Here is a 198,861-nt window from a genome sequence, read left to right on the forward strand (position 1 = left end):
AAATTCTCGCCGAGCGCGGCCGAGGTATGCGCGAACACGGCCGTGCTCGCATAGGCCACGTCGAAGCGGCGTACGGTGCCCGCGATGAACTCGACCGGCGAGCTCACCAGCACGCCGCGATTGCGCTCGTCCCAGAACTCGGGTGTGACGAGCAGCGCGCCGAGCGCCGCCTTGATGTCGTAGCCGCTCGTGCGAAAGCGTGCGGCTACGGTGTCGAGCCGCGCCGGGTCCGGCGTGTCCGAGACGAACTCGCGCCATAGCTTCGCCGCCATGAAATGCGCGGTCTGCGGCTCGCCCAGCAGGATGTCGAGCACGGCGTCGCCGTCGAAGGCGCCACGCTTGCCCAGCACGGTCTTCACGCCGTCGTCGTGCTGCGCCGGGCGCCAGACATAGCGCCACGTTTCCGGATCGACGCCCCAGCCCGTGTACGCACGCGCCGCCTCGGCAACGTCCTGCTGCGAATACTGCCCTTCGCCCAGCGTGAACAGCTCCATGACCTCGCGCGCAAAGTTCTCGTTCGGCTTGCCCTTGCGATTGCTGGCGCCGTCGAGATAAAGCAGCATCGCGGGGTCCTTCGCGACTTCGTGCAGCAGTGTGGCGAAGCTGCCCAGCGCGTTGCGCCGCAGAAGCGCATTTTGCTGCGCCATCAACAGCGGCTCGCCAACCTTGTCCTGCCCCGACGTGAAATGGTTGTGCCAAAAGAGCGTCATGCGCTCGGTGAGCGGTGACGGCGTGGTGAGGATTTCGCGCATCCACCATGCGCGCAGCTCATCGTAGTGCCGGCCGCGCTGGCGCTGCGCATCGCGGCGCTCCCCGGGCGTCAGGGCATTGCGCTGCGCGCGGGTCAAGGGGATCTCGGCGGTCCATGCGGGCAGCGGCGTCGCGGCATCGGTGCGGGCAGTGGCCAGCACGCGCTCGACGGCCACCGCACGCGTGAGCCCGACGTAAGGCACGATCTCGGCGGGCGCGGGAGCGAAGCCGGTGCGGATGAGCAGATGCGTGGCGTCGTCGGCGGCGAGGAGCGCCGCGTCCGGGCTCGCGTCGACTGCGGTGGCTGAGGTGGCCGAGGTGGCTGAGGGCGAACTGGCCGCGCCATGACGATGCGGGCGGCGCGCCGGCGGCACCGGTACGGATCGTTGCGTGGCGGATATGGGACCGGACATGGGACAAAACGCGCGAGTTCGGCCCGCGCGCCCACAGGGACGAAGGTAACGAACTAACGATGCGCCCGACGCATCTGTTGACCACGCAATTGCTACGGAATTTTTCAGCGATGCCGTGGACCGCCTTTAAGCGCGCACGGAGGACGCACGGGCAGGCTGCCCAAATCAGCGCTTGTAGAGTTCGCGCACGGCGTCTTCGATGTGCTGACGCAGAAGGCGGCGCTCATCGGGCGTCATATGGCCGTCGCGGCGGCGCTGATCGAGATCGGAGGGAACCGCGGTGCGCTGCGCGATGTCAGACGCTGGGCGTGCCGGCGTATCGTTGCGCACCTTGCGCACGGGCGGCTTTGCGCCGGCACGGCGAGTGGGCGCGGCGGATGCATGAGGGCCATCCGGGAACGTCTGGGCATGGGCCGGCGCCGCATCCAATGCAGCCACGACGCCACTGGTCAACGCCAGTGCAATCATGGTATGGCGCATTGTCGGCCTCACCCCTCCCATCGTTTTGTTCCCTTCTTGACGCGGCAAACGGCTACCTCGAATGCATGTACGGACCCGGCTCTATACGGGCACTGGTTCGAATTCGAATGAAGTATCTAACGAATGGCCGCATTACGCAAAGAAGTCTATCTGTCAGTGCTTGATGCCGTGGCACAGCATGGGTAAATTTTGTAACTGACTGTAACCTGATAATTGTTGCAAACTCGCACTACAACTCAATCGCGCTAAGATGCCAGGCATGGAAACCAAGAACCCGTCCAAAATTCTCGTTGTCGACGACGACCCGCGGCTGCGGGACCTGCTCCGCCGCTATCTCGGCGAGCAGGGCTTTAACGTCTACGTGGCAGAAAACGCACCCGCCATGAACAAGCTGTGGGTGCGCGAACGTTTCGACCTGCTCGTGCTCGATCTCATGCTGCCCGGCGAAGACGGCCTGTCCATCTGCCGGCGCCTGCGCGGCAGCAACGATCGCACGCCCATCATCATGCTCACCGCGAAGGGCGAGGATGTGGATCGCATCGTCGGCCTCGAAATGGGCGCCGACGATTACCTCCCGAAACCCTTCAACCCGCGCGAACTGGTCGCGCGCATTCACGCGGTGCTGCGCCGCCAGGCGCCGTCCGAGCTGCCCGGCGCGCCCTCGGAAACTACGGAAGTGTTCGAGTTCGGCGAATTCGCGCTGAACCTCGCCACCCGCACGCTCACCAAGGCCGGCCAGGAAATTCCGCTCACCACGGGCGAATTCTCGGTGCTCAAGGTATTCGCGCGCCATCCGCGTCAGCCGCTCTCGCGCGAAAAGCTCATGGAGCTCGCGCGTGGCCGTGAATACGAAGTGTTCGACCGCAGCCTCGACGTGCAGATCTCGCGTCTGCGCAAGCTGATCGAGCCCGATCCGGGCAGCCCGCGCTTCATCCAGACGGTCTGGGGCCTTGGCTACGTGTTCATTCCCGACGGCGCGGCCTGATCCTGGACGGTGTCTCGTTGTCTGCTCTGCCTCTGTTGAAACGGGAAGGGTCCATGCGGATTGACCGGCGTTTGCTGACGCTCGCGTTTGGCGATCTGTTCTGGCGCACTTTCCTGTTGATTGCCCTTCTCATCGCGGTCAGTCTCGCGGCATGGTTTCAGAGCTTTCGCGTGATCGAGCGAGAGCCGCGCGCGCAGCGCGTGGCGCTCCAGCTCGTCGCCGTCGTCAAGCTCACGCGCACCGCGCTCCTCTACTCCGATCCCGACCTGCGCCGCGCGCTGCTCCAGGACCTGGAGAGCAACGAAGGCGTGCGCGTCTATCCGCGCGAGGCCACGGACAAATACAAGCTCCAGCCCGACGAGTCGCTCAATCGTCTGATCGAGCACGACATCCGTGGCCGCCTCGGCGACGACACCGTGATCGCGCAGTCGGTGAACGGCATCCCGGGCGTATGGATCAGCTTCAAGATCGACGACGACGACTACTGGGTCGCGCTCGACCGCGACCAGCTCGATAACGTCACCGGCCTGCAGTGGGTCGGCTGGGGGGTCTCCGCGCTCGCGCTCTCGCTGTTCGGCGCGGCATTCATCACGAGCCTCGTGAACCGGCCGTTCGCGCGGCTGGCGATGTCCGCGCGCATGGTGGGCTCCGGGCAATCGCCGGCCAAGCTGCCCGAGAGCGGCATGGGCGTGGCCGCCGAGACCAATCGCTCGTTCAACCAGATGGTGCGCGACCTGGAGCAGCTAGAGGCCGACCGGGCGCTGATGCTGGCCGGCATCTCGCACGATCTGCGCACACCGCTCGCGCGGCTGCGGCTGGAAACGGAGATGAGTCCGTCCGACCAGGCGACCAAGGACGCGATGATCGACGACATCGAGCAGATGGACATGATCATCGGCCGCTTTCTCGACTATGCGCGCCCCGTGCAACGCATGCCCGAGCGCGTCGACCTTTCGGTCATCGCAGGCGAAATGGCCGCGCGCATGGCCAGCGAGGACGGCGTGCGCCTCATCACGCGTCTCGCGCCCACGGCCGTGATCGAAGCCGACGACACCGACATGCGCCGCGTGGTGGGCAATCTGATCGAGAATGCGCGCAAGTACGGCTTGAGCGAGGTGGACGGCATTCCTCACATCATGCTGGAGACGCGGGTCTCGCATTCGCGCGTGGAACTGTCGGTGGTCGACGAAGGCCCCGGCATTCCCGAAGACCAACTGCCGCTCGTCACGCGGCCGTTCTATCGCGTCGACAGCGCCCGCACCCAGGCCAACGGCACCGGCCTCGGCATGGCCATCGTGCAGCGCCTCGTGGGCCGCTATCGCGGCGCACTGCGCCTGCGCAACCGCGCGCCGGGCCCCGGCCTCGAAGTCACCATCGAGTTTCCGCTCGCCAAGGGCGCCTGAGCGCCGCTCCTCGGTCCCCGAGCCCGCTGAAGGCCGCTCAGAGCCCCTCGGCGATGCTCGGCACCGGCAACGGACGCAACAGGCGCCTGCCTCCGCAAGGCCCCCTTCCGCCCCGCATGCCCCCGGCGCACGCCCGCAGCACGCGCCGCCCGCCCCTGCGACAATTGCGAAAGCAGTCGGGCCATGAGACGCGCGCACCGGGCGCGCGTGCGCCCCGTCTTTCAAGGAGCGACGCCATGAAAACCGTCGGCGACAAACTCGAAGCCTTCACCGTCACGGCTGCGAAGCCCGGCTTCAACCAGCCCGAGGAAAACGGCGAATCGGCGTTCATGGAGATCACGGAGCGGAGCTTTCCCGACAAGTGGAAAGTGATCTACTTCTATCCGAAGGATTTCACGACGGTCTGCCCGACCGAGATCGCCGCGTTCGCGCAGTTGCACAAGGAATTCGAAAACCGCGAGACCGTGCTGATGGGCGGCAGTTGCGACAACGAATACGTGAAGCTCGCATGGCGGCGCGAGAACAAGGCGCTCGACCGGCTGAACCACTACGCGTTTGGCGACGTGAGAGGCGAGCTGATCGACCAGCTCGGCATTCGCGACAAGGAAGCCGGCGTGGCGCTGCGGGCGACGTTCATCGTCGATCCGGACAACGTCATTCAGCACGTATCGGTGAACAGCCTGAGCGTCGGGCGCAGCGCCGCCGAAATCCTGCGCGTGCTCGACGGGCTGCAAACCGGCGAACTCTGCCCGAGCGGCCGCGAGGTGGGTGGCGCGACGCTCTGAGGCTCGCGCAGCGAGCCGCGCTCAGGTCGGGCCTGCTGCGGCGCGCGCGGGCAAACGGCTGCGGATCGCCGTGGCGAGCGGCTCTTTCCACTCGAGCACGCGTTTTTCCAGCAACTGCCACGACAGATGCGCGAGCAGCACCGAAAGCGCGAACTGCATGACGAGCGACAGCAAGTCCTGTGCAAGCGGCGGCACGTGCAAGCTTGCGTAGAACGCCGGTGCCTCGCCCAGACGCGACGGCACCAGATTGTGGAACAGATAAAAGCCGTAGCTGATGGTGCCGAGATACGCGAGCGGGCGCACGTCGAGCGCGGCCACGAGCACGCTATCCTGGCGTCGCACGAGCCATAGCAATACGGCGCCGAGCGACAGCGCCAGGCCGATATCGAGCAAGCCCGGCAGGATGGCGCGTTGCGTCGCCTGGCAGCTGTCGCAATCGGCGCGAGCAAGCGCGAACGCCGCAAGACTCGCGCACGCAAGCACGAACCAGATGCCGCTTTGCACCCGCCTCTCCATCGGCACGCGGGCGCCACCGATCGCGAGCACGCCGCCGAGCGCGAGCAAGGCGAAATTCCACGGCGAGAACGCGTATACGAGCGGCTCGATCGCGCCGCTCGCATAGAGCGCGAGATGCGCGAGCGCGGCGGCGAGAATCATGACGACGCAAATCGCCAGATGACGCGAAGCGCGCGTGAACAGCAGCGCAAACGGCGCGAGCAGATAGAACTGCTGCTCGACCGCGAGACTCCAGAAATGCGAGACCGAGCCCGGCCATCCGTCATGAACGATGCCGATCCAAAAATTGGAGAGGAATACGTAATGCCACGCGAGCCCGAGGTCGACGTCGCGTTGATAGAAGAACGCGTGCGCGATCGTCAGCGCGATGAGCAGCAAATAGTAGACCGGGAAAATGCGCAACGTGCGCTTGACGAAGAATACATAGAGCACTGCGTCGCGGCGCGCCGTGCGCTGTTCGACGCGCAGGCGGTTGCGATGCAGCTCGCCAATGATGAGATAACCGCTGATCAGGAAGAACAGCCACACGCCGATCTTGCCTGCGTCGATTGCGTCGACGTGCGCCTTGTGCGAGAGGAACACCAGCATCACGGCCAGTGCCCGGAGACCGTCGAGGCCTTTCACGCGTCTTTCGAGTCCCGTCATGAACCTTTCCGTTTCCGGTACGCCTGAATACCGGTTGAGTATGGGGCGAAAAAAACGGAAATTAATCGACAAGAAAAGCAAGGGCGGTAATTGCAGATGCAATCACCGCCCTTTAATCGAAAGCAGGCACGCGGCCTGCTGAACACGATCGACGCTTTTGGGCACGCTGCTTGCGATGCGCCGCACGCGCAGCGTAGGGATACGAAAAAGCCCTTATTTCAGGGCTTCAAATGTGTCTTCAGGCGCGCGTGAGCAGCACTGCCGCTTGCGCCTCGATGCCTTCGCCGCGGCCCAGATAACCGAGTTTCTCATTGGTTTTCGCCTTCACGTTCACGCGATCGAGCGATAGTTGCAGATCTTCCGCAATGCACGTGCGCATGGCTTCGATATGCGGTGCGAGCTTCGGCGCCTGCGCGATCACGGTGCTGTCCACGTTCACGAGCATGAAGCCCGCCTCTTGCACGCGGCGCAGGCACTCGCGCAGCAGCACGCGGCTGTTCGCGCCGTAGAACTGCTTGTCGGTGTCGGGGAAGTGACGGCCGATGTCGCCGAGCGCGGCGGCACCGAAAAGTGCGTCGGTGATAGCGTGCAGCAGCACGTCGGCGTCCGAGTGGCCGAGCAGCCCGCGCTCGTAGGGCACCGTCACGCCGCCGATGACGAGCGGGCGTCCCGGCACGAGCGCGTGCACGTCATAGCCTTGTCCGATTCTGATATCCATGTGTGGTTCTTCCGTATAGCTCAATTGCCGGCCTGGTTGCCGGCTCAGTTGCCGGCTCAGTTGCCAGGATCGCGGCTGAGAAAGGCTTCTGCGAGTGCGAAGTCTTCGGGGTACGTCACCTTGAAGTTGCGCAGGCTGCCCTGCACGAGGCGCGGCGAGTGGCCGAGCCATTCGATGGCGCTTGCCTCATCGGTGAGGTCGTGGCCCTCTTGTTGCGCGCGCTCGATGGCCGTGCGCAGCATGCCGATGCGGAACATCTGCGGGGTCTGGGCCTGCCAGAGGCCGTCGCGTGATTCCGTGCGTTCGATGCGCGGCCCGCCCTGCACGTTGTGAGGCGCGACGCGCTTGAGCGTGTCCGCGACGGGCAACGCCATGATGCCGCCCACGGGGTCGTCCTTGAGCGCACCGACAAGCGAGCGGATCAGCGCGGGCGTGATGCCGGGGCGCGCGGCGTCGTGCACGAGCACCCAGTCGTCGTCGCCGGCGCCGAAGTCGGCGAGCGCGACGAGGCCGTTGTAGACCGACGCCTGGCGCGACGCCCCACCCTTGCGGCGCACCGCGAAGCGCAGGCCGGAGAAGCGGCGCGCGTCGAAATGGTTATCGTCGGGGGAAATGACGACGAGTGTCTGGGTGAATTCGCTGCAGGCGTCAAATGCCGCGAGCGTATAGTGCAGAAGTTCGTGTCCGGCAACCGTCCGATATTGTTTGGGCATGGCCGATCCCGAACGGCTGCCGGTGCCGGCGCAAGGAATCAGGGCAAAAAGGCGTGAAGTCACGGTATCGCGGGCCACATGAGTCAAAGTAAAGGACGGATTTTATAATAGGTCCTTTGCCCGCACGCCCAGGACTCGCATCCAGCGCCACAACCGGTGCTGTCCGGCGGGTGCGGCGGGCACGGCGGGCACGATGGCAGCCCTTCGCAAGGCCGCACGTGCTGGCACCCGCGCCCCACGGGCACCGTTCAAGCATTGCTTGCGCGCCGCCCGAGCGGTGCTTTTGCGCCTTTTAGCCTTACGAATAGCTGTCGAAACCGGGATCGCAAGCGCGTTGTCGCGCGCGCTCCACGACTAATGCCTGGCTGACCCATACCTGACTCATACGAATAAGCCGCGCCTCGCCAACCTGTTGCCCCTATGTCCGATATCGCCGCACCCCAGCAGTCGCCGTCTTCGTCTTCGTCCCCGGTCGCCGTCGTCAAGCCGGGACAGCGCTTTGCATTCGACGGCACGCACGGCTCGTCCGATGCGCTCCTGATCGCCCGTTACCGCGAGGCCGCGCGCGCGAGCGCGCCATTGCTCGCGGTGATCTGCGCAAGCGCCGTGGACGCCCAGCGCCTCGCCCAGGAGATCCCGTTCTTCGCGCCCGAGGCGCGCGTGCGCCTGCTGCCCGACTGGGAAACGCTGCCCTACGACACGTTCTCGCCGCACCAGGACCTCGTGTCCGAGCGCCTCGCGACGTTGCACGATCTGGGCGAGGGCCGCTGCGACATCCTCATCGTCCCGGCCACGACGGCGCTCTACCGCATGCCGCCCGCCTCGTTCCTCGCGGCCTACACATTCTCGTTCAAGCAGGGCGAGCGCCTCGATGAAGCGAAGCTCAAATCGCAGCTCACGCTCGCCGGCTACGAGCACGTGAGCCAGGTCATGCGGCCCGGCGAGTACTGCGTGCGCGGCTCGCTGATCGACCTGTTCCCGATGGGCTCGCCGCTGCCGTACCGCATCGATCTCTTCGACGATCAAGTCGATTCGATCCGCGCCTTCGATCCGGACAACCAGCGCAGCCTTTATCCGGTCAAGGACGTGCGCCTCCTGCCGGGCCGCGAGTTTCCGTTCGACGAGGCCGCGCGCACGGCGTTTCGCAGCCGCTGGCGCGAGTTGTTCGAAGGCGACCCGAGCCGTGCGTCGATCTACAAGGACATCGGCAACGGCGTGCCGTCGGCGGGTATCGAGTACTACCTGCCGCTCTTCTTCGAAGAGACGGCCACCTTGTTCCATTACCTTCCCGGGAATGCGCAGCTCGTATTTTCAGGCGACCTGGACGCCTCGATCCGCCGCTTCACCGCCGACACGAAGCAACGCCACAACTTCCTCGCGCACGACCGCGAACGGCCGATCCTCGAGCCGCAGCGCCTCTTTCTGACCGACGAGGACTTCTTCACGCTCGCAAAGCCCTTCGCGCGCCTCGCTCTGCCCGCCGCGAGCGCGGGCGGCTGGGCCAACGCGCTGCCGAGCCTCGCGATCGACCGCCACGCCGACGACCCGCTCGCCGCGCTGCGCGGTTATCTCGACACCACGAAGAACCGTGTGCTATTCGCGGTGGAGTCGGCGGGACGGCGCGAGACCATCGCGCAGTTGCTAGCCGAGAACCATCTGCGCCCCACTTCCGCGGACAGCTACGAAGACTGGCTCACCGGCGACGAGCGCTTCGCGCTGGGCGTGGCGCCGCTCTCGACTGGCTTCGCGCTGCCCGGCGAAGAACTCGCGATCATCACCGAGAGCGAACTCTACGGCCCGCTCGCGCGCCGCGCGGGACGCCGCCGCCAGGAGCAGGCGAGCAATGTCGATTCGATGGTGCGCGACCTTTCCGAGCTCAAGGTGGGCGACCCGGTCGTGCACGCGCAGCACGGCATCGGCCGCTACCACGGGCTCGTGACGATGGACCTCGGCGAGGGCGACACCGAGTTCCTGCACCTCGAATACGCGAACGCGAGCAAGCTCTACGTGCCGGTTTCGCAACTGCACGTGATCTCGCGCTACAGCGGCGCCGATCCGGACAGCGCACCGCTGCACGCGCTCGGCTCGGGCCAGTGGGAAAAGGCGCGCCGCAAGGCCGCGCAGCAGATTCGCGACACCGCCGCCGAGCTGCTCAACCTCTACGCGCGCCGCGCCGCGCGCGAGGGGCACGCGTTCGCGCTCGAACCGAAGGACTACGTGAAGTTCGCGGAGAGCTTCGGCTTCGAGGAAACGCCCGACCAGGCGGCGGCAATCGCGGCCGTGATCGGCGACATGACGAGCGGCAAGCCCATGGACCGCCTCGTATGCGGCGACGTGGGCTTCGGCAAGACCGAGGTGGCGCTGCGCGCGGCGTTCATCGCCGTGATGGGCGGCAAGCAGGTGGCCATTCTCTCGCCCACCACGCTGCTCGCGGAGCAGCACACGCAGACCTTCACCGACCGTTTCGCCGACTGGCCCGTGCGCATTGCCGAGCTTTCGCGCTTCAAGACCGGCAAGGAAGTGAGCGCGGCGATCCAGCAGATCAACGACGGCAGCGTCGACATCGTGATCGGCACGCACAAGCTGCTTTCTTCCGATGTGCAGTTCAAGCGCCTCGGCCTCGTGATCATCGACGAGGAACACCGCTTCGGCGTGCGCCAGAAGGAGGCGTTGAAGGCGCTGCGCGCGGAGGTCGATGTGCTCACGCTCACCGCCACGCCCATTCCGCGTACGCTCGGCATGGCGCTCGAAGGCCTGCGCGACTTCTCCGTGATCGCGACCGCGCCGCAAAAGCGCCTCGCCATCAAGACCTTCGTGCGCCGCGAAGAAGACAGCGTGATTCGCGAGGCGATGCTGCGCGAGCTCAAGCGCGGCGGCCAGGTTTATTTCCTGCACAACGAAGTCGAAACCATCGAGAATCGCCGCGCGATGCTCGAGGCCCTCGTGCCCGAGGCGCGCATCGCCGTGGCGCACGGTCAAATGCACGAGCGCGAGCTCGAAGCCGTGATGCGCGATTTCGTGGCGCAGCGCGCGAACGTGCTGCTGTGCACGACCATCATCGAGACCGGCATCGACGTGCCGACCGCGAACACCATCCTCATCCATCGTTCCGACAAATTCGGCCTGGCCCAGCTGCACCAGTTGCGCGGCCGCGTCGGGCGCTCGCACCACCAGGCCTACGCGTATTTGCTCGTGCACGATCCGCAGGGGCTCACGAAGCAGGCGCAGCGCCGTCTCGAAGCGATTCAGCAGATGGAGGAACTGGGCGCGGGCTTCTATCTCGCGATGCACGACCTCGAAATTCGCGGCACCGGCGAAGTGCTCGGCGACAAGCAGTCGGGCGAGATTCACGAAATCGGCTTCCAGCTCTACACCGACATGCTCAACGACGCCGTGAAGGCGCTCAAGGACGGCCGCGAGCCGGACCTGAACGCGCCGCTCGCCGCGACCACGGAGATCAACCTGCACGCGCCCGCGATCCTGCCCGCCGATTATTGCGGCGACGTGCAGGAGCGCCTGTCGCTCTACAAACGCCTCGCGAACTGCGAGCACGACGATTCGATCGACGGCATTCAGGAGGAGCTGATCGACCGCTTCGGCAAGATGCCGGCGCAGGCGCACGCGCTGATCGAGACGCACCGCCTGCGCCTCGCGGCCAAGCCGCTCGGCATCACCAAGATCGACGCGGGCGAAGCCGTGATCGGGCTGCAGTTCGTGCCGAACCCGCCCATCGACGCCATGCGCATCATCGAAATGGTGCAGAAGCACAAGCACGTCAAGCTCGCGGGCCAGGACAAGCTGCGTATCGAAACGCGCAGCCCCGACCTCGCGGTACGCGTGGCGACGGTCAAGGAGACACTGCGCGCGCTCGGTGCGCCGGCGCGCGCGACGGCACGTTGAGCGCCTGAGCGGTCCGCCGCCGCATGCGCGAGAAATTCGCGCATGCGGCGCAGGCCTGATCGACGCAAACCCGGGACACAAAACCCTCGACACCACATCCTCGATACTGCATCCGCGACGCGGCATTGCGGTACCACATCGCGATGCTGCATCGCGTCATGATGTCGAATTCGATGCGATCACATGCTTGCGTGCGCTGATGCGCCCTCGTGTGTGCGTTCTGCAACGAGCCATTGCTGGCCGCGCCTTTGGCCTGGGCCATTCTTTTGGGTAATATGGATGGACAAGCAAGCTGGAGTCCACCATGACCATCGCCGCTGAATCAGCGCAGTCTTCCACGCCGTCTTCCGAAGTTTTCTCGTCCGCCTCCGCCCCCGCCGCGCTTCCCTGGGTCACCCGTCTCGTGTCGATGGACACGGTCAGCCGCCATCCCAATCTCGGCTTGATCGAGACCGTGCGCGACGACTTGCGCGCACGCGGCATCGAGGCAACGCTCACCTACGGCCACGACGGCAAATGGGCCAACTTGTTCGCCACGCTGCCCGCGCACGACGGCTCGACCAACGGCGGCATCGTGCTTTCGGGCCATACCGACGTGGTGCCCGTGGACGGCCAGAAGTGGGACAGCGATCCGTTCAAGCCCGAAATCCGCGACGGCCTGCTTTATGGCCGCGGCACCTGCGACATGAAGGGCTTTATCGGCACGGCGCTCTCGCTCGTGCCCGAGATCCAGCAAATGAAGCTCGCGAAGCCGCTGCATCTCGCGCTCTCGTTCGACGAAGAAGTAGGCTGCGTGGGCGCACCGCTCATGATCGAAGACCTCGTCAAACGCGGTGTGAAGCCCGAAGGCTGCATCGTCGGCGAGCCCACGAGCATGCGCCCGATCGTGGCGCACAAGGGCATCAACGCGTATCAATGTTGCGTGCGCGGTCATGCGGCCCATTCGTCGCTCACGCCGCGCGGCCTGAATGCCATCGAATACGCGGCGCGCCTGATCTGTTACATCCGCGACATGGCCGACGAATTCCGCGCGAGGGGCCCGTTCGACGAGCTCTACGACGTGCCGTTCACGACCGCGCAAACCAGCACGATCGAAGGCGGCAACGCCATCAACACCGTGCCGGCCGAATGCCGCTTCGCCTTCGAGTTCCGCAATCTGCCCACGCTCGACCCCGACGCGATTTTCGCGCGCATCGAGCAGTACGCGCGCGAGACGCTGGTGCCGAAGATGCAGCGCGAAAATGCGGCGGGCGCGATCGAGTTCATGAAGATCGCCGCGGCGCCGGGCCTCGACGACAGCGAGCAGGCCGCGATCACGCAGCTCGTGCGCGCGCTCACTTCGGACCAGACGCGCCACAAGGTGGCATACGGCACGGAAGCGGGCCTCTTCGCGCGCGCGGGCATTCCGAGCGTGGTGTGCGGACCGGGCGACATCGAGCAGGCGCACAAACCGAACGAATTCGTCTCGCTCGAGCAGCTCGCAGCATGCGAAGGTTTCCTGCGCAAGCTCGTGCGCGGCCTTTCGGTCGAGGCGCACGCGTAGTCACGAATCCAGGCAGTCACACGCAACAGCCACACTCAACAGCCACACTCAATACGCACCTCCCGCGCCGCAGGTCCAACGCCATGTCAACCGCCACGCCGCTGCCCACCGATCGCACCATCGACGGCGAAGCCATTCCCACGCTGGACGAGATCGCCTCGCAGCACTTCACGCTGGCGCCGTGGGTGCTGCGCACGCCGGTATTCGACCGCCACGACATGCCCTCGCTCGGCAACACGCATGTCAATTTCAAGTTCGAGCTGCTGCAGGCGAGCGGCAGCTTCAAGGTGCGCGGCGCGTTCACGCACCTGCTCGCGCTCGACGCGACACAACGCAGCGCGGGCGTGACCTGCGTCTCGGGCGGCAATCACGCGATCGCGGTCGCGTATGCGGCGAAGCGCCTCGGCATCGGCGTGAAGGTCGTGCTGTTTCGCACGACGAGCGATGCGCGCGTCGAGCAGTGTCGCCGGCTTGGCGCCGAAATCGTGCGAGCCAACGACAACCGCGAGGCATTCGAGACCGTGCGCCGCATCGAGGCCGAGGAAGGCCGCTATTTCGTGCATCCGTTCAATGGCTATCGCACCGTGCTCGGCACGGCGACGCTCGGCTACGAATGGGCGACCCAGGCGCCCGACCTCGATGCCGTAATCGTGCCGATCGGCGGCGGCGGGCTCGCTGCCGGCGTTGCCACGGCGCTGCGTCTCGCCAATCCGCGCGTGCGCATCTACGGCGTCGAGCCCGAAGGCGCCGACGCGATGAGCCGCAGCTTCGCGGCAAACCACACGGTGCGCATGACCCACATGCAAACGATCGCCGACTCGCTCATGGCGCCGCATACCGAGCAGTACAGCTATACGCTGTGCCGACGCCATATCGAGCGCGTCGTCACGGTCTCGGACGACGCCCTGCGCGCCGCGATGCGCCTGCTCTTCGACGAACTGAAGCTGGCTGTCGAGCCGGCCTGCGCGACGGCCACTGCGGGCCTCTACGGGCCGCTGCGCGACACGCTGCAGGGCAAGCGCGTGGGCGTCCTGTTGTGCGGAACCAATACGGACCCGCAGCGCTTTCGCGAGCAGATCGAGTTCGCGCATTGAGGTGCGCATTGAGGTGCGCATTGAGGTGCGCCTCGAAGCGGAATGTCATGCAGTGTCAAATGGCTACCGCATTGCGAATGCGTTCGCTATCATTGCGCCATTGCGTCGTTATGCCACCTGGCCCGTGCCGCCCCCGTTCAAGGAGAGCCCGTTCATGAGCATCATCAAGGAGTTCAAGGAATTTGCCGTCAAAGGCAATGTGATGGATCTTGCAGTCGGTGTGATCATCGGCGGCGCCTTCTCGACCATCGTCAACTCGGTCGTGAAGGATCTCATCATGCCGGTGATCGGCGTCGTCACGGGCGGTCTCGACTTCTCGAACCTGTTCGTCCGGCTCGGGCACATTCCCGACACCTTCAAGGGCAATCCCGATTCGTACAAGGATCTGCAAACCGCCGGCGTGGCCGTGTTCGGCTACGGTTCGTTCATCACGGCGCTGATCAACTTCGTGATCCTGGCGTTCATCATCTTCCTGATGGTGAAGTTCGTGAACAAACTGCGCCAGCCTGAAGCAGCCGCGCCCGCCGCGCCGCCGCCCACGCCCGAAGACGTGCTGCTGCTGCGCGAGATTCGCGATTCGCTCAAAAGCAAGTAAAAAAAGCCCGCATCGCGGGCTTTTTTACGTCTTGTGCACGTCGTTCGCAAACCACGCGCTTTGCCGCGCGGCATACAGCACTCAAGCCGCCGGAGTGGCCGGGTTCGGCGCACCGCTCGCACGCTGTGTCACAGTCTCTTCGATCAGGCGTTCGAGCTGCTCGAAATTCACGGGCTTCGTGAGATGCGCCGTGAAGCCGGCTTCGATACTGCGGCGCACGTCATCGTCGGTGCCGAAGCCGGTGAGCGCGATGGCCGGCGCCACCGACTCCTTTCGAAACGCGCGAATGAAGTCGATGCCCGAGCCGTCCGGCAAGCCAATATCGCTCACGACCAGGTCGAAGCGCTGCGCGGCGGTGGCCGCGAGCGCGCCGGCCACGCTTGCGGCCACCGCCACTTCGTGGCCGAGCGCGCGGATCAGTTGCGACATGACTTCGGCCGTGTCCTCGTGATCCTCGATCAGCAGGATGTCGAGCGCGCCCGCACGGTGCGGACCGCTGTGATCCGCGGGGCGCGTGGCGCCCGAGCCGGGCGCGGCGGTCGGCAGCACGATCGTGAAGGTCGCGCCGCAATGGGAGCCCGGGCTCTGCGCGCTCACGGTGCCGCCGTGCGCCTCGGTCAGCGCCTTCGTCACCGCGAGCCCGAGTCCGAGGCCGCCGAACTGGCGCGTCATGTTGTGGCTGCCCTGCTCGAAGGCATGAAAGAGCTTGCCGATCTGGTCGGGCGCGATGCCGATGCCGGTGTCTTCCACCTCGATCACCACCTGCATGCGCTCGTCGCGCGTGCGCACGAAAATGTGGCCGCCGTCGGGCGTGAATTTCGCCGCGTTGCGCACGAGATTCCAGAACATCTGCTGGATGCGCGCGCGGTCGCCACGCACGTAGTGATGCTGCGCCAGTAGCTCGACGTGCACGTCCTGCTGCTTGATTTCGCTGTGAAAGAGCTCGAGCACGGCATCGATCACTTCGTGCACATCGACCGTATCGAGCGTGAGGCTCAGCTTGCCATTCGCCACGCGCGTGAGATCGAGCAGGTCGTCGATCAGGCGCGCTTCGAGTTCGATATTGCGGCGGATCATCAGCACCCCTGCGCGCGCGGCGTCAGGCAAGCCGGCAATCTGCTCGAGCAGACGCGTGCCTGCCAGCACCGGGGTAAGCGGCGTGCGAAGCTCATGCGAGAGCATCGCCAAAAAGCGGTCCTTCGCGCGATTGGCTTCTTCGGCCGCCTGGCGCGCGGCTTGTTCGGATGCCAGCAGCAACTCGCGCTCTTCGTTCGATTCGCGCTGCGCGTGTATGTCCGTGCAACTGCCGAACCACTTGTTGACGCCGCCGCGCGGATCGCGCATCGCAACGATTCGGACGTCGAACCATCGATACGCGCCGTCGTGGCGGCGAATGCGCAACTCGTGCCGATAGTCGTCGTTGGCGGTGCGCACGGCCTTGAGCCACGTGTCGCGAATCTCGTCCAGATCGTCCGGATGCACGGCGTCGAGCCACGCGAGGCCGTGCGTCGTACCGGCGTCGAGGCCCGTGTATTCGCGCCATTGCTTCGACAGGAAATCGCACTCGCCGTCCGCGCCGCAAGTGAACACGAGGTGCGGCAGCGCTTCGGATAGCGTGCGGTAGTGCTCTTCGCGATCGCGCAGGAGCAGCGCCTGGTCGGAGGCGCGTTGCAGCGCCACCTGGGCGAGCACGCGTGCCACGGCCTCGGGCAGATAGTCGAGGTAATCGCCCGATTTCGGCACCACGTCGGAGACGCCGGCACGCAGCGCGGCGATCACGCGCGACTCGTCGGTGAAGCCGGTGACGAGAATCGCCGGCACGCGCACGTCCTCGGCGCGCAGGCGGCGGAAGAAGTCGAGGCCGGTCTCCGCGCCATCGAGCTGGTAATCGAGCACGAGCACGTCCGGCGTGCGCGCCGCGAGCACCGCGCGCGCCTCCCCAACGCCCATGCAGGTGTCCACGCGCGCGCCGGCCCGCACGAGCGATTTGCGCGCGAGCCGCAGAATGCCTTCGTCGTCGTCGACGACCAGCACGTGTGCGCCCGCCAACATCGGTGCCCCTTCGTTGTTCATGCCATTCATGCTGCTCATGCCGTTCATACGCCTGGCATCCTTCGTGGCTGGCTCCGCGCCGCTGGCGCGCCCAGTATCAATATCGTCATGGTGGTCATGCGTGAATCGAAAGCCGTATATCTGATCGTTCAAGTTCGTCGTCGAGCCGCGGCTCATGCTCCAGCGCGCGCAGCGATGCAGAAGTACCCGAGGTGCCCATCAAGGACGCACAAAGCGATGCCCCGGCGGCAACTTGACGACCTGGAGGAAAAAACCGAGCCGCCGCACCGCCTCGATGAACGCGTCGTATTCGACCGGCTTCGTGATGTACACGTTGCAGCCCAGCTCGTAACAGCGCTCGATCTCGCGCGGGTCATCGGTCGTGGTGAGCACGATCACCGGCACCGCTGCCGTCACCGGATCGGCCTTTAGCCGCCGCAACACCTCGAAGCCGTCCACGCGCGGCATGCGCAGGTCGAGCAGCACAACGAAATTCGCCAGCTCCTCGCGTGACGGGTAATTCGACGCCGCAAGCGTGTCGGCACCCGGCGCGCCAAAGAAGTAATCGAGCGCCTCCTGGCCGTCGCGAAAACGCAAAAAGCCATTGGACACGCCAGAGCGCCGCAGGTTGCGCTCGACCAGCGTGGCATGCCCGTCGTCGTCTTCGATCAGCACGATGCTCACGCGCTGCCCCGGCCCTCCAGGCTCGGCCGGCAGCCCGGCGTGCACCGCGTTTTGTAGCGGATCTAGTGGGTCTAGCGAATCCGCCGGCGCCCCTGCATCGTCGCCCGCCTGCTCTCCCGCCTGCTCTCCCGCATTTGCTCGTTCTCTCATGCCGATCTCCGACATTTACTCAAGCGTTTTCGATGGCTGTGTGCTCATGCTGCGCGCAGCGGTTCGTCGGGCAGCGCGACGAAGAAGGTGGAGCCGGCCCCTTCCGTCGACTCGACCCAGATACGCCCGCCATGGCGTTCCGCGATGCGGCGCGCGAGCGCGAGCCCCGTGCCCTGCCCGGTCGAATCGCCGCCGTGCAGGCGCTGGAAGGCGCGAAAGAGCTTGGGCAAATACGCAGCCGGAATTCCGGTGCCATTGTCGCGCACATAGTAGGTCCGCGTGCGTGTGCCGGCCAGGTACGTGGTCTCGCGCATATTTGCGTATGCAACGGTGGGCGGCGCTGCGCGGCCATCCGACGTGCCATTGGTGCCATTGGTGCCGTTGGTGCCGGCCCCGCCGCCAGGCCCGGAGGACAAAGCCGCCGCCTGGCCCGGTTCCAGCGCACCGATTTCCACATGCCCGGGCCGCGCCGGATCGAGGTGGCGCAAGGCGTTGTCGATCAGATTGCCGAAGATCTGCTCGAGCGCCCCCGGGTCGCCCCACGCGGGCGGCAGTGCGCGCACCTCGATGTGCGCCTGCTGCGCCAGCCCCTCCGCGAGACCCGCGAGCGCGCGCTCGACGATACGGCCCACATTCACACGCTGCCAGCGATACTCGAGCCGCCCGGCGCGCGAAATGCGCAACAGTGCGTCGATGATGGCCGCCGCGCGCGCCACGGCCTGGCGCAGGAATTGCAACGATTCGTCGACATCGCCGTCGAGCACCTCGACCATGCGCTGGCGCTCTCCGGGTGGCAGATTCGCCGAATCGATCTGCTCGCGCAGATCGTTACACGAAACCTGCAGCTCCTTCGAAAAGCCTTGCAGATTCACGAGTGGCGAGCGCAGGTCGTGCGAGACGCTGTAGATAAACATCTCGTTGTCCTGGCTCTCCTGGCGCAGATTGTCGTTCGCAGCGGCGAGGTCCGCGGCGCGCTCCTGCAATTGCAGTTTGAGCGCCGCCTGCTCGTGCTCGGCCTCGCGCAAGCGCTGGCTCGTCTGATTGAGCACTGCGTCGAGCGCCGCGATTTCGTCGTTGCCGGCGAGCGGCGACGCCAGCGCCACGCCGTCGCTCAGCCGCTGCGCATTGGCGCCCAGCGCGGCAAGGCGCAGACCCACGTTGCGCGCAAACACGATCGCCGTGGCGGCCCAGACCAGCATCGACCCGACGACGGCGAAGATGAGCGCATCCTGCTGCCGCTCGCGGCTCTCGCGCAGCGAGGCACTGCGCGCGTCGTCGAGTCGCGTTTGCCCGGCGATGAACGCATCCAGTTCGTGGCGCGCCGCGTCGATTTCCGGCGGCAGGCCGTCGACGCCCGCGTGCGCAAGTCCGCTGGTCTGGCCGGCGCGCAGCGCGTCCGCCACCTCGCCGCAGCGCGCGCGCCACGCCCGCGCGTAGTCGTTGATGCGCTGAATGCGCGCGAACTGTACAGGGTTGTCGCTCACCATATGCGCGAGCAGCGCGATGCGGTCGGAGAATTCGGCCCAGACGGCGCGGTGGTCGATGAACGAGGAATCTTCGAGCACGATCGCAGTCCGCACCCGCGCGGCCTCCCGCAACAACGGATGGACGAGGCTCGAAGCCTGCCAGAGGATCTGCTTGCTGTTCTCGGCGCTTTTCGCGGCCTGGGCAGCCTCGCCTTGCGTATCGAATACGACGCCAAGCAGCGCCAGCTCGATTGCGCTCGGAATCGCGATCAGCAAAAGCCCCTTGGCGAACAGTTTCATGTCTGTCTGATTCGATGTCGCTCCGGGCGGGGCGCTCGCGCGCCGGAGCGCACCGCCAGGGCCTCCCGTGGCCAGCCCCCCGCGTGCCGCGAAATGGCCGCGCGGCAGAGCCAAAACATTATCCAGGGTAAATTATGAGATGACAACGTATGTGGCAGCCCGCACCACGTGGTGAGAAAAGCCCGTATTTTCCGGAGAAATCGTCACACCGCGTGCGCGTGCAGGTCTATTATTGAGACCGGAGATAAGTGAAAGAGAAGCGAAAGAGCGCCGGGATACCTACATGAGCGCGACGTGTGGTCCGGCATGGCGTTTGCCTGATGCGATGAGGGTTTGGACGTGGTCCCTGCGGACCTGAATCCTCGCAAGTCCGGCAAATCGGTATGCTATGAAGGATCGACGTGCGGCGCACCAGTCCGGGAGTGGTCGCATGGGAACGCTGCGTTTTTTGCAATCCACCTTTTTCAGGCGAATTTTTATGTCCTTCCCGAAAAAGCGTAAACGCATCAAGGCGGATGGCGACGAGTCATTTCTCGCCGTACTAAGCCACTTCAAACCGTTCGGTCAACTCGACACCAAGATCGCACGCGCACGCGCGCAGGACGAGCCGGTGCTCTACGCACATGTGCTGCCTGGCCTCGACGTGCTGTTGTGCAGTGTCCGGGGCGCGCACCCGCCCTATCCCGGCACGAGCGAATTGCGCAGACGCTGCATCGAATCCATCGCGCATGCGCTCGAGCAGCCGATCGAAGGGCTCGAGAACGGCGGCTACTGGTACGAAGCCGACGGTTTCGGCTTTCTCGTGTTCGCAAGCCGTGCGCGCGGGCGAATCCTGCCCGAGTTCGGTGCGGCACGTCCCGGCATCAGCTCGCGCCGCGTCGCGCGCCGCCAGGACGCCACCGGAGATCCGGCGCCGCGTCAGCAGTTGCGCTGAACCATCCCTCAGAGACGCCCGGCGCTTCACGCGCCGGGCGTCTTTGTATCTGCCTGCCCTTTTTGTCAGCTCGCACGCTGCGGCGGATGACGCGCGCCTTCGCGTGCGGCACATCGTGTGCGTGCAGCGGCGTCAACTGCCCCTATAGAGATTTTGCTGACCGGGTTGCGGAGCGGCGCCGGATTGGCCGTTGCCGGAATTGCGCGGTGCTTCATGTAACGCGGGCGGTGCAACCGCCTTTGCGCTGCTGGCGGGAAGCGGCACGGCGCGCATCTTCTGGCCCGGCGGCGGGGCCACCGGATGCTGGCGAATCTGCGCGAACAGTTGATCGCACGGCAGCGGCTTGTTGTTGCTCGGCGCGATCAGCGGGATGAGCGCCGCGAACGGATTGACGATCCCGAGCCCCACCATGGCGCCGCCGCGCAACGCGAGCGCAGCGGCATTCACGCCCACGTGCGGATTCTTGAGAGTCCCCTTCACGTAGAGCGGCGAGCGCAACGAGAACACCCGGAAACCCTTGGTGTGCGGATGCACTTTCATGTCCATCGATTCGTCGCGCAGATCGATGGGGCCATCGATGTCGATCACGGCGTCGGTGGTATCGAGCGCGAACACGCGCGGATCGAGCACGCCGTTGGTCGCCACGAAATCGGCCGCCGCGCAATTGATCTTCACGTCGCGCGTGCCGAACAGCTTTTCGTAGACCACGTTCGCCACGTTCAGACCCGCCGCCTCCATCAGCAACATACTGATCGTGCCCTGCGTGACCAGCGCCTTCACCTCGCCGTTGGACGTCGCGGCAAGCGCCGACGGCGAGTTGCCTGTCGCGGAAAGCGAGGCGTCGCCGTTGATCTCGCCGAGCGCCGACTGCATCGACTTGAAATTCGGGAACAGCTGCTTGAGCTTCAGGTGGCGCGCCATAACGGTGCCGCGCGCTTTGAGCGGCGCGCCGCTGCCGTCGAGCGAGAGCCGCGTGGCAAACGTTCCGCCCGCCACGCCGAATTGCAGCGGCTCGAAGTCGAGCACGCCGTTGGTCAGCGTCACGTGCGTATAGAGGTCCTGAATCGGCAGGCTGGCCTTCTTGATGATGCGCTTGCCGGTGAACTTCACATCGGCGTCGATGGAAGTCCAGCGGTCGGTCTTGAACGGCTCGACAGGGATCACGCGGTCGGCGGGCTGTTTGACCGTGTCACCGCGCTTTTTCTTGCTTGCCTTGCTATCCGCGCCGATGATTGGCGCCAGATCCGAGAACTGCAACAGGTTCGACACAAGTTCGCCGGAGAGCAGCGGGCGTGGCTGGCGCTGCGCGTACACGAGCGTGCCGTTCAGGTCGCTACCGCCCACGCGGCCCGTGAAATTCTCGTACCGAAATACGCTCGCGCCACTGTGGAAATTCCCGACGAAGCGCCCTTCGGTCGCGTAAGGCGGCGTCTCGGGCAGCGTCACGCCGGTCAGCTTGTACAGATGCGCCATGCTCTGGCCTTGCAGCCAGAGGCGCAGGTCGACGGCGGCGAGATGCCTGGGGTCGGTGAGCGTGCCGACTAGCGCGATATGCATGTCGCCGGCGCGCACGTCGGCCTGGATCGGGAACGGCCGCCTGGCGTCCTGCAGCGCTAGCACGCCGCCGAGCTTGCCGTCGCCCGAGAGCGGCGTCTTGTTGTACGTGCCCTTGATCGTCCAGCCGATGGCGTAGAACGGTTCGCCCGGCTTGCGGGGTGCAGGCGCGCTGGATGCGCTCGCCGTGCTGGGTGCGCTTGCCGCACTTGCCGCACTTGCCGCCCGCGCCTTCTCGGCCTGCTGCGCGAGCCGGTTCGCTCCCGCACGCCCGATCACCTGCGCGGAGCCTTGGCGCGATGCCGCCTCCTGCTGCTCCATTACCTTGCCGATCGGAATCCCACGGCCCAGCAAGCTCACGACGATCTTCACATCGGTTTTCGTCTGCTGGTCGTTCACCGCGATATTGCCGCTGGAAAACGTGATGTCGTGCAGAGTGAGCTTCCACATGGAAGGCCCGCTCGACGATGGCAGCTTGAAGGTCCAGTTGTTGCGCCCGTCCACGAGACGTTCGATATCGACAGAGGGATTCACGAGATTGATCGCCGGAATCACGATGTCGTGCGCGAGCAGCGGCAGCACGGCCACCTCGAAATCGATCTCGTCGAGCGTGGCGAAGTGCGGCGTCTGGCTCCAGTCGGGGTTCGCCACTTCAATCTGCGACGCCGAGAAGCGCGGCCACGGCACCCAGGCGCGCCAGCCCGTTTCGTTCGGCGGTCTGCGCCAGCCCACCTTGAGGTCGCCAACGATGGCGAACGGCCGCCCGATGGCTTCCGTCACTTTTTCGTTGACCAAAGGTCTGGCGCGATTCCAGTCGAAGGTATAAATGAAGACGCCAAGCGCAACGACGAGCACGACCACAACCGCTATGAGCCATGCGAAGATCTTGGCGAGCGTGCGGCCGAAGCTGTGGGCCCTGGGTTGCGGTGACGTCATGCGCACTCCATGTTTTGCATTGTTGTTTCGCCAGCCATAGCGCAGCAGCCTGCGTGCCTGCTTGCTTATCCAGCTGGCGAGGACCTGCGCTGCACTGCATCACGTCGCGCGCTGCATCGCGGCATACTTTTTTGCAATTCTCCGATGACTCATCAGAACGATTCGAGCCGCTCCGGCGTTGACACGGCGGCCGCGCCGCTCGTCGAAGCAAAGCGCATCACGCGCCGCGACGCCCAGCGCGGGCAGGTCTTGCTGCACCCGACCGATTTCGCGCTGCACGCCGGGGAACGCGTCGTGCTCACAGGACCATCCGGCTCGGGCAAGAGCGTGTTCCTGCGCGCGCTCGCGCTGCTCGATCCGCTCGACGGCGGCGTGCTGCACTGGCACGGCCAGCCGATCGCGCATGCACGGGTTCCGCGCTACCGACGCCACATCGCCTATGTGCGACAGCGGCCCGCGCTGATCGACGGCACGGTGGAGGACAATCTGCGCTATCCCTTTTCGCTTGCGGTCTATCGCGGCGCCACGTTCGACGTCGCGCGCGTGCGCGCGCTATTCGACGCGGCGGGCCGGGGGTCCGGCTTCCTCGCGCGCGAGTCCGCCGAGCTTTCCGGCGGCGAAGCGCAGATCGTGGCGCTCGTGCGCGTGCTGCAACTCGATCCCGAGGCGCTGCTGCTCGACGAGCCCACCGCCTCGCTCGATCCCGAGTCGGCGCGCGCGGTCGAAACGCTGATCGCTCAATGGTTCGAACGCGAGCGGGCCGCACGCGCGACCGTCTGGGTCTCGCACGATCCCGCGCAGGCGCAACGTGTGGGTGAGCGCCACATCACGATGCGCGCGGGCATGCTCGACGAGTCCGCCCCCGCGCAGACCGCCATGGGAGCGCTGCGATGAGCCCCGGCGTGCTGCAGGATCTCGGTATCGGCGACGTCGCCATCGCGGCGCTGCTGGTGTTCGTCAACGGCGCCGTTTCGGTGCTGCTCAAGCTCGATCTCGAGCGCAAGCTCGCATGGGCCGCCGTGCGCACCGTCGTGCAATTGCTCGCGATTGGCTATGTGCTTGGCTGGGTGTTCGCGTTCAACCGCTGGTACGCAGTGCTGCCGCTGATGGCGCTGATGACGCTCATCGCTGGCATCGCGGGCTCGCAGCGCGGTGCGCGCACTTACACGGGCCAGCGCGTGGACAGTATCATGTCGATATGGATCAGCGCGTGGCTCGTGGCGGCCGTGGGTCTGTTCGTCGTGATCCGCATCCGGCCGTGGTACGAGCCGCAATATGCGATACCGATCCTCGGCATGATTCTCGGCAATACGCTCACCGGTGTGTCGCTCGGCGTCGAGCGCATGATGCAGGAACTCACCGCCCGGCGCGACCGCGTGGAGAGCGCCCTCGCGCTCGGCGCCACACGCTGGGAGGCGGCCCAGGCGAGCGCGCGCGAAGCGGTGCGCGCGGGCATGATCCCGACGCTCAACCAGATGGCCGTGGTGGGGGTGGTGAGCCTGCCCGGCATGATGACGGGCCAGGTGCTCGCGGGACAGTCGCCGCTGCAGGCGGTGCGCTATCAGATCGTGATCATGTTCCTGATTGCGGCTTCGTCGGCGCTTGGCACCGTGGGTGCCGTCGTGCTCGCCTACCGGCGGCTCTTTTCGACCGAGCATTGCTTTCTGGCCGCGCGGCTCATCGAGCGGGACGCGCGCGCGAAAGCGCGCGCATAAACAAACCGCGCGAATCGCGCAGCCGGAGCGTTACCCAACCGGCTAACGTTGCGCCGAAATGCTCAACTGTGTGCCGTCGCTGAGCTTGAGCGTCTTGGCGGTGCCGTTGGTCGGCATCGAGAAGTGCAGCACCTCGCTATGCGCGACCACCTCGGGGCACTGCGCGCCCGCCGCAGCCTTGCCGGTACGCGGCGCCTGGGCCCGGAAGCTCACCTGCACATTCGCCGTGCCGTCCTGCGCGACGATAGGCGCAAGACGCAACTGGGTCTGACGCACCATCGCGCCGTTGGCGTCGAGCGGCAGCGAGCTGTAGTCCGGACAGCTTTGCGCAGCCGGCACCGCGCCGCCTGGCGGGGTGGTGCGCCAGGTGAAGTCGTCGGTGTCGCCCGAACGCAGCGTGCGGGTCTCCTGAGAGTTGCCGTAGAACTTCGACGTGACCTTCACCGTGTAACGGATCGGGCCGTCGGGCGGAGTCTTCGAAGTCACCTTGATCGGTGTCGAGGCGAGCGCCGGCAGCGCGATCGCGCAAGACAGGGCAACGGCAACACGAACGAGCGCCGCGCGAGTGCGGCTGGAGCTGCTGCAAGGCATGCGTCACCTCCTGGCGGGAGCTGCCGCGGCCGCGATCGACGCGGTGCGGGCAGCACGTGGCGGAACTTCTACTGTCAGTCTAGCGCGCCGCGCGAAGCCGTGCGCCGGACGATGACGTCGGCCCGACCAGGTTTTATCCGGCTTGCCAGGCCGCGCATTTTGTTAGCAATGCGCAACGTGTCGCCGGCTCACCCGCACACTGCCCCGGTGAATAAGGGGAGCACGCTCATTCACGCGCCCGTCTGGGCACCGCCCTCCTCCAGCCGCAACGTCAGCTCGCTGCTGATCGACTGACGCACCTGCGCATAGCTCGCCCACGGGTCCGAGCGTTTGACGTGCGCAAGGCGCGCGTCGATATTCGCGAGCGTCCATTGCGCGCCGCCCGTCGTATCGGCGAGTTCGTCCCACGCGATCGGCACCGAGATGCCCATGCCGGGCCGCGCGCGCACACCATAGGCAACCGCCGTGCTGGCGCCGCGCACGTTGCGCAGATAATCGACGAAAATCTTTTTCTTGCGATGCTCGGGGCCCGCGGTCGCCGTGAACTGCGTGGGCCAGCCCGAAGCAAGGCGCTGCGCCACGGCACGTGCAAAGGCCTTGGCGTCGTCCCAGCTCGCCGTACCTGGCACACACCGCGCAAGCGGCGCGAGCGGCACGACGATATGCAGCCCCTTGCCGCCGCTCGTCTTGCAGAACGCATCGAGGCCGAGATCGGCGAGCACCATGCGCGTGAGCTGCGCGGCCTCGATCACGCGGTCCCAGCCGAGCGCGGGATCGGGATCGAGGTCGAGCACGACGCGGTCGGGCGCTTCGATATCGGCGGTAACGGCATTCCAGGTGTGCAACTCGATCGCGTCCATCTGCACGACGTGCACGAGCGCTTCGAGCGAGTCGATAGTGAGAATCGGCAGATGGCCGGGATCGAGACCTTCGTGCTGCGTGACCTCGGGAATCGGCGAGCGCGCGCTGTGGCGCTGGAAGAAAAGTTCGCCGTCGAGGCCTTGCGGCGCGCGCACGAGCGAAACGGGACGATCGCGCAAGTGTGGCAGCAGCCAGGGCGCGGCGCGCGCGTAATAGCGCACGAGGTCGAGCTTGCGAGTGCCGCTGTCCACGTCGATGACGCGGCGCGCGCTGGTGATGCGTATGCCGGCGACTTCGCCGGTGGTGCCATGGCGGCCCAAAGAGGCGCGAGGAGATCGGGGCGCCCGGGGTGTGGAGGCGCGCGGCGCGCGCTGGGCGGACGCGCTGGACGCGGTTTGCACCGCAGCGTCCGTAGCCTCGGCCCGCGCGCCGGTCGGCGTTCGGGCGGTGCCTGTGTGAGCATTGCTAGCGTCCTGCATACCGGTTCCCCTTGCGCCCTCACTGGGCGCATGCGACGCATCGCGCGACGCGAGTCGGGACACGTACGGTTGACGGCACGCGGCGGCCGTCCCCCGCCGGGCGCCGCACGTGCGTTCATTGTGCCCAAAATGGCAGCTTTCGTCTCTGTAAGCCGTGAGCCAGCCGCGAACAGGCCGTGAATCCGCAGTGAAGCGGGCCGCGCCCCCACATCGAAACGGTACAATTCGCCTTTCGCCGCCGCGCATTGGCCAGAATGACCGGTCTTTGCGCCCTTTTACCGATACCCGTTCGATCCTCCGCCAGTTTCCGGGGTGCCATCCCGGGATCTTCAGCGCCGCCCACGTCATGAATCTCGTCATCCAGAGTCCCGCTCCGCTGCAAGCCGTCCACCACAAGCCGCTGCTCGCACTCGCGCGCGGCAGCCGCCTCGTGCCGATCGACGCGCACGCGATCCGCATCGAAGACGCCGCGCCCGCGCAGCGCGCCGACCTCGAGGTCTATTGCGGAACGCATCAGCTCGACTATGCGTTCGTCGAGCCGGGCCGCACGCTCGCCGGCTTCGGACTGCTCGCCATGGACATGGACTCGACGCTCATCACGATCGAATGCGTCGACGAAATTGCCGACTTCTGCGGCCTGAAGGCCGAAGTCGCGGCGATCACCGAGGCGTCGATGCGCGGCGAGATCAAGGACTTCAACGAAAGCCTCACGCGCCGCGTGGCGCTGCTCAAGGGGCTCGATGCGAGCGCGCTGGAGCGCGTCTACGAAGAGCGCCTGCAACTCTCGCCCGGCGCCGAAAACATGCTCGCCGGTGCGAAGGCCGCGGGCATGAAGACGCTGCTCGTCTCGGGCGGCTTCACGTTCTTCACCGAGCGGCTGAAGGCGCGCCTCGGCCTCGATTTCACGCGCGCAAACACGCTGGAGATCGTCGACGGCAAGCTCACTGGCCGCGTCGTGGGCGAGATCGTCAATGCGGATGTGAAGGCGCGCGTGCTCGTCGAAACCTGCGCGCAGATCGGCGTCGAGCCGCGCCGCGCGATTGCGATGGGCGACGGCTCGAACGACCTGAAGATGATGGCCGAGGCGGGTCTCTCGGTGGCCTTCCGCGCGAAGCCCGTGGTACGCGAGGCGGCCAGCGTCGCGTTCAACTTCGTCGGACTCGACGGGTTGCTGCGACTCTTCTGAGCGGCCTTGCTGCGGCTCCTCTGAGCGGCTTGTCCGCGATCTTCCGCGCCGGCTATATCGTGCCGCGCAGCGCCGAAACGACAACGGCCGCGCCTGTCGCCCAGCGACAGACGCGGCCGTTCCGTTCTTCCTGCCGACTTTATTCTTGCGGGCCCCGCACCGGAACACCGCTTTCCAGCGTCGCGAGCGCGCGTTCGAGGTCGGCACGCAGATCGGCTTCATCTTCGAGGCCGATATAGAAACGCACCAACGTCCCGCGATGTGGCCAGGCCGCCGCGGTGCGCATCGACGCGATGTCGTAGGGCATCGCGAGGCTATGCGCCCCACCCCAGCTCCAGCCGAGCGAGAACAGCTCGAGCGACTCGCAGAACGTGTCGATCTGCGCGGGGCTGTAGCGTTCGTCGAACACCACCGAGAACAGGCCGCCCGCACCCGTGAAATCGCGCTCGTAGAACTCATGGCCCGGACAATCGGCGAATGCGGGATGCAGCATCGCCGCGATCTCGCTGCGCGCCTTCAGCCACGTCGCGAGCGCGAACGCCGTGCGGTCGTGCGTCTCGAAGCGCGCCTTCATGCTCGGCAGCCCGCGCAGAACGAACGAGCAGTCGTCCGACGAGACGCCGATGCCAAGCCGCATGCGCGCTGCCTTGAGCTTCAGATACAAGTCGCGGTCCTGCGTGATCGTTGCGCCCATCAGCACGTCGCTGCCGCCCGATTGATACTTCGTGAGCGCCTGCACCGAGATGTCGATGCCATGCTCGAACGGCTTGAACGCGAGACCCGCCGACCACGTGTTGTCGATCGCCGTAACGACGTTGCGCGCGCGTGCGGCCGCGGTAATCGCGCGCACGTCGGGCACCTCCATCGTCACCGAGCCGGGCGCTTCCAGCCAGATCAGCTTCGTTTCGGGGCGGATCAGCTCCGCGATGCCCGCGCCGATCATCGGATCGTAATAGCGCGCCGTCAGGCCGAAATCGCGTGCGAGCCAGTCGCCGTGATCGCGGTTCGGTGAATAGACGTTGTCGGGAATCAGCACGTCGTCGCCAGCCTTCAGGAGACCGAAGTACACGTTCGAGATGGCCGAGAGACCCGACGGCTGCAACAGCGCATGCTCGCCGCCCTCGATGGCGGCCAGGCGCTGCATGAGCATCGCGGACGTAGGCGTGGCGTGCAGGCCGTAGCGCCATTGCGCGTCGTTGCGCCAGTCGAGCGAGCGCACCGCGTTGAGATCGGGGAACACGACGGTCGAGGCGCGCGTGACGGGCGCGGCAAACGACTCGAAACCGGGCGTGATCTCTTCTTCGGGACGAACGATGCGCGTCTGCAATGCGTGGCTGGATTTGGATTTCTTCATGTCGGTGGCAGGCGGTAAAAGCACTGAAGGTTAGGTGGCGCGGCGCTCCACTGGACGAGGCCGACAACGAAGCAAAACGGGAGCCGCGACGCGCGTCGCATGCAAAAGATTAACACCTGCGCCAGGACGAATCACCGCGATGGCACAACGCCCGCGCTCTGGCGCGGGGTACACATGTAGACATCGGAGGCGGCGCCCACGCTCGAGTGCGGAGCGCGCCGTACGGCGCGCGTTATTCGCCGGTCACGAGATTGCCGACGCCGTTCACGGCCTTGCCGCCTTGCGCGGTGGTGGCGGTGGGAGCGGCCGTCGTGGCCGCACCGGCCGCGTGTGCCCCGCTCACCGCGGGCGCCGACGCCCCCGCTGCAAGCGGCTTCAAATCGAACGGCTGCGGATTCGAGTCGTCGATTTCCATGCGGTCGCCGGAGAGCGAGCCGTCGGCGGCGAACGTGCCGACCCAGTTGCCCGTGATGCGCGAGCCGTCGTCCGATTCCTCCGCTTCGAGCGTGGTGCCGGTGCGATCGCCCGCGATCAGGATCACCTCGCCCGTATCGGTGAACTGGTACTCGCCGTGCACGCCGGTTTTGTCGTCGGGGTCGTCGGTCTTGGCGCCGAGCCGCATCACGATCGGCCGCGTGCCGAGCGTGCCCACGTATTGCGGGAACCTGACGAATTCGGGGCTCGGCTTGAGCGACGAGTGCGCCGCGCGGCTCGACGCGTTGGCCGCGTCATTTGTCGCGCTGTTTGCGGTGTCGCCGCCCACGGCGCATGCCGGGAGTGGCAATGAAATCGCTGCCACCGCCACGAGCCACACAAGGCCACGCGACGCGGCGCCGGACGGTCGTCCAACGTTCGAAATTTTCGAAACCTTCGAAGCGGCCGGGACCTTCAAAGTCGACACTTCCATCAGACGCGGTCCTTCGCAGCGAGCACGCGCTCGACTTCTTCGCGGCGCGGAATCGGCGCAACGGCGCCATAGCCTTGTGTCGACAGTGCCGCGGCCGCATTCGCGTAATGTGCCGCCGCGAACGGATCGTCGCCGGCCACGAGCCGGGCGACAAACGCACCGCCAAAGCAGTCGCCGGCGCCAGTGGCGTCGACGGCCGCGACGACGTGGCCCGGCACGAGGCGGCGCTCATGCGGCGTCGCCACGTAAGCGCCCGCCTTCCCGAGCTTCAACGCGACGATGCGCGAACCCAGCGAAAGCAGATGGTCGACGATCGCGTCGCGGTCGTCGAGACCCGTCAGCACCGCGACGTCGTCCCAGCTGGGCAGGCAAATGTCGGTGGCGCGCAGCACCTCGGTCATGACCGCCCGCGCGCGCGCAAGCGGCCAGAGCTTCAGGCGCAGGTTCGTATCGAAGCTCACCTGCACGCCATTCGCGCGCGCATGCTCGATGGCCGCGAACGCCGCATCGCAGGCGGCGTCGCCGATCGCCACGCTAATGCCGGACAGATGCAGCACGCGCGCGGCAGCCAGCGTGTCGAGCGGCAGATCGCCCGGCGCGTAGCGGCTTGCCGCCGAGCCCTTGCGCAGGTAATCGAAGGCATGGCCGTTGGGGCCGTGCGAGACGAAGTACACGCCGGTCGGCGCGTTGGGGTCGACACGCACCGTCGACGTAGCGACGTCTTCACGGCGCCACAGGTCGAGCAGTAGACGCCCGAACTGATCGTCGCCCACGGCCGAAACAAAGCCCGTGCGCGCGCCCTGACGCGCCGCCGCGATGGCGAAATTCGAGGTATCGCCACCGAAGCCCTGCAAATACTCGGGCTTGCCTTTCTCGGCCTGATTGAATTCGATCATGGCCTCGCCATAGGCGAGGATTTCCGGCGTCGCGCGCGTCATCGCGTGTGCCATTTCGATCAGACCTCGCCCCACAGATCGTGGCCGTCGGCGCCGGTGATCTTCACCGAAACGAAGTCGCCAACCTTGTAGCGCTTCGAAGCCTTGGTCGTGGGCGCGACATAGACCACGCCGTCGATCTCGGGCGCATCCGCCGCCGTGCGGCCAATGCCGCCGTCGGGATTGATCTCGTCGATGAGCACCTTGAGCGTCTTGCCGACCTTGCGCTGGATGCGCTTCGCCGACACTTCCTCGGCCACTTCCATGAAACGCGCGCGGCGTTCTTCGCGCACTTCGTCGGGCAGCGCGCCGTCGAGCTCGTTGGCGCTCGCGCCTTCGACCGGCGAGTAGGCGAAACAGCCCACATGGTCGAGCTCGGCTTCACGGATGAAGTCGAGCAGCGTCTCGAACTGCTCTTCGGTCTCGCCGGGGAAGCCCGCAATGAAGGTGCTGCGGATCGTAAGGTCCGGGCACATCTCGCGCCACGCCTTCACGCGCTCCATCACCTTCTCCGCGTTCGCGGGACGCTTCATGCGCTTGAGCACCTCGGGATGCGCGTGCTGGAACGGCACGTCGAGGTACGGCAGCACGTGGCCCTTGAACGGGCCTTGCGCCATGAGCGGGATGACTTCGTCCACGCTCGGGTACGGGTACACGTAGTGCAGACGCACCCACGCGCCATACTGCGCGGCCAGCTCACCGAGCGCCGCGACCAGGTCGGTCATGCGCGTCTTGATGGGCTTGCCGTTCCAGAAGCCGGTGCGGTATTTCACGTCGACGCCATAGGCGCTCGTGTCCTGCGAAATGACGAGCAGTTCCTTCACGCCCGACTTGAAGAGGTTCTCCGCTTCGAGCATGACCTCCGCAACCGGACGCGACACGAGGTCGCCGCGCATCGACGGAATGATGCAGAAGGTGCAGCGGTGATTGCAGCCTTCGGAAATCTTGAGATACGCGTAGTGGCGCGGCGTGAGCTTCACGCCCGCCGGCGGCACGAGATCGACGAACGGATCGTGCGGCTTGGGCAGATGGCTATGCACCGCCTGCATGACTTCGCCCACGGCATGCGGGCCGGTCACGGCCAGCACCTTGGGATGCACTTCCTCGATGAGATTCGAGCCGCTCGCACTGGCCTTCGCACCCAGACATCCGGTGACGATTACCTTGCCGTTTTCGTTGAGCGCCTCGCCGATGGCGTCGAGGCTCTCCTGCACGGCTTCGTCGATGAACCCGCAGGTATTGACCACGACCAGATCGGCACCGTCATAGGATCCTGAGATTTCGTAACCCTCGGCGCGCAGCTGGGTAAGGATCTGTTCCGAGTCGACAAGGGCCTTCGGGCAGCCGAGGGATACCATGCCCACGCGCGGTGCAGGATTGCGGGAGGTCGTTGATTCAACTGGGTTTTTCACGTGTACGTCCGGATGTGGGGCGCAGGGCGGAGAATGCGCCGTGCGAAATCAAGCCAATCCGGCATTTTACCCGTTTGACGTATCGAGCGGCGCGCGTTAGCTGGCTAGCACCGAGTGGGCGCGACCTGAAGACCGCCTGAATGCTGTCCGGGCTCCACTGGAGCCCGGACCTCGAATATGGCGGCGCGCGCGGTTCACCGCGCCAGGCCGCCCGTGGCAACGGTCATTGTGGGCGTAACAGTAAGCCCCCCGCAGGCTGGCCGTTATTTCTTCTCGTCTTCGCCGCTGCCGCCTTCGTTCGCGCCTTGTGCGGGTGCGGCCGGCGAGGCGGGCGTCGCGGGCTTGAACGGAAAGCTGCTGAACATGTTCTTCGCCTGGTTCTGCATCTGCTCCTGCATCTGCACGAACATGTTCTTCGATTGCTCGATGTAGCTGGTCATCATGCCCTGCATCATCGGCGCCTGCATGTTCATGAACTGCGACCAGACCTCGGGGTTCATCGCGTTGCCTTCGTAGAGGTTCTTCGACTGATCGGCAAGCTTGTTCTGGATGTCGATGAACGCCTGGATGTTTTTTTCCAGGTACGTGCCCATCATGCCCTGCATCGCATGTCCGTAGAAACGGATGATTTGCGACAGCATCGACGACGAGAACATCGGCAGGCCGCCGCTCTCCTCTTCGAGAATGATCTGCAGCAGGATGCTGCGCGTGAGGTCTTCGTTGCTCTTCGCGTCGATGACCTTGAATTCCTCCTGATCGAGCACGAGTTGCTTCACATCCGTCAACGTGATGTAGGTGCTCGTCTCCGTGTCGTACAACCGACGGTTCGGATATTTTTTGATCAGTCGTTCGGCGGTCTTCTTTGTAGTCGTCATATGTCGCCCTTGTAAGCGCCAACGCGCGACGGCGGATGCCATCGCGCGCTGCGCTGCCTTCCAGCCCGGAAGCGGTGCCTGCCCCGGCGTGCAAACAGACCCGCCACCGCCGTCGATCCCTGCGTTGCCGCACGCCCCTGTCACGCGCGCGGCGCGCGGGATCAGCCCATGTGCAACCCGCCGTTCAGCGAGAAGTCAGCACCGGTTGAGAAGCCCGACTCATCCGAGGCGAGCCACGCGACGATCGAGGCGATTTCCTCGGGCGCGCCCAGGCGGCGCACCGGAATGGTCGCGACGATCTTTTCCAGCACGTCGGGACGGATCGACTTCACCATGTCCGTGCCGATGTAGCCCGGCGAAACGGTGTTGACCGTCACGCCCTTGGTGGCCACTTCCTGCGCGAGCGCCATCGTGAAGCCGTGGATCCCGGCCTTGGCCGTCGAGTAGTTCGTTTGCCCGAACTGGCCCTTCTGACCGTTCACCGACGAAATGTTGATGACGCGGCCAAAGCCGCGCTCGACCATGCCGTCGATGACCTGCTTCGTGACGTTGAAGAGGCTCGTCAGGTTGGTGTCGATCACGGCGGTCCAGTCTTCGCGCGTCATCTTGCGGAACACCACGTCACGCGTGATGCCGGCGTTGTTGACGAGCACGTCGACCTCGCCGACTTCGGCCTTGACCTTGTCGAAAGCGAGCTTCGTAGAATCCCAGTCGCCAACGTTGCCTTCCGAGGCGACGAAGTTGAAGCCCAGTGCTTTCTGGTCTTCGAGCCACTTGACGCGGCGCGGCGAGTTCGGGCCGCAGCCCGCGACCACCTTGAAGCCCTGCTTCTCGAGGCGCTGGCAGATTCCCGTTCCGATGCCGCCCATACCGCCCGTTACATACGCAATACGCTGTGACATAAACCACACTCCATTATCGTTTTCCGGAGCGCCAACCGACGGCCCCGGCCTCGCCTCTGCTTGTTGCTCTCTGTACCGCGTCTGCCGCCATGCGCTGCCAGCACATAGGGAGCATCGCGTCGAATCAGGTCGAGTGGCGCGTTTGTTTGCCCGCGCCCGGGCGAACCGCTTACGATTCGCCCGGCGAGTGTCCGGTGCTCAGTGGCTGCTCAATCGCTACTCAATCGCACTCAATCACGCTCGAGCGCGAGCGCCACGCCCATGCCGCCGCCGATGCACAGCGAGGCGAGACCGCGCTTCGCGTCGCGGCGCTGCATTTCGTGCAGCAGCGTCACCAGAATCCGGCAGCCCGATGCACCGATCGGGTGACCGATCGCAATCGCTCCGCCGTTCACGTTGATCTTCGACGTGTCCCAGCCCATCTGCTTGTTCACGGCCAGCGCCTGTGCCGCGAACGCCTCGTTGATCTCCATGAGATCGAGATCGTTCACCGACCAGCCCGCACGCTCGAGGCAGCGCTTCGACGCCGGCACCGGGCCCATGCCCATCACCTTCGGGTCCACGCCGCCGGACGCGTAGGCCTTGATGCGCGCGAGCGGCTTCAGGCCCAGCGCCTCGGCCTTCTTCGCCGACATCACCACCACCGCCGCCGCGCCGTCGTTCAGACCCGACGCGTTCGCCGCCGTCACCGTGCCTTCCTTCGAGAACGCCGGCTTCAGGCCCGCGAGCGAATCCGCCGTCACGCCGTGGCGCACGAATTCGTCGGTGTTGAATACCAGCGGGTCGCCCTTGCGTTGCGGAATCTGCACCGGCACGATTTCCGCGTCGAAGCGGCCGGCCTTCTGCGCGGCTTCCGCCTTGTTCTGCGACAGCGCCGCGAACGCATCCTGCTCTTCACGCGTGATGCCGTATTCCTTCGCGACGTTTTCCGCCGTCACGCCCATGTGGTACTGGTTGTAGACGTCCCACAGGCCGTCGACGATCATGGTGTCGACGAGCTTCGCGTCGCCCATGCGAAAGCCGTCGCGCGAGCCCGGCAGCACGTGCGGCGCCGCGCTCATGTTTTCCTGGCCGCCGGCCACGACGATCTCCGAATCGCCCGCGAGAATCGCGTTGGCCGCGAGCATCACGGCCTTCAGGCCCGAGCCGCAGACCTTGTTGATCGTCATCGCGGGCACGCCCGTAGGCAGCCCCGCCTTGATCGACGCCTGGCGCGCGACGTTCTGGCCCGAACCCGCGGTCAGCACCTGACCCATGATCACGTCGCTCACCTGCTCGGGCTTGACACCCGCGCGCTCCAGCGCCGCCTTGATGACCAGTGCGCCCAGATCGGGCGCCGCAATCTTTGCCAGCGTGCCGCCGAATTTGCCGACCGCGGTGCGTGCGGCCGAAACGATCACAATGTCAGTCATTTTCAGTTCCTCCGGGTGGCGAGAAGTTGCAAAAGTCGCCTGCCCGTCACGTTAAAAACCCTTCACCGCGCATCGCCGCAGGATTCACGGCGCGCGCTTCGAACCCGTTCAAACTCTTCGAACCCATGAGACCCGCGACTCGACCCGCTTCAGTCGCGCTGCTGCACGTAGCGCCCAGGCGCGGGTTCGATCTCGGGAAACTCCGCCGAGCCGGCCTGCGCACGCGGCTTCACCTTCTTGCCACCGAACTGGTCGAGCCACTCGGCCCAGGTCGACCACCAGCTGCCCGGCTTTTCCTCGGCCTCGGCGAACCAGTCGTCGGCCTCGTCGGGCAGATGCTTCGCATCGGCTTCGACACTCCAGAAGCTGCGCTTGTTCTTCGAAGCCGGATTGATCACGCCGGCGATATGCCCTGACGCGCCCAGCACGAATTTGAGCGGCCCGGAAAGCAGCGGCACCGAGGCATAGGCCGAGCGCCACGGCACGATATGGTCCTCGCGCGAGCCGTAAATGAAGGTGGGAACGTCAATGCGCGAGAGGTCCACTTCTTCGCCGCACACGGTGAGCGCGCCCGGCTCGCGCAGCTTGTTCTCGAGATACGTATTGCGCAGATACCACGCATACATCGGGCCCGGCAGGCTGGTCGAGTCGCTGTTCCAGTAGAGCAGATCGAACGCCGCGGGCGTGCGGCCCTTCAGATAGTTGTCGACGACATAGTTCCAGACCAGATCGTTCGGACGCAGGAACGAGAACGTGTTCGCGAATTCCACGCCGCGCATCAGGCCTGGCGTGCCGCCGTTCTTGCCGCCGATGGTCTGTTCGCGCATCTGCACGTGCGCCTCGTCGATAAACACGTCGAGCACGCCCGTGTCGGAGAAGTCGAGCATCGCCGTGAGCAGCGTCATCGACGAAACGGGATGCTCGCCGCGCGCAGCCGCAACGGCCAGCGCCGTGGCGAGCAGCGTGCCGCCCACGCAGAAGCCGAGCGTGTTGATCTGCTCACGCCCGCTGATGCTGCGCGTCGTCTCGATGGCGGTCAGCACGCCCTCCTCGACGTAGTCGTCCCAGCCCTTATTCACAGTCGACGCGTCGCCGTTGTGCCAGGAAACGAGGAATACCTGCTGGCCCTGCTCCAGCGCGTACGCGACGAGCGAATTCTCGGGTTGCAGGTCAAGGATGTAGTACTTGTTGATGCACGGCGGCACGATCAGAAGCGGCCGCTCGCGCACGGTCGCCGTGCGCGGCTTGTACTGAATGAGCTGGAACAGCGCGTTCTCGAACACCACCGAGCCTTCGGTGTTCGCGAGATTGCGGCCCACCACGAAGCGCGATTCGTCGGTTTGCGAGATCTTGCCTCGCGACATGTCGCCGAGCAGATTCATCACGCCCTGGCGCAGGCTCTCGCCATGGCTCTCGAGCAGCGCGTGCTGCGCCTCGGGATTGAGCGCGAGAAAATTGCTGGGAGACGCGGCCGCCGTCCATTGCTGAACCGCGAAGCGGATGCGCTCGCGCGTTTTGGCGTCGGTGTCGATCGCATCGACCATTTCATGCAGGTAACGCGCGTTGAGCAGATACCACGCCGCTGTGAACGCATAGGCCGGCGTGGCCTTCCAGGCGTCCGCGCTGAAGCGGCGGTCCTTGAGTTCGGGGGACTTGGGCGAAGCGGCAGACGCCTCGCGCAAAAGATCGAGTGCCTCGCGCGAATAGTCGGCCTGCAGGTGTTGCAGGCGCGAAGGCTCGATCGAGGCTGCGGGCAGTTTGAACGCATCGAACGCGCCCAAGGCGGAACGCATCGCGGCAGGATTCATTGCGGCGCTAAACGCCGCCTGAGCGGGATTCGACGCAGCATTCGCGGCACCGTTGCCCGCGCCCGGCCAGAATGCGCCGGGTTGCCCCGCCGCTTGGCCCCAATGCTGCGCGCCCGACTGCTGCGCGGCATCCATGGCACCGCGCCACGCCTGTGTCCACGCATCGAGCATCTGTTGCATGCCCGCGGCGTCCGGTGTGAATTTCGGAATGAAAGACTGTGCACCGTCGGTTGAAGCGCCCGCACCCGGGGTTGTCTTGGAACGTTGAGATGCCGTCATGCCTGCTTTTGACCGATGTGTCCCGGAGGACTGGTTGAGAGGCAGGTGGTCCGCGCGCGGCCCACGGCTAACGTGTGCCTTGCCGCGTCCTGTCCCGTAGGTGAGGGACATTCTTGCTCCCCACTGCAAAGCGTGTCAATGCTTGTGCCCGATTTTGCCGCACTGCGATATTTTTTTTATTATCGTTTTCCCGATGTAAGCCATTTTTAAATTGGCGGACACAATGTACGGCGCATGACGGTCCAGAAAAAAGCGCCATGCGCGCAAGTGCTTGCAGTGCAATGCAGGAATCACCTGGCCGATTCGCATTGCATGAGACACCGGGCTTCGCGCCCACGGTGCAGCGCAGCAAAAACACGGCGAACGGGCCTTAAAGCCGGTGCTTGAAGCATCGGATTTGAAGCGCCGGATGAAACGCCTGATGAAGCGCCCGGCGGCGCGACGCGGCGGCTCAGGGCGTGAGCCAGATGAGCGCGGCCATGCGTCCGGTCACGGGCTCCCGGCGATAGGAGTAGAACCGTTCGCGATTCGTGAAGGTGCACAGCCCCCCGCCGCTGACGTGCGTCACGCCGATTTCGGCAAGCCGCAGGTGCGCAAGGCGGTCGAGGTGGGCGAGATACTTGCCGGGCAGTTCGGGGCGCGGCACGAACGCCGCGGCCGTATCGGCACTCATCGCATCGCGCTGCGCACCGCCGATGGCATCCATGTGATGCATGAACGCGGCACGCACGTCCTCACCCACTTCGAACGCCTTCGGGCCGATTGCCGGTCCAAGGTACGCGTGCAGCTCGCTGGTGGCGCAGCCCGCGAGCTCCGCCACGCGCTGCGCGGTTTTCTCGATGACGCCGGCGGCAAGTCCCCGCCATCCCGCGTGCGCCGCGCCGACTGCCCGGCCCGCGCCGTCGCAGAGCAGCACGGGCATGCAGTCGGCGACCATCACCGTGCAGGCGATGCCGGGCTGGTCCGTCACGCTCGCGTCGGCTTCGAGCGGCGTGCCCGCGCGGGCTGCCGCGAGCGCGACGGCCGCGTCCACCACCACCGGCCCGTGTATCTGTTTCAGCCATGCCGCCGGAACGCCCGCGTACGCGAGCAGACGCGCGCGATTGGCCTCGACGTGTTCGAGATCGTCGCCGGACGAACGGCCCAGGTTCAGGCCGCACGGCAGCTCCATACCGCCTTTGTGCGCTGCGTGCGCCGACGACACCGCATCCGCCTGCCAGCGGCCAAACGGCGGCGCGCTCACACCACCGTTACGCGTCGTCACGATTGCACGCACGCGCGGCGACACCTTCCATTCCGGGTGCAGCAAATCAGCGGAACTCAGTTCTGGGCAGATCGTCATGCGGGCTTGTCCTCTTCGCCTTCGTCGTCGTGTTCGCCGTCTTCTTCGTCGCTGTCTTCGTCGCTGTCTTCGTCGTCGTAATCCTCTTCGTCGCTGCCGATGACGTAGCCCTCATCGGTGTAGGCGCTATCGAAGACCTCGTCGTCGAAGCCGTATTCGTCCTCGCCCTCCTCGCGGCCGAAACCGAGCGCTTCGATCAGCGCGTCCATGTCGTCGGGCACCTCGGCGCGCCATTGCATCGCGCGGCCCGTGACCGGATGGATCAGGCCGAGACGCCATGCATGCAGCGCCTGGCGTGCGAAGCCGTTGGGCAGCGCCGCGACCGAGCGCTTGCCGCGCGCGTGCCCGTACACAGGGTCGCCGAGCAGCGGATGGCCGATGGCCGCGCAATGCACGCGGATCTGGTGCGTGCGCCCCGTCTCCAGGTCGCAATGGATCGCGCTCACAGGCTGGTTATGCCAGAGGGTCTTGTCGACGCGCCGGAAGTGCGTGCGCGCGGGCTTGCCCGAGGCGCCCGCCACGATCGCCATGCGCGTGCGCTCGCGCGGATCGCGGCCGATCGGCGCGTCGATCGTGCCCTCGTCGCGAATGTTGCCCCACACGAGCGCGAGATAGCGGCGCTTCACCGTGCGCGCCTGCAACTGGCGCACGAGGTCGGTTTGCGCTTCGAGCGTGCGCGCGACCACCATCAGCCCGGAGGTCTCCTTGTCGAGCCGGTGCACGATGCCCGCGCGCGGCAGGCCCGCCGCCGCCTCGCCGTAGCGATGCAGCAGCCCGTTGAGGATCGTGCCGCTCCAGTTGCCGGCGGCCGGATGCACCACGATCCCGGCGGGCTTGTTAATGACGACGATGGCGTCGTCTTCGTAGATCACGTCGAGCGGCACCGGTTCGGGCGTGAACGCGAGCTGCTCGGGCAGCAGATCCGGCACGAGTTCGATGATCGCGCCAAGCGGCACCGGCTGGCGCACCTTGGCGGGCTTGCCGTCGACATGCACTCGCTGTGCCTCGATCCAGCCTTGCAGGCGGTTGCGCGAAAATTCGGGAAAAACCTTGGCGAGCACCTTGTCGAGGCGTTCGCCAGCAAGCTCGTCGGGCACCTCGGCGCGACGGGCTTCCTGCTCTTGCTGGGCGCGGCGCGTGCGCGGCGCGGCGCCGGATGCACCGGTGGCAGAAGCGGCGGACGCCTCGCCAATGAGGTCATCATCGAGCGCCTCGCCTGCGGCTGCGTCATCGGGCTCATCGCCCAGGCTATAATCGCTGATGCTGTTTTGGGCGCCGGGAGCGCCGGCCCCCCGAGTAACTGAACGGGTCATTGAGTCTGGGTCACCTGTGGACCTGTAGCTGGACTGGATAAATGCGAGCCTTGAACACGATTACGAAACTGGCCCAAGATGCAGTGGCCCGAAACGCAATGCGCGCGGCGCGAGCGCAAACGCTCGGCAAGATCGGCAACGTCATTCGCATTGCCGCCTGCGGCGCCGCGCTCGCCGTGGTCGCAGCCTGCCACGGCCTGCCGCAAAAAACCGACGAAACGGCAACGTGGAACAACAACAAATTATATACGGAGGCCCAGGACGCGCTCTCCGGCGGCGACTGGGGCAAGTGCGCGAAATACTTCGAGCAGCTCGAAGGCCGCGACCCGTTCGGCCGCTTCGCCCAGCAGGCGCAAATCAATGTCGCCTACTGCAGCTGGAAGGATAACGAGAACGACGCAGCCGACCAGGCCATCAACCGTTTCATCCAGTTGCACCCCGACCATCCGGACATCGCCTACGCGTACTATCTGAAGGGCATGATCCACTTCAACGACGATCTGGGTCTGTTCGGCCGCTTCTCCGGCCAGGACATGAGCGAGCGCGATCCGAAGTCGCTGCGCGAGTCGTATGACGCGTTCAAGGTCGTCGTGGACAAGTTCCCGCAGAGCAAGTACGCGCCGGACGCAGCGCAGCGCATGCGCTATATCGTGAACGCACTCGCTTCGCACGAAGTGCATGCGGCCGACTACTACTACCGCCGCGGCGCCTATGTGGCGGCAATCAACCGCGCGCAGCTTGCGATTCAGGACTACAAGAGCGCGCCGGCAATCGAAGACGCGCTGCACATCATGGTCCTCTCGTATCAGAAGCTCAACGAGCCGCAGCTCGCCGAAGATACCCGCCGCGTGCTCGCCGCCACGTTCCCGGACAGCCCGTACATCACGGGCCACGCGCGCGCCGGCAAGGACGAGAAGGCATGGTGGCAGATCTGGTAATCGCCGCTTCTGCACAATCGACCCGATAAAAAAATCGCCACGGAGATCCGTGGCGATTTTTTTGCCCAGCCGTCGAGCGGCCGGGGCAAGCGCGCGCCGCGCTTGCCGTCTTCGCTCAATCGCGCTCGAACAGCGCGATCGACTCGACGTGCGACGTGTGCGGGAACATGTTGACCACGCCTGCACCCTTGAGCCGATAGCCGGCTTCGTTCACGAGCACGCCCGCGTCGCGCGCGAGCGTTGCCGGACTGCACGACACATAGACGATACGCCTGGGCAACGGACCTTCCCCGCTCTGTGCGATCTCGGCCAGCGCCTGCGACACCGCAAGGGCGCCTTCGCGCGGCGGATCGATCAGGAACTTGTCGAAGGCACCGAGCGCGCGCATGTCGTCGGCAGTGACTTCGAACAGATTGCGGCACGCGAACGACGTATGGCCGTCCACGCCATTGGCGCGTGCGTTCTCGAGCGCCCGCGCCGTCAGCGTGTCGCTGCCCTCGATGCCCACCACCTCGCGCGCGAGACGCGCGAGCGGCAGCGTGAAGTTGCCGATGCCGCAGAACAGGTCGAGCACGCGGTCGCCCGCCTCGGGCGCGAGCAGGCGCAGCGCGCGGCCAACGAGCACGCGGTTGATCTGGTGATTGACCTGGGTGAAATCCGTCGGCTTGAACGGCATGCGGATATCGAACTCGGGCAGCGTGTAGTCAAGCGCCTTGTCGAGCGGATAAAACGGAAACACCGTGTCCGGGCCCTTGGGCTGTAGCCAGAACTGCACGTTGTGCTCGTCGGCGAAAGCGCGCAGGAGCTCCTCGTCGGCGGCGGTGAGCGGCTCGAGAATGCGCAGCACGAGCGCCGTCACGCTCGACCCGACGGCGAGCTCGATCTGCGGCATGCGATCGCAAATCGACAGCGCCTCGACCAACAGGCGCAGCGGCACGAGCATGGCCGACACGTTGGGCGGTAGCACCTCGCAACTCGTCATGTCGGCGACATAACTGCTCTTGCGTTCGTGGAAGCCCACCAGCACGCCGCCCTTCTTCGGCACATTGCGCACGGTCAGACGCGCACGATAGCGATAGCCCCACGACGGCCCGTGAATCGGCCGGAACATCGTTTCCGCGCGCACCTTCGAGAGATGCATGAGATTGTCTTCGAGCACGCGCTGCTTGACGGCGATCTGGGCGCGCACGTCCAGATGCTGCATCGAACAGCCTCCGCAGGTGCCGAAGAACTGGCACTGGGGCCGCGTGCGGATCGCGCTCTCGCGCAGCACGCTCACGACCTGGGCCTGCTCGAAGGTCGGCTTCTTGCGGTAGCTCAAATAGGTGACGCGCTCGCCCGGCAACGCGCCCTCGACGAAGATCACTTTGCCGGGTTCGCCCGTTTCGGTGACGGTGCGTCCTACGCCACGCGCCTCCATGTCGAGGGACTCGATTTCCAGAATCGGGGCATGAGCAACCGACGCTTCCATGGCAGCGCGCTTCTCGGCGCGGCGTTCGCGCTTGCTGCGCTTTTTCGCGGGCGCAGACGTGGGCGCAGCGGCGGATTCGGCGTGGATGACAGTTTCGGCACGGCCAGTTTCGGCACGGCCAGTTCCGGCTTGGGGGTCGGGGGCAGCTTGAGACACCAGCGGGTTCCTGACAGACAGTGAGGGGAATTTTTCGGGCGAAGGCGAGATTGTAGTCGATTCGGCGTCGGCTTCCCTACGCGCGCCTTGGTGCAGCCCGTTCATGGTGGCGCCCAAGCGCTTTGCCGAGCGATCGGAGCCCGCGCATTCCACCCGTGCGCTTTCCAATTAGTCCGATATTCGACGCCTGCTCCCCTCAGTACGATGTTGCTCGCGACGTGCCATATGAGGACGTCGGCCGAGACCTACATCATGGACACACTCATCTCCGCTCACGGCTTTGTGATTCCGCTGGCCATGCTTTGCGCCGCGGTCATTCTGCTCGCCCCCTTTCTGGAAGCACCGCCTCGCCGCACCGTCGCGCAACGCCGATCGTATGCCGTCGTCGCAATCATGGTAGGCAGCCCGCTGCTGATGGTCGGGCTTCTCTACCTTGTCGTTCGCTTCCTGTTCGATTGAATGGCCTGCCGAGCGGCCAGGATGCTTTGGATTTGCTTTGGATTCCCTGGTACGTTGATTTGAGATAAGTCCGATAGGAAGTTTCGCTGCACGCGCGTACAGATAGCGCACCCATCATGATCTTCGGGTTTGAAATGAACAAACTGCTTTATGCGACGCTTGTCGCGTCCCTCCTCGGTGTGAGCGCCTGCTCGTCGCCGACGCCCACGCCCGACGTGGCGATGTCCTATGTCACGCAAGGCATGACACAAACCGATGTCGTCAAGCGCATCGGCCCGCCCGACCGCGTACTGGGCGAAAACGGCAATGAATGCTTCCAGTATGCGCTCGGCAAATACGGAAACGTGCCCTTCGCCGTGTATTTCAAGCAGCGCGGCGTGGCGGCGACCGCCCGCGCGAAATGCGACCTGGCGCAGGTGCGCGCGGCAGCCGGGCCGGCCGTGACCTATCATTCATCCGAATACGCGGTAACGCGCCGATAACCTACTCGTGGCCTGCTCCCCTCGCGGAGCCGCCCCGGAGCCCGGCGCTATTCGCCGCTCAACGTGGCGTGAGTCGGAGCAAGTCATGAGACTCGTTAGCTGGAACGTGCAGTGGGGGCGCGACGCCTCGGGCACCGTAGATCTCGCGCAAACGGTGCGCGAAGCGCGCCGCCTCACAGACTTCGACGTCCTGTGCCTGCAGGAAGTCACCCGGGGCTTTCGCGCGCTGCCGGGCAGCCCCGGCGACGACCAGTTCGCCGAGCTGGCAGCGCTTCTGCCAGGCTTCACGGTCATCGAGGCAATTGGGGCCGATCTGGGTATCGACGTATATGCCGATCCGGTTGCCGCGCCCCGGACAGGACACGCGCCGCGCCGGCAGTTCGGCAATGCGGTTGCCACACGCCTGCCCGTCGCCCAGGTGTTCCGCCATCTGCTGCCTTGGCCCGCCGATCCCGCCGCACCGTCGATGCAGCGCGTCGCGCTCGAAGCGGTGCTCGACGTGACCGGCGCAAGCTCGTCGGGAGGCGCATTGCGCGTGCTCGTGACTCATCTGGAGTTCTATTCCGAGCGACAGCGGCTCGCCCAAGTCGATGCGCTTCGGCAACTGCAGCAGGAAGCTGCCGCCCACGCGGCGCGCCCGGCCCCTGCGGAAAATGCCGAAGGGCCGTTCGCCTATAGCGCGCGTCCGGTGAGCGCCATCGTCTCAGGAGATTTCAATAGCGCTTTCGGCAGCGCCGCTTACACGCGCATGCTCGAGCCGCTTGCCGGCAGTCCGGCGTTCATCGATGCGTGGACGACGCTCCATCCCGGCGCGACACCGCCACCCACGGCGGGTGTCTACGATACGGAGCAATGGTCCGACGGGCCGCTCACCTGCGACTTCGTGTTCGTGACCGAGGATTTGCGCAATCGGCTCAAGCGCTGCGAGATCGACGGCATCACCCAGGCGTCCGACCATCAGCCTGTCGTGATGGAGCTGGACTGACGGCTCGCCGGGCGCCAGGCGTACCTGCAAGAGCAGGCGCCGCCCCGATGTTCACTGGCCGAACGCTTCCAGATATTCCTTCCAGTGCTGCGCGGGCTCGGCCGCGAGCGACTGCTTCACCAACTCGATCTCATCGTCGTATTCGCGCTCGGTGAAGCCGCCGCGCATCATCTGGAAGCGGCAATACAGCAGGTACGTGTTGACCACGTCGGTTTCGCAGTAATTGCGAATTTCTTCGATGTGGCCCTGCTGGAACGCCGTCCACACTTGTCCACCGTCCATCCCGAGCTTGCCCGGAAAGCCGCACAGCTTCGCGAGCGCATCGAGCGGCGCGCTGGCGCGCGGCTGATACATCGCGAGCACATCCATCAGATCGGTGTGGCGCGAGTGGTAGCGGCTGATGTAGTTGTTCCACTTGAAGTCGCGGTCCTCCTCGCCCATTTCCCAGTAGCGCACCGCGCGAATGCCGTGCACCAGCGCCCGATAGTGCAGCGCCGGCAGATCGAAGCCACCGCCGTTCCATGAGACGAGCTGCGGCGTGTACTTCTCGATGGTGCGATAGAACGAGTCGATCAGCTTCGCCTCGCCGTCCTCGGGCGTGCCGAGCGAGCGCACGCGAAAACCCTGGCCGTCGCGGAACACGCACGAAATCGCGGCCACACGCTGCAAATGATGCGGCAGGAAATCGCTGCCGGTTTTCTCGCGACGCGCGGCAAACGCGCGCTCGGCCACTTCGGCATCGGTGAGCGTAGCGGGCAGATCTTCGAGACGGCGAATGCCGTCGACATCGGGAATCGTCTCGATGTCGAATACGAGTACAGGAACTGTCATTCAGGTTGAACTGCGAGGTGAGCAGCGAGGTTTTATAGAACAGCGTCCTTGCGCACGCCGTTCGAGGCGAAAAAGCGCTTGAGGCGCACCAGCGCTTCCTGCTGGATCTGCCGCACGCGCTCGCGGGTGAGGCCCATTTCGTCGGCCAGCTCTTCGAGCGTGGCGGGCTCGATATGGTTCAGTCCGAAGCGCCGTTCGATGACATGGCGATGCTTGTCCGAGAGCCTGCCGAGCCAGGCGCGCGTGAGCGTTTCCAGTTCGCGATGCTGCACTTCGGCATCGGGCGACTGGCTCTGGTCGTCGGACAGCAGATCAAGCAGACTGCTCGCCGGATCGAGATCGAGCGGCGCATCGAGCGAGGCGGTGTGCTCGTTGAGCGCGAGGATGTCGGTGACTTCCTCGGTGGTCTTGCCCGTGAGATAGGCGATGTCGTCGATGCTCGCGTCGCGCCGGTCGGACGCGGAATCGGCGTTCAGCGAATTCTTCTCCAGATGGCGTTTGGCGCGCAGCACCTGGTTGAGTTCGCGGATCACGTGCACCGGCAGGCGCACCGTGCGCGCCTGGTTCATGATCGCGCGCTCGATGCTCTGGCGGATCCACCAGGTGGCATAGGTCGAAAAGCGGAAACCGCGCGTGGGATCGAACTTCTCGATCGCGTGCATCAGGCCGAGGTTGCCCTCTTCAATCAAATCGAGCAGCGGCACGCCACGGTTCAGATAGCCCTTTGCAATGCTGACGACGAGGCGCAGATTGCGCTCGATCATCACCTGCCGCGCCTCGAATTCGCCAGCCTTGGCCAGACGCGAATAGCGCTGCTCTTCCTCGACGGTGAGCAGCGGCTTCACGCTGATCCGGTTCAGATAATGCTGGATGGTGTCGGCCGTGAGCTCGGCCTGCAGGATTGCGCGGAAGTCGTCCGCATCGGACGGCGCCTCCGCGGCCTCCTCGTTTTCGCGGCCGCCCTCTTCGGACGCGGACTCGGATTCCCGCTCGTCGAGCTCGCGTGCGTTCTCGAGCTCTTCGTCGTCGCCCTGCCGAGCGCTGTCCTCCACCGAAACCTGGGCGGCTTGACTGTCAGACTCGGACTGCTGCAGACGGCGCTTCGATTTCGGCATAGTCGGCTCGCATTATTGCGGCGGCAAATACTTCAGTGGGTCGACGGGCTTGCCCTGGCGGCGTACTTCGAAATGCAGCATCACGCGGTCAGAATCAGTATTACCCATCTCGGCGATTTTCTGACCCTTCGTGACCGCATCTCCTTCTTTTACCATCAAAGTCCGGTTGTGTGCATACGCTGTCAAAAACGTCGCGTCATGCTTGATGATAATGAGATTGCCGTAACCGCGCAGCCCATTTCCGGAATAAACCACCCGCCCTTCCGCAGCCGCCTTGACCGGTTCACCAGCGGCACCGCCGATATTGATGCCCTTGTTCTTCGAGTCGTCGAAGCGGTTGAGCACCGGACCACGTACCGGCCACGCAAGCGCGAGACTGCCAGGCGCCGCGGCCATGTCACCACCGCTCGCCTGCGGCGGCACGGTGGCCGCTGGCGGTGTTGCCGCTCCCGAGCCGTATATCGGCGGCATCGCGGCCTGCGCGCCCGGCGCTGCGCCTGGCGCGGGAACGACGCCCGGCGTACCGGCAGTAGCATTGCTCGCGCCCGGCGGCACGACGCGCAGCAACTGATCCACCTCAATCTGATTCGGATTGGTGAGATTGTTCCACGCGGCGATATCGCGGAAGCTCTGACCGTTTTCGAGCGCAATCCTATAGAGAGTGTCGCCCGGCTTCACCCGGTAGTATCCCGGAGGCGGCGGTCCGAGCGGCACCGCCGGCTGTGCGCCCACCGTCCCGAGCGGCGCGGTGCGGTCGACGACAGGTGCGTTGTCGAGACGCGTCGCACAGGCCGTCAGCAGGCAGAGCGCGATAACCGAGGCACCATTACGGGCCGCAGTCAGGTCGATATTCAAGCGTTTTCTTTGCATCGCGCGCAACATACTCATCGGTTTCAAATAACTCCGGATTTTAAGGGGACAAAGAAAACGCGATCAAGCCGCGACTCCCGCCACTGCGCAGGCCCCGTGCGCTCCACAAGCGTGAGCACCTGGGTCGCCTCGTCCTGCTCCGCGACCGGGGCGACGAGCCGTCCGCCGATGGCGAGTTGTTCGAGCAGCGCCTGCGGTACGTCGAAGCCGGCGGCGGCGATCACGATCGCGTCGAACGGCGCCGCCGACGGCAAGCCGAGCCGTCCGTCGCCGTAATGCAAGCGGATGTTCGGGATGCGCAGCGGGCGCAGGTTCGTCTTTGCGCGCTCGTATAACGGCTTGATGCGTTCAATCGAATACACGTCGCGTGCAATCCGGCTCAGCACGGCGGCCTGATAGCCGCAGCCCGTGCCGATTTCGAGCACGCGCTCGAGGTTGCGGCCCGCACCCGCGAGTTCGAGCATGCGGGCAACGACCGAGGGCTTCGAGATGGTCTGGTGATGGCCAATCGGCAACGCCGCATCTTCGTAGGCCTGAGTCGCGAGGCCCGGGTCGACGAACATGTGGCGCGGCACGCCCGCGAGCGCCTGGAGCACACGCGGATCTGAAATGCCATTCGCACGCAGGCGTTCGACCATGCGCTCGCGAACCCGTTCCGAGGTCAGCGCATGCGCGCCGTTCAGCGCGACGCCTGGTGCGCCCGCACTGGGCGCAACGCCCGTGCGCGCGTTCGCTGCGGGCCGCGCCTGAGCGCTTTTGGGCGCTAACGTTGTAGCAGCAAAAAAAGACGATGCGGAGCGCAGCCCCGGTTCGTTGCGGCGCACATCGGGCTTGCGCGCGGGCGACGCCGCAGTGTGCAGCGCGCCAGGCGCTTTGGCGGGTTGAATGCTGCCCGCGCTGTGCGCGCCAGCCACCGCCTTCATGCCCGCGCTTTTCGCCGGTGCAGCTTTCGCTATGGGCTTGACCGCCGGCTTCGATACACCTGGCTGGCCTGCGCGCCCGAGCGGCGTGCGCGCCTCGCCCGGACGTCCGTCGTGGCGATCCTGGCCGTCATGGCGCCGCGGTTCGCGTACGAGATCCGCGAGGCCGAGCGGAAAACGCTTCGTGCGTTCGCCCGTCATGAAGCGCTGCCGCCCTGACGCAACCAATCGTGCGTCGCTGGCAACATCTGCGTATGCGTCAGGTCGAGTTGCAGCGGCGTAATCGACACGTGACCGTGCAACACCGCATGAAAATCCGTGCCCTCGCTCGCGTCGCGCGCGTGGCCGGCGGGGCCGATCCAGTAGATCGGCTCGCCGCGCGGATTGGTCTCGCGGATCACGGGTTGCGAGGGATGGCGTTTGCCCAGACGCGTGACGCGCCATTCGCCGAGTTCGTCGTACGGCAGATTCGGAATGTTGACGTTCAGCAGCGGGTTGCCCGGCAGCGGATGCGCAAGATAATGCGCAACGACGTCAGCCGCCACGCGCGCGGCGGAGTCGAGGTGTACCCAGTCTTTGTCGACGAGCGAGAATGCAATGGCCGGCACGCCGAACATGATGCCTTCGGTAGCTGCTGCGACCGTGCCCGAATACAGCGTGTCCTCACCCATGTTCTGACCGTTGTTGATGCCGGACACCACGAGATCGGGCTTCTGATCGAGCATGCCCGTGAGCGCGATATGCACCGAATCGGTGGGCGTGCCGTTGACGTAGTAGAAGCCCGTGCTCGCCGAGCGCAGCACCGAGAGCGGGCGCCACAGCGTAAGCGAGTTCGAAGCGGCGCTGCAGTTCTGCTCGGGCGCCATTACCGTGACCTCGCCAAGCGGCTTGAGCGCTTCGTAGAGCGCGGCCAGGCCGGGCGCGAGATAACCGTCGTCGTTGCTGATCAGGATTCGCATCCGCCGATTGTAACCGAGGAAAGAAGGCAGGCGAACGACAGACCGGTATGCGCCGCGCCGCCGCGCGCGTCCCCGCACGACCCCATCCGTGACGCATTCCGGCGTGCGCCGGAAATCTCGCTCTCGGCGCTTTTGGCCCATGCTTTTAGCGGACGTTTCGTGCCCTTTCCGCCTTCTCGCGCGAGACCCGCACTTGATCCGAGCCTTCCCGAAATACTAAACGCACGGTCGTTCGTATATCGCCGGATTGCCGTACACTGTGACGCTGAGCCAGGCCCATAACCGACCTACCCCTATCCGGAATCTGCCCGGAAGACAGGAGACACGATGCGCGCAATCCGCTGCAACCAGTACGGCCCGCCCGAAACGCTCACTCTCGAAGACCTGCCCGCGCTCGTGCCGGGCGCGGGCCAGGTGGTGATCGACGTGAAGGCGGCCGCGGTCAATTTCCCGGACGTCCTGATCATCGAGAACAAGTATCAGGTCAAGCCGCCGCTACCTTTCACGCCCGGCGCCGAAGTCGCGGGCATCGTGCGCGCCGCTGGCGAGGGCGTGAAGCTTGCGCCCGGCACGCGCGTGGTCGCCTACGTGGGTAACGGCGGATTTGCGGAGCAGGCGCTTGCCGATGCCTCTGCGTGCGTGCCGCTGCCCGAAGGCGCCGACTTCGCCACTTCGGCCGCCTTCACGCTCGCTTACGGCACCTCGCATCACGCCGTGGTCGACCGCGCCGCGCTGCGTGCCGGCGAAACGATGCTCGTGCTCGGCGCGGCGGGCGGCGTGGGTCTGGCCGCGGTGGAGATCGGCAAGGTGCTCGGCGCACGCGTGATCGCCGCGGCATCGAGCGACGAGAAGCTCGAGGTCTGCCTCCGCTTCGGCGCCGACGCCACCATCAATTACAGCACCGAGGACCTGCGCGAGCGCGTCAAGGCGCTCACCGACGGCAAGGGCCCCGATGTGATCTACGACCCGGTCGGCGGCGTCTATGCCGAGCCGGCATTTCGCAGCATCGGCTGGCGCGGCCGCTATCTCGTGGTCGGCTTCGCCAACGGCGAGATTCCGAAGCTGCCGCTGAACCTCGCGCTGCTCAAGGGCGCGAGCATCGTCGGCGTATTCTGGGGCGACTTCGCACGCCGCGAGCCGCAGCACAACGCGGCGGCCTTCGCGCAGATGGTGGGCTGGATTGGCGAAGGCAAGCTCAAGCCCTATGTCTCGAAGCGCTACAAGCTAGCCGACACCGCGCAGGCGCTCAAGGACATGGCCTCGCGTAAGGTCACGGGCAAGATCGTGATCGAGCCCTGAGCGGCAAGCCGCCGCTCTATGCTCGTAAACCTTTGCGCTTGAAAACGAGAAAAAGGCTCGCGCACCGCGAGCCTTTTCACATTTTCAGCGCCGCAACAATACGTGTGCAGCTAGACGATTTGTTGCGCGTGCAACTGTGCGATGCGTTGCGCATCGTAACCGAGCGAGCGCAAGACTTCGTCGGTATGCTCGCCCAGTTCGGGGCCGAGCCAGCGCGTGTCGCCGGGCGTCGCCGAGAGCTTGGGCGTGACCGCGGGCAGCGCGATATCGACGCCCTCGCCCTCCTGCGCGTCCTTCTTCTGCCAGCGGAACTGCTGGATCATCTGGCGCGCCGCGAACTGCGGATCGGTGAACATGTCGGCCACCGAGTAAATGCGGCCCACGGGCACATCGGCGGCGTTGAGCACGTCGAGCGCCTCGTCGATGGTGCGCGTCGCGAGCCACGCCGCGATGGCGCCGTCGATCTCCTCGGTACGCGGCACGCGGCCGTCGTTGTGCGCGAGGCCGGGATCGTTGGCGAGGTCGTCGCGCGCGATCGCCGTCATGAGGCGCTTGAAGATCGGATCGCTATTGCCGCCGATCACGATGCTCCCGTCACGGCACGGATACGTATTCGACGGCACGATCCCCGGCAGCGAGGCGCCGGTGCGCTCGCGCACCATGCCGTACACGCCGTACTCGGGCACCACGCTCTCCATCATGTTGAACACGGCCTCGTAGAGCGCAACATCGACGATCTGGCCGCTGCCGCCGTTCATGTTGCGATGATGGAGCGCCATCATCGCCCCGATCACGCCATGCAGCGCCGCGATCGAATCGCCGATCGAGATGCCGATGCGCGGCGGCGGCAGTTCGGGATAGCCGGTGATATGGCGCAGGCCGCCCATCGACTCGGCAATGGCGCCGAAGCCCGGACGGTCGCGATACGGGCCGGTCTGGCCGTACCCCGAGAGCCGCACCATCACGAGCCCCGGGTTTTCCTTCGAGAGCACGTCGTAGCCAAGCCCGAGCTTTTCGAGCAGGCCGGGCCGGAAGTTCTCGATGACGATGTCGGCTTCTTTCGCAAGTCGGCGCACGATCTCCTTGCCCTCTTCGGCTTTGAGATTGATCGTCACCGACTTCTTGTTGCGCGCCTGCACCGCCCACCAGAGCGAAGTGCCGCCCACTTCCGGGTGGAGCTTGCGCCACTTGCGCAGCGGATCGCCGCCCTTGGGGTCTTCGATCTTGATGACCTCGGCGCCGAATTCGCCGAGAAAGCGCGCAGCGAACGGACCCGCGATCAGCGTGCCGAGCTCGAGCACTTTCACGCCGGCGAGCGGACCAGCGGCCTTTTCGCTGCCGGCCGCGTGGTTCGCGGCCTGGTTCGTCGTTGCGCTTGCCTTTGCGTTTGCTTTTTCGTTTGCCTTTGCGTTTGCCATTCCGCTTTGCTTGCCGGGTTCAGGGAAAGGGGCTGCGTTCATGGGTCTCCTTTCATGTTCTTCGAAGCTGCTCGCCGTGGTGCGCGTCCTGCGCGCCGCTATCGGGCGGCCAGGCTCGGCGCCACCAGGCAGTGCGGCGCTACATCGGCGCTACATCGAGCGCCGGTCGAGCATTGCGCGCGCGATGGTGCCCGCGTCGACATACTCCAGCTCGCCGCCCACCGGCACGCCGCGCGCCAGGCGCGTGACGCTCAGACCGCGAGCCTTGAGCGTCTGGCCGAGATAATGCGCGGTCGCCTCGCCTTCATTCGTGAAATTGGTTGCCAGCACAACTTCCTTGACGACACCATCTGTGGCGCGCTTCACGAGGCGATCGAAATGAATCTCTTTCGGGCCGATGCCGTCGAGTGGACTCAGATGGCCCATCAGCACGAAATACAGCCCGCGATAAGTCATGGTCTGCTCGAGCATGATCTGGTCAGCGGGCGTCTCCACGACACACAGGAGCGTGGGATCGCGCTCTTCGTCGAGACATGTTTCGCATACCTGAGCTTCGGTGAAGGTGTTGCACTTCTCGCAATGCTTCAGATGGTCCGTCGCGAACAGCAGCGCACGGCCGAGCTTTTCAGCGCCGTCGCGGTCGTGCTGCATCAGGTGATAGGCCATGCGCTGCGCCGACTTCGGCCCGACACCGGGCAACACGCGCAGCGCTTCGATGAGCGCCGCCAGGGCGGAAGGTTGTTTCATGCGGATTCAGCGTGGCAATGCATGATCGAGCGCGGCCGGATACAGCCGAGTCTGGCCGAATTTGGTCAAATGTAGCCGCATGTAGCGAATACACGCGCGCGCAAGCGGCACGCGCTCAGGCACGCTCGACATCGGATACATGCGCGGCGGCCGTGGAGGCCGGCGCGCACGAAGCTGCGCGCAGCCGCCGGGCCGCGCGGTGCGCCTGCTTTAAAACGGCATCTTGAAGCCCGGCGGCAGCGGCAGACCGGCGGTCATGCCGCTCATCTTCTCCTGCGACGTGGCCTCGGCCTTGCGCACGGCGTCGTTGAACGCAGCCGCGACGAGGTCTTCGAGCATGTCCTTGTCGTCGGCGAGCAGGCTCGGATCGATCGACACACGGCGTACGTCGTTGCGACACGTCATCGTGACCTTGACGAGACCGGCGCCCGCCTGCCCTTCGACTTCAATCTGGGCAAGCTGCTCCTGCATCTTCTTCATGTTTTCCTGCATCTGCTGGGCTTGCTTCATGAGCCCGCCGAGTTGACCTTTCAACATTTCACTGCTCCTTCTGGATCATGTGTGATTCGTAGGTGATGCGTTTCGCACGCGCGGTGCCCGGAGCGCCGCGCGGCGCAATTCAATGGGCGGTCTGACTACCGCCCGCCGCGGCCTCGGGCGCGATCGGCCGGATCGAGCCCGGCACGATGCTCGCGCCGAAGTCGCGAATCAGTTGCTGCACGAAAGGATCGGCGCCAATCTCGCGCTCGGCATCGCGCTGGCGCTCGGCGCGCACAGCGGCATCGAGCGCAGCCGCCGTGCGGCGCGCGGGACCGACTGTGACGTCGACTTCCACGGGCTTGCCGAGGCTTTCGGCCAGCGCCGTCTTGAGCTTGGCGACCTGCGAGGCCTCTGCGTACTGCGGTACCGGCACGCTGAGCTTGAGCACGCCGCCTTCGAGCGCGGTGAGCTCGCTATTGAACGCGAGTTGATACGAGATGCCCTTGAGCGGCAGCGTGGCAGCAAGCGCCGGCCAGTCGCCTGTGAAACCGATAGCATCGAGCGGGATGCCCGGCGGCAGCTTGCTCACGTCGACCACAGCCGCGGAATTTGCGGCGGGTGCGGCCGCGCGCGGAGCGGCGGACTCGCTCTCATAAGCGGGCGCGAAGCCGTCGTCGGGTGTCGAGAAATAAGCATCGTCGGCACTGAGCGGCATGTAATCGTCGGGCGGGATGTCGTCCCACGGCGGCGCGCCCGATGCCTCTTGCTGCAGGTTCGATTCCCGCGATTCCCGCGCGGGCCGGCGTGCCTGTGCTTCCTGCGCGGCTGCGGCGCGACGCGCGGGATCGGGCGTCGGCACCTTTACCTCCGCGCGCGGCGCGGCGGCTTTCGGAGCGGCCGAAGGCGTCGCGGCGTTGGCCGCCGGCCGGGAGCCACGGTCCGGCGAGCCGCGCAGGCCCTTGCTGCGCAGCACGTCGAGCGCCGCGCTCGCCCCACCGCGCGCCGAAGACGCAGCAGCGGCGGGCGCCTCCTGTGGCTCACGCATCCCGGGCTGCGACATGGGCTGCGACGCGGGCTGCGACGTATGCTGTAGTGCGGGTGCTGCCGGCGCCTCAATGGCAGGTGCAGCAGCCGGTGCGGGTGCGGCTTGCGCTTCGGCCTGCACTTCAGACTTGGCATCGTCGCCCGATGTGGCAGTGGCTTCGTCTTCCCAAGGCGGCACGACACGCGCTTGCGCAACGGGCGCGGCTTCCACGACGCTGGTCGGCACAGTTTCAACGGTTGCTCGCACGCTAGCGGGCGTGGCATGCGCATCATCGGCGCGCTGCGATGAGTCGCCCTGCTTCGCGTCCTCAGCCAAAGCGACACGAAGCGGCACGCTCGCGGCTTCGGTCTGCGTCTGTCCGGCCTGCGTCTGTTCGGCGCGCGGCGCAACGGGCTTCGGCTTGGCCACCTCCGGCTGAGCAACCGCACGCCCGGCCGATGCAACGCCTGCCGCCGAAGCTATCGCCGGTGCAGCCGCACGCACGCCGGTGCCCGCCGCGGCCGGCTTCGAAGCCGGCGCGCTGCCGGCGCTGCCCGCGCTTACCGAAGGCTCGAACGCCAGCATGCGCAGCAGCGTCATGGTGAAGCCTGCGTATTCGTCGGGTGCGAGCCCGAGCTCGCTGCGCCCGAGCGTCGCAATCTGATAGAAAAGCTGGACCTGCTCCGCGCTCAACAGATCGGCGAAGCGGCGCAGATCGTCGGCCTCGGGCCATTCGTCGAGCACCGAAGCCGGCGCGAACTGCGCCCACGCCACGCGATGGAACAAGCTCGCGAGATCTTGCAGCGCGGTCGAGAACGACAGGCTGCGCAGCGACATTTCGTCGGCGATCGCGAGCACTTGCGCGCCGTCGCCGGCGACCAGCGCGTCGATCAGGCGAATCAGATAGCTCTGGTCGAGCGCGCCGAGCATGCCCCGCACGGCCTCTTCCGTCACCTGATTGGCCGAATAGGCGATGGCCTGGTCGGTAAGCGAGAGCGCGTCGCGCATCGAGCCGTCCGCGGCTCGCGCGAGCAGGCGCAGCGCTTGCGGCTCGAACTCGACCTTCTCTTCGCCGAGAATATGCGAGAGATGCTCGACGATGTTCGCGGCCGGCATCTGCTTCAGATTGAACTGCAGGCAGCGCGAGAGCACCGTGACCGGAATCTTCTGCGGATCGGTGGTCGCGAGGATGAACTTCACATGCGGCGGCGGCTCCTCCAACGTCTTCAGCATCGCGTTGAAGGCGTGGTTCGTGAGCATGTGCACTTCGTCGATCATATAGACCTTGAAGCGCGCATCCACCGGCGCATAGACCGCGCGCTCGAGCAGCGCGGCCATTTCGTCGACGCCACGATTACTCGCCGCGTCCATCTCGACATAGTCGACGAAGCGGCCTTCGTCGATTTCCCTGCACGCACGACAGACGCCGCACGGCGTGGACGTCACACCGGTCTCACAATTGAGCGCCTTGGCGAAGATGCGCGAGAGCGTCGTCTTGCCCACGCCGCGCGTGCCCGTGAAGAGGTACGCGTGATGGAGGCGCCCGCCGTCGAGCGCATGCGTGAGCGCGCGCACCACGTGCTCCTGTCCGACGAGCGAAGCAAAATCCTTCGGTCGCCACTTGCGTGCGAGAACTTGATAGGTCATCCGGAAATTGTATCAGCAACGCCCGCGCGCTCCGATGAATCGAAAAGCGCCGGGCAGCCCTGCGGGCGGGCGCGTCGGGCTGCCTGTCACGGCATCGCTACGGGACATCGCGCGCGCCGCACGCGATCCGCATACGCGCAAAGCGCGGACAAATGCCGAAAGCCGACGCGACGAAAAATCGCGCGACACGCGAGAACTGTACGCTCAGCGAGGAATATGAAATGCGGGAGAAAAACGAGAGGGAAGAAAACAGCGCGGAAGAAAAGTGAAGGTGACGAGCCTGACCCTCGGCACTGGCGGAAAACGGCTGTGGCTGCTTCGTTCCCGACCTGACCAGGTTGACCGCCCCTCCATGCGAGGAGGCCCGTCACGGCGCATTCTAACATCGGTTACGCCACATTGCGAATGCCGCATCGCAAAAGTCTTCAAACAGTCCTCGGGCCATCACCGCGAGATGAGACGTGAGAAGAGACCGGACGACAGACGCAGAACGGTGCGACGCATGCATACGCGCTCTTGCAAACGCGCGTGGCATCTCCATATCGGCTCGCTACCGTGACGTATGTATAGCTGAGGCCGTTGGCGGCAATAATTTTAACGTTCGCGAAACGGCGGACAGCGTCAGGAGGTACATGCGATCCGGGTGGCAAACTGATGGCAAGCGAGTGGAAAACGGCGGGAAATGCACCGGGAATTGCCGGGAAACCCTGCTTCCGATATGCGTACTATCACCGTCGGCAACGCATAGGGATTTAGGCTACACTGGCGTCGACTGTTGCCAGGGCAGCCTCGGCGACCGGATCCGCTCCGGATCAGCCAGGCCTTGGCATCCCCGGATATATTTTGAGTTTTGGTGTATCGTGGCGAGCAATTCAATCAGCCTCGATCCGAAAGAGGTATTCATACAATGAGCGAACAAATCAAGCACATCAGCGACGCATCGTTCGAACAGGACGTAGTGAAATCCGACAAGCCCGTGCTGCTGGACTTCTGGGCCGAGTGGTGCGGCCCCTGCAAGATGATCGCGCCGATTCTCGACGAAGTCGCGAAGGACTATGGCGATCGCCTCCAGGTTGCAAAGATCAACGTTGACGAGCATCAGTCGACGCCGGTGAAATTCGGCGTGCGCGGCATCCCGACGCTGATCCTCTTCAAGAACGGCGCCGTCGCGGCGCAAAAGGTCGGCGCGCTCTCGAAGTCGCAGCTCACCGCGTTCCTGGATAGCCACCTGTAAAAAGGCGCTCCCCCGCCGCGCGAATCGGACCGTTCGAATCCGGACCGACTGGCACAAGCCAGCAGCAGCAAACAGCGAATCGGCGGGCGAATAAAGGTGCGTGTTGTCCACCGACAACACGCACCGCAAAAACATGCCGAAACTTGCCGCCGGGCTCCACTGGCGGCTTCCGGCGTGTGCTATGCTAGAATTCATAAAGCGTCTACCCGGCGCCCTTATATAAGTTTCAAGCAAGTTTCAAGCAAAAGTCCTTGAGCGGTTCCGCTCGCTTCTTTTCCCCCAGACTTCTTTTCGTCGCATCCTCCCCGACGGGTTCTCCGTATGCATCTTTCCGAGCTCAAGTCTCTGCACGTGTCCGAATTGATCGAGATGGCCAATGGCCTCGAGATCGAAAATGCGAACCGCCTGCGCAAGCAGGAACTGATGTTCGCGATTCTCAAAAAGCGCGCCAAGACGGGCGAAACGATCTTCGGCGACGGCACGCTCGAAGTGCTGCCGGACGGCTTTGGCTTCCTGCGCTCGCCGGAAACCTCGTATCTCGCGAGCACGGACGACATCTACATCAGCCCGTCGCAGATCCGCCGCTTCAACCTGCACACCGGCGACACGATCGAAGGCGAAGTGCGCACGCCGAAGGACGGCGAGCGCTATTTCGCGCTCGTGAAGGTGGACAAGGTCAATGGCCAGCCGCCCGAGGCCTCGAAGCACAAGATCATGTTCGAGAACCTCACGCCGCTGCACCCGAACAAGGTGCTGCTGCTCGAGCGCGAAATGCGTGGTGAGGAGAACGTGACGGGCCGCATCATCGACATGATCGCGCCCATCGGCAAGGGTCAGCGTGGCCTGCTGGTCGCCTCGCCCAAGTCCGGTAAGACCGTGATGCTTCAGCACATCGCGCACGCCATCAAGCAGAATCACCCCGACGTGATCCTGTTCGTGCTGCTGATTGACGAGCGTCCTGAAGAAGTGACCGAAATGCAGCGCTCGGTGGCGGGCGAAGTGATCGCCTCGACCTTCGACGAACCGGCCGCGCGTCACGTGCAAGTGGCGGAAATGGTGATTGAGAAGGCCAAGCGCCTCGTCGAAATGAAGCACGACGTCGTGATTCTGCTCGACTCCATCACGCGTCTTGCTCGCGCGTACAACACCGTTGTTCCCGCATCGGGCAAGGTGCTGACCGGCGGTGTGGACGCCAACGCGCTGCAACGTCCGAAGCGCTTCTTCGGCGCGGCTCGCAATATCGAAGAAGGCGGCTCGCTCACCATCATCGGCACCGCACTGATCGAAACCGGCAGCCGCATGGACGACGTGATCTACGAAGAGTTCAAGGGCACCGGCAACATGGAAGTGCACCTCGAGCGCCGCCTCGCGGAAAAGCGCGTCTATCCGTCGATCAACCTGAACAAGTCGGGCACGCGCCGCGAAGAGCTGCTGATCAAGCCGGACATCCTCCAGAAGATCTGGGTGCTGCGCAAGTTCATCCACGATATGGACGAGGTCGAGGCCATGGAATTCCTGCTCGACAAGATCCGTCAAACGAAGAACAACTCCGAGTTCTTCGACATGATGCGTCGCGGCGGCTAAAGCCTCGCCCGAATGGTTCGCTTGAAGTCCCGCAAACGCCCGCTCACGCGGGCGTTTTTCATTTCTGGCTTGCCATTCCGGTCCAGTTCCGTCGCACTCCATCAGATCCACAACCTGTACGTGAACGTTCACGTTGAACTATAATCCGACCGTTGTCTTCACCGCCGCGCACGCGGCTGCCCACCGATGTCCAGGGACTCCAGCGCGCTACTGACGGTGCGCGACGCCGCCCAGCGGCTCAACGTCACGCCGCGCACGCTCAAGTATTACGAGGAACGCGGTCTCGTCACGCCCACGCGCAGCGAAGGCCGCTACCGCCTCTACGACGAACACGACCTCGAGCAATTTGCCCGCATCCTGCGGCTACGCGCGCTCGGTTTCTCGCTGCACGGCATTACCGAGATGCTCAAGCGCCCGCTCGAATCGCTCGGCGACGGCCGCCGGCGCTATTCGCAGGACTCGCTGCAGCAGATCGCCGACGCGCTCGCGCAGCAGATCGACACGCTCGACGCACGCATCGCCGCGGTACGCCGCGAGCTGAAGGAGGCACAAACGGTCCGCACCGAACTCGCCGACGACCTCGACTATCTCCGGCAGCGCCTTGCTGGCGTGCCATCGGAAACACTGATCGACGCACGGCTTGCCGCTACGCGTCGGCGCAAAGAGGCGGCGAAGGTCACCGCATCGCGAGACTCGCACGCAGGCGCGACCTCGCACGCGAGCACGAAAAGCGGCAAGCGCAGTGGCGATGCTGGCGGCATCCCGCCCACTGCCGGCCGCGTCGAGACCGGCGATGAAGGCGAAAGCGCGGGTAAGCACGAGCGTGGGAGCGCCCGCGAATGAGCAGCGTCCCCACCCGCGGGCCGATCCTTGGTGCGACACGCCTGCGAGGCGACTTTTTCCCATGGGTGCTCGCGCTCGCGACCGGCCTCGACTATTACGACAACGCCATTTTTTCGTTCTTCACGAGCTACATCGCCGGAGGCATCAATGCGTCGCCCGACGAGCTCGTCTGGGCATCGAGCGCCTACGCCGTGTGCGCCGTGCTCGGCATCCTGCAGCAGCAATGGTGGGTCGAGCGCATCGGCTACCGCCGCTACGTGGGCGGCTGCCTGCTGCTCTACTCGGCAGGCGCGGTGGCGGCGGCGCTCTGCGAATCGTCGATCGAACTCGCCTTCGCGCGCGGTTTCCAGGGCTATTTCATTGGCCCGATGATGGGCACCTGCCGCATCCTCATCCAGATTTCCTTCACGCCGCAGCAACGCCCCGTGGCGACGCGCGCGTTCCTGATCCTGATCGTGCTCTCCAGCGCACTCGCGCCGCTGGCGGGCGGCTTTCTCGTCTCGCATTTCGACTGGCGCGCCCTCTTCGCGTTTTCGGCGCCCGCGGGCGTGCTCTATGCGGCACTCGCCCTGCTCGCGTTGCCCAATGCCGGCCACGTGCTGCCCGAAGAACGCGGCGACTCGCATTTCTGGCCCTACATCATCTTTGCGCTCGCGCAAGGTGCGCTCCAGATCGCCATGCAGCAGGTGCGCTTCGCGCTCTTCAGCACCTCGCCCGGCACCATCTTGCTGAGCGCGGGCGGCATGGCGGCGCTCGCGTGGTTCGTCTGGCACCAGTGGCATCATCCCAAGCCGCTCATGCGACTGCACGCGTTGCGAGAAAAGCCATTTCGCGTGGGGCTGCTGCTCTACATGATCTATTACTATCAGAGCACGGCGCTCAGCTATCTGGTCTCGCGTTTTCTCGAAGGCGGGCTAAACTATCCCGTGGAGAACGCGGGGCGCCTCACCGGCATGACTTCGCTGATTTCGGCTTCGGCGATGTTCTTCTATTTCCGTTACTCGAAGTTCATCACGCACAAAAAGTGGATCATCGTGCCGGGCTTCGTACTCGCGGCATTCGTCTCGTTCTGGATGACGCGCCTCACGCCCGGCACCAGCGAGAGCTGGCTCATTTTCCCGCTGCTGCTGCGCGGCCTCCTGCTCCTCTTCATCGTGTTGCCGGTGGCGAACCTCACGTTCCGCATTTTCGCTATCGAGGAGTTCACGCACGGATATCGCTTGAAAAACGTCGTCCGTCAGCTGACGATATCGTTCGCGACCGCAACGATTATTATCGTCGAGCAGCACAGGCTGGCGCTGCACCAGACGCGGCTCGCGGAATTCGCGAGTCCGTTCAACCCGATCTTCCAGGGCACTTACGCCACGCTCACGCACGCCTTCGAGGCGCTCGGCCGCTCGCCTGGCGAGGCGCACGGGCTCGCACTCGTGCAGATAAGCCGAATGGTCGCGCAGCAGGCGAGCTTTCTGAGCTCGCTCGACGGGTTCTATTTCCTGATCGGCGTGGCCGTTTGCGGCGGGATTTTCGCCGCGTGGCAAAAGCAGATCGACTGAGCCGCAGCGCGCCTGAGCGCGCTCGACGACGCCCCTATAGAGACGTAACAACGACGCAATTGAGCGATGCTTTCGAAACTGACCCACTGGCTCGGCACACGCCGGCGCGAAAAGGCACTGCGCACCCATGCGATCGACGATGCGCTCTGGCAGGCGACGCTCGCCGGCCTGCCGTTCCTCGCGCACCTCGACGCCGCCGGCCTCGCACGCCTGCGCGAGCTCACGAGCCTCTTTCTCGCGCAAAAGGAATTTTCCACGGCGCACGAGCTCGAGCTCACCGACCAGATCGCGGTGGCGATCGCGGCGCAAGCGTCGCTGCCGGTGCTCAATCTTTCCCTCGATTTGTACAAGGGCTGGGTCGGCGTCACCGTCTACCCCGGCGAATTCGTGATCCGCAAGACTGTCGAGGACGAGGACGGCGTGATACACGAAGTCGAGCACGACGCGAGCGGCGAAGCGTGGGAAGGCGGACCCGTGATCCTCTCGTGGGAAGACGCGCAGATGACCGACGGCAGCGACGCCTACAACGTCGTGATTCACGAGTTCGCGCACAAGATCGACATGCTCAACGGCGAAGCCGATGGCCATCCGCCCCTTTTTCGCCGCTGGCATGCGCCGTTCGATGCGCAGGCCTGGGCCGACGTGTTCGACAACGCCTATGACCAGTTCTGCGACAAGGTGGATGCCGTGCCCGAGCGCCGCTGGTCGCGCTTCGAGCAAGACTCGCTGATCGATCCCTATGCCGCCGACCATCCATCGGAATTCTTCGCCGTATGCAGCGAGGCGCTGTTCGTCAGGCCCAAGGCGTTCGAGGCTGAGTATCCCGAGCTCTACCGGCTACTCGCGTGCTATTACCGGCAGGATCCGGCCAAAGTGGGAGCGCTGGCCGCACTCGCCGCCCCGCCCGCGTGAACCCGCCACGCGAGGCAGCGAAAATTCGCCAACCGGCTGATTTTCTGGCATAATCGCCGTTTTTCGACCTTGGGCAAGTGGCTCGCGCCGAAATGACCTTCATGCCGAAGGCACGCGGGTTGGCTACCGCCAGATTTAAGGAAAAACCATGAAAGAAGGCATTCACCCGAATTACCGCGAAGTCCTGTTCATCGACGTTTCGAACGACTTCAAGTTCGTGACCCGCTCGACGATCCAGACGCGCGAAACCGCCGAATTCAACGGCAAGACCTACCCGCTCGCGAAGATCGAAGTGTCGTCGGAATCGCATCCGTTCTACACGGGCACGCAAAAGATCATGGACACGGCCGGCCGTGTCGAGAAGTTCAACAAGAAGTTCGGCGCGCGCGCCACGGGCAAGGTCACGAAGTAAGCTTTCGGGCAAACTTCGCACGCCGGCTTCGCAGCCGGTCCCGCACAAAAAGGGCAGCATACGCTGCCCTTTTTTTGTTGCCTGCGCAGTATTTGCGCGTCGGCCCCCAGGCCCCGGTTGGCGCGCGCCTGTCGCCGTCCGATTTTTGACGGCTTTGTATCATCCGTTTCCTTGTATTGGCATCCAGCCTGCGCCGTGACGCGCGCTGGCGCACCCGGCTAGAATGCCGGATGCTCCCGGCCGGCGGCGCACGATCATCGTGTCGCAGCAACCGCACGGCTGCCTCGGTTTCCCTGAGGTTTCCTGAGGCAACTGCCGCGCCCCGGTCCGCTTACCCGAATTCCTTCGCACTGCATGAAGCCTGCCATTCGCCTGACCGCCTCCGCCACCAGCGCCTTGCCGCGCTGGCTACTGCTGACCATCTGTATCGTCTTCGCTTCGTTCGGCCTGTTCGGCCGCGACCCGTGGAAGAATGAAGATGCAGCCGGCTTCGGCGTGATGTGGACGATGGCGGGTGGCACGACGCACGACTGGCTGCTGCCGAACCTCGTCGGCAAGTACGTCACCGCGAACGGCCCGCTCGGCTACTGGCTCGGCGCCATCTGCATTCGCCTCTTCGCCCCCTGGGTGGACGCCAGCAACGCCTCGCGCATAGCCACCGGCGTACTGTTCTGTTGCGCGTGCGCCTTCGTCTGGTACGGCGCCTACCTGCTCGGCCGGCGCCCCGAAGTGCAGCCATTCAAATACGCCTTCGGCGGCGAACCCGAGCCGCGCGACTATGGCCGCACGCTCGGCGACGGCGCCCTGCTCATCCTGCTCGCCTGCTTCGGCCTTGCCGAGCGTGGCCACGAAACCACGCCGCAACTGATGCAGTTCATGGGCATCGCGATGCTGGTCTACGGCCTCGTGCGCGCCATCGACAAGCCCATTCAGGGCGCGCTCTGGTGGGGGCTCGCGCTCGGCGTGGTGATGCTCTCGAGCGGGCCCGTGCTGGTGGGGGCGCTGCTCATCGGCACGCTCGTCATGCTCGCTTTCGCGCCCGAGACGCGCTCGCGATGGCTTCTCGTGGCCGGCTTGCCGGTCGCGCTCGTGGTCTCGCTGTCCTGGCCGCTCTTCACGCTGTATCTCTACCCCACCGACGGCGTATGGTTCCTCGACCAGTGGGGGCGCGCGAGCGTCAACGCGTTCGCGGGCCCGCCCGGCTCGGTGCTGCGCTACGCGGCAAAGAACCTGCCGCTCTTCACGTGGCCGGCATGGCCGCTCGCGATCTGGGCGTGGATCAGCTGGGCGGGGCTGCGTCGCGCGCCGCATGTCGCGATTCCGCTCTCGGTCATCGTGCCGCTCCTGATCCTCGTGATCGTGCAGAGCCACGAGTCGAACCTGCTCTTCATGCTCGTGCTCCCCGCACTCTCGATACTGGCAACTTTCGCGCTGCCCACGCTCAAGCGCGGCACGATCAACGCGATCGACTGGTTCGCCGTGCTGAGCTTCACGATCCTCGGCACCTTCGTGTGGCTCGTCTGGCTCGCCGGCATGACCGGCTTCCCGGCGCCGCTCGCGCGCAACCTCGCGCGCCTCGCGCCCGGCTTCGTGCCGCAGTTCAAGATTCTTTCGTTCGTGTGCGCAGTGGCCGTCACCGTGTGCTGGATGATGCTCGCGCACTGGCGCGTCGCGCGGCACCCGAAGGTGCTCTGGCGCAGCGTCGTGCTTTCGAGCGGCGGAACCACGCTCATGTGGGTGCTGCTGATGACGCTCTGGCTGCCGGTCGTCAACTACAGCCGGACCTACAAGGACGTCGCGCAGCAGATCGCCGTGCACCTGCCCGTCGACTATCAATGCATTTCGCCCGTGCGCCTCGGCGACGCGCAGATCGCCACCTTCGCGTATTTCGGCAAAATGCATTTCTCGTTCAACGACAACTGCGACGTGATCCTGCGGCAGGACACGCAGGACTACGGCGAACCGAGCTCGATGTCGAACTTCGCCTGGAAGCTCGTCTGGGAAGGCCGCCGCGCAGCCGACCGCGACGAACGCTTCCGCCTCTACGTGCGCATCGACCGTCCCCAGCCGCCTCTGAAAAAGCGCATCTGGCGCAAGCGGCCGGACTGAGGCCACGGTGACGACGACCTTCCTCGGCGACATCCGGCGCATCGCCACGCTCGCCTGGCCCGTGCTGGTTGGCCAACTCGCGATCATCGCGTTCGGCGTGATCGACACCGCCATGGTGGGTCGCTATTCGGCGCTCGATCTCGCCGCGCTCGGGCTCGGTTCGTCGATCTACGTTTCGGTCTATATCGGCCTGACCGGGATACTCACGGCGCTGCAACCCGTCGCGGCGCAGCTCTACGGCGCCCGCAAGGACGCCGAGATCGGCCTGGAGGTGCGCCAGGCCTTCTGGCTCGCGCTCGTACTCACGGTGATCGGCTTCACGATCCTTTACTTCCCCGGCCCGCTGCTGGACCTCGCTCGCGCGCCCGAGGCGCTGCGCGAGCGCACCGTCGCGTATCTGCGGCTGCTCTCGTTCGGGTTGCCCGCGAGCCTCGCGTTCCGCATCTACAGCTCGCTTGCCAATGCCGTGAGCCGGCCGCGCCTCGTCATGTTTCTGCAGGTGGCCGCGCTCGCGATCAAGATTCCGTTGAACACCTGGCTCATTTTCGGCGGCCTGGGCGTACCCGCGCTGGGCGGCCCGGGCTGCGCGCTCGCCAGTACCTCTATCAACTGGGCGCTTGCCGCGTGCGCAGCCATCGCGCTCACGCGCATCGACGTGTTCGCGCCGTTCGAGATCTTCAAGCACTTCTGCTGGCCCGAATGGAAACGCCAGGTGGAACTGCTCAAGCTCGGCATTCCGATGGGGCTCTCGTATCTCATCGAAGTGACGTCGTACACCTTCATGGCGATCTTCATCGCACGCCTCGGCACGACGACGCTCGCGGGCCACCAGATCGCCGGCAACGTGGGCGCGGTGCTCTACATGACGCCGCTCTCGATCGGCGTGGCGACTTCCACGCTGGTCGCGCAGGCGCTGGGCGGCGAGCGTCCCGCCGAGGCGCGCACGCTCGCGCGGCACGGCGTGATGACGGCGGTCGCGATCGCGTGTTGCTATGGCGCGATCGTGTTCGTACTGCGGCCGCTTGTGATCAAGGGCTATACGCCCGATCCGGCCGTCGCCGTGGCGGCGATGCCGCTCCTGGCGATCGTCACGCTCTATCACGTATTCGACGCCCTGCAGATCACCACGGCCTTCGCGCTGCGCGCCTACAAGGTTGCCGTGGTGCCCACGGTGATCTACGCCATCGCGCTCTGGGGCGTGGGCCTCGGCGGCGGCTATGCGCTCGGCTTCGACGTGTTCGGCACCCTGCCCGTCTGGGCGACCGGCGCACGCGGCTTCTGGATCGCCAATGCAACGAGCCTCGCGATTGCCGGCGTCGGCCTCGTGGCGTATCTGTCGCGTATCAGCACGCGGCATCTGCGCGCGGAGGCATGAAGCCGCGCCGGGTAACCAATTCGGTGGCTACCCAGCTTGGCGGTTAGTTGCGAAACGAGCGATTCCTTCATGCCGATTCGCGATGCCGTGCAGCCTCCACGGTTTGCGCCGCGTGATACGAGGAGCGCACGAGCGGCCCCGCCACCACTTCGCTAAACCCCATCGCGAGCCCCGCTTCGTGCAGCGCTGCAAACCCGTCTGGGTGCATGTAGCGACGCACTGGCAAGTGATAGCGCGACGGCGCGAGATACTGCCCGATCGTCAGCACGTCCACGCCGTGCTCACGCAGGTCGTGCATGGTCGCGTGAAGCTCGGCGTCGGTCTCGCCCAGCCCCACCATCAACCCCGACTTCGTGACGAGCAACCCATGCGCCGCCTTTGCGCGCGCGAGCAGCGCGAGCGAGCCGCGATAGTCGGCGCCCGGCCTTGCTGCCCTGTAGAGCGACGGCACGGTCTCGACGTTGTGATTGAACACGTCGGGCCACGCCACAGCAAGCGCATCGAGCGCGCGATCGATGCGCCCGCGAAAGTCCGGCGTCAGTACCTCCACGCCAATGCCCGGCACGTGCTCGCGCACGCTGGCGATGCAACGCGCGAAATGCGCCGCGCCGCCATCGCGCAGGTCGTCGCGGTCGACCGAGGTGATCACGACATGACGCAGGCCGAGCGCCGCGACCGCCGCCGCAAGGTGTGCGGGCTCGTCCTCGTCGAGCGGCGCAGGCCGCCCGTGCGCGACGTCGCAGAACGGGCAGCGCCGCGTGCACAGCCCGCCCATGATCATGAAGGTGGCCGTGCGCTGCGCGAAGCACTCACCGATGTTCGGGCACATCGCCTCCTCGCATACCGAATGCAGCCGGTGTTCGCGCAGCACGGCGGCCACGCTGGCGACGGTCGTGCTCATGAGCGGACGCGCGCGCAACCAGGGCGGCTTGGGCAGCGCTGCGCCCTCGTCCGCCGGCACGATCTTCACGGGAATGCGCGCGAGCTTCTCGCGGCTGCGCAGGCCGTGCTGGCCGAGCGCCGTGTCTCCTGGCACGCCAGGCGTACCCCGCGTTTCGTCTCGCGGCGTTGCCGATTCAATCGTGACGGCGTCCATGGCTCAGCCTCCCGCCTCGAAGAAAGCCTTGAGCACGCGGTTGACCTCGGCGGCGGCCTCCATCTGCACCATGTGCCCCTTGCCGGAAATCACCTCGACGCGCACCGCCGGCGACAGCCCTTGCGCATGCTTTGCCGGAATGATCTGGTCAGCGTCGCCCCAGATCACGAGCACCTTCGGCGCGAGCGTTGACAGCCGGTCGCGGAACACACGCCGCTGAGCGCCGCCCTCGAAGGCCTGCGCCGAGATCTTCCTCAACGCGTCCTGCACCCCTTCGAGTCGCTTGTACTTCACGAGGTCCTCCACGAGCTGGCGCGTGACGAGCGCGGGATCGGCAAACAACTTCACCACATGCGGCTTGAGCGCATTGCGGTTCGCGGCCGCGACGAAGCCTTCGATATACGCGCCGTCGATCTCGTCACCGAGCCCAGCACTCGCGATCAGCGCAAGCGAAGCAACGCGCGCGGGCACACGCTCGGCCACCGCCATCGAGACCGCGCCGCCCAGCGAATGTCCGACGAGATGGGCGCGCTCGATCTTCTGTGCGTCGAGAAAATCGACCACGCTCTGCGCGAGCTCGTCGAGTGCTCCGCTTTCCACCGCCTTGCCCGATTCGCCGTGCCCCGGCAGATCGAGTGCCAAGACCGTGCGTCCCGCAGCGAGATCGGCGTGATTGAAGAGCCAGTTGTTGAGATCCCCGCCAAAACCGTGGATCAGCACGACAGGCGTACCGGCGCCCTCGCCCAGCTTCAGATAGCGCAGCGTGCGTCCGCCGATCTGCGCCTTCTCGGGCTGCGGGCCGGCATCGGCATCGCCGGCCTTCGCGGGTACGAAATCGCGCTGGAATTCAGCTACTGCGGCATCAATTTCGGCATCCGAATCTTCTACGCCAGCCACCACGCCAAGCAGCGCGCCCACCGGCAGCGTGTCTCCCTCCTGCGCAATCTGCCGCCGCAGCACGCCGTCGAACGCACACTCGACGCCCGACGCGATCTTGTCGGACTCGACATCGAGCAATTCCTCCCCTTTGGAAACCTTCTCGCCTGGCGACTTGAGCCAACCATTCACCTGGCCCTGCTCCATCGAAAGCCCCCACTTGGGCATCGTGATCATGTGAATCGGCATGACTTCAGCTCCTTGCTGCGCGCGCGGCATCGGCAATCTGCTGCGCCGACGGAATGTAAAGGTCTTCGAGCGAGGCCGCGAAAGGCACCGGCGTATGCGGCGCGGTCACCATCCCGACCGGCGCTTTCAGGTCGCGAAACGCCTTTTGCGCCACGAGTGCCGCGATATCGGTCGCGATCGAGCAACGCGGATTCGCCTCGTCCACCACCACGACGCGGCCCGTGCGGCTCACGCTCTCCAGGATGGTCTCCTCGTCGAGCGGCGAGGTCGTGCGCAGGTCGATCACATCGGCTTCGATACCGTCCTTCGCGAGTTGCTGGGCCGCGTCGAGCGCGTAGTGAACCATGCGCCCGTAGGTGACGATGGTGACGTCGTCGCCGTCGCGCGCGATGTTGGCCTCGCCGAACGGAATCGAATACGACTCCTCGGGCACCTCGCCCTCCATCGTGTAGAGCAGCTTGTGCTCGCAGAAGATCACGGGGTCGTTGTCGCGGATCGCCTCGATCATGAGGCCCTTCGCGTCATAAGGCGTGGCCGGGCACACGACCTTGAGGCCCGGGATATGCGTGAAGAGCGACGTGAGCATCTGCGAGTGCTGCGCCGCCGCGCGCAGGCCCGCGCCGTACATCGTGCGGATCACGACCGGCGTGACCGCCTTGCCGCCGAACATGTAGCGAAACTTCGCCGCCTGGTTGAAGATCTGATCGAAGCACACACCCATGAAGTCGATGAACATCAGCTCCGCCACCGGCCGCAAGCCGCACGCCGCCGCGCCCACCGCGGTGCCGATGAAACCGCCCTCCGAGAGCGGCGTGTCGAGCACGCGCCCCGGAAACTTGCCATAGAGGCCCTTCGTCACGCCGAGCACACCGCCCCAGGCGTCCTGCTCGCCGGGCGAGCCCGCACCGCCGGCGTTGTCCTCGCCCATCACGATCACGCTTTCGTCGCGCGCCATCTCCTGGGCGAGCGCTTCGTTGATCGCCTGCGAATAGGTGATTTTCCGTGCCATTTCTGTCTCCTTGATCTGGAATCCTGATTACCCGAGCAAGCCGCGCTCAGGGATACGACACGTACACGTCGGTGAGCAGCGCCTCGGCGGCGGGCAACGGTGCAGCCTTCGCCTTCGCCACCGCATCGTCGATCAGCGCGTTCACTTCGGCGTCCACCTTGCGCAGGTCCTCGGTGCTTGCAAGCTCCGCACGCACCACGCGCTCTTCGAAACGCTTGAGACAGTCCTTTTCATCGCGCAGCTTCTGCACTTCGCCAGGTGCGCGGTAGGTCTGCGCATCGCCTTCGAAGTGGCCGTAATAGCGCGACAGCTTCATTTCCACGAGCGTCGGACCGCCGCCGTTGCGCGCGCGCGCAATCGCCTCTCCAAGCGCCTCGTACACCGCGAAAAAGTCGAAGCCGTCGACGATCACCCCCGGCATGCCGAAGCCGTTGGCGCGATCGGCGATGTTGTCGGCGGCGACCGACCATGTGGACGACGTTGCTTCCGCATAGCCGTTGTTCTCCGCGACGAAGATCACGGGCAGACGCCACACCGAGGCGAGATTCATCGACTCGAAGATAACGCCCTGGTTCGACGCGCCGTCGCCGAAGAAGCACACACCCACGCCGCCGGTTTTCTTCTGCTTGGCGGCCAGCGCCGCGCCGCACGTGAGCGGGCCGCCCGCGCCGACGATGCCGTTGGCACCCAGCATGCCCTTCGCGAGGTCGGCGATGTGCATCGAGCCGCCCTTGCCGCGGCACGAGCCCGTGGCGCGGCCATAGATTTCGGCCATCATCTCGCGCACGTCCACGCCCTTCGCGATGCAATGGCCATGGCCACGGTGCGTGGTGGCGACGTAATCGTTGTCGCTCAGATGGCTCATGGTGCCGACTGCGGACGCCTCCTCGCCCGCATACAGATGCACGAATCCCGGAATCTCGCCGGTTGCGAATTCGACGTGCAAGCGCTCCTCGAACTCGCGGATCGTGCGCATCGAGCGATACGCCGCGAGCAACTGCTCCTTGTTCAACGTGACAGACATGGTTGTCTCCTGTGATGACCACTTTGGTGATGCCTGCTAGTTTCGAAACGAACTACGTGGGTGGAATGACTCCTTTACTGAGGGAAATTGGGGGAATGCGATAAAGCGTGCGTATCGGCGTGCGTATCGGCGCGAGGCGTCAGGCGGCGCCATATGCCGCCGCCTGGCGCAACAACTGATGCGAGGCCGCGTAGCGCAACGTGCGCGCGACATCGACGGTCAGCGGCCCGCTCCAGTCGAGCGCGATTTCATAGCGGTCGCCGCGCGCCGGTTCGATCTCGCGCTCGCCGTCGAAGGCGAGCGTGCCGTGATCCGCGTCGAGCGGCAGTGCCATGCCCACTTCGAGTCGCTCGCAGGTGCGCATCGTCAGGCGCTCGATGCGGCCGGGCGCGATGGGCGCGATGAGCGGCACGCCTTCGCCCTCGCCTTCGCGGCCTCGCGCGGACGCATGCGAAAAAGTCATATGCAGGCCGTGCGCGGCGTCGCGACCGACCGGCGCCCAGGCGCCGCCGATCGACGCGAGCCCAATGCCGTCGGGCGGCGCAAAGGCCAGAAATAACGATTCGATATCCGAACTATCTGAAATTGCACGCGCACCAATGAACGGCTGACGCGACACGCAGATGTCGACCAGCGCGATCTCCTCGCGTCCGCGATTCGGCCCCTCGACGCAGCGCGCGACGAGACGCTTGTTGCGCACGAGGGCCGTTTCGGCCGGCACGGCGCCGGTGGCGACGATCGCGCCCGCGAGACCCGCAACCGTGGCTTCGCGCAGCTCGGGAAAAGCGTTGTTAGTGCCGGTGGAAAGCGCGAGCAACGGCGTATCGCCGCAATGCGCCGCGACGGCGCGATGCGTGCCGTCGCCACCAAGCACGGCGATCAGCGCGACTTGCTCGCGCACCATATGTGCGACGCCCACGTGGGTATCGGCCACGCTCTCGCTGATCGGCAGATCGATGAACTCCACCACGGGCCAACGCTCGTGCCGCGCCACGGCGGCATGGGTTTCCAGCGCACGCAGCACGAGCGCGGCCACACCGGTGCGGTCGCGCAGCGTGAGCACGCGCTCCACGCCCAGCGCGCCGAGCCCTGCGAGCAGGCGCACGACCATGTTGGCCTTTTCCGCAGTCGGAAAAACGGAAGCGTGCGTGGTGAGACGGCGGATGTCGCGCCCCGAAGCGGGGTTCGCGATCACGCCTACGGTCACGGGCGTCGTCACGGGCGTTGTCTCCTGTATCGACCGGGGTTAGCGCTTTCACGCTTGCTCTGGCCTCATACAAGCTCTACGCGGCCGGCGAGGCTCGCGCGAACTTGTTGTGATCGCGACGCATGCGTGCGCCGCCGTTGCCGTGATTCTCTGCAAGCGCTGTGCCAACGCACGCGAATAGCCGTCGATGTCGTGCGGAGTGCCGTATCTATTGGCTTCGCGAGCGCCATGAGGGCGCGCCCGCACGATCGTTCACCGCCCACACAAGGTCTCAGTCGCGGCCTCGCGCACGCACCCAGTGAGACGCAGCCCGCCTCCAGCGTCTATGCGGAGTCCGTTCAGCCCCACGCAACGGGCCTGCGCAGGCTTCGAACCGCGTCTCACGCGCGTCTCGCCATGCGCTGAGACGATCGTCTCGACCGTCTCGCATGCTGCGCTGCGGTGTGATCGCGCGCGACAGATGTGCTACAAAAAGGCTCCCGCCGAACGCTCCGAGCGCCGACGCCCCTCGTCAGGAATCGTCTGGAACCGCCCATGCCCTACGCACTCGCGCCCACCCACCACGCCGAACGCGTACGCGGCGCCGTCGAAGGCCGGCTGCCCGCACCGAACGACTCGCCGCGCCTCGCCTCGTCCTGGCAGCGCTCGTTCGAGCGCTATCAGCTCGACCCGGGCTCGGTGATCGGCCCGCGCGTGCTGAGCGCCGCCGAGCTGCGCGAGATCCGCGATCGCGAAGAGGCCTTTCTGCGCGCCTCGGGCCAATGCCTCACGCGCCTGCACGAGACCGTGCGCGACGCCGACTATTGCGTGATGCTCACCGACGCGCACGGCGTCACCATCGACTACCGCATTGACCGCGAACGCCGCAACGACTTCAAGCATGCGGGGCTCTATATCGGCTCGTGCTGGTCGGAGAGCGAGGAAGGCACGTGCGGCATTGCGAGCGTGCTCACCGACCTCGCGCCCATCACGGTGCACAAGACCGATCACTTTCGCGCTGCGTTCACGACGCTCACTTGCAGCGCCGCGCCCATTTTCGCGCCGGGCGGCGAGCTGATCGGCGTGCTCGACGCCTCTGCCGTGCAGTCGCCCGATAACCGCGACAGCCAGCGCATCGTCAACCAACTCGTGCGCCAGAGCGCGACGCTCATCGAAGACGGCTATTTCCTGCATCGCACCTCGGCGTTCTGGATTCTTTTCGGGCACCAGAACCGCAACTACGTCGAAGCGCAGCCTGAACTGCTAATTGCCTTCGACGAAAACGGCAATGTGGCCGCCGCGAACCGCCGCGCGCGCGAATGCATTCCGGGCCTCGACGGGCCGCGCCATATCGATGAGATCTTCGATTCGTCGCACGTGCAGCTACGCGATATCGGCCGTATCGAAGCCATCGCGGCGCTGCGCCTGCGTGCGAACGGCAGCATGCTCTACGCGCGCATTCGCGCGCCGCTCGGGCGCACCGGGTTCCCAGGTGCACCGCGCCCCCAATCTCCCGCCGTGCACGGCGCAACGCCGCTGCGCGGCGCGCGTGCCGACGACGCGCACGACCACAGCGCGCTGGGCCCGTTCCTGCGCAGCGCGGATGCGCGTGTCGCCGAAAACGCACGCATTGCGCAGCGCGTGGCAGGCAAGCGTCTGCCGGTTCTGCTGCTAGGCGAAACGGGCGCGGGCAAGGAAGTGTTCGCGCGTGCGATTCACGATGCGGGGCCGCGCCGCAACCGGCCGTTCGTGGCCGTGAACTGCGGCGCGCTGCCCGAGTCGTTGATCGAGAGCGAACTCTTTGGCTACGCTCCGGGCGCGTTCACGGGCGCGCGGCGCCACGGGTCGCGCGGCAAGATCGCCATGGCCGATGGCGGCACACTCTTTCTCGACGAGATCGGCGACATGCCGCTCGCGTTGCAGACGCGCCTCTTGCGCGTGCTGGCCGAGGGCGAGGTGCTGCCACTCGGCGGCGAAACGCCTACGCACGTCGACCTCGAAGTCATCTGTGCGACCCACCGCGACCTCCCGCAAATGGCCGCTTCAGGCACGTTTCGCGACGACCTGTACTACCGGCTCTGCGGCGCCGTACTCACGTTACCGCCGCTGCGCGAGCGTCGCGATATCGCGACGCTCATCGAAACGGTGTTCGCCGAAGAAGCACAGGCGGCTGGTCGCCCGCTCGCGCTCGACGCCGGCCTGGCCGCGCGGCTTGCCACGTTTGCCTGGCCCGGCAACTTGCGCCAACTGCGCAACGCCATGCGCTACGCATGCGCGGTGTGCGATACGGTGCGTGTGGAGGCTCGGCACCTGAGCGGCGATCTCGCCGCGCGGCTGCCCGCGTCCAACACGTCCAACACGTCCCGCGCGCCTGGCATCTCTCGCGCAACGTTCGGTACCGGCATGGCCTGCAACCCGGCATGCGACAGCGGCGACGAGCGCTCGCGCATCGTCGCCGCGCTCACCGCGCATCAATGGCGTCCCAATGCCGCCGCCGCGGCACTGGGCATCTCACGCGCGACGCTCTATCGGCGCATTGCGAAGCTCGGCATCGTCGGGCCGCATCGCGCCTGAAATACGCCTCGAGCGCGTCTTTCAGCCGCCGTCAACTTGCACAGAAGTATTAAATATTGTGCGGCGCGATTGTGTTGCCACGAAACCGTGGGTATAAATCGACCGCTTCCCGTCCATGGATAGGCCAACTGTCTTATCCTTGTAGCGCAGCACCACCGACTGGATGCGTCGTCCGTTCCCGGCTAACCGAAATGCCCTCAATGGAGTGATTGCCATGCTCAAGAAGTTGCTGATGCTGTTCCTCGCACTAGGTCTGTCGCTGTCCGCCGCGCTGGTGGCGGCCGTCGAAGTCAACAGCGCGGATCAAACCGCACTCGAAACCGTCAAGGGCATCGGCCCGGCTCACGCCAAGGCGATCATCGACGAACGCACCAAGAACGGCCCCTTCAAGGACGCCGACGACCTCGTGAACCGCGTCAAGGGCATCGGCCAGAAGTCGGTGCAAAACCTCGAAGCCGCTGGCCTCACGATCAATGGATCCTCAGCGCCGCCGGCCGGCAAGAGCGCCGCGGCGTCGAAGAGCAGCAAGGGCGCCGCCGCTGCCGGCACCACGCCCAATCCGATGACGACTTCGCAGGCGCCCGCCGCCGCGGCCAACCCTGCCACTCCGGCCGCTCCGCAAGCCGCGTCGGAAGCAGGCTCGAGCAAGTCGAAGCACAAGGGCAAGAAAGACAAGACCGCCGCCGCGGCGAGCGCGCCTGAGGCAGGATCCGCCGCTGCAGCGCCGGGTGCCGCCTCGGACACCAAGGCGAAGAAGTCCAGGAAGTCGAAGAAGAGCAAAGCCGCTTCCGACGCGGCGGCTTCGGGTGCATGATTCGCGCTGCTGATTCGCGCTGCTGATTCTCGTACCTGATTCGGGCGCCTGATTCTCGCGCCCGAATTTGTCCCGCCCCGGCGCGTGCGGTACTCGCCCGCCGCCGGGCAGTACGGGCGACACAGATTGCAATACGCGGCGCACCTCGTGTGCGCCATCCGGTTTTCCGGCCGCGTTCCCTCTCGCGGCCATCATTCAGAGAGATTGTCATGAGCCTGCTAGATTCCCTCGGTTCCCTGCTCGGTTCCTCGTCGCAGCAACAAGGCGGCGGCCAAGCCCAACTCCTCGCCGTCGCGATGGAATTCATCAACAACCAGCCGGGCGGCCTAAACGGCCTGATCCAGAAGTTCCAGCAAGGCGGCTTGGGCGATATCGTGCAGTCGTGGGTAGGCAACGGCGAGAACCAGGCGGTTTCGCCGGATCAACTCCACAACGCATTGGGCTCCGATGTGGTTTCGGGCCTTGCGCAGAAGGTTGGCATGCAGCCCGAACAGGTGAGCGGCCTGCTCGCGCAGGTGCTGCCTCACGTGATCAACGCCGGCACGCCGAACGGCGAAGTGCCCGCCGGCGGCCAGATCAACTCCGAGAGCGTGCTGGGCACGCTCGGCGGCCTCGCTTCGCTGCTGGGCGGCGGGAACAAGCAGGCGTAAGTTGCGGCGCGCACCGCGCGCACGTATGAAAAAAGGGCAACGGAAAAATTCCGCTGCCCTTTTTGTTTGCACGTTTCGTTTGCACGTTCTGCCTGACTACGGCGCGCACTTTTCGGTACGCGCTTGCGCAGCGTGCATCACGCCTCAGTGCACGACGCGTTCGAAAACGAACTTGCCGTCCTGGATGTCGACCGGGATCACATCCTTCGGCCCGAACTTGCCCGCGAGGATCAGCTTGGCGACCGGGTTTTCGATCTCCTGCTGGATCGCGCGCTTGAGCGGCCGCGCACCGAACAGCGGGTCGTAGCCGACCTTGGCGATCTGACCGAGCGCTTCGTCCGACACCATCAGCTCCATGTCGAGCTTCTCCAGACGCTCGCGCAGGCGCTGCAACTGGATCTTCGCGATCGACTCGATGTTCGAGCGGTCGAGCGCATGGAACACCACGACTTCGTCGATCCGGTTCAGGAACTCAGGCCGGAACTGCTGCTTCACTTCGTTCCAGACCGCGTCCTTCACCGCTTCCTGCGGCTCGCCCGCCATCGACTGGATGAGGTGCGAGCCGAGGTTCGACGTCATCACGATCACCGTGTTCTTGAAGTCGACGGTACGCCCCTGGCCGTCGGTCATGCGACCGTCGTCCAGCACCTGGAGCAGCACGTTGAACACATCCGGGTGCGCCTTTTCGACTTCGTCGAGCAGGATCACGCTATACGGCTTGCGGCGCACGGCCTCGGTCAGATAGCCGCCCTCCTCGTAGCCCACATATCCCGGCGGCGCGCCAATCAGACGCGCGACGCTGTGCTTCTCCATGAACTCGCTCATGTCGATACGGATGAGATGATCCTCCGAATCGAACAGGAAGCCCGCGAGCGCCTTGCAAAGCTCGGTCTTACCCACACCCGTCGGCCCGAGGAACAGGAACGAGCCATAGGGCTTGTTCGGGTCTGCGAGACCGGCGCGCGAGCGGCGGATTGCATCGGCCACGGCGTTGATCGCCTCGTCCTGGCCGATCACGCGCTCATGCAGCTTGTCTTCGATCAGCAACAGTTTTTCGCGCTCGCCCTGCATCATGCGCGAGACCGGGATGCCAGTCGAGCGCGACACGACCTCGGCGATTTCCTCCGCGCCCACCTGGGTGCGCAAAAGACGTGGCCGCGTCGGGTTGTTCTGCTCGTCCGCCTCGGCCTGCGTGACCTGCTTCAGTTGTGATTCGAGTTGCGGAAGCTTGCCGTACTGCAACTCGGCGACCTTCTCGAGCTTGCCTTCGCGCTGGAATTTCGTGATCTCGGCGCGCACGCGATCGATCTCTTCCTTGATCTGCGCGCTGCCCTGCACCGCCGCTTTCTCGGCAGTCCAGATTTCTTCGAGATCCTTATATTCGAGGCTCAGGCGGTCGATCTCTTCCTCGATCAACTGCAGGCGCTTTTGCGACGCTTCGTCCTTTTCCTTCTTGACGGCTTCGCGCTCGATCTTCAACTGGATCAGGCGACGATCGAGCTTGTCCATCTCCTCGGGCTTCGAGTCGATTTCCATCTTGATCTTCGAAGCGGCTTCGTCGATCAGGTCGATAGCCTTGTCAGGCAAGAAGCGGTCGGTGATGTAGCGATGCGAGAGCTCCGCTGCCGCGACAATTGCGGGGTCGGTGATTTCCACGCCGTGGTGCAACTCGTACTTCTCCTGCAGCCCGCGCAGGATCGCAATGGTGGCCTCGACCGACGGTTCATCCACGAGCACCTTCTGGAAGCGGCGTTCGAGCGCTGCATCCTTTTCGATGTACTTGCGATATTCGTCGAGCGTGGTCGCGCCGATGCAGTGCAACTCGCCGCGCGAGAGCGCCGGTTTGAGCATGTTGCCCGCATCCATCGCGCCTTCGGCCTTGCCCGCGCCCACCATCGTATGAATCTCGTCGATAAAAACGATGGTCTGGCCTTCGTCCTTCGCGATATCGTTGAGCACGGCCTTCAGGCGCTCTTCGAACTCGCCGCGATACTTCGCGCCCGCGAGCAGCGCCGCCATGTCGAGCGAGAGCACGCGCTTGCCCTTGAGTGTCTCCGGCACTTCGCCGTTGACGATACGCTGCGCGAGGCCTTCGACGATGGCCGTCTTGCCCACGCCCGGCTCGCCGATCAGCACCGGGTTGTTCTTGGTGCGGCGCTGCAGGATCTGGATCGAGCGGCGGATTTCGTCGTCGCGGCCGATCACGGGATCGAGCTTGCCCGAGCGCGCGCGCTCGGTCAGGTCGACGGTGTACTTCTTGAGCGCTTCGCGCTGGCTCTCGGCGTCCTGGCTGTGAACCTGCGCACCGCCGCGCACCGCGACGATGGCCGCTTCGAGCGCCTTGCGCGTGAGGCCGCTCTTGCGCGCAATCTGGCCCACGTCGCCTTTATCGTCGGCAACCGCCAGCAGGAACATCTCGCTCGCGATGTAGGTGTCGTTGAGCTTCTGCGCTTCCTTGTCGGCCTGATTCAGGAGACCCGTGAGCTCGCGGCCAACCTGCACGTTGCCGTCGGTGCCCTGCACCTGCGGCAAGCGATTGATGGCGTCGTTCAGCGCGTTCTGCAGTGCCTGAACCTGCACGCCCGCGCGCGACATGAGCGAGCGCGCCGAGCCGTCCTGCTGCGCGACGAGCGCCGCCAGCAGGTGGACCGGTTCGATATATTGATTGTCGCGGCCGACGGCGAGACTCTGTGCGTCGGCGAGTGCTTCCTGGAACTTGGTGGTGAGTTTGTCGATTCTCATTTAAAACGAGACCTCCAGTCTTTAACTGTCACCAAATCTGAGGGGTGTTGCGCTGGTTTCAAGCGCCCATAGCGTAATTTTTTCCGATTGAGTCGATCGGGCGCGAACGGCCGCTCTGAGCATGGACAGGTCTGGACGAACGACCGCGCTGGCCGCCGCAAAACGACGAGCGGGACCGGCGCACCAAGGCACCTCTGTGAGGATAGACGCTACAGAGGGAAACGGAACAAACGAGCGCCGGGTGCGCAGTGCTTCAGTGCTCGCTCGAAGGCGCGTGCCGCGTGGCTCGTGCACGCGGCACAAGTGCAATGGGGGCGAGGCCCAGCAAGCCGGTCAGTTCACCGGCAGGCTGCGCCAGTTCGCCGATCGTGTGCCGGTCGAGTTCGGCGAGGAACGCTTCCCGTGCCGCCGCCAGCGCATGCTTGAGCCGGCATTGCGGCTCAATGACGCAGCTTCGGCGCTCGCCGTTCTCGTCGGGGAAGCATCCGACGAGCGCGAAATCGCTCTCAGTCTGCCGCACCACGGTGCCGACGCTCAATTCGAGCGAATTCGACCCGAGCCGCAGCCCGCCGTTGCGTCCGCGAATGGTATCGACCCAGCCAAGCTCGCCCAGACGCTGCACGACCTTCATCAGGTGGTTCTTCGAGATGCTGTAAGCGTCAGAAATCTCCTGGATCGTCGAGAGCCGGTCGCGACGCAGCGCGAGATAAAGCATCACGCGCAGCGAATAATCGGTGTAGTCGGTCAGTCTCATGGTGCCAGGAGGTGGGTAGGCGCACAGGCGCGGAATCCATACAATAACATGCAAGTCGCATGCACGTTTTTGTGTATTATGGGCACTTCGATCTGCAGTTCGCAAAGCCGCTCGACACATAGTTTGCTGCAGTTTGCATGACCGGTGAACCACCGCGCGGCGGCTCTGTGCATGGCCTCAAACTCCGACATGACGCTCCCCGACACCAGCGCCGCCTCCGTGCGGCACACCGCCCCCACCGAAGACAACATCCGCGAGCTCGTCTACGCGTTCTACGACCGCGTGCGCGAGGATGCCCTGCTCGGCCCCGTTTTCGAGGGCGTGATGGCCGGGCGCTGGGACGAGCATCTGCCGAAGATGTGCCGCTTCTGGTCGAGTCTCGTACTCGGCACGAAGACTTACCGCGGCAATGTGCAGCAGGCACACGACCCTGTGCCCGGCGTCGAGCCGAAGCATTTCAGTCACTGGCTCTATCTCTTTCTCGATACGGTTCAGGCGCGTTACGAGCCCGCTGCGGCGGTGCAGTTCATGGAGCCTGCGCTGCGCATCGCGCAAAGTCTGCAGTTGAGCCGCTTCGGCTGGGATTACACGGTTCCGCCCGAGCAGCAGGCCCTGCTCGACTCGATTGCTCCGCGCCGTCGCCCCGCGGGTCACGGCCACGATCTTCCCACCCGCCCCACTGGTGAGCCGTTTCCGGCCAAATTCGTCGGGCGCTCGATGGACGAAGACGAAACCACCCGCTCTCACTGAACCGCCAGCCTTGCGCGTTCCGGGATCGACTGGCTGTTAGTTGCATATCCAATACTACCGGCCCTGTTTTATGCGCATATCGTCATTGACGCACGGTCCTCAGAGCAGTTTGCGATCGATTTTTGGCACCTCGGGCGCCATCTTCGACAAACGCTCGGCCTGTTCGACGATAAAGCCCGAAACGGTCTGTAGCAGCCCACGCTCTTCGCCGACATAAAGCGCACTCCGCGCCAATTCCGGAGCCAGACTGCGTGCCGCTTGCGCCATACGAACCAGCTCGCGCGCGAGGTAGCGCGGCTGCACGCCCGTGCGCTGCGCGAAGCACGCCAATTCGAACGGCGTGACCTCGCCAAGGTGAAAGGCGTCGCCGTAACCCATCGCCATTTCCTGCTCGACCATTTCGCCATAGGCGTTCACCGACACCAGATCGTACAGCGGCGCCGGAACGAGGCCGCCGCGCTGCATGAAGAACGAAAGATTCTTGCCGTGTGCGTCGCTATTGCCGATGAGCAACTGGAACACCGCCCAGCGCGTGAGAAACATGCGGGCAGCGGCCGGCGTGACGAAGTACGGCGTCAACGCGAAGAGTTTTTCGAAGCTCGCGCCTTCGCGGATCGTACGCACGTCCGTCGTATTGCCGAAGTTGCGCTCGTACTTGAACGACACGGGTAAATCCAGCGCCTGGCAGCCGTCAATCACATGCAGGCGCCTGACCGCCGCCACGCGCTCGGGGTTGCCCGCTTCATGCGCAACCACGCGATCGAAACGCTCGATGAGCAGAATCGGCTCGGGAATCCTGCGGATCGCCACCGGCGCGGCCGGCAAGCCCATGCGCGCCGCGAGCGTCATGCAGAAATGCTCGTTGGCGACCATGAATGGCGTGCCCGGATTGCGCGATTCGGGCTTGAGGATGTGCGTCGAACTGAGCGGGCTGCCGTCGACGAGCGAGAGCTGGCTGCCCTCGACCAGCACCTGCAGCTTGTCCTGATAACCTGCGATGGACAGACGCACGCGTTTGTCCCATACGGGGAAAGGAATCGTATCGCGGTCGCGGATACGCTCCGTCAACTCCTCCTCCCCGACTATGCGGCGCCCCTGGCCGCTCGTCTGCGTGCTCGTCTGCGTGCCCGCCTGCGTGCCCGCCTGCGGGTCGACCTGCGGGTTGACCTGGGAAGCGTGCGGCAGCGGCGGCACATCCTCGCCAGCGGCGAGAAAGCTGAGCGCCCCGACCGGCTCCTTGCCGAGCATGCGAATCAGGCCGTAGATGTTGTCTTTCGAAATCTGGTAGACGATCGAAGCCACGTCGAGCGCCCGCCCTTCCGGCAGCAGATTGCCGATGAAGCGGGCAAGCGTCCCCGTCCGGGGCGCGGCGCCATCGAGCCCGATATGCGGCGAGAGTGGAAAGGCATCGCGCCGCGCAAGCCAGCCGTCCTCGTAGCGGAAATCGTAACGGTCTTCGCGGGGCTCGAAACCGAGCGAGCCGACCGGTTCGCCGTTCGTCGAGACATACAGGGCGTGGCGCATCAGCGGCGCTCCGTCGGGGGCGTATTGTGCCCCTCCCGGATTTCAGGCTCGCCCGGCTGCGCCTCGTCCAGCATGTGCAGCACTTCGGACGCCTCGGCGCGCGGCAGCACGAGCAGGCTCAAGCCCAGGCCGTCGAGAATCAGGAACAGCTTGTCGAGACCTACCGGGCGCCCGTTCTCGAGCCGCGAAAGCACGTCTTTCGATACGCCGATCTGGTCGGCCGCATCGTCGATACGCAAAGCGTTCTGAGCGCGTCGATTGCGCACGAGCAGGCCGAGCGTGGCCATGTCGGGCGCACCCGGAGTCAGTTCGATGGGTTTCGGTAATACGCGGGCCATAGTTCCGATATCTCAGGAATAATGGCGGCTGGCAGGCGTTGACCGCCATAATTCCGCCTATGTCGGAATTATGGCCAAAAATCAGGCAAAAATCCAATAAAATCTTAAATGTCGGAACTATGCCTGTTCACTCCGGAATCGCGGCGATAATTCCGGAATATCGGAACTATCGCCGCATCGGCAGTACGCTCAGGTTCCTTTCGCTGCATTCGTCGATGTCACGCCCCAGCGCGCAAGCGCCGTGTCATCGCTCTCGCGTGCATCGACCCAGCGCGCACCGTGTCCGGTTTCTTCCTTCTTCCAGAACGGCGCTTCGGATTTCAGGTAGTCCATGACGAACTCGCACGACGCGAACGCATCGCCACGATGCTTCGACGTAGTCGCCACCAGCACGATCTGATCGAGCGGCGCGAGCTTGCCCACGCGATGGATGATCAGCACCTCGATGCCGGGCCAGCGCCGCTGGGCTTCGACAACGATGCCCTCCAGCGACTTCTCCGTCATGCCCGGATAGTGCTCGAGCTCCATGCCCGCGACCGCACTGCCGTCATTGAGGTCGCGCACGGTCCCGACGAAGCACGCCACCGCGCCAATCGCCGGATTGTTGGCGCGCAACTGCGCGACTTCGGTCGTCAGGTCGAAATCTTCGGTCTGGACACGCACTGGCATCGCCGCTCTCCTTGTTGGCCTGGTCGTCCTTGCCGTTCAACCGCCGGTGACGGGCGGGAAGAACGCCACTTCGCAGCCATCGGTGATGCGCGTGGCCGGATCGGTCATGACATGGTTGCAGGCCATGCGCAGCGCACGGCCCTCCGCCAGCGTTTCCGCCCATACGCCGCCGCGCGCGCGCAGCCAGCCGCGCACGTCGCCTACCGTGACGATGCCCTCAGGCAGCGTGACCGTTTCGTCGGCCACGCCCAGCGCCTCACGCACGCTCGCAAAAAATTTCAACTGGATCTTCATCGGATGACGCTCAATACAGCAGTTCGGTGAAAGGAATGAAACGCACGGTCTCGCCCGCACTGATCGCATGATTCGGCGGATTGTCGATGAGGCCGTCGCCCCATACGGTCGAAGTCAGCACCGCCGAGCTCTGGTTCGCGAACAGGTCCAGGCCGCCGGCCGGATTTACGCGCGCACGCAGGAATTCGTTGCGGCGATCGGCCTTGGCCTGCGTGAAGTCGGCGCGCAGCGAGAGCGCGCGTGGGCTCACGTGGGTCGCGCCGGCGAGGCGCAGCAGAAACGGCCGCACGAACAGCAAAAAGGTGACGAAGCTCGACACCGGATTGCCGGGCAGGCCGATGAAGAACGCTTCATCAGTGCCCTTGTTTTCGCCCTCGTTTGCACCCTTGCTTGTGCCCTGGTCCGCGCCAGCCTGTGCCCCGTCTTGCGGCCGGCGCACCGCGCCGAACGCGAGCGGCTTGCCAGGCTTCATCGCGATCTGCCACATGTTGATGCGCCCCTCGGCCTCCACTGCGGGCCTCACGTGATCTTCCTCGCCCACCGAGACCCCCCCCGAGGTGAGGATGAGGTCGTGCTTCGCGGCGGCCTCGCGCAGCGTCGCGCGGGTGACGTCGAGCCGATCCGGCACGATGCCGTAGTCGGTCACCTCACAGCCCAGATTGCGCAGGAGGCCAGTCAGGGTGAAGCGGTTCGAATTGTAGATCGCGCCCGGCTTGAGCGGCTCGCCCGGCATGGTCAACTCGTCGCCGGTGAAGAACACCGCTACTTTCACGCGACGCGCAACCGTGAGCGTCGCGCACCCCACCGACGCCGCCAGCCCGAGCGCCGCCGGCGTGAGCCGCGTGCCCACGGGCAGGATCACCGAGCCCCTCTTGATATCGGCGCCCTGCGCCGTGATCCACTCGCCCGCCTTGGGCGTGTGCAGGATCGTCACGTCGCCGCCGTCGGTCTCGGTCTGCTCCTGCATCACCACGGCGTCGGCGCCCGGCGGCACCGTCGCACCCGTGAAGATGCGCGCGGCCGTGCCCGCCGCGAGCGGCTGCGGCGCGTGTCCGGCGGGAATGCGCTGCGAGACCGGCAGCCGGCGGCTGCCTTGCGCCAGATCGGCCACGCGAACCGCGTAACCGTCCATCGCGCTCGTGTGCATCGGCGGCACGTCGAGCGGCGAAACGACCTCGACCGCCAGCACGCGATTGAGCGCGTCGAAGGTCGAAAGCGTCTCGGTTGCGTTGCCGTGGGCAGCATCGGTCAACGGCTTCGCGGCGGCCAGCAGTGTGGCGAGCGCGTCGGCGGTCGAGAGCATCGGTGCGCGCGGAGCGGGTGCGGCGGAAGATGGGGATTGAGACGTGGGCATTGGCGGGCTGTTGGGCTTGACTGGACGCCGCTTGCGGCGCCTTCGACAGGGATGGTCTGTCGATATTGTAGCGGCGGGGACGCGGCGTTGCGCCGCTACGCTTTATGCCATGGATTCGCCGCAACCTCACCGCGACGACCGGAACCCTGCGCAATGGGTTTGCTGCGCGCTTTGCAGCGCCTGTCGCGAGCGGGCAACGCTCGCGACAGGGTTCAAACAACGTCTTCAGCTATCAAAAGCTGGCCATCAAAGCCCCGTATGAGCGGCGATGTAGTCCTTCACACGCTGGGCATCGGCCGGCACGACCTCGAAGCGCTGCGGCAGCGCCTCCAGGCCTTCGAACGCCGCCGGACGCTCCGGCTCGCGCTCGAGCGCTTCGCGGATCGTCTCGCCAAACTTCACCGGCTGCGCGGTTTCGAGCACGATCATCGGCACGCCCGGCTGCAGATGCTCGCGCGCGACCTTCACGCCGTCGGCCGTATGGGTGTCGATCATGGTCTTGTAGCGCGAGTAGACGTCGCGGATCGTCGCGATGCGGTCCTCGTGGCTGCTGCGGCCCGAGACAAAGCCGAACTGCTGCACGCGCACGAAGTCGCCGCTTGCCGCGAGATCGAAACCGCCCTTTTCCTCGACATCACGGAACAGTTGCGTGACGCGCGCCGGATCGCGGCCGAGCAGGTCATAGACGAAGCGCTCGAAATTCGAGGCCTTCGAGATGTCCATGCTCGGGCTGGTCGTGTGATACGTCTCGGCCGATGCGCGCACGCGATAGATGCCCGTGCGGAAGAACTCGTCGAGCACGTCATTCTCGTTCGTGGCGACCACGAGCTTCTCGATCGGCAGGCCCATCATGCGCGCGATATGGCCCGCGCAGACGTTGCCGAAGTTGCCCGAAGGCACCGTGAACGAAACGCGCTCGTCGTTGCTCTTCGTGGCTGCGAAGTAGCCCGCGAAGTAGTAGACGACCTGAGCCACGACGCGTGCCCAGTTAATCGAGTTGACCGTGCCGATCTTCTGCTGCGCCTTGTACGCGTGGTCGTTCGAGACAGCCTTGACGATGTCCTGGCAGTCGTCGAACACGCCTTCCACAGCCAGATTGAAGATGTTCGGATCTTGCAGGCTGAACATCTGCGCCGTCTGGAACGCGCTCATCTTCTTATGCGGCGAGAGCATGAACACGCGCACGCCCTTCTTGCCGCGCATTGCGTATTCGGCGGCGCTGCCGGTGTCACCCGACGTCGCGCCCAGAATGTTCAACTGCTGCCCCGCCTTCGCGAGCGCGTACTCGAACAGGTTGCCGAGTAGCTGCATCGCCATGTCCTTGAACGCGAGCGTCGGGCCGTTCGAGAGTTCGAGCAGCGAGAGCTTCGCGCCGTTCTCTTCACCGAGCGTCGTGAGCGGCGTGATCTTGCTCGCGTCCTCGCCATGGCGCACGTTGCAGTATGTCTGCGCCGTGTAAGTGCGGCGCGTCAGATCGCGCAGGTCCTCGGCGGGAATGTCGTCGCTGAACTTCGAGAGAATCTCGAACGCGAGGTCCGCGTACGAGAGGCCGCGCCAGCGCGCGAGCTCTTCCTTGCCGATCTTCGGATACTCGGCCGGCAGATAGAGGCCGCCGTCGCGTGCGAGACCGCCCAGCAGGATGTCCGAAAACGAGTGATGCTCGCCGGCGCCCGCGCCGCGCGTCGATACGTAATTCATTGCGTTGCCCTTGCCTTATTCAGCCCTTCAGTTCAGTCCTTCCATGCGCAGCTTCGTCACCGACGACTTCACGGTCGCCAGCTTCTCGATCTGCGCGATCGCCGCGTTGACGTGCTTCTCGACCGTCTCGTGCGTGATCAGGATGATGTCGGTTTCCGCCTTGCCCTGCGCGTCCACCTGCTCCGATTCCTTTTGCAGCAGCGCGTCGATCGAAATGCCGCTATCCGCGAGAATGCGCGTGATGTCGGCCATCACGCCAGTCTGATCGGCCACGCGCAGGCGCAGGTAGTAGCCGCTCGTAACCTCGTCGATCGGCAGGATCGGCGTGTTCGAGAGGCTGTCCGGCTGGAACGCCAGATGCGGGACGCGGTGCTCGGGGTCGGCCGTGTGCAGACGCGTGACATCGACGAGATCGGCCACCACGGCCGAGGCTGTCGGCTCCGCGCCCGCGCCCTTGCCGTAGTAGAGCGTCGCACCCACGGCGTCGCCACGCACCACCACGGCGTTCATCGCGCCTTCCACGTTCGCGAGCAGGCGCTTGGCCGGGATCAGCGTCGGGTGCGTGCGCAGCTCGATGCCCTTCTCCGTGCGGCGCGCGATGCCGAGCAACTTGATGCGATAGCCGAGTTCTTCCGCGTACTTGATGTCGATGGCGTCGAGCTTGCTGATGCCTTCGACATAGGCCTTGTCGAACTGCACGGGCACGCCGAACGCGATCGCGCTCATGATCGTGGCCTTGTGCGCGGCGTCCACGCCTTCGATGTCGAAGGTCGGATCGGCTTCGGCGTAGCCCAGCTCCTGCGCGCCCTTGAGCGCCGTCGCGAAGTCGAGGCCGCGCTCGCGCATCTCGGAGAGGATGTAGTTCGTGGTGCCGTTGATGATGCCGGCGATGTACTCGATGCGGTTGGCAGTAAGACCTTCGCGCAGCGCCTTGATGATGGGAATGCCGCCCGCAACCGCCGCCTCGAACGCGACCATCACGCCCTTGGCGCGCGCCGCCTGGAAGATCTCGGTGCCGTGAACCGCCAGCAGGGCCTTGTTCGCGGTGACCACGTGCTTGCCGTTGGCGATGGCGCGCAGCACGAGGTCCTTCGCGATACCCGTGCCGCCGATCATTTCGGCGACGATCGAAATCGACGGATCGTCGACGACCGCGTTGAAGTCGCTCGTCAGTTCGACGGTGCCGGCTTCGGTGCCGAGCGCCGCCGTGGCTTTGGCCGGATTGCGCACGGCGATGCGCGCAACCTCGATGCCGCGGCCCGCGCGGCGTTTGATTTCTTCCTGGTTGCGGCGCAGTACCGTGAAGGTGCCGCTGCCCACCGTGCCGAAGCCCAAGAGACCTACTTTGATCGGTTCCATGCAGCGTGTGTTCGTTTAAGTGTGTAAAAAGAAAAAGCGGTTGCGCCGCGCCGGAAAATCAACGGGCGGCGCGCATCGGGTGTGCCCTGGGCGCCGCTCAGGTGCCGTGCCTCTGGCGGTAGTTGTCGAGAAAGCGCGCGATACGGTTGATCGAATCGGTCAGATCGTCGACGTTCGGCAGGAACACCACGCGGAAATGGTCCGGCTGCTTCCAGTTGAAGCCCGTGCCCTGCACGAGCAGGACGCGCTCCTCGAGCAGCAGGTCCAGGATGAATTGCTGGTCGTCCTGGATCGGATAGAGCTTCGGGTCGAGGCGCGGAAACATGTAGAGCGCCGCCTCGGGCTTCACGCAGGTCACACCGGGAATGGCCGTGAGCATGTTATAGGCGAGCTCGCGCTGGCGATACAGGCGCCCGCCAGGCTGGATCAGTTCGTTGATGCTCTGGTAGCCGCCCAGCGCCGTCTGGATCGCATACTGGCCAGGCACGTTCGCGCACAGGCGCATCGAGGCCAGAATGCCGAGCCCTTCGGTGTAGTCCTTCGTGCGGCGACGGTTTTCGCCGGTCATGCCCGAGATGAACATCCAGCCCGCGCGGTAGCCGCACGCGCGATAGCTCTTCGAAAGGCTGTTGAGCGTGACCGTGATGACATCTTCGGAGAGCGAGCCGAGCGCCGTGTGGGTCTTGTCGTCATAGATGATCTTGTCGTAGACCTCGTCCGCGAAAATGATCAGGCCGTGCTCGCGCGCGATGCCGACGATGCCCTCCAGCAGCTCGTCCGAGTACAGCGCGCCCGTGGGATTGTTCGGGTTGATGACCACGATCGCACGCGTGTTCGGCGTGATCTTCGCGCGAATGTCGTCCAGATCCGGCATCCAGGCGTTCGACTCGTCGCAGATGTAATGCACCGGCGTGCCGCCCGAGAGGCTCACCGCCGCTGTCCAGAGCGGATAGTCGGGCGCCGGGAGCAGCACTTCGTCCTCGTCGTTCAGGAGCGCCTGCATGGCCATCACGATCAGCTCGGACGCGCCGTTGCCGATGTAGATGTCGTCGAGCTCGACGCCCTTGACGCCCTTTTGCTGCGCGTAATGCATGATCGCCTTGCGCGCGGCGAACACGCCCTTCGAGTCCGAATAGCCCGAGGAGCCCGGCAGGTTCAGGATCATGTCCTGGATGACTTCGTCGGGCGCGTCGAAGCCGAACGGCGCGAGATTGCCGATGTTCAGCTTGATGATGCGGTGGCCTTCTTCTTCGAGGCGCTTGGCATGCTCGAGCACCGGCCCGCGGATGTCGTAGCAAACGTTCTGCAGCTTGTTGGATTTGAGAATCGGTTTCACGGCGGGCGGTTGGTCCAAAAACGGTTCCAGGGGCGATCTAAAAGTCTGAATCGGGCTGCGACGGGGTCAATCGGTGTTGACGATGCGTGCGACGCGCGGGGCTGCGAGCCGTGCAGAGACGGCACACAATGCACGAATTGCATGGATTGTACGGTTTGGCAGCCAGCCTGCAGCTTGTGACTGCGTTTGCCCTTCGATGGATGACCGGGCGGATGGCGTGATGCGGATGCTGCGGACACACGGGGGAGGCTCACTGCCGGGTCCGGCGCTGGTTGCGCCCGCTGCTTGCATCGCTTGCACCCACTTGCAACCTTTTGCACCCGCTTACACCCTTTTGGCGCCTTTTTAAGCGCACCATCGGCCCCTTTTGAGCGGGGTCCGTCGTCGCAGCCGCTAAAAAGCTATAATTTAGCGGATTTTGGCCGACTTCCGCAATGCGCAATAAGCCGCGCGGGCCCGTCCCGCCGCGGGCGTAGCACATTCTGGCCGCGCCTCCCGAACCGAGATCTTCCGGAACTGAAGTTTTGAAACTACACCAGGACTCCAGCGGCGCCCTGAACACCGTCACCGGTTACGGCGCCGATTACGTTGAAATCAACCTCGAACGCCACACCAGCAGCATTATCGTGATGCCCGACTCGCCGGTCATACCCTGGCCGGTCGGCGCGTTCGACGCCTTGACCCCTGAACTTTTCGCGATGTTGCTGCCGCTCGACCCCGAGGTAGTGGTGTTCGGCAGCGGCGAGCGGCTGCGCTTCCCCCATCCGCGCCTGACCTCGGCGCTCGGCGCGAAGCGCATCGGCGTGGAGGCCATGGACTTCAAGGCCGCCTGCCGCACCTACAACATCCTGATGGCCGAAGGCCGGCGCGTGGCCGCCGCGCTTCTGATCGAAAGCTGATCCCGCTTTGCATCACCCGCTTTACCTCTCCTTAAGCCCGCCTTCAGGTAAGCCCGGCGCGCCGTAGTACACTTGCGCGCCGCGCGGGCGTTGCGCGCCTGCCGCGAAAACACAGGCGCCGCGCCGCCTGACTGACCGCAACATCAACAAGAACAGGCTGGAACCCATGAACGATACGCCCTCGAGGCTGCCGCTCAATCGCAGCGCGATCCTGCTCCTGATCGTCGCTCTCGCCGTGATCTGGTTTGTGCCGCTTGGCTGGCGGCATCTGCTGCCGAGCGACGAAGGCCGCTACGCCGAAATGGCGCGCGAAATGCTCGCGAGCGGCGACTGGATCACCCCTCGCTACAACGGCTACAAATATTTCGAGAAACCGCCGCTGCAAACCTGGATGAACGCGCTCACGTTCGCCTGGTTCGGCGTCGGCGAATGGCAGGCGCGCCTCTATACGGCCCTCACGGGCTTCGCGGGCGTGCTGCTGGTCGGCTTTACCGGCGCGCGCGTCTTCAACGCCGCCACGGGCTTCTTCGCCGCGCTCGTGCTCGCCTGCGCGCCGTACTGGAACCTGATGGGCCACTTCAACACGCTCGACATGGCCCTGTCGTTCTGGATGGAGCTCACGCTCTGCGCGCTGCTGCTCGCCCAGCGCCCGAACCTGTCCACGCGCGCGGCGCGCCTGTGGATGTGGGTCTGCTGGGGGGCGATGGCGCTCGCGGTGCTCTCGAAGGGCCTGATCGGCCTGATCCTGCCGGGCGCCGTGCTGGTGCTCTACACCGTAGTCGCGCGCGACTGGGCGCTCTGGAAGCGCCTCTACCTCGTGAGCGGCCTGATCGTCTTCTTTGCGATCGTCTCGCCGTGGTTCGTGCTGGTGCAGCAACGCAATCCCGAGTTCTTCAACTTCTTCTTCATCGTCCAGCAGTTCCAGCGCTATCTCACACCCGCGCAGAACCGTCCCGGCCCGTTCTATTACTTCGTGCCCGTGATGCTGCTGGGCTTCCTGCCGTGGCTCTCGGTGAGCGTTCAAAGCGTGCGCCACGCGCTGCGCGCGCCGAAACAGCCTAACGGCTTCGCCCCGGTCACGCTGATGCTCGTCTGGAGCGTGTTCATATTCCTGTTCTTCAGCGCCTCGCACTCGAAGCTGATTTCGTACACGCTGCCGATCGCGCCGCCGCTTGCGCTCATCATCGGCCTGTATCTGCCCCTCATGACGCGCAAGCAGTGGAACCGCCATCTGGCCGGCTACGCGCTCCTCGCCGTCGCGCTGATGGCTGGCTCCTTCGTACTTACGCGCATAGGCGATTCGCGCAACCCCAATGCGCTCTATCGTGAATTCCAGGTCTGGGTGTTCGCCGCCGCCGGAGTCGCGTTCATCGCGACCATGATCGGACTGCGCCTGAACCGCGCGAAGCGCACGCCCGAGACGGGCGCGAGCGCGCCGGCCGTGGCGCTCGGCACTGCGTGGCTGCTGCTCGCGACCATTGCCGGCACGGGGCACGACGTATTCGGCACGCTCAGCTCGGGCGCGCCGCTCGCGCCCGCCGTGCGAGCCGCCATCGCCAAGCTGCCGCCCGACACGCCGTTCTATTCGGTGGGCGTGCTCGACCACACGCTGCCCTTCTACGTGCGCCACACGATGACGATGGTGCAGGTCACCGACGAGTTGGCCTTCGGCATCTCCGAGGAGCCCAAAAAATGGGTGCCGACCATCGCGGACTGGGAGCAGCGCTGGAAGGATGAACGCTACGCACTGGCGCTCTTGCCTGTGCAGCGTTACGACGAGCTGGCCGCTCAGGGCTTCCCAATGCAGGTGATCGCGCGCGATACGCGCCGCGTCGTCGTCGAGAAGCCGCAACCCTGACGATCCCGGATTGCGCCGGCCATGCCACGTGCATGAGCGATAATGCTGGGCGCCGACGGTGCGAGCCCTGCTGGAGCGGCGGACTGCCGGCCGGTCAGACAGTACCGGCTGCGAAGGCCGCCTTCGTGAGCGACCGGCATGAACGGCGAGCATGAACGGCTGGTGTGGTCGACCAACGCAGATGGCCAGCGACGGCTGGGCAGGCGACGCGCCTGCCCATGCGCGGCAGGGCTGCGCAGACCTCGCGAGCGCGCTGAAGCCCACAACCGGATCAAAAAGCGGTGCGGCGCGTGGACGAAGCCCGCGCGCCCCGCATGTCAGCCGAAGCGAGCCCGCCAGCCACCCACCCTGTGGACGCCCCGGCGCGCACAGCAATCCCACCCCAAATTCACTTTCGCGACCCCATTAGCCGTCCAATACGATGAATCCGATTTCCCTCTTCTGCATCCTCGCCGGCGTTGGCCTGAATGCCTGTGCGCAACTGTTGCTGAAAGCCGGTGTCAATGCCGTTGGACACTTCGAATTCACCCGTGCGAACATCCTGCCCATCGGCTGGAAACTCGCGACGCAACTGCCGATCATCGGCGGGCTCACCTGCTACGTGTTCAGCGTGGTCGTATGGATCGTGGGCCTCTCGCGCGTGGATGTCTCGATTGCCTACCCGATGCTCTCGCTCGGCTACGTGGTCAATGCGTTCGCGGCGTGGTACCTGTTCGGCGAGGTGCTGAGCGTGCAGCGCCTCGTCGGCATCGGCATCATTCTGATCGGCGTGTTCGTGCTCGCGCGCAGTTGAGGGCAACCACGTACATTCAGGTACACCGGGGCGCGCACCAGCACGCCCGGGCACGCATCGAGGCGCGCCAGCGCGTCTCTGGCATCCTTGCACCGCATCCGAATTCTGTTCTTTTCTGACGTTCTCACGAGCAAAGCACTCATGACCCAGTCATCCGCGCAGTCCTCCGTTCCGTTCCTGCCGTTCGTCAAGCCCGAAATCGACGAAGAAACCATCGCGGGCGTCGCCGACGTGCTGCGCTCGGGCTGGATCACGACCGGTCCGCAGAATCAGGCGTTCGAGGCCGCGCTCTCCGAGTTCTGCGGCGGCCGCCCGGTGCGCACCTTCAACTCGGGCACCGCGACGCTCGAGATCGGCCTGCGCATCGCGGGCGTGGGCCCCGGCGACGAGGTCATCACCACGCCCGCCTCGTGGGTCGCCACGAGCAACGTGGTCTACGAAGTGGGCGCGACACCGGTGTTCGCCGACATCGACCCGGTCACGCGCAACATCGATCTCGACAAGCTCGAAGCCGCCATCACGCCGCGCACGAAGGCGATCATCCCCGTCTACCTCGCGGGCCTGCCCGTCGACATGGACCGCCTCTACGCCATCGCCCGCCAGCACAAGCTGCGCGTGATCGAAGACGCCGCGCAGGCGTTCGGCTCGACCTGGAACGGCAAGCGCATCGGCGCGATCGGCGACATCGTCTCGTTCAGCTTCCACGCCAACAAGAACCTCACGTCGATCGAAGGCGGCGCGCTCGTGCTCAACAACGAGGACGAAGCGGAGCTCGCCCGCAAGCACCGCCTGCAGGGCATCACGCGCACGGGCTTCGACGGCATGGACTGCGACGTGCTCGGCGGCAAGTACAATCTCACGGACGTGGCGGCGCGCGTGGGCCTCGGCCAGCTCAAGCACATCGAGCGCTTCACCGAGCAGCGCCGCAAGCTCGCGCATGCCTATTTCACGGGCTTCGAGGGCAGCGCCGCGGCGAAGCTCGGCGTGGGCCTGCCAGTCGCGGACTTCACCAACAGCAACTGGCACATGTTCCAGATCACGCTGCCGCTCGAAAAGCTCACGCTCGACCGCGCAGGCTTCATGGAACAGCTCAAGGAGCGCGGCATCGGCTCGGGCGTGCACTACCCGGCCATCCACCTCTTCACGCTTTATCGCGAGAAAGGTTTCCGTGCGGGCATGTTTCCGCACGCCGAGCGGTTCGGCGCGACCACGGTCACGCTGCCGCTCTTCACGCAGATGAGCGTCGCCGATGTGGCCCGTGTATGCCGCGCCGTAAACGACATCTGCACGCAGTACGCAGTCGAGGCCGCAGCCTGATCCACTGCTTCACACAGTGGTTCAGGCGCATGCGGGTGCGGCAGCCCAGGGGGGACGCACTCGCTTGAATCTGCTTGAGAGCGGCAAATTCGACGCCAATTAGATGCATCAACAGAACGGAAAAGACGCACTCATGACCCAAACGGAACAACGCACCTTGACCCCGGAAGCGCCGGAAGTCTCGGTCATCATTCCGGTCTACAACGAGGAAGCGGGACTGGCCGCGCTGTTCGCGCGCCTGTACCCGGCGCTCGACAAGCTCGGCACCTCGTATGAAATCATCTTCATCAACGACGGCAGCCGCGACCGCTCGGCCGCGATGCTCGCCGAGCAGTTCCGCGCGCGGCCCGACACCACGCGCGCGATCCTGCTCAACGGCAACTACGGCCAGCACATGGCGATTCTCGCGGGCTTCGAGCAGGCGCGCGGTGAAATCGTCATCACGCTCGACGCCGACCTGCAGAATCCGCCCGAGGAAATCGGCAAGCTGGTCGAGAAAATGCGCGAAGGCTACGACTACGTGGGCACGATCCGCATGCAGCGCCAGGACAGCCTGTGGCGCCGCAAGGCCTCGCAGATGATGAACCGCCTGCGCGAGCGCATCACGCGCATCAAGATGACCGACCAGGGCTGCATGCTGCGCGCCTACAACCGTCACATCATCGATACGATCAACCGCTGCGGCGAGATCAACACCTTCATCCCGGCGCTCGCCTATACGTTCGCGCAGAACCCGGTGGAAGTCGATGTCGCGCACGAGGAGCGCTTCGCGGGCGAATCGAAGTATTCGCTCTATAGCCTCATTCGCCTGAACTTCGACCTCGTGACCGGCTTCTCGGTCGTGCCGCTGCAATGGCTCTCGTTCATCGGTGTGATTCTCTCGCTCGGCTCCGCAGGCCTCTTCATCTTGCTGCTGATTCGCCGCTTCATCATCGGCGCGGAAGTGCAAGGTGTGTTCACGCTCTTCGCCATCACGTTCTTCCTGCTCGGCGTGATCATCTTCGCGCTTGGCCTGCTCGGCGAATACATCGGCCGCATCTATCAGCAGGTGCGCGCGCGTCCGCGCTATCTCGTGCAGACGATCCTCGAAGAGCGCAATGGCCGCGAAGTGGTTGGCGTGCCGCGCCAGGACGTCGTGCAGGGCGTGCAGGCGTCGCTCAGCATCGGTGCCGGGCCCGCTGCGAACCAAGGTGCAAATCCAGGCACAAACCAGGATACCCAGCGAGGAGCCCAGTCATGAAGCCGCGTGCCGTCGTCTTCGCGTATCACAATGTGGGCGTGCGCTGCCTCCAGGTGCTGCTTGCGCGCGGCGTGGACGTGGCGCTCGTCGTCACGCACGAAGACAGCCCGACCGAGAACATCTGGTTCGGCAGCGTGAAGTCGGTGGCCCAAGAACACGGCATCGAGGTCATCACGCCCGCCGATCCGAAGAGCGCCGAGCTGCGCGCAGCCGTTTGCGCCGCGCGGCCCGATTTCATCTTCTCGTTCTACTACCGGCACATGCTGCCGGCGGACCTGCTCGCGGTCGCGGCGCGCGGCGCATACAACGTGCATGGCTCGCTGCTGCCCAAATATCGCGGCCGCGTGCCCACGAACTGGGCCGTGATCAAGGGCGAGACCGAGACCGGCGCGACGCTGCATGAGATGTCCGTCAAGCCCGATGCGGGCGCGATCATCGCGCAGACGCCCGTGCCGATCCTGCCCGACGACACGGCCGCAATGGTATTCGACAAAGTCACCGTGGCCGCCGAGCAGACGCTCTGGCGCGTGCTGCCCGCGCTGATCGCGGGCGAGGCGCCGCATCTGCCGAACGACCTTGCGCACGGGAGCTACTACGGCGGGCGCAAGCCCGAAGATGGCCGCATCGATTTCACGCAGAGCGCGCAGGACGTCTACAACCTGATTCGCGCGGTCGCGCCACCCTATCCCGGCGCATTCACCGACATCGGCGGCGAGCGTTTCGTGATCGCCCGCGCTCGCCTTGCGCGCCCCGGCACGGATCTGTCGAAACTCGCTGGATTGCCCCCCGGTATCCACGTAAGCGATAATGCGCTTTTCGCCGTCTGCGGCGACAGCCGCGCAATCGCGATCCACGAGCTGCGGCATCAGCCAAGCCTGGGACATGACGGTCGAGAGACCGTCATCACACCCGCCGCGTTCTCCGAACTCACTTCATCTGTCCCCCGTCCATGAAAACCGAAGGCTACGCCAAAAAAGTTCTGATCCTGGGTGTCAATGGCTTTATCGGCCATCACCTCTCCAAGCGCATCCTCGAAACCACGAACTGGGAAGTGTTCGGGATGGACATGCAAACGGACCGCCTCGGCGATCTCGTCAAGCATGAGCGGATGCACTTCTTCGAAGGCGACATCACGATCAACAAGGAATGGGTCGAGTACCACGTCAAGAAGTGCGACGTGATCCTGCCGCTGGTGGCAATCGCCACGCCCGCGACCTACGTACAGCAGCCGCTGCGCGTGTTCGAACTCGACTTCGAGGCGAACCTGCCCATCGTGCGTTCGGCCGTGAAGTACCGCAAGCATCTCGTCTTCCCGTCGACCTCCGAGGTCTACGGCATGTGCCCGGACGAGCAGTTCGATCCGGACAACTCGGCCCTCACCTACGGCCCGATCAACAAGCCGCGCTGGATCTACGCGTGCTCCAAGCAGCTCATGGACCGCGTGATCTGGGGCTATGGCATGGAAGGCCTGAACTTCACGCTGTTCCGTCCGTTCAACTGGATCGGCCCGGGCCTCGACTCGATCTACACGCCGAAGGAAGGTTCGTCGCGCGTCGTGACGCAGTTCCTCGGCCACATCGTGCGCGGCGAGAACATCAGCCTCGTCGACGGCGGTGCGCAAAAGCGCGCGTTCACCGACATCGACGACGGCATCGAAGCGCTCATGAGGATCATCGAGAACAAGGGCGGCGTCGCGTCGGGCAAGATCTACAACATCGGCAACCCGACCAACAACTTCTCGGTGCGAGAGCTCGCGCACAAGATGCTTGCGCTCGCCGCCGAGTTCCCCGAGTACGCCGAAACGGCCAGGAAGGTGCAGCTCGTCGAGACTTCGTCGGGCGCGTACTACGGCGCAGGCTACCAGGACGTCCAGAACCGCGTGCCGAAGATCGACAACACGAAGCAGGAGCTCGGCTGGGCACCCAAGTCGACCTTCGACGAAGCGCTGCGCAAGATTTTCGAAGCGTACCGCGGCCACGTGGCCGAAGCGCGCGCGCTCGTCGAGCAGCAATAAGCGCGAAGGATCTGCTCACTTGGCCCGCATCGTCCTGAAAATCGACGTCGACACGCTGCGCGGCACGCGCGAAGGCGTGCCGAACCTCGCACGCATCTTCGATCGCTACAAGGCGCGCGCGACGTTCCTGTTCAGCCTCGGCCCGGACCACACGGGCTGGGCGCTGCGTCGCGTATTCCGTCCGGGCTTTCTCAAGAAAGTCTCACGCACCTCCGTCGTGGAGCACTACGGCGTGAAGCAGTTGATGTACGGCGTGCTGCTGCCCGGCCCCGACATCGGCGTGGAAGCGGCCGCGCAAATGCGCGCGATCCACGAAGCCGGCTTCGAATGCGGCATCCACACGTGGGATCACGTCTACTGGCAGGACAACGTGCGCACGCGCGACGCGCAATGGACCGCGCGCCAGATGCAGAAGAGCCACGCGCGCTTCGTGCAGATTTTCGGCGTACCGCCCGTCACGCACGGCGCCGCGGGCTGGCAGATGAACGAGTCCGCCTTCGCGCAGATCGACGCGTGGGGCATGAAGTACGCCTCCGACGGACGCGGGCATTCGCCCTATCGTCCCGTGGTGGCTGGGCGCATGTTGAACCACGTGCAGATGCCCACCACGCTGCCCACGCTCGACGAAGTGCTGGGCGTGGACGGCGTGGACATCGATAACGTCGCCGCGTGGCTGCTCAAGCGCACCGAGCACAATCCGCACGATCAGGTGTTCACGCTGCACGCCGAGCTCGAAGGCCAGAAGCTCGCGCCGGTGTTCGAGCAACTGCTCGCCGGCTGGCGCGCGCAGGGCCATACGTTTGCCACGATGGGCGACTACCATGCGACGCTGGACCCGGATTCGCTGCCATCGTACCCTGTCACCTGGGGCGAGATCGCCGGCCGCTCGGGCCAGTTGATCGTCCAGCCCGACTGAAATCCGCTGCAAGGCGTTGCCGCGGCGCAGCGTGCGCGAGACCGCGCCGCGCCGCCGCTTCCTCGCGATCGCGCCCGCCCATGCAAGCTCATAACAACAGGAGAGCCACGTGCCTGACGTGACCATCGCAGTCGACCAACCCGTTCCCGATTTCACCGCGCCCGCCACCGGCGGCGACTTCACGCTTTCGAGCCTCAAGGGCAAGAAGGTCGTGCTGTACTTCTACCCGAAGGACAATACGCCCGGCTGCACGCGCGAAGGCATGGAGTTCCGCGACCTCTATCCGAAATTCAAGAAGGCAGGCGCCACGATCGTGGGCGTCTCGCGCGACAGCGTGCGCTCGCACGAGAACTTCAAGACCAAGCTCGAATTGCCGTTTACGCTGGTATCGGATGGCGACGAAGCACTCTGCTCGCTATTCAACGTCATCAAAATGAAGAAAATGTATGGCAAAGAAGTACGGGGAATCGAGCGCTCCACGTTCCTCATCGACGCCGACGGCGTACTGCGCCAGGAATGGCGCGGGCTCAAGGTGCCGGGCCATGTCGAGGAGGTCCTGGAGGCTGTACAAGCGCTGTGAGGCGCGTTATATTGGGCTGCAATGAGTGCCTGTCCACCCCATTTTTTGTCGCATTTGCCACGCCCGCGCGGTCTCGAGAACGGTCACAGGATGACCGCTCCAGCGCATCCGGGGCAACGCGCCATTAAAGCAGTCAAGCCGCTTGCCTCGTCACACGGGGCGGCGGCTTTTTTGTTTGCTTCTTTGTTTGCAGTCACTCCCTCCACGTCGCGCCGGATTAGCGACCCGGTGCGCGTCAACGTCAAGGAGCAGATCGAAAAACAGGCGAACCGGCATTTTCAGACCTGAGCGCGCACCCGGCGCGGTCACGGCGGGCGCCTACCCGGCATCCGCACGCCCCGCCCGAAAGCGCACCGTACGCGCATCGTACGGTCAACACCGCGACCACTCGACCCGAATTTTTCGAGGGACACCATGCCTTTGCCTACTCCCCCCAGCAAGCTCGGCAACCTGCTGCCGCCCGATGAATACAAGGCGCGTGCACGCACGACGCGCAGCACGCGCAAAGCGGCGACCGAGAACGACGCCGCCGATGTCGCCGACTACGGCGCGGAGAGCGTTGCCGAGCCGATGACTCCCGCAGCCAACGCATCGTCCACGCTGCGCACCGTGCCCATGCACACCGCCAGCGCCGAACTCGCCGCGCTCGAACCCGTCGCGCCCGCGCCGGCGCGAAAGCGCAAGCAGCAAACCGCGGCGCTGCTGCAGCCGGTACAGGCTCATGCCGAGCCGCAGACCGAAGCACCCGGCGCACCCGCTACACCGGTCGCGCGCGGCGGCAAGTCGCCTTCGTCCAAAACGGCGGGCGGCGAAGCCGCGCCCACCGCGCGCACCGGCACGAAGAAACGCGTGCACCCCGAGGAAACCATCGAAGTCCAGAAGCTGTTCGTGCTCGATACGAACGTGCTGATGCACGATCCGACCTGCCTGTTCCGCTTCGAGGAGCACGACGTCTTCCTGCCGATGATGACGCTGGAAGAGCTCGACAATCACAAGAAGGGCATGTCGGAAGTGGCGCGCAACGCGCGCCAGGTAAGCCGCACGCTCGATCAGCTCGTCGCGAACGCGGGCCCGATCTCGGAAGGCATCTCGCTCGACCGCCTCGGCAGCCGCGAAGCGCTCGGGCGCCTCTACTTCCAGACCACGCTCACGCACATCGATCCGGTCGACGGCCTGCCCGAAGGCAAGGCCGACAACCAGATTCTCGGCGTCGTGCGCGCGCTGCAACGCGACCGGCCGGACCGCCTCGTCGTGCTGGTGTCGAAAGACATCAACATGCGCATCAAGGCGCACGCGCTCGGCCTGCCCGCCGAAGATTACTTCAACGACCAGGTTCTCGAAGACAAGGACCTGCTGTACTCGGGCATCCGCGCGCTCACGCAGGACTTCTGGACCAGGCACGCCAAGGGCATGGAGTCCTGGCAGGACACCAAGACCGGCACGACGTACTACCGCGTGACGGGTCCCGAGTGTCTCTCGATGCTCGTGAACGAGTTCGTCTATCTGGAGCCGCAAAACGGCGAGCCCGCGTTCCACGCGATCGTGCGCGAGCTCAACGGCAAGACGGCGCTGTTGCAGACGCTGCGCGACTACGGCCACCACAAGAACAACGTGTGGGGCATCACGGCGCGCAACCGCGAGCAGAACTTCGCGCTGAACCTGCTGATGAACCCCGAGATCGACTTCGTCACGCTGCTCGGCCAGGCCGGCACGGGCAAGACACTGGTGGCGCTCGCCGCGGGCCTCGCTCAGGTGCTCGACGACAAGCGCTACAACGAGATCATCGTGACGCGCGCGACCGTTCCGGTGGGCGAAGACATCGGCTTCCTGCCCGGCACCGAAGAGGAAAAGATGCAGCCGTGGATGGGTGCCTTCGACGATAACCTCGAAGTGCTCCAGAAGACCGACGACGCGGCCGGCGAATGGGGCCGTGCCGCGACCCAGGAGCTGATCCGCTCGCGCCTGAAGGTCAAGAGCATGAACTTCATGCGTGGCCGCACGTTCGTGGACAAGTATCTGATCATCGACGAGGCGCAGAACCTGACGCCCAAGCAGATGAAGACGCTCGTCACGCGCGCCGGTCCGGGCACGAAGATCGTGTGTCTGGGCAACATCGCGCAGATCGATACGCCGTATCTGACCGAAGGCAGTTCCGGCCTCACCTACGTGGTCGACCGCTTCAAGGGTTGGGCGCATAGCGGCCACGTGACGCTTGCGCGCGGCGAGCGCTCGCGTCTCGCGGATTACGCGTCGGATATTCTCTAAAGCCACGCGGCACCGGCATTTCCAGCGCTTTTCGAAGCGCCGGACGCATCCAGAAGGACCGTTTCCGGGCAACCGGATACGGTCCTTTTTTATCCGTCGACGTGCATTTCAGCGTGCCGAACCAGCAACGGATCACGCGTGAACTTCAAGTAACTTGTGAAGTTTTCTTGCCGAAGCCATGTGCGGCGGGCTACCATCCGCTCATTACCGGTTTTCCCCAATGGCGAACGCTTGTCGTTTTGCCTTCTGCATTTGTCATGCGGCGACTCTGGCTTCCCTTACTGATCGTGATCTTTCTTGCGGCGTGTTCCAGCACGCCGCAGAAGGCTTCGCGCAGCGGCAGTTCGAGCGCCAGCGCATGGCGCACCAGGCCACCGGGCTTTCCCAATTTCGTCGACCACAGCGTCGGACGCGAGGAAGTCTCCATTCAGGCGATGAGCCTCGTGGGCATTCCATACCGCTGGGGCGGTAATACGCCCGATAGCGGCTTCGATTGCAGTGGTCTCGTGAAGTATGTGTTCGCACGCTCGGCGCAGACGAACCTGCCGCGCACCACGGCCGACATGAGCCAGCGCGGCGAGGTCATCGAGCCCGACGAGATCGCGGCAGGCGATCTCGTGTTCTTCAACACGACTGGCCGGCCGCACTCCCACGTGGGCATCTATGTCGGCAAACTGCGCTTCGTCAATGCACCGTCGACGGGCGGCACCGTGCGGCTCGACTATCTGACCAATCCGTACTGGGCCAGGCATTTCGACGGCATTCGCCGCGTGGCGCCAGCAAAGCGCGCGCCGACCACGCCGTTCGATACGCCTACATGGGAAGCCTCCGCGCCTGCGTCTGGCGCGCCAGCGGTTGCGGCTGCTGCTCCCGCAACTGCTCCGGCTTCGATGGCGCCTTCGGCCACATCGGCCAACGCAGCCGTGGCAACCGCTTCCGCTCCGCCAGCCCCGCGCATGGTCACGGCGGATCAAAGCCCTCTGACGTCGACGTCTCAACCCGCCTATGCAGGCGCAGCGCCTGTTTCGGGCGCCGGCGCTACAGCATCGGCCGACGCGTTCGAACCGCCGCCCGCCGCCGCCACGTCAATCACACCGATCACGTCAACCGCTTCCGTCGCGCCCCCCCCCGCTCCGCGCGACGCCATCAACGCCGCCGCCGATGCCTTCGAGCCGCCGCCGCCCGGCATGAGCGCCGCGGCACGGCAAGCCGCGCAGGCGGGTTCGACGCCCATCGAACCCGCAACGCCCGCGCCCGTGCAGATCACGCGCGCCTCCGCCGCAGGCGGGAGCGCCCCCGCGCCCACGCAATCCAGCGACGACCCGATCGCCCGCTTCGCCAACGGTTCGTACTGAGCCGAGAGTCCAGAGCCGAGCCCTCCGCCGGCACAGCGCCCGCCCTCCGGCAACCTTCGGCACCCCTGGCCGTAAGGCCAATCGAAAGGCGTCCCCAGTTTCGCGGACCCTCCGCGTCTGCTATCGTTTTGGGACCGTTTTTCTACTTTCGCGCAGCGAGGCAGCGATGGATCTCGGACTCGGCAACAAGGTGGTTCTGGTTACGGGCGGCAGCAAGGGCATCGGCCTGGCATGCGCCCGCGCGTTCGCGAAGGAAGGCGCGAAAGTCGCGATCGTCTCGCGCGACCCCGCCAATCTGGCGCGCGCGCGCGAGCAACTGGCAAGCGAAGGGCTCCACATCCATCTCACGCGCGCCGACCTGCACGAGCCCCATAGCGCCGCCGACGTAGTCGAGGAAGTCACCACGGCAGTAGGCGCCATCGACATCCTCATCAACAGCGCGGGCGCCGCGCGCCGCTACGACCCGGAATCGCTCGACGCCGCGGCGTTCAAGGCGACCATGGAGGCCAAGTACTTCCCGTACATCTATCCGCAGCAGGAAGTGCTGCGCCGCATGGTGGAGCGCATCAAGGCCGGCACGGCCACGGAGCCGGGCGCGATCGTCAACATCATCGGCATGGGTGGCAAGTACGCCAGCGACATCCATATCGCGGGGGGTGCGGCGAATGCGGCGCTCATGCTCGCCACGGTGGGGCTTGCGCACTATCACGCGCGCTACGGCATTCGCATCAACGCGATCAATCCCGGCGCAACGCTCACCGAGCGCCTGCAGGAGGCCATGGAACTGGAAGCGGGACGCGAAGGCGTCAGTGCCGAGGAAGCGCTCGCGCGCGGCGAGGCCAGGGTGCCGCTCGGGCGCTACGCGAAGCCCGAGGAAATCGCCGACGTCGCCCTCTTTCTGGCGAGCCGCCGCGCAAGCTACGTGACGGGTGCGCTCGTGCCCATGGACGGCTGTACGACGCCGATGATCTAAAGCACCGGTTGCGCTAACTGCCGCTAGCACCACGTCCGGCCGCACAAAGAAAACGGCGCCCGAAGGCGCCGTGCTGTCTTGCCTGCCCTGTCTTGCCTTACAGGAACCGGTGACCGAGCCACCAGCCCGCCGCGGCGAGCGTGGCCGAAGCCGGAATCGTCAGGATCCAGGCCCAGACGATGTTGCCCGCCACGCCCCAGCGCACCGCGCTGAGCTTCTGGGTCGCACCCACACCCACGATCGCACCGGTGATGGTGTGCGTCGTGGACACGGGGATACCCAGCGCCGAAGCCGTGAAGAGCGTGAGCGCCCCGCCCGACTCCGCACAGAAACCGCCCACGGGCTTGAGCTTGGTGATTTTCTGCCCCATGGTACGCACGATCCGCCAGCCGCCGAACAGCGTGCCAACGCCCATCGACAGATAGCAACCGCCGATCACCCAGATCGGCGGCGCATTGGCCGTCGCCGAGGCGTAACCCGTCGCGATCAGCAGCATCCAGATGATGCCGATGGTCTTTTGCGCGTCGTTGCCGCCGTGGCCGAGGCTATAGAGGCCTGCGGAAACGAGCTGCAAGCGCCGGAAACGCCGGTCCACCTTGCTGGGCGGCGTGCGGAAATAGAGCCACGACACCGTGAGCATGAAGAACGAGCCCAGCACGAAGCCGAGCAGCGGCGAGATGAAGATGAACGCAACAGTCTTCATCAGGCCGTCGAAGTTCAGCGAGTGCCAGCCCGACTTGGCGAGCGCCGCCCCCACGAGACCGCCGATCAGCGCGTGGGACGAGCTCGACGGAATGCCGTAGTGCCACGTGAGCACGTTCCAGCCGATCGCCCCCACGAGCGCGCCGAACACCACGTAGTGGTCGACGATGTCGGGGTCGATAGTGCCCTTGCCCACCGTCTGCGCCACCTTGAGGTGGAAGACGAAATAGGCGATCACGTTGAACATGGCGGCGAACGCCACGGCCTGCTGCGGCTTGAGCACGCCCGTGGACACGACGGTGGCGATGGAATTCGCCGCGTCGTGAAACCCGTTCATGAAGTCGAAGATGAGGGAGATGGCCACCAGCCCGACGACCACCCAGAGGGCGAGTTGTATCGAATGCATCGTGGTCCGCTCAGGCGTTCTCTAGCACAATGCCTTCGATGATGTTCGCGACATCCTCGCACTTGTCCGTGATCGCTTCGAGGATCTCGTAGATCGCCTTCAGCTTGATCAGCGTCTTGACGTTGTCCTCTTCGCGGAAGAGCTTGGACATGGCCGCGCGCAGCAGGCGGTCCGCGTCCGATTCGAGACGGTCGATGTCCTCACACGCCTTCAGGATCTCGCGCGCCTGCTTCATGTCGGAGAGCAGCGCCACCGCCGCCTGCATGCGTTCGGCCGTGGCCGTGACCACGTGCGCGAGCTGGCTGGCCTCGGAGGTCACGGACTGCACGTCGTAGAGCGAGATGGCCGTGGCAACGTCCTCCATGAGGTCGAGGCAGTCGTCCATCGTGGTGATCAGCTTGTGGATCTCGTCGCGGTCCAGCGGCGTGATGAATGTCTTGTGCAGCAGGTCGATGGCTTCGTGCGTGAGCTTGTCGGCGGCCTTTTCGGCGACCTGCACGTTCTGTTTATGGATTTCCGCGTCAGCCAGATTGTCGATCAGGAGCTCGAGCTCACGGCTTGCGGATACGATGCACTTCGCGTGCGCGTTGAAGATTTCGAAGAACTTGCCCTCAGTGGGCATGAATCGACCGAACATTGGAATCCCGGTAATTGGTCTCGGATCGCCGTCACAAAACGGCAAGATAGCCGTCATAAAACGGCGACATTGTATCGTCACGGGCAGGTCGCCGCACGGAACTGAGAATATCGGCACGCGATTGCGCCACTTTGGCGCAAGCATGCATCCCGCTTCTCAACGACTTCTCAACGACTTCTCAACGACTTCCCCGCTACTTCGCCTTACTCGCTGTAGAAGTTCTGCGCGCCGGCAAAATTATCGAATTTCGTATATTGGCCGTGGAACGTGAGTCGAACTGGCCCGATCGGGCCGTTACGTTGCTTGCCGATGATAATCTCGGCCGTGCCCTTGTCCGGGCTGTCCGGGTTGTAAACTTCATCGCGGTAGATAAACAGGATGACGTCCGCATCCTGTTCGATAGCGCCCGATTCGCGCAGGTCAGACATGACCGGACGCTTGTTGGGGCGCTGCTCGAGACCGCGGTTGAGCTGTGAAAGCGCGATCACGGGCACGTCGAGCTCCTTGGCGAGGCTCTTGAGCGAACGCGAAATCTCCGAAATCTCGGTTGCACGGTTCTCGCCCGACGAGGAACCGCTCATCAGCTGCAAGTAATCGATGATGATGAGCCCGAGCTTGCCGCACTGGCGCGACAGACGTCGCGCGCGCGAGCGCAACTCCATCGGGTTCAGGCCGCCGGTTTCGTCGATGAAGATCTGCGCCTCGCTCATTTTCTGTACGGCGTGCGTGAGCTTGGGCCAATCCTCGTCGGTCAGACGCCCCGTGCGCATGCGGTGCTGATCCAGCCGTCCCACCGAGCCGAGCATACGCATGATGAGCTGCGTGCCCGGCATTTCCATCGAGAACACTGCGACCGGCAGGCCGTACTCCACGGCCACGTATTCGCCGATGTTCATCGAAAATGCGGTTTTACCCATCGACGGACGCCCCGCCACGATGATCAGCTCGCCGCCGTGCATGCCCGAGGTCATGCGGTCGAGGTCCATGAAGCCCGTGGGTGTGCCCGTCACGTCGCTCGGATTGGCCGTGTGATAGAGCGTGTCGATGCGCTCGACCACCTGCGTGAGCAGCGGTCCGATCTCGAGGAAGCCTTGGGTGCCGCGCGCCCCGTCCTCGGCAATCGAGAACACCTTCGACTCGGCCTCGTCGAGCAACTGCCGCACTTCCTTGCCCTGGGGGTTGAAAGCGTCGGCGGAAATTTCATCGGCGACCGAAACGAGGCGGCGCAGCACCGCGCGGTCACGCACAATTTCGGCATAACGGCGGATATTCGCGGCGCTTGGCGTGTTCTGCGCGAGCGCGTTCAGGTAAGCGAGTCCGCCCACATCCTCGGCCTTGCCCGAAGTGCCGAGCGCCTCGTACACCGTCACCACGTCCGCTGGGCGCGTAGCCGCGATCAGGCGGCCGATATGCTCGAAGATGATGCGGTGATCGTAGCGGTAGAAGTCGCTTTGCGAGAGGAAGTCGGCAATCCGGTCCCAGGCGCCGTTATCCAGCAGCAGGCCGCCGAGCACCGATTGCTCGGCTTCGATCGAATGCGGCGGGACTTTCAGCGAGTCGAGTTGAGGATCTTTCGGAGCGTTCATGGAGGGCAATTATCGGACAAGCCGGCTACCTGAAACAAGCAAAACGGCAGCAAAAAGCGGTAAAGCAGCGTCAATTCGGCGCCACATCTGCAACAATCCGGCAGCAATTCAAGCAGCAACGCGGTGCGCACGCAACAAAAAAGGCAGAAGCCACGCGGGACTTCTGCCTTCTTTGAAATGACAGCGCTCAAGCAGCCTGAGCGGGTCACCCCGCAAGGGCCGCCTGGATGCTTAGACGTGCTCGCCCAGCACCGACACCGTGACGTCGACGAGGACGTCGGTGTGCAGCGAAACCTGCACCGGGTGGTCGCCCACCATCTTCAGCGGGCCTTCCGGCAGACGCACTTGCGCCTTTTCCACTGCGAAGCCAACCTTGCCGAGCGCAACAGCGATGTCCGCGTTCGTGACCGAACCGAACAGACGGCCGTCCACGCCAGCCTTCTGGCCGATCTGAACGGTCAGGCCGTTGAGCTTCTCGCCTTCGGCTTGAGCAGCTGCCAGCTTTGCAGCGGCGGCCTTTTCGAGCTCTGCACGGCGAACTTCGAATTCGGCGATCGCGTCCTTCGTGGCGCGGCGTGCCTGCTTGTTCGGGATCAGGAAGTTACGTGCGTAACCGTCCTTCACCTTGACGATGTCGCCGAGGTTGCCCAGGTTGACGACTTTTTCCAGAAGAATGATCTGCATTCTATTGCTCCTTATCGCGTCGTCTTGTTAGGCCTTGTGCTGGTCGGTATACGGCATCAGCGCGAGGAAACGCGCGCGCTTGATAGCCGTGTCCAGCTGACGCTGATAGTGGGCCTTCGTACCCGTCAGACGAGCCGGCGTGATCTTGCCGTTTTCGCCGATGAAGTCCTTCAGCGTATCGAGGTCCTTGTAGTCGATCTGCTCGACGCCTGCAGCCGTGAAGCGGCAGAACTTCTTGCGCTTGAAGAGCGGGTTTTGCTGTTGACGACGCTTGTCGAATTTCTTACCAGTCGGTCGGGCCATGATTAGTCCTTTCCTGTACCTTGCATTTCGGTGATATGAAACACCAGGGTTCGCGCATTGCGGTGCTTTTTTGCCAGAAAGCCGGTGAAGAGCGCTTCCACGCCCATCTCGCAACTTTCGACCAGACCGCAGGCTTTGCCGGCCGCCACCGCGGGCATCGTGAGTTCGACGAAGCGGGGAATACCGGCTTCGACGACCTCCGTGCGGTGCTGCAACGTGACGCTTGCGATCGGAACGCCGGCGGGGGTGTACCGCACCGGTTCGCGTTCTACGACGCTAGCCGTGAGTTGCAGCCTGTTCACGGGGCGAATTTAGGCAATGAGCTTGAATCCTGATGGCTTGTGTTATTAAGCCTGCGCTTCGGTCGGCTGGGCAGCCGCCTTCTTGGCTTCTTCGCGCTGCACTTCCTTCATCATCGGCGACGGGCCGGTTTCGGCCTTCTTCATCTTGACGATGAGGTGACGCAGAACAGCGTCGTTGAACTTGAACGCGTGTTCCAGTTCGTCGAGCGTGGTCTGGTCGCATTCGATGTTCATGCAGACGTAATGGGCCTTCGCGAGTTTCTCGATCATGTAGGCCAGTTGACGACGGCCCCAGTCTTCGATGCGGTGGATCTGGCCACCGTGCGACGTGATCGTGCCCTTGTAGCGCTCGATCATGGCGGGCACTTGCTCGCTCTGATCGGGGTGCACGATGAAGACGATTTCGTAATGACGCATGGATCACTCCTTGTGGATTAAAGCCGCCCGGGCGTCGGAACCGGTGCGGCAAGTGAGAAGCCGAAGATTGTAGCGCGTTCCATACCGCTCGCGCAACCGGAATTGCAATTTCGCGCAGCGTTTCGGGCGTGTTTTCAAGGACTTGCGGGGTCTCGTACAGCGCTGGGTGATTGTTGGGGCGCGCGATTGGGGTGCGGCAGGCGGTGTCGGCCGAAGTTGCCCGGTGTGTCAGCCGCCGCTGCTGCCGCCCGCAAGCCGCGTCTCGAGCGCGCTCACTCCACGCCGCTCCAGTACCCGGGCCGCGCGTAGACTTCCTTCAGGAAATCGATGAAATAGCGCACCCTGGCCGGCACGTAGCGTTGCTGCGGATACACGGCGAGGATGTCGTAGTCGGGCAGCGCGTACTCGTCGAGCACGGTCTCCAGTTCGCCGCGCGCGAGCTGCGCGTCGATCTCCCACGTCGAGCGCCAGCCGAGCCCGAGCCCTTCGGTGACCCAGCGGTGCAGCAGTTCGCCGTCGTTGCAGTCGAGCGTGCCGCCCACGCGCACGGTCGCGAGCTTGCCATTGCGGCGGAAGTTCCAGCCGCGGTTCTGGCCGCCTTGCAGATTGAACGCGAGGCAATTGTGACTAGGCAGGTCTTCGAGCGTCTTCGGCTTGCCGTGCTTGCGAAAATACTCCGGTGTGCCGCACACCACGCGCCGGTTCGTGGCGAGCTTTACCGCGACGAAATTCGGGTCCACCGACCCGCCGATGCGAATCGAGAGGTCGTAGCCCTCGCGCACCAGATCGACCACGCGGTCGGTCAGGTTGAACGAGACCTGTAGCTCGGGCTTGTCGGCGAGAAATTCGGGCGCGAGCGGCGCCACGTGCTTGCGCCCGAAGGCCGCCGGCGCCGAGACGATCAGATGCCCGTTGACCACCCGCCGCCCCGCGGAGAGCTCGTTTTCGGCCTGCTCCCACTCCGCCAGCAGGCCACGGCAACGCTCGAGGAATGCACCGCCCTCCTCGCTCACCACGAGCCGCCGCGTCGAGCGGTACATGAGCTTCACGCCGAGGCGCTTTTCGAGCGCGTCGATGCGCCGCCCGAGTATCACCGGCGAGACGCCTTCCGTCAGCGCGGCCGCCGCGAGGCTGCCCGCGTCGGCGACACGTACGAAGGTTTCGATCTGCTTGAAGCGGTCCATTGCTGTCTCCTGTCCTGCCTGCCTTGGGCCTTGCGCCCGCAAGTGCCGCCCCACGGCGATTCCATACTTTTTGTTTCGAAATAAACGACCTGGGCTGATCTTATCAAACCTTTCTGGCGCGTCTAAAGTGGCCTCAACCGCTGTATCCAATGCTCGCCATCTCCATGGCGCAGTCAATCAAGGCATTAGCAACATTCAGGAGACTTTTCATGGCCAAGATGAGAGCCGTCGACGCAGCCGTTCTGGTGCTCGAAAAAGAAGGCATCGACACCGCTTTTGGTGTGCCCGGCGCCGCGATCAACCCGTTCTACTCGGCGATGAAAAAAGCCGGCGGCATCACGCACGTGCTGGCGCGCCACGTCGAAGGCGCTTCGCACATGGCCGAAGGCTACACGCGTGCTGCTCCCGGCAACATCGGCGTGTGTATTGGCACCTCGGGCCCCGCGGGCACCGACATGATCACGGGCCTGTACTCCGCTTCCGCCGACTCGATTCCTATCCTCGCGATCACGGGCCAGGCACCGCGCGCACGCCTGTACAAGGAAGATTTCCAGGCCGTCGACATCGAAGCGATCGCCAAGCCCGTCACGAAGTGGGCCGTGACCGTGCGTGAGCCGGCACTCGTGCCGCGCGTGTTCCAGCAAGCGTTCCACCTGATGCGCTCGGGCCGACCGGGTCCGGTGCTGGTCGACCTGCCGATCGACGTCCAGCTCGCCGAAATCGAATTCGACATCGACACCTACGAGCCGCTGCCGGTCTACAAGCCGCAAGCCACGCGCAAGCAGATCGAAGCCGCAATGGCGCTCCTGAACGCCAGCGAGAAGCCGCTGATCGTCTCGGGCGGCGGCGTGCTCAACGCTGCAGCCGAAGACCTGCTCGTGAAGTTCGCGGAAACCGTGGGCGTGCCCGTGATCCCGACGCTGATGTCGTGGGGCGCCATTCCCGACGATCACCCGCTGATGGCGGGTATGGTCGGCCTGCAAACGTCGCACCGCTACGGCAACGCCACGATGCTCGCATCGGACTTCGCACTCGGCATCGGCAATCGCTGGGCGAACCGTCACACGGGCAGCGTCGAGGTCTACACGAAGGGCCGCAAGTTCGTGCACGTCGACATCGAGCCCACGCAGATCGGCCGCGTGTTCGGTCCGGATCTGGGCATCGTCTCGGACGCCAAGGCAGCACTGGAGCTGTTCGTCGAAGTCGCACAGGAATGGAAGGCCGCTGGCAAGCTCAAGGACCGCAGCGCATGGGTCGCGGACTGCCAGGAACGCAAGCGCACGATGCACCGCAAGACGCACTTCGAAAACACGCCGATCAAGCCGCAGCGCGTGTACGAAGAGATGAACAAGGTGTTCGGCCGCGACACGTGCTACGTGAGCACGATCGGTCTCTCGCAGATCGCAGGCGCCCAGTTCCTGCACGTCTACAAGGCGCGCAACTGGATCAACTGCGGCCAGGCAGGCCCGCTCGGCTGGACGATTCCGGCAGCACTCGGTGTGCGCGCAGCCGATCCGGCACGCCCCATCGTGGCACTTTCGGGCGACTACGACTTCCAGTTCATGATCGAAGAACTGGCCGCAGGCGCGCAGTTCAAGCTGCCCTACGTCCACGTGCTCGTGAACAACTCGTACCTCGGCCTGATCCGCCAGGCACAGCGCGCGTTCGACATGGACTACTGCGTCCAGCTCGGCTTCGAGAACATCAACGCGCCTGAAATGAACGGCTACGGCGTCGATCACAAGACCGTGGTCGAAGGCCTCGGCTGCAAGGCGCTGCGCGTGTTCAAGCCCGAAGAGATCGAGCCGGCGCTCAAGCAGGCACAAGCCATGGCCGCCGAGTTCAGCGTGCCGGTGGTGGTCGAAGTGATTCTCGAGCGTGTGACGAACATCTCGATGGGCGCCGAAATCGACTCGATCAACGAGTTCGAAGAGCTCGCCGAGAAGCCGGAGCATGCACCGACGGCGATCACCCCGATGACTGCACTCGACTGAGCTGAACGCGTTCGACTGAGCATCACCGCAGCAGGCGGCGCGCCCGGCACCGGCGCACCGCCTGCCTGATTTCCTTTTTACTGACCGACCAGCGAGACCCAGCACCATGCCAAAATTCGCCGCGAATCTCACCATGCTGTTCAACGAAGTGCCGTTCCTCGACCGCTTTGCCGCGGCAGCCGAGGCGGGCTTCGATGCCGTCGAATTCCTGTTCCCGTATCCGTACAAAGCCGAGGAACTGGCCGAGCGCCTTAGCGCACATAACCTCAAACTCGTGCTGCACAACCTGCCCGCAGGCAACTGGGAAGGTGGCGAGCGCGGTATTGCCTGCCTGCCCGATCGCAAGGGCGAGTTCAAGGAAGGCGTCGGACGCGCGATCGAGTACGCCCGTGCGCTGAACGTGCCGCAACTGAACTGCCTCGTGGGCATCCCCACTGCTGGCGTCGACCGCGACACGGCGCTCGCGACCATCGTCGAGAACCTCACCTACGCCGCGGGCGAGCTCAAGCGCGAAGGCATCCGCCTGCTCGTCGAGCCGTGCAATTCGTACGACATCCCGGGCTTCGCGCTGAACCGTTCCGCCGAAGCGCTCGACGTGATCGCGAAGACCGGCTCGGACAACGTGTTCCTGCAGTACGACATCTATCACATGCAGCGCATGGAAGGCGAACTCGCCGCGACGATCAAGAAGCACTTCGCGAAGATCGCTCACATCCAGCTCGCCGACAACCCGGGCCGCAACGAGCCGGGCACCGGCGAAATCAACTACCCCTTCCTGTTCGATCTGCTCGACACGCTGGGCTATGAAGGCTACATCGGCTGCGAGTACAAGCCGCGCACGACGACCGTCCAAGGCCTTGGCTGGCTGCGCAGCGCGCAGCAACGCGCAGCCGAACTCGCCTGATCGCGCTGCTTCGTCGGCTTTAGCCGCCTCTCGCGCGACGCGCCCGATTCGCTCCATGCGCCGGGCGCGCGCGCCGGGTCGTGTCGACCCATACATCGAACTGCATTTGACTCAACGGAGACATACAGATGGCAAAGATTGGTTTTATCGGCCTCGGCATCATGGGCTCGCACATGGCCCGCAACCTTCTGAAGGGCGGCCACACGCTCGTCGTGAACGGCAAGTTCCCGGTGCCTGAGGATCTGAGCAAGCAGGCCACCGTGGTCGCCGACTCGACGGCCGTCGCGCAAGCTTCGGATGTCATCATCCTGATGGTGCCGGACACCCCCGACGTCCAGAAGGTGCTGTTCGCCGACGACGGCGTCGCCAAGGGCCTCTCGGCTGGCAAGCTCGTGATCGACATGAGCTCGATCTCGCCGATCGAAACGCAAGAGTTCGCCAGGCAGATCAACGCACTCGGCTGCGACTACCTCGACGCACCGGTTTCGGGCGGCGAAGTCGGCGCACGTGAAGCCACGCTCACGATCATGGTCGGCGGCCCGGAGAAGGCGTTCGAAATCGCCAAGCCGCTGTTCGCACTGATGGGCAAAAACATTTCGCTGATCGGCGAGAACGGCGCTGGGCAGACCACCAAGGTCGCGAACCAGATCATCGTCGCGCTGAACATCGAAGCCGTGGCCGAAGCCCTGCTCTTCGCAGCACGCTCGGGCGCCGATCCGGAGCGCGTTCGCAAGGCGCTGATGGGCGGCTTCGCGGCTTCGCGCATTCTCGAAGTGCACGGCGAGCGCATGACCAAGCGCACGTTCGATCCGGGCTTCCGCATCGAGCTGCACCAGAAGGACCTGAACCTCGCCATCGACGGCGCGCGCAAGCTGGGCCTCGCCCTGCCGCACACCGCCAGCGCACAGCAGCTGTTCAGCGTGTGCGCCGCAAACGGCGGCAAGGCATGGGACCACTCGGCAATGGTCCGCGCGCTCGAAATCATGGCGAACTTCGAGATCACCGAAGGCAAGAAGTCGTAAGTCAGATCGCTCGATTCACTCGGGCTGCTCGAATGACTTGAGCGGCTCGATCGAGTCGTTCCGCAGATGAGGCATTGCACGCGGCAACCGCTTGCAATGCCTCACTGAGTTGTGAACGTGCAGTGAGTTTTTCGGCAGTAGCCAACATCCAGATTCCGGCTGGCGCGCACGACCGCGACGGCCACAAGTGGGGCGCTTCGTGGTGGCGGCAACCGCTGCGGAGCAAATCTGGGCCGCTCTGGGCTGAGGGCGGCCAGTGGGGTCCGAAAGCGGCACTCGGTGACGACGGGGAAGCCTTGGTCGGTCAGACGTTGTCTCCGGGTGTCCGCCTGTCGGATTGCGACACTCAGCCAGCCTTCGCGCATTCAGCGCACAGCAGCACAGCACGCCCTTCCTCATAGCCGGCACTTGCTCTCGCGTCACGCATGCCGCGCCCTTCGCATTCTTCACCCGCTTTTCACACTCTTTAACGCTTGAGCGCTGGACGTCTTCATGCCCGCGTTTCTAGAATCGTGCGTTCATTCGTTTGTCACGCAGACGGTGCAAGGTGGACCCGCTACCCGATGCGTGGCTACTCAATCAATCCCAGCACGTGAGGAGTGTGATCGATGGGCATCATCAGTTTCATCAAGGAAGCCGGCGAAAAGCTGTTCGGCGCAGCAGCCGCCCCGGCCGAGGCCGCGCAAACCACACCGGCCGCGGATCTCGCCGATCTGAACCAGAAGGCCGGCGATGCAATCGCCGCCTACATCCGCTCGCAGGGCCTCGACGCCGACAATCTCGGCGTGACCTATGACGGCGCCTCGCACACGGTCACGGTCACGGGCAACGCCGCCGATCAGGCAACGAAGGAAAAAATTCTGGTGGCCGCCGGCAACGTCCAGAACGTGGACAAGGTCGACGACCAGATGAGCGTGACGAATCCGGCGCCTGAAGCGCAGCACCATACCGTGGTCTCGGGCGACAACCTGTGGAAGATCGCCGAGAAGTACTACGGCAGCGGCGCGAACAACGACGTCATCTTTCAGGCGAATACGCCGATGCTCAAGAGCCCGGACAAGATCTATCCGGGCCAGGTGCTCGTGATTCCGCCGGTGCAATAACGCGTGGACTCGCGCGTGCAGCAACGCATGCAATAGCGCATTCCGTTGCGCGCGCAACGACGCGACTAAAAACAACACGGGCCTTGCGGAGCGATCCGCGAGGCCCGTTTGTTTGCCCGGCTGCATGGCACTTCGCAGGCAAGCGCGTGCGATCCACGCGCCCAATGCCTTAATACGTGTCGAACACGCGCTGCAGCGCGGCCTTTTCGCTCGTGCCCGCCGCCAGCGCGAGCATCAGCAGCACGCGCGCCTTGTAGGGGCTCAACGTTCCCGCCGAGACGAAGCCGAGCGCATCGTCCTTCGCTGCGCCGTTGTGCATCACGTGCCCCGAACCCACGCGCGATGCGCGCACCACGGCGATGCCCTTTGCCGCCGCTTCAGCAAGCGCCTGCTGGAGCGTGACGTGGATCGAGCCATTGCCGGTGCCCGCCACGACGATACCGCGCACGCCCGCACTCACGAGCGCATCCACGGCGATGCGCGAGACGCCCGCATAGCTCGTAACAATCTCGACGTGCGGCCATTGCACATCGGCCTTGAACGGCGCATCCACGGTATGGGGGCGCAGCGCGCGCCGCTGGAATTCCACCCGCCCATCCTGCACCCAGCCCAGGGCACCGATCTCGGGCGACTGAAACGCGTCCACCGCGTAGGTGCTGATCTTGGCGACATCGCGCGCGCAATGGATGCGGTTGTTGAATGTCACCAGCACGCCCTGCCCGGCCGCCTGGCCGCTCGCCGCGAGGGCCACCGCATTGAGCAGGTTCAGCGGGCCGTCCGCGGAAAGCGCCGAGGCGGGCCGCATGGCCGCCGTCAGGATCACGGGCTTGGCGCTCTTCACCGTGAGATGCAGCAGATAAGCGGTTTCTTCGAGTGTATCGGTGCCGTGCGTGATGACGACGGCGTCGATATCGTCGCTGGCGAGCAGCTCGTTCACGCGCTGCGCAAGCGCGCTCCAGAGCGCGAAGGACATGTCCTTGCTGTCGACGCTCGCAACCTGCTCGGCCTGGATCTGAGCGAGCGCATCGAGGCCCGGCACAGCCGCCAGCAGTTGCGCCACGCCGATCACACCGGCCTGATAGCCGGCGGTATTGGCCGCATCGGGGGCGGAACCCGCGATGGTGCCACCGGTGGCGAGCACGGCGACGCGCGGCAGCGTCTGGGCGCCGGCTGCGGTTTTAAGGGAAGTGGGCGGGGTGGTGGGTGTGTTCATGGCGGCGATTTTAAGCGAAGCGCCGCCCGCCCCGACATAGACAGAAAACCCGAGAAAGACCGGGCCAGAGAACCACCCGGCCGCGACGTCTCCGGCCACCTCAGGCCGCCTCGCGCAACTGGCTCGCGATCTGCTGCTCGGTGAGTTGGGGCGCGAACATTTCAATCAGCTTGTAGGCGTACTGGCGCAGGAACGCGCCCTTGCGCAGGCCCACGCGCGTCGTGCTGGCCTCGAACAGATGCTGTGTGTCGAGTGCGACGAGCTCGCTGTCGCGCTTCGGGTCGTAGGCCATCGCGGCCACCACGCCCACGCCCATGCCCAGCTCGACGTAAGTCTTGATCACGTCCGCGTCGATGGCGGTCAGCACCACGTCCGGCACCGTGCCCGCCTTCGCGAATGCCTGGTCGATATGCGAGCGGCCCGTGAAGTCCTGGTCGTAAGTGATGATCGGAAACTCGGCGATCTCCTCGAGCGTGAGGTTCTCGCGGCCCACGAGCGGATGCGTCTTCGGCACGACCACCACGTGATGCCACGAATAGCACGGAAACGTCACGATATCGGGGAAGCGGTCGAGCGCCTCGGTCGAGATGCCGATATCGGCCTCGCCATTGATGATCATCTGCGCGATCTGCTGCGGATTGCCCTGGCGCAGCGCGAGATGCACCTTCGGAAACACTTCGCGGAACTGGTGCACGACCTTGGGCAGCGCGTAGCGCGCCTGCGTGTGCGTGGTGGCCACGACGAGGTGGCCGCTGTCCTGATCGGCGAACTGGCGCGCCACGCGGCGCAGGTTCTCGGCATCGAGCAGCATGCGCTCGATCAACTGGTGCACGGCCTTGCCCGGCTCCGTGAGGCCCGTGAGGCGCTTGCCGCGGCGAATGAAGATGTCGACGCCGAGCTCGTCCTCCAGATCCTTGATCTGCTTCGAGACACCCGACTGCGAGGTGTAGAGCACGTTCGCCACTTCGGTCAGGTTCATGTTCTGCCGCACGGCTTCGCGCACGAAACGCAACTGCTGAAAATTCATGTCGTTCTCTCCGGTACTGCCGACCGCTTGTTCGTTGGTTATTCGTTATTCGTCGATCCGTTGTGCGACGGCGCATGAGCGGCGCCGCTCGTCGTCGCTTGATGCCGCTTGATGCCGCTTGACGCCGCTTGACGCCGCTCATTGCGTGAATCAGCGCGCGGGAAACACGCGCAGCCCGCGCGGCACCGCCGTCACGCCGTCGCCTGGCGTCAGGCTCAGCGCGCGCCACGTCTCGCGATCGAGCTGCGCCTCGAGCACGCCGCCCGCGCGGCTCTCCAGCTCCACGCGCACCGCGCCGCCCAGCGTCACCACGCGGCGCACGTCCACGACGATGCCGTCGCGATGCGCATCGGCCTCGCGATGCAGCACGAGATCGTGCGGCCGCACGTAGGCGAGCGCCGGGCCTTCGAAGCCGGCCTGCACCGCGATCGGCTGCGCCGCGCCATCGACCACGAACCCTTTCGCACCGACGTGTCCACGAAGCCGGTTCGCCGCGCCCAGGAATTCGTAGACAAACGCCGACTGCGGATGATCGTACACGTCCTGCGGGCTGCCGACCTGCTCCACATGTCCATGATTCATCACGACGATGCGGTCGGCCACCTCGAGCGCCTCCTCCTGGTCGTGCGTGACGAAGATCGTCGAGATATGCAGGTCGTCATGCAAACGCCGCAGCCAGCTACGCAGCTCCTTGCGCACCTTGGCGTCGAGCGCGCCAAACGGCTCGTCGAGCAGCAGCACTTTAGGCTCCACCGCCAGTGCGCGAGCAAGCGCGATGCGCTGCCGCTGGCCGCCGGAAAGCTCGGACGGATAGCGCTGTGCGAGCCAGTCGAGCTGCACGAGCTTGAGCAGCTCATGCACTTTCTCACGGATCTGCGCTTCGGAGGGACGCTCGTTGCGCGGCTTCACGCGCAGCCCGAACGCCACGTTCTCGAACACGGTCATATGGCGAAACAGCGCGTAATGCTGGAACACGAAGCCCACCTGGCGCTCGCGCGCGCCCACCGTGCCCACATCCTGGCCTTGCAGCACGACCTGGCCGTCATCGGCGTGTTCGAGGCCCGCGATCACGCGCAGCAGCGTGGTCTTGCCGCAACCGGAGGGCCCGAGCAAGGCGACCAGCTCGCCCGCCGGAAAGTCGAGCGAAACATGGTCGAGTGCCGTGAAGTCGCCGAAGCGCTTTTGCAGATTGCGAACGATGATGCCCATCTCTACAGCTCTCCCTGTTGAAACGATTGACGCAAGGCGCCCGCGTGTTGTGCTTTGGGTGCGTTTGGTGCGTGTTGTGCATGCGCAGTGCCCGACTCGCCCGTCACGCCCTGCGCGGCCGGCGGTCCCGCATAGGCGGGCACGTCGTCCGTATCGCGCAGTTCGGCGGACAGGTGGCGCTCGGCCAGCAGCTTGAGCCCCAGCGTGACGAGCGCGAGCAACGCAAGCAGCGAAGCCACGGCGAACGCCGCCGCGAAGTTGTATTCGTTGTAGAGGATCTCGACATGCAGCGGCATGGTGTCGGTCTGGCCGCGAATATGTCCCGACACCACCGAAACCGCGCCGAACTCGCCCATCGCGCGCGCATTGCAGAGAATCACGCCGTACAGCAGGCCCCAGCGGATATTCGGCAGCGTCACGCGCCGGAACATCTGCCAGCCCGAGGCGCCCAGCACGTGCGCGGCCTCTTCTTCGTCGGTGCCCTGGGCTTGCATCAGCGGAATCAGCTCGCGTGCCACGAACGGGAACGTCACGAAGATCGTCGCGAGCACGATGCCCGGCACCGCGAAGATGATCTGCACGTCGTGGTCCGCGAGCCAAGGCCCGAGCCACCCCTGCGCACCGAACAGCAGCACATAGATGAGCCCCGAGATCACGGGCGAAACCGAAAACGGCAGATCGATCAAGGTCGTGAGCAGCGCCTTGCCGCGGAACTCGAACTTGGCAATCGCCCACGAAGCCGCGAGCCCGAATGCGAGATTGAGCGGCACGGCAATCGCGGCCGTGATCAGCGTGAGCTTGATCGCGGTGAGCGCATCGGGGTCGGCGATCGATTCGAAATAGAAGCCGATGCCCTTGCTCAAGGCCTGCCAGAACACCGCGACGAGCGGCACCACCAGAAACAGTGCGAGAAACGCGAGCGCGATGCCGGTGAGGAGCCAACGGACCCACGGCGCTTCCGTTACGGGATTGAGACGGACCGAGTCCGGTCGGGCCGTGCCCGCCTTGCGGGCTGGCGTGCTTGTCATGCTCACTGCACACCTCCTGCAACAGCGGCTTGCGCCGGATTCGGCGTGCGCGAGGACGACGCGCCGCGACGCGTGCGCCGCTGCAAATACCATTGCAGCGTATTGACGAGAAGCAGCATGACGAACGACACGCACAGCATCACCACGGCCAGCGCCGTCGCGCCCGCATAGTCGTATTGCTCGAGCTTCGTGATGATGAGCAGCGAGGTGATTTCCGACTTCATCGGCACGTTGCCCGCGATGAAGATGACCGAGCCGTACTCGCCCAGCGCGCGTGCGAAGGCGAGCGCAAAGCCCGTGAGCAGCGCGGGCAGCGCGGCCGGCAGCACCACGCGGCGGAACGTCAGCCAGCGCGACGCGCCCAGGCACGCGGCTGCCTCTTCCTGCTCGCGCTCGAACTCTTCGAGCACGGGCTGCACCGTGCGCACGACAAACGGCAGGCCGATAAAGGTGAGCGCCACGAGTACGCCGAGCGGCGTGAACGCGATCTTGATGCCGAGCGGCTGCAGAAACTGGCCGATCCAGCCGTTGCCCGCATACACGGCGGCGAGCGAGATGCCGGCCACGGAAGTCGGCAGTGCGAACGGCAGATCGACGAGCGCATCGATCACGCGCTTGAGCGGGAACGTGTAGCGCACCAGCACCCAGGCGAGCAGGAACCCGAACACCGCATTGATGAGCGCGCCGCCGAGCGCGGCGAAAAACGTGAGGCGGTAAGACGCGATCACGCGCGGCGACGCCACGGCGCGCACGAACTGCGCCCAGTCGAGCGTCGCGGTCTTGAGGAAGGTGGCCGCGAGCGGAATGAGCACCACGAGGCTCAGATACGCCACCGTGATGCCGAGCGTCACGCCGAATCCCGGCAGCGCGCCTGGTTTCTGTAATCGAAACGTCGTCATGCTCTATCTCTTCACATGGGTTGCGCGGGCCGCCTTGCATCATGCGATGCGAGCGAAGCCCTGCGCCTTGAGGCGCGCCTCGTCGGGCGCGCCTTGTTGTCGTCGTCTGAAATGCTTACTGCGGCTGATAAATCGAATCGAACACGCCGCCATCCGCGAAATGCGTCTTTTGCGCGTTGGCCCAGCCGCCGAACGCCTCGTCGACCGTGTAAAGCTTAAGCTTCGGGAACTTCGCCGTGAGCGCTGCCGGCACCTTGTCCGAGCGCGGACGATAGAAGTTTTTAGCCGCGATCTCCTGGCCTTCTTCGCTATAGAGGAACTGGAGGTACGCCTGCGCCACCTTGCGCGTGCCGTGTTTGTCCACGACCTTGTCGACCACGGCAACCGGCGGCTCCGCCAGGATGCTGACCGTTGGCACCACGATCTCGAACTTCTCCGGCCCGAACTCCTTGAGCGACAGGAATGCCTCGTTCTCCCAGGCGATCAGCACGTCGCCGATATCGCGCTGCACGAAGCTTGTGGTCGCGCCGCGCGCACCCGAGTCGAGCACGCCCGCGTTCTTGTAGAGCTTCGTGACGAACGCCTTCGCCTTCTGGTCATTGCCGCCCGGCTGATGCGCCGCATAGGCCCAGGCTGCGAGGTAATTCCAGCGCGCGCCGCCCGAGGTCTTCGGATTGGGCGTGACGATCGACACGCCTGGCTTCACGAGGTCGTCCCAGTCCTTGATGTGTTTCGGATTGCCCTTTCTCACGAGAAACACGATGGTCGAGGTGTACGGCGAGGCGTTGTCGGGCAGACGTTTTTGCCAGTCCTTCGCGATCAGCCCTTTATTGGCGAGCGCGTCGATGTCCCAGGCGAGCGCGAGCGTCACGACGTCGGCCTGCAGCCCGTCGAGCACCGAGCGCGCCTGCGCGCCCGAGCCGCCGTGCGACTGCTTGATGGTGAGCGTCTCGCCCCCCTTCGCCTTCCACTCCTTGATGAAAGCGGCGTTGATGTCCTGATACAACTCGCGCGTGGGATCGTAGGAGACATTGAGTAGCGACGTGTCTGCCGAAGTACCCGCATGAGCGGCCGGCGCGAGCGCGACCATGCCGACGAGCGGCGCCACACCGATAACCAGTTTCGCCGCCAGAGTCCTGAACCATGCGCGCCCCGTAGTGCCTTGTTTCATCCGCTTTTCTCCGTATCGTCGTGCGTTTTCGTGAGTTCCCTGCGTTTCGTCGCCGCGCAGCAATCGATGGAGGCCAGTCTAGCGATTGGCTTACATGATTAAAAATGATGTTTTTTCATTTTTTAATACGCAAAAGTGGTAAGGACGGAGGAATCGGGCGCTCAAGCATGTTTTCGGCTGCGATTTCGTCTGTCTGAGCGCGGGAAAGCGCCACCGCGCCGCCAGCCGGGTGACAAAGTTCAAGTAACACTTGAAAAGCTGCGAGTACTGTATAAAAATACAGTCACCTGTTCAAACATACAGTAGCGCCATGACCAAACTCACCGCACGACAGCAGCAGGTTTTCGATCTGGTCCGCCGCGCGATCGAGCGCACCGGCTTTCCGCCCACGCGCGCCGAAATCGCCGCCGAACTGGGCTTCAGCTCGGCCAACTCGGCGGAGGAACATCTGCGGGCGCTGGCGCGCAAAGGCGTGATCGAACTGGCTGCAGGCGCGTCGCGCGGCATCCGCCTCTTGCCCGGTCCGGACGACCTGCCGCATCAATTCACGCTGCCGCACTCGAGCATCATGCAGCTCTCGCTGCCGCTGGTTGGACGCGTCGCGGCGGGTAGCCCCATTCTCGCGCAAGAGCACATTTCGCAGAACTATGCCTGCGACCCGGCGCTCTTCTCGAGCCGGCCCGACTATCTGCTGAAGGTGCGCGGGCTGTCCATGCGCGACGCGGGCATTCTCGACGGCGACCTGCTCGCCGTGCAGAAAAAGAGCGAAGCGAAGGACGGCCAGATCATCGTGGCGCGCCTTGGCGACGACGTCACCGTGAAGCGCCTGAAGCGGCAGCCCAACGGCATCGAGCTAATCGCTGAAAACCCCGACTACGACAACATCTTTGTCGCAGTCGGCAGCGCGGACTTCGCGCTCGAAGGCATTGCTGTCGGTCTGATCCGTCCCACCGAATTCTGATAATTCCGCCTGCGCATTTTCTGGAGAGAGTCATGGAACGCCTTGCACGCCTGTTGCCCTTCCGTCAATTCGGCCGTCTGCGTCATCTGCGCGGGATTGCCTCGTGCGCGGTGCGCGAGGCGCGCGCCTCGGCGGCCGCCCTCGGCCGTCAAGTCAGTGGCTCACTCTTCGACGATATCGAGCGCGAGGACGAAGCGCCCGCGCTGCCTTCGGCGCAACCGGCCTTCGCACGCGTCTCGCTCAACAGCACGCTGAATGCGGAGCAGCCTGACCGCCGTGCGCCAGTGCGGGTCTATCACGGCCAGTCGCGGTTCATCATGGTGGGCACGATGGACGCGGTCTGCCGCGCCATCGACCGCTGCATCGCGGAACAGCAAGCCGACCTGCCGGCCGCGCTGGCAAAGTAATCCCCGAATATGCGACGAATGTGGGATCGTTTTTGATTGCGCGCGGTCAACACCCTGATTGAACACTTTGAACACTTCGGGGTTGCCTTACCCAATGACCGACACCCAAACGAATCCACGCAAATCGGCAAACTGGAAGAAGCCCGTCGCAATCGCCGTCGCGGCGGTTGCGATCGTGGCCGCAGCAGCCTACGGCTATGCCTCGCCGTATATCGCGCTGAACCACCTCAAAGCAGCCGCCGACGCACGCGACGCGGCTGCCTTGAACGAGTACGTCGATTACCCGGCATTGCGCGCGAGTCTCAAGCAACAGGTTGGCGAGATGCTGCAACAGCGCATCGAGGCCGCGCACGCCAGCAACCCGCTGGTGCTCTTTGGCGCCGTGATCGGCAGCGTGCTGATCGGCCCGCTCGTGGACGCGTATGCGACGCCCGACGGCGTGGCCGCGCTGCTCAGCGGCATGCCGCCGACCGGCAAGCCGGGCGAGCGGCCCGCGCCACCGCCGCCGTCCGAAGCGCCGCCATCGTCGCAAAGCGAATCCGCTCCACCCGCCCCATCAGCGCCCAGCAACCCCGGTGCGCAGACGCAACCGCCGCAACAGCAACAATCGCAAGAGCAGCCGCGTGCGCAAGCCTCGGCGGGTTATCGCGGTTTGAACACGTTTGCCGTCACGTGGCAGCACAGTGACAGGAGCGAGCGCTATGCCGCCATCCTGCAGCGTCATGGGCTGTTTTCGTGGAAGCTCGCCGCCGTGGAGTTGAACGAGCCGAATGCCGACAACGCCGCGAACGCGTCGAATTGAGGGAAATCGCGGGAATCGTGCAGGCGCCGCAATAGCGCCCACACGATGCGCAGATGCCAGGCTCGGCTAAGCCGCCGCCTGCTGCTTTTCCTCGGCCGCCGAAGAGCAGGCCACGAGTATGCTGCACGTCACGCGGTCGAGCAGCGGCGTATTGCCCGCGCCCATCCACCAGCGCGAAAGTCCAGTGCGGCAGCGATGCCCCACCACCACGAGATCGACGTGCAATTCGTTCGCGAGATTCGCAATCTCGTCGATCGGATGCCCGAACGCAAAGTGGCCCTGCGCGCGCACGCCGCGCTCGGTCAGCCAGTCCACGCCCTCCTGCAGAATCTCGCGCGCCGTTTCTTCGAAGCGCCCGCACGCCACGTCGGTGAGCAAGCCCGCGCTCTGCGCGATCGTCGAGCGCATGTCGACCACCGAGAGCAGATGCGTCTCCGCCTGCAGGTCCAACGCCAGATCCGCCCCGCAACGCAATGCCTTGCGGCCTTCGCGCGAGCCGTCGTAACACAGCAGGATTTTCTTGTAGCTCGCCATAGTCGCTTCTCCCCACCCACGTGGAAACGCGGGTCACAATTGCATGATGGTGCGCCGCAATTCGACACGCAAGGGATGGAAAACGCCAGGTTTCTTCGCACGGAAATGATGCGCTGGCATAAGGTTTGCCTGCGGGGTTTGCCAGCGCGGTTTGCCCGCGCCAGCAACCATTGTCGCGGCAGCCATTGACGGGGCATCGGCGCGTTGCGCGCGCGGCGGATGCGCTCGTTGTGCCGCCAACCCCATGTGCGGTAATGCACTAGAATGGGCCGCCTTGCAACGTGCACCACGCACGCGCTTACATGAACAGCCGCACAACCATGCCCGCCATCGAATTCGAGCAGGTGATCAAGCACTACGGAGACAGGACGGTCGTGAACGGCCTGTCGTTCGACGTCGTCCCCGGTGAATGCTTCGGGCTCCTTGGCCCCAACGGCGCGGGCAAGACCACCACGCTGCGCATGCTGCTCGGCATCGTCTCGCCCGATGCCGGACGCATCAGCCTGTGCGGCGAGCCTGTGCCCGCTCGCGCACGTCATGCGCGCGCACGCGTGGGCGTCGTGCCTCAATTCGATAATCTCGACCCCGACTTCACCGTGCGCGAGAACCTGCTCGTGTTCGGCCGCTACTTCGGGCTCTCCGCGAGCGAAACGCGCGCACTCGTCGCGCCGCTGCTCGAATTCGCGCGCCTCGAGAACAAGGCCGATGCGCGCGTCGGCGAGCTTTCGGGCGGCATGCGCCGGCGTCTCACCCTGGCGCGCGCGCTCGTCAACGACCCTGACGTGCTGGTGATGGACGAACCCACCACGGGACTCGACCCGCAAGCGCGCCATCTGATCTGGGAGCGGCTGCGCTCGCTGCTCGCGCGCGGCAAGACCATCCTCCTCACGACGCATTTCATGGAGGAGGCCGAACGGCTTTGCAATCGCGTCTGCGTGATCGAGGAAGGCCGCAAGATCGCCGAGGGCGCACCGAAGGCACTGATCGAATCCGAAATCGGCTGCGATGTAATCGAGGTTTATGGGCCGGACCCGTCAGCGCTGCGCGATGAGCTCGCACCGCTCGCCAAGCGCACCGAGATCAGCGGCGAGACGCTCTTTTGCTATGTCGACGAACCTGCGCCCGTGCACGCGCGTCTGCGCCATCGCTCGGACCTGCGCTATCTGCATCGGCCCGCGAATCTCGAAGACGTGTTCCTGCGGCTCACGGGCCGCGAGATGCAGGATTGACCGCAGCGGGATTGACAGCAAGCAGGATTAACCGCGGCAGGATTAACATCGTCAGAACTAGCCGCGACAGGATCAACAGCGCCCCGGCTAACCGCGTCACGATCAACCACGGCAGGACTCACTCCTGAAGCACCGGCTCCGACCGCATCCACCCACAGCCATGCAGACACGCACTCAATCCCCGCCGCCCACGCGCTCCGCCGCGTCGCCCATGCGCGAGCCGCGGGCAGCGTTGCCGTCGAACGCGACGCACTGGATCGCCGTGTGGCGGCGCAATTATCTCGTCTGGCGCAAGCTTGCGATCGCCTCGATGTTCGGCAATCTCGCCGATCCGATGATCTATCTGTTCGGCCTCGGCTTCGGGCTCGGTCTGATGGTCGGCCACGTCGACGGCGTTTCGTATATCGCGTTTCTGGCGGCGGGCACGGTGTCGTCCTCGGTGATGATGTCGGCGAGCTTCGAGTCGATGTATTCAGGCTTCTCGCGCATGCACGTGCAGCGCACATGGGAGGCGATCATGCACACGCCGCTCTCGCTCGGCGACGTGGTGCTCGGCGAGGTCGTGTGGGCGGCCAGCAAGTCGGTGCTTTCGGGGGTGGCCATCATGATCGTGGCGGGTCTGCTCGGCTACGCGAGCTTTCCGTCGATGCTGCTCGCGCTGCCCGTGATCGTGCTCGCGGGACTCGCGTTCGCGAGCTGCGCGATGATCGTCACCGCGCTCGCGCCGTCCTATGACTTCTTCATGTTCTATCAGACGCTCGTGCTCACGCCGATGCTGCTGCTTTCGGGCGTGTTCTTCCCGATCACGCAATTGCCCGCGGCCGCGCAACACGTCACGCTGATGCTGCCGCTCGCGCACGCCGTGGACCTGATTCGCCCAGCCATGCTCGGGCGCCCGATCGAGCACGCGGGCCTGCATCTCGTCGTGCTCGTGCTTTATGTGGTGGTGCCCTTCGGCATCGCTTCGATTCTGTTCCGCAGGCGCATGATGCGCTAGCGCGCTGAGGCTTACACGGCCGCTGCCGGACGGACGATGCCGGACGTCCGCGCCCGGCACGCCGCGGGCTTGCGCCCTCCGCGCCTGGTTTCAGGCGCAACTCGGGCGCAATGCGGAGTTCGGAAGAACCTCAGTCCTCGTCGTCGCCCCAAGGAATGTCGACATCTGAAATGAACGCGACCGTAGCAAACGGACCGCCCTCATGGCGTCCGATCTTGCCGTCGGCGCGATGCCATTCGACACGGAACTGCGTGGACTGTGACTGAGCGAGCAGGCGGATCGTGCGGATCTCTTCCGGGTCCGCATCCTCTACAGGGTCATCGAGCGAAATCAGCAATTGCTGCGGCCAGAGGCCGTCCGCTGGGTCATAGATGCGATCGCCGTCGGGAATCGACGTGTGCGCCTCGACGCCAATGGTCGCCGATGCCTCAACGATCATCTTGCCGAGCGCGCGCAAAACCGCCGTTGCGCGAGCCGAGTTGGCCTGCCGGATGGCGAGGTCGCCTCGTGTCAGCGCCTGTTCGAGTTTCGGATTCGTCTTTTGCTTTGCCATGGCGGTTCCTGGGCCGCAGCCCTGTTCTGTGCGGACGGCCAGCCGGCTGGCCGGCAATCCGCCGTTGATACGTGACCGTTATCTTAGGGCCTGTTCGCGCTAATCACAGGCAGCAGGCCCTAAAAACCCAGCGCGACCGTCGCCAGCCCCGCCACGACGCCGAACAGCACGACCACCGTGCCCACCAGCGCCAGCGTACGCACCCGGAACGAGCCTGCCAGCATCGCGAACGACGGCAGGCTCACGGGCGGCAGCGTCATCAGCAGCGCGCCCGCCGGCCCCACGCCCATGCCGAGTGCGAGCATCGCCTGAATGATAGGCACCTCGCCGGCGGTGGGGATCACGAACAGCATGCCGGCCACCGCGAAAACGACGATCCAGCCGAGACTGCTGGCGACCTCAGGCCCGATGTGAGGAAAGAGCCACGCACGCGCCGCGCCCAGCAACAGCACGAGCACGATGTATTCCGGCACGAGCCGCACGGCCATGCGCACGAACAGCCGCAGCCAGCGCATGAATACATTGCCGGCTTCGGCCTGCTCCTGCGCGAACATCGCGAGCCGGACGTCGGCCTCCAGCACCTCGTCGTGCGACACGAACCGGTTCGCGAGCCAGCCGAGGCCGAACACCATCAAGAGCCCCAGCACGAGACGCAGCGCGCTCCACTGCCAGCCCAGCACGAAGCCCATGAACACGAGCGTCGCAGGATTAAGGACCGAATTGCCGAGCCAGAACGCGATCGCCCCACCCGGCGACGCATTACGCGCGCGCAGCCCCGCCACGACGGGCGCCGCGCAGCACGTGCACATCATGCCGGGCACCGCGAGCAGGCCGCCCGCCGCCACGCTGCCGAAACCGTGGCGTCCCAGCACGCGCGTGATCCACCGCGCCGGCAACAGCGCCTGCACCCCCGAGCCGAGCAGCAGACCCAGCACCATCGCCTGCCAGATCGCCTTGCCGTAGGTCCAGGCATAGTCGAGTGCGGCGGCGAACGATGGCTCAGGCGCGCTCGCCTCGCCGCCCATCAGAATGGACTTGCCGATCGAATGCGTGGCCTCGGCCGTAAATGCACGGTGGTAATACGGAAACCACTTCACATAGAACAGACCGGCCACGGCCAGCAGAATAAAAAGGGGCCAGCCCCAGGAGGGCGGCGATTGGTGTGGCTGCGCGTTACGTGCGCTCGTCATTGTAGTGATACTCCGCTAAGGGGCTCGGGGTCGGATGATCGGTCGAGCAGGTCAAGCAAGGCGCATCCGGTAGAACAGGCTGATCGGACAGCGCGCGCCGCATGATGCCAGCACGCGCAACGCTTGATCAAGCCAAATTCAAGGCGCGGGATTGGGCTGCTCTTCGTGCAGCGCCGCGCCAACGAGTCGTGCCAGCGAGTCGTGCCAAAATCAGCAGGAACGCCAGAGGAGAGCAAGGCATGGAAAACCGACGCAGCTACGAATACATGGGATTCGACATGACGGCCGGCGTGGACGGCGATCATGCGGCCGGCTATTTCGTATCGACCCAGATGATACACAGCCTCACCGGCAACACGCACGCCAACGTGCCCATCGACGGCATCGCCGCCGGACGCTTTCCCACCCAGGACAACGCATTCGACGCCGCCTTCGATCGCATGCGCGAGGCGATCGACCAGCGCGTGCGGACCGCGCCGTGAGCATGCCCGGCGCGACCGCCCCGTCGACCGGCACGCCCCCGCTTCATCGGCATCGCGCACACGCAATGCAAAACGCCGGGGTCCTGAGGACACCCGGCGTTCGAGCCGCCCGGCTGGCGGGCGGCGCTTCTGTCAGCGCAGACAGCGAGAGGCTTACTGGCCGAAGAACACTTGCTGCGCGCGCGGCGTTTGCGCGCTGCGGCTGCCCGACTGGGTCGCCATATTCGCCACACCGCCGTATGACGAATCGACGCCTTGTTGCTGGGCGCGCTCGGCCGTCACGGTCTGGGCGCTCTGGCCTTGTTGCGAAGCCGGTGCGCCAACATTCGGACGATAGAACGGGGCCGGGCCATAGCCGCTGGCGAACGCCGGAGCGGCGATAGAAGCGGAAGCTGCGACCAGCAGCGCTGCGATCAGTTTGGTCTTCATGGTGGACTCCAATATCAGGTTTGATTGCGGTTCGGGAATGGCGCCGCGCCTGGGAGGTCAGTGCCCATCAGCTGCGTCAGTGAGAACTAGTGTATACACCTACTATCAGAAAATAATCACGATAATCCGAATTTACTATTCCAGCTCCGGGAACAATCGCCTCTGCCAGTCCTGGCATGCCTGAGCGCCGAACAGACCCTAAAAATGCGCCCCAAAATTTTTGGCGCGACGCACAACGCGGGCGGTGGATTACATAACGCCGGAAGGGTCTTTCGCTCCGTCAATCGGACGGGGAGCGCTCCCTGCGAGCCTTTGCGCAAAGGTCTTGCGCACGTCGCGGCCATGTCCGCGGCGCAAAATCGCCGAGAACCCGTTTGTCGGCTTGCGATAAAATAAAAGGTTGATCCACGCCTGCCGCGCCTCTCGCGCACCGATTTGCCATGTCCGCCAACCGTATCGCCAGTCCCCGCCGCGTGTCCGTTGCACCGATGATGGATTGGACTGACCGCCACTGTCGCTCGCTGCACCGTTTCGTCTCCCGGCACACGTGGCTGTATACGGAGATGGTGACGACGGGCGCCCTGCTCCACGGCGACGTGCCGCGCCATCTGGCGTTCGCGCCCGAGGAAGCGCCCGTCGCGCTGCAACTGGGCGGCAGCGAACCGGCCGACCTCGCACGCTCGGCCAAACTCGGCGAGCAATGGGGCTACGACGAGATCAATCTGAACTGCGGCTGCCCGTCGGAGCGCGTCCAGCGCGGCGCGTTCGGCGCGTGCCTGATGAACGAGCCGCAGCTCGTGGCCGACTGCGTGAAGGCAATGCGCGACGCGGTCTCGGTGCCGGTGACGGTCAAGCACCGCATCGGCGTGGATGCGGTCGAGGATTACGCGTTCGTGCGCGATTTCGTCGGCACCATCGCGGATGCGGGCTGCACGGTTTTCATCGTCCATGCGCGCAACGCCATCCTGAAAGGCCTGAGCCCGAAGGAAAACCGCGAGATCCCGCCGCTCAAGTACGAGTACGCGTGGAAGCTCAAGCGCGATTTCCCGCAACTCGAAATCATCATCAACGGCGGCATCAAGACGCTCGACGAGGTAGCTGTGCATCTCGAGCACGTCGATGGCGTGATGCTCGGACGCGAGGCTTACCACAACCCCTACGTGCTGGCCGATGTCGATGCACGCTTCTATGGCGCGAGCGAACCGGCGCTCACGCGCGACGAGGTCGAAGCGAAGCTGGTGGCGTACTGCGCAAGCGAAATTGCGCGCGGCACGTATCTGGGTGCGATCACGCGTCACGCACTGGGGCTGTATCGCGGCGAAGCCGGCGCGCGCGGCTGGCGACGTGTGCTATCGGACAACCGCAAGCTTGCCAAGGCCGACCTCGCGATCTTCGAGGAAGCACGCGCGCACCTGCGCGGCCCGATGGACAGCGTCGTGGAGCCGACGGCCGAGCTTTCTTCCGAAATATTTGAATAAAGGGACTAGGCAAGTCCGTTCCCCTGTGTATATAATCTTGCTTCTTGATTGACGCCGCTCACAAAGCAGCGCCAGCAAGAAAGCAGTAACAGCGGTGGCTGTAGCTCAGTTGGTAGAGTCCAGGATTGTGATTCCTGTTGTCGTGGGTTCGAGTCCCATCAGCCACCCCAAGCATTCAAGCAAAAAGCCCAGTTCATTGAACTGGGCTTTTTGCTTTCCGGGTTTCACGCAGATATTTCTCCAGCACTCCGGAGAAGCGCATTAGCGGCTCAATTCAGCCAATAAATTCATAACGAATAATCTGCAGGACGCCAAATCAATAAACTCGATAATATCGCCGGTACCCCGCGTCCACCCCACCGCGGCCATTGCGTAAAATCGCGCTCCACAGCGAGATAACCCCTATAAAGCTCCATCGACGACGGAAAAATCGATCACACATGGAAAAGTGGCTTGAACGACGCTTCACGCTTTCCGGCCGCGCCACGCGCCGCGAGTACGCCATCACGATGGCGCTGTTTCTGGTCTTCGTTTTCGCGCTCGATACCCTCATGCCCGAAGTCGATCGCGGCAATACGCTTCCCGCCGCGATTCTCGGCATCGTGATTGCCTGCGTGGCATTCTGGATTCCCGTTGCCGCAATGGTGCGCCGGCTCCACGATATCGGTATGAGTGGATGGTGGTGGTGGTTGACGGCAGCCATGCCGCTTGGCCAGATCGGCATGGTGCTGCTGCTGTTTGTCGGCCCCGATAAATTCAATCCCGCACGCCATTATCCGAACCCGCGTAAAAGCGGCGCACATCCTGCCTGATTATTGCGCGGCGCCGCTGTCGATCCACGCGCGGGCCGCCTCGAAACCCGCCTCGGCGGCGGCGTGCTCGGTCGACCAGAGACGGTCGATATGGACCAGTTGCCAGTCCGCTATCACGGCGCCGGCCTTGAGCACGCGATAGTGTGCCTTCACGCCCGTAAGCACCTGTTCGACCGCGACCTCGACGTCGTAGTCCTTATAGCGCTCCTCGTAGTCGCCCATGTCGATGCCTTTCGGCTCCATGATCGTCTCTCCGTCGTGGCTTGCCGGTCCATCCTCGCACTTCCAGGCCGGGCACACAACCGCCCGCATAAAAAGCCGCTTGCACGCTCCGCAAGGCGGCCAATACGCGACTGAAAAGCGATTAATAAGCGGCGACCACGCAACTCAAAAACGCGCGATCGACACCTCCGTCGACTTCACGAGCGCGACCACTTCCGAGCCGACCTTCAACTCGAGTTCGTCGATCGAGCGCGTCGTGATGACCGACGTGACCACGCCAAACGGCGTGTCGACGTCCACTTCCGAGACCACAGGCCCGCGGATGATCTCCTTGACCTTGCCGCGGAACTGGTTACGCACGTTGATGGCAGAAATACTCATTGAATCGGCTCCTGACATTGATAGACGAAAATCACGGGGACAAGTACTTCGCGATGCGTTCAGACAGCCCAGCGCACATCCGCGGGACGCAGGCCGTAAGGCGTTTCCTCGGCCTGCGGTGCATGCGCGCCCGCGGGCGTCTCGCTGCCCAGCACGCGCTGCAATACGCGTTCTTCGAGCGCGGCAAAGCGGGCGTCGGCGCGGGCACGCGGACGTTCGAGCGGCACACGCTGGTCGAGTGCGATGCGGCCCTGCTCCACCAGCAGGATGCGATCGCCCAGCGCGACGGCCTCATGCACGTCGTGGGTGACCAGCAACGCGGTAAAGCGATGCTCGCGCCAGAGGCGCTCGATCAGCGCATGCATTTCGATGCGCGTGAGCGCGTCGAGCGCGCCAAGCGGCTCGTCGAGCAGCAGCAGGCTCGGCCGATGCACCAGCGCCCGTGCCAGCGCCACGCGCTGACGCTCGCCGCCCGAGAGCCGCGCGGGCCACTCGTCGGCGCGCGCGAGCAGCCCCACTTCGTCGAGCACCGCGCGCGCGTCGTCGCGCGCACCGCGCCCAAGTCCCAGCATCACGTTCTGGAGCACCGTCTTCCATGGCAAGAGCCGCGCGTCCTGAAACATCATGCGCGTCTCGAGCGCCGCGCCGCGCTCGTCGCGCCGCGTAAGCTCGCCAGCATCGGGCGCTTCGAGCCCGGCAACGAGACGCAGCAGCGTGGATTTCCCGCAGCCGCTTCGCCCCACGATCGCCACGAAGCTGCCGCGCTCGATCGAGAGATCAAAGCCGTCGAGCACGACGCGCTCGCCGTACCGCTTGCCCACGCCGCGCAATTCGACGGCGGGATCGTGCGCGCGAGCATCGCTGCGCGCCGCCGCGGCTCTGAGCGTTTCGGCCACGCCTGCGGTGCTCGTGTTCCGATCGTCGGCATGCGTGCGCCACGTGCCGCGCGGCTCGTCGGCTTCGTGCGCCTCGCGCTCCTGAGTGCGCGGCAGTTCGACCTCGGCTTCGAGATCGCGGCCCGCGACGCCGCCGAAATGAACTGCCAACGTGCTTGCGTTCATGCATCGCTCCCTTGTTGATATGCGGGGTGCCAGCGCAGCGCGACGCGCTCGAGCCACTTGGCGAGCCAGTCGGCGAGCTTGCCGAGCGCGGCGTAAAGCAGAATGCCGACCACCACCACGTCGGTCTGGAGAAACTCGCGCGCGTTCATCGTCATATAGCCGATGCCCGACTGGGCGGAAATCGTCTCGGCGACAATCAGCGTCACCCACATCAACCCGAGCGCGAAGCGCACGCCCACGAGAATCGACGGCAGCGCCCCCGGCAGGATCACTTCGCGATAGAGCGCGAAGCCCCTGAGGCCATAACTGCGCGCCATTTCGATGAGGTTCGCATCCACCGAGCGGATGCCGTGGAAGGTATTCACATACACGGGGAAGAACACGCCGAGCGCAACGAGAAACACCTTCGCCTCCTCCTCGATGCCGAACCAGAGGATCACGAGCGGAATCATCGCGAGCGCGGGAATGTTGCGGATCATCTGGATGGTCGAGTCGAGCGCGGTCTCGACCGGCTTGAAGAGACCGGTGGCAAGCCCGAGCGCGAGGCCAATGCCGCCGCCGATCGCGAAGCCCGAAAGCGCGCGCCACGTGCTCACGCGCACGTCCAGCAGCATCTCGCCCGATTCGATCAGCGACCATGCGGCTTTCACGACCGCTAGCGGCTCGGGCAGCACGCGCGTGGAAAGCACGCCGCTGCGCGCGGCCAACTCCCACGCGGCCAGGATCGCGAGAGGCACGAGCCAGGGCGCGATGCGTACGAACGCCTTGCGTCCAAGGAAAGCGAACAGCCGCCCGCCCCGTGAGGCAATGGCCGTGCCGGCTGCGCCGGCGGCAGTCACCGCGGATTGAGTCATCGGTATGTTCTCCTTATCACCTTGCGCCGTGAGAGCGGATGGACATTCGCGTACGCCTGCGCTCGCTGCCGGGTTGATTGACTGATTGATTGATCGGGCTAATTGCGGATCAGCTCTGGCTGACCTTCGGCAGATATTGATTGCCGACCACTTCGCCGAACGGACCGGAGATCGGACCGCCCGCCGTCTTCGCCTGGCGTCCCGGCAGCAGCGGAAACACCAGCTCGGCGAAACGGTAGGATTCCTCAAGATGAGGGTAGCCAGAAAGAATGAAGGTTTCGATGCCCAGTTGCGCGTATTCCTTCATGCGCTCGGCCACCTGCTCCGGATTGCCGACGAGCGCCGTGCCCGCCCCGCCGCGCACGAGGCCCACGCCCGCCCACAGGTTCGGATACACCTCCAGTTCCTTGCGCGTGCCGCGCTTGCCGCCGTGCAGCGCGGCCATGCGGCGCTGGCCTTCCGAGTCCATCTTGTTGAACGCGGACTGAGCGCGCGCGATGGTCTCGTCGTCGAGTCGGCTGATGAGGCGCTCGGCTGCGGCCCACGCCTCGTCTTCGGTCTCGCGCACGATCACGTGCATGCGTATGCCGAAGCGGATCTTGCGGCCGTGCCGCTCGGCACGCGCGCGGATATCGGCGATCTTCTTTGCGACAGCCTCGGGCGGCTCGCCCCACGTCAGATAGGTATCGATGTGCGCACCCGCCATGTCGTGCGCCGCTGGCGACGAGCCGCCGAACCACAGCGGCGGATACGGATGCTGCACGGGCGGATAAAGCGCCCTGCCGCGCTTCGAACTCAAATGCTTGCCCTCGAAATCGATTGCTTCGTTCGTGTGCGAGGCGGCGAGCAGCTTGCGCCAGATATGCAGGAATTCATCGGTGATTTCATAGCGCGTATCGTGATCGACGAACACGCCATCGCCTTCGAGCTCCGCGGCGTCCCCGCCCGTCACGACGTTGATGAGCAAGCGCCCGTTCGAAAGGCGATCGAAAGTCGCGGCCATGCGCGCCGACAGTCCCGGCGACGAAAGCCCCGGGCGAATCGCGACGAGAAACTTCAGGCGCCGCGTCGCGGCGATCAGGCTCGATGCCACGACCCATGCGTCTTCGCACGAACGGCCCGTCGGCAGCAGGACGCCTTCATAGCCGAGCGTATCGGCCGCGACGGCCACCTGCTGGAAGTATGCGAGGTCAGCGGCGCGCGCACCTTCGGCCGTACCCAGATAACGGCTGTCGCCGTGGGTCGGGATGAACCAGAACACATTCATGCGTTGCTCCTGCTTTTGTTCGAGACGTGAGACAGAAAAGTTCAGAACGCGGCGCATGCGATTGCAAGGACAGGGAGACCGGCAAAGCCAGCGGAGTCGGTGAAATCGGACGGGCCGTGACGGCGGCGCCGTCTTCATGGGGACCCAGTCTAGGGATGGCCCTAAGCGTTTTGAACGATTTTTTTGAGCTTAGGTTTTCCACTTTCGTGCTTTGCGCGACGCTTTAGCATACGCAGGTGCAATCACCAGCGCGGCGCGCCGATATAATGGCGCACACATCGACAATAAACCGGCCGGCCGCGCTTTCACGCCTCTTTCAGGTGTGCACGGTCCGCACCACGCACCCTCGCGCCCAAATGCAAAAACTGATTTTGCCGTTCGTATCCGGCTTTCTGGCCTCACTGTTCTTTCGTGAGGCAACGCTCGCGCTGCTTCACGCGGCGCAGGTCATCGACGCCGCCGGATTCTCCACCGAGCCGTTCGCACCGATCGGCCTGCCCGAGTTCCTCGTCAACGCAATCTGGTGCGCCCTGTGGGCCATCCCGATGACATGGCTGCTGCGCATCTCGCCGGTGCGCCCCGCGCCGTGGGTGCAGGCATTCGTGTTCGGCGGCATCGTGCTCACCGCCGCGATGCTGTTCGTGATCGATCCGCTACGTGGCATCTGGCCGAGCGGCAACATGCTGCCGCGCGTCGCCATGGGCTTCGCGTCGAATGCAGTCTGGGGATGGGGCGCGCTCGTGTTCATGCGCGCCTTCATGAGCGAAACCAGCGAAGACTGAGCGGGCTCGCGTGCGCGGCGCGAGATCCGCGCGCGCCGTGCATCGTCGCGGATCTAATCCGGCAACGCCCGCAACGGATGCTCAGCCTCGTCCCAAGGGCTCTTGAACATCGCCTGAACGTCCGCGGGCGGCACATCCTCGATACGTGCGAAGCGCCAGCGCGGATCATTGTCCTTGTCGATGATGCGCGCACGTACGCCTTCCATCACATCGCCCTGCACAAAGCTCGATCGCATGAGATCGAGATCGCGGCGCAACACGTCGGCCATCGAACCTTCCGCCAGCGATACCGCCTCGAGCGACACCGCCATCGACAACGGCGAGCGCTCTCGCAACACCCCCACGATCTGTTCGGCCCACTCGCTTTGCGCATCCTTCTCATCGCGCCGCACGCTCTCCAGCGACGCAAGAATCGCCGCTATCGAAGGCCGCGAAAAGTGCGGGTCGATCCATGCGCGCGCAACGGCCAGCGCGGAGCGCGCGGCACGGCTCTGCACCTCTTCGCCCGTAACGGCCGAGCGGCGAATCCGCTCGACCACCGCCTCGCCCGAAGCGAACGACTCGCTCAGCAACGCATCGAGCAGCGCGGGCCGCATCGATTCGTCGATGAACACATCGGCGAGACCTGTATATAGCGCGCTATCGGCGTCGATCGTCTCTCCGGTCACGGCGAGATAACGCCCGAGCGCCCCCGGCGTGCGCGCGAGGAACCAGCCCATGCCCACATCGGGGAAAAACCCGATGCGTGTCTCGGGCATCGCCATGCGCGTCGTGCCGCCCACCACGCGCAGCCCGCCGGTGCGATGCGCGCCCTGCGAAATCCCCATGCCGCCACCCATCACCACGCCACTCAGCAGTGCGATATAAGGCTTCGGATAACTGAATATTTCATGATTCAGGCGGTACTCCTCGATAAAGAACGTATCGAGTGCGGCCTGATCGCCGGCGCGGTACGACTCATAGAGAAAACGGATGTCGCCGCCCGCGCAGAATGCGCGCGAATGATGCGTGTGCACGATCACGGCGAGCACTTCGGGATCGTCGCGCCAGGCATCGAGTGCGGCCTGCATCGCGCGGATCATCGCCGTGGAAAGCGCATTGAGCGCCTGAGGGCGATTGAGTTCGATGAAGCCGATGCGGTTCATGACCTTCGTGAGCACATACTGCTCGGCATCGGCGGCAAAGACGCTTGCGGTGGCTTCCTGTGACATGGCAATCGATCGATCAGGATGAAAGCACTATGAAAAACGCGTCCGACTCCGGCGCGCGCCATCCTCACACAACACGCCCCTGCGAACCGCGCCCAGCGAGCGCTATCACGACGGAGCCTCCTGCGTTTTGTCCGCCGCACACGCCGGCGGCAGCGCGCCGCTCCGTTCGCCTGCGCCCTCACCCACGGGTGCGCCGAGCCAGGCACCGAGCGCGGCATCGACGATAGGATTCAACGACGCCTCGCGCGCAAACTCCGGCCCAATCAGCGAAAAGGCCACCACGCCATGCAGCAACGCCCATAACGCGTGTGCGAGCAGCGCGGGCTCGCCTTGCGCGCCGTGACGCAAATGCCCTGCGGTGGCGAGCGCTTCGAGCGCATCGACGAACAGATCCGCCACGCGCGCGGCTTCCTCGCAAGGCATCACATCGTTCTGTGCAGCAGGCGCCGGAGGTTCGATCGTCGCCGGCTTTGTCGCGCGACCTCTCGCATGCGTCCCTGAACCGCCGCCCTCGTCCCGCTCCATGTACATGAGCCGATACGCCTGTTGGTGCGTGCGTCCGAATGTGACATAGGCGTGCGCCAGTGCGTGAAGCCGCTCCCAAGGGTCGCCGATCCGCGCGGACGGCTCGAGGTGCGTAAGCAACTGCGCAAATCCCTCGCGTCCGAGCGCACGGGCGATCTCGTCGCGACTGTCGAAATGCAGATAGAGCGAAGCGGGCGAATAGCCGATTGCTTCTGCGAGCCTGCGCATCGAAAGCGCATGAAGCCCGTCGCGCGTCACGATGCGGCGTGCGGCATCCAGTATGCGTGCACGAAGTGCCACGCGAAGCGCGGCGGCACCATGGCCTTTGGGTTCGGCTGTGTTCATGTCTGGACTCGGGCGCGATTCTCGAACCGGCGTGCCGAAAAAACGGGCGCCGGCATACGCGGCATCGTCAGGAAAACAAACGACCCGGCGGGAAATGGCCGCTTTTGAGCAGTACGGGAGTGCCGTTGCTGAGTTCCAGATGCTCGCGCGCCACGGCCTCGATACGCGGGCGTCCCGCATCGAACGCCTGCATCCACGCCTCGCGTCCGGTGGATGGCGCACCGAAATGATCTTCGAGCGCTTCGACGGAGATCGCGCAAGGCACGCGCGCGCCGTCCACCAGCGCGGGAAATACCACGGTGAGATTCGCATCGTGCCAGGACGGCGCCTCGGCAGGAAATCGGATATCCATGTCCAGCCCCGTTGGAAAATCTGCAGAAGAAAACCCGCGCCGGCGGACGGCGGGATCGCGTTCCATGTTACCCGCAGCACGCCGCAAAGGGGTCCATCGCTGGCATCGCCGGCACCGCTTGTATCAGCCGTCGCGCAAGCGGTGGACGACCGGGCGCGGAACCTGCAACACTGCTACTCGTGTGGCACGAATAAAATACGCGCCACACAACCTTTCATTAGTGCAAGCACGGCTTTGCACGGGACCCGAGCGCTAACTCTGGTCGATCTAGGAGAACCATGGAAACGTACCTGAGGGGCCAATACTTCGAAGAAACCCGCGAGATACCCGAGCCGCAGGCCGCGAGCCGCTGGTTCGCCTATGCACAGGAAAATGGCATCGACGTTTCGCGCGCGATCAGCCTGTGGGAAGACGCGGCCACGCCCGAAGGTGAACGAAGCCGCGAGACCGTCGCGGGCTGCGGCATTCGCATCGTGCCGCCCGAACGTTAAGCCAAGTCTTAGTGAGCCTGCATTTTCGAAAACAGATTCAGAACGAGCACGCCTGCCACGATGAGCCCGAGACCGAGCACGGCTGGCAGATCCGGCACCTGCCTGTAGAGCACTATGGCAACGAGCGTGATGAGCACAATGCCTACGCCGGACCAGACGGCGTAGACGATGCCCACGGGCAGGTTCTTGAGCGTGAGCGAAAGACAGTAGAACGCAACGCCATAACCGGCGACGACCACCGCCGAGGGCACGAGCCGCGAAAAACCGTTCGAAGCGCGCAGCGCGGATGTAGCGATGACCTCCGCGACGATCGCGATGGTGAGAATGATCCAGGGAGACATGCGCATCGCGTCAGGCCTTCGCAAGCGCGAGCTTGCTGTAGTCGGCGTCGAGATGGGCGCACAGCGCCTCGACCACAAGTTCGTGATCGAGGCGCTGCGGCAGGCCCGAAACCGTCACCGAGCCGATCACACCGGCGCCCGCGACGATCAGCGGAAACGCGCCACCATGCGTGGCGAAATCGGCGACCGGCAGGCCGTTCTTTTCGGCGAGCGTGGAGCCCGACTGCTGCACGCGCAAGCCGATCGCATACGAGCTACGGCGAAAATGCTCGACCACGCGCGACTTGCGACGCGCCCACTCGACGTTCTCGGGCGTCGCGCCGGCAAGCGCGCAGGTGAACAACGGCAGGCCAAACGTGCGCACGTCGATGGCGAGCGCATGCGAGCGCGCGACGGCAAGCTCGCGCAACAAGGTGCCGAGCTGCCAGGCGCGATCGGCGTCGAAACGGGGGAACACCAGCGCGTTTTCTTGCGCGGCTATCGATTGCAGATCGAGGGCGATGTCCATGAAGGGCTTATGAGGCAGAGTCAGGGGGCTGAGGAAAGAGAAAGAGCCGGCGGCACGCGCTGTCTGCCGCGCCAACCGGGCCTCCGATTCTAGCCTGGCGGCCCTTGCGAGCGGCCCTGAGGGCGCCTTGCCGGCGCGGTCCGCAATGGTTCTGCAAGTGGCCAGAAGGGTATTCGATAATTCTTGTTGCGCCGCCGCAGGATTTACCCTATAATTCTTTTCTCTGACGGACGCGGGGTGGAGCAGTCTGGCAGCTCGTCGGGCTCATAACCCGAAGGTCGCAGGTTCAAATCCTGCCCCCGCAACCAAAGCTTCAAAGCAGTTCGAAAGCTCGAAGTCAAAGTCAGTCAGCGCAATCAAGGGTTACAACGCATCGGCGTGTAACCCTTTTTTGTTTTTCCGGCGTCGATAAATCGCGTCGGCAAGCAGCGGGGCACAGGCGAGCAGACCACGCGGCACCCAGCCCCTATACCGGGGATTTGTGCCCGCTCCCGTCACCGCGTCCTGCGGTGATACACTCGCATCACCCATCCCCCTATCGTGCCCATGAAATTCTGCTCGACTTGCGGTCAGGCGGTCAGCCTGCTCGTCCCGCCCGGCGACAATCGCGAACGCTACGTCTGCTCGCACTGCGGCACCATCCACTACCAGAATCCGCGCAACGTGGTCGGCACCGTTCCCGTCTGGGAAGACAAGGTGCTGCTGTGTCGCCGCGCGATCGAGCCGCGCTACGGCTACTGGACGCTGCCCGCGGGCTTCATGGAGATGGGCGAGACAACCTCTGAAGCCGCCGCCCGCGAGACGCTCGAGGAAGCCGGCGCGCGCGTCGAGGTGCAGAGCCTCTTTTCGCTGCTGAACGTGCCGCGCGTGCATCAGGTGCATTTGTTCTATCTCGCGCGCCTGCTCGACATCGATGTCGAAGCCGGCGAAGAAAGCCTCGAAGTGCGCCTCTTCGAAGAACACGAAATTCCGTGGGACGACATCGCGTTCCCCACCGTCGGCCAGACCCTGCGCTTCTTTTTCGCCGACCGCCAGTCGGGTAGCTACGGCCTGCATACGGGCGACGTCCTGCGCTCCCTGCGCGACGGCTGACTCCCTTCCGGCGATGGTGCCCTGGCTTTCGCCCGACGACCCGTTCCCGCCCATCGAGCGCGCCCTTGGCGCGTCGAGCGGCGCGCCGGGCCTGCTTGCCGCAAGCGCCGACCTGCTGCCTTCGCGCCTCGTCGACGCTTATCGGCACGGCATTTTCCCGTGGTATTCGGACGGCCAGCCCGTGCTCTGGTGGAGTCCCGATCCGCGCATGATCCTGCGCCCCGACGAATTCAAGGTCTCGCCCTCGCTCAAGAAAACGCTCAAGCGCGTGCTGCGCGATCCGGCCTGGGAAATCCGCGTCGACAACGATTTCGCCGCCGTGATGCGCGCCTGCGCTAGTGCGCCGCGCCGCGGCCAGCGCGGCACCTGGATCACCACCGACGTGATCGAGGCCTATTCGAGCCTGCATCGCATCGGCGACGCGCACAGCATCGAAGCCTGGTTCGACGGCCAGCGCGTGGGCGGCCTCTACGGTGTCTCGCTCGGCAAGATGTTCTTCGGCGAATCGATGTTCGCCTCCGTCACCGACGCCTCGAAAATCGCGCTCGCCGCGCTCGCCGCGCATCTGCGCCGCAACGGCGTCGAGCTGATCGACTGCCAGCAGAACACCGCGCATCTGGCCTCGCTCGGGGGCCGCGAAATCGGGCGCAAGGCGTTCATCGCGCATGTGCGCGCGACAGTGAGCGCACCCTCGATCAACTGGCGCTTCGACAAAAGCGTGCTCGCCGACTGGATCGGCCTGGGCCACGCCGACAACAGCGCCGTCTCGGCACTCTAAGCCGCGCACGCAGCTGCGCACTGAGCCGCGCTCACGCCCGCCGCACCTGCACGGCGGCGCGCAATTCGATGGATGCGTGCCTGGCGTCGATGTTAGTATGCAAAGAGAAAACGTCGCATCCGCCATGCGCGGCGCTGTGCGACGATCCGAACCGCTACGAGAGCTGCCAACGTGACGCATCCGAACGAGCTGCCGCTTTCACCGCTTTCCGCGCTGCAATTCTATGCAACGGCGCCCTACCCCTGCAGCTATCTGGAGGGGCGCATCGCGCGCTCGCAAGTGGCGACGCCCAGTCACCTCATCAACTCAGACGTCTATACCGATCTCGTGAAGGCGGGCTTCCGTCGCTCGGGCGTCTTTACCTACCGCCCCTATTGCGACGGCTGCCGCGCCTGCGTGCCGGTACGTGTGCCGGTCGAGCGCTTCGCACCGAACCGCACCCAGCGCCGCGCCTGGAAGCATCACCGCGAGCTCGTGGCGACCGTCGCGCCGCTCCATTACGACGAGGCGCATTACGCGCTCTACATGCGCTACCAGTCGGCGCGGCACGCGGGCGGCGGCATGGACCGCGACAGCCGCGACCAGTACGAGCAGTTCCTGCTGCAAAGCCGCATCAACTCGCGTCTCGTGGAGTTTCGCGAGCCCGATCCGCAGCACCCCGACGAGCCGGGCACGCTGCGCATGGTGAGCATGATCGATATCCTCGGCGACGGGCTCTCCTCGGTCTACACCTTCTTCGAGCCCGACACGCCGCACACGAGCTACGGCACCTACAACATCCTCTGGCAAATCGAGCAGGCGCGTAGTCTGCAACTGCCCTACGTCTATCTCGGCTACTGGATTCGCGAGAGCCCGAAAATGGCTTACAAGGCGCGTTTTCAGCCGCTCGAGGGCCTCTTCGACGGCGTCTGGCGCGCGCTGGGCCCCACCGGCGTCGCCGCCGAAAACTAGCCGCCCTACCTGCACGCGCGGGCCCTCGCGCGGCACACCACGGCGGTCTTCTCATTCACCCGAACCTGGCACCCCGCCTGCGCTGCGAACTTTGTCGCTAAAATAGCGGGTTCTCATTTTCCGGCGCCCGCGCCTTTTCCCCAGTGTTCAGCACCCTTTATCCGCTCGTCCGCGACCGGCTCTTTCGCATGGACGCCGAAGACGCCCACCATTTCGCCTTGCGCGCCGTCGGCGCCGCGGGCCGCACGGGCATGGCAAGCCTCTTCGGGCCGCGCGTGCCCGACTCGCCGCGCACCGTCATGGGTCTCACGTTCCGCAATCCGGTGGGCCTCGCCGCGGGCCTCGACAAGGAAGGCGCCGCCATCGACGGATTCGCCGCGCTGGGCTTCGGCTTCATCGAGGTGGGAACGGTCACGCCGCGTCCGCAGCCGGGCAACCCGCGGCCGCGCATTTTCCGCCTGCCCGAGGCGGGCGGCATCATCAACCGGATGGGGTTCAACAACCAGGGCGTCGAGCAGTTCGTGAAGAACGTACAGGCCGCGCGCTACCGCGGCATCCTCGGCCTGAACATCGGCAAGAACGCCGACACGCCAATCGAGCGCGCCGCCGACGACTACCTGTTCTGTCTCGAGCGCGTCTATCCGTTTGCGAGCTACGTGACGATCAATATCTCGTCGCCAAACACGAAAAATCTGCGCCAGTTGCAGGGCGGCGGCGAGCTCGATGCCTTGCTCGCCGCGCTCAAGGACAAGCAGCAGCGTCTGGCCGACATGCACGGCAAGCTCGTGCCGCTCGCGCTCAAGATTGCGCCGGACCTCGACGACGAGCAGGTCAAGGAAATCGCCGACACGCTGCTGCGCCACAAGATCGAAGGCGTGATCGCGACCAATACGACGCTTTCGCGCGCCGCGGTCGAGGGCCTGCCCAACGCGAACGAAACCGGCGGCCTCTCGGGCCGCCCGGTGTTCGACGCCTCGAACGAAGTGATCCGCAAGCTGCGCGCCGAACTGGGCGAGCAGGTGCCGATCATCGGCGTGGGCGGCATCTTCTCGGGCGAGGACGCGCGCGCGAAGATCGCCGCGGGTGCCGCGCTCGTGCAGGTCTATACGGGTTTCATCTACCGCGGCCCGGCGCTCGTTGCCGAATGCGCGCGGGCGCTGGCCTCGGGCCGCGCGTGAGGCTATAGTTTCAGGCTATGTGCGGCGCATGGCAGACGCCGCCAGCCCTGACGGCGGCACGCTCGGGGCACGCTCCCACGGAGATCCCGGGCTGGCCGCAAAACCGCAGCAAAACAAGAGGAAAACAATGAAAGTCGCCTTGCTGAAGAAGCTCCTTGCGCTCGCACTCGTCGGCGCATCGTTCGTTGCCGCGAGCGCCCACGCCGAAGACCTGCTCGATCAGGCGAAGGCGCGCGGCTCGCTGCGCATCGGCCTCGAAGGCACGTTCCCGCCGTTCAACTCGAAGGCGCCCAATGGCGAACTGGTCGGCTACGACGTCGATATCGCCAAGGCCGTGGCCACGAAGATGGGCCTGAAGCCCGAGTTTGTCACGACTGAATGGAGCGGCATCATCGCCGGTCTGCAGGCAGGCAAGTTCGATGTCATCGTCAACCAGGTGGGCGTCACCGACCAGCGCAAGGCCGCGCTCGACTTCTCGCCGGCCTATACGTACTCGGCCGCGCAGCTCATCCAGCGCAAGGACGATACGCGCCAGTTCAAGGCGCTCGACGACCTGAAGGGCAAGAAGCTCGGCGTGGGCCTGGGCACCAACTACATGGACATGGCGAAGTCGGTGCCGGGCATCGACGTGAAGACCTATCCCGGTGCGCCGGAATACCTGCGCGACCTCGCGGCCGGGCGTCTGGACGCGGCCCTCAACGACCGCCTGATGCTCGCCTACCTGCTGAAGAACTCGCAACTGCCGCTGCGCACAGGCTCGCTCGTCGGCACCGGCAACCCCTCGGCCATCCCGTTCAGGAAGGGTAATCCGAAGTTCGCCAAGGCCATCGACGACGCCATGACGCAACTCGAAGCCGACGGCACCTTCACGAAGATTTCGGACAAGTGGTTCGGCATCGACGTGACGAAGCCGATCACGAAGTAATGATCCGGCTCGCCCAGATCATCTCCGTGCACCATCGTGCGATCCGCGCTCGCGCACGACGCGCAGCGCACAAGGGCTGCCACGTGACATGAGTGGCTCGGGGCGGCATCGCAGGATGCCGCCCCTTGTTTTTACGGCTCGCCTCGCGAGCGCTTCACATCCGCGTCCCATCCGCGTCCTCCCATGCCCATTTCCACGCTCATCATCCAGTCGCTGCCGGTACTCGCGCAGGGTGCGGTGCTGACGGTCAAGTTCGCAGTCCTGTCGATGTTCTTCGGGCTCGTCGGCGGCGCCATGCTCGCGCTCATGGGCATCGGCACGAACCGTGCGCTCGCGTTCATCGCGCGCGTGTACGTGAGCCTCATGCGCGGTACCCCGCTGCTCGTGCAGATCTTCGTGATTTACTACGGATTGCCGAGCATCGGCATCTCGCTCGACCCCACGCCTGCCGGCGTGATCGCGCTTTCCGCGAACGTGGCGGCGTATCTCTCCGAGAGCATGCGCGGCGCGATTCTCGGCATCCACAGCGGTCAGTGGCTCGCTGCCTACAGCCTTGGCCTCTCGCGACGCCAGACGCTGCGCTACGTGATCGCGCCGCAGGCGCTGCGCATTGCGGTGCCGAGCCTCTCGAACAGCCTCATCAGCCTCATCAAGGACACTTCGCTCGTTTCGGTCATTACCGTGACCGAGCTGCTGCGCAGCGCCCAGGAGATCATCGCGTCGACGTATCAGCCGCTGCCGCTCTATCTCGCAGCGGCCGCCGTCTACTGGGTGCTCTGCCAGGTGCTCGAGTGGATTCAGCACTGGTACGAAAAGCGCCTCGCGCTGCCCACGCGGCATTGAGCTTCACTCGCAGTCGAAACGCAAGCCGAGCGCCGCGCGCGCGGCGTCGGCCATCGCGATCATGCGCCGCGAGCTCTCGTGCGGCATGACCGGGCTCTCCAGTGCGCCGGCGCGCAGCAATTCGCAGAAGTGCGCGGTCTCGTAGTTCAGGCCGCCGCCTTCGAAGGGCTCGTCGAGTTCGACCGTGCGTCCGTCGACATAGCGGATCGTCGCGCGCACCGGGTTCCACCAGTTTGCATGGATCGTCACATTGCCGAGCGGCCCCGCCAGCAGCGCATCGCCAAAACCGTGCAGATCGAGCCCGCAAAAGAGCTGCGCGATACCGTTTTCGTGCTGGCAATGGAGGCTTGCAAACGTATCCACACCCGTCGCGCCGAGACGCCCGAAGGTCTGCACCTCGCGCGGCGCGCCTAGCCAGTCGACGGCCAGAAACATCTCGTACACGCCGATGTCGAGCAGCGCCCCGCCCGCATGCTCGAACGAGAACGACGGATGATCGGCGGGAACGTTGGCAACCGAGCAGCCCGCGCGCACGAGGCCTACCGGGCCGATGGGATCGGCTTGCAGATGTGCACGCAAGGCGCGATAGAGCGGATAGAACGGCGGTTTCATCGCCTCCATGAAGAGACGTTGCGCGCGCCGTGCGGCGTCCAGCACGCGCTCGAGCTGCGCGGCGTTCACCGTCGCGGGCTTTTCGCAGAGCACGTGGAGGCCCGCCTCCAGCGCCGCGATCGCATAGTGCGCGTGGCTGTCCTGCAGCGTGGCGATATAGACGGCGTCGATGCCGCTCGCGAGCAGCGCCTCGAAGCTCGCGCATGCGCTCGCGCCACATTCCTGCGCGAGTGTCTCGGCCGGCTCTGCCCGGCGCGACCACACTGCGCTCACGCGCGCACCTTGCACGTGCGCCACGCCCTGAGCGAAGCGTCGCGCGATGCGGCCCGCGCCCACGATGCCCCAGCGTATCGTTGCGTGATTGGTCCCGCTGTTGATTCCGTTAATCCCGCTGCTGGTTCCAGTATCGGTTCCGGTATCGGTTCCGCTGCCCTTCCCTGAGTCGCCCATGCCTTGCCTCGTATCGCCAGTCGACACGCGTTTTCACGCGCGCCTGTTGCATCATCCTGCCCGCCGCGCACACGGTACAACAAGGCGCGAAAAGGCAAAGACTCGCACGATACTGGCTTGCGCGCACGCCGGCAACCAGGCAGCAACCGGGCAAACAACGCAACGCGCGCCCGAAATCAGGTGACGGGTGGCGCCTTCGGCAAACCCACAAGAAGCGTTAGCGCGGCTCGACGGCCTCGGGCGCGAGGGCCCTGTGAAGCTCGTCGGCGGTGAGCTCGATCATGGCCATTGCGGCCGCGCGCGCGTCCTCGGGCGAACGCCGCTCGATCGCGTCGACCACCCCGCCGTGCGCGTTGACGACGTTGGTCCAGCCGTCTTCGCGTCGACTCAGGATGGGACTGACGAGCGTGAGCGCGCCGCGAATGATCGCCGCCATCTGCTGATAGAACTGATTGCCGCTCGCCGCGAGAATACGCGTGTGCAGAAGCGTGTCGGCGGCCTCGCAGCCGTCTTCGCCAGGACTCGTCTGGCGCAGCGCCTCGTAGGCCTCGCGAATGCCGGCAAGGTCCGCCGCACTCGCGCGCTCCGCCGCCAGCGCGCACGCGGCGGGCTCGATCAACGCGCGAAACTCGATCACGTCGCGCAGGAAGTTCTTGTCCGGCTTCGCGCGAAAACGCCAGCTCACCACGTCCTCGTCGATCATGCGCCAGTCGCGCATGGGCCTGATGCGCGTGCCGATCTTGGGCCGCACGTCAAGCATATGGCGCGCCAGCAGCATGGACAGCGCTTCGCGCATGACCGTGCGGCTCACGTCGAACTCTTTGGACAGTACGTCCTGCGGTGGCAGGATCGCGCCGTAACGCTCCTCGACGATGCCCGAAATCAGGCCATCCATGACCTTGCTCACCAGTGAGCGTTCCTTGTTCCCCAGTTCCATGACCCCTCCCCCCGATGCGGCGTAAGCGCGCCTGTTTGACGGTTACAGCGTGGGCCTTCGTGCTTCGTCGAACTTCGTCATACGTTGCCATGCGCATTGCATAATCCGCCAGCCAGGATATCTCCTGACACAAAGATCGCGTGGCAAACACTCATCCGGTACGAGCCTTCTCCCCGACTCTCCCCGATTTGTCCCGACTTGTTCCCGCTAGGCCCTTCGGTTTCCCGAATCCTTGTGATTTACCGTTTCTCGTTACTAATTCGTAATTCATTTGTATTAATTTCCCGCCTACCTCCGCGTGCGACCGCCCTTAGCGCGGCGTGGCAGCGCCGTCGTGCTCTCCCGCGCGTCCGTACTGGTCGTCGAAGCGCACGATGTCGTCTTCGCCGAGATAGCCGCCCGACTGCACCTCGATGATCTCGAGCGGCGTCTTGCCTGGATTTTCGAGCCGGTGCTTCACGCCGAGCGGAATGTAGGTGGACTCGTTTTCCGAAATGAGGAACACGTCCTTGCCACGCGTCACGCGCGCCGTGCCGCGCACGACCACCCAGTGCTCGGCGCGGTGGTGATGCATCTGTAACGAGAGCCGCCCACCCGGCTTCACGACGATGCGCTTGACCTGGAAGCGCTCCCCACGGTCGACCGAGTCATAGCAGCCCCACGGCCGCTCGACGCGGCGATGATGCTGCGCCTCCTCGCCGTGCTGCGCCTTGAGCTTGCCGACGATCGCCTTGACGCTCTGCACTCGATCCTTGGCCACGACGAGCACGGCGTCGGCGGTCTCCACCACCACCACGCCGTGCACGCCCACGCAGGCGACGAGCCGGCCATCGGAATGCGCGAAGCTTTCGGTCGAGTCCTCGAACAGCACGCGCCCGCGCGCGACATTGCCGCTCGCGTCCTTGTCCGAGACCTGCCAGACCGCGTCCCACGCGCCGACGTCGGACCAGCCCGCCACGAGCGGCACGACCACGCCCGCGAGACGCGCATCGGCGCCCACGGACTCCATCACCGCATAGTCGATCGAATCGGAAGGACAGGCGGCGAGCGCCGCCGCGTCGAGATGAACCGCGCCGTCCGCGTCGACGCTCGCGCGTTCGAAGGCCAGCTCGCACTGCGCGGCGATGGCGGGCCGGCAGCGCGCGATGGCCGCGAGCCACACCGAGGCACGCACCACGAAAATGCCGCTGTTCCACCAGTAGTCGCCCGAGGCGACGTAGCGCGCGGCAACTTCGGCATTGGGCTTTTCGACGAAGCGTTCGATGGTGCGCGCACCGCTCGCACCGAGCGTCGTGCCGGCGCCGATATAGCCATAGCCTGTTTCCGCGCGCTGCGGCGGCACGCCGAGCGTGACAATCGCGCCGCGCGCGGCATAGGCCACCGCATCTTCCAGCGCGGCGGCGAATGCAGCCCGATCGGCGATCAGATGATCGGCGGGCATGGCGACCAGGATCGGGTCGCTGTCGCTTTGCGGCACTTGTGTCGACGCGGCTTCTATCGAGGTTTCCGTCGAGGTTTCCGCCGACGTTTTCAGCGCTCTCGCCGCGGCCTGCGCCGCGCATGCGGCAAGTGCGGCCACCGTGAGCGCCGGCGCGGTATTGCGCGCGACCGGCTCGAACACGACGCGCGCCGCCATGCCGCTGCGGCCCAGCCGGTCGACCGTCATGTGGCGCAGCTCCTCGCTGCTCACGACGAGCGGCGCCGCCTTGCGCACCGCAGCGCCGCCGCGTGCGTACACTCCATCGAGCCGGCGCACGGTGGCCTCGAGCAGCGACTCGCCGTCGAGCAGATCGATCAACTGCTTGGGGCAATGTTCGCGTGAAAGCGGCCACAGCCGCGTACCCGAACCGCCAGCCAGCACCACGGGCTGAACGACGAGTGCGACTTCGGGCTCATTTGCCGCGGCAATCAAGCCGGCCGGCGTGACGACCTGGTTCATGCGGGAAGCTCCCCGTTCGGATGTCAGGTCCAGGACGGGCGCAGCGTGGCGTACTCCCTCGCCTGCCCCCTGGCTATTCGGACTCCATTGGAGCAAAGCGCGGCGGGCGATTCTGTACGCATACCCACACTGACCGCGCGCTACCGCACGGGCGGACTGCCGGCCGGCAAGAGACATTTGCGCAGGCACGTGCCGCGCTTGCCGGGCTGTTGTGCGTACAACGCACGACCGTCCGGTCGGCAAAGTGTTGCGTAATGCGGCATACCACGGCATCCATGTTTCAGGCGCGAACGTTTCCGCGCAGCTCGCCTGCGGCGCAACGCAACTGAATCAAATTCGAACGATTTCGCGCACGTCGCGGCCATCTGGCCGCCGGCCCCGGGCAGGCGTGTTTCAGCATGGAGTCATTTTCGAACGAGGCCTCAAGAGCGCCGAATAATTCAAACAATTCAATTACTTGCACCCTGAACCAAAGCACCGGTGGCTGCCGCGCCCCGGCCAGGCGTCGTACATATTTGAAACAAAAACGACGCGTTACTCCGGTGCGCTCGCGCGGTCACACTCGCAAAGCCGCGCACGCACACGGTTTGCGAGTCTCTGGCACACACCCTGCTTAGTGGGAAGCGCCACACAGGCGTAACGCATACAACCGATATAGCGAACGCACTCGGGACTATGGGGCCGGCACGACGAACCAATAGCCGCTACGGGAAGCGGCATATAAAAAGCGGTTCAGCGGCCGGAATGAGAAGACAGGAGGCGGTGAAAGCCGCTTCGCACGAGGACCAATCATGTTGACCCTTCAATCGGACCTGCACGGCAACCACCTGCTCGGCGCATTGCCCTCGCACGAATGGCAAGCACTCGCGCCGCATCTCGAACTCGTCCATCTGCGCACCGAACAACTGCTCTGCGACTCCGGCCAGCGCATTCATCACGTTTATTTTCCGACCACGGCGATCATCTCCATGCTCTCTACGATGGAAGACGGCAGCTCCGTGGAAATCGCAGCGGTAGGCCGCGAGGGCATGACGGGCGTGCCCGTGCTCACGGGCGGCGAAACCATGCCCAATCGCGTGCAGGTGCAATGCACGGGCTTCGCATATCGCATGAGCGCGCAAAGCCTCAGGCAGCAGTTCGCGCGCTCGGACTTCCTGCGCCGCCTCATGCTGCTCTATATGCACGCGCTGCTCACGCAAGTGGCGCAGACCGCTGCCTGTAACCGCCACCATTCGCTCAGCAAGCAGCTATGCCGCTGGCTCCTGATCGAAGTGGACCGCGTGGCATCGAACGACCTGACGGTCACGCAGCAGCTCATCGCCGACATGCTTGGCGTGCGTCGCGAAGGCATCACCGAAGCGGCCGGCAAGCTGCACGACGAAGGCCTGATCCACCACAGCCGCGGCCGCATCCGCGTGCTCGACCGCAAGGGGCTCGAAGCCCGCGCCTGCGAGTGCTACGGCCTCGTGCGCCGCGAATTCGATCGCCTGCTGCCACGCCTTCAACAGGCGGAAACGGTGGAATGAGCCTGTCCGCGGCCGCTACGCGGGACCGGCTGGCTTTCTTGTCTTGATGGCGCTGTTGGCGAATTTTGCGAGGCGTGCTCGCTGCAATATCGTCAGGATCCCTGATCGATTTGAATCAGAAACGAGCGACGGCGCGCCCACCGCTTAACGGTGTGTGCGCCGTCGCTCGCGTACGCTATCAGCCCTTGCGGTAGTCGATGCGCTCGATGCCCGTTGCGCCGCCCAAGAGGCACAGGTCGGCGCCGCGTGCCCCGAACAGACCCACGGTCACGACACCGGGCCATGCGTTGACGTGCGCCTCGAGCGTGCGCGGGTCGCTGATACGCAAGCCCTTCACGTCGAGAATCTCGTTGCCGTTGTCGGTGAGATAGGGCGAACCGTCCTTCTGCACGCGCAGCACCGGCACGCCGCCGAGCGCCGTGACGCGGCGGCCGATGGCCGTGCGCGCCATCGGCACGACTTCGATCGGCAGCGGGAACTGGCCGAGCACGTCCACGAGCTTGCTCGCGTCGGCGATGCACACGAACACCTCCGACACCGAGGCGACGATCTTCTCGCGCGTGAGCGCCCCGCCGCCGCCCTTGATCATCGCACCCGCTGCGTCGATCTCGTCGGCGCCGTCCACGTAGACGGGCAGCGATTCAATCTCGTTCAGGTCGAAGATCTTGAAGCCGTGTGCTTCGAGGCGCGCCGTGGTCGCGATCGAGCTCGACACGGCGCCGCGGTAGCGGCCCTTGCTGGCGGCCAGCGCGTCGATGAAGCAGTTCGCGGTCGAGCCGGTGCCGACGCCAATCACGGCGCCTTCCGGCACGTGCGCATTGACATAGTCGGCGGCGGCCTGGCCGACCAGTTTCTTGAGTTCGTCTTGAGTCATGATGGGGGACTGCCCGAGGAAGGGAAAACGCGGAAAACGCATAGTTTACCGGAGTTGCGGGCCGCCGCTGTGGCGACTACGCACGCTGTGGGCCAACGTGCACTCAAGCGCACCGAAGCGCACCGAAGCGCACCCATGCGCACCGGCGCGCGAAGCCCCGCACGCCGGCGAGCCGTATTCAGGGCGCGGTTTCGGTCGCGCCAGGCGGCACGCTCGCGGCTCGATCGACGTATTTGTCGAGCAACGCCTGCGCGATCGCATCGGTTTCGGCATCGGGCATGCCCGAGTAGTCGCGCGGCCGGAAATGCATCTGAAAGGCCGCGAACACGCGCCGCGTGCGCTCGTCGAGCACGCCGTCGGTCGCGACCGCGTAGCCATAGCGCGCCAGCTTCGTTTGCAGACCGAGCACGTCGGCCGGTGCATCGGGGGCCCGGCCCGCGAGGTCGGCGTCGACGGTCGCGTCGTCGGGCCACGCACCGACGCCCGCCTCGTAAAGCTGCTTCCACGGAAAAAGCGGGCCCGGATCGATCTTGCGCTGCGGGGCGATGTCGCTATGCCCCACCACGCGCGTGGGCGGAATGCCGTAGCGCGTGACGATGTCCTTCGAGAGCGCGATGATCGCCGCGACCTGATCGGGCGGCCAGGGCGCCCACTCGCGCCCCCGCGGCTCCTGCGACGTTGCTGGCGACGTTGCTTGCGACGTCGTGAGCGGCCCCGCATTGACGTTTTCGATACCGATCGAAGCGGCGTTCAGCTCGGTGGCGCCCTGCCACTCGCTCGCGCCCGCGTGCCAGGCGCGTTGCGCCTCGGGCACGAGTTGCAGCACGACGGGCTTGCCGTCGCGCACCGGCGGGTGCTCGGGAACGAGGTAATGGGCGCTCACGTTTTCCCGCGTCAGTTCTTCGAGCGCAGTGGGTTCGTCACCCTGCGTGTAGTGCAGCACGAGAAAGCGGATGCGCGAGTCGGCGCTGCGCGCATGATATTGCGTGTCGGCGACGTAGCCGCCGCGGTCGATCATCGTGGCGGGCACGCACGCGGCGAGCGCCAGCGCGGCGAGCGAAGCCGCGCTGAGCGTGCTGCATGCGTTGAACGGACTGAGTGCGCTAAATGAGCCGGCCGCGCCGGACCGGCCAATCGCCGGCAGCGACACGTGCGTTTTCGCAATCCGCATGGCAGCGCGGCTCGCCTTGCGCAGGAACGGCATGCGCGAGACGCGTCAGCGGGCGGCCGCGCGTTGACGCACTGCCTCGAACAAGCACACGCCGCTTGCGACGGAAACGTTCAGGCTCTCGACCGTGCCGGCCATCGGAACGTGCATGACCTCGTCGCAGGTTTCGCGCGTGAGGCGTCTCATGCCCTCGCCTTCGGCGCCCATCACGAGCGCGACAGGGCCGTCGAGCTTCGTCTGATAGAGGCTCGCGCTCGCGTCGCCGGCGGTGCCGACCACCCAGACGCCCGCGTCCTTCAACTCGCGCAGCGCGCGTGCGAGGTTCGTGACGGTGATGTACGGCACCGTATCGGCCGCGCCGCTCGCCACCTTGGCGGCTGTGGCGTTCAGGCCCACCGCACGGTCGCGCGGCGCGATCACCGCGTGGGCGCCGGCGGCGTCGGCCACGCGCAGGCACGCGCCGAGGTTGTGCGGATCGGTCACGCCGTCGAGCACGAGTAAAAGCGGCGAGCCCTGGATACCGTCGAGCAGCTCGGCCAGGTTCTGCGCGAGCGGCAGATCGTGCACGCGCGCGACCACGCCCTGATGGCGCTCGGTGCGCGCGAGACCCCACAGGCGCGTCTCGTCGGCGGCGATGATGCGCACGCCCGCGTCCTTCGCGGCATGCAGGAAGTCCTGCATGCGGCGGTCGCGCCGCGTCGTGTCGTAATAGACATCCTCGACCGTGGACGCGTCGTGCCGCAAGCGTGCGGTCACTGCATGAAACCCGTAAAGAACCTTGAGACGTGACATGACTGGATACAACCCCTGATGAACGGTTCGCGGGGCGTGCCTCGCACCGCGAACGAGTGTGATTCTGCCGGCCGACGCGCGGTCCGGGTCACGCCATGCCCGAACCTGCGGGCAAGGCGTGTCTGGTCAAACGACCATGCGCCGCGCGGCATTCGCGGCGCGGCGCAATGTTGCTACAAACGCTGCGCGCCCTCGCGCGCAGCACTGCTTCAGCGCTTGTTCAACGCTTGTTCAACGCTTCTTGCGCGGCGCAGACTTCTTGGCGGCCGCCTTCGACGCCGCGCGCTTCTTCGCGGTCTTCGCCGCGCTGCGCGCCGCGCGCGCTTCCTTCACGGCCGCGCTCGGCCCCGGCGCGGCCTTCTTGTGCCGGACGTCGCCGCCCTGGCCGCCCTGGCCGCCTTGACCACCCTGCCCAGGCATCGAGCGCACGCGCGGACCGCCGCCGTCCTGCCCGCCGCGCTCCTGCTGGCCCTGCCCGCCGCGATTCATCGCAGGCTTGACCGGCGTGTCGCGCACGAGGCGGAAGTCGATCTTGCGCGCATCGAGATCGACGCGGCTCACCTGCACGCGCACACGGTCCGAAAGACGGTAGCGGATACCGGTGCGCTCGCCGCGCAGCTCGTTCTTGATCTCGTCGTACTGGAAGTAGTCGGAGCCCAGTTCCGTCACATGCACGAGGCCTTCGATGAACAGCGAATCGAGCTGCACGAAAATGCCGAACGACGTCACGCCGCTCACCATGCCGCCGTATTCCTCGCCGAGCTTGTCGCGCATGAAGTAGCACTTGAGCCAGGCCTCGACGTCGCGCGAGGCTTCGTCGGCGCGGCGCTCGTTGGCCGAGCAATGCAGACCGAGCTCTTCCCAGATCGCCGTGTTCGCGCCGCGAGCGCGCTTGCCGCGCTTCGCTTCGTCTTCGGCTTGCAGCGCGCGGGCGCGCGGCGAGATAGCCGTGTTGAGCTCGACGCCTTCGGGCGCCGCCGGCTGATACTTCTTGCCCTGCAGGACCGCGTAGATCGCGCGGTGCGTGAGCAGGTCGGGATAGCGGCGGATCGGGCTCGTGAAGTGCGCGTAGGCCTCGTAGGCGAGGCCGAAGTGACCGATGTTGTCCGGGCTGTAGACGGCTTGCTGCATCGAGCGCAACAGCATCGTTTGCAGCATCTGCGCGTCGGGCCGGTCGCGGATGTGCGCCATGAGCGCCGCGTAGTCGCTGGCGTGAGGCGTGTCGCCGCCGCCCAGCGAGAGGCCCATGCCGCGCAGGAAGGTGCGCAGGTTCTCGAGCTTCTCGGCGCTCGGCCCCGCGTGCACCCGGTACAGGCCCGGATGCTTGTTGCGCTTCATGAAGTCCGCCGCGCAGACGTTGGCCGCGAGCATGCACTCTTCGATCAGCTTGTGCGCGTCGTTGCGCTGGCGCGGCACGATCTGCTCGATCTTGCCCTGCGCGTTGCAGACGATATAGGTCTCGGTGGTATCGAAGTCGATCGCGCCGCGCTTCTGGCGCGCCGCAAAAAGCGACTTGTAAACACCGTAGAGGTTCTGCAGATGCGGCAGCAGCGCCGCGCGCCGCATCGCCTCCGGTCCCTTGGTGTTCTTGAGCACCGCCGCGACTTCGGTATACGTGAGGCGCGCAGCCGAATGCATCACGCCCGGATAGAACTGATACGCCTTGATCTCGCCGCGCGCGGTGATGACCATGTCGCACACGAGCACGCAGCGGTCCACGTGCGGATTGAGCGAACACAGGCCGTTCGAGAGCTTCTCGGGCAGCATCGGAATCACGCGGCGCGGGAAGTACACCGACGTGCTGCGCTCGATGGCATCCACATCGAGGCCGCTGCCCGGCAGCACGTAGTGCGAGACGTCCGCGATGGCCACGAGCAGGCGGAAGCCGTCGCCGCGCCCGACCTTCATCGGCTCGCAATAAACGGCGTCGTCGAAGTCGCGCGCATCTTCGCCGTCGATGGTGACGAGCGGCACGTCGCGCAGATCGACGCGATAGCGGATATCGGTGGGACGCACGGCGTCGGGCAGCTTCGCGGCATCGTCGAGCGCGGCCTTGCTGAACTCGTGCGGCACGCCGTATTTGCGCACGGCGATCTCGATCTCCATGCCGGGGTCGTCGATATCGCCGAGCACTTCCAGTACGCGGCCGAGCGGCTGCGAGTGGCGACTCGGGAAATCCGTGAGCTCGACCACCACCACCTGCCCGACCTTGGCCTTCTTCGCGTTCTGCGTGACAAGAATGTCGTGGCCGATACGCTTGTCTTCGGGCGCGACGATGAGCGCGCCGTTTTCGTTCAGAAGCCGGCCGATCACACTGCGGTTCGCGCGGTCCGTGACCTCGACGATATGCCCTTCCGGGCGCCCGCGACGGTCGTAGCCGACGATGCGCGCGAGCACGCGGTCGTTGTGCATGACCTTCTGCATCTCGCCTTGAGGCAGGAACAGATCGTCCTGGCCGTCGTCGCGCACGAGAAAGCCGTAGCCGTCGCGATGGCCCTGCACGCGGCCGGCCACGAAGTTGGACGGATGCGCGAGCTGATAATGGCCGCGCGAGTCGAGCCGGATCTGCCCGTCGCGCTCCATCGCGGCGAGCCGCCTGAAAAACCCTTCGCGCTCCTGGCGCTTGATGGCCAACGCCTCGGCGATATCGTTCGCGGTACAGGGCGATTCGCTGGTCCGCAGCACGCCGAGGATCTCTTCGCGGCTGGGAATCGGATACGGATATTTGCTCAAGGGCTTGTCGATGGTTGTTCTCGTGGCTTGGACGTCGGATAGTGCGCGGATCGGGAAATCATGCCGCGCCCCGGTCTTCGAGTGCTGCAACATGCGGCTGCACAGACGGCGCGTAACGTTCAGTGAAGGTTCGATGTAGCTTTGAACGCTTGCGTCATACAGCGTCTACTGCTGCGAGGCATTCTAACACCCGGGCCGCACCCGGCAATTCAGCGTGAAACCTTGCCCACGCGCGGCGCACGAGGCTCGCGCACCTGACCCATGGCCGACGGCGGCGGCGAAACTTTTTCTCAAAAGGGCCTTGACAGGCCCTACAGACACGCTAGAATCTCGTTCTCTGCTGCACGACACAGTGCTGCGGCGAGTAGTAAGCGACACCTTGCCCAGGTGGCGGAATTGGTAGACGCACCAGGTTCAGGTCCTGGCGGTGGCAACACTGTGGAGGTTCGAGTCCTCTCTTGGGCACCAAGATTCAAAAAAGCCGGCTATATGCCGGCTTTTTTCATTTCCGGACCGTGAAGCGGCAAGCCTGCTGCGCCGAATGTTTCGCCTGCATCCTGCATGCCGATGCAGATCTTTCGCGACGCGAAGAATTTTTGAAAACATTTGTTGACAGGGTTCGCGGACGCGCTATAATCGCTGTCTAGCTTGAAGACGTGCCCAGGTGGCGGAATTGGTAGACGCACCAGGTTCAGGTCCTGGCGGTGGCAACACTGTGGAGGTTCGAGTCCTCTCCTGGGCACCACGCTTCTTCAAGTAACGGTTTCATCGAAAAAGCCCGCAAATTGCGGGCTTTTTTGTTTTGCGGGCCCTATTCGCCCGTACCAAGCGGCTCGCGAACGAACGCCCTGCCGGCGCGAGCCGCAGGCTCACCCGACTGGAAGATCCAGCGCCGCCGCATCGGCTGCAAGACCACCTTCGCGCACACCCCCGCCATCATCGCAATACAGGCCGCGAAATCGAACACCATGTTCCAGCCGCCGTGGACCGCCAGCAGCGTGGCAACCGGCACCATCAGCGCGGCGGTCCCCTTCGCCGTATAGAGCATGCCGGCATTGCCCGCCGCATAGCGCGCGCCGAAGGTGTCCGCACAGGTCGCCGGGAAGTTCGAGAAGATGTCGCCGTAGAACAGGAACACGAGCGCCGAGAACAGCATGAAGAGATACGGGTCGTGGCCGAAGTAGCGCAGACCGAGCAAGGCGAGCCCTTCGCCGAGGAAAGTGATGAACATCGTGTTCTCACGCCCGATCCGGTCCGAAATGAACCCGCACAGCGGCCGCGTGAAGCCGTTGCAGAGATTGTTGATCGACAGCGTCATCGTGAGGAGCGGCAGCGTCACGCTCATGAACGCCACCGGCATCGTGGCGAAACCGTACGACTTGGCGATCGGCCCGATCTGCGCGGTCGCGATGATGCCGCCCGTGGCAACGCACACGAACATCGCATACATCACCCAGAACAGCGGCGCGCGAGTCATCTGCCGGGTCGTGTAGTCGGTTTTCGTGGCCACCACGCGCTGCACGCCGGCCGCATGCGCGGGCGGCTTCGGACGCACCATCACCAGCGCGAGCGCCATGATGCACACGCCCTGCAACAGGCCGAAAAAGACAAAGGCCGTCTCGTAGCCCGAATGGTGGATCATGCGCGCAATCGGAATGACGGTGAGCGCCGCGCCCGCGCCGAAGCCCGCCGCCGTCATGCCCGCGGCGAGGCCGCGCCGGTCGGGAAACCATTTGAGCGCCGTGCCGACGCAGGTGCCATACACACACCCCGCGCCGATGCCCGAAATTACCGCCGCCACGTAAAGCACCGGCAGCACGGGCGCCCAGGCGTCGAGCGCCCACCCCAGCGCCACGCAGCACGCGCCGCCCATCACGACCGGGCGCGGCCCGAAGCGGTCCACGAGCCAGCCCTCCACGGGAACGAGCCACGTCTCCGTCACGATGAACAGCGAGAACGCGAGCTGAATGGCAGCCTGGCCCCAATGGTGTTTCGCATCCATGGGGACGACGAATAACGTCCACGCATACTGCAGATTGGCGACCAGCCCCATACAGGCAATACCCGCCACGAGCTGCACCCAGCGGTTGTGCCGCCGCGCCGTATAAACGGCGTCGATGCGTTCGGTTTGTGCCACGTTTGTCTCCCCGTATGTCGATCAGGCAACGTTCCCGGCGGTCTCGCGCGCGGCCCGTCTTGGAGACACCGTGCGCGAGACCGCCATGGCCGTGCGCCGCTAGCGGTCTATCCGTCTATCAGTCAGGCCGTTTCGAGCTGCCTGAGCAGAGCATCGACACTACCCTTTGCGTCGCCAAACAACATTCGGGTGTTCTCCTTATAGAAGAGCGGATTGTCGACGCCCGCGTAGCCCGTTGCCATGCTGCGCTTGGAGACCACCACGGTGCGCGCCTTCCACACCTCGAGCACCGGCATGCCGGCGATCGGGCTGCCCGCATCCTCCTGCGCGCCCGGATTCACGATATCGTTCGCGCCGATCACGAGCACGACGTCGGTGTTCGTGAAGTCTTCGTTGATTTCGTCCATCTCGAGCACGATGTCGTAAGGCACCTTCGCCTCGGCGAGCAGCACGTTCATATGGCCCGGCAGGCGCCCGGCAACCGGATGGATGCCAAAGCGCACGCGCACACCCTGCGCACGCAGCCTGCGCGTGATCTCGCTGATGGTGCTCTGCGCCTGGGCGACCGCCATGCCATAGCCAGGCACGATCACGACCTCGGCGGCGTCGCGCAGCAGCGCACCCACCTCGTCGACCGACGTCGCCACCACTTCGCCCTGCGGCGCAGCGCTTGCCGTGCTCGCCACGGCGCCGAAGCCGCCCAGGATCACCGAGACGAAGCTGCGGTTCATGGCGCGGCACATGATGTAGCTGAGGATCGCGCCGCTCGAGCCCACCAGCGCGCCGGTCGTCACGAGCAGATCGTTGTCGAGCATGAAGCCGGTTGCCGCCGCCGCCCAACCCGAATAGCTGTTGAGCATGGACACGACCACGGGCATGTCCGCGCCGCCGATCGCCATCACGAGGTGCACGCCGAGCACCGCCGCGATCGCGCACATCGCGCCGAGCGCGGCAAGCGCATAGGGGCCATCCGGTGCGCTCACGAAGACATAGCCGAGCACGATGCACACCGCGAGCGCCACGGCGTTCATCAGATGCCGGCCGGGCAGCACGAGCGGCTTGCCGCCCACCGTGCCCTGCAGCTTGAGGAACGCCACGATCGAGCCGCTGAACGTCACGGTGCCGATGAACGCGCCGACATAGATCTCGGTGTCGTGGATGCCGCGCTCGACGGCGCTCATTGCAACCGTGGGCGAAAGAAAGCTCGCGACGGCGATGAGCGTTGCCGCAAGGCCGACGAAGCTGTGCAGCACGGCCACCAGTTGCGGCATTTGCGTCATCTCCACGCGCCGTGCCAGCACGGCGCCGATGCCGCCGCCCACGAGCGCCGCGCCGAGCGCGACTTCGAGCCCCGCCCCGCCCGTGACGAGCAGCGTCGCGATGACCGCGATCGCCATCCCGCAGATGCCGAAGAGATTGCCGCGCCGGGCGCTCGCCGGATGACTCAGCCCGCGCAGGCTGAGGATGAAGAGCGTGGCCGAGCCGAGCCACGCCATATTGCCAATTCCACCAAGCATGACGTCTCCTCTCAGGTCCGTTGGAACATCTTCAGCATGCGCTGGGTCACGAGGAACCCGCCTGCAATATTGATCGTCGCCACCACGAGCGCGACGCCCGCGAGCACCTTCACGACCGTGCTCGTTTCCGTGCCGCCCGGATGCAGCAGCGCGCCGATCACGATGATCCCGCTGATGGCGTTGGTCACGCTCATGAGCGGCGTATGCAACGCCGGCGTCACATTCCAGACGACCTGATAGCCCACGAAGACGGCCAGCACGAACACCGTGAAATGCGCCACGAACGCAGGCGGCGCGACGGCGCCAAGCGCGAGCAGCAACACCGCGGCCACGGCCAGCGCGACCAGCGACCAGGCACTGCGGCCACCTGCGGCGGCGTCCGGGCCCGCGCCATGTGCCGCGCCATGTGCGGAAGACGCCGGCTGTCCGGCCTTCGCCCCAGGTGCGGCCGGCGCCACCGCCGCCGTCGGCACGGGCGGCGCCGGCCAGCACAGCTTGCCTTGCTCCATGACCGTGGTGCCGCGCTGCACGACATCGTCCATGTCGATCTTGAGTTCGCCATCCTTAAGAGGCGTGAGATCGGTCAGCAGATGGCGCAGGTTCGTCGCATAGAGCTGGCTCGACTGGTTCGCCATGCGGCTCGGCAAGTCGGTATAGCCGATCACCGTCACGCCATGCGCATGCACGACTTCGCCCGCGCGCGTGAGCTCGCAGTTGCCGCCCTGCTCCGCGGCCATGTCGACGATCACGCTGCCTGCGCGCATGCACGCGACCATCTCCGCGTCGATCAGGCGCGGCGCGGGCTTGCCCGGGATCAGCGCGGTCGTGACGATGATGTCCACTTCGCTCGCCTGGGCCTTGAAGAGCGCCATTTCGGCTTCGATGAACTTCGCGCTCATCACCTTCGCGTAGCCGCCGCCACCGCCGCCCTCTTCCTCCACGTCCACGCTCAGGAACTCGGCGCCCATGCTCTCGATCTGCTGCCCGACTTCCGGCCGCGTATCGAACGCGCGCACGATGGCCCCCAGCCCGCGCGCCGCACCGATGGCCGCGAGACCGGCCACGCCTGCGCCGATCACGAGCACCTTCGCGGGCGGCATCTTGCCCGCCGCGGTGATCTGGCCGGTGAAGATACGTCCGAAATGCTGCGCGGCCTCGATCACCGCGCGATAGCCGGCCATATTCGCCATCGAGCTCAACGCATCGAGCTTTTGCGCACGCGAGATGCGCGGCACGCAGTCCATCGCGAGCACCGTCGCGTTGCGCGTGGCGAGCACGTCGAGCAGCGCGCCGTTCTGCGCGGGCCAGATGAAGCTGACGAGCGTCGCGCCGGTCTTGAGGCGCTGCGCCTCTTCGATCGACGGCGGACGCACCTTGAACACGATGTCGGCGTTGGCCCAGAGTTCGAGCGCGTCTTCGACGATGCATGCGCCCGCCGTGCGATATGCTTCGTCGCTGTACGACGCGCGCTCGCCCGCACCGGCTTCGATCTCGATCTCGTAGCCGAGCTTGATAAGTTGTGCGACGCTTTCTGGAGTCGCCGCTACGCGTCGTTCGTCTGCGAATGCCTCGCGGGGCACTGCAATGGTCATTGCCATGGCGAACCTCCGCTCATGGATGAAGCGCTGTCGCGGGCGCGAGAAATCGGCGGGGCGCAAAGGCCCCTGGCGCGCCGATGGCGTGGCCATGTCGTCATGAAACGTCTCCTGTGTCGGCCGGAGTAAGTGCTTCAGCACTTACTCCGGCCCCATGCAAAGCCGGGATGTTGAAATTGTTCGACCGAGGCGTGGCTTGCGCGTCGCTCGCAGCGCCGCGCATCACCTCGTTGCCGTGCCTCGTTGCGTGTCGCTGAGACCGCTAGCGCGGCGGGTTGACCGTGCCGAGATTGCCGAGCATGACGAGCGCGGCCTGGCGGGCGCCCGCTATGGCAGCGGCCTCGCTGGCGAAAACGGTCTCGTCGGCTACGCGCTGCTCGGGCACCACGGCGGCGCGCTCCGCATGCCCATCGTGCTCGCCATGCTCTCCGTGCGGGTCGTGGATGGCGGCAAACGCCGCCCAACCGCCGTTGTGTATGAATTGACGAGCCGAGAGTTCGACCTCGTAATGTCCGAGTCTTTCTGTATGCATCGAAGCGCTCCGTGCGGACCTGGATATTGGAGTCAAGCGATATCAGGCCAGCCCGCGGGCTGGCTCACTGGTTCACCGGCTCAGGACTGCTGCGCCTGGGCCTGGGCTTCGAGCTCGTTAATGCGCTTGCGCAGATTGCGCTCTTCCTGGAAGCGCGCGGTCTCGTCGCGAATCACGGCGACGATGCCCGTGATCTCGCCCTGCTGACCATGCAGCAGCGCGACGGTAAACGCGATGGACAGCGCACGCCCGTCCTTGTCGACGGCGGGTACGCGCAGCACGTCGTTGCCGTAACGCGTCTGCCCCGTCGACATCGTCTTGTGATAGCCCTCCCAGTGGCGGCCGCGCAGCCGCTCGGGAATGATCAGATCGAGCGTCTTGCCCATTGCCTCGTCGCCCGTATAGCCGAACATGCGGGTGGCGGCAGGATTCCAGTACGTGATGTCGCCGGCGGCGTCCGAAATGACGATGGCGTCGCCGATAGCGTCGGCGAGCTGTGCGAAATCGATGGCAGTTGGCATGGCGGTTGGCATGGCGCTTGTAATGGTGTGGGCAATGTGGGAGAAGGGTTAGCCAGGCGCAGCGCGGCGCGCGCGATACTCATTCGCACGCCGCGCTTCGCCTGTCGGCCAGACCTGTCGGCCGGAGCGTCCCGCGCCTTAGACCGCGCGCGTCTCGTGCAGCGCCGCGATCTGTTGCGGCGTGTAGCCGAGATCGGCCAGCACCTCATCCGTATGCTCGCCGAGCAGCGGCGAACCCGTGATTTCCGGCTTCAGATCCGAGAACTTGATCGGGCTGCCCACGGTGAGGTACGAACCGCGCTCCTTGTGCGGGACTTCCACAATAGTACCGCTTGCGCGCAGCGACGGATCCTCGGCGATTTCCTTCATGCTCAGCACCGGCGCGCACGGGATGTCGAACTTGCGCAGGATATCGACGGCCTCGAACTTGGTCTTGTCGGCAAGCCACGCCTCGATCACCGCGAAGATGTCGAAGATATGCGGCTGGCGCGCCTGGGCCGTCTTGTAGTTCGGGTCTTCGATCCACTCCGGCTTGCCGATCGCACGGCAGATCGGCTCCCATGCGTGACCCTGCACCGTGAAGTAGATATACGCGTTCGGGTCGGTTTCCCAGCCCTTGCACTTGAGCACCCAGCCCGGCTGGCCGCCGCCGCCCGCGTTGCCGCCACGCGGCACCACGTCGCTGAAGGTGCCGTGCGGGTACTGCGGATACTCTTCCAGGTAGCCCACGCGATCGAGACGCTGCTGGTCGCGCAGCTTCACGCGGCACAGGTTGATCACGCTGTCCTGCATCGAGACGGCCACCTTCTGGCCCTTGCCCGTCTTGTCGCGGCCGATCAGCGCCGTGAGAATGCCGATGGCCAGATGCATGCCCGTGTTGCTGTCGCCGAGCGCCGCCGCGCTGACCGTGGGCGGACCGTCCCAGAAGCCCGTGGTGGAAGCCGCGCCGCCCGCGCACTGGGCGACGTTCTCGTACACCTTCAGGTCGTCGTAGTGATGGCCTTCGCTGAAGCCCTTCACCGAGGCCACGATCATCTTCGGATTGAGTTCCTTGATGCGCTCCCACGTGAAGCCCATGCGATCGAGCGCACCCGGGCCGAAGTTTTCCACCATGACGTCCGACTCGCGAATCAGCTTCTCGAGCACTTCCTTGCCTTCCGGCTTCTTGGTGTCGAGCGTGAGCGAACGCTTGTTGCTGTTGAGCATCGTGAAGTACAGCGCGTCCGCTTCGGGAATGTCGCGCAACTGCGAGCGCGTCACGTCACCGGCGCCCGGGCGCTCCACCTTGATCACGTCCGCACCGAACCACGCGAGCATTTGCGTGCATGCGGGGCCTGCCTGTACGTGCGTGAAGTCGATGATCTTGATGCCGTCGAGGGGTTTGCTCATTGTGATGGCTCCTGTGTCGGCCGGAGTTGGCGCTTTAGCGCCTTACTCCGGCCCCATGCAACATGGTTGTTAAAAAGTATCCTGTCCGATGGAACTTATTTCTTCATTGCCGCGCTTTGCGGATTCAGATTCGTGAGGCGGCCGCTCTCCGTGCCGGCCGATTCGTCGATCACTGCGTTGATCAGCGTGGGCTTGCCCGACGCGATCGCTTCCAGCAGCGCTGCGGTAAGTTCTTCGGGCGTGCTCGCCTGGTGGCCGATGCCGCCGAATGCCTCGATCATCTTGTCGTAGCGCGCACCCTTCACGAACACGGTGGGCGCGACGTCGGCGCTGCCGCTCGGGTTCACATCCGTGCCGCGATACACGCCGTTGTTGTTGAAAACGATGGTGCAGACCGGCAGGTTGTAGCGGCAGATGGTCTCCAGTTCCATGCCGCTGAAGCCAAACGCGCTGTCGCCTTCGATCGCCACGACCTGCGTGCCGCTCGTGACCGCCGCGCCGATCGCGAAGCCCATGCCGATGCCCATGATCCCCCACGTGCCCGAGTCGAAACGCTTGCGCGGCTGGTACATGTCGATCACCGCACGCGCATAGTCGAGCGTGTTCGCGCCTTCGTTCACGACGTTGATGTCGGGACGCGTCTTGAGCACATCGCGAATCGCACGCAGTGCGCTGTGGAAATTCATCGGCGACGGGTTCTTCTCGAGCGTCGCGGCCATCTTCGCGAGATTCTTGTTCTTGCGCTCCGCGATGGCATCGAGCCATTCGGCGTTGGGCTTCGGGAAATTCGCGTCCATGCCGGCAACGAGCGCCTCGACGCACGAACCGATATCGCCGATCACGGGCGCTTCGATCGCCACGTTGCTGTCGATCTCGGTAGGCGCAATGTCGATCTGCACGAAGCGCTTGGGCGACGGGGCACCCCACGTCTTGCCCTTGCCGTGCGAGAGCAGCCAGTTCAGACGCGCGCCGATCAGCACGACCGCATCCGATTCCGCGAGCACGTACGAGCGCGCAGCCGATGCGGATTGCTCATGCGTGTCGGGCAGCAGACCCTTGGCCATCGACATCGGCAGATACGGAATGCCGCTCTTCTCGACCAGTTCGCGAATCTGTGCGTCGGCCTGGGCGTAAGCGGCACCCTTGCCGAGCAGGATCAGCGGGCGCTTTGCCGTCTTGATGACATCGAGCGCGCGCTGGACCGCGTCGGGGGCGGGCAGTTGGCGCGGCGCTGCATCCACGACCTTGATGAGCGATTGCTCGCCCTTCACAGCGTCGATGGTCTGCGCGAGCAGCTTGGCCGGCAGATCGAGATAGACGCCGCCTGGGCGGCCCGAGACCGCTGCGCGGATTGCCCGGGCGATGCCGACGCCGATGTCCTCGGCGTGGAGCACGCGGTAGGCGGCCTTGGCATACGGCTTGGCCGCGTTGAGCTGGTCCATTTCCTCGTAGTCGCCCTGCTGCAGGTCGACGATCTCGCGTTCGCTCGAACCGCTGATGAGGATCATCGGGAAACAGTTGGTGGTGGCGTTCGCGAGCGCGGTCAGGCCGTTGAGGAAGCCCGGCGCCGAAACCGTGAGGCAAATGCCCGGCTTCTTCGTCATATAGCCCGCGATAGCCGCGGCATTGCCCGCATTCTGCTCGTGCCGGAAGCCGATGAAGCGCATCCCTTCGGCTTGTGCAAGACGCGCGAGGTCCGTGATCGGAATACCGACGAGACCGTAGATCGTGTCGATGTCGTTGAGCTTCAGCGCATCGATGACGAGGTGAAAACCGTCGGTCGTTGGTTGCGCTTCCTGCGCAGGGCTGCTCTGCGCGTCGTTCATACCTGCTTCTGCCATGACGTCTCCTCTTTGGCGGGGCGTTGGGTTACTCGTGATATACAATATTCCACACACAATATTAGTCAAGCGGTTTTTTTACACGCCCGACTCGTGTTGCAGCGCAACAAGCCGTGTAGCGCCCGCGTTTGCGCGCATCTGCACGTTTGCTTTGATGCGGCACACAACACGAGCCGCAACATGGGGTCGAAAGAGCCCTGCACAAAGCATCCATTTATTACGGAGTCCAAACATATTGAGCAACAAGAACCTGTAGAGGAAAACGCGGGCTGCACGAGCTCACACCGCTACCGCGGCGTGCCACTCAAGCCCGTGAATGCCGGGATAAATGACGACTGGCGACGACTGGCGAGCGGTGCAGCCCGCCCGGCGCTCAGTCGAGAAAATCGCAGTTCGCCTCGACGAACAACGCGAGATCGATCGAATGCTGGCGCACGAGCCGCTCCACTCTTTCGGTATCGCGTGCCTCGAGCGCTTCGATGATCCTCATGTGATCCACGATTGAGCGCGACGCGCGATCGCTTTGTGCGATCGTCATGCGCCGTATCGCACGCACATGCATGAAGATGTTCTTGATGGTCTCCACGATGATCGGCGACTTCGACAACTCCACCAGCGACTGATGGAACGTGATGTTCGTCTCCGAGTACTCTTCGATGTGCACGGCGGGCTTGTCCTCGCCGAAGTCCGCGAACATGTGGCGCAAGCGTGCGATGTCTTCGTCCGAAGCGCGCTGCGTGGCAAGCCTCGCGGCAATGCTTTCGAGCGCGGCCCACATATAGATCATCTCGACGATCTCCTTGCGGGTCTTGCGCAGAATATAGACACCGCGCCGCGGCACGGTACGCAGGAATCCTTCCTGTTCCAGCAGCGTCATGGCCTCGCGTACCGGGGTGCGGCTCACGCCGAGCTTTTCGGTCAACTCTTTCTCGTCGAGGCGGATTTCGTCTCGCGAGCGATAGATGTCGGTTTCGGCAATCGCCTGCTTAAGCTTCGCATACGCCTGATCCCGCAGCGAAGCGGTGGCGTGGATGGGTTCGAGCGTCAAGCTCAGCGGGGACACCCCCGCTACGTCCTGGATTTCGGCAGACATCGGTGGTTTGTCTCCAACGTTGTGTTTAGCCGCGATTAAAAAGCAAATTCCATATGTGCAATACAATATATCAGAAACGAGGACGTCACCAAGCGGGTTTACGCGCATGCCGATCGACGTCGGGCCGCACCGCGCACGTCCATACACAATGCCTTATATAAATCGAAAAAAACTTTAACTATCGTTTATTTATCGACGCTTCTACGATGGGTTCACGTCATCTGAACTCTCACGGAGACAGCCATGAGCCACTCAGCCGGCCTGAAGGCCACGGAACACGATCAACACCTGAGCAGCCAGTTGAGCGCATTCAATTCCGCTTTCGCCGAACTCGGACTGCGCTTTCGCTGGGACGCTCCCACGCTTTACGCACTCGGGTCGATCCAGGGTGAAGCTGCACGCCTCGCGGCCTACATCGAGACACATCATGCGCATTTGCTGAACGCGTACAGCATCGACTTTCTGTGCGAAGCGATTCTCGGGCGCAAGAACGCGCAGGCGCCCGGCGAATGGTCACCGGCTCACGCCACGCAGCACGCGGGATCGCGGGAAGCGTCCGTCGGGGCGGCGCACGGGGGATGGGACTGGAGCGAGCCGGGCCTGCCCGCGCTGGCAGGCGCCTGATGCTCGCGAGAGGAAGGAGGTTCGGCGCGCTTCAGGATTGAGCGCGCCTCATTAAGCGCCCCTCATTGAACACGCCTTAGCGTGCAGCGGCCTCCTCTTCCTGCAGCTTGCGCCAGAGAATCTTGCCGCTGCCCGACTTCGGCAACGTCTCGACGAACTGCACGATGCGCGGAGCCTTGTAAGCAGCCATGCTCTCGTGCGCCCACGCAATGATCTGCTCTTCGCTCACGCTGCCCGCCTGTTTGGGATCGAGCACCACGACGGCCTTCACGGTCTCGCCGCGCTTCGCGTCCCGGGCGCCGATGATGCAGACCTCCTTGATGGCGGGATGCCGGTACATGAGCGCTTCGACTTCGGCCGGCCACACCTTGTAGCCCGACGCGTTGATCATGCGCTTCAAGCGGTCGGTCATGAAGTAATAGCCGTCCGCGTCGCGCCGCACGAGGTCGCCGGTGCGCAAAAAACGCTTGCCGTCGCGCTCGATAAAGGTCTCGCTCGTTGCCTTGGGGTTGCCCCAGTAGCCTTGCATCACTTGCGGCGCGCTCATGATGAGTTCGCCCGCCTCCCCCTCGGCCACCTCTTCGAGCGTGATCGGATCGACGATGCGCGCATCGACGTCGAAGACCGGAATGCCAAGGCATTGCGCCTTCGGGTGCTGAGGCGGATTGATGTGCGTGGCGGCCATCGTCTCGGACATGCCATAGCCTTCCACGAACTCGAGACCCGTGAGGTCGCGCAGTTTCTTGACCACGGCGTCGGGCATGGTCGCGCCGCCGCCGCGCATCCAGGCGAGGCTGGACAAATCGTATTCGCCGATGCGCGGATTCGAAATGAAGTCGACCACCATCGTCGAGATCGCCTGCCAGCCGCTGATGCGGTAATGCTCGATTGCGCGCGCCGCGGCGTCGCGGTCCCAGCGCGGCAGGATCACGATCGTCGAGCCGTTGAAGAGCGGGCTGTTCATGCCGCCCTGCATGCCGGTCACATGAAAGAACGGCAGCACGGAAAGTTGTACGGCATCCTGACTACTGCTGAACCAGCTGCAACCGCCCACGGCCGTGCACATCACGCTGCGATGCGTATGCATGCAGCCCTTCGGCTTGCCCGTCGTGCCCGACGTGTACGGCATCACGCACAGATCGTCCGCGCCCGCGGTGAGCGCGCCGGGCATGCAACCCGCCGCGAGCACGTCGGCCCAATGGGTGACGCCTGGCCCTTCCACGTGGCGCGGCGCGCTCACGAATTCGGGCGGCGGCGAGAACGGCTCGTTCTTCAGATAGTCGCTGTACGTGGCAACGAGCAGATGCCGCAGCCCTTCACCTTCGCCCACCAGCGGCGCAATGCGCGGATACAGATCCTGCGCGACGAACGCCGTGCTCGCACCGCTATCTTCCACGTAATGCGCGAGCTCGTCGGTGAGATTCATCGGGTTGACGGGCACGACCACGGCATTCGCGCGCAGGATGCCGTAATAGGCGATCACCCATTGCGGGCTGTTCTGCATATAGAGCAGCACGCGGTCGCCGGCTTTCACGCCGCATTGCGTCTGCAGATAGCCCGCCACGCGCTCGGCCTCGTCCTTGAACTGCGCAAAGGTGACGGGCGTGTCGTAGAAGACGATAAAAGGCTTGTCCGGGTAACGCGCCGCCGAAACCTCGGCGTTATAGAACAGGTTCGTGGCGGGAATGCTCAGGTGCGGCGAGAGATGCGAAGGCCAGTATGGCGAACGCGTGCGCGGTGCGGCAGTGGCGGACGTGGGCATGGCAATAGTCGTCTCGTGAAATTCGTGAGATTCGTGGGATTGATGAGGTGCAGGCCGCCTCGCGCGGCGCACACACACCATCGAATACGGCGTCAGACGATGCTCGCGCCGCCGTCGATCGCCAGATGCTGGCCAGTGACGTGGCGCGACGCGGCGCTCGCGAGAAACACGATGGCGCCCTTGAGATCGCTTTCGTCGCCGAGACGATGCAGCGGCGTGTGATCGATCACCGCCTGTCCCATCTTGTCGAGCAGGCCCGCTGACATCTTCGAGGGGAAAAAACCCGGGCAGATCGCGTTCACGTTGATGTTGTACTTGCCCCACTCGGCGGCGAGTGCGCGCGTGAAGTTGATGGCCGCGGCCTTCGACGTGTTGTAGGCGATGGCCTGCATCGAGCCGAGCGATCCCTTCAGGCCCGCGATCGACGCAATATTGATGATCTTGCCGCGCCTCGCGGGAATCATGCTGCACTTGCCCACTTCGCGCGCGAGAAAGAACGGCGCGTTGACGTTGAGGTTCATGACCTTGTGCCACGCCTCGTCGGGATAGTCCTCCGCCGGCGCACCCCAGGTCGCGCCCGCATTGTTCACGAGAATGTCGATCTGGCCGCACGCCGCCAGCGTCTCGTCGACGAGCGGCTTGACGGCCTCCGGACGCTGCAGGTCGCTCACGATCGTCATGGCTTCGATGCCGCGCGCCTGCAAATACTGCTGTGCCTCCTTGAGTTCGTCGGCCTTGCGCGCCGTGATGACGACGCGACAGCCCATTTCCCCGAGCGCCTCGGCCATTTGCAGCCCGAGCCCGCGCGAGCCGCCCGTGATGAGTGCCGCCTGACCGCCCAGTTCGAACAATTCCCTGACCTGCATGCTTGCGTCTCCTTGATGTCTGCCGGCCCGCATGAATTCCGCATAGCGGAATACGCGAGGATCCAATCGATTCTAGTGACTCTGTCCAGTCATGGGAATCGGTAAAAGCACGGTCGTTCATTATTTCGAAAATATGCGTCCTGATGTGTCCGTATCGCGAGGCGAGCAGTTGGCAAACGGCGTGCAGCGTCGATGTCAATTCATCGACGCCAATTTTAAGAAGCCTCCGATATCGACCTGCCATCTGTATCGATAGGATTTATCCGACAAACAACCTCTAACATCCCTAACGCCCCGACGATGACCCTTGATCCGGAACAGCGACTCCTCCAGGCCTTCGTCGCCCACACCCGCAGTCCTTCCGACCCTGCCCCACTGATCCAGATTTGCGAAGCGCTCGTCGGCGTGAAGCGCGACGAGCAAATGCTGCCCTGGGCCGAAAAAGGCCTCGTACTCGATCCGCACAGCCGCAGCTTCGTTCACGCGCGCGCCCGCGCGCTGCGCCTTCTGGGCCGGCACGCGCAAGCGGCGCAGACGTGGCTCGATTTCGCGACGCTCGACTGGTCGCCCTTGTTCCATGAGACGAGGCTCGGCCGCGACCTTTACCTGAGCGGCGACACGGCGCACGCCATCGCATTGCTGGAGCGCGTGGTGGACAGCCCGGCCGCGAACGACGACCCGGACAAACTGCGGGCGCGCAGATGGCTGGCCGAGGCGCTACTCAGCACCGGGGACGCGCGTGGCTTCATGCACTGGGTCTGGCGCAATCTGAGTGACAGCGGCAACTACCGTTACAGCGCAGTGCCGATGTGGGATGGGCAGCGCGACCTGCGCGGCGAACGCGTGCTGGTCACGCACCAAATGGGTTACGGCGACCAGTTCATGCTGTTCGGCAGCATCGCGCAGTGGCGCGCTGCCGGCGCGGAGGTCCTGGTGACCTGCGACGCACCGATCCACAGCGTCATCGAAGCGTCGCTGGCCGGTTGCCGCGTTATCGCCGCGCGCCGTCCGCTGGCGCCGCGCTCGCCGTTTGACGTCGAGACGCTGCCCGCCATCGAGGCATTCGCACCGACGATGCAGGCCACGCTACTGCATCTTCCGATGCTCGCCGCTTGCGGCCAGCGGCCCGATCCCTCGCCCGATCCTTATTTTGCAGCCTATATCCGTGCACCGAAGCTCGCGCACGACCAGGCGGCAAACTGGGCGCACGCATTGCGCGCGCAGCACCCAGGCAAGGCGCTGGTTGGCGTGTTCTGGGATTGTGCGCAACGTCATGCCCGCGACATGCGCAGCAAGGAGCGCAGTTGGGCGGGACTGCGCTCCTTGCCGCTCGATGCGCTCGAGCGCCTGACCACGAATCCGACGATCGCCAGCCGCGTTCATTTCATTAGCCTCCATCACCCCGTTGCTGAAACGATGGGCGGCTCGCCGCGCGGGAACATCGCCCACTACGCGCCGGGCATCACGACGTTTGGCGACACCGCAGCTTGCATCGAGCAACTGGACGCCGTGATCAGCGTCGACTCGGGCGTCGCCAATCTCGCTGTCATGAGCGGCAAACCCACTGCCGTGCTCGTCAATCCGGCCGGAGAGTGGCGCTGGGGTGCCAACGGCACGCATTCGCCCTGGATGCACGATGCCCACGTGCTACGCCAGACCGCCATGGGCGATTGGGACGGCGTCGTATCCCGTGCCGCCGAATGGCTGATGCAACGCTGAACTTCTGCCCTCTTCCACCGTCCTGCCATTTCTCGCCCCCTGAACGAAGCGCCGCAAAAAAACTTGCGGTGCCCGCGCGACAAATTTCAATCAGGATTGCAAATAATCACCGGCGCCATTGCTCCCGGTTGGACAATTTGCCCGGCCGATTTCGCACCGAGCACGCTCGCGCGAATCATTCGCAGCGCATTTAATTCTCAATTCAATTGCGTTACATTCCAATGACCATTGAGACCATCGCCTTTCATTCGATAGGACCCGATAAATCGATTCACCCAGGTTTAGTCCGGGTTGCGGCGGACATTCATGCAAATGTTTAATGCCGGGCGTACACTCGTACGAAGCTCGCCGCGCGGGGCGGAGCAAGCGATGCGCGCAAAGCCGGGAGACAAGGCCCTGCGCAGCCATACCAGGAGAACAACGAAATGAGCTGGACGCGAGAGCAGAAGAACGTCACGATCGCAGCGTATTTGGGGTGGACGCTCGACGCATTCGATTTCTTTCTGATGGTTTTCGTTCTGAAAGATATCGCCACCGAATTCAACACCCAGATTCCCGCCGTTGCATTTGCCATTACGCTTACGCTGGCCATGCGCCCGATCGGCGCGCTGATCTTTGGCCGGCTCGCCGACAAGTTCGGGCGCCGCCCCACGCTGATGGTCAATATCGCGTGCTATTCGCTGCTCGAGCTGGTCACCGGGTTCTCCCCCAACCTCACGACTTTCATCGTCCTGCGCGCGCTCTTTGGCGTGGCGATGGGCGGCGAATGGGGCGTGGGCTCCGCGCTCACCATGGAGACCATTCCGCCGAAGGCGCGCGGCATCGTCTCAGGCCTTCTGCAGGCCGGCTATCCGAGCGGTTATCTGCTCGCTTCGATCGTGTTCGGCGTGCTCTACCAGTACATCGGCTGGCGCGGCATGTTCTTCGTCGGCGTGCTGCCCGCGCTGCTCGTGCTCTACGTGCGCGCCCACGTGCCCGAGTCGCCGGCCTGGAAAGAGATGGAAAAACGCGCGCGCCCGAGCCTGCTCTCCACGTTCAAGCACAATCTCGGCCTCTCGATCTACGCGATCGTGCTGATGACGGCGTTCAACTTCTTCTCGCACGGCACCCAGGATCTCTACCCGACCTTCCTGCGCGAGCAGCATCACTTCGATCCGCACACGGTTTCGCTCATCACCATCACGCTCAATATCGGCGCGATCGTGGGAGGCCTCTTCTTCGGCTCGATCTCCGAAAAGATCGGCCGTCGCAAGGCGATCTTCATCTCGGTGCTGATCGCACTGCCCGTGCTGCCGCTCTGGGCATTCTCGTCGAGTGCGGCGCTGCTCGCGCTCGGCGCCTTCCTCATGCAGATCTCCGTGCAAGGCGCCTGGGGCGTGATCCCGGTGCACCTCAACGAAATCTCGCCGGACGAGGTGCGCGCAACGTTCCCGGGCCTCGTCTACCAGCTCGGCAACCTGCTGGCTTCCGTGAACGCCACGCTGCAAGCCTCGCTCGCGGTGACGCACGGCCAGAACTACGGCATGGCGATGGCAATCGTCGCGGGCACGGTGGCCGTAGTGATCGCCGTGCTGATCCCGTTCAGCCGCGAGCGGCGCGGCATCGATATGACGCAGACGGCCAAACAGGTGAACGCCTGATGCAGTGCGCCTGATGCCACGCGCCACCTGAGCGAGCGGCGGTAGTTCGAGCGGTGTCGCTGCACCGCGCAAATGGCCGCCACGCAAAACACGACAAGGCCGTGCCGGGCTGCTGCCGGCACGGCCTTTCTCTTGCCACCTCGCGCAATCGGTTGGCGGGGGCTCCAGCCCGGTGCTGCGGGGAAACTCTGTCTGCCGTTCTCACCGGGCGCGGTGCATCATGTATGCGTCGTGCAAGCCAGACGCGCCACGCGTGCCCGCAGCCCTGTGCCCCTGTGCATTGCGGCGGACCCACGTTACGCCCGGAGAACGATAATGAACGACACGCCACAACCGCCGCCGCGCGGAGTTGCGCAGACCCGCACCGAACCCGGCGCGCAAGCCGCCACGCCACCGCTTGATCAGCCGGTAGCCGATCCGGTGGATCCGGCTGCCTCCGCGTCTGCCTCCGCGTCTGCCCCCGGGTCTCCCCCCGATACTGACGGTGTCTGGTATACCTCGTATCCGCCAGGCGTCCCGCACGAAGTCGATGTGACGCAGTACGCCTCGCTCATCCAGTTCTTCGACGACTGCACCACCCGCTTTCGCGAGTGCGTGGCCTATGTGAGCGCCGGCTCGCCGATGACCTACGGCGCGCTCGCCCGCAAGGCCACCGCCTTCGGCTCATGGTTGCAGGGCGCGGGCGTGCAGCCCGGCGAGCGCGTGGCTATCATGCTGCCCAACACGCTCCAATATCCCGTCGCGCTATTTGGCGCGCTCAAGGCCGGTGCGGTCGTCGTGAACGTCAATCCGCTCTATACGGTGCGCGAGCTCGCGCATCAGTTGAAGGACAGCGGCGCGCAAACCATCGTCGTGTTCGAGAGCTTCGCGAAGACGCTTGAAAACGCACTGCCCGGCACGCGCATCGAGCGCGTCGTCATCACGCAACTGGGCGATCTGCTGGGCGAGGGTTTCAACCTCAAGGGCCGCTTCATCAACTTCATGCTGCGCCACGTGAAGAAGCTCGTGCCCGCGTACCGGCTGCCGCCCAGCGTGCGCCCGGTGCGCTTGCTCGACGCGCTCTCGCAGGGCGCCCGCGCGCCGCGCGCGAGCGTTACCGCAAAGCTCGACGATCTCGCCTTTCTGCAATACACGGGCGGCACCACGGGCGTGGCCAAAGGCGCGATGCTCACGCACGGCACGATCCTCGCGAACGTGATCCAGGCGAAAGGATGGATTGCCGGGCAGCTCGAAAGCCAGACCGAGACCATCCTCACGCCGCTGCCGCTCTATCACATCTACTCGCTCGCCGTGAATGCACTGATCTTTATGGCGATCGGCGGGCGCAACATCCTGATCGCGAATCCGCGCGACATGAAGCGCGTGATGAAGATCCTGCGTCACGAAACGTTCAGTTGCATCAGCGCGGTCAACACGCTCTATAACGCCTTCCTCGATAACGAGGAATTCCGCCAGCGCGATTTTTCGGGCCTCAAGCTCGCGATGGCGGGCGGCATGGCCACGCAGCATGCCATCGCCGAGCGCTTCAAGGCCGTCACCGGCAAGCCGATCATCGAGGGCTACGGGCTCACGGAATGCTCGCCCATCGTGGCGATGAATCCGGTCGACCTCGATCATCTTAAGGATTTCGAAGGATCGATCGGGCTACCCGCGCCGTCCACACAAGTGCGCTTTCGCCGCGACGACGGCACGTGGGCGAACCTCGGCGAGCCGGGCGAGCTTTGCGTAAAGGGGCCGCAGGTCATGAAGGGCTACTGGATGCGCCCCGACGAGACGGCGCGCGTCTTCGTCAACGACGGATGGCTGGCGACCGGCGACATCGGCATCATGGATGCGCGCGGCTATATCCGCCTCATCGACCGCAAGAAGGACATGATCCTGGTCTCGGGCTTCAACGTGTACCCGAACGAAATCGAGGACGTGATCGCGCGGCATCCGGGCGTGCGCGAGGTGGCGGCCATCGGCGTGCCGGATCTCGTGCAGGGCGAGCGCGTCAAGGTGTTTATCGTGCGTCGCGACCCGACGCTCACCGAGGATGCGCTGATCCAGTACTGCCGCCAGCAGCTCACGGGCTACAAGGTGCCGCGCCTCGTGGAGTTTCGCGAGACGCTGCCGCAAAGCAATATCGGCAAGATCCTGCGCCGCGAATTGCGCGACGAAGAGATCGCCAAAATAGGCAAGGCATGAGCAAGGCGGGCGCGGCTTAAGTTTGCTGCGCGTCGAGCATGTCGAGCCCATCGAGCACGATGCAGCCGCGCGGCGCCGTGAGACGCTCCAGCACGAAGCGATCGGAGGCACGTACTGCGCAGAGCATATAGTGCGCAACGGCGGAGCCTTCCGTGCCGGTTTCTAGGCGCCGTGCAAGCTGTGCGTGCCACAGCATGCCGATGTCGTCGCCGAATTGCGCTCCGAGTGCGAACGCCGACACACCCATCCGCGCGGCTTCTCTCGCGAGCGCCCTGCCCCGTGCAAGCGTCGGATCGTAGACGGCCATGCACACCGGATTTTGCATCGACGTCTGCCGGGTCGTTTGCTGGGTCGTTTGCATCGGCGCCTGTACCGGTTCTTGCCCGGCGCCTTGCAGCGCGCCGGGCGGCCACCGCCGCGTCGTGACTTTTGCGGCGCTTGCAGCCCACGCCGCCGCAAGCGCCCCACCCGCTACGTGAAGAAAGACCCGCCGGTTCATCGCGTCGCCCTCGTTTCCGTGCCCGCTTCGCGCAGGTGGATACGCATCACGTATAGCCGCGCATGGCGCGCCACGCCGCCGGCCACACACCCTGCTTGCCAGGCGCCAGCACGCCCTGTGGATCGAGCGCGTCCTTCACCGTTTGCGCGAGCCGCAGCAGCGCGCCATCGTTGAAGTCGTACTGCGCCGCCGCGTAATCCATGTAAAGCAGATGCGAGCGGTACACGCCATAGCCGGCCGCGCGCGCATCGCTCATCAACGCGCGCAGCAGGTCGCCTGCGCGGGCCGCATCGTCGTGCCGCTCGCGCGCGAAGATCGCCGCGAACACGTGATGCAGACAACGCCCCGCCGCCGTGAATCCGCCGTAGTAATCGAAGCCATATTCCGCCGCGCGCGCCTTCACGAGCGCGTACTGGCGCAGCGCGTCGCGGCCATCGGCGGGACACAGCGGCGAGAAGTCCACATGCGCGCCCTCGCCACCGCGCCAGTCGAGCATGCGAAACGCGCTCATCGAAGGAATGCCGGCCATGTTGCGGTCGCCGCCGCCCTGCGGTTCCTCGCTGCCCGCATAGCGCTTTGCGAACGCGCGCGCGTGCGGCACCTGAGCGAACGCGCGCTCGACGATGCGACGCTGTAGCTCGATCACCTCGGGCTCGCCGTAGAGCGCGTAATGCAGATTCCACCGGCCAACATCGAGATCGCGCTGCATGGCTGCAACGGCCGCCTCGGGCATCGGCCCGTCGCCCTCGTACCAGCGCGCACGCGGCGCCATGCTGGCCGCGCGGCGGATCGCGCCTTCGATCACCGCGTGCTGTGCGATCGTGCCGCCCAGTTGCAACCCGCGCAGCGTATCGACGATAAAGCCCAGATCGTCCTCGCGCGCAAACTGGATTTCGCCGATCACATAAGCAGGCGGCGCCGGCATCAACCAGAGCCCCATCTTCGTCACGATGCCGTAGTTCGATTGCGTGAAGAGCGCGTCGAACGACGGCCCGTAGCCCGGTTTGTAGAGCTGCCACGCCGTGCCCGTCCCGAGCGCGCCCATGCCCGTGCGCACGATCTCGCCATTGGCAAGCACGATCTCCATACCGCACTGCGCCGCCGCATGATCGCCATAGGCCGTGTAGCCGAAGCCGCGCTCGAGCGTATTGCCGATCACGCTGCCCCAGCCCGCCGCAGGCGGATCGACCCACAGCTTTAGGCCGTGCTCGCGCAGATACGCATGGAGATCGAAGTAGCTCACGCCGGGCTCGACGAGCGCCCACGCGAGCCGCTCGTCCACGGCGAGCACGCGGTTCAGGCGCTGCAAGTCCAGCACGACCGATCCCGCGAGGCGCGGGGCTGCGCCACCGTAGGCGAAGTTGCGGCCCGTGGAGACGGTCCAGAGCGGCACGCGTGCCGCGTTGGCCACGCGCAGGATCGCGCGGATCTCATCGACGTCGGCCGGCAGGAGCGCCGCCGAAGGCGCAAATGTATTCGCATCCCCGACGGGCGCGAACGGATCGAAATACGGCGCGAGCGCGGCGCCCCCACGGCAGACGTTGGGCGCACCCACGATGGCCTCGAACGCAGCAAGCGCACGCGCGAAACGCGCCGCGCTCATGCCGGGCGGCAGCACGCGAGCCGTCGTGTCCGTTCGCTCCGTTTCCATCGCGCGTTTGTCGCTGCTTTTCACCGTTTATCGCCGCTATTCACAGCTCGTCACCGCCGCTATTCACCGCCGCTTTTCACCGCTTTTCACCGCCCATCACCATTGGGCCGGCGTGCCGCCGAGCGCGCCGCACACCTCATAGGCGATCGTGCGCAGGCGAGCCTCCGAAGCCGGGCCGGAGAGCGCGTAGCCCATGCCTTTGGTGCTCCAGTAGAAGGTGCGGCTGCTGCCATCGCTCAGCAGATGCACCGCATCGCGATCACGGCCCGACGCGCTCACGTAGAGCGTGAGCCGCGCCCCGGCGTGGTTCTGATACATGAACTGCGCCGCTGGACCGGCCGCGCCCGGCAATAGCCGGCCGCCCACGAGCGCATAGCCGTATTCACCGAGCGGCGGAACGGCGAGTTGCGTGCCAAGCCGCTTCGAAAGCCACGCGACTAGATGAGCCTCGTCCGCTGCGCCCACTTCAACGGGATGACGCACTTCAGGCGAGTACACGGCATAGGCAACATCGGCGCGTCGCGCGAAGCCTTGCGCGTCGCGCGCGAGAAATGCGGAGTCCTGGGCGGAGTCATGTGCGGAATCACGCGCGGAGTCATGTGCGGAATCACGAAGGGAATCAAGCGCGAAGCTACGGCCCGCGTCCGCATTCCCCCGCGTGGCCCACGCGCCATCCGGGAGCCATTGCGGCATCAGCGCGCCCGCCGCCATCGCGAAGCCCGCACCCACGACGGCCCACGCCGCCGCGAGGCCCGCGCGCCGCCACCACGGATCGCGCCGCCTCAGCACCACGTAACCGGGCGAATCGGCCTCGTCGCCGGCGCGGCAGAGCGTTTGCAACGCGGCCTTCTGCGCGCGCCAGGCGGCGACGCGCTGCGCGGCGTGCTCGTCGGTCGCCAGCCGCGCCTGTATTGCCGCGCGCGCGTCGGCGGGCAATTCGTCGTCGAGCCAGGCGCTCAGCGCGGCCAGATCCGCATCGGAATCCGCAAAAGCCGCGAAGGCCGCAGAGGCCTGCGGCGGCACCGGGCCAGACGGTCCCCCACCATCGGGCAAAGCGGCCGGTGCGGGATGTGCGCTCGCGCGCTCGCGTTCGAGTTCGTCGTCGTTCATCGCGTCGTCCCCACCACCCTGAGCGGCGCGGCACGCCGCACCGGATCCTGCACCGGCCCCCTGTCGAGCAATACGCGCAAATGCTCGCGCGCACGCGAAAGACGCGACATCACGGTACCCGCCGGCACGCCGAGCACCGTCGACGCCTCTTGATAGCTCAGTTCCTCCACGCATACCAGTAACAGCACCTCGCGCTGCGCGGCGGGAAGCAGATAGAGCGCGCGCTGCAGATCGCGCAGCACGAGGCCGTCGACCTCCCCGTGCGGCGCTTCGAGCGTGCGCCAAGGCGCGCTTTCGTCATCCACCGCAATCTCGCGCCGGGCGCGCAACTGGTCGATATAGATGTGACGCAGGATCGTCAGCAACCAGGCGCGCAGATTGCTATCGGGCCGAAACGACGAGGCACGCGAGAGCGCGCGCTCGGCGGCGTCCTGCACGAGATCGTCGGCCCAGGCGCCATCGCCGGTGAGCGCACGCGCGTAGCGGCGCATGGGCGCGAGCTGCGCGACCACTTGCGCTTCGAACTCCGCGGACGGTCGGCGCAGCATGGCGCGCGGCACCCGGTGGCGCTGTCAATGCCGCAAATCAGTAACCGCCGCCCGACGAACCGCCGGAGCTGTTCGACATGCTGCCGCTGCCCGAATTCATGTCGCTGCACGCGGTAACCGAACCCGATACCGCGGCCATCGTCAAGCAGACAAGGCAAGCAAGAACAATACGGAACCGTTTCATGGTCATCTCCCGTGTGAGAAGGCCGGGCAAGAAACCCACCAGGAAGCCCGCCAGGCCATTAGCCTGCATTAGCTGGGAAAAGCGAACTGCCGGCGCGTGACGAACGTCGCATACGGCTCATTGCGATCGTCGTGCTCGTCGTGAATCGCTCTGGCGTCGACATGGAGATAAACGCGGCGCAGCGGAGCCTTATTCCTGATTCGCGCCAACTATTTGTAGATGTACCCGTGCGTCGCCGCACGGAACGCAAACGTGCAACACCGGACAATCGCAAAGCAGTAAGACGTTGGAAAGGTCCGATACGCTCACGCGCAAATACATCGAAATCCGCGACACATTCGTCCACGCTTTGCACTACGCTATGAACGTATGCGCCGCGGGCGCGGCCAACGCAACCGCATCTAACCGACCGTATCCCGGCGACCCGGTGCAATCTTCACAGTTCGAGCCCCGCTTTCATGAACCTTCGCGGGCATGCGCCGTGCCCGCCTGGCAATACTGCGGCCGCGACCGCGAGCCGGTATAGTTCTGCAGTAAAGTATGCCAACGCACGCGCGCTTTGCCGGCACAAGGTAGAATTCCGGCGAGCAAACGTTTCCAAATGAATTGCGGCATTAAGCCGCCTGGTCAAAATTCGTCCATGCCTTCCGCAGAATCGCACCCGCAAAACGACTTCATGAACGCCGCGCGCAAAGAGCGCAAGCGTGTCGAAATCTATCTGGTCAACGGCATTCGCCTGACTGGATGCATCGAGTCGTTCGATCAGTATCTGGTGATGCTGCGCACGCCTGTCGGCCTGCAAGGCATCTACAAACGCGCCATCTCCACCATCCAGCTCGACACCGGCACGCGTCCGGGTCCGCGCACGCCGCGCCCCTCGCACGGCGAGCACACGAGCCGCGGCCCGCATAGCAGCTATGGCGGCCATGGTCCGCGCGAATCGCGCGAGCCTCGCGAATCGCGTGAGCCCCGGGAGCGCGAGCCGCGCGAATCCTGGTCGGCGCCCGCTTCGTCCGAGCGCCCGGCCCAGGACGGCCCGGTGGTCGTCACGCGCCGCCGCCGGCTCTACGGCTCCGTGAACAACGGCGGCAATGGCGGCAATGGCGGCGAAGGCTCGAACAACAGCTAAGCCGTGCGTGTGCGTGCCGCGCACATTTTTTCAGCAACGGCCGATCTCACGATGTGCAAGCGCGCGCCGCGCGCTTGCGCTCGTTCTCATCCGTGGTCTGGAGTGCTCCGAATTGCACACGCGTCCGGAAACATGCGTGCCGGACGCGGCCACGCGCTCATGATTTTTCCCTTTGCGTTATTCTGAAAGCGACCCCCTTCGCCCGGAGAACGCCATGAGCCCATCCAAACCGAAGCCCTCTCAGCCCTCGCAGGAAGACGCGCTCGACGAGGCGCTCGAAGAGACTTTCCCGGCAAGCGACCCCATCGCGGTCGACCCGCCCCCTTCCAAACCCAAGCCCGCCGACGACGCGAAAAAAGGCCGCGACACGCATCGTCACGGCAAGCGCTGAACGCGGAATATCCCGCCCAAAAACAATAAAGGCGGCACGTCATGGACGCCCGCCTTCATTTCCCATCCTGCCTTGCTGCTACGACCGGCCATTGCGCCGGCCCGCATCGACGAGGCCGGATTTCCGCCCCCAACCGGTGCCCCATCCGGTGCCCCGCTAAGGTCTTACCGGACCGGCAAGCCGCCCTCGACCTCACGTTGCAGCTGTTGCACCTGGCGCTGCACCGCACGCAGTTGATCCTGTGCGGCCGTCTTCTCGACCTGGAGCGCATTCGCCTGAGCGCGCGTCTGCTTCTGCTGATCCGCGACGATCGCCTGTTGCTGGCGAGCGATCGCGAGGTCGGCCTGCAGGCGCTTGGCGTGATCCTGCGTCAGCGCGATCATGCGCGCCGTGAACGCCTTTTGCGCTTCGAGGCGCGTGCGCCGGATCTCGACATCCGACAACTGGAGCGTCCTCTGCACAAAGTCGCGATAGATCGCCTCGGCACGCGTCTCGTCGCTGGTCTTGATCACGCGCCAGAACGTCTTGTTCTGGAATAGCGTCACGTAATAGGTCATCTCCTTGCCTTGGAACAGGAGACTCGCGCCATAAGTGCCGTTGTAGGTCGTGCGCAGTTCGTTGAGATCGGAGCCGCGGATCATCTGCTGCAACTCGGCCACATTGCCGGCTGCGTTCTGCTGCGCCTCCTCGGGCGTAAGCGCGACCGGCGCGCCGGGCAAAGGCTGCGCCGCCGACGACGCTTGAGGCTGCACAGCCGCAGCCGCCGGGTCTTGAGCCGCCGCCGTATTCATTGCCACGTTTGCCGTGGCCTGCGCCTTTGCTTGCCCCGTCGCCGGCGCTGCTGCTGCCTGCGCAGCCTGATCAGGCAGTGATTGCGCGCAGCCGGCTTCCACACCCCCTAGCAGCATCAGTGCAGCGAACGCGACTTGTCGAACTCTCCACTTGTCGTTCATGAAGCCTCTGATTTGTACAGTTTTTGTATGATTTTACAAAATCGCACAATTATTACTCACTTTCACCGGTTGCGGGCTCCTCGTCGAAAATTTGGTACTTGCGGATTTTTTCCCACAATACTTTGCGGCTGATGCCCAGATATTGGGCCGTATCCTTGCGGCGCCAGCCGTTTGCATCGAGCGCCGCCAGCAGACGGCTGCGCTCGGCCATGTCCCACTTGCTGCGATCGACGACGGGCGCCACCGCCTCCGCCGCCGCGGGCTGGGCACCGCCCGAGCCGGCCAGAAGCCGGCGCAGGCGCGGCGCGTCCCAGCTACCCATCTGCCGCACCGTCACACCCACCCGTTCGGCCAGGTTGCGCAGCTCGCGCACATTGCCCGGAAAGCGCATCGCGGCCACCGAGTCGGCCAGCCAGTAAGGCAGCTCCGGCAATGCATCGAGGCGCTCGCCGCCCACCACGGACGCCACGAAAGCTTTGAAGAGCGCGATCTTGTCCACCGCGCCGCGCTCTTCGAGCGACGGCACAAGCAGCTCGATCACGGCAAGCCGGTAATAGAGGTCGGCGCGAAAGCCGCCCTCTTTCACGAGTTGCGGCAGTTGCCGGTTGGTGGCCGCGACGAGGCGGAAATCCACCTTCAGCGGCGTGGCCGAGCCGATGCGCGTGACCGTGCCGTCCTCCAGCACGCGCAGCAGCTTCACCTGCTGGTAGAGCGGCAGGTCGCCGATTTCGTCGAGAAATAGCGTGCCGCCGTCGGCCTGCTCGAAGTAGCCCTTGTGTGCGAGCGCCGCGCCCGTGAATGAGCCCTTCGCATGTCCGAAGAACAGCGACTCGAACAGGCCGTCGGGAATCGCGCCGCAGTTCACGGCGACGAACGGCCCCGTGCCGTAACGGCCATGCTTGCGGTGCAGCAGTTCTGCGATGCGCTCCTTGCCGGTCCCGGTCTCGCCGTGCACGAGCACGCTCGTGTCGCAGTCGGCGAAGGTGTCCACTTCATTCATCAGCGCGCGCATGCTCTCGGACTCGGCCACGAGCATGTCCGCACCCGCCGTCTGGGCCGAATGCGCGCGCAGTTGCACGACGAGTTTGGACACGAGCCCGCGCAGCTCGGCGCAGGTGAAGTCGAGCGGCAAGATGTACGAATACTCGGCGGGATACATGGCCGGGTCGTTGTCGCGCGGCGCCGCGCCGACCCAGATCACGGGCATGCCGTGCGTGGCCTGCCAGTCGCGCAGCACGAGCGCGCCGGTGTCGATCACGCTCACGCTCACGATGGCGATCGACGCGCGCGCGGCGATGCGTTGTGGCGAGACGGCGGTGTCGTCGGCGCGGGTCACCTCGACGTCGAGGCTCGCCATGCAGCGCGCGACGCGCTCGACGATATCGGCTTTGCCTTCCCAGACGTAGAGATCGAGTTCCTCGATGGGGGTGGTGGTTCGCATCGTGGGGTTTTCTTATTGAACGAGTGTTGCAACACCGCACGTGAGCGGATAGTCGGTCACGGTCGCGACGCCAAGCTGGACGCCGAGCAGTTGCAGCAAGGGGCCGAGGATGATGTCATCGAGACCTTTGAGCACGGGGCCCAGCGTGTTGCCGAGTACGCCCGTCACGACCGGCATGACGAGGCCATCGACCAGCCCGCCGACGGCTCCGCCGATGACGCTCCCGAGCAACAAGTCGAGCGCCCCCGACAGCAAGGTCAGTTTCAAGCCGTTGTTGCTCTCGGTGAGTTGGCCTAACGTGGTCACGGTCGATTGAAGCGAATTGTCGAGCACGGCGCCGAGCGCATTCGAATTGACGGAATTGCCGTTGATCGGGTTGCCATTGCCGTCGAACATCAAGGTCGCACTGGACGGATTGACGACGGGCACGCCGACCGACGGCGCGCTCACCGTGGCGATGGGCGTATTGAGCAACGACACGCTCGCCACGCTCCAGCGGGCGTTCGTGCTGCTACAGCTAAAGCCGCTGACGTCCGTCGCGCTGACACCGTTCGCGAGCGGCGTACCGATGCAGATATTGGCGAGCCCGGTCTGCACGCCGATCGTCTGCGTGCTCGCCGCCTTGCTGGCCGCGCACTGCGCTGACTGCAGCCACGCCTGTCCCTGCGCCGCGACCACGTAGAGCGGCAGTTGCACGCTCACGTCGAGGACGTAAGGGATACCGAGCCAGGAGGTCGTCGTGTTCGTGGTCGAAATCGTGGCGTTCGCGCCAAGCAGGATCTGCGCGGTCTGAGCCTGCGTTCGCCACGTGCTCGTGCCCTCGATATAGCCGGGCTCGCCCACGGCGATCGAAGGCGGCGAGATCACCTGCAACGTGAGCGCGACGCTCACGGGCAGAACGCCGCTCAAGCCCGTGGTGTCCAGGTTGAAGGTGACCGGCGCATTGCCCGCGGCGGCAATCTCGGCGCCGGCGATCAGCATCTGCAGGACGTTGACGCTGGCGTCGGCCGCGTACTCGGCGTTGGCCACGCCGAGTTGCAGCAAGGCGGGCGAGCCGGACAGCGCCGCAAGCTGGATGGGCTTGAGCGTCCCCTGCGGAACAAGCGCGGCCACCGCTTTCAGGCCGCTTGTCGCGGCAGAGACGTCGGCCGTGAGCGCACCGTCCCGGCCAACGGCGTTGAGCAGAATGGTGGCAAGATCGCCGACCGTGGCCTGCGTGGCGAGCAGCCCATCGTAGGTTCCGGCCGCTGTGGCCACGGCCGCGAGATCGGCCACCTTCACATTGGCGTTCGCGAGGCCGTTCCACGAGGCCGCGTCGAGCTGCACCTGTGTGCCGCCCAGCAGCGCCCCGAGCATGCCGTTGAGCAGGTTCACCTGGGCCAGCGACGTGCCGACCTGAAACGAGCCAATCACCGACGCCTTGGCCGTGGCGCTCGCCGCGATCCGGTGCGCCGGCCCAAGGAAAAAATACGGCACGGTATTCGTGACGCTCACCTGCACGCCGTTGAGCGGCGGCGTGCCGTTGCTCACGAACGTCATGCCGCCATTGCCGTTCGAGTCCCAGCGTCCACACGTGACGGCGAGCGTGCGCGTCGTGCCGCTCGCCACGAAGCCGTTGCTCGCCGCATTGGCGCTCGCCGTCACGAGCGGCTGCGAGCATGGGTCGTCCATCTGTTGCGCGGCGGCGAGCGCCGCGAGATCGGCGACGTTCTGCAGCGAGCGCTTCGCGAGATAGAGATTCGCCACGTCGAGCACGCCCAGCGCCGCCACGGCAACCAGGAGCCCGATGACCGCGATCAACGCGAGCGAGCCGCGCTGGCGCCGTGCAAGCGCGCTGGCCCGCGCACGTGTGCGGGCCGACCGGCGCGGCTGCGCCGTGGGGACACCGAGAGCACCGTGAGCACCGGGTAGACCGGAAGTGTCTGGAACACCGACACGCGCCGGCTGGCGTAAGCGCGACACCATCTCAGTACGCGCCTCCCCCGCCCGGGGCTGCGGTTCCAGCTCCACCGCCCTGCCCATTGCCCGTCTGGATGGTCGAGCCAAAGCTTGCCGGGATGTTCGTGTCGAACGATTTCATGTAGCGCCGGTAAGCGTAGCCCGCCTCGGCGCCGAGCATGGGCAACGCCGGAGCGGCCTGGGCGTTGCTGCGCTGAAGATCGAGCCAGGCCCGCGTCGAATGGCCGATCTCGCTGTTCCGGACGCGCTCGCCGGAGGCCTGCGCGTCCACGCTCTGGGCATGCACAGCCGGCGCCGCGAACGCCATGACCAAAGCCGCGCGAGCAGCAATGGCGGCGATTGCAGCGGTCGCGGCGCGATGGCGACGCCCCCGAAAAGCCGCCGAGGCGACGCGACGCGCGGCAGAGCGCGCATCCTGGAGTTGACTGGCTTTCATCGTATTCCTCGTGTTGCGCGGACGTGGCACGCCGGGCCGGTCCTGCATGTTCCACATGTCGCTCGTTGCGGTCCAGTTACGGCGCGGTTACGGCGCAAAGCGATCCACCAGGCGCGGCTGCGCATCGCCGCCGCGCCAGTTGTCCTGGGCGCTTGCGAGCGCGCGCGGCGCCGGCACCGCGGCGCGCTGCGCGACGCGCAGCGAGGCCTGCTCCTGCGATTCGCGCCGCTGCGCTACCTCTCGCGCACGCTGCGCTTCGCGCACCTTCTGCGCATCGCGCGCGACCGCCGCGCGGGTCTGCGCAGGCAGGCCCCGATGCGCCATGAGCGCCTGCGCATCCGCGTCGTTGCCGCTCGCCTCGAACAGCAGCGCCACGTTCGCGACGATCTTCTCGTTGTGCGAATCCAGCTCCAGCGCCTCGAGGAGCGGCACGCGCGCGCCCGCCACGTCCCCGTCGCGCAGCAGCGCATAGCCGAGGTCGGAGAGCGTGGCCGCGTTGGTCGGGTCGAGCCGCGAGGCGTCCCCCAACTCTTGCGCAGCCTTGCGGAAATCGCCCGCCGCGCCCGCGAGCAGACCGAGTCCGCGATGGCCGCGCGCCGCGAGCGGCGTGTTGAGCAACTGCGCGTAGGCCGCCGCGCTCGCGCCCGCCTGCCCCGTCACGCGCAGCGCGTCGGCGCGCAGCAGGATCGAATCGGGCGTGGCGCCGTACTGGCGCTCGAAGGCGTCGATGTGCGCGAGCGATGCGTAATAGAGCCCCTCGGTCTGCATGCGCGAGATCAGGCCGAGGTACATGCCGGGCGTGTCCGGCGCGGGATCGTGGGTGCTCGCGCGCATCTGCATGTCGGCCTGCGCCTGCGGACCGACGCCGTAGCCCTGCGGCGTCCCGCACGCGCCAAGCGCTGCGAGCCCCGTGCAGGCCAGGGCCGCCAGCGCGCGGCGCGCGGCCGGCCTGCACGCCGCTGCCGTGTCGACAATGACATTCTTCATGATGGTTCTAAACACCCCGCCGTGTTCATGACTCGATCGCACTTTCACACTTCGCCTCAATGACGAATCGACGCCAGCGAATGCAGGACGGCGATCACGCCCGGCCCCGCCGTGACGATGAGCAGCGCGGGCAGCAGGGTCACCACCATCACGCCGGTCATCCTCACGGTGAGCTTGCCGATACGCTCGCGCAACACCGCGCGGCGCACTTCGCGCAGCCGGTCGCCGAATTGCTTGAGCGGCTCCTGTACCGCGCCGCCGTGCTTGTCCACCTGCACGAGCAGCCGGATCACCGCGCGCAGATCCTCGTTTTCGTAGATCGACGCGATGCGCTGCAACGACTGCTCGCGCGTGCGGCCCGCCACGAACTGCCGTTGCGCGATCTCCATTTCTCCCGCGAGCACGGGCAGCACGAGGCGGAACTCGTTGATCATCACCTGCATGCTCTGGTCGAGCGAGAGCCCGACGCCCTGCAGCAGACGCAGCAGGTCGACGAGCATCGGCAATTCATCGGCCACGGCGTCGAGCCGTGCACGCGCTCGGCGGCGCACCACGAACTTCGGCATGAAAAAGCCGAGCAGCAGGCCGCCGCCCGCCCACGCCACAGGCCGCGCGCCGTGCGCGATGCCGTACCACGCTGCCAGCCCCGCCATGGCGGCCGCGCACACGATGCGGACGATGCAATAGAGGCCGCGCGCACGCGCGTCGGCATAGCCGCATTGGTCGAGCAGGCGTCGGTCTTCGTCGGCGACAATCAGCTTGCCCGCCGATGTTTCGAGCCAGCGGGCACCGACAGCACCGAGCGCGTCGATCATGCCTGGGAGTCCGGAGCGTCGTGGCGCACCCAGGAGTGCGTCGATGGTTGCAGCGCCGCCCTTGCCGTGCGCTGCCGCACCGCCCTGTGCGCTTCGGGACGCTGCCGCGCCGCCTTGCGTACCGCCCGATATGCCAACCGGTGCGCGCTGCGCGCCGTGTGCGCCGCTAGCGGAGCCCGCCATCGATGAACCAGCGGACATACCAGTGAACACGCCAGCGGACGCACCGACCGATGCACCAACAGACGCACCAACAGACGCACTAACCGGCGCACCAGCACGCACGGCGGCAGCACGTGCATCGAGAGCGGCCATGCCTTGCACGCTCGCCTGCGATCCATAGTTCGCCATGGCTTGCTCGAGCATGCGCGCGCTCTTGCGCGCGGCCACGAGCCGTGCGCACGCGAGCGCCGCGAGCAATGCGAGGCCGAGCGCGCCGAGCAGCAGCGCCAGCGCACCGAGGCCATGCGCGCTCACAGCGCCCCCTTGAACCGCGTGAGCCGGTACAGCAGATAAGCGCCCGTCATCTGCAAACCGATGGCCCCGTATACGAGCAGGCGCCCGGAATGGTCGTTCCACATCGACGCGAAATACTGCGGATTGGTCACGATGAGAAAGCCGGCAATGCCAAGCGGCAGCAGCGCGAGCACCCATGCGGAAAGGCGCGTTTCCGCCGACATCGCGACCAGCTCGCGCTGCGCCTGCTCGAGATCGCGCATGAACGTCGCCATGCGTTCGAGCATCACGTCGGCGCGGCCGCCGTAGCGCACCGAAAGGCGCAGCACGGCGCCCACGAACTCCAGTTCGCGCGCGCGATAGACCCGCGCGACGTGACCGAGCGCGCGATCGATCTCGACGCCGGCGCGCAGCATGCGCGAAACGTGATCGAGACATTCGCGCAGGGGCGCCTCGGTGGTGGGCAGCGCGGCCTGGAACGCGGCTGGCACACTGTTGCCGAGCACGATCAGACGCACGATGCCGTCGAGAAACGAAGGCAATTGCGCGACGAGCCGTGTGCGTCGCCGCTGCATGCGCACCGAAAGCACGAAGGCCACCAGCGCTACCATCAATACCAGCACGGCGAGCGCCGCCGGGCCGCCGCCGAGCACGAACGCCCACAGCGTCAGGGCAATCGCGATGAAGCCGACGAACACAAACGGCTTGCGCACATCGACGATGCCGGCGCGGCTCAGCATGCCCTGAAGCGCGAACGTCGCGCGAGCGCGCCAGCCCTGCGGCTGGGTCGCCGCCAACGGCAGCGCGCCGCCGCGCGTGGCGGTGTTTCCGCCCACATAGGCCGCGCGGACTTCATCGGGCCTGGAAGCGCCGGCGGGCCTGGCCGCCCCGGATCGGGACGCCCCGGACCCGGCCGCCACGCGCATGCCCGACGCCCCCGTGGCCTGGGTCGCGGCGTTCACCCGGCTGTCGACGAAACGCGTCACGTGCTCACGCGAGGCGCGCTGCTGCGCCTGCTGCCAGAGCATCAGTCCGGCGGCGGCGAACAGCAGCGCCAGCGCCGCGATAAGCGCGATCGCGCTAGACATTGAAGCCCCCGTCGCGCCCGCCCCCAAAGCCGAAATTCGACGAAGCCGCAAGCGCCTGGCGAAAGCGCGCGAGCTTCGGCGAATGCGGATGAATGCCGAGCGACTCCCAGCAGTCGATCTCCTCGCCGTCCGCGTTCATGACCGGCTCGTAGCGGTACAGCTCCTGCGTGGCGATGATGTTGTCCGCGAGTCCCGTTACTTCGGTTACCGAAAGAATCCGGCGGCGCCCGCTGGAAAGCCGCCCGATCTGCACGATGAAGTCGACGGCGTTGGCGATCTGCCGGCGCAGGCTGCTTTCGGTGCCCTGAAAGCCCGCGAAGCCCGCGAGCATTTCGAGCCGGTACAGACACTCGCGCGGCGACGACGCATGCACGGTCGCCATCGACCCGTCGTGGCCGGTGTTCATCGCCTGCAGCATTTCGAGCACTTCGCCGCCGCGCACTTCGCCCACGATGATGCGGTCCGGTCGCATACGCAGCGTATTGCGCAGCAGATCGCGAATGGTCACCACGCCCGTCCCGTCGAAGCCACCAGGCCGGCTTTCGAGCCGCACCACATGCGGGTGATTGAGCGAGAGCTCGGCGGTGTCCTCGATCGTCACTACGCGCTCGATCTCGGGAATATGAAACGCCAGCGCATTCAGGAGCGATGTCTTGCCCGAACTCGTACCGCCCGAAACGAGGATATTGCAGCGCGCCTGCACCGCCGCTTCGAAGAGCGCGCCGATCTCCACGCCGAACGTGCCGTTGCCGAGCAGATCGTCGGGGCGCAGCGGATCCTTGCGGAACTTGCGGATCGAGACGATGGGCCCCGCGAGCGAAAGCGGCTCGATCACGACATTGATGCGCCCGCCGTCGGGCAGGCGCGCGTCGACCATCGGATTCGATTCGTCCAGCCGCCGCCCGATGGGCGCAAGAATGCGCCGCACGATGCGCAGCAGGTGCGCGTTGTCGGAGAAGCGCACAGGAATCTTCGAGAGAATGCCGTGCCGCGACACATACACGTCGCTATAGCCGTTGATGAGGATGTCCTCGACGGCCGGATCGGCGAGCAGGTCCTCGATCGGCCCGAAGCCCGCGAGCTCCTTGGTGAGCGCCCCGGCGATCGCGCGCACCTCGCTCTCGTTGATCGGAATGTGGCGCAGCCGCACGAAGCTGTCTATTTCCAGATCGACGAACTGGTTGATCGCCTGGCGCGACCAGCGACCGAATTCGGCGCCAAGCTCCTCGATGCGGGTCAGCAGATGTTCGTGCGCCGCGTTCTTGATGTCCTGGAACTGTTGGCTATGCGCGAACAAGGGCGCGTCATCGGCAAACTGGATGTTATCCGGCATGATCTACGAACGCTTCGATGAGTGTTGGAAAAGACCGCGCAGGGGTCGGCGCAGCGCGTCGAACTTCTTCGGAACCGGCGTGCGCAGACCGTCGAGTTGCGCCGCGAGCGCGTCGAGCGCACGCACGTATGGGTCGCGCGGCGCGCTGTCGACGAGCAGATGGCCGCGGTTCGCGGCCTGGCACAGCGCCACGCGGCGCGCGGGCAGCACGCCCGCGAGTTCGATGCCGAGGCGCTCGGCAATCTGCGCCGCGCTCAGGTCGATGTCCGCTTCGTACTGGTTGATCACGAGGCGCAGGTTGGCATTGTCGACGGCACCGTCGCGCAGCATTTCGAGCTGGCGCGACGCCGCGACGATCGACGCGACGCTCTGGTCGCACACGAGCCAGGCCTGATCCGCCGCGCGCGCCATCTCGAAGACGAACTCCACGTTCGAGAAGCCGCCGAGATCGACGAGCTGCTGATCGAAGAACGCGCGCAGTCGCGTGAGCAGCGCCGCCGCCGATTGATACGAGACTTCGCGCAACGCGCCGAGATCGGCAGGCAGCGTGGTGAGCGCGAGGCCGCTCTCATGGCGCGCGAGCGCGGTGTGCACGAAGGTCTGATCGAAGCGGCGCAGGTTGTGCATCGCATCGACGAAACTGAAGCCGTTGCCCACGTTGAGGAGCAGTGCGCCGTCTGCGGCCGGCAAGCCGAGGTCGAGCAGCGCGGTGTGCCGGTTCAGCGCGGCGCCCTTGCGCGCGAGCACCACACCCAGGCCCGCCGCGAGCGTGGTGACGCCCACACCGGGACGCGCGCCCAGCAACACCGTGAGGCGGCCGTGCCGGCTCACGGGCTCCACGCGGTTGTCCAGCACCTGGCGCACGGTACTTAAGGCATCCTCAGTATCTGCGCCCGTATCGACGAAATCGCGCACGCCCGCGCGCAGCGCCGAAATGGCGCTCTCCGGCTCGGCGAGCGTGCCCACGGCGATGATCTGCAAGCCCGGAAACGCCGCATGCGCAGCCGCCGCCACGGCGCTCGCGGCGTTGCCCTGCGCCTGGCCGCCGTGGAGCGAGCGTCCCCGCGAAAAATCGACCAGCAGCAGCGAAGGCATGCTCTGCGAGATCTGCTGCGCGACGAGCCCCGCATCGAGCGCGACCGTCGTCACCTTGCCCACCGGGCCGAGCATGTGCTCGACCCAACGCGCGTTCGCGTCATTGGCCGTTGCGAAGACGAACGAATCCGTCATCGTGCGTTCAGCCGGCACGTGCGATCTCGCGTTCATGAATGCTCTCCTTTTGCTGCTCGCGCAGCGATTGCCACCGGACGCGCGCTTTCGCGCATGCGACGCACGCCGCACGCCGCGCCGGGAGCGGAACCGACGACCCACTGCATCACGGCGAAAATCCCGGCACCGGATCGCGCGACGCCGCACCGCCCAGCAGCGCGCGCCACACGTGCCCATTGCGCTGCTCGGATAGCTCGCCGGGCGTGGCGGGCAGCTTCGCGTCCTTCGCGAGCGGCGACACCAGGTGCGGCGTCACGACGATCACCAGTTCCTTGTCGTTCTGCTGATAGTTCAACTGCTTGAAGAACGTACCGATGATGGGCAAGTCGCCCAGCAGCGGCACCTTGTTCACATTCGATGCCGTCTCGCGATCGATCAGCCCACCGATCACGAAGCTCTCGCCGTCGCCCAGTTCGATGGTCGTTTCGGTGCGGCGCGTGGTGATCGCGGGCACGGACACGCCGCTGATCGTCACCGCGTTTGCGAAGTCGAGCTGGCTCGCCTCGGGCGCGACCTTGAGCGCGATGCGCTGCGGCGAGATCACCGTGGGCGTGAGCGAGAGCCCGATGCCGTAGGGCTTGTATTCAATCGCCGTGGCGCCGAGGGCCTGCGGCACCGGCACCGGAATCTCGCCGCCCGCGAGGAAGCTCGCGCTCTGACCCGAGAGCGCGACGAGCGTGGGCTCGGCGAGCACGCGCGCGAGGTTGTTCGACTCCATCAGGCTCAGGTCGGCGAACAGGCCGTGCGTGGCGGAGGCGAACACGAGATTGAACGCGGACATGATCGGCAAGGCGGCCTGGACCGCCGTACCCGCCGAGGTGAGCGTTCCCGAGCTGAGCGAAGTCGGCGTGAACGAGCCAAACGCGAAGCCGTTGTTCTGGCGAAAGAAGTTAAAGCCGATCTGCTTGAGCACGCTGCGGCTGAACTCGACCACGCGCACGTCCACCTGCACGACCGCGCGCGTGGCGATGCTCGACGTATCGAGCACGTTCGCATCCTTGCCGTCCTTACCTTCCCTTTTGCCCTTGCCGATCGAGCCCTGCGCCGCGGCCACCGCGCGCTGGTGCTGCTCCATCGTCGCGGCGTCGCCGGTTATGAGCGCCGTGTCGCCCAACACCTTCACATCCGGCGTATCGGCGCCGAGCAGTGCGCGCGCCGCGTTCGTCGTCACGTTGACGGTGAGCGTGCGCGGCGCGCCGCTGCCTTCCCACAGCATCACGTTCGTTGTGCCCGCACCCTTGCCGACGAGCAGCACGCCGCCGCGCCGGTCGCCGCGTATCACCAGCACGTCGGCCACCGACGGATCGCCCACGGCAATGCGCGTGAGCGAGCCGGTGACGGGCAGCGTGCGCTGCTCGCCCACGGCGATATCGACGCTGGGCGCCAAACCGTCCGCTGCATCTCGCGCGTATGCCGCGCGCCCCTGTGCAGGCGGTGCCGCCCATGCGGGCGCGGCGGCGAGCACGAGAGCGCCCGCGCATGCTGCGGCCACAGCCACGGCGAAAGTCCTTGTTATCGTCATCGTGTTCCTGCTTCTCTCGTATGCGGCCAGGTCCGCGCAACCTGCGGGCGGCTCGAGCGCCGCGCGCTCATGCACACCGTGCATTCCATGCATCCCATACCTCATTACCAGGCGAGCGTTTCGGCACGCCCGCCCCGTATCACTTCGAGCCCACCGCGGGCGGCCGCGTCAGCGCGGCGCGGCGCGGCCGAGGCCACCGGCACCGTCTCGCGCGGCACGCCGCTGCCCGCAAGCTGGTCGAGCGCGACGCCTGCCGCCGCGCGCGTGGACCCATCCGGCGCCGTGAGCGAGACCACCTTGAGCACGCCGGGCTGCGGACCGAACGCGGCCGGATCCACCTGATCGTCGTCGGCCGGGTTGCGCAGCGCGAAAATCAGTTGCCCATGGCTTTGAGCGAGGGCCAGCCGGTCGACTTCGGTCACCGGCACGGCCAGCACCGCCGTGCGCGGCGCCGCGTTCTGCGTGCCGAAGTTGGTGGTGCGCTGCGCGGTTGCATTGCCCTGCGCGTTGGGCTGTGCGTCGAACACCAGCACGCGCGCCTTCGAAATCAGGAGACGCGCCTGAGTGCGGCCGATTTCGCCGCCGTTCATACCGCTGCCGTCGCGACGCAACGTGAAGAACACGTCGACGTAGTTGCCCGCGCGCAATGCGTTGCCGACCGCGTTGGTTTCGTCGACGCGCACGGCCACGGCGCGCTCGCCAGGCGCCAGACTCGTGGCGAGACTGGATGAAAGCTGCTGATCGAGCACGGGAGCATCGGCGGCAATATCGGCGAGCGGCACACGGCCCGCGACCAGCGAGCTATCGCTCACGGCACCCTGGGGATGAATCGGCAGTGGCTGTACGCGCAGTGCGTCAGCGGGAATCGGCTGCCCCGCGGACAGTGCGCGCGTAGCCACCACGACCGGCGTGAGCGAGCGCGTGGAAGACGGCGGCGGGACAACAACGGATGGCGGCGGCGGGCGGCGCGCCAGCGTCCACGCGAGCAGCCCGAGCACGAGCGCGCCCGCAATCAGGAGTGCTGCGGTGAGTTTGGTCAGATTGGCCATGAGCGGTCATCCACGGTGCGAAAGCTTCACAAGAGATTCTCCGGACTGATTTGCACGGTGGCCCGGCCTACGAGTGACGATGGCGCGAGCAGCCCCATGAGCGGCAGTGGAGGCACCAGCGGATTGGTGCTCCATGGGTAGGTGAGCGTGATCTGGACACAGTCCATTGCCGTGTTCTCGGCGCACCCCGCCGGCGCGGTGTTGACCGCCTGCGTGCATTGCGGCGCGTGCGTGAGCCAGTTCACAACAGCGAGCGCCCGCGTGCAGGCCGCCTGTGCGCGGCTCGCAAGCGCCGAAGCGGGATTGGCCCCGTTCTGATAGACGAGCGCCGCACGCGCCCCTTCCGCCGCGGCCGAGGTCAGGCTTTGCTGCACGAGAAAAATCATGCTGTACATGACGATCCCGTAGAGGATCGCGAAGAAAAGCGGGAACGCGAGCGCGAACTCGATTGCAGCGGTGCCGCGTTGCGCACGTTTGCCACGCCTTGCTCGCGCGAGAATTGCGCGGACGTTCGTTGCTCGCGCAATCATCAAGGCCACCCGGACATCAGTTGAAGCGCGAGCCAGACGAGCGCGGGCACGCTCAGGCACGCGGCATACGGCGTACCGCGTTGCGCACCCTCGGTAACGAGCCGCGCTGGCCGCGCTGGCCGCGCCATAGCGACATGCGCGCGTGCGCGCAGCGTAATCAACATCGCGAGCGCGTGCACGAACGCCGCGAGGCTCGCGACGACCCACAGGCCCACGAGCGGCTGCATCCCGCACCAGGCGCCGAGCACCGCGAAGACCTTGACGTCGGCCGCGCCCATCATGCCGAGCACGAAGAACGGCATGAGCGCGGCGAGCCCAACGGCGGCGGCAGCCAGCGCCTGACCGATACCGAGATGTGCCGGGCCTGCGTGCAGCAGCGCGGCCGTCAGTGCGGCGACGAACCCTGCGCCCACAAGAGCGTTTGGCACGCGGCGCGAGCGGCAGTCGCACACAGCAACGGCCACAGCCCACGCGCCGAACACGAGGCTGGATAAATAGAATGGAATCATCGAGAACAATGCGCGCGCAACTATCCAGCGCGCGCTCGCATGCGAGCGCGCGCTGGAAACCAGTTAGTGAGCGATGTTGAGCGTTATTTGAAACGCCCGATCAGCCGCTTGCCGCAGCTGCCTTAGCCGCAGTCGCAGCGCCCCCTACCATTGTCTCGACGGAGGTAAACAAATCTTTAACCGAACCACCAATAGCGGGAACGGTCGCTGCAACAGCTATCACAATAACTCCCGCAATAAGCCCGTACTCCAGCGCCGTGACCCCGTCTTCCGACTTGGCGAAACGCTTTAACAGCTTGTTCATTTCGGCCCTCTCTCTTCTTTGTGCTTTCACGCTGATCTGCACCGGCGCGCGCAGTGCATGCTATTTGAATTGCGCCAATGCATCCGGTCCACGAACTGTCATGTCAGTCCGCCAACGTTTTGGCCCAATCGCAGGCACGCCCCTCGAACATGCTCACGCCAGGCTCTCTTTTATATTTTTTTGTCTGTGCGTTTTTATAGCGTAACGCTTTGCGTAACGCAATCGATCGTTACTCAAATACCAAAGTCATAACTTCATTATCGGCATGCGCGTTTTACTGTTTACTTCGGGCAAACCATAACGCCACTAGTCAAGACTCGAAAAACTCACCGAGTTTTAACGTTTGCGCATTTCACCAGTCTCCATGCGGGTGCCGTGTCTTTACCCTTATGTTGGCAAATGCTTTTTTTCTCTTTTGTTACGGCAACGCCCGTAACACCGCACTCTCCGCGTTACGTGACGTAACACGCGGCATCACGTAACGCCCCGTTTCAGCTCCCGTCATTCGTTCTACAAAAGCATTCGCAAGCACTTGATATGTCTTGATTAGACGAAACCCTCCAGACAGTAACGAGTGTTGTTTTCGTGCGCGTCCTGGCATTGGCACGCCTGTTGCAGTGTAGGTGGCGCGGGTCCGATGGACCGGGCACACAACACCAACAACACACCATAACGAACCGAGGGCACATCATGAACAATCAGCGCATCGCGAACGCAGCACGCTTGACGGCCATTGCTGCGACCATCGCCACGCTGCTCTCGCTGACCGCCTGCGGCGGCTCGGGTTCCCTCGGCAGCGGTACCGGGGGCGGCAGCGGCAGCACGCTGCAAACGAGCGGCGGCAGCGATGGCAGTGGCGGCAGCACCGGTAGCGGGGACGGCAGCGGCTCGGGCAGCGGCTCTACCGCCGCGGACAGCACTAATGGCTCGGGCACCGGCACGGGCGCAGGAAATGGCGCAGGCGGCACGACCACCGGCAGCAACGGAAGCGGCAACGGCAGTGGAGACGGTTCAGGCAACGGCAACAACGGCGGCTCGACCGTCACCGCCAATGCCGTGGGCGCCGTCGCGCACGCCGCTGGCAATGTCGTGAGCGACACCGGCTCGACAATCACAAGCATCGGCAGCACGATCGCAGCGCAAACGCTGCCCGGCGTGAGCCCGCAAACCATGCAGGCTGCTGGCGGCGTCGTCCAGAACGTGGGCGGCGCGGTCTCCACGCTCGGCAACGGCGTTTCCCATGGGCTCGGCCAGCTCGGCGCGAGCAGCAATCCGGTGGGCACCACGCTCGCGAGCACGGGCGGTGTCGTGAGCGACGCGGGCAATGCCGTCACCAGCACGGGTCAGCTCGTCACGAGTCTTGGCGCCGGCCCGCTTGCACCGCTCGCCGCCGTCACGACGCCCGTGGGTTCCACGGTCGGCACGATCGGCACCGCCGTCACCAGCGCGGGCAACTCGCTCACGAGCGCGCTCACGCAAGGCCCGGTGCAACAGGTCACGCAGCAACTGAGCGCGACTATCACGCCGATTACCTCGGTGCTCGCCTCCACCACGCAGACGGTCGGCGGCCCTACGGGCGTCGGCACGCCGGTCGCGGGCCTGCTGCAGACGCTCGGCGGCAACATCCAGAAAGGCGGTGCGCTGGTCGCGCAAACGGGCGGCGCGAATCCCGTCACGACGGGTGTGGGCAACCTCGTCGCCGATACGGGCAAGACCGTCGCCACGGCCGGCAACCTGTTGACTGGCGGTCAGGCGAGCGGCAGCGGCAATCCGCTGGGCGGCAATCCGCTCGCGCCGATCACGGGCATCCTGAGCGGCGTGACCGGCGGTGCTACCGGTGGCGGCGCGGCAGTCGGCGTTGGTGCGGGCGTCGGTATTGGCGCAAACACGGGCAGCAGCAATCTTCTCGCTCCGGTCACAAGCGCGGTCACAGGTGCCGTGAGCAGCGCAGGCACCAGGCCCGCCGGCACGTCCAGCGCACCGGCCACCAGCAACACGACCAGCACGACGCCCGGCCTCTCGCTCTCCTCGCTGACTGGCAGCGGCAGCTCCAGCAGCGGTGCAACGAGCCCGCTCGGCGGCCTCACCTCGCTCGTTGGCGGCCTGCTCGGCAGCAAGAAGTAATCCGCTTCGGCAATCCGGCCTCGGCAATCCATTCGGCACCGCGTTTCAGCACCTCTTTCAGCTTCAGATCCAGTTCAGGAGACAAGCGTCATGTTCAGCAGCTCCAGTTCCACCGCAAATCACAACGACCGCGATCGCACTCCCGCGCTCGTGCGCAGCCTGCGCCTGACTGCGCTTGCCGCTGCCGTGGCCTGTAGCGTCGCCGCCTGCGGCGGCAGCAGCTACACGCCACCCTCCGCGTCTTCGGGCGCAGGCGGCACAACAGGCGCGACCGGCACTGGCGGCACCAGTGGCGCCGGCGGCTCGACCGCCGGCACGGGTGGCGGCTCGGGCAGCAACAGCGGCGGCGGGAACACCACCACGTCGAGCGGCACGGGCGGCGTGGTCAGCACGGTGGCTAAATCGGCCAGCGATCTCGGCAACGCGGTCGGTTCAACCACGGTGCCGGGCACGAGCCCACAGGTCAGCCAGGGCCTCGGCGACGCGGTGTCGAGCACCGGCGCAGTCGTCGGCGCACTCGCCGACGCCGTCTCGAATGGCGTCGGCCAGACCGGCTCGACGCCCAATCCGGTCGGCACGACCGCAGCCGGGCTCGGCAACGTTGTGAGCGCAACGAGCGGCGTGGTCCAGGGCGCAGCGACCACGGTCAACGGTCTCGGCAGCGGGCCGCTCGCGCCGCTCTCCCCTGTCACGACGCCCGTCGCCACCGTCCTCGACACGACGGCCAACGCCGTGAACGCCACCGGCAAGACGCTCGGCAACGTGCTGTCGTCCGCACCGGTACAGCAGGCCACGCAGCCGGTCAGCACGACCATCACGCCGATCGTCACCACGGCCGGCCTCCTCACCCAGCAAGTGGGCACCTCGACGGGACTCGGCGTGCCGGTTTCGGGTCTGCTCGCGCAAGTAGGCGGCGCGCTGCAGACGGCCGGCGCGAAGGTCGCGTCGTCCACCGCCGGCTCGCAGGCGAGCGGCGCGCTCGGGCCGCTCGGACCGCTCGGCGCGGATGCCGGCGCGCTGGTCGGCACCGTCGGCAACACGGTCACCAATGCGGGTGGCCTCGTCAATCCGAACGGCCCGAACGGCGCCGCGCCGATTCCCGGCCTCATCACGAGTCTCGTGGGCGGCAGTACCGCACTCGTCGGGAACGGTCCGCCGACCGGCGCTGCCGCAGCCGGCCCGCTCGGCCCGCTCAACGCGGCGGTCGCGAGCCTCGGTCTGGGCGGCACGCCGCTCTCCACCGTCACGGGGGGCAGTTCCGGCGCCGCGGGTGGCGCGGGCACGCTCACCGGCGGCCTCGGCAGTCTGCCGGTGGCGGGCGGATTGCTTTCGGGCGTGAGCGCTGTGGGCTCGTCGGCGGCCGGTGTCGCAGGTGGTGCCGCAAGTAGCGGCAGCTCAGGCACTGCTGCGGCTACGGGACCGCTCGCTACGCTCGCGGGTGGTGGCGGGGGCACAGGTGCAGGCGGACTACTCGCTCCGGTGACGGCGCTCGTCGGCACCGGAGCGGGTGCACTCGGCACGACGGTCGGCGGCACCGGTTCTTCAAGCAGTTCTGGTAGTGCAAGTACATCGGGGGGACTACTGAGCGGCGTGCTGCACAAGTTGCCGTAGCGCGCGCAATCATCGTCGTGCAAGATAGGCGATGCACGGCACGGCGTTTAGAGAGGAACGCCGCGTCATGCGAAGCCTGGCAATACAGCATCAGGTAGTACGGAGTACGCAGGAATAAAAAACACAGGCAATCAGGGAGCAATATAAAGACCGTCACCAAGGCGGCACAAAGAGACGGCCGCGCCGGAAGGTTCAGGCAACCGGCGTGCGCCGTCCGACAAGTCGGGGGTCGTCCAATGAAAGGCGCAGAATGGGCCGTGCTCGCCACGGTGGGAATCATCGCGAGCATCGGTTTGACTGGGGTGGCGGTCGCGCAACAGAGCCGTCCAGTGGCGGCTAATGTGCCGGGCGGCGCTCCGCAGGGCGGCAACCCGCTAGAAGCCCTGCCGCAAATCAACGCGCCCAAGAAGGCGCCCAACGT

Annotated in this window: 180 protein-coding genes, 4 tRNA genes, 1 other RNA gene and 1 pseudogene (1 of these 186 cut by a window edge); 76 read left to right on the plus strand and 110 right to left on the minus strand. The window is 65.3% G+C overall.

Going from position 1 to position 198,861, the window contains the following annotated elements; all coding sequences use genetic code 11:
- Nucleotides 1–1,163: the 5' portion of a DUF1800 domain-containing protein gene (locus L5014_RS10395; RefSeq protein ID WP_238463544.1), read on the minus strand. 442 nt of this gene lie to the left of the window's left edge; 1,163 of the gene's 1,605 nt are visible here — the first part of the coding sequence; it begins with the start codon at nt 1,161–1,163; its stop codon lies off the left edge, out of view.
- A 165-nt stretch (nt 1,164–1,328) separates the two neighbouring features.
- Nucleotides 1,329–1,643, minus strand: a complete 315-nt coding sequence (locus L5014_RS10400; RefSeq protein ID WP_238463545.1) for a hypothetical protein — start codon at nt 1,641–1,643, stop codon at nt 1,329–1,331.
- Between the two features lie 250 nt (nt 1,644–1,893).
- On the opposite strand from L5014_RS10400, the gene ompR reads away from it, so the two are divergent.
- The 3 genes from ompR to L5014_RS10415 all read left to right on the plus strand — a co-directional run bounded on the left by ompR (nt 1,894) and on the right by L5014_RS10415 (nt 4,816).
- Nucleotides 1,894–2,628: an osmolarity response regulator transcription factor OmpR gene (ompR, locus tag L5014_RS10405; RefSeq protein ID WP_027814652.1), complete on the plus strand. Its 735-nt coding sequence runs from the start codon at nt 1,894–1,896 to the stop codon at nt 2,626–2,628.
- Nucleotides 2,629–2,681: 53 nt separating this feature from the next.
- The gene (locus L5014_RS10410) at nt 2,682–4,031 is read left to right on the plus strand and encodes an ATP-binding protein (protein ID WP_238463546.1); all 1,350 of its coding nucleotides are present in this window, start codon (nt 2,682–2,684) and stop codon (nt 4,029–4,031) included.
- Nucleotides 4,032–4,267: 236 nt separating this feature from the next.
- Nucleotides 4,268–4,816 carry a peroxiredoxin gene (locus L5014_RS10415; protein ID WP_238463547.1) on the plus strand — a complete coding sequence of 183 codons (549 nt, stop codon included), beginning with the start codon at nt 4,268–4,270 and terminating at the stop codon, nt 4,814–4,816.
- Between the two features lie 21 nt (nt 4,817–4,837).
- Here L5014_RS10415 and L5014_RS10420 read toward each other — a convergent pair whose 3' ends face one another.
- The 3 genes from L5014_RS10420 to ispD form a co-directional block, all read right to left on the minus strand.
- Entirely contained in the window at nt 4,838–5,977 is a 1,140-nt protein-coding gene (locus tag L5014_RS10420; protein ID WP_238463548.1) for an acyltransferase family protein, read from the minus strand.
- A gap of 238 nt (nt 5,978–6,215) precedes the next feature.
- Nucleotides 6,216–6,695 (minus strand): 2-C-methyl-D-erythritol 2,4-cyclodiphosphate synthase, encoded by a 480-nt coding sequence (gene ispF / locus L5014_RS10425; RefSeq protein ID WP_238463549.1) that lies wholly within the window; start codon nt 6,693–6,695, stop codon nt 6,216–6,218.
- Between the two features lie 56 nt (nt 6,696–6,751).
- Nucleotides 6,752–7,471, minus strand: coding sequence for a 2-C-methyl-D-erythritol 4-phosphate cytidylyltransferase (gene ispD / locus L5014_RS10430; protein ID WP_238463550.1), 720 nt, complete (start codon nt 7,469–7,471; stop codon nt 6,752–6,754).
- A 357-nt stretch (nt 7,472–7,828) separates the two neighbouring features.
- Between ispD and mfd the strand changes: the two genes are divergently transcribed.
- From mfd to mscL, 4 genes are all read left to right on the plus strand, one after another.
- Complete coding sequence (gene mfd, locus L5014_RS10435; RefSeq protein ID WP_238463551.1) at nt 7,829–11,308, plus strand: transcription-repair coupling factor; 3,480 nt, start codon at nt 7,829–7,831, stop codon at nt 11,306–11,308.
- Nucleotides 11,309–11,612: 304 nt separating this feature from the next.
- Nucleotides 11,613–12,851 carry an acetylornithine deacetylase gene (gene argE / locus L5014_RS10440; RefSeq protein ID WP_238463552.1) on the plus strand — a complete coding sequence of 413 codons (1,239 nt, stop codon included), beginning with the start codon at nt 11,613–11,615 and terminating at the stop codon, nt 12,849–12,851.
- An 83-nt stretch (nt 12,852–12,934) separates the two neighbouring features.
- A complete protein-coding gene (locus tag L5014_RS10445; protein WP_238463553.1) occupies nt 12,935–13,945 on the plus strand; it encodes a threonine/serine dehydratase family protein in 1,011 nt (336 codons plus the stop codon).
- A 154-nt stretch (nt 13,946–14,099) separates the two neighbouring features.
- Entirely contained in the window at nt 14,100–14,540 is a 441-nt protein-coding gene (mscL, locus tag L5014_RS10450) for a large conductance mechanosensitive channel protein MscL (protein ID WP_238463554.1), read from the plus strand.
- Nucleotides 14,541–14,621: 81 nt separating this feature from the next.
- Here mscL and L5014_RS10455 read toward each other — a convergent pair whose 3' ends face one another.
- From L5014_RS10455 to L5014_RS10465, 3 genes are all read right to left on the minus strand, one after another.
- Nucleotides 14,622–16,631, minus strand: a complete 2,010-nt coding sequence (locus tag L5014_RS10455; protein WP_238463555.1) for a hybrid sensor histidine kinase/response regulator — start codon at nt 16,629–16,631, stop codon at nt 14,622–14,624.
- A gap of 180 nt (nt 16,632–16,811) precedes the next feature.
- Nucleotides 16,812–17,309, minus strand: a complete 498-nt coding sequence (locus tag L5014_RS10460; RefSeq protein WP_238463708.1) for a response regulator — start codon at nt 17,307–17,309, stop codon at nt 16,812–16,814.
- Nucleotides 17,310–17,470: 161 nt separating this feature from the next.
- Nucleotides 17,471–19,192, minus strand: coding sequence for a sensor histidine kinase (locus tag L5014_RS10465; protein ID WP_238463556.1), 1,722 nt, complete (start codon nt 19,190–19,192; stop codon nt 17,471–17,473).
- Between the two features lie 430 nt (nt 19,193–19,622).
- Between L5014_RS10465 and L5014_RS10470 the strand changes: the two genes are divergently transcribed.
- A complete protein-coding gene (locus L5014_RS10470) occupies nt 19,623–20,126 on the plus strand; it encodes a hypothetical protein (RefSeq protein WP_238463557.1) in 504 nt (167 codons plus the stop codon).
- 132 nt (nt 20,127–20,258) lie between these two features.
- Here the strand turns inward: L5014_RS10470 and L5014_RS10475 are convergent, their stop codons facing one another.
- Complete coding sequence (locus tag L5014_RS10475; protein ID WP_238463558.1) at nt 20,259–22,616, minus strand: AsmA family protein; 2,358 nt, start codon at nt 22,614–22,616, stop codon at nt 20,259–20,261.
- Between the two features lie 144 nt (nt 22,617–22,760).
- Here L5014_RS10475 and L5014_RS10480 point away from each other — a divergent pair, with 144 nt between their 5' ends.
- Nucleotides 22,761–23,510 carry an ABC transporter ATP-binding protein gene (locus L5014_RS10480; RefSeq protein WP_238463559.1) on the plus strand — a complete coding sequence of 250 codons (750 nt, stop codon included), beginning with the start codon at nt 22,761–22,763 and terminating at the stop codon, nt 23,508–23,510.
- A complete protein-coding gene (locus tag L5014_RS10485) occupies nt 23,507–24,331 on the plus strand; it encodes an ABC transporter permease (protein ID WP_238463560.1) in 825 nt (274 codons plus the stop codon). Before L5014_RS10480 ends, L5014_RS10485 begins: the two co-directional genes overlap by 4 nt.
- Nucleotides 24,332–24,373: 42 nt before the next feature.
- On the opposite strand, the gene L5014_RS10490 is transcribed toward L5014_RS10485, so the two are convergent.
- On the minus strand, nt 24,374–24,922 hold the full coding sequence (locus tag L5014_RS10490) for a DUF6013 family protein (RefSeq protein WP_238463561.1): 549 nt from the start codon (nt 24,920–24,922) through the stop codon (nt 24,374–24,376).
- Between the two features lie 230 nt (nt 24,923–25,152).
- A complete protein-coding gene (gene ligD / locus L5014_RS10495) occupies nt 25,153–26,103 on the minus strand; it encodes a non-homologous end-joining DNA ligase (RefSeq protein ID WP_420800048.1) in 951 nt (316 codons plus the stop codon).
- A 505-nt stretch (nt 26,104–26,608) separates the two neighbouring features.
- On the opposite strand from ligD, the gene serB reads away from it, so the two are divergent.
- On the plus strand, nt 26,609–27,448 hold the full coding sequence (serB, locus tag L5014_RS10500) for a phosphoserine phosphatase SerB (RefSeq protein WP_238463562.1): 840 nt from the start codon (nt 26,609–26,611) through the stop codon (nt 27,446–27,448).
- A gap of 139 nt (nt 27,449–27,587) precedes the next feature.
- Here serB and L5014_RS10505 read toward each other — a convergent pair whose 3' ends face one another.
- From L5014_RS10505 to L5014_RS10550, 10 genes are all read right to left on the minus strand, one after another.
- The gene (locus L5014_RS10505; RefSeq protein ID WP_238463563.1) at nt 27,588–28,802 is read right to left on the minus strand and encodes a cystathionine beta-lyase; all 1,215 of its coding nucleotides are present in this window, start codon (nt 28,800–28,802) and stop codon (nt 27,588–27,590) included.
- 232 nt (nt 28,803–29,034) lie between these two features.
- Nucleotides 29,035–29,709, minus strand: a complete 675-nt coding sequence (locus tag L5014_RS10510) for a hypothetical protein (RefSeq protein WP_238463564.1) — start codon at nt 29,707–29,709, stop codon at nt 29,035–29,037.
- Complete coding sequence (locus L5014_RS10515) at nt 29,709–30,659, minus strand: sugar kinase (RefSeq protein ID WP_420800049.1); 951 nt, start codon at nt 30,657–30,659, stop codon at nt 29,709–29,711. The genes L5014_RS10510 and L5014_RS10515 overlap by 1 nt, the downstream gene beginning before the upstream one ends.
- Before the next feature lie 5 nt (nt 30,660–30,664).
- Nucleotides 30,665–32,002 carry a 30S ribosomal protein S12 methylthiotransferase RimO gene (gene rimO / locus L5014_RS10520; RefSeq protein ID WP_238463710.1) on the minus strand — a complete coding sequence of 446 codons (1,338 nt, stop codon included), beginning with the start codon at nt 32,000–32,002 and terminating at the stop codon, nt 30,665–30,667.
- A gap of 317 nt (nt 32,003–32,319) precedes the next feature.
- Nucleotides 32,320–32,931 carry a polyhydroxyalkanoate synthesis repressor PhaR gene (gene phaR, locus L5014_RS10525; RefSeq protein WP_238463565.1) on the minus strand — a complete coding sequence of 204 codons (612 nt, stop codon included), beginning with the start codon at nt 32,929–32,931 and terminating at the stop codon, nt 32,320–32,322.
- Nucleotides 32,932–33,092: 161 nt separating this feature from the next.
- Nucleotides 33,093–33,833 (minus strand): 3-ketoacyl-ACP reductase, encoded by a 741-nt coding sequence (locus L5014_RS10530; protein ID WP_238463566.1) that lies wholly within the window; start codon nt 33,831–33,833, stop codon nt 33,093–33,095.
- 230 nt (nt 33,834–34,063) lie between these two features.
- On the minus strand, nt 34,064–35,245 hold the full coding sequence (locus L5014_RS10535) for an acetyl-CoA C-acetyltransferase (protein WP_238463567.1): 1,182 nt from the start codon (nt 35,243–35,245) through the stop codon (nt 34,064–34,066).
- Between the two features lie 149 nt (nt 35,246–35,394).
- Nucleotides 35,395–37,233 (minus strand): class I poly(R)-hydroxyalkanoic acid synthase, encoded by a 1,839-nt coding sequence (gene phaC / locus L5014_RS10540; protein WP_420800050.1) that lies wholly within the window; start codon nt 37,231–37,233, stop codon nt 35,395–35,397.
- Between the two features lie 550 nt (nt 37,234–37,783).
- Nucleotides 37,784–38,674: a peptidoglycan editing factor PgeF gene (pgeF, locus tag L5014_RS10545; RefSeq protein WP_238463569.1), complete on the minus strand. Its 891-nt coding sequence runs from the start codon at nt 38,672–38,674 to the stop codon at nt 37,784–37,786.
- Nucleotides 38,671–39,987, minus strand: a complete 1,317-nt coding sequence (locus L5014_RS10550; protein WP_238463570.1) for an RluA family pseudouridine synthase — start codon at nt 39,985–39,987, stop codon at nt 38,671–38,673. The genes pgeF and L5014_RS10550 overlap by 4 nt, the downstream gene beginning before the upstream one ends.
- A 98-nt stretch (nt 39,988–40,085) precedes the next feature.
- Here L5014_RS10550 and L5014_RS10555 point away from each other — a divergent pair, with 98 nt between their 5' ends.
- Nucleotides 40,086–40,925 (plus strand): outer membrane protein assembly factor BamD, encoded by an 840-nt coding sequence (locus L5014_RS10555; RefSeq protein WP_420800051.1) that lies wholly within the window; start codon nt 40,086–40,088, stop codon nt 40,923–40,925.
- 115 nt (nt 40,926–41,040) lie between these two features.
- Here L5014_RS10555 and rlmD read toward each other — a convergent pair whose 3' ends face one another.
- Nucleotides 41,041–42,483: a 23S rRNA (uracil(1939)-C(5))-methyltransferase RlmD gene (rlmD, locus tag L5014_RS10560; protein ID WP_420800054.1), complete on the minus strand. Its 1,443-nt coding sequence runs from the start codon at nt 42,481–42,483 to the stop codon at nt 41,041–41,043.
- Nucleotides 42,484–42,804: 321 nt separating this feature from the next.
- Here rlmD and L5014_RS10565 point away from each other — a divergent pair, with 321 nt between their 5' ends.
- The 3 genes from L5014_RS10565 (at nt 42,805) to L5014_RS10575 (ending at nt 44,478) form a co-directional block, all read left to right on the plus strand.
- Nucleotides 42,805–43,011, plus strand: coding sequence for a hypothetical protein (locus tag L5014_RS10565; protein ID WP_238463572.1), 207 nt, complete (start codon nt 42,805–42,807; stop codon nt 43,009–43,011).
- Nucleotides 43,012–43,145: 134 nt separating this feature from the next.
- On the plus strand, nt 43,146–43,493 hold the full coding sequence (locus tag L5014_RS10570; protein WP_238463573.1) for a hypothetical protein: 348 nt from the start codon (nt 43,146–43,148) through the stop codon (nt 43,491–43,493).
- A gap of 85 nt (nt 43,494–43,578) precedes the next feature.
- Complete coding sequence (locus tag L5014_RS10575; RefSeq protein WP_238463574.1) at nt 43,579–44,478, plus strand: endonuclease/exonuclease/phosphatase family protein; 900 nt, start codon at nt 43,579–43,581, stop codon at nt 44,476–44,478.
- Between the two features lie 51 nt (nt 44,479–44,529).
- Here L5014_RS10575 and L5014_RS10580 read toward each other — a convergent pair whose 3' ends face one another.
- Genes L5014_RS10580 through surE form a run of 5 tightly spaced genes read right to left on the minus strand, consistent with a single transcriptional unit; the run spans nt 44,530 to nt 49,173 of the window.
- A complete protein-coding gene (locus L5014_RS10580) occupies nt 44,530–45,309 on the minus strand; it encodes a 3'-5' exonuclease (protein ID WP_238463575.1) in 780 nt (259 codons plus the stop codon).
- Between the two features lie 32 nt (nt 45,310–45,341).
- Nucleotides 45,342–46,424 carry an RNA polymerase sigma factor RpoS gene (rpoS, locus tag L5014_RS10585; RefSeq protein ID WP_238463576.1) on the minus strand — a complete coding sequence of 361 codons (1,083 nt, stop codon included), beginning with the start codon at nt 46,422–46,424 and terminating at the stop codon, nt 45,342–45,344.
- Nucleotides 46,425–46,436: 12 nt separating this feature from the next.
- Complete coding sequence (locus L5014_RS10590; RefSeq protein WP_238463712.1) at nt 46,437–47,312, minus strand: peptidoglycan DD-metalloendopeptidase family protein; 876 nt, start codon at nt 47,310–47,312, stop codon at nt 46,437–46,439.
- Between the two features lie 5 nt (nt 47,313–47,317).
- Nucleotides 47,318–48,415: a protein-L-isoaspartate(D-aspartate) O-methyltransferase gene (locus tag L5014_RS10595; RefSeq protein WP_238463577.1), complete on the minus strand. Its 1,098-nt coding sequence runs from the start codon at nt 48,413–48,415 to the stop codon at nt 47,318–47,320.
- Entirely contained in the window at nt 48,412–49,173 is a 762-nt protein-coding gene (gene surE, locus L5014_RS10600) for a 5'/3'-nucleotidase SurE (protein WP_238463578.1), read from the minus strand. Before surE ends, L5014_RS10595 begins: the two co-directional genes overlap by 4 nt.
- A gap of 327 nt (nt 49,174–49,500) precedes the next feature.
- On the opposite strand from surE, the gene L5014_RS10605 reads away from it, so the two are divergent.
- A complete protein-coding gene (locus L5014_RS10605) occupies nt 49,501–50,472 on the plus strand; it encodes an NADPH:quinone oxidoreductase family protein (protein ID WP_238463579.1) in 972 nt (323 codons plus the stop codon).
- 110 nt (nt 50,473–50,582) lie between these two features.
- Here the strand turns inward: L5014_RS10605 and L5014_RS10610 are convergent, their stop codons facing one another.
- The 5 genes from L5014_RS10610 to ffs all read right to left on the minus strand — a co-directional run bounded on the left by L5014_RS10610 (nt 50,583) and on the right by ffs (nt 56,157).
- Entirely contained in the window at nt 50,583–51,890 is a 1,308-nt protein-coding gene (locus L5014_RS10610; protein WP_420800055.1) for a CaiB/BaiF CoA transferase family protein, read from the minus strand.
- 150 nt (nt 51,891–52,040) lie between these two features.
- On the minus strand, nt 52,041–52,637 hold the full coding sequence (gene recR / locus L5014_RS10615) for a recombination mediator RecR (RefSeq protein ID WP_238463581.1): 597 nt from the start codon (nt 52,635–52,637) through the stop codon (nt 52,041–52,043).
- Between the two features lie 210 nt (nt 52,638–52,847).
- Nucleotides 52,848–53,174, minus strand: coding sequence for a YbaB/EbfC family nucleoid-associated protein (locus L5014_RS10620; RefSeq protein WP_238463582.1), 327 nt, complete (start codon nt 53,172–53,174; stop codon nt 52,848–52,850).
- A gap of 82 nt (nt 53,175–53,256) precedes the next feature.
- A complete protein-coding gene (locus L5014_RS10625; protein WP_238463583.1) occupies nt 53,257–55,788 on the minus strand; it encodes a DNA polymerase III subunit gamma/tau in 2,532 nt (843 codons plus the stop codon).
- Between the two features lie 270 nt (nt 55,789–56,058).
- An RNA gene (gene ffs, locus L5014_RS10630) (signal recognition particle sRNA small type) lies at nt 56,059–56,157 on the minus strand.
- Between the two features lie 538 nt (nt 56,158–56,695).
- On the opposite strand from ffs, the gene trxA reads away from it, so the two are divergent.
- From trxA to L5014_RS10670, 8 genes are all read left to right on the plus strand, one after another.
- Nucleotides 56,696–57,022, plus strand: a complete 327-nt coding sequence (gene trxA, locus L5014_RS10635; protein ID WP_027818380.1) for a thioredoxin TrxA — start codon at nt 56,696–56,698, stop codon at nt 57,020–57,022.
- Nucleotides 57,023–57,343: 321 nt separating this feature from the next.
- Nucleotides 57,344–58,606 carry a transcription termination factor Rho gene (gene rho / locus L5014_RS10640; protein ID WP_133194006.1) on the plus strand — a complete coding sequence of 421 codons (1,263 nt, stop codon included), beginning with the start codon at nt 57,344–57,346 and terminating at the stop codon, nt 58,604–58,606.
- A 186-nt stretch (nt 58,607–58,792) separates the two neighbouring features.
- The gene (locus L5014_RS10645; RefSeq protein ID WP_420800052.1) at nt 58,793–59,449 is read left to right on the plus strand and encodes a MerR family transcriptional regulator; all 657 of its coding nucleotides are present in this window, start codon (nt 58,793–58,795) and stop codon (nt 59,447–59,449) included.
- Nucleotides 59,446–61,002, plus strand: coding sequence for an MFS transporter (locus tag L5014_RS10650; RefSeq protein WP_238463584.1), 1,557 nt, complete (start codon nt 59,446–59,448; stop codon nt 61,000–61,002). The genes L5014_RS10645 and L5014_RS10650 overlap by 4 nt, the downstream gene beginning before the upstream one ends.
- A gap of 66 nt (nt 61,003–61,068) precedes the next feature.
- Entirely contained in the window at nt 61,069–61,914 is an 846-nt protein-coding gene (locus L5014_RS10655; RefSeq protein ID WP_238463585.1) for a M90 family metallopeptidase, read from the plus strand.
- Nucleotides 61,915–62,062: 148 nt separating this feature from the next.
- Nucleotides 62,063–62,326 carry a type B 50S ribosomal protein L31 gene (locus L5014_RS10660; RefSeq protein ID WP_238463586.1) on the plus strand — a complete coding sequence of 88 codons (264 nt, stop codon included), beginning with the start codon at nt 62,063–62,065 and terminating at the stop codon, nt 62,324–62,326.
- A gap of 354 nt (nt 62,327–62,680) precedes the next feature.
- Entirely contained in the window at nt 62,681–64,435 is a 1,755-nt protein-coding gene (locus L5014_RS10665; RefSeq protein ID WP_238463587.1) for an ArnT family glycosyltransferase, read from the plus strand.
- Between the two features lie 7 nt (nt 64,436–64,442).
- Nucleotides 64,443–65,810 (plus strand): MATE family efflux transporter, encoded by a 1,368-nt coding sequence (locus L5014_RS10670; protein ID WP_238463588.1) that lies wholly within the window; start codon nt 64,443–64,445, stop codon nt 65,808–65,810.
- 67 nt (nt 65,811–65,877) lie between these two features.
- Here the strand turns inward: L5014_RS10670 and lipA are convergent, their stop codons facing one another.
- The 5 genes from lipA to L5014_RS10695 all read right to left on the minus strand — a co-directional run bounded on the left by lipA (nt 65,878) and on the right by L5014_RS10695 (nt 71,283).
- The gene (gene lipA, locus L5014_RS10675) at nt 65,878–66,906 is read right to left on the minus strand and encodes a lipoyl synthase (RefSeq protein ID WP_238463589.1); all 1,029 of its coding nucleotides are present in this window, start codon (nt 66,904–66,906) and stop codon (nt 65,878–65,880) included.
- Between the two features lie 3 nt (nt 66,907–66,909).
- Complete coding sequence (locus tag L5014_RS10680) at nt 66,910–68,031, minus strand: acetoin dehydrogenase dihydrolipoyllysine-residue acetyltransferase subunit (RefSeq protein ID WP_238463590.1); 1,122 nt, start codon at nt 68,029–68,031, stop codon at nt 66,910–66,912.
- Between the two features lie 4 nt (nt 68,032–68,035).
- Nucleotides 68,036–69,040 (minus strand): alpha-ketoacid dehydrogenase subunit beta, encoded by a 1,005-nt coding sequence (locus L5014_RS10685; RefSeq protein ID WP_238463591.1) that lies wholly within the window; start codon nt 69,038–69,040, stop codon nt 68,036–68,038.
- Between the two features lie 46 nt (nt 69,041–69,086).
- The gene (locus tag L5014_RS10690; protein WP_238463592.1) at nt 69,087–70,064 is read right to left on the minus strand and encodes a thiamine pyrophosphate-dependent dehydrogenase E1 component subunit alpha; all 978 of its coding nucleotides are present in this window, start codon (nt 70,062–70,064) and stop codon (nt 69,087–69,089) included.
- A 139-nt stretch (nt 70,065–70,203) separates the two neighbouring features.
- The gene (locus L5014_RS10695) at nt 70,204–71,283 is read right to left on the minus strand and encodes an ATP-NAD kinase family protein (RefSeq protein ID WP_238463593.1); all 1,080 of its coding nucleotides are present in this window, start codon (nt 71,281–71,283) and stop codon (nt 70,204–70,206) included.
- A 522-nt stretch (nt 71,284–71,805) separates the two neighbouring features.
- Between L5014_RS10695 and L5014_RS10700 the strand changes: the two genes are divergently transcribed.
- The 3 genes from L5014_RS10700 (at nt 71,806) to L5014_RS10710 (ending at nt 75,288) form a co-directional block, all read left to right on the plus strand.
- Nucleotides 71,806–73,824 (plus strand): sigma-54-dependent Fis family transcriptional regulator, encoded by a 2,019-nt coding sequence (locus L5014_RS10700; protein ID WP_238463594.1) that lies wholly within the window; start codon nt 71,806–71,808, stop codon nt 73,822–73,824.
- 214 nt (nt 73,825–74,038) lie between these two features.
- The gene (locus L5014_RS10705) at nt 74,039–74,638 is read left to right on the plus strand and encodes a ComEA family DNA-binding protein (RefSeq protein WP_238463595.1); all 600 of its coding nucleotides are present in this window, start codon (nt 74,039–74,041) and stop codon (nt 74,636–74,638) included.
- 209 nt (nt 74,639–74,847) lie between these two features.
- Complete coding sequence (locus L5014_RS10710; protein WP_238463596.1) at nt 74,848–75,288, plus strand: YidB family protein; 441 nt, start codon at nt 74,848–74,850, stop codon at nt 75,286–75,288.
- A 144-nt stretch (nt 75,289–75,432) separates the two neighbouring features.
- Here the strand turns inward: L5014_RS10710 and clpB are convergent, their stop codons facing one another.
- Both clpB and L5014_RS10720 read right to left on the minus strand, forming a co-directional pair.
- A complete protein-coding gene (clpB, locus tag L5014_RS10715) occupies nt 75,433–78,030 on the minus strand; it encodes an ATP-dependent chaperone ClpB (RefSeq protein WP_238463597.1) in 2,598 nt (865 codons plus the stop codon).
- Nucleotides 78,031–78,283: 253 nt separating this feature from the next.
- A complete protein-coding gene (locus tag L5014_RS10720; protein ID WP_238463598.1) occupies nt 78,284–78,784 on the minus strand; it encodes an Rrf2 family transcriptional regulator in 501 nt (166 codons plus the stop codon).
- A 171-nt stretch (nt 78,785–78,955) separates the two neighbouring features.
- Between L5014_RS10720 and L5014_RS10725 the strand changes: the two genes are divergently transcribed.
- Nucleotides 78,956–79,534 carry a group III truncated hemoglobin gene (locus tag L5014_RS10725; protein WP_238463599.1) on the plus strand — a complete coding sequence of 193 codons (579 nt, stop codon included), beginning with the start codon at nt 78,956–78,958 and terminating at the stop codon, nt 79,532–79,534.
- A 99-nt stretch (nt 79,535–79,633) separates the two neighbouring features.
- Here L5014_RS10725 and L5014_RS10730 read toward each other — a convergent pair whose 3' ends face one another.
- The 8 genes from L5014_RS10730 to L5014_RS10765 all read right to left on the minus strand — a co-directional run bounded on the left by L5014_RS10730 (nt 79,634) and on the right by L5014_RS10765 (nt 88,124).
- Complete coding sequence (locus L5014_RS10730; protein ID WP_238463600.1) at nt 79,634–81,058, minus strand: HipA domain-containing protein; 1,425 nt, start codon at nt 81,056–81,058, stop codon at nt 79,634–79,636.
- Nucleotides 81,058–81,396: a helix-turn-helix domain-containing protein gene (locus L5014_RS10735; protein WP_238463601.1), complete on the minus strand. Its 339-nt coding sequence runs from the start codon at nt 81,394–81,396 to the stop codon at nt 81,058–81,060. Before L5014_RS10735 ends, L5014_RS10730 begins: the two co-directional genes overlap by 1 nt.
- 189 nt (nt 81,397–81,585) lie before the next feature.
- A complete protein-coding gene (locus L5014_RS10740) occupies nt 81,586–82,065 on the minus strand; it encodes a molybdenum cofactor biosynthesis protein MoaE (RefSeq protein ID WP_238463602.1) in 480 nt (159 codons plus the stop codon).
- A 36-nt stretch (nt 82,066–82,101) separates the two neighbouring features.
- A complete protein-coding gene (moaD, locus tag L5014_RS10745) occupies nt 82,102–82,359 on the minus strand; it encodes a molybdopterin converting factor subunit 1 (RefSeq protein ID WP_238463603.1) in 258 nt (85 codons plus the stop codon).
- 10 nt (nt 82,360–82,369) lie between these two features.
- Nucleotides 82,370–83,662, minus strand: a complete 1,293-nt coding sequence (locus L5014_RS10750) for a molybdopterin molybdotransferase MoeA (RefSeq protein ID WP_338019277.1) — start codon at nt 83,660–83,662, stop codon at nt 82,370–82,372.
- A gap of 297 nt (nt 83,663–83,959) precedes the next feature.
- The gene (thrC, locus tag L5014_RS10755) at nt 83,960–85,411 is read right to left on the minus strand and encodes a threonine synthase (protein ID WP_238463605.1); all 1,452 of its coding nucleotides are present in this window, start codon (nt 85,409–85,411) and stop codon (nt 83,960–83,962) included.
- 27 nt (nt 85,412–85,438) lie between these two features.
- Nucleotides 85,439–86,770, minus strand: coding sequence for a homoserine dehydrogenase (locus tag L5014_RS10760; RefSeq protein WP_238463606.1), 1,332 nt, complete (start codon nt 86,768–86,770; stop codon nt 85,439–85,441).
- 97 nt (nt 86,771–86,867) lie between these two features.
- Nucleotides 86,868–88,124, minus strand: a complete 1,257-nt coding sequence (locus tag L5014_RS10765) for a pyridoxal phosphate-dependent aminotransferase (RefSeq protein WP_274389333.1) — start codon at nt 88,122–88,124, stop codon at nt 86,868–86,870.
- Between the two features lie 506 nt (nt 88,125–88,630).
- Here L5014_RS10765 and L5014_RS10770 point away from each other — a divergent pair.
- The 13 genes from L5014_RS10770 (at nt 88,631) to L5014_RS10830 (ending at nt 102,316) form a co-directional block, all read left to right on the plus strand.
- A complete protein-coding gene (locus L5014_RS10770) occupies nt 88,631–89,005 on the plus strand; it encodes an Mth938-like domain-containing protein (protein ID WP_238463607.1) in 375 nt (124 codons plus the stop codon).
- Between the two features lie 166 nt (nt 89,006–89,171).
- Nucleotides 89,172–90,863, plus strand: coding sequence for a glycosyltransferase family 39 protein (locus tag L5014_RS10775; RefSeq protein WP_238463608.1), 1,692 nt, complete (start codon nt 89,172–89,174; stop codon nt 90,861–90,863).
- Nucleotides 90,864–91,284: 421 nt separating this feature from the next.
- The gene (locus tag L5014_RS10780) at nt 91,285–91,656 is read left to right on the plus strand and encodes an SMR family transporter (RefSeq protein ID WP_238463609.1); all 372 of its coding nucleotides are present in this window, start codon (nt 91,285–91,287) and stop codon (nt 91,654–91,656) included.
- A gap of 141 nt (nt 91,657–91,797) precedes the next feature.
- Entirely contained in the window at nt 91,798–92,973 is a 1,176-nt protein-coding gene (locus tag L5014_RS10785) for a DegT/DnrJ/EryC1/StrS family aminotransferase (RefSeq protein WP_238463610.1), read from the plus strand.
- Between the two features lie 133 nt (nt 92,974–93,106).
- The gene (locus L5014_RS10790) at nt 93,107–94,213 is read left to right on the plus strand and encodes a glycosyltransferase (protein WP_238463611.1); all 1,107 of its coding nucleotides are present in this window, start codon (nt 93,107–93,109) and stop codon (nt 94,211–94,213) included.
- Nucleotides 94,210–95,166, plus strand: a complete 957-nt coding sequence (locus L5014_RS10795) for a formyltransferase (protein ID WP_238463612.1) — start codon at nt 94,210–94,212, stop codon at nt 95,164–95,166. The genes L5014_RS10790 and L5014_RS10795 overlap by 4 nt, the downstream gene beginning before the upstream one ends.
- The gene (locus L5014_RS10800; protein ID WP_238463613.1) at nt 95,163–96,227 is read left to right on the plus strand and encodes a bifunctional UDP-4-keto-pentose/UDP-xylose synthase; all 1,065 of its coding nucleotides are present in this window, start codon (nt 95,163–95,165) and stop codon (nt 96,225–96,227) included. Before L5014_RS10795 ends, L5014_RS10800 begins: the two co-directional genes overlap by 4 nt.
- Before the next feature lie 19 nt (nt 96,228–96,246).
- Nucleotides 96,247–97,143 (plus strand): polysaccharide deacetylase family protein, encoded by an 897-nt coding sequence (locus tag L5014_RS10805; RefSeq protein ID WP_238463614.1) that lies wholly within the window; start codon nt 96,247–96,249, stop codon nt 97,141–97,143.
- 118 nt (nt 97,144–97,261) lie between these two features.
- Nucleotides 97,262–97,723, plus strand: coding sequence for a peroxiredoxin (locus L5014_RS10810; RefSeq protein WP_238463714.1), 462 nt, complete (start codon nt 97,262–97,264; stop codon nt 97,721–97,723).
- 90 nt (nt 97,724–97,813) lie between these two features.
- Nucleotides 97,814–98,011 (plus strand): hypothetical protein, encoded by a 198-nt coding sequence (locus tag L5014_RS10815; RefSeq protein ID WP_238463615.1) that lies wholly within the window; start codon nt 97,814–97,816, stop codon nt 98,009–98,011.
- Between the two features lie 126 nt (nt 98,012–98,137).
- Entirely contained in the window at nt 98,138–99,988 is a 1,851-nt protein-coding gene (locus tag L5014_RS10820; RefSeq protein ID WP_238463616.1) for a PhoH family protein, read from the plus strand.
- 257 nt (nt 99,989–100,245) lie between these two features.
- On the plus strand, nt 100,246–101,343 hold the full coding sequence (locus L5014_RS10825) for a C40 family peptidase (RefSeq protein WP_238463617.1): 1,098 nt from the start codon (nt 100,246–100,248) through the stop codon (nt 101,341–101,343).
- A gap of 166 nt (nt 101,344–101,509) precedes the next feature.
- Nucleotides 101,510–102,316: an SDR family oxidoreductase gene (locus L5014_RS10830; protein WP_238463618.1), complete on the plus strand. Its 807-nt coding sequence runs from the start codon at nt 101,510–101,512 to the stop codon at nt 102,314–102,316.
- 97 nt (nt 102,317–102,413) lie between these two features.
- Here the strand turns inward: L5014_RS10830 and L5014_RS10835 are convergent, their stop codons facing one another.
- From L5014_RS10835 to L5014_RS10870, 8 genes are all read right to left on the minus strand, one after another.
- Nucleotides 102,414–103,424, minus strand: coding sequence for an inorganic phosphate transporter (locus tag L5014_RS10835; RefSeq protein ID WP_238463619.1), 1,011 nt, complete (start codon nt 103,422–103,424; stop codon nt 102,414–102,416).
- Between the two features lie 10 nt (nt 103,425–103,434).
- Nucleotides 103,435–104,061 (minus strand): DUF47 domain-containing protein, encoded by a 627-nt coding sequence (locus L5014_RS10840; protein WP_238463620.1) that lies wholly within the window; start codon nt 104,059–104,061, stop codon nt 103,435–103,437.
- Nucleotides 104,062–104,264: 203 nt separating this feature from the next.
- A complete protein-coding gene (locus tag L5014_RS10845; RefSeq protein WP_238463621.1) occupies nt 104,265–105,647 on the minus strand; it encodes a replicative DNA helicase in 1,383 nt (460 codons plus the stop codon).
- 231 nt (nt 105,648–105,878) lie between these two features.
- The gene (gene rplI, locus L5014_RS10850) at nt 105,879–106,331 is read right to left on the minus strand and encodes a 50S ribosomal protein L9 (RefSeq protein WP_238463622.1); all 453 of its coding nucleotides are present in this window, start codon (nt 106,329–106,331) and stop codon (nt 105,879–105,881) included.
- 27 nt (nt 106,332–106,358) lie between these two features.
- Nucleotides 106,359–106,634: a 30S ribosomal protein S18 gene (gene rpsR, locus L5014_RS10855; RefSeq protein WP_035526157.1), complete on the minus strand. Its 276-nt coding sequence runs from the start codon at nt 106,632–106,634 to the stop codon at nt 106,359–106,361.
- A 2-nt stretch (nt 106,635–106,636) separates the two neighbouring features.
- The gene (gene priB, locus L5014_RS10860; RefSeq protein ID WP_028204898.1) at nt 106,637–106,936 is read right to left on the minus strand and encodes a primosomal replication protein N; all 300 of its coding nucleotides are present in this window, start codon (nt 106,934–106,936) and stop codon (nt 106,637–106,639) included.
- 45 nt (nt 106,937–106,981) lie between these two features.
- Nucleotides 106,982–107,353 (minus strand): 30S ribosomal protein S6, encoded by a 372-nt coding sequence (gene rpsF, locus L5014_RS10865; RefSeq protein ID WP_028204897.1) that lies wholly within the window; start codon nt 107,351–107,353, stop codon nt 106,982–106,984.
- Nucleotides 107,354–107,625: 272 nt separating this feature from the next.
- Entirely contained in the window at nt 107,626–108,537 is a 912-nt protein-coding gene (locus tag L5014_RS10870; protein WP_238463623.1) for a LysR family transcriptional regulator, read from the minus strand.
- A 209-nt stretch (nt 108,538–108,746) separates the two neighbouring features.
- Here L5014_RS10870 and gcl point away from each other — a divergent pair, with 209 nt between their 5' ends.
- From gcl to lysM, 4 genes are all read left to right on the plus strand, one after another.
- Complete coding sequence (gene gcl, locus L5014_RS10875) at nt 108,747–110,531, plus strand: glyoxylate carboligase (protein ID WP_238463624.1); 1,785 nt, start codon at nt 108,747–108,749, stop codon at nt 110,529–110,531.
- 106 nt (nt 110,532–110,637) lie between these two features.
- A complete protein-coding gene (gene hyi, locus L5014_RS10880; RefSeq protein ID WP_238463625.1) occupies nt 110,638–111,435 on the plus strand; it encodes a hydroxypyruvate isomerase in 798 nt (265 codons plus the stop codon).
- A gap of 128 nt (nt 111,436–111,563) precedes the next feature.
- On the plus strand, nt 111,564–112,457 hold the full coding sequence (locus L5014_RS10885) for a 2-hydroxy-3-oxopropionate reductase (protein WP_238463626.1): 894 nt from the start codon (nt 111,564–111,566) through the stop codon (nt 112,455–112,457).
- A gap of 608 nt (nt 112,458–113,065) precedes the next feature.
- Complete coding sequence (lysM, locus tag L5014_RS10890) at nt 113,066–113,560, plus strand: peptidoglycan-binding protein LysM (protein WP_238463627.1); 495 nt, start codon at nt 113,066–113,068, stop codon at nt 113,558–113,560.
- Nucleotides 113,561–113,729: 169 nt separating this feature from the next.
- Here lysM and L5014_RS10895 read toward each other — a convergent pair whose 3' ends face one another.
- The 6 genes from L5014_RS10895 to L5014_RS10920 all read right to left on the minus strand — a co-directional run bounded on the left by L5014_RS10895 (nt 113,730) and on the right by L5014_RS10920 (nt 120,107).
- Entirely contained in the window at nt 113,730–114,773 is a 1,044-nt protein-coding gene (locus tag L5014_RS10895; protein ID WP_238463628.1) for an asparaginase, read from the minus strand.
- A 100-nt stretch (nt 114,774–114,873) separates the two neighbouring features.
- A complete protein-coding gene (locus L5014_RS10900; protein ID WP_238463629.1) occupies nt 114,874–115,800 on the minus strand; it encodes a CysB family HTH-type transcriptional regulator in 927 nt (308 codons plus the stop codon).
- Between the two features lie 150 nt (nt 115,801–115,950).
- Nucleotides 115,951–117,009, minus strand: a complete 1,059-nt coding sequence (locus L5014_RS10905) for a sulfate/molybdate ABC transporter ATP-binding protein (RefSeq protein WP_238463630.1) — start codon at nt 117,007–117,009, stop codon at nt 115,951–115,953.
- Nucleotides 117,010–117,011: 2 nt separating this feature from the next.
- The gene (gene cysW / locus L5014_RS10910) at nt 117,012–118,037 is read right to left on the minus strand and encodes a sulfate ABC transporter permease subunit CysW (RefSeq protein WP_238463715.1); all 1,026 of its coding nucleotides are present in this window, start codon (nt 118,035–118,037) and stop codon (nt 117,012–117,014) included.
- Nucleotides 118,038–118,039: 2 nt separating this feature from the next.
- A complete protein-coding gene (gene cysT, locus L5014_RS10915; protein WP_238463631.1) occupies nt 118,040–118,936 on the minus strand; it encodes a sulfate ABC transporter permease subunit CysT in 897 nt (298 codons plus the stop codon).
- Nucleotides 118,937–119,051: 115 nt separating this feature from the next.
- Nucleotides 119,052–120,107 carry a sulfate ABC transporter substrate-binding protein gene (locus tag L5014_RS10920; RefSeq protein WP_274389334.1) on the minus strand — a complete coding sequence of 352 codons (1,056 nt, stop codon included), beginning with the start codon at nt 120,105–120,107 and terminating at the stop codon, nt 119,052–119,054.
- 310 nt (nt 120,108–120,417) lie between these two features.
- Here L5014_RS10920 and lexA point away from each other — a divergent pair, with 310 nt between their 5' ends.
- The 3 genes from lexA (at nt 120,418) to L5014_RS10935 (ending at nt 122,277) form a co-directional block, all read left to right on the plus strand.
- A complete protein-coding gene (gene lexA, locus L5014_RS10925; protein ID WP_238463632.1) occupies nt 120,418–121,068 on the plus strand; it encodes a transcriptional repressor LexA in 651 nt (216 codons plus the stop codon).
- A gap of 32 nt (nt 121,069–121,100) precedes the next feature.
- Nucleotides 121,101–121,475, plus strand: a complete 375-nt coding sequence (locus L5014_RS10930; RefSeq protein ID WP_238463633.1) for a hypothetical protein — start codon at nt 121,101–121,103, stop codon at nt 121,473–121,475.
- 94 nt (nt 121,476–121,569) lie between these two features.
- Nucleotides 121,570–122,277: a DUF2939 domain-containing protein gene (locus L5014_RS10935; protein ID WP_238463634.1), complete on the plus strand. Its 708-nt coding sequence runs from the start codon at nt 121,570–121,572 to the stop codon at nt 122,275–122,277.
- A 66-nt stretch (nt 122,278–122,343) separates the two neighbouring features.
- Here the strand turns inward: L5014_RS10935 and L5014_RS10940 are convergent, their stop codons facing one another.
- Nucleotides 122,344–122,811 (minus strand): universal stress protein, encoded by a 468-nt coding sequence (locus tag L5014_RS10940; protein WP_238463635.1) that lies wholly within the window; start codon nt 122,809–122,811, stop codon nt 122,344–122,346.
- 302 nt (nt 122,812–123,113) lie between these two features.
- On the opposite strand from L5014_RS10940, the gene nodI reads away from it, so the two are divergent.
- Both nodI and L5014_RS10950 read left to right on the plus strand, forming a co-directional pair.
- On the plus strand, nt 123,114–124,040 hold the full coding sequence (gene nodI / locus L5014_RS10945; protein ID WP_274389335.1) for a nodulation factor ABC transporter ATP-binding protein NodI: 927 nt from the start codon (nt 123,114–123,116) through the stop codon (nt 124,038–124,040).
- Nucleotides 124,041–124,200: 160 nt separating this feature from the next.
- Nucleotides 124,201–125,037 (plus strand): ABC transporter permease, encoded by an 837-nt coding sequence (locus L5014_RS10950; protein ID WP_420800053.1) that lies wholly within the window; start codon nt 124,201–124,203, stop codon nt 125,035–125,037.
- 130 nt (nt 125,038–125,167) lie between these two features.
- Here the strand turns inward: L5014_RS10950 and L5014_RS10955 are convergent, their stop codons facing one another.
- Entirely contained in the window at nt 125,168–125,590 is a 423-nt protein-coding gene (locus L5014_RS10955; RefSeq protein WP_238463636.1) for a hypothetical protein, read from the minus strand.
- A 119-nt stretch (nt 125,591–125,709) separates the two neighbouring features.
- Nucleotides 125,710–126,780 carry a permease gene (locus L5014_RS10960; RefSeq protein WP_238463637.1) on the minus strand — a complete coding sequence of 357 codons (1,071 nt, stop codon included), beginning with the start codon at nt 126,778–126,780 and terminating at the stop codon, nt 125,710–125,712.
- A gap of 239 nt (nt 126,781–127,019) precedes the next feature.
- On the opposite strand from L5014_RS10960, the gene L5014_RS10965 reads away from it, so the two are divergent.
- Nucleotides 127,020–127,262, plus strand: a complete 243-nt coding sequence (locus tag L5014_RS10965; protein ID WP_238463638.1) for a hypothetical protein — start codon at nt 127,020–127,022, stop codon at nt 127,260–127,262.
- A gap of 153 nt (nt 127,263–127,415) precedes the next feature.
- Here L5014_RS10965 and L5014_RS10970 read toward each other — a convergent pair whose 3' ends face one another.
- The gene (locus L5014_RS10970) at nt 127,416–127,691 is read right to left on the minus strand and encodes a hypothetical protein (RefSeq protein WP_238463639.1); all 276 of its coding nucleotides are present in this window, start codon (nt 127,689–127,691) and stop codon (nt 127,416–127,418) included.
- Nucleotides 127,692–128,131: 440 nt separating this feature from the next.
- Here L5014_RS10970 and dusA point away from each other — a divergent pair, with 440 nt between their 5' ends.
- The 3 genes from dusA (at nt 128,132) to L5014_RS10985 (ending at nt 129,981) form a co-directional block, all read left to right on the plus strand.
- Nucleotides 128,132–129,169: a tRNA dihydrouridine(20/20a) synthase DusA gene (dusA, locus tag L5014_RS10975; RefSeq protein WP_238463640.1), complete on the plus strand. Its 1,038-nt coding sequence runs from the start codon at nt 128,132–128,134 to the stop codon at nt 129,167–129,169.
- Nucleotides 129,170–129,263: 94 nt separating this feature from the next.
- A tRNA-His gene (locus L5014_RS10980) sits at nt 129,264–129,339 on the plus strand.
- Between the two features lie 270 nt (nt 129,340–129,609).
- Nucleotides 129,610–129,981: a DUF805 domain-containing protein gene (locus L5014_RS10985; RefSeq protein WP_238463641.1), complete on the plus strand. Its 372-nt coding sequence runs from the start codon at nt 129,610–129,612 to the stop codon at nt 129,979–129,981.
- Here the strand turns inward: L5014_RS10985 and L5014_RS10990 are convergent, their stop codons facing one another.
- The 5 genes from L5014_RS10990 to ssuD form a co-directional block, all read right to left on the minus strand.
- Entirely contained in the window at nt 129,982–130,224 is a 243-nt protein-coding gene (locus L5014_RS10990) for a hypothetical protein (RefSeq protein WP_238463642.1), read from the minus strand.
- A gap of 144 nt (nt 130,225–130,368) precedes the next feature.
- Complete coding sequence (locus tag L5014_RS10995; RefSeq protein WP_238463643.1) at nt 130,369–130,584, minus strand: TOBE domain-containing protein; 216 nt, start codon at nt 130,582–130,584, stop codon at nt 130,369–130,371.
- Between the two features lie 59 nt (nt 130,585–130,643).
- A complete protein-coding gene (locus L5014_RS11000; protein WP_238463644.1) occupies nt 130,644–131,645 on the minus strand; it encodes an ATP-binding cassette domain-containing protein in 1,002 nt (333 codons plus the stop codon).
- Nucleotides 131,642–132,499, minus strand: a complete 858-nt coding sequence (ssuC, locus tag L5014_RS11005) for an aliphatic sulfonate ABC transporter permease SsuC (protein ID WP_238463645.1) — start codon at nt 132,497–132,499, stop codon at nt 131,642–131,644. The genes L5014_RS11000 and ssuC overlap by 4 nt, the downstream gene beginning before the upstream one ends.
- A gap of 109 nt (nt 132,500–132,608) precedes the next feature.
- Nucleotides 132,609–133,766: an FMNH2-dependent alkanesulfonate monooxygenase gene (gene ssuD, locus L5014_RS11010; RefSeq protein WP_238463646.1), complete on the minus strand. Its 1,158-nt coding sequence runs from the start codon at nt 133,764–133,766 to the stop codon at nt 132,609–132,611.
- A 356-nt stretch (nt 133,767–134,122) separates the two neighbouring features.
- On the opposite strand from ssuD, the gene L5014_RS11015 reads away from it, so the two are divergent.
- Entirely contained in the window at nt 134,123–134,548 is a 426-nt protein-coding gene (locus tag L5014_RS11015; protein WP_238463647.1) for a hypothetical protein, read from the plus strand.
- 53 nt (nt 134,549–134,601) lie between these two features.
- Here L5014_RS11015 and L5014_RS11020 read toward each other — a convergent pair whose 3' ends face one another.
- The 3 genes from L5014_RS11020 to L5014_RS11030 form a co-directional block, all read right to left on the minus strand.
- Nucleotides 134,602–135,759, minus strand: a complete 1,158-nt coding sequence (locus L5014_RS11020) for an enoyl-CoA hydratase/isomerase family protein (protein ID WP_238463648.1) — start codon at nt 135,757–135,759, stop codon at nt 134,602–134,604.
- Nucleotides 135,760–135,864: 105 nt separating this feature from the next.
- Nucleotides 135,865–136,629, minus strand: a complete 765-nt coding sequence (locus tag L5014_RS11025; RefSeq protein WP_238463649.1) for a TetR/AcrR family transcriptional regulator — start codon at nt 136,627–136,629, stop codon at nt 135,865–135,867.
- 67 nt (nt 136,630–136,696) lie between these two features.
- Nucleotides 136,697–136,981 carry a DUF1488 family protein gene (locus L5014_RS11030; protein ID WP_338019279.1) on the minus strand — a complete coding sequence of 95 codons (285 nt, stop codon included), beginning with the start codon at nt 136,979–136,981 and terminating at the stop codon, nt 136,697–136,699.
- Nucleotides 136,982–137,259: 278 nt separating this feature from the next.
- Here L5014_RS11030 and L5014_RS11035 point away from each other — a divergent pair, with 278 nt between their 5' ends.
- The gene (locus L5014_RS11035; protein ID WP_238463651.1) at nt 137,260–137,472 is read left to right on the plus strand and encodes a hypothetical protein; all 213 of its coding nucleotides are present in this window, start codon (nt 137,260–137,262) and stop codon (nt 137,470–137,472) included.
- A gap of 8 nt (nt 137,473–137,480) precedes the next feature.
- On the opposite strand, the gene L5014_RS11040 is transcribed toward L5014_RS11035, so the two are convergent.
- Both L5014_RS11040 and L5014_RS11045 read right to left on the minus strand, forming a co-directional pair.
- Nucleotides 137,481–137,813: a DMT family transporter gene (locus tag L5014_RS11040; RefSeq protein WP_238463652.1), complete on the minus strand. Its 333-nt coding sequence runs from the start codon at nt 137,811–137,813 to the stop codon at nt 137,481–137,483.
- Nucleotides 137,814–137,823: 10 nt separating this feature from the next.
- Nucleotides 137,824–138,321, minus strand: a complete 498-nt coding sequence (locus tag L5014_RS11045) for a heme-degrading domain-containing protein (protein ID WP_238463653.1) — start codon at nt 138,319–138,321, stop codon at nt 137,824–137,826.
- 231 nt (nt 138,322–138,552) lie between these two features.
- Here L5014_RS11045 and L5014_RS11050 point away from each other — a divergent pair.
- The 7 genes from L5014_RS11050 to L5014_RS11080 all read left to right on the plus strand — a co-directional run bounded on the left by L5014_RS11050 (nt 138,553) and on the right by L5014_RS11080 (nt 144,088).
- Nucleotides 138,553–138,629: transfer RNA gene (locus tag L5014_RS11050), tRNA-Met, on the plus strand.
- Between the two features lie 238 nt (nt 138,630–138,867).
- Nucleotides 138,868–139,413: an NUDIX hydrolase gene (locus L5014_RS11055; RefSeq protein ID WP_238463654.1), complete on the plus strand. Its 546-nt coding sequence runs from the start codon at nt 138,868–138,870 to the stop codon at nt 139,411–139,413.
- 13 nt (nt 139,414–139,426) lie between these two features.
- Nucleotides 139,427–140,191: a leucyl/phenylalanyl-tRNA--protein transferase gene (gene aat / locus L5014_RS11060; protein WP_238463655.1), complete on the plus strand. Its 765-nt coding sequence runs from the start codon at nt 139,427–139,429 to the stop codon at nt 140,189–140,191.
- Between the two features lie 171 nt (nt 140,192–140,362).
- Entirely contained in the window at nt 140,363–141,142 is a 780-nt protein-coding gene (locus L5014_RS11065) for an arginyltransferase (protein WP_238463656.1), read from the plus strand.
- Between the two features lie 143 nt (nt 141,143–141,285).
- Nucleotides 141,286–142,320: a quinone-dependent dihydroorotate dehydrogenase gene (locus tag L5014_RS11070; RefSeq protein ID WP_238463657.1), complete on the plus strand. Its 1,035-nt coding sequence runs from the start codon at nt 141,286–141,288 to the stop codon at nt 142,318–142,320.
- Nucleotides 142,321–142,447: 127 nt separating this feature from the next.
- On the plus strand, nt 142,448–143,245 hold the full coding sequence (locus L5014_RS11075; protein WP_238463658.1) for a transporter substrate-binding domain-containing protein: 798 nt from the start codon (nt 142,448–142,450) through the stop codon (nt 143,243–143,245).
- Between the two features lie 183 nt (nt 143,246–143,428).
- Complete coding sequence (locus L5014_RS11080; RefSeq protein ID WP_238463659.1) at nt 143,429–144,088, plus strand: amino acid ABC transporter permease; 660 nt, start codon at nt 143,429–143,431, stop codon at nt 144,086–144,088.
- A gap of 3 nt (nt 144,089–144,091) precedes the next feature.
- On the opposite strand, the gene L5014_RS11085 is transcribed toward L5014_RS11080, so the two are convergent.
- From L5014_RS11085 to L5014_RS11095, 3 genes are all read right to left on the minus strand, one after another.
- Nucleotides 144,092–145,150, minus strand: coding sequence for a Gfo/Idh/MocA family protein (locus L5014_RS11085; RefSeq protein ID WP_238463660.1), 1,059 nt, complete (start codon nt 145,148–145,150; stop codon nt 144,092–144,094).
- A gap of 217 nt (nt 145,151–145,367) precedes the next feature.
- Nucleotides 145,368–146,087, minus strand: a complete 720-nt coding sequence (locus L5014_RS11090) for a FadR/GntR family transcriptional regulator (RefSeq protein ID WP_238463661.1) — start codon at nt 146,085–146,087, stop codon at nt 145,368–145,370.
- Between the two features lie 310 nt (nt 146,088–146,397).
- Complete coding sequence (locus tag L5014_RS11095) at nt 146,398–148,026, minus strand: mannose-1-phosphate guanylyltransferase/mannose-6-phosphate isomerase (RefSeq protein WP_238463662.1); 1,629 nt, start codon at nt 148,024–148,026, stop codon at nt 146,398–146,400.
- 791 nt (nt 148,027–148,817) lie between these two features.
- On the opposite strand from L5014_RS11095, the gene L5014_RS11100 reads away from it, so the two are divergent.
- Nucleotides 148,818–149,552 carry a Crp/Fnr family transcriptional regulator gene (locus tag L5014_RS11100; RefSeq protein WP_238463663.1) on the plus strand — a complete coding sequence of 245 codons (735 nt, stop codon included), beginning with the start codon at nt 148,818–148,820 and terminating at the stop codon, nt 149,550–149,552.
- Between the two features lie 178 nt (nt 149,553–149,730).
- Here L5014_RS11100 and rpiA read toward each other — a convergent pair whose 3' ends face one another.
- The 4 genes from rpiA to rnr form a co-directional block, all read right to left on the minus strand.
- A complete protein-coding gene (gene rpiA, locus L5014_RS11105; protein ID WP_238463664.1) occupies nt 149,731–150,426 on the minus strand; it encodes a ribose-5-phosphate isomerase RpiA in 696 nt (231 codons plus the stop codon).
- Between the two features lie 178 nt (nt 150,427–150,604).
- Nucleotides 150,605–151,597 (minus strand): N-acetylmuramoyl-L-alanine amidase, encoded by a 993-nt coding sequence (locus L5014_RS11110; protein WP_238463665.1) that lies wholly within the window; start codon nt 151,595–151,597, stop codon nt 150,605–150,607.
- Nucleotides 151,598–151,642: 45 nt separating this feature from the next.
- A complete protein-coding gene (gene rlmB / locus L5014_RS11115) occupies nt 151,643–152,386 on the minus strand; it encodes a 23S rRNA (guanosine(2251)-2'-O)-methyltransferase RlmB (RefSeq protein ID WP_238463666.1) in 744 nt (247 codons plus the stop codon).
- Between the two features lie 231 nt (nt 152,387–152,617).
- Nucleotides 152,618–155,119 carry a ribonuclease R gene (gene rnr, locus L5014_RS11120; protein ID WP_238463667.1) on the minus strand — a complete coding sequence of 834 codons (2,502 nt, stop codon included), beginning with the start codon at nt 155,117–155,119 and terminating at the stop codon, nt 152,618–152,620.
- A 381-nt stretch (nt 155,120–155,500) separates the two neighbouring features.
- Here rnr and L5014_RS11125 point away from each other — a divergent pair.
- A tRNA-Leu gene (locus L5014_RS11125) sits at nt 155,501–155,587 on the plus strand.
- A gap of 190 nt (nt 155,588–155,777) precedes the next feature.
- Nucleotides 155,778–155,864 (plus strand) — tRNA-Leu (locus L5014_RS11130).
- Between the two features lie 66 nt (nt 155,865–155,930).
- On the opposite strand, the gene oxlT is transcribed toward L5014_RS11130, so the two are convergent.
- The 8 genes from oxlT to L5014_RS11170 form a co-directional block, all read right to left on the minus strand.
- A complete protein-coding gene (oxlT, locus tag L5014_RS11135; protein WP_338019278.1) occupies nt 155,931–157,256 on the minus strand; it encodes an oxalate/formate MFS antiporter in 1,326 nt (441 codons plus the stop codon).
- Between the two features lie 122 nt (nt 157,257–157,378).
- A complete protein-coding gene (locus tag L5014_RS11140) occupies nt 157,379–158,773 on the minus strand; it encodes an NAD(P)(+) transhydrogenase (Re/Si-specific) subunit beta (RefSeq protein ID WP_238463668.1) in 1,395 nt (464 codons plus the stop codon).
- 11 nt (nt 158,774–158,784) lie between these two features.
- Nucleotides 158,785–160,371, minus strand: a complete 1,587-nt coding sequence (locus L5014_RS11145; RefSeq protein ID WP_238463669.1) for a Re/Si-specific NAD(P)(+) transhydrogenase subunit alpha — start codon at nt 160,369–160,371, stop codon at nt 158,785–158,787.
- Nucleotides 160,372–160,630: 259 nt separating this feature from the next.
- Nucleotides 160,631–160,900 (minus strand): hypothetical protein, encoded by a 270-nt coding sequence (locus L5014_RS11150; protein ID WP_238463670.1) that lies wholly within the window; start codon nt 160,898–160,900, stop codon nt 160,631–160,633.
- Between the two features lie 80 nt (nt 160,901–160,980).
- Entirely contained in the window at nt 160,981–161,421 is a 441-nt protein-coding gene (locus tag L5014_RS11155; protein ID WP_238463671.1) for a PAS domain-containing protein, read from the minus strand.
- 138 nt (nt 161,422–161,559) lie between these two features.
- Nucleotides 161,560–162,810, minus strand: a complete 1,251-nt coding sequence (frc, locus tag L5014_RS11160; protein WP_238463672.1) for a formyl-CoA transferase — start codon at nt 162,808–162,810, stop codon at nt 161,560–161,562.
- 95 nt (nt 162,811–162,905) lie between these two features.
- Nucleotides 162,906–164,651, minus strand: a complete 1,746-nt coding sequence (gene oxc, locus L5014_RS11165) for an oxalyl-CoA decarboxylase (RefSeq protein WP_238463673.1) — start codon at nt 164,649–164,651, stop codon at nt 162,906–162,908.
- Between the two features lie 373 nt (nt 164,652–165,024).
- A complete protein-coding gene (locus L5014_RS11170; protein WP_238463674.1) occupies nt 165,025–165,744 on the minus strand; it encodes a GntR family transcriptional regulator in 720 nt (239 codons plus the stop codon).
- A 243-nt stretch (nt 165,745–165,987) separates the two neighbouring features.
- Between L5014_RS11170 and L5014_RS11175 the strand changes: the two genes are divergently transcribed.
- On the plus strand, nt 165,988–166,368 hold the full coding sequence (locus L5014_RS11175; protein ID WP_238463675.1) for a hypothetical protein: 381 nt from the start codon (nt 165,988–165,990) through the stop codon (nt 166,366–166,368).
- Nucleotides 166,369–166,444: 76 nt separating this feature from the next.
- Here the strand turns inward: L5014_RS11175 and L5014_RS11180 are convergent, their stop codons facing one another.
- Together L5014_RS11180 and L5014_RS11185 are read right to left on the minus strand one after the other, a co-directional pair.
- Complete coding sequence (locus L5014_RS11180) at nt 166,445–168,130, minus strand: long-chain fatty acid--CoA ligase (RefSeq protein ID WP_238463676.1); 1,686 nt, start codon at nt 168,128–168,130, stop codon at nt 166,445–166,447.
- Nucleotides 168,131–168,222: 92 nt separating this feature from the next.
- Complete coding sequence (locus tag L5014_RS11185) at nt 168,223–168,996, minus strand: SDR family oxidoreductase (RefSeq protein ID WP_238463677.1); 774 nt, start codon at nt 168,994–168,996, stop codon at nt 168,223–168,225.
- A 300-nt stretch (nt 168,997–169,296) separates the two neighbouring features.
- Here L5014_RS11185 and L5014_RS11190 point away from each other — a divergent pair, with 300 nt between their 5' ends.
- From L5014_RS11190 to L5014_RS11200, 3 genes are all read left to right on the plus strand, one after another.
- Nucleotides 169,297–170,715 carry a glycosyltransferase family 9 protein gene (locus L5014_RS11190; RefSeq protein ID WP_238463678.1) on the plus strand — a complete coding sequence of 473 codons (1,419 nt, stop codon included), beginning with the start codon at nt 169,297–169,299 and terminating at the stop codon, nt 170,713–170,715.
- 425 nt (nt 170,716–171,140) lie between these two features.
- On the plus strand, nt 171,141–172,355 hold the full coding sequence (locus tag L5014_RS11195) for an MFS transporter (RefSeq protein ID WP_238463679.1): 1,215 nt from the start codon (nt 171,141–171,143) through the stop codon (nt 172,353–172,355).
- Nucleotides 172,356–172,670: 315 nt separating this feature from the next.
- Nucleotides 172,671–174,542, plus strand: coding sequence for an AMP-binding protein (locus L5014_RS11200; RefSeq protein WP_238463680.1), 1,872 nt, complete (start codon nt 172,671–172,673; stop codon nt 174,540–174,542).
- Nucleotides 174,543–174,558: 16 nt separating this feature from the next.
- Here the strand turns inward: L5014_RS11200 and L5014_RS11205 are convergent, their stop codons facing one another.
- From L5014_RS11205 to L5014_RS11220, 4 genes are all read right to left on the minus strand, one after another.
- Nucleotides 174,559–175,041 carry a hypothetical protein gene (locus tag L5014_RS11205; RefSeq protein ID WP_238463681.1) on the minus strand — a complete coding sequence of 161 codons (483 nt, stop codon included), beginning with the start codon at nt 175,039–175,041 and terminating at the stop codon, nt 174,559–174,561.
- Nucleotides 175,042–175,087: 46 nt separating this feature from the next.
- Nucleotides 175,088–176,692 (minus strand): FAD-binding oxidoreductase, encoded by a 1,605-nt coding sequence (locus L5014_RS11210; protein ID WP_238463720.1) that lies wholly within the window; start codon nt 176,690–176,692, stop codon nt 175,088–175,090.
- Between the two features lie 96 nt (nt 176,693–176,788).
- Entirely contained in the window at nt 176,789–177,802 is a 1,014-nt protein-coding gene (locus L5014_RS11215) for an anti-sigma factor family protein (protein ID WP_238463682.1), read from the minus strand.
- Entirely contained in the window at nt 177,799–178,350 is a 552-nt protein-coding gene (locus L5014_RS11220; protein WP_238463683.1) for a sigma-70 family RNA polymerase sigma factor, read from the minus strand. The genes L5014_RS11215 and L5014_RS11220 overlap by 4 nt, the downstream gene beginning before the upstream one ends.
- Nucleotides 178,351–178,427: 77 nt before the next feature.
- Between L5014_RS11220 and L5014_RS11225 the strand changes: the two genes are divergently transcribed.
- The 3 genes from L5014_RS11225 to L5014_RS11235 all read left to right on the plus strand — a co-directional run bounded on the left by L5014_RS11225 (nt 178,428) and on the right by L5014_RS11235 (nt 180,054).
- On the plus strand, nt 178,428–178,634 hold the full coding sequence (locus L5014_RS11225) for a hypothetical protein (protein WP_238463684.1): 207 nt from the start codon (nt 178,428–178,430) through the stop codon (nt 178,632–178,634).
- 540 nt (nt 178,635–179,174) lie between these two features.
- A complete protein-coding gene (gene hfq, locus L5014_RS11230) occupies nt 179,175–179,663 on the plus strand; it encodes an RNA chaperone Hfq (RefSeq protein ID WP_238463685.1) in 489 nt (162 codons plus the stop codon).
- A 214-nt stretch (nt 179,664–179,877) separates the two neighbouring features.
- Nucleotides 179,878–180,054, plus strand: a complete 177-nt coding sequence (locus tag L5014_RS11235) for a hypothetical protein (RefSeq protein ID WP_238463686.1) — start codon at nt 179,878–179,880, stop codon at nt 180,052–180,054.
- 164 nt (nt 180,055–180,218) lie between these two features.
- On the opposite strand, the gene L5014_RS11240 is transcribed toward L5014_RS11235, so the two are convergent.
- From L5014_RS11240 to L5014_RS11305, 14 genes are all read right to left on the minus strand, one after another.
- Nucleotides 180,219–181,007 carry a DUF2968 domain-containing protein gene (locus L5014_RS11240; RefSeq protein ID WP_238463687.1) on the minus strand — a complete coding sequence of 263 codons (789 nt, stop codon included), beginning with the start codon at nt 181,005–181,007 and terminating at the stop codon, nt 180,219–180,221.
- Nucleotides 181,008–181,059: 52 nt separating this feature from the next.
- Nucleotides 181,060–182,448: a sigma 54-interacting transcriptional regulator gene (locus L5014_RS11245; RefSeq protein WP_238463688.1), complete on the minus strand. Its 1,389-nt coding sequence runs from the start codon at nt 182,446–182,448 to the stop codon at nt 181,060–181,062.
- A 12-nt stretch (nt 182,449–182,460) separates the two neighbouring features.
- A complete protein-coding gene (locus L5014_RS11250; RefSeq protein WP_238463689.1) occupies nt 182,461–184,248 on the minus strand; it encodes a TadG family pilus assembly protein in 1,788 nt (595 codons plus the stop codon).
- Nucleotides 184,249–184,414: 166 nt separating this feature from the next.
- Complete coding sequence (locus L5014_RS11255) at nt 184,415–184,843, minus strand: DUF3613 domain-containing protein (RefSeq protein ID WP_238463690.1); 429 nt, start codon at nt 184,841–184,843, stop codon at nt 184,415–184,417.
- A gap of 87 nt (nt 184,844–184,930) precedes the next feature.
- Entirely contained in the window at nt 184,931–185,830 is a 900-nt protein-coding gene (locus L5014_RS11260; protein WP_238463691.1) for a tetratricopeptide repeat protein, read from the minus strand.
- Nucleotides 185,831–185,886: 56 nt separating this feature from the next.
- Nucleotides 185,887–187,122, minus strand: coding sequence for a type II secretion system F family protein (locus L5014_RS11265; RefSeq protein ID WP_238463692.1), 1,236 nt, complete (start codon nt 187,120–187,122; stop codon nt 185,887–185,889).
- On the minus strand, nt 187,119–188,189 hold the full coding sequence (locus L5014_RS11270) for a type II secretion system F family protein (protein WP_238463693.1): 1,071 nt from the start codon (nt 188,187–188,189) through the stop codon (nt 187,119–187,121). The genes L5014_RS11265 and L5014_RS11270 overlap by 4 nt, the downstream gene beginning before the upstream one ends.
- A complete protein-coding gene (locus L5014_RS11275; RefSeq protein WP_238463694.1) occupies nt 188,182–189,522 on the minus strand; it encodes a TadA family conjugal transfer-associated ATPase in 1,341 nt (446 codons plus the stop codon). Before L5014_RS11275 ends, L5014_RS11270 begins: the two co-directional genes overlap by 8 nt.
- A gap of 3 nt (nt 189,523–189,525) precedes the next feature.
- Nucleotides 189,526–190,788, minus strand: coding sequence for a P-loop NTPase family protein (locus L5014_RS11280; protein WP_238463695.1), 1,263 nt, complete (start codon nt 190,786–190,788; stop codon nt 189,526–189,528).
- A 109-nt stretch (nt 190,789–190,897) separates the two neighbouring features.
- Nucleotides 190,898–192,313 (minus strand): type II and III secretion system protein family protein, encoded by a 1,416-nt coding sequence (locus L5014_RS11285; protein WP_238463696.1) that lies wholly within the window; start codon nt 192,311–192,313, stop codon nt 190,898–190,900.
- A 104-nt stretch (nt 192,314–192,417) separates the two neighbouring features.
- Nucleotides 192,418–193,362 carry a Flp pilus assembly protein CpaB gene (cpaB, locus tag L5014_RS11290; RefSeq protein WP_238463697.1) on the minus strand — a complete coding sequence of 315 codons (945 nt, stop codon included), beginning with the start codon at nt 193,360–193,362 and terminating at the stop codon, nt 192,418–192,420.
- A 26-nt stretch (nt 193,363–193,388) separates the two neighbouring features.
- A complete protein-coding gene (locus L5014_RS11295; RefSeq protein ID WP_238463698.1) occupies nt 193,389–193,892 on the minus strand; it encodes a TadE/TadG family type IV pilus assembly protein in 504 nt (167 codons plus the stop codon).
- Entirely contained in the window at nt 193,892–194,401 is a 510-nt protein-coding gene (locus L5014_RS11300) for an A24 family peptidase (RefSeq protein WP_238463699.1), read from the minus strand. The genes L5014_RS11295 and L5014_RS11300 overlap by 1 nt, the downstream gene beginning before the upstream one ends.
- A 100-nt stretch (nt 194,402–194,501) precedes the next feature.
- Nucleotides 194,502–194,705 carry a Flp family type IVb pilin gene (locus L5014_RS11305; RefSeq protein ID WP_238463700.1) on the minus strand — a complete coding sequence of 68 codons (204 nt, stop codon included), beginning with the start codon at nt 194,703–194,705 and terminating at the stop codon, nt 194,502–194,504.
- A gap of 690 nt (nt 194,706–195,395) precedes the next feature.
- On the opposite strand from L5014_RS11305, the gene L5014_RS11310 reads away from it, so the two are divergent.
- The 3 genes and pseudogenes from L5014_RS11310 to L5014_RS11320 form a co-directional block, all read left to right on the plus strand.
- A complete protein-coding gene (locus L5014_RS11310) occupies nt 195,396–196,829 on the plus strand; it encodes a collagen-like triple helix repeat-containing protein (RefSeq protein ID WP_238463701.1) in 1,434 nt (477 codons plus the stop codon).
- 90 nt (nt 196,830–196,919) lie between these two features.
- Entirely contained in the window at nt 196,920–198,440 is a 1,521-nt protein-coding gene (locus L5014_RS11315; protein ID WP_238463702.1) for a collagen-like triple helix repeat-containing protein, read from the plus strand.
- A gap of 236 nt (nt 198,441–198,676) precedes the next feature.
- Nucleotides 198,677–198,861, plus strand: a pseudogene (locus L5014_RS11320) (hypothetical protein); the annotation flags it as partial.

It is taken from the genome of Paraburkholderia tagetis, assembly GCF_022213065.1.
GTDB lineage: Bacteria > Pseudomonadota > Gammaproteobacteria > Burkholderiales > Burkholderiaceae > Paraburkholderia > Paraburkholderia tagetis.

Excerpts from the sequence above, each read along its gene's own strand:
- phaR (WP_238463565.1), bottom strand. The coding sequence starts at position 32,931 with ATGACGACTACAAAGAAGACCGCCGAACGACTGATCAAAAAATATCCG.
- L5014_RS10795 (WP_238463612.1), top strand. The coding sequence starts at position 94,210 with ATGAAGCCGCGTGCCGTCGTCTTCGCGTATCACAATGTGGGCGTGCGC.
- L5014_RS11270 (WP_238463693.1), bottom strand. The coding sequence starts at position 188,189 with ATGTCTAGCGCGATCGCGCTTATCGCGGCGCTGGCGCTGCTGTTCGCC.
- rpiA (WP_238463664.1), bottom strand. The coding sequence starts at position 150,426 with ATGACTCAAGACGAACTCAAGAAACTGGTCGGCCAGGCCGCCGCCGAC.
- L5014_RS11195 (WP_238463679.1), top strand. The coding sequence starts at position 171,141 with ATGAGCTGGACGCGAGAGCAGAAGAACGTCACGATCGCAGCGTATTTG.
- L5014_RS10655 (WP_238463585.1), top strand. The coding sequence starts at position 61,069 with ATGCTTTCGAAACTGACCCACTGGCTCGGCACACGCCGGCGCGAAAAG.
- L5014_RS10555 (WP_420800051.1), top strand. The coding sequence starts at position 40,086 with ATGCGCGCGGCGCGAGCGCAAACGCTCGGCAAGATCGGCAACGTCATT.
- L5014_RS11140 (WP_238463668.1), bottom strand. The coding sequence starts at position 158,773 with ATGCTTGGTGGAATTGGCAATATGGCGTGGCTCGGCTCGGCCACGCTC.
- L5014_RS11000 (WP_238463644.1), bottom strand. The coding sequence starts at position 131,645 with ATGAACGCAAGCACGTTGGCAGTTCATTTCGGCGGCGTCGCGGGCCGC.
- rlmB (WP_238463666.1), bottom strand. The coding sequence starts at position 152,386 with ATGTCACGTCTCAAGGTTCTTTACGGGTTTCATGCAGTGACCGCACGC.
- L5014_RS10400 (WP_238463545.1), bottom strand. The coding sequence starts at position 1,643 with ATGCGCCATACCATGATTGCACTGGCGTTGACCAGTGGCGTCGTGGCT.
- L5014_RS11075 (WP_238463658.1), top strand. The coding sequence starts at position 142,448 with ATGAAAGTCGCCTTGCTGAAGAAGCTCCTTGCGCTCGCACTCGTCGGC.
- L5014_RS10510 (WP_238463564.1), bottom strand. The coding sequence starts at position 29,709 with ATGGAAGTGTCGACTTTGAAGGTCCCGGCCGCTTCGAAGGTTTCGAAA.
- L5014_RS10700 (WP_238463594.1), top strand. The coding sequence starts at position 71,806 with ATGCCCTACGCACTCGCGCCCACCCACCACGCCGAACGCGTACGCGGC.
- L5014_RS10965 (WP_238463638.1), top strand. The coding sequence starts at position 127,020 with ATGGAAAACCGACGCAGCTACGAATACATGGGATTCGACATGACGGCC.
- L5014_RS10690 (WP_238463592.1), bottom strand. The coding sequence starts at position 70,064 with ATGTCTGTCACGTTGAACAAGGAGCAGTTGCTCGCGGCGTATCGCTCG.
- L5014_RS11055 (WP_238463654.1), top strand. The coding sequence starts at position 138,868 with ATGAAATTCTGCTCGACTTGCGGTCAGGCGGTCAGCCTGCTCGTCCCG.
- L5014_RS11295 (WP_238463698.1), bottom strand. The coding sequence starts at position 193,892 with ATGATTGCGCGAGCAACGAACGTCCGCGCAATTCTCGCGCGAGCAAGG.
- L5014_RS11275 (WP_238463694.1), bottom strand. The coding sequence starts at position 189,522 with ATGCCGGATAACATCCAGTTTGCCGATGACGCGCCCTTGTTCGCGCAT.
- L5014_RS10680 (WP_238463590.1), bottom strand. The coding sequence starts at position 68,031 with ATGCCGATTCACATGATCACGATGCCCAAGTGGGGGCTTTCGATGGAG.
- serB (WP_238463562.1), top strand. The coding sequence starts at position 26,609 with ATGAATCTCGTCATCCAGAGTCCCGCTCCGCTGCAAGCCGTCCACCAC.
- lexA (WP_238463632.1), top strand. The coding sequence starts at position 120,418 with ATGACCAAACTCACCGCACGACAGCAGCAGGTTTTCGATCTGGTCCGC.
- L5014_RS10610 (WP_420800055.1), bottom strand. The coding sequence starts at position 51,890 with ATGGCAAACGCAAAGGCAAACGAAAAAGCAAACGCAAAGGCAAGCGCA.
- L5014_RS11225 (WP_238463684.1), top strand. The coding sequence starts at position 178,428 with ATGCTGCCGCTGCCCGAATTCATGTCGCTGCACGCGGTAACCGAACCC.
- L5014_RS10800 (WP_238463613.1), top strand. The coding sequence starts at position 95,163 with ATGAAAACCGAAGGCTACGCCAAAAAAGTTCTGATCCTGGGTGTCAAT.
- L5014_RS10660 (WP_238463586.1), top strand. The coding sequence starts at position 62,063 with ATGAAAGAAGGCATTCACCCGAATTACCGCGAAGTCCTGTTCATCGAC.
- cysW (WP_238463715.1), bottom strand. The coding sequence starts at position 118,037 with ATGACAAGCACGCCAGCCCGCAAGGCGGGCACGGCCCGACCGGACTCG.
- rimO (WP_238463710.1), bottom strand. The coding sequence starts at position 32,002 with ATGGTATCCCTCGGCTGCCCGAAGGCCCTTGTCGACTCGGAACAGATC.
- L5014_RS10705 (WP_238463595.1), top strand. The coding sequence starts at position 74,039 with ATGCTCAAGAAGTTGCTGATGCTGTTCCTCGCACTAGGTCTGTCGCTG.
- recR (WP_238463581.1), bottom strand. The coding sequence starts at position 52,637 with ATGAAACAACCTTCCGCCCTGGCGGCGCTCATCGAAGCGCTGCGCGTG.
- L5014_RS10550 (WP_238463570.1), bottom strand. The coding sequence starts at position 39,987 with ATGACCCGTTCAGTTACTCGGGGGGCCGGCGCTCCCGGCGCCCAAAAC.
- hyi (WP_238463625.1), top strand. The coding sequence starts at position 110,638 with ATGCCAAAATTCGCCGCGAATCTCACCATGCTGTTCAACGAAGTGCCG.
- L5014_RS11040 (WP_238463652.1), bottom strand. The coding sequence starts at position 137,813 with ATGTCTCCCTGGATCATTCTCACCATCGCGATCGTCGCGGAGGTCATC.
- L5014_RS10515 (WP_420800049.1), bottom strand. The coding sequence starts at position 30,659 with ATGGCACACGCGATGACGCGCGCGACGCCGGAAATCCTCGCCTATGGC.
- L5014_RS11015 (WP_238463647.1), top strand. The coding sequence starts at position 134,123 with ATGCAAAAACTGATTTTGCCGTTCGTATCCGGCTTTCTGGCCTCACTG.
- L5014_RS11215 (WP_238463682.1), bottom strand. The coding sequence starts at position 177,802 with ATGAACGACGACGAACTCGAACGCGAGCGCGCGAGCGCACATCCCGCA.
- L5014_RS11100 (WP_238463663.1), top strand. The coding sequence starts at position 148,818 with ATGTTGACCCTTCAATCGGACCTGCACGGCAACCACCTGCTCGGCGCA.
- trxA (WP_027818380.1), top strand. The coding sequence starts at position 56,696 with ATGAGCGAACAAATCAAGCACATCAGCGACGCATCGTTCGAACAGGAC.
- aat (WP_238463655.1), top strand. The coding sequence starts at position 139,427 with ATGGTGCCCTGGCTTTCGCCCGACGACCCGTTCCCGCCCATCGAGCGC.
- L5014_RS10870 (WP_238463623.1), bottom strand. The coding sequence starts at position 108,537 with ATGGACCGCTTCAAGCAGATCGAAACCTTCGTACGTGTCGCCGACGCG.
- L5014_RS10825 (WP_238463617.1), top strand. The coding sequence starts at position 100,246 with ATGCGGCGACTCTGGCTTCCCTTACTGATCGTGATCTTTCTTGCGGCG.
- L5014_RS10960 (WP_238463637.1), bottom strand. The coding sequence starts at position 126,780 with ATGACGAGCGCACGTAACGCGCAGCCACACCAATCGCCGCCCTCCTGG.
- ompR (WP_027814652.1), top strand. The coding sequence starts at position 1,894 with ATGCCAGGCATGGAAACCAAGAACCCGTCCAAAATTCTCGTTGTCGAC.
- gcl (WP_238463624.1), top strand. The coding sequence starts at position 108,747 with ATGGCCAAGATGAGAGCCGTCGACGCAGCCGTTCTGGTGCTCGAAAAA.
- L5014_RS11025 (WP_238463649.1), bottom strand. The coding sequence starts at position 136,629 with ATGAACACAGCCGAACCCAAAGGCCATGGTGCCGCCGCGCTTCGCGTG.
- hfq (WP_238463685.1), top strand. The coding sequence starts at position 179,175 with ATGCCTTCCGCAGAATCGCACCCGCAAAACGACTTCATGAACGCCGCG.
- L5014_RS10750 (WP_338019277.1), bottom strand. The coding sequence starts at position 83,662 with ATGCTCTCGACCGCCGACGCGCTCGCCACACTGCTGGCCGCCGCGAAG.
- L5014_RS11205 (WP_238463681.1), bottom strand. The coding sequence starts at position 175,041 with ATGAACCGGCGGGTCTTTCTTCACGTAGCGGGTGGGGCGCTTGCGGCG.
- L5014_RS10455 (WP_238463555.1), bottom strand. The coding sequence starts at position 16,631 with ATGAGCAGCATGAATGGCATGAACAACGAAGGGGCACCGATGTTGGCG.
- dusA (WP_238463640.1), top strand. The coding sequence starts at position 128,132 with ATGTCCGCCAACCGTATCGCCAGTCCCCGCCGCGTGTCCGTTGCACCG.
- L5014_RS11150 (WP_238463670.1), bottom strand. The coding sequence starts at position 160,900 with ATGCATACAGAAAGACTCGGACATTACGAGGTCGAACTCTCGGCTCGT.
- L5014_RS10950 (WP_420800053.1), top strand. The coding sequence starts at position 124,201 with ATGCAGACACGCACTCAATCCCCGCCGCCCACGCGCTCCGCCGCGTCG.
- frc (WP_238463672.1), bottom strand. The coding sequence starts at position 162,810 with ATGAGCAAACCCCTCGACGGCATCAAGATCATCGACTTCACGCACGTA.
- L5014_RS10565 (WP_238463572.1), top strand. The coding sequence starts at position 42,805 with ATGGACACACTCATCTCCGCTCACGGCTTTGTGATTCCGCTGGCCATG.
- argE (WP_238463552.1), top strand. The coding sequence starts at position 11,613 with ATGACCATCGCCGCTGAATCAGCGCAGTCTTCCACGCCGTCTTCCGAA.
- L5014_RS10685 (WP_238463591.1), bottom strand. The coding sequence starts at position 69,040 with ATGGCACGGAAAATCACCTATTCGCAGGCGATCAACGAAGCGCTCGCC.
- L5014_RS10465 (WP_238463556.1), bottom strand. The coding sequence starts at position 19,192 with ATGAAACTGTTCGCCAAGGGGCTTTTGCTGATCGCGATTCCGAGCGCA.
- L5014_RS10575 (WP_238463574.1), top strand. The coding sequence starts at position 43,579 with ATGAGACTCGTTAGCTGGAACGTGCAGTGGGGGCGCGACGCCTCGGGC.
- L5014_RS10605 (WP_238463579.1), top strand. The coding sequence starts at position 49,501 with ATGCGCGCAATCCGCTGCAACCAGTACGGCCCGCCCGAAACGCTCACT.
- L5014_RS11185 (WP_238463677.1), bottom strand. The coding sequence starts at position 168,996 with ATGCAGGTCAGGGAATTGTTCGAACTGGGCGGTCAGGCGGCACTCATC.
- rpoS (WP_238463576.1), bottom strand. The coding sequence starts at position 46,424 with ATGCCGAAATCGAAGCGCCGTCTGCAGCAGTCCGAGTCTGACAGTCAA.
- L5014_RS11145 (WP_238463669.1), bottom strand. The coding sequence starts at position 160,371 with ATGGCAATGACCATTGCAGTGCCCCGCGAGGCATTCGCAGACGAACGA.
- mfd (WP_238463551.1), top strand. The coding sequence starts at position 7,829 with ATGTCCGATATCGCCGCACCCCAGCAGTCGCCGTCTTCGTCTTCGTCC.
- L5014_RS10760 (WP_238463606.1), bottom strand. The coding sequence starts at position 86,770 with ATGGAACCGATCAAAGTAGGTCTCTTGGGCTTCGGCACGGTGGGCAGC.
- nodI (WP_274389335.1), top strand. The coding sequence starts at position 123,114 with ATGAACAGCCGCACAACCATGCCCGCCATCGAATTCGAGCAGGTGATC.
- L5014_RS11175 (WP_238463675.1), top strand. The coding sequence starts at position 165,988 with ATGAGCCACTCAGCCGGCCTGAAGGCCACGGAACACGATCAACACCTG.
- L5014_RS11255 (WP_238463690.1), bottom strand. The coding sequence starts at position 184,843 with ATGAAAGCCAGTCAACTCCAGGATGCGCGCTCTGCCGCGCGTCGCGTC.
- L5014_RS10815 (WP_238463615.1), top strand. The coding sequence starts at position 97,814 with ATGACCGCTCCAGCGCATCCGGGGCAACGCGCCATTAAAGCAGTCAAG.
- L5014_RS10470 (WP_238463557.1), top strand. The coding sequence starts at position 19,623 with ATGGGAACGCTGCGTTTTTTGCAATCCACCTTTTTCAGGCGAATTTTT.
- L5014_RS11110 (WP_238463665.1), bottom strand. The coding sequence starts at position 151,597 with ATGCGGATTGCGAAAACGCACGTGTCGCTGCCGGCGATTGGCCGGTCC.
- L5014_RS10940 (WP_238463635.1), bottom strand. The coding sequence starts at position 122,811 with ATGGCGAGCTACAAGAAAATCCTGCTGTGTTACGACGGCTCGCGCGAA.
- rho (WP_133194006.1), top strand. The coding sequence starts at position 57,344 with ATGCATCTTTCCGAGCTCAAGTCTCTGCACGTGTCCGAATTGATCGAG.
- L5014_RS11260 (WP_238463691.1), bottom strand. The coding sequence starts at position 185,830 with ATGAAGAATGTCATTGTCGACACGGCAGCGGCGTGCAGGCCGGCCGCG.
- L5014_RS11155 (WP_238463671.1), bottom strand. The coding sequence starts at position 161,421 with ATGCCAACTGCCATCGATTTCGCACAGCTCGCCGACGCTATCGGCGAC.
- clpB (WP_238463597.1), bottom strand. The coding sequence starts at position 78,030 with ATGAGAATCGACAAACTCACCACCAAGTTCCAGGAAGCACTCGCCGAC.
- cysT (WP_238463631.1), bottom strand. The coding sequence starts at position 118,936 with ATGACGACGTTTCGATTACAGAAACCAGGCGCGCTGCCGGGATTCGGC.
- oxc (WP_238463673.1), bottom strand. The coding sequence starts at position 164,651 with ATGGCAGAAGCAGGTATGAACGACGCGCAGAGCAGCCCTGCGCAGGAA.
- L5014_RS10790 (WP_238463611.1), top strand. The coding sequence starts at position 93,107 with ATGACCCAAACGGAACAACGCACCTTGACCCCGGAAGCGCCGGAAGTC.
- pgeF (WP_238463569.1), bottom strand. The coding sequence starts at position 38,674 with ATGACGATCTGCCCAGAACTGAGTTCCGCTGATTTGCTGCACCCGGAA.
- L5014_RS11085 (WP_238463660.1), bottom strand. The coding sequence starts at position 145,150 with ATGGGCGACTCAGGGAAGGGCAGCGGAACCGATACCGGAACCGATACT.
- L5014_RS11080 (WP_238463659.1), top strand. The coding sequence starts at position 143,429 with ATGCCCATTTCCACGCTCATCATCCAGTCGCTGCCGGTACTCGCGCAG.
- rplI (WP_238463622.1), bottom strand. The coding sequence starts at position 106,331 with ATGCAGATCATTCTTCTGGAAAAAGTCGTCAACCTGGGCAACCTCGGC.
- L5014_RS10820 (WP_238463616.1), top strand. The coding sequence starts at position 98,138 with ATGCCTTTGCCTACTCCCCCCAGCAAGCTCGGCAACCTGCTGCCGCCC.
- L5014_RS10490 (WP_238463561.1), bottom strand. The coding sequence starts at position 24,922 with ATGCCTTGCAGCAGCTCCAGCCGCACTCGCGCGGCGCTCGTTCGTGTT.
- L5014_RS10595 (WP_238463577.1), bottom strand. The coding sequence starts at position 48,415 with ATGACGGGCGAACGCACGAAGCGTTTTCCGCTCGGCCTCGCGGATCTC.
- L5014_RS10900 (WP_238463629.1), bottom strand. The coding sequence starts at position 115,800 with ATGAATTTTCAGCAGTTGCGTTTCGTGCGCGAAGCCGTGCGGCAGAAC.
- L5014_RS10415 (WP_238463547.1), top strand. The coding sequence starts at position 4,268 with ATGAAAACCGTCGGCGACAAACTCGAAGCCTTCACCGTCACGGCTGCG.
- L5014_RS10650 (WP_238463584.1), top strand. The coding sequence starts at position 59,446 with ATGAGCAGCGTCCCCACCCGCGGGCCGATCCTTGGTGCGACACGCCTG.
- L5014_RS10530 (WP_238463566.1), bottom strand. The coding sequence starts at position 33,833 with ATGTCACAGCGTATTGCGTATGTAACGGGCGGTATGGGCGGCATCGGA.
- L5014_RS10505 (WP_238463563.1), bottom strand. The coding sequence starts at position 28,802 with ATGAAGAAATCCAAATCCAGCCACGCATTGCAGACGCGCATCGTTCGT.
- rpsR (WP_035526157.1), bottom strand. The coding sequence starts at position 106,634 with ATGGCCCGACCGACTGGTAAGAAATTCGACAAGCGTCGTCAACAGCAA.
- ssuC (WP_238463645.1), bottom strand. The coding sequence starts at position 132,499 with ATGACTCAATCCGCGGTGACTGCCGCCGGCGCAGCCGGCACGGCCATT.
- L5014_RS10845 (WP_238463621.1), bottom strand. The coding sequence starts at position 105,647 with ATGAACGCTCCGAAAGATCCTCAACTCGACTCGCTGAAAGTCCCGCCG.
- L5014_RS10475 (WP_238463558.1), bottom strand. The coding sequence starts at position 22,616 with ATGACGTCACCGCAACCCAGGGCCCACAGCTTCGGCCGCACGCTCGCC.
- L5014_RS10485 (WP_238463560.1), top strand. The coding sequence starts at position 23,507 with ATGAGCCCCGGCGTGCTGCAGGATCTCGGTATCGGCGACGTCGCCATC.
- L5014_RS10445 (WP_238463553.1), top strand. The coding sequence starts at position 12,935 with ATGTCAACCGCCACGCCGCTGCCCACCGATCGCACCATCGACGGCGAA.
- L5014_RS10580 (WP_238463575.1), bottom strand. The coding sequence starts at position 45,309 with ATGACAGTTCCTGTACTCGTATTCGACATCGAGACGATTCCCGATGTC.
- L5014_RS11240 (WP_238463687.1), bottom strand. The coding sequence starts at position 181,007 with ATGAACGACAAGTGGAGAGTTCGACAAGTCGCGTTCGCTGCACTGATG.
- L5014_RS11170 (WP_238463674.1), bottom strand. The coding sequence starts at position 165,744 with ATGTCTGCCGAAATCCAGGACGTAGCGGGGGTGTCCCCGCTGAGCTTG.
- L5014_RS11200 (WP_238463680.1), top strand. The coding sequence starts at position 172,671 with ATGAACGACACGCCACAACCGCCGCCGCGCGGAGTTGCGCAGACCCGC.
- ssuD (WP_238463646.1), bottom strand. The coding sequence starts at position 133,766 with ATGAATGTGTTCTGGTTCATCCCGACCCACGGCGACAGCCGTTATCTG.
- L5014_RS10620 (WP_238463582.1), bottom strand. The coding sequence starts at position 53,174 with ATGTTGAAAGGTCAACTCGGCGGGCTCATGAAGCAAGCCCAGCAGATG.
- L5014_RS10920 (WP_274389334.1), bottom strand. The coding sequence starts at position 120,107 with ATGAAACAAGGCACTACGGGGCGCGCATGGTTCAGGACTCTGGCGGCG.
- L5014_RS11210 (WP_238463720.1), bottom strand. The coding sequence starts at position 176,692 with ATGGAAACGGAGCGAACGGACACGACGGCTCGCGTGCTGCCGCCCGGC.
- L5014_RS10885 (WP_238463626.1), top strand. The coding sequence starts at position 111,564 with ATGGCAAAGATTGGTTTTATCGGCCTCGGCATCATGGGCTCGCACATG.
- L5014_RS10625 (WP_238463583.1), bottom strand. The coding sequence starts at position 55,788 with ATGACCTATCAAGTTCTCGCACGCAAGTGGCGACCGAAGGATTTTGCT.
- cpaB (WP_238463697.1), bottom strand. The coding sequence starts at position 193,362 with ATGGCCAATCTGACCAAACTCACCGCAGCACTCCTGATTGCGGGCGCG.
- L5014_RS10775 (WP_238463608.1), top strand. The coding sequence starts at position 89,172 with ATGAACGATACGCCCTCGAGGCTGCCGCTCAATCGCAGCGCGATCCTG.
- L5014_RS10420 (WP_238463548.1), bottom strand. The coding sequence starts at position 5,977 with ATGACGGGACTCGAAAGACGCGTGAAAGGCCTCGACGGTCTCCGGGCA.
- L5014_RS11235 (WP_238463686.1), top strand. The coding sequence starts at position 179,878 with ATGAGCCCATCCAAACCGAAGCCCTCTCAGCCCTCGCAGGAAGACGCG.
- L5014_RS11045 (WP_238463653.1), bottom strand. The coding sequence starts at position 138,321 with ATGGACATCGCCCTCGATCTGCAATCGATAGCCGCGCAAGAAAACGCG.
- L5014_RS10985 (WP_238463641.1), top strand. The coding sequence starts at position 129,610 with ATGGAAAAGTGGCTTGAACGACGCTTCACGCTTTCCGGCCGCGCCACG.
- L5014_RS10955 (WP_238463636.1), bottom strand. The coding sequence starts at position 125,590 with ATGGCAAAGCAAAAGACGAATCCGAAACTCGAACAGGCGCTGACACGA.
- lysM (WP_238463627.1), top strand. The coding sequence starts at position 113,066 with ATGGGCATCATCAGTTTCATCAAGGAAGCCGGCGAAAAGCTGTTCGGC.
- mscL (WP_238463554.1), top strand. The coding sequence starts at position 14,100 with ATGAGCATCATCAAGGAGTTCAAGGAATTTGCCGTCAAAGGCAATGTG.
- surE (WP_238463578.1), bottom strand. The coding sequence starts at position 49,173 with ATGCGAATCCTGATCAGCAACGACGACGGTTATCTCGCGCCCGGCCTG.
- L5014_RS10835 (WP_238463619.1), bottom strand. The coding sequence starts at position 103,424 with ATGCATTCGATACAACTCGCCCTCTGGGTGGTCGTCGGGCTGGTGGCC.
- L5014_RS11305 (WP_238463700.1), bottom strand. The coding sequence starts at position 194,705 with ATGAACAAGCTGTTAAAGCGTTTCGCCAAGTCGGAAGACGGGGTCACG.
- L5014_RS10970 (WP_238463639.1), bottom strand. The coding sequence starts at position 127,691 with ATGAAGACCAAACTGATCGCAGCGCTGCTGGTCGCAGCTTCCGCTTCT.
- L5014_RS10785 (WP_238463610.1), top strand. The coding sequence starts at position 91,798 with ATGACCCAGTCATCCGCGCAGTCCTCCGTTCCGTTCCTGCCGTTCGTC.
- L5014_RS10645 (WP_420800052.1), top strand. The coding sequence starts at position 58,793 with ATGTCCAGGGACTCCAGCGCGCTACTGACGGTGCGCGACGCCGCCCAG.
- L5014_RS11220 (WP_238463683.1), bottom strand. The coding sequence starts at position 178,350 with ATGCTGCGCCGACCGTCCGCGGAGTTCGAAGCGCAAGTGGTCGCGCAG.
- L5014_RS10930 (WP_238463633.1), top strand. The coding sequence starts at position 121,101 with ATGGAACGCCTTGCACGCCTGTTGCCCTTCCGTCAATTCGGCCGTCTG.
- L5014_RS10570 (WP_238463573.1), top strand. The coding sequence starts at position 43,146 with ATGAACAAACTGCTTTATGCGACGCTTGTCGCGTCCCTCCTCGGTGTG.
- L5014_RS11245 (WP_238463688.1), bottom strand. The coding sequence starts at position 182,448 with ATGCGAACCACCACCCCCATCGAGGAACTCGATCTCTACGTCTGGGAA.
- ispF (WP_238463549.1), bottom strand. The coding sequence starts at position 6,695 with ATGGATATCAGAATCGGACAAGGCTATGACGTGCACGCGCTCGTGCCG.
- L5014_RS10535 (WP_238463567.1), bottom strand. The coding sequence starts at position 35,245 with ATGACTGACATTGTGATCGTTTCGGCCGCACGCACCGCGGTCGGCAAA.
- L5014_RS11315 (WP_238463702.1), top strand. The coding sequence starts at position 196,920 with ATGTTCAGCAGCTCCAGTTCCACCGCAAATCACAACGACCGCGATCGC.
- L5014_RS10725 (WP_238463599.1), top strand. The coding sequence starts at position 78,956 with ATGGCCTCAAACTCCGACATGACGCTCCCCGACACCAGCGCCGCCTCC.
- lipA (WP_238463589.1), bottom strand. The coding sequence starts at position 66,906 with ATGGACGCCGTCACGATTGAATCGGCAACGCCGCGAGACGAAACGCGG.
- L5014_RS10895 (WP_238463628.1), bottom strand. The coding sequence starts at position 114,773 with ATGAACACACCCACCACCCCGCCCACTTCCCTTAAAACCGCAGCCGGC.
- L5014_RS10995 (WP_238463643.1), bottom strand. The coding sequence starts at position 130,584 with ATGAGTATTTCTGCCATCAACGTGCGTAACCAGTTCCGCGGCAAGGTC.
- L5014_RS10720 (WP_238463598.1), bottom strand. The coding sequence starts at position 78,784 with ATGAGACTGACCGACTACACCGATTATTCGCTGCGCGTGATGCTTTAT.
- L5014_RS11300 (WP_238463699.1), bottom strand. The coding sequence starts at position 194,401 with ATGATTCCATTCTATTTATCCAGCCTCGTGTTCGGCGCGTGGGCTGTG.
- L5014_RS10740 (WP_238463602.1), bottom strand. The coding sequence starts at position 82,065 with ATGCCAGTGCGTGTCCAGACCGAAGATTTCGACCTGACGACCGAAGTC.
- L5014_RS11280 (WP_238463695.1), bottom strand. The coding sequence starts at position 190,788 with ATGAACGCGAGATCGCACGTGCCGGCTGAACGCACGATGACGGATTCG.
- L5014_RS11090 (WP_238463661.1), bottom strand. The coding sequence starts at position 146,087 with ATGGAACTGGGGAACAAGGAACGCTCACTGGTGAGCAAGGTCATGGAT.
- L5014_RS10735 (WP_238463601.1), bottom strand. The coding sequence starts at position 81,396 with ATGGCCCGCGTATTACCGAAACCCATCGAACTGACTCCGGGTGCGCCC.
- L5014_RS11310 (WP_238463701.1), top strand. The coding sequence starts at position 195,396 with ATGAACAATCAGCGCATCGCGAACGCAGCACGCTTGACGGCCATTGCT.
- L5014_RS10990 (WP_238463642.1), bottom strand. The coding sequence starts at position 130,224 with ATGGAGCCGAAAGGCATCGACATGGGCGACTACGAGGAGCGCTATAAG.
- L5014_RS10780 (WP_238463609.1), top strand. The coding sequence starts at position 91,285 with ATGAATCCGATTTCCCTCTTCTGCATCCTCGCCGGCGTTGGCCTGAAT.
- L5014_RS10830 (WP_238463618.1), top strand. The coding sequence starts at position 101,510 with ATGGATCTCGGACTCGGCAACAAGGTGGTTCTGGTTACGGGCGGCAGC.
- L5014_RS11035 (WP_238463651.1), top strand. The coding sequence starts at position 137,260 with ATGGAAACGTACCTGAGGGGCCAATACTTCGAAGAAACCCGCGAGATA.
- L5014_RS10590 (WP_238463712.1), bottom strand. The coding sequence starts at position 47,312 with ATGAGTATGTTGCGCGCGATGCAAAGAAAACGCTTGAATATCGACCTG.
- L5014_RS10730 (WP_238463600.1), bottom strand. The coding sequence starts at position 81,058 with ATGCGCCACGCCCTGTATGTCTCGACGAACGGCGAACCGGTCGGCTCG.
- L5014_RS11095 (WP_238463662.1), bottom strand. The coding sequence starts at position 148,026 with ATGAACCAGGTCGTCACGCCGGCCGGCTTGATTGCCGCGGCAAATGAG.
- thrC (WP_238463605.1), bottom strand. The coding sequence starts at position 85,411 with ATGAATTACGTATCGACGCGCGGCGCGGGCGCCGGCGAGCATCACTCG.
- L5014_RS11180 (WP_238463676.1), bottom strand. The coding sequence starts at position 168,130 with ATGCCCACGTCCGCCACTGCCGCACCGCGCACGCGTTCGCCATACTGG.
- L5014_RS10480 (WP_238463559.1), top strand. The coding sequence starts at position 22,761 with ATGACTCATCAGAACGATTCGAGCCGCTCCGGCGTTGACACGGCGGCC.
- L5014_RS10410 (WP_238463546.1), top strand. The coding sequence starts at position 2,682 with ATGCGGATTGACCGGCGTTTGCTGACGCTCGCGTTTGGCGATCTGTTC.
- L5014_RS10935 (WP_238463634.1), top strand. The coding sequence starts at position 121,570 with ATGACCGACACCCAAACGAATCCACGCAAATCGGCAAACTGGAAGAAG.
- moaD (WP_238463603.1), bottom strand. The coding sequence starts at position 82,359 with ATGAAGATCCAGTTGAAATTTTTTGCGAGCGTGCGTGAGGCGCTGGGC.
- rpsF (WP_028204897.1), bottom strand. The coding sequence starts at position 107,353 with ATGCGTCATTACGAAATCGTCTTCATCGTGCACCCCGATCAGAGCGAG.
- L5014_RS11020 (WP_238463648.1), bottom strand. The coding sequence starts at position 135,759 with ATGTCACAGGAAGCCACCGCAAGCGTCTTTGCCGCCGATGCCGAGCAG.
- L5014_RS10840 (WP_238463620.1), bottom strand. The coding sequence starts at position 104,061 with ATGTTCGGTCGATTCATGCCCACTGAGGGCAAGTTCTTCGAAATCTTC.
- L5014_RS10905 (WP_238463630.1), bottom strand. The coding sequence starts at position 117,009 with ATGGGCATCATCGTTCGCAATCTGCAAAAGCGCTTCGGCGACTTCACG.
- L5014_RS11285 (WP_238463696.1), bottom strand. The coding sequence starts at position 192,313 with ATGACGATAACAAGGACTTTCGCCGTGGCTGTGGCCGCAGCATGCGCG.
- phaC (WP_420800050.1), bottom strand. The coding sequence starts at position 37,233 with ATGCAACAGATGCTCGATGCGTGGACACAGGCGTGGCGCGGTGCCATG.
- L5014_RS10710 (WP_238463596.1), top strand. The coding sequence starts at position 74,848 with ATGAGCCTGCTAGATTCCCTCGGTTCCCTGCTCGGTTCCTCGTCGCAG.
- L5014_RS11190 (WP_238463678.1), top strand. The coding sequence starts at position 169,297 with ATGACCCTTGATCCGGAACAGCGACTCCTCCAGGCCTTCGTCGCCCAC.
- L5014_RS10665 (WP_238463587.1), top strand. The coding sequence starts at position 62,681 with ATGAAGCCTGCCATTCGCCTGACCGCCTCCGCCACCAGCGCCTTGCCG.
- L5014_RS11030 (WP_338019279.1), bottom strand. The coding sequence starts at position 136,981 with ATGGATATCCGATTTCCTGCCGAGGCGCCGTCCTGGCACGATGCGAAT.